Source organism: Agrobacterium sp. CMT1 (genome assembly GCF_037203725.1).
GTDB lineage: Bacteria > Pseudomonadota > Alphaproteobacteria > Rhizobiales > Rhizobiaceae > Agrobacterium > Agrobacterium pusense.
Genome location: NZ_JBBCAR010000001.1, coordinates 163,279 through 386,987, shown reverse-complemented (window position 1 = coordinate 386,987; position 223,709 = coordinate 163,279). Strand labels below are relative to the sequence as shown.

Annotated in this window: 225 protein-coding genes, 2 tRNA genes, 4 pseudogenes and 1 riboswitch (2 of these 232 only partly in view); of the genes and pseudogenes, 126 read left to right on the top strand and 105 right to left on the bottom strand. The window is 60.4% G+C overall.

Features of this window, described 5'->3' with window-relative positions:
• Positions 1-566 carry the 5' portion of a LysR family transcriptional regulator gene (locus WA845_RS02085; RefSeq protein WP_004440165.1) on the bottom strand. Its footprint begins 334 nt before the window's first position, so only the first 566 of its 900 coding nucleotides appear in the window; the start codon lies at positions 564-566; its stop codon lies off the left edge, out of view.
• Between the two features lie 105 nt (positions 567-671).
• Between WA845_RS02085 and WA845_RS02080 the strand changes: the two genes are divergently transcribed.
• From WA845_RS02080 to glcF, 3 genes are all read left to right on the top strand, one after another.
• Entirely contained in the window at positions 672-2,105 is a 1,434-nt protein-coding gene (locus WA845_RS02080; RefSeq protein ID WP_112553311.1) for an FAD-linked oxidase C-terminal domain-containing protein, read from the top strand.
• Between the two features lie 202 nt (positions 2,106-2,307).
• On the top strand, positions 2,308-3,522 hold the full coding sequence (gene glcE, locus WA845_RS02070) for a glycolate oxidase subunit GlcE (RefSeq protein ID WP_337322158.1): 1,215 nt from the start codon (positions 2,308-2,310) through the stop codon (positions 3,520-3,522).
• Between the two features lie 3 nt (positions 3,523-3,525).
• Positions 3,526-4,827, top strand: a complete 1,302-nt coding sequence (gene glcF, locus WA845_RS02065) for a glycolate oxidase subunit GlcF (RefSeq protein ID WP_112553313.1) — start codon at positions 3,526-3,528, stop codon at positions 4,825-4,827.
• Between the two features lie 232 nt (positions 4,828-5,059).
• Here glcF and WA845_RS02060 read toward each other — a convergent pair whose 3' ends face one another.
• A complete protein-coding gene (locus WA845_RS02060) occupies positions 5,060-5,719 on the bottom strand; it encodes an outer membrane beta-barrel protein (protein WP_112553315.1) in 660 nt (219 codons plus the stop codon).
• 263 nt (positions 5,720-5,982) lie between these two features.
• On the bottom strand, positions 5,983-6,759 hold the full coding sequence (locus WA845_RS02055; protein ID WP_004440174.1) for a L,D-transpeptidase: 777 nt from the start codon (positions 6,757-6,759) through the stop codon (positions 5,983-5,985).
• A gap of 234 nt (positions 6,760-6,993) precedes the next feature.
• Here WA845_RS02055 and WA845_RS02050 point away from each other — a divergent pair, with 234 nt between their 5' ends.
• On the top strand, positions 6,994-7,623 hold the full coding sequence (locus WA845_RS02050; protein WP_004440176.1) for a DNA-3-methyladenine glycosylase I: 630 nt from the start codon (positions 6,994-6,996) through the stop codon (positions 7,621-7,623).
• Complete coding sequence (locus WA845_RS02045; protein ID WP_004440178.1) at positions 7,620-8,063, top strand: hypothetical protein; 444 nt, start codon at positions 7,620-7,622, stop codon at positions 8,061-8,063. Before WA845_RS02050 ends, WA845_RS02045 begins: the two co-directional genes overlap by 4 nt.
• A 14-nt stretch (positions 8,064-8,077) precedes the next feature.
• Here WA845_RS02045 and WA845_RS02040 read toward each other — a convergent pair whose 3' ends face one another.
• Positions 8,078-9,121, bottom strand: coding sequence for a YeiH family protein (locus WA845_RS02040; protein ID WP_004440180.1), 1,044 nt, complete (start codon positions 9,119-9,121; stop codon positions 8,078-8,080).
• An 81-nt stretch (positions 9,122-9,202) separates the two neighbouring features.
• Between WA845_RS02040 and WA845_RS02035 the strand changes: the two genes are divergently transcribed.
• Positions 9,203-10,120 (top strand): LysR substrate-binding domain-containing protein, encoded by a 918-nt coding sequence (locus tag WA845_RS02035; protein ID WP_004440182.1) that lies wholly within the window; start codon positions 9,203-9,205, stop codon positions 10,118-10,120.
• A gap of 146 nt (positions 10,121-10,266) precedes the next feature.
• Here the strand turns inward: WA845_RS02035 and copM are convergent, their stop codons facing one another.
• The 5 genes and pseudogenes from copM to relB form a co-directional block, all read right to left on the bottom strand.
• On the bottom strand, positions 10,267-10,641 hold the full coding sequence (gene copM / locus WA845_RS02030) for a CopM family metallochaperone (RefSeq protein WP_004440183.1): 375 nt from the start codon (positions 10,639-10,641) through the stop codon (positions 10,267-10,269).
• Between the two features lie 57 nt (positions 10,642-10,698).
• The gene (locus tag WA845_RS02025) at positions 10,699-11,070 is read right to left on the bottom strand and encodes a hypothetical protein (protein ID WP_337322157.1); all 372 of its coding nucleotides are present in this window, start codon (positions 11,068-11,070) and stop codon (positions 10,699-10,701) included.
• A 41-nt stretch (positions 11,071-11,111) separates the two neighbouring features.
• Positions 11,112-11,876 (bottom strand): hypothetical protein, encoded by a 765-nt coding sequence (locus tag WA845_RS02020; RefSeq protein ID WP_112553319.1) that lies wholly within the window; start codon positions 11,874-11,876, stop codon positions 11,112-11,114.
• A 6-nt stretch (positions 11,877-11,882) separates the two neighbouring features.
• Positions 11,883-12,151: pseudogene (locus WA845_RS02015) on the bottom strand (type II toxin-antitoxin system RelE family toxin).
• Positions 12,135-12,368, bottom strand: a complete 234-nt coding sequence (relB, locus tag WA845_RS02010) for a type II toxin-antitoxin system RelB family antitoxin (RefSeq protein ID WP_004440186.1) — start codon at positions 12,366-12,368, stop codon at positions 12,135-12,137. Before relB ends, WA845_RS02015 begins: the two are co-directional and overlap by 17 nt.
• 234 nt (positions 12,369-12,602) lie before the next feature.
• On the opposite strand from relB, the gene hisS reads away from it, so the two are divergent.
• From hisS to hisG, 3 genes are all read left to right on the top strand, one after another.
• The gene (hisS, locus tag WA845_RS02005) at positions 12,603-14,123 is read left to right on the top strand and encodes a histidine--tRNA ligase (RefSeq protein WP_112553321.1); all 1,521 of its coding nucleotides are present in this window, start codon (positions 12,603-12,605) and stop codon (positions 14,121-14,123) included.
• A 168-nt stretch (positions 14,124-14,291) separates the two neighbouring features.
• Entirely contained in the window at positions 14,292-15,416 is a 1,125-nt protein-coding gene (locus tag WA845_RS02000) for an ATP phosphoribosyltransferase regulatory subunit (RefSeq protein WP_112553323.1), read from the top strand.
• A complete protein-coding gene (gene hisG, locus WA845_RS01995; RefSeq protein ID WP_004440190.1) occupies positions 15,413-16,105 on the top strand; it encodes an ATP phosphoribosyltransferase in 693 nt (230 codons plus the stop codon). The genes WA845_RS02000 and hisG overlap by 4 nt, the downstream gene beginning before the upstream one ends.
• A gap of 62 nt (positions 16,106-16,167) precedes the next feature.
• Here the strand turns inward: hisG and WA845_RS01990 are convergent, their stop codons facing one another.
• From WA845_RS01990 to groES, 4 genes are all read right to left on the bottom strand, one after another.
• Positions 16,168-16,614 carry a DoxX family protein gene (locus WA845_RS01990; protein WP_004440191.1) on the bottom strand — a complete coding sequence of 149 codons (447 nt, stop codon included), beginning with the start codon at positions 16,612-16,614 and terminating at the stop codon, positions 16,168-16,170.
• A 147-nt stretch (positions 16,615-16,761) separates the two neighbouring features.
• Positions 16,762-17,202: a hypothetical protein gene (locus WA845_RS01985; protein WP_443111962.1), complete on the bottom strand. Its 441-nt coding sequence runs from the start codon at positions 17,200-17,202 to the stop codon at positions 16,762-16,764.
• A 920-nt stretch (positions 17,203-18,122) separates the two neighbouring features.
• A complete protein-coding gene (groL, locus tag WA845_RS01980; protein ID WP_004440194.1) occupies positions 18,123-19,757 on the bottom strand; it encodes a chaperonin GroEL in 1,635 nt (544 codons plus the stop codon).
• Between the two features lie 73 nt (positions 19,758-19,830).
• Positions 19,831-20,127, bottom strand: a complete 297-nt coding sequence (groES, locus tag WA845_RS01975; protein ID WP_004440196.1) for a co-chaperone GroES — start codon at positions 20,125-20,127, stop codon at positions 19,831-19,833.
• Between the two features lie 457 nt (positions 20,128-20,584).
• Here groES and WA845_RS01970 point away from each other — a divergent pair, with 457 nt between their 5' ends.
• From WA845_RS01970 to WA845_RS01955, 4 genes are all read left to right on the top strand, one after another.
• On the top strand, positions 20,585-21,433 hold the full coding sequence (locus WA845_RS01970) for a TIGR01459 family HAD-type hydrolase (RefSeq protein WP_004440197.1): 849 nt from the start codon (positions 20,585-20,587) through the stop codon (positions 21,431-21,433).
• 57 nt (positions 21,434-21,490) lie between these two features.
• Positions 21,491-22,471, top strand: a complete 981-nt coding sequence (locus WA845_RS01965; protein ID WP_004440200.1) for a bifunctional riboflavin kinase/FAD synthetase — start codon at positions 21,491-21,493, stop codon at positions 22,469-22,471.
• Between the two features lie 280 nt (positions 22,472-22,751).
• Complete coding sequence (gene ileS / locus WA845_RS01960; RefSeq protein ID WP_337322156.1) at positions 22,752-25,655, top strand: isoleucine--tRNA ligase; 2,904 nt, start codon at positions 22,752-22,754, stop codon at positions 25,653-25,655.
• A 143-nt stretch (positions 25,656-25,798) separates the two neighbouring features.
• Positions 25,799-26,440 (top strand): hypothetical protein, encoded by a 642-nt coding sequence (locus tag WA845_RS01955; RefSeq protein WP_004440212.1) that lies wholly within the window; start codon positions 25,799-25,801, stop codon positions 26,438-26,440.
• Positions 26,441-26,490: 50 nt separating this feature from the next.
• On the opposite strand, the gene WA845_RS01950 is transcribed toward WA845_RS01955, so the two are convergent.
• Positions 26,491-26,949, bottom strand: coding sequence for a nucleoside deaminase (locus tag WA845_RS01950; RefSeq protein WP_004440213.1), 459 nt, complete (start codon positions 26,947-26,949; stop codon positions 26,491-26,493).
• A gap of 71 nt (positions 26,950-27,020) precedes the next feature.
• On the opposite strand from WA845_RS01950, the gene WA845_RS01945 reads away from it, so the two are divergent.
• The 3 genes from WA845_RS01945 (at position 27,021) to WA845_RS01935 (ending at position 30,517) form a co-directional block, all read left to right on the top strand.
• A complete protein-coding gene (locus tag WA845_RS01945; protein ID WP_037090828.1) occupies positions 27,021-28,964 on the top strand; it encodes a pseudouridine synthase in 1,944 nt (647 codons plus the stop codon).
• Complete coding sequence (rsmD, locus tag WA845_RS01940) at positions 28,945-29,502, top strand: 16S rRNA (guanine(966)-N(2))-methyltransferase RsmD (RefSeq protein ID WP_004440217.1); 558 nt, start codon at positions 28,945-28,947, stop codon at positions 29,500-29,502. Before WA845_RS01945 ends, rsmD begins: the two co-directional genes overlap by 20 nt.
• Before the next feature lie 88 nt (positions 29,503-29,590).
• A complete protein-coding gene (locus WA845_RS01935; protein WP_045532795.1) occupies positions 29,591-30,517 on the top strand; it encodes a patatin-like phospholipase family protein in 927 nt (308 codons plus the stop codon).
• A 205-nt stretch (positions 30,518-30,722) separates the two neighbouring features.
• Here WA845_RS01935 and WA845_RS01930 read toward each other — a convergent pair whose 3' ends face one another.
• Positions 30,723-32,552: a monovalent cation:proton antiporter-2 (CPA2) family protein gene (locus WA845_RS01930; protein WP_004440219.1), complete on the bottom strand. Its 1,830-nt coding sequence runs from the start codon at positions 32,550-32,552 to the stop codon at positions 30,723-30,725.
• Between the two features lie 116 nt (positions 32,553-32,668).
• Between WA845_RS01930 and WA845_RS01925 the strand changes: the two genes are divergently transcribed.
• From WA845_RS01925 to lpxK, 6 genes are all read left to right on the top strand, one after another.
• Positions 32,669-34,015 carry a metallopeptidase TldD-related protein gene (locus WA845_RS01925; protein ID WP_112553596.1) on the top strand — a complete coding sequence of 449 codons (1,347 nt, stop codon included), beginning with the start codon at positions 32,669-32,671 and terminating at the stop codon, positions 34,013-34,015.
• A gap of 91 nt (positions 34,016-34,106) precedes the next feature.
• A complete protein-coding gene (locus WA845_RS01920) occupies positions 34,107-34,913 on the top strand; it encodes a 3'(2'),5'-bisphosphate nucleotidase CysQ (protein WP_004440221.1) in 807 nt (268 codons plus the stop codon).
• 60 nt (positions 34,914-34,973) lie between these two features.
• On the top strand, positions 34,974-35,213 hold the full coding sequence (locus tag WA845_RS01915; protein ID WP_004440223.1) for a DUF4170 domain-containing protein: 240 nt from the start codon (positions 34,974-34,976) through the stop codon (positions 35,211-35,213).
• A gap of 215 nt (positions 35,214-35,428) precedes the next feature.
• Positions 35,429-36,751 carry a lipid IV(A) 3-deoxy-D-manno-octulosonic acid transferase gene (gene waaA, locus WA845_RS01910; protein ID WP_006699512.1) on the top strand — a complete coding sequence of 441 codons (1,323 nt, stop codon included), beginning with the start codon at positions 35,429-35,431 and terminating at the stop codon, positions 36,749-36,751.
• The gene (locus WA845_RS01905; protein WP_004440228.1) at positions 36,745-37,482 is read left to right on the top strand and encodes an HAD family hydrolase; all 738 of its coding nucleotides are present in this window, start codon (positions 36,745-36,747) and stop codon (positions 37,480-37,482) included. The genes waaA and WA845_RS01905 overlap by 7 nt, the downstream gene beginning before the upstream one ends.
• 258 nt (positions 37,483-37,740) lie before the next feature.
• Positions 37,741-38,787: a tetraacyldisaccharide 4'-kinase gene (lpxK, locus tag WA845_RS01900; RefSeq protein ID WP_035211803.1), complete on the top strand. Its 1,047-nt coding sequence runs from the start codon at positions 37,741-37,743 to the stop codon at positions 38,785-38,787.
• A gap of 106 nt (positions 38,788-38,893) precedes the next feature.
• Here lpxK and WA845_RS01895 read toward each other — a convergent pair whose 3' ends face one another.
• Together WA845_RS01895 and mutL are read right to left on the bottom strand one after the other, a co-directional pair.
• Complete coding sequence (locus WA845_RS01895; protein ID WP_004440232.1) at positions 38,894-39,115, bottom strand: DUF2093 domain-containing protein; 222 nt, start codon at positions 39,113-39,115, stop codon at positions 38,894-38,896.
• A 150-nt stretch (positions 39,116-39,265) separates the two neighbouring features.
• On the bottom strand, positions 39,266-41,098 hold the full coding sequence (gene mutL, locus WA845_RS01890; RefSeq protein ID WP_035211815.1) for a DNA mismatch repair endonuclease MutL: 1,833 nt from the start codon (positions 41,096-41,098) through the stop codon (positions 39,266-39,268).
• Between the two features lie 406 nt (positions 41,099-41,504).
• Between mutL and WA845_RS01885 the strand changes: the two genes are divergently transcribed.
• On the top strand, positions 41,505-43,124 hold the full coding sequence (locus tag WA845_RS01885) for a response regulator (protein WP_162719123.1): 1,620 nt from the start codon (positions 41,505-41,507) through the stop codon (positions 43,122-43,124).
• A gap of 183 nt (positions 43,125-43,307) precedes the next feature.
• Complete coding sequence (locus WA845_RS01880; RefSeq protein ID WP_112553328.1) at positions 43,308-44,660, top strand: putative bifunctional diguanylate cyclase/phosphodiesterase; 1,353 nt, start codon at positions 43,308-43,310, stop codon at positions 44,658-44,660.
• Positions 44,661-44,841: 181 nt separating this feature from the next.
• On the opposite strand, the gene WA845_RS01875 is transcribed toward WA845_RS01880, so the two are convergent.
• Genes WA845_RS01875 through WA845_RS01860 form a run of 4 tightly spaced genes read right to left on the bottom strand, consistent with a single transcriptional unit; the run spans position 44,842 to position 48,063 of the window.
• Positions 44,842-45,729 carry an SMP-30/gluconolactonase/LRE family protein gene (locus WA845_RS01875; protein ID WP_112553332.1) on the bottom strand — a complete coding sequence of 296 codons (888 nt, stop codon included), beginning with the start codon at positions 45,727-45,729 and terminating at the stop codon, positions 44,842-44,844.
• A gap of 4 nt (positions 45,730-45,733) precedes the next feature.
• Complete coding sequence (locus WA845_RS01870; protein WP_004440240.1) at positions 45,734-46,363, bottom strand: 2-dehydro-3-deoxy-6-phosphogalactonate aldolase; 630 nt, start codon at positions 46,361-46,363, stop codon at positions 45,734-45,736.
• Positions 46,364-46,378: 15 nt separating this feature from the next.
• Complete coding sequence (locus WA845_RS01865; protein ID WP_112553335.1) at positions 46,379-47,293, bottom strand: 2-dehydro-3-deoxygalactonokinase; 915 nt, start codon at positions 47,291-47,293, stop codon at positions 46,379-46,381.
• Entirely contained in the window at positions 47,293-48,063 is a 771-nt protein-coding gene (locus tag WA845_RS01860; protein ID WP_162719106.1) for an SDR family oxidoreductase, read from the bottom strand. Before WA845_RS01860 ends, WA845_RS01865 begins: the two co-directional genes overlap by 1 nt.
• Positions 48,064-48,146: 83 nt before the next feature.
• Here WA845_RS01860 and WA845_RS01855 point away from each other — a divergent pair, with 83 nt between their 5' ends.
• The 12 genes from WA845_RS01855 to WA845_RS01800 all read left to right on the top strand — a co-directional run bounded on the left by WA845_RS01855 (position 48,147) and on the right by WA845_RS01800 (position 60,255).
• Positions 48,147-49,016 (top strand): IclR family transcriptional regulator domain-containing protein, encoded by an 870-nt coding sequence (locus WA845_RS01855; RefSeq protein ID WP_162719107.1) that lies wholly within the window; start codon positions 48,147-48,149, stop codon positions 49,014-49,016.
• Between the two features lie 208 nt (positions 49,017-49,224).
• Positions 49,225-49,965, top strand: coding sequence for a helix-turn-helix transcriptional regulator (locus tag WA845_RS01850; RefSeq protein ID WP_112553339.1), 741 nt, complete (start codon positions 49,225-49,227; stop codon positions 49,963-49,965).
• A 78-nt stretch (positions 49,966-50,043) separates the two neighbouring features.
• On the top strand, positions 50,044-51,267 hold the full coding sequence (locus WA845_RS01845; RefSeq protein WP_112553341.1) for a CmpA/NrtA family ABC transporter substrate-binding protein: 1,224 nt from the start codon (positions 50,044-50,046) through the stop codon (positions 51,265-51,267).
• Positions 51,268-51,394: 127 nt separating this feature from the next.
• Positions 51,395-52,525, top strand: a complete 1,131-nt coding sequence (locus WA845_RS01840; RefSeq protein WP_004440253.1) for an Mrp/NBP35 family ATP-binding protein — start codon at positions 51,395-51,397, stop codon at positions 52,523-52,525.
• A 334-nt stretch (positions 52,526-52,859) separates the two neighbouring features.
• Positions 52,860-53,837, top strand: a complete 978-nt coding sequence (locus WA845_RS01835; RefSeq protein ID WP_045532627.1) for a magnesium transporter CorA family protein — start codon at positions 52,860-52,862, stop codon at positions 53,835-53,837.
• Positions 53,838-53,852: 15 nt separating this feature from the next.
• Complete coding sequence (locus tag WA845_RS01830; RefSeq protein WP_004440255.1) at positions 53,853-55,772, top strand: potassium transporter Kup; 1,920 nt, start codon at positions 53,853-53,855, stop codon at positions 55,770-55,772.
• 363 nt (positions 55,773-56,135) lie between these two features.
• Complete coding sequence (locus tag WA845_RS01825) at positions 56,136-57,299, top strand: cell wall hydrolase (RefSeq protein ID WP_035209376.1); 1,164 nt, start codon at positions 56,136-56,138, stop codon at positions 57,297-57,299.
• Between the two features lie 270 nt (positions 57,300-57,569).
• A complete protein-coding gene (locus WA845_RS01820) occupies positions 57,570-57,935 on the top strand; it encodes an AtpZ/AtpI family protein (RefSeq protein WP_022555707.1) in 366 nt (121 codons plus the stop codon).
• Positions 57,936-57,996: 61 nt separating this feature from the next.
• Positions 57,997-58,746, top strand: coding sequence for a F0F1 ATP synthase subunit A (locus tag WA845_RS01815; RefSeq protein WP_004440258.1), 750 nt, complete (start codon positions 57,997-57,999; stop codon positions 58,744-58,746).
• A 72-nt stretch (positions 58,747-58,818) separates the two neighbouring features.
• A complete protein-coding gene (locus WA845_RS01810; RefSeq protein ID WP_003494147.1) occupies positions 58,819-59,046 on the top strand; it encodes a F0F1 ATP synthase subunit C in 228 nt (75 codons plus the stop codon).
• A gap of 80 nt (positions 59,047-59,126) precedes the next feature.
• Positions 59,127-59,768, top strand: coding sequence for a F0F1 ATP synthase subunit B (locus tag WA845_RS01805; protein WP_004440268.1), 642 nt, complete (start codon positions 59,127-59,129; stop codon positions 59,766-59,768).
• 1 nt (position 59,769) lies between these two features.
• A complete protein-coding gene (locus WA845_RS01800) occupies positions 59,770-60,255 on the top strand; it encodes a F0F1 ATP synthase subunit B (protein WP_004440269.1) in 486 nt (161 codons plus the stop codon).
• A 244-nt stretch (positions 60,256-60,499) separates the two neighbouring features.
• Here WA845_RS01800 and WA845_RS01795 read toward each other — a convergent pair whose 3' ends face one another.
• Positions 60,500-61,312 (bottom strand): aminotransferase class IV, encoded by an 813-nt coding sequence (locus WA845_RS01795; RefSeq protein ID WP_112553343.1) that lies wholly within the window; start codon positions 61,310-61,312, stop codon positions 60,500-60,502.
• Positions 61,313-61,388: 76 nt separating this feature from the next.
• Here WA845_RS01795 and WA845_RS01790 point away from each other — a divergent pair, with 76 nt between their 5' ends.
• Positions 61,389-61,763 (top strand): MerR family transcriptional regulator, encoded by a 375-nt coding sequence (locus tag WA845_RS01790; RefSeq protein WP_112553345.1) that lies wholly within the window; start codon positions 61,389-61,391, stop codon positions 61,761-61,763.
• Between the two features lie 138 nt (positions 61,764-61,901).
• On the opposite strand, the gene WA845_RS01785 is transcribed toward WA845_RS01790, so the two are convergent.
• Both WA845_RS01785 and WA845_RS01780 read right to left on the bottom strand, forming a co-directional pair.
• Positions 61,902-62,555 carry a ribonuclease HII gene (locus WA845_RS01785; protein WP_072494030.1) on the bottom strand — a complete coding sequence of 218 codons (654 nt, stop codon included), beginning with the start codon at positions 62,553-62,555 and terminating at the stop codon, positions 61,902-61,904.
• Positions 62,556-62,997: 442 nt separating this feature from the next.
• A complete protein-coding gene (locus tag WA845_RS01780) occupies positions 62,998-64,155 on the bottom strand; it encodes a PA0069 family radical SAM protein (protein WP_022555710.1) in 1,158 nt (385 codons plus the stop codon).
• A 284-nt stretch (positions 64,156-64,439) separates the two neighbouring features.
• On the opposite strand from WA845_RS01780, the gene WA845_RS01775 reads away from it, so the two are divergent.
• Entirely contained in the window at positions 64,440-64,958 is a 519-nt protein-coding gene (locus WA845_RS01775; protein ID WP_004440279.1) for a hypothetical protein, read from the top strand.
• An 11-nt stretch (positions 64,959-64,969) separates the two neighbouring features.
• Here WA845_RS01775 and WA845_RS01770 read toward each other — a convergent pair whose 3' ends face one another.
• The 3 genes from WA845_RS01770 to WA845_RS01760 all read right to left on the bottom strand — a co-directional run bounded on the left by WA845_RS01770 (position 64,970) and on the right by WA845_RS01760 (position 68,175).
• A complete protein-coding gene (locus WA845_RS01770) occupies positions 64,970-66,397 on the bottom strand; it encodes an FAD-linked oxidase C-terminal domain-containing protein (protein ID WP_112553347.1) in 1,428 nt (475 codons plus the stop codon).
• Between the two features lie 48 nt (positions 66,398-66,445).
• On the bottom strand, positions 66,446-67,423 hold the full coding sequence (locus tag WA845_RS01765; RefSeq protein ID WP_112553600.1) for an L-threonylcarbamoyladenylate synthase: 978 nt from the start codon (positions 67,421-67,423) through the stop codon (positions 66,446-66,448).
• A 143-nt stretch (positions 67,424-67,566) separates the two neighbouring features.
• Positions 67,567-68,175, bottom strand: coding sequence for a DUF6656 family protein (locus WA845_RS01760; RefSeq protein WP_004440288.1), 609 nt, complete (start codon positions 68,173-68,175; stop codon positions 67,567-67,569).
• A gap of 330 nt (positions 68,176-68,505) precedes the next feature.
• On the opposite strand from WA845_RS01760, the gene WA845_RS01755 reads away from it, so the two are divergent.
• From WA845_RS01755 to WA845_RS01740, 4 genes are all read left to right on the top strand, one after another.
• Complete coding sequence (locus WA845_RS01755; protein WP_006699899.1) at positions 68,506-69,750, top strand: aromatic ring-hydroxylating oxygenase subunit alpha; 1,245 nt, start codon at positions 68,506-68,508, stop codon at positions 69,748-69,750.
• Between the two features lie 8 nt (positions 69,751-69,758).
• A complete protein-coding gene (locus WA845_RS01750) occupies positions 69,759-70,832 on the top strand; it encodes a hybrid-cluster NAD(P)-dependent oxidoreductase (protein WP_004440293.1) in 1,074 nt (357 codons plus the stop codon).
• Positions 70,833-71,010: 178 nt separating this feature from the next.
• Complete coding sequence (locus WA845_RS01745) at positions 71,011-71,475, top strand: BA14K family protein (protein WP_004440296.1); 465 nt, start codon at positions 71,011-71,013, stop codon at positions 71,473-71,475.
• A 214-nt stretch (positions 71,476-71,689) separates the two neighbouring features.
• Positions 71,690-72,205, top strand: coding sequence for a BA14K family protein (locus tag WA845_RS01740; RefSeq protein ID WP_004440298.1), 516 nt, complete (start codon positions 71,690-71,692; stop codon positions 72,203-72,205).
• 61 nt (positions 72,206-72,266) lie between these two features.
• Here the strand turns inward: WA845_RS01740 and WA845_RS01735 are convergent, their stop codons facing one another.
• The gene (locus WA845_RS01735) at positions 72,267-73,262 is read right to left on the bottom strand and encodes a transporter (protein ID WP_004440300.1); all 996 of its coding nucleotides are present in this window, start codon (positions 73,260-73,262) and stop codon (positions 72,267-72,269) included.
• Positions 73,263-73,483: 221 nt separating this feature from the next.
• Between WA845_RS01735 and WA845_RS01730 the strand changes: the two genes are divergently transcribed.
• The 3 genes from WA845_RS01730 (at position 73,484) to WA845_RS01720 (ending at position 76,444) form a co-directional block, all read left to right on the top strand.
• Complete coding sequence (locus WA845_RS01730; protein ID WP_112553349.1) at positions 73,484-75,268, top strand: acyl-CoA dehydrogenase family protein; 1,785 nt, start codon at positions 73,484-73,486, stop codon at positions 75,266-75,268.
• 10 nt (positions 75,269-75,278) lie between these two features.
• Entirely contained in the window at positions 75,279-76,037 is a 759-nt protein-coding gene (locus tag WA845_RS01725; RefSeq protein WP_112553351.1) for a crotonase/enoyl-CoA hydratase family protein, read from the top strand.
• Positions 76,038-76,126: 89 nt separating this feature from the next.
• Positions 76,127-76,444 (top strand): hypothetical protein, encoded by a 318-nt coding sequence (locus WA845_RS01720; RefSeq protein WP_309759054.1) that lies wholly within the window; start codon positions 76,127-76,129, stop codon positions 76,442-76,444.
• A gap of 125 nt (positions 76,445-76,569) precedes the next feature.
• Here WA845_RS01720 and WA845_RS01715 read toward each other — a convergent pair whose 3' ends face one another.
• Both WA845_RS01715 and WA845_RS01710 read right to left on the bottom strand, forming a co-directional pair.
• Entirely contained in the window at positions 76,570-77,820 is a 1,251-nt protein-coding gene (locus tag WA845_RS01715) for a class I SAM-dependent RNA methyltransferase (protein WP_112553353.1), read from the bottom strand.
• Positions 77,817-78,569 (bottom strand): TlyA family RNA methyltransferase, encoded by a 753-nt coding sequence (locus WA845_RS01710; RefSeq protein ID WP_112553355.1) that lies wholly within the window; start codon positions 78,567-78,569, stop codon positions 77,817-77,819. The genes WA845_RS01715 and WA845_RS01710 overlap by 4 nt, the downstream gene beginning before the upstream one ends.
• Positions 78,570-78,842: 273 nt before the next feature.
• On the opposite strand from WA845_RS01710, the gene WA845_RS01705 reads away from it, so the two are divergent.
• Positions 78,843-80,864, top strand: a complete 2,022-nt coding sequence (locus WA845_RS01705) for a methyl-accepting chemotaxis protein (RefSeq protein ID WP_022555718.1) — start codon at positions 78,843-78,845, stop codon at positions 80,862-80,864.
• Between the two features lie 79 nt (positions 80,865-80,943).
• Here WA845_RS01705 and WA845_RS01700 read toward each other — a convergent pair whose 3' ends face one another.
• Entirely contained in the window at positions 80,944-81,906 is a 963-nt protein-coding gene (locus WA845_RS01700; RefSeq protein ID WP_112553357.1) for a nucleoside recognition domain-containing protein, read from the bottom strand.
• Positions 81,907-82,027: 121 nt separating this feature from the next.
• On the opposite strand from WA845_RS01700, the gene WA845_RS01695 reads away from it, so the two are divergent.
• Positions 82,028-82,480: a winged helix-turn-helix transcriptional regulator gene (locus tag WA845_RS01695; RefSeq protein WP_112553359.1), complete on the top strand. Its 453-nt coding sequence runs from the start codon at positions 82,028-82,030 to the stop codon at positions 82,478-82,480.
• Between the two features lie 87 nt (positions 82,481-82,567).
• Positions 82,568-82,951: an ACT domain-containing protein gene (locus WA845_RS01690; RefSeq protein ID WP_112553362.1), complete on the top strand. Its 384-nt coding sequence runs from the start codon at positions 82,568-82,570 to the stop codon at positions 82,949-82,951.
• Here the strand turns inward: WA845_RS01690 and WA845_RS01685 are convergent.
• Both WA845_RS01685 and WA845_RS01680 read right to left on the bottom strand, forming a co-directional pair.
• Positions 82,948-83,262 carry an antibiotic biosynthesis monooxygenase gene (locus WA845_RS01685; protein ID WP_112553364.1) on the bottom strand — a complete coding sequence of 105 codons (315 nt, stop codon included), beginning with the start codon at positions 83,260-83,262 and terminating at the stop codon, positions 82,948-82,950. The genes WA845_RS01690 and WA845_RS01685 overlap by 4 nt on opposite strands.
• A 5-nt stretch (positions 83,263-83,267) precedes the next feature.
• Positions 83,268-84,062, bottom strand: coding sequence for a helix-turn-helix domain-containing protein (locus WA845_RS01680; protein ID WP_045532603.1), 795 nt, complete (start codon positions 84,060-84,062; stop codon positions 83,268-83,270).
• Positions 84,063-84,169: 107 nt separating this feature from the next.
• Here WA845_RS01680 and WA845_RS01675 point away from each other — a divergent pair, with 107 nt between their 5' ends.
• Positions 84,170-84,532 carry a nuclear transport factor 2 family protein gene (locus tag WA845_RS01675; RefSeq protein WP_112553366.1) on the top strand — a complete coding sequence of 121 codons (363 nt, stop codon included), beginning with the start codon at positions 84,170-84,172 and terminating at the stop codon, positions 84,530-84,532.
• A gap of 42 nt (positions 84,533-84,574) precedes the next feature.
• On the opposite strand, the gene dxs is transcribed toward WA845_RS01675, so the two are convergent.
• The 7 genes from dxs to WA845_RS01640 all read right to left on the bottom strand — a co-directional run bounded on the left by dxs (position 84,575) and on the right by WA845_RS01640 (position 90,908).
• Positions 84,575-86,494, bottom strand: a complete 1,920-nt coding sequence (gene dxs, locus WA845_RS01670) for a 1-deoxy-D-xylulose-5-phosphate synthase (protein WP_037090795.1) — start codon at positions 86,492-86,494, stop codon at positions 84,575-84,577.
• A gap of 101 nt (positions 86,495-86,595) precedes the next feature.
• Complete coding sequence (locus WA845_RS01665) at positions 86,596-87,519, bottom strand: pirin family protein (RefSeq protein ID WP_035209401.1); 924 nt, start codon at positions 87,517-87,519, stop codon at positions 86,596-86,598.
• 293 nt (positions 87,520-87,812) lie between these two features.
• Positions 87,813-88,067, bottom strand: coding sequence for an exodeoxyribonuclease VII small subunit (locus tag WA845_RS01660; protein ID WP_112553368.1), 255 nt, complete (start codon positions 88,065-88,067; stop codon positions 87,813-87,815).
• 2 nt (positions 88,068-88,069) lie between these two features.
• Positions 88,070-89,005, bottom strand: coding sequence for a histone deacetylase family protein (locus WA845_RS01655; protein WP_112553370.1), 936 nt, complete (start codon positions 89,003-89,005; stop codon positions 88,070-88,072).
• A 25-nt stretch (positions 89,006-89,030) separates the two neighbouring features.
• Positions 89,031-89,594 carry a biotin transporter BioY gene (locus WA845_RS01650; RefSeq protein WP_112553372.1) on the bottom strand — a complete coding sequence of 188 codons (564 nt, stop codon included), beginning with the start codon at positions 89,592-89,594 and terminating at the stop codon, positions 89,031-89,033.
• Between the two features lie 31 nt (positions 89,595-89,625).
• Positions 89,626-90,231 (bottom strand): energy-coupling factor transporter transmembrane component T family protein, encoded by a 606-nt coding sequence (locus WA845_RS01645; protein ID WP_006699884.1) that lies wholly within the window; start codon positions 90,229-90,231, stop codon positions 89,626-89,628.
• Positions 90,228-90,908, bottom strand: a complete 681-nt coding sequence (locus WA845_RS01640) for an energy-coupling factor ABC transporter ATP-binding protein (RefSeq protein ID WP_006699883.1) — start codon at positions 90,906-90,908, stop codon at positions 90,228-90,230. Before WA845_RS01640 ends, WA845_RS01645 begins: the two co-directional genes overlap by 4 nt.
• Positions 90,909-91,020: 112 nt before the next feature.
• On the opposite strand from WA845_RS01640, the gene WA845_RS01635 reads away from it, so the two are divergent.
• Complete coding sequence (locus WA845_RS01635) at positions 91,021-92,217, top strand: winged helix-turn-helix domain-containing protein (RefSeq protein ID WP_004440339.1); 1,197 nt, start codon at positions 91,021-91,023, stop codon at positions 92,215-92,217.
• A gap of 269 nt (positions 92,218-92,486) precedes the next feature.
• On the opposite strand, the gene ribB is transcribed toward WA845_RS01635, so the two are convergent.
• Genes ribB through WA845_RS01620 form a run of 3 tightly spaced genes read right to left on the bottom strand, consistent with a single transcriptional unit; the run spans position 92,487 to position 95,049 of the window.
• Entirely contained in the window at positions 92,487-93,587 is a 1,101-nt protein-coding gene (gene ribB, locus WA845_RS01630) for a 3,4-dihydroxy-2-butanone-4-phosphate synthase (protein WP_004440341.1), read from the bottom strand.
• 12 nt (positions 93,588-93,599) lie between these two features.
• Positions 93,600-94,697, bottom strand: a complete 1,098-nt coding sequence (aroC, locus tag WA845_RS01625) for a chorismate synthase (protein WP_112553374.1) — start codon at positions 94,695-94,697, stop codon at positions 93,600-93,602.
• Positions 94,687-95,049 carry a hypothetical protein gene (locus WA845_RS01620; protein ID WP_162719104.1) on the bottom strand — a complete coding sequence of 121 codons (363 nt, stop codon included), beginning with the start codon at positions 95,047-95,049 and terminating at the stop codon, positions 94,687-94,689. The genes aroC and WA845_RS01620 overlap by 11 nt, the downstream gene beginning before the upstream one ends.
• An 83-nt stretch (positions 95,050-95,132) precedes the next feature.
• Here WA845_RS01620 and WA845_RS01615 point away from each other — a divergent pair, with 83 nt between their 5' ends.
• Entirely contained in the window at positions 95,133-95,393 is a 261-nt protein-coding gene (locus WA845_RS01615) for a DUF1344 domain-containing protein (RefSeq protein WP_006699882.1), read from the top strand.
• 218 nt (positions 95,394-95,611) lie between these two features.
• Here the strand turns inward: WA845_RS01615 and WA845_RS01610 are convergent, their stop codons facing one another.
• The 4 genes from WA845_RS01610 to WA845_RS01595 all read right to left on the bottom strand — a co-directional run bounded on the left by WA845_RS01610 (position 95,612) and on the right by WA845_RS01595 (position 98,968).
• Positions 95,612-96,205, bottom strand: coding sequence for a histidine phosphatase family protein (locus WA845_RS01610; protein WP_006699881.1), 594 nt, complete (start codon positions 96,203-96,205; stop codon positions 95,612-95,614).
• Between the two features lie 35 nt (positions 96,206-96,240).
• Positions 96,241-97,059, bottom strand: a complete 819-nt coding sequence (gene fabI, locus WA845_RS01605; RefSeq protein WP_004440350.1) for an enoyl-ACP reductase FabI — start codon at positions 97,057-97,059, stop codon at positions 96,241-96,243.
• Between the two features lie 131 nt (positions 97,060-97,190).
• Positions 97,191-98,306, bottom strand: coding sequence for a DnaJ C-terminal domain-containing protein (locus tag WA845_RS01600; protein ID WP_112553376.1), 1,116 nt, complete (start codon positions 98,304-98,306; stop codon positions 97,191-97,193).
• 212 nt (positions 98,307-98,518) lie between these two features.
• Positions 98,519-98,968 (bottom strand): RT0821/Lpp0805 family surface protein, encoded by a 450-nt coding sequence (locus WA845_RS01595; protein WP_004440354.1) that lies wholly within the window; start codon positions 98,966-98,968, stop codon positions 98,519-98,521.
• Positions 98,969-99,024: 56 nt separating this feature from the next.
• Between WA845_RS01595 and pdxH the strand changes: the two genes are divergently transcribed.
• A complete protein-coding gene (pdxH, locus tag WA845_RS01590; protein WP_337322155.1) occupies positions 99,025-99,645 on the top strand; it encodes a pyridoxamine 5'-phosphate oxidase in 621 nt (206 codons plus the stop codon).
• A 168-nt stretch (positions 99,646-99,813) separates the two neighbouring features.
• Positions 99,814-100,119 carry a MazG nucleotide pyrophosphohydrolase domain-containing protein gene (locus tag WA845_RS01585; protein WP_112553378.1) on the top strand — a complete coding sequence of 102 codons (306 nt, stop codon included), beginning with the start codon at positions 99,814-99,816 and terminating at the stop codon, positions 100,117-100,119.
• 50 nt (positions 100,120-100,169) lie between these two features.
• On the opposite strand, the gene WA845_RS01580 is transcribed toward WA845_RS01585, so the two are convergent.
• The 5 genes from WA845_RS01580 to WA845_RS01560 all read right to left on the bottom strand — a co-directional run bounded on the left by WA845_RS01580 (position 100,170) and on the right by WA845_RS01560 (position 104,167).
• Entirely contained in the window at positions 100,170-100,547 is a 378-nt protein-coding gene (locus tag WA845_RS01580) for a hypothetical protein (protein WP_035209413.1), read from the bottom strand.
• A gap of 139 nt (positions 100,548-100,686) precedes the next feature.
• Positions 100,687-101,352 carry an HAD-IA family hydrolase gene (locus WA845_RS01575; protein ID WP_112553380.1) on the bottom strand — a complete coding sequence of 222 codons (666 nt, stop codon included), beginning with the start codon at positions 101,350-101,352 and terminating at the stop codon, positions 100,687-100,689.
• Positions 101,353-101,355: 3 nt separating this feature from the next.
• The gene (locus tag WA845_RS01570; RefSeq protein ID WP_037090785.1) at positions 101,356-101,793 is read right to left on the bottom strand and encodes a bleomycin resistance protein; all 438 of its coding nucleotides are present in this window, start codon (positions 101,791-101,793) and stop codon (positions 101,356-101,358) included.
• A 353-nt stretch (positions 101,794-102,146) separates the two neighbouring features.
• The gene (tldD, locus tag WA845_RS01565) at positions 102,147-103,562 is read right to left on the bottom strand and encodes a metalloprotease TldD (protein ID WP_004440360.1); all 1,416 of its coding nucleotides are present in this window, start codon (positions 103,560-103,562) and stop codon (positions 102,147-102,149) included.
• Between the two features lie 80 nt (positions 103,563-103,642).
• Positions 103,643-104,167, bottom strand: a complete 525-nt coding sequence (locus tag WA845_RS01560) for an invasion associated locus B family protein (RefSeq protein ID WP_022555736.1) — start codon at positions 104,165-104,167, stop codon at positions 103,643-103,645.
• Between the two features lie 431 nt (positions 104,168-104,598).
• Between WA845_RS01560 and coxB the strand changes: the two genes are divergently transcribed.
• From coxB to WA845_RS01500, 12 genes are all read left to right on the top strand, one after another.
• Entirely contained in the window at positions 104,599-105,462 is an 864-nt protein-coding gene (coxB, locus tag WA845_RS01555; RefSeq protein ID WP_034496285.1) for a cytochrome c oxidase subunit II, read from the top strand.
• Between the two features lie 16 nt (positions 105,463-105,478).
• Positions 105,479-107,194: a cytochrome c oxidase subunit I gene (gene ctaD / locus WA845_RS01550; protein ID WP_112553382.1), complete on the top strand. Its 1,716-nt coding sequence runs from the start codon at positions 105,479-105,481 to the stop codon at positions 107,192-107,194.
• 388 nt (positions 107,195-107,582) lie between these two features.
• A complete protein-coding gene (locus WA845_RS01545; RefSeq protein ID WP_077986711.1) occupies positions 107,583-108,536 on the top strand; it encodes a heme o synthase in 954 nt (317 codons plus the stop codon).
• Positions 108,536-108,667 carry a hypothetical protein gene (locus tag WA845_RS01540; RefSeq protein ID WP_003521105.1) on the top strand — a complete coding sequence of 44 codons (132 nt, stop codon included), beginning with the start codon at positions 108,536-108,538 and terminating at the stop codon, positions 108,665-108,667. Before WA845_RS01545 ends, WA845_RS01540 begins: the two co-directional genes overlap by 1 nt.
• A gap of 29 nt (positions 108,668-108,696) precedes the next feature.
• On the top strand, positions 108,697-109,314 hold the full coding sequence (locus tag WA845_RS01535; protein WP_004440369.1) for a cytochrome c oxidase assembly protein: 618 nt from the start codon (positions 108,697-108,699) through the stop codon (positions 109,312-109,314).
• A 59-nt stretch (positions 109,315-109,373) separates the two neighbouring features.
• Positions 109,374-110,249, top strand: a complete 876-nt coding sequence (locus WA845_RS01530) for a cytochrome c oxidase subunit 3 (protein ID WP_004440371.1) — start codon at positions 109,374-109,376, stop codon at positions 110,247-110,249.
• A gap of 279 nt (positions 110,250-110,528) precedes the next feature.
• Positions 110,529-110,915 (top strand): DUF983 domain-containing protein, encoded by a 387-nt coding sequence (locus tag WA845_RS01525; RefSeq protein WP_004440372.1) that lies wholly within the window; start codon positions 110,529-110,531, stop codon positions 110,913-110,915.
• On the top strand, positions 110,884-111,660 hold the full coding sequence (locus tag WA845_RS01520; RefSeq protein WP_376751458.1) for an SURF1 family protein: 777 nt from the start codon (positions 110,884-110,886) through the stop codon (positions 111,658-111,660). The genes WA845_RS01525 and WA845_RS01520 overlap by 32 nt, the downstream gene beginning before the upstream one ends.
• Positions 111,661-111,722: 62 nt before the next feature.
• Positions 111,723-112,769 (top strand): 4-hydroxy-3-methylbut-2-enyl diphosphate reductase, encoded by a 1,047-nt coding sequence (gene ispH / locus WA845_RS01515; RefSeq protein ID WP_004440375.1) that lies wholly within the window; start codon positions 111,723-111,725, stop codon positions 112,767-112,769.
• A gap of 81 nt (positions 112,770-112,850) precedes the next feature.
• A complete protein-coding gene (locus WA845_RS01510) occupies positions 112,851-113,819 on the top strand; it encodes a homoserine kinase (protein ID WP_004440378.1) in 969 nt (322 codons plus the stop codon).
• Complete coding sequence (rnhA, locus tag WA845_RS01505) at positions 113,816-114,256, top strand: ribonuclease HI (RefSeq protein ID WP_004440380.1); 441 nt, start codon at positions 113,816-113,818, stop codon at positions 114,254-114,256. Before WA845_RS01510 ends, rnhA begins: the two co-directional genes overlap by 4 nt.
• Positions 114,257-114,391: 135 nt before the next feature.
• A complete protein-coding gene (locus WA845_RS01500; RefSeq protein ID WP_022555741.1) occupies positions 114,392-114,700 on the top strand; it encodes a Dabb family protein in 309 nt (102 codons plus the stop codon).
• Positions 114,701-114,840: 140 nt separating this feature from the next.
• Here WA845_RS01500 and WA845_RS01495 read toward each other — a convergent pair whose 3' ends face one another.
• Together WA845_RS01495 and WA845_RS01490 are read right to left on the bottom strand one after the other, a co-directional pair.
• Positions 114,841-115,326, bottom strand: a complete 486-nt coding sequence (locus tag WA845_RS01495; protein ID WP_006699978.1) for a peroxiredoxin — start codon at positions 115,324-115,326, stop codon at positions 114,841-114,843.
• Positions 115,327-115,525: 199 nt separating this feature from the next.
• Positions 115,526-116,374 carry a protein-disulfide reductase DsbD domain-containing protein gene (locus WA845_RS01490; protein WP_004440386.1) on the bottom strand — a complete coding sequence of 283 codons (849 nt, stop codon included), beginning with the start codon at positions 116,372-116,374 and terminating at the stop codon, positions 115,526-115,528.
• A 161-nt stretch (positions 116,375-116,535) separates the two neighbouring features.
• On the opposite strand from WA845_RS01490, the gene WA845_RS01485 reads away from it, so the two are divergent.
• The 3 genes from WA845_RS01485 (at position 116,536) to WA845_RS01475 (ending at position 118,710) form a co-directional block, all read left to right on the top strand.
• Positions 116,536-117,141: a YqgE/AlgH family protein gene (locus tag WA845_RS01485; RefSeq protein WP_004440387.1), complete on the top strand. Its 606-nt coding sequence runs from the start codon at positions 116,536-116,538 to the stop codon at positions 117,139-117,141.
• A 103-nt stretch (positions 117,142-117,244) separates the two neighbouring features.
• The gene (locus WA845_RS01480) at positions 117,245-117,436 is read left to right on the top strand and encodes a CsbD family protein (protein ID WP_004440389.1); all 192 of its coding nucleotides are present in this window, start codon (positions 117,245-117,247) and stop codon (positions 117,434-117,436) included.
• Between the two features lie 170 nt (positions 117,437-117,606).
• Entirely contained in the window at positions 117,607-118,710 is a 1,104-nt protein-coding gene (locus WA845_RS01475; RefSeq protein WP_112553383.1) for a putative zinc-binding metallopeptidase, read from the top strand.
• A gap of 171 nt (positions 118,711-118,881) precedes the next feature.
• On the opposite strand, the gene WA845_RS01470 is transcribed toward WA845_RS01475, so the two are convergent.
• The 4 genes from WA845_RS01470 to thrC form a co-directional block, all read right to left on the bottom strand.
• Positions 118,882-121,797 carry a sensor domain-containing phosphodiesterase gene (locus WA845_RS01470; RefSeq protein ID WP_004440393.1) on the bottom strand — a complete coding sequence of 972 codons (2,916 nt, stop codon included), beginning with the start codon at positions 121,795-121,797 and terminating at the stop codon, positions 118,882-118,884.
• A complete protein-coding gene (locus WA845_RS01465; protein ID WP_004440394.1) occupies positions 121,794-122,393 on the bottom strand; it encodes a GNAT family N-acetyltransferase in 600 nt (199 codons plus the stop codon). The genes WA845_RS01470 and WA845_RS01465 overlap by 4 nt, the downstream gene beginning before the upstream one ends.
• A gap of 93 nt (positions 122,394-122,486) precedes the next feature.
• Positions 122,487-123,785: an insulinase family protein gene (locus WA845_RS01460; protein WP_112553387.1), complete on the bottom strand. Its 1,299-nt coding sequence runs from the start codon at positions 123,783-123,785 to the stop codon at positions 122,487-122,489.
• Between the two features lie 21 nt (positions 123,786-123,806).
• Positions 123,807-125,204 carry a threonine synthase gene (gene thrC, locus WA845_RS01455; protein WP_112553389.1) on the bottom strand — a complete coding sequence of 466 codons (1,398 nt, stop codon included), beginning with the start codon at positions 125,202-125,204 and terminating at the stop codon, positions 123,807-123,809.
• A gap of 264 nt (positions 125,205-125,468) precedes the next feature.
• On the opposite strand from thrC, the gene WA845_RS01450 reads away from it, so the two are divergent.
• Positions 125,469-126,008 (top strand): hypothetical protein, encoded by a 540-nt coding sequence (locus WA845_RS01450; protein WP_044458783.1) that lies wholly within the window; start codon positions 125,469-125,471, stop codon positions 126,006-126,008.
• A gap of 250 nt (positions 126,009-126,258) precedes the next feature.
• On the opposite strand, the pseudogene WA845_RS01445 reads toward WA845_RS01450, so the two are convergent.
• Positions 126,259-126,453: pseudogene (locus WA845_RS01445) on the bottom strand (BrnA antitoxin family protein); the annotation flags it as partial.
• Between the two features lie 10 nt (positions 126,454-126,463).
• Positions 126,464-127,153, bottom strand: coding sequence for an HAD family hydrolase (locus WA845_RS01440; protein ID WP_003520496.1), 690 nt, complete (start codon positions 127,151-127,153; stop codon positions 126,464-126,466).
• A gap of 214 nt (positions 127,154-127,367) precedes the next feature.
• Here WA845_RS01440 and WA845_RS01435 point away from each other — a divergent pair, with 214 nt between their 5' ends.
• Positions 127,368-128,048: an FCD domain-containing protein gene (locus WA845_RS01435; RefSeq protein WP_112553391.1), complete on the top strand. Its 681-nt coding sequence runs from the start codon at positions 127,368-127,370 to the stop codon at positions 128,046-128,048.
• A gap of 40 nt (positions 128,049-128,088) precedes the next feature.
• Complete coding sequence (locus WA845_RS01430; protein ID WP_112553602.1) at positions 128,089-128,550, top strand: DUF1284 domain-containing protein; 462 nt, start codon at positions 128,089-128,091, stop codon at positions 128,548-128,550.
• Here WA845_RS01430 and WA845_RS01425 read toward each other — a convergent pair.
• The gene (locus WA845_RS01425; protein WP_112553393.1) at positions 128,510-129,610 is read right to left on the bottom strand and encodes a hypothetical protein; all 1,101 of its coding nucleotides are present in this window, start codon (positions 129,608-129,610) and stop codon (positions 128,510-128,512) included. The two genes, WA845_RS01430 and WA845_RS01425, sit on opposite strands and share 41 nt — an antisense overlap.
• A gap of 236 nt (positions 129,611-129,846) precedes the next feature.
• Between WA845_RS01425 and WA845_RS01420 the strand changes: the two genes are divergently transcribed.
• From WA845_RS01420 to WA845_RS01410, 3 genes are all read left to right on the top strand, one after another.
• On the top strand, positions 129,847-130,992 hold the full coding sequence (locus WA845_RS01420; RefSeq protein ID WP_004440405.1) for a site-specific DNA-methyltransferase: 1,146 nt from the start codon (positions 129,847-129,849) through the stop codon (positions 130,990-130,992).
• A gap of 373 nt (positions 130,993-131,365) precedes the next feature.
• The gene (locus tag WA845_RS01415; protein ID WP_022555750.1) at positions 131,366-131,617 is read left to right on the top strand and encodes a type II toxin-antitoxin system ParD family antitoxin; all 252 of its coding nucleotides are present in this window, start codon (positions 131,366-131,368) and stop codon (positions 131,615-131,617) included.
• 2 nt (positions 131,618-131,619) lie between these two features.
• Complete coding sequence (locus tag WA845_RS01410) at positions 131,620-131,931, top strand: type II toxin-antitoxin system RelE/ParE family toxin (protein WP_337322154.1); 312 nt, start codon at positions 131,620-131,622, stop codon at positions 131,929-131,931.
• A 9-nt stretch (positions 131,932-131,940) separates the two neighbouring features.
• Here the strand turns inward: WA845_RS01410 and WA845_RS01405 are convergent, their stop codons facing one another.
• Together WA845_RS01405 and mutY are read right to left on the bottom strand one after the other, a co-directional pair.
• Positions 131,941-132,552, bottom strand: a complete 612-nt coding sequence (locus tag WA845_RS01405) for an HAD family hydrolase (RefSeq protein ID WP_112553397.1) — start codon at positions 132,550-132,552, stop codon at positions 131,941-131,943.
• Entirely contained in the window at positions 132,549-133,652 is a 1,104-nt protein-coding gene (gene mutY, locus WA845_RS01400) for an A/G-specific adenine glycosylase (RefSeq protein ID WP_112553399.1), read from the bottom strand. Before mutY ends, WA845_RS01405 begins: the two co-directional genes overlap by 4 nt.
• A 97-nt stretch (positions 133,653-133,749) precedes the next feature.
• Between mutY and WA845_RS01395 the strand changes: the two genes are divergently transcribed.
• From WA845_RS01395 to WA845_RS01385, 3 genes are all read left to right on the top strand, one after another.
• Positions 133,750-134,277, top strand: coding sequence for a DUF721 domain-containing protein (locus WA845_RS01395; RefSeq protein WP_006699987.1), 528 nt, complete (start codon positions 133,750-133,752; stop codon positions 134,275-134,277).
• 128 nt (positions 134,278-134,405) lie between these two features.
• Positions 134,406-135,086 (top strand): thioredoxin domain-containing protein, encoded by a 681-nt coding sequence (locus WA845_RS01390; protein WP_112553401.1) that lies wholly within the window; start codon positions 134,406-134,408, stop codon positions 135,084-135,086.
• Positions 135,087-135,169: 83 nt separating this feature from the next.
• Positions 135,170-138,637, top strand: coding sequence for a chromosome segregation SMC family protein (locus tag WA845_RS01385; protein ID WP_337322153.1), 3,468 nt, complete (start codon positions 135,170-135,172; stop codon positions 138,635-138,637).
• Positions 138,638-139,126: 489 nt separating this feature from the next.
• On the opposite strand, the gene WA845_RS01380 is transcribed toward WA845_RS01385, so the two are convergent.
• On the bottom strand, positions 139,127-140,101 hold the full coding sequence (locus WA845_RS01380; RefSeq protein WP_112553405.1) for a VOC family protein: 975 nt from the start codon (positions 140,099-140,101) through the stop codon (positions 139,127-139,129).
• Positions 140,102-140,329: 228 nt separating this feature from the next.
• Between WA845_RS01380 and ppdK the strand changes: the two genes are divergently transcribed.
• Positions 140,330-143,056, top strand: a complete 2,727-nt coding sequence (gene ppdK, locus WA845_RS01375; RefSeq protein ID WP_337322152.1) for a pyruvate, phosphate dikinase — start codon at positions 140,330-140,332, stop codon at positions 143,054-143,056.
• Here ppdK and WA845_RS01370 read toward each other — a convergent pair.
• The 3 genes from WA845_RS01370 to WA845_RS01360 form a co-directional block, all read right to left on the bottom strand.
• On the bottom strand, positions 143,034-143,306 hold the full coding sequence (locus WA845_RS01370; protein ID WP_006699991.1) for a hypothetical protein: 273 nt from the start codon (positions 143,304-143,306) through the stop codon (positions 143,034-143,036). The genes ppdK and WA845_RS01370 overlap by 23 nt on opposite strands.
• 169 nt (positions 143,307-143,475) lie before the next feature.
• Complete coding sequence (locus WA845_RS01365) at positions 143,476-144,063, bottom strand: demethoxyubiquinone hydroxylase family protein (protein WP_112553407.1); 588 nt, start codon at positions 144,061-144,063, stop codon at positions 143,476-143,478.
• A gap of 289 nt (positions 144,064-144,352) precedes the next feature.
• On the bottom strand, positions 144,353-145,717 hold the full coding sequence (locus WA845_RS01360) for a dicarboxylate/amino acid:cation symporter (protein WP_337322151.1): 1,365 nt from the start codon (positions 145,715-145,717) through the stop codon (positions 144,353-144,355).
• A 578-nt stretch (positions 145,718-146,295) separates the two neighbouring features.
• Between WA845_RS01360 and WA845_RS01355 the strand changes: the two genes are divergently transcribed.
• Positions 146,296-147,216, top strand: a complete 921-nt coding sequence (locus WA845_RS01355) for a DUF1499 domain-containing protein (protein WP_112553409.1) — start codon at positions 146,296-146,298, stop codon at positions 147,214-147,216.
• A gap of 254 nt (positions 147,217-147,470) precedes the next feature.
• On the opposite strand, the gene WA845_RS01350 is transcribed toward WA845_RS01355, so the two are convergent.
• Entirely contained in the window at positions 147,471-148,379 is a 909-nt protein-coding gene (locus tag WA845_RS01350; RefSeq protein WP_004440431.1) for an MBL fold metallo-hydrolase, read from the bottom strand.
• A 203-nt stretch (positions 148,380-148,582) separates the two neighbouring features.
• Between WA845_RS01350 and WA845_RS01345 the strand changes: the two genes are divergently transcribed.
• Positions 148,583-148,657 (top strand) — tRNA-Gln (locus tag WA845_RS01345).
• Positions 148,658-148,669: 12 nt separating this feature from the next.
• Here WA845_RS01345 and WA845_RS01340 read toward each other — a convergent pair.
• The 4 genes and pseudogenes from WA845_RS01340 to WA845_RS01325 form a co-directional block, all read right to left on the bottom strand.
• Positions 148,670-148,961: pseudogene (locus WA845_RS01340) on the bottom strand (type II toxin-antitoxin system RelE/ParE family toxin).
• Positions 148,951-149,230 (bottom strand): annotated as a pseudogene (locus tag WA845_RS01335) (ribbon-helix-helix domain-containing protein). The pseudogenes WA845_RS01340 and WA845_RS01335 overlap by 11 nt, the downstream one beginning before the upstream one ends.
• A 142-nt stretch (positions 149,231-149,372) precedes the next feature.
• Positions 149,373-151,106, bottom strand: coding sequence for a malate dehydrogenase (quinone) (gene mqo, locus WA845_RS01330; protein ID WP_162719108.1), 1,734 nt, complete (start codon positions 151,104-151,106; stop codon positions 149,373-149,375).
• 378 nt (positions 151,107-151,484) lie between these two features.
• Complete coding sequence (locus tag WA845_RS01325) at positions 151,485-151,907, bottom strand: hypothetical protein (protein ID WP_006699999.1); 423 nt, start codon at positions 151,905-151,907, stop codon at positions 151,485-151,487.
• A 264-nt stretch (positions 151,908-152,171) separates the two neighbouring features.
• On the opposite strand from WA845_RS01325, the gene WA845_RS01320 reads away from it, so the two are divergent.
• Positions 152,172-152,248 (top strand) — tRNA-Pro (locus tag WA845_RS01320).
• 731 nt (positions 152,249-152,979) lie between these two features.
• On the opposite strand, the gene cysN is transcribed toward WA845_RS01320, so the two are convergent.
• The 3 genes from cysN to WA845_RS01305 are packed head-to-tail and all read right to left on the bottom strand — an operon-like array spanning position 152,980 to position 156,224.
• Positions 152,980-154,461, bottom strand: coding sequence for a sulfate adenylyltransferase subunit CysN (gene cysN / locus WA845_RS01315; RefSeq protein WP_022555767.1), 1,482 nt, complete (start codon positions 154,459-154,461; stop codon positions 152,980-152,982).
• A complete protein-coding gene (gene cysD / locus WA845_RS01310) occupies positions 154,461-155,414 on the bottom strand; it encodes a sulfate adenylyltransferase subunit CysD (protein ID WP_004440441.1) in 954 nt (317 codons plus the stop codon). Before cysD ends, cysN begins: the two co-directional genes overlap by 1 nt.
• Positions 155,415-155,441: 27 nt before the next feature.
• Positions 155,442-156,224, bottom strand: a complete 783-nt coding sequence (locus tag WA845_RS01305; RefSeq protein ID WP_162719109.1) for a phosphoadenylyl-sulfate reductase — start codon at positions 156,222-156,224, stop codon at positions 155,442-155,444.
• 204 nt (positions 156,225-156,428) lie between these two features.
• Here WA845_RS01305 and WA845_RS01300 point away from each other — a divergent pair, with 204 nt between their 5' ends.
• The 5 genes from WA845_RS01300 to WA845_RS01280 all read left to right on the top strand — a co-directional run bounded on the left by WA845_RS01300 (position 156,429) and on the right by WA845_RS01280 (position 161,114).
• The gene (locus tag WA845_RS01300) at positions 156,429-156,869 is read left to right on the top strand and encodes an RrF2 family transcriptional regulator (protein WP_004440445.1); all 441 of its coding nucleotides are present in this window, start codon (positions 156,429-156,431) and stop codon (positions 156,867-156,869) included.
• A 245-nt stretch (positions 156,870-157,114) separates the two neighbouring features.
• Complete coding sequence (locus WA845_RS01295) at positions 157,115-158,140, top strand: sulfate ABC transporter substrate-binding protein (RefSeq protein WP_004440447.1); 1,026 nt, start codon at positions 157,115-157,117, stop codon at positions 158,138-158,140.
• Between the two features lie 199 nt (positions 158,141-158,339).
• On the top strand, positions 158,340-159,197 hold the full coding sequence (gene cysT, locus WA845_RS01290) for a sulfate ABC transporter permease subunit CysT (RefSeq protein WP_006700003.1): 858 nt from the start codon (positions 158,340-158,342) through the stop codon (positions 159,195-159,197).
• On the top strand, positions 159,190-160,062 hold the full coding sequence (cysW, locus tag WA845_RS01285; protein WP_022555771.1) for a sulfate ABC transporter permease subunit CysW: 873 nt from the start codon (positions 159,190-159,192) through the stop codon (positions 160,060-160,062). The genes cysT and cysW overlap by 8 nt, the downstream gene beginning before the upstream one ends.
• A gap of 11 nt (positions 160,063-160,073) precedes the next feature.
• Positions 160,074-161,114 carry a sulfate/molybdate ABC transporter ATP-binding protein gene (locus WA845_RS01280; RefSeq protein WP_006700005.1) on the top strand — a complete coding sequence of 347 codons (1,041 nt, stop codon included), beginning with the start codon at positions 160,074-160,076 and terminating at the stop codon, positions 161,112-161,114.
• Positions 161,115-161,798: 684 nt separating this feature from the next.
• On the opposite strand, the gene WA845_RS01275 is transcribed toward WA845_RS01280, so the two are convergent.
• From WA845_RS01275 to WA845_RS01265, 3 genes are all read right to left on the bottom strand, one after another.
• Positions 161,799-162,812: a zinc-binding dehydrogenase gene (locus tag WA845_RS01275; protein ID WP_162719110.1), complete on the bottom strand. Its 1,014-nt coding sequence runs from the start codon at positions 162,810-162,812 to the stop codon at positions 161,799-161,801.
• An 87-nt stretch (positions 162,813-162,899) separates the two neighbouring features.
• Positions 162,900-164,702 carry a GGDEF domain-containing protein gene (locus tag WA845_RS01270; protein ID WP_112553415.1) on the bottom strand — a complete coding sequence of 601 codons (1,803 nt, stop codon included), beginning with the start codon at positions 164,700-164,702 and terminating at the stop codon, positions 162,900-162,902.
• Positions 164,703-164,870: 168 nt separating this feature from the next.
• A complete protein-coding gene (locus WA845_RS01265) occupies positions 164,871-165,107 on the bottom strand; it encodes a ribbon-helix-helix domain-containing protein (protein WP_022555776.1) in 237 nt (78 codons plus the stop codon).
• Positions 165,108-165,477: 370 nt separating this feature from the next.
• On the opposite strand from WA845_RS01265, the gene betI reads away from it, so the two are divergent.
• The 3 genes from betI (at position 165,478) to betA (ending at position 169,472) form a co-directional block, all read left to right on the top strand.
• Positions 165,478-166,098 carry a transcriptional regulator BetI gene (gene betI / locus WA845_RS01260; RefSeq protein WP_006700007.1) on the top strand — a complete coding sequence of 207 codons (621 nt, stop codon included), beginning with the start codon at positions 165,478-165,480 and terminating at the stop codon, positions 166,096-166,098.
• Positions 166,099-166,109: 11 nt separating this feature from the next.
• Entirely contained in the window at positions 166,110-167,591 is a 1,482-nt protein-coding gene (betB, locus tag WA845_RS01255; protein ID WP_112553416.1) for a betaine-aldehyde dehydrogenase, read from the top strand.
• Positions 167,592-167,822: 231 nt separating this feature from the next.
• Complete coding sequence (gene betA, locus WA845_RS01250) at positions 167,823-169,472, top strand: choline dehydrogenase (protein ID WP_112553417.1); 1,650 nt, start codon at positions 167,823-167,825, stop codon at positions 169,470-169,472.
• Between the two features lie 3 nt (positions 169,473-169,475).
• Here the strand turns inward: betA and WA845_RS01245 are convergent, their stop codons facing one another.
• The gene (locus WA845_RS01245; protein ID WP_037091705.1) at positions 169,476-169,775 is read right to left on the bottom strand and encodes a type II toxin-antitoxin system RelE/ParE family toxin; all 300 of its coding nucleotides are present in this window, start codon (positions 169,773-169,775) and stop codon (positions 169,476-169,478) included.
• A complete protein-coding gene (locus WA845_RS01240; RefSeq protein ID WP_004440470.1) occupies positions 169,772-170,047 on the bottom strand; it encodes a YlcI/YnfO family protein in 276 nt (91 codons plus the stop codon). The genes WA845_RS01245 and WA845_RS01240 overlap by 4 nt, the downstream gene beginning before the upstream one ends.
• Positions 170,048-170,193: 146 nt before the next feature.
• Here WA845_RS01240 and WA845_RS01235 point away from each other — a divergent pair, with 146 nt between their 5' ends.
• Positions 170,194-171,537, top strand: coding sequence for a chloride channel protein (locus tag WA845_RS01235; protein WP_162719111.1), 1,344 nt, complete (start codon positions 170,194-170,196; stop codon positions 171,535-171,537).
• Between the two features lie 4 nt (positions 171,538-171,541).
• Here WA845_RS01235 and WA845_RS01230 read toward each other — a convergent pair whose 3' ends face one another.
• Positions 171,542-172,294: a DUF3750 domain-containing protein gene (locus WA845_RS01230; RefSeq protein WP_037091703.1), complete on the bottom strand. Its 753-nt coding sequence runs from the start codon at positions 172,292-172,294 to the stop codon at positions 171,542-171,544.
• Positions 172,295-172,367: 73 nt separating this feature from the next.
• Between WA845_RS01230 and WA845_RS01225 the strand changes: the two genes are divergently transcribed.
• Together WA845_RS01225 and WA845_RS01220 are read left to right on the top strand one after the other, a co-directional pair.
• Positions 172,368-173,366, top strand: coding sequence for an asparaginase (locus WA845_RS01225; RefSeq protein WP_112553418.1), 999 nt, complete (start codon positions 172,368-172,370; stop codon positions 173,364-173,366).
• Positions 173,367-173,500: 134 nt separating this feature from the next.
• Positions 173,501-174,121, top strand: a complete 621-nt coding sequence (locus WA845_RS01220; RefSeq protein WP_004440479.1) for a glutathione S-transferase family protein — start codon at positions 173,501-173,503, stop codon at positions 174,119-174,121.
• A 153-nt stretch (positions 174,122-174,274) separates the two neighbouring features.
• Here WA845_RS01220 and WA845_RS01215 read toward each other — a convergent pair whose 3' ends face one another.
• Entirely contained in the window at positions 174,275-174,934 is a 660-nt protein-coding gene (locus tag WA845_RS01215; protein ID WP_004440482.1) for a glutathione S-transferase family protein, read from the bottom strand.
• Positions 174,935-175,016: 82 nt separating this feature from the next.
• Positions 175,017-175,532, bottom strand: coding sequence for a MarR family winged helix-turn-helix transcriptional regulator (locus tag WA845_RS01210; RefSeq protein ID WP_045532531.1), 516 nt, complete (start codon positions 175,530-175,532; stop codon positions 175,017-175,019).
• Between the two features lie 141 nt (positions 175,533-175,673).
• Between WA845_RS01210 and WA845_RS01205 the strand changes: the two genes are divergently transcribed.
• The gene (locus WA845_RS01205; RefSeq protein ID WP_006700017.1) at positions 175,674-177,203 is read left to right on the top strand and encodes an MDR family MFS transporter; all 1,530 of its coding nucleotides are present in this window, start codon (positions 175,674-175,676) and stop codon (positions 177,201-177,203) included.
• A gap of 29 nt (positions 177,204-177,232) precedes the next feature.
• Here WA845_RS01205 and WA845_RS01200 read toward each other — a convergent pair whose 3' ends face one another.
• Positions 177,233-177,532: an addiction module antidote protein gene (locus WA845_RS01200; RefSeq protein WP_004440487.1), complete on the bottom strand. Its 300-nt coding sequence runs from the start codon at positions 177,530-177,532 to the stop codon at positions 177,233-177,235.
• The gene (locus WA845_RS01195; protein WP_112553419.1) at positions 177,513-177,827 is read right to left on the bottom strand and encodes a type II toxin-antitoxin system RelE/ParE family toxin; all 315 of its coding nucleotides are present in this window, start codon (positions 177,825-177,827) and stop codon (positions 177,513-177,515) included. Before WA845_RS01195 ends, WA845_RS01200 begins: the two co-directional genes overlap by 20 nt.
• Positions 177,828-178,066: 239 nt before the next feature.
• On the opposite strand from WA845_RS01195, the gene WA845_RS01190 reads away from it, so the two are divergent.
• From WA845_RS01190 to WA845_RS01180, 3 genes are all read left to right on the top strand, one after another.
• Complete coding sequence (locus WA845_RS01190) at positions 178,067-179,077, top strand: ligase-associated DNA damage response exonuclease (RefSeq protein ID WP_112553612.1); 1,011 nt, start codon at positions 178,067-178,069, stop codon at positions 179,075-179,077.
• Between the two features lies 1 nt (position 179,078).
• A complete protein-coding gene (locus WA845_RS01185) occupies positions 179,079-180,704 on the top strand; it encodes a cisplatin damage response ATP-dependent DNA ligase (protein WP_337322150.1) in 1,626 nt (541 codons plus the stop codon).
• A 171-nt stretch (positions 180,705-180,875) separates the two neighbouring features.
• Positions 180,876-181,841, top strand: a complete 966-nt coding sequence (locus WA845_RS01180; protein ID WP_112553422.1) for an alpha/beta fold hydrolase — start codon at positions 180,876-180,878, stop codon at positions 181,839-181,841.
• 35 nt (positions 181,842-181,876) lie between these two features.
• Here the strand turns inward: WA845_RS01180 and WA845_RS01175 are convergent, their stop codons facing one another.
• Positions 181,877-182,659, bottom strand: a complete 783-nt coding sequence (locus WA845_RS01175; RefSeq protein ID WP_162719112.1) for a glycosyltransferase family 32 protein — start codon at positions 182,657-182,659, stop codon at positions 181,877-181,879.
• A gap of 153 nt (positions 182,660-182,812) precedes the next feature.
• Positions 182,813-185,539 carry a heavy metal translocating P-type ATPase gene (locus tag WA845_RS01170; protein WP_112553424.1) on the bottom strand — a complete coding sequence of 909 codons (2,727 nt, stop codon included), beginning with the start codon at positions 185,537-185,539 and terminating at the stop codon, positions 182,813-182,815.
• Positions 185,540-185,705: 166 nt separating this feature from the next.
• Here WA845_RS01170 and WA845_RS01165 point away from each other — a divergent pair, with 166 nt between their 5' ends.
• Positions 185,706-186,620, top strand: a complete 915-nt coding sequence (locus tag WA845_RS01165; RefSeq protein WP_112553426.1) for a L,D-transpeptidase — start codon at positions 185,706-185,708, stop codon at positions 186,618-186,620.
• Positions 186,621-186,775: 155 nt separating this feature from the next.
• Complete coding sequence (locus WA845_RS01160; protein WP_004440507.1) at positions 186,776-187,501, top strand: L,D-transpeptidase; 726 nt, start codon at positions 186,776-186,778, stop codon at positions 187,499-187,501.
• Positions 187,502-187,555: 54 nt separating this feature from the next.
• Here the strand turns inward: WA845_RS01160 and WA845_RS01155 are convergent, their stop codons facing one another.
• Positions 187,556-188,014 (bottom strand): MarR family winged helix-turn-helix transcriptional regulator, encoded by a 459-nt coding sequence (locus WA845_RS01155; RefSeq protein WP_004440509.1) that lies wholly within the window; start codon positions 188,012-188,014, stop codon positions 187,556-187,558.
• A 192-nt stretch (positions 188,015-188,206) separates the two neighbouring features.
• Between WA845_RS01155 and WA845_RS01150 the strand changes: the two genes are divergently transcribed.
• The 3 genes from WA845_RS01150 to WA845_RS01140 all read left to right on the top strand — a co-directional run bounded on the left by WA845_RS01150 (position 188,207) and on the right by WA845_RS01140 (position 190,036).
• The gene (locus WA845_RS01150) at positions 188,207-188,629 is read left to right on the top strand and encodes an organic hydroperoxide resistance protein (RefSeq protein WP_003509379.1); all 423 of its coding nucleotides are present in this window, start codon (positions 188,207-188,209) and stop codon (positions 188,627-188,629) included.
• Positions 188,630-188,931: 302 nt separating this feature from the next.
• Positions 188,932-189,315: an MbcA/ParS/Xre antitoxin family protein gene (locus tag WA845_RS01145; protein ID WP_004440515.1), complete on the top strand. Its 384-nt coding sequence runs from the start codon at positions 188,932-188,934 to the stop codon at positions 189,313-189,315.
• Positions 189,275-190,036 (top strand): RES family NAD+ phosphorylase, encoded by a 762-nt coding sequence (locus WA845_RS01140; protein ID WP_004440518.1) that lies wholly within the window; start codon positions 189,275-189,277, stop codon positions 190,034-190,036. Before WA845_RS01145 ends, WA845_RS01140 begins: the two co-directional genes overlap by 41 nt.
• A 40-nt stretch (positions 190,037-190,076) precedes the next feature.
• Here WA845_RS01140 and WA845_RS01135 read toward each other — a convergent pair whose 3' ends face one another.
• The 3 genes from WA845_RS01135 to WA845_RS01125 form a co-directional block, all read right to left on the bottom strand.
• Entirely contained in the window at positions 190,077-191,591 is a 1,515-nt protein-coding gene (locus WA845_RS01135; RefSeq protein WP_112553428.1) for an ATP-binding cassette domain-containing protein, read from the bottom strand.
• 404 nt (positions 191,592-191,995) lie between these two features.
• Entirely contained in the window at positions 191,996-192,418 is a 423-nt protein-coding gene (locus tag WA845_RS01130; RefSeq protein WP_004440523.1) for a YciI family protein, read from the bottom strand.
• An 87-nt stretch (positions 192,419-192,505) separates the two neighbouring features.
• Positions 192,506-192,952 carry a MarR family transcriptional regulator gene (locus tag WA845_RS01125; protein ID WP_112553431.1) on the bottom strand — a complete coding sequence of 149 codons (447 nt, stop codon included), beginning with the start codon at positions 192,950-192,952 and terminating at the stop codon, positions 192,506-192,508.
• Positions 192,953-193,101: 149 nt separating this feature from the next.
• Between WA845_RS01125 and WA845_RS01120 the strand changes: the two genes are divergently transcribed.
• The 3 genes from WA845_RS01120 to WA845_RS01110 all read left to right on the top strand — a co-directional run bounded on the left by WA845_RS01120 (position 193,102) and on the right by WA845_RS01110 (position 195,221).
• Complete coding sequence (locus tag WA845_RS01120; RefSeq protein WP_337322149.1) at positions 193,102-193,830, top strand: DUF899 domain-containing protein; 729 nt, start codon at positions 193,102-193,104, stop codon at positions 193,828-193,830.
• A gap of 29 nt (positions 193,831-193,859) precedes the next feature.
• Positions 193,860-194,348: a DUF1579 domain-containing protein gene (locus tag WA845_RS01115; RefSeq protein WP_006700024.1), complete on the top strand. Its 489-nt coding sequence runs from the start codon at positions 193,860-193,862 to the stop codon at positions 194,346-194,348.
• A 93-nt stretch (positions 194,349-194,441) separates the two neighbouring features.
• Entirely contained in the window at positions 194,442-195,221 is a 780-nt protein-coding gene (locus tag WA845_RS01110) for a VOC family protein (RefSeq protein WP_112553435.1), read from the top strand.
• Positions 195,222-195,260: 39 nt separating this feature from the next.
• Here WA845_RS01110 and WA845_RS01105 read toward each other — a convergent pair whose 3' ends face one another.
• Positions 195,261-196,157 carry a LysR family transcriptional regulator gene (locus WA845_RS01105; RefSeq protein WP_112553437.1) on the bottom strand — a complete coding sequence of 299 codons (897 nt, stop codon included), beginning with the start codon at positions 196,155-196,157 and terminating at the stop codon, positions 195,261-195,263.
• Between the two features lie 121 nt (positions 196,158-196,278).
• On the opposite strand from WA845_RS01105, the gene WA845_RS01100 reads away from it, so the two are divergent.
• The 3 genes from WA845_RS01100 to WA845_RS01090 are packed head-to-tail and all read left to right on the top strand — an operon-like array spanning position 196,279 to position 197,835.
• Positions 196,279-197,001 carry an SDR family oxidoreductase gene (locus WA845_RS01100; protein ID WP_112553439.1) on the top strand — a complete coding sequence of 241 codons (723 nt, stop codon included), beginning with the start codon at positions 196,279-196,281 and terminating at the stop codon, positions 196,999-197,001.
• 10 nt (positions 197,002-197,011) lie between these two features.
• Positions 197,012-197,488 carry a carboxymuconolactone decarboxylase family protein gene (locus WA845_RS01095; RefSeq protein ID WP_037091682.1) on the top strand — a complete coding sequence of 159 codons (477 nt, stop codon included), beginning with the start codon at positions 197,012-197,014 and terminating at the stop codon, positions 197,486-197,488.
• Positions 197,485-197,835 (top strand): Atu4866 domain-containing protein, encoded by a 351-nt coding sequence (locus tag WA845_RS01090; RefSeq protein WP_004440535.1) that lies wholly within the window; start codon positions 197,485-197,487, stop codon positions 197,833-197,835. Before WA845_RS01095 ends, WA845_RS01090 begins: the two co-directional genes overlap by 4 nt.
• A gap of 56 nt (positions 197,836-197,891) precedes the next feature.
• On the opposite strand, the gene WA845_RS01085 is transcribed toward WA845_RS01090, so the two are convergent.
• Positions 197,892-199,463, bottom strand: coding sequence for a helicase HerA-like C-terminal domain-containing protein (locus WA845_RS01085; protein WP_107340988.1), 1,572 nt, complete (start codon positions 199,461-199,463; stop codon positions 197,892-197,894).
• A gap of 312 nt (positions 199,464-199,775) precedes the next feature.
• Between WA845_RS01085 and WA845_RS01080 the strand changes: the two genes are divergently transcribed.
• A complete protein-coding gene (locus WA845_RS01080) occupies positions 199,776-200,168 on the top strand; it encodes a hypothetical protein (RefSeq protein ID WP_045532513.1) in 393 nt (130 codons plus the stop codon).
• Between the two features lie 6 nt (positions 200,169-200,174).
• Here the strand turns inward: WA845_RS01080 and WA845_RS01075 are convergent, their stop codons facing one another.
• Positions 200,175-200,606 (bottom strand): winged helix-turn-helix transcriptional regulator, encoded by a 432-nt coding sequence (locus tag WA845_RS01075; protein WP_004440539.1) that lies wholly within the window; start codon positions 200,604-200,606, stop codon positions 200,175-200,177.
• 103 nt (positions 200,607-200,709) lie between these two features.
• Here WA845_RS01075 and WA845_RS01070 point away from each other — a divergent pair, with 103 nt between their 5' ends.
• The 3 genes from WA845_RS01070 to WA845_RS01060 all read left to right on the top strand — a co-directional run bounded on the left by WA845_RS01070 (position 200,710) and on the right by WA845_RS01060 (position 203,176).
• Complete coding sequence (locus WA845_RS01070) at positions 200,710-201,468, top strand: SDR family oxidoreductase (RefSeq protein ID WP_022555800.1); 759 nt, start codon at positions 200,710-200,712, stop codon at positions 201,466-201,468.
• A gap of 70 nt (positions 201,469-201,538) precedes the next feature.
• Positions 201,539-202,378: a helix-turn-helix transcriptional regulator gene (locus WA845_RS01065; RefSeq protein ID WP_045532511.1), complete on the top strand. Its 840-nt coding sequence runs from the start codon at positions 201,539-201,541 to the stop codon at positions 202,376-202,378.
• Positions 202,379-202,564: 186 nt separating this feature from the next.
• Positions 202,565-203,176, top strand: a complete 612-nt coding sequence (locus WA845_RS01060; RefSeq protein ID WP_045532510.1) for a LysE family translocator — start codon at positions 202,565-202,567, stop codon at positions 203,174-203,176.
• A gap of 25 nt (positions 203,177-203,201) precedes the next feature.
• Here the strand turns inward: WA845_RS01060 and WA845_RS01055 are convergent, their stop codons facing one another.
• On the bottom strand, positions 203,202-204,029 hold the full coding sequence (locus tag WA845_RS01055; RefSeq protein WP_045532509.1) for an aldo/keto reductase: 828 nt from the start codon (positions 204,027-204,029) through the stop codon (positions 203,202-203,204).
• 111 nt (positions 204,030-204,140) lie between these two features.
• Complete coding sequence (locus WA845_RS01050; protein WP_045532508.1) at positions 204,141-205,064, bottom strand: bestrophin family protein; 924 nt, start codon at positions 205,062-205,064, stop codon at positions 204,141-204,143.
• A gap of 187 nt (positions 205,065-205,251) precedes the next feature.
• Here WA845_RS01050 and WA845_RS01045 point away from each other — a divergent pair, with 187 nt between their 5' ends.
• Together WA845_RS01045 and WA845_RS01040 are read left to right on the top strand one after the other, a co-directional pair.
• Complete coding sequence (locus WA845_RS01045) at positions 205,252-205,959, top strand: HTH domain-containing protein (protein WP_112553441.1); 708 nt, start codon at positions 205,252-205,254, stop codon at positions 205,957-205,959.
• 48 nt (positions 205,960-206,007) lie between these two features.
• A complete protein-coding gene (locus WA845_RS01040; protein WP_004440552.1) occupies positions 206,008-206,376 on the top strand; it encodes a VOC family protein in 369 nt (122 codons plus the stop codon).
• A 249-nt stretch (positions 206,377-206,625) separates the two neighbouring features.
• Here WA845_RS01040 and tam read toward each other — a convergent pair whose 3' ends face one another.
• Entirely contained in the window at positions 206,626-207,396 is a 771-nt protein-coding gene (gene tam / locus WA845_RS01035) for a trans-aconitate 2-methyltransferase (RefSeq protein ID WP_112553443.1), read from the bottom strand.
• A 338-nt stretch (positions 207,397-207,734) separates the two neighbouring features.
• On the opposite strand from tam, the gene WA845_RS01030 reads away from it, so the two are divergent.
• Both WA845_RS01030 and WA845_RS01025 read left to right on the top strand, forming a co-directional pair.
• A complete protein-coding gene (locus WA845_RS01030) occupies positions 207,735-208,616 on the top strand; it encodes a branched-chain amino acid aminotransferase (RefSeq protein ID WP_112553445.1) in 882 nt (293 codons plus the stop codon).
• 166 nt (positions 208,617-208,782) lie between these two features.
• On the top strand, positions 208,783-211,131 hold the full coding sequence (locus WA845_RS01025; RefSeq protein WP_034495901.1) for a methyl-accepting chemotaxis protein: 2,349 nt from the start codon (positions 208,783-208,785) through the stop codon (positions 211,129-211,131).
• Between the two features lie 223 nt (positions 211,132-211,354).
• Here WA845_RS01025 and WA845_RS01020 read toward each other — a convergent pair whose 3' ends face one another.
• Positions 211,355-212,242, bottom strand: a complete 888-nt coding sequence (locus WA845_RS01020) for a LysR substrate-binding domain-containing protein (protein ID WP_112553447.1) — start codon at positions 212,240-212,242, stop codon at positions 211,355-211,357.
• 96 nt (positions 212,243-212,338) lie between these two features.
• On the opposite strand from WA845_RS01020, the gene WA845_RS01015 reads away from it, so the two are divergent.
• Positions 212,339-212,881, top strand: a complete 543-nt coding sequence (locus WA845_RS01015; protein WP_107341014.1) for a GNAT family N-acetyltransferase — start codon at positions 212,339-212,341, stop codon at positions 212,879-212,881.
• A 6-nt stretch (positions 212,882-212,887) separates the two neighbouring features.
• Here the strand turns inward: WA845_RS01015 and WA845_RS01010 are convergent, their stop codons facing one another.
• Positions 212,888-213,232, bottom strand: coding sequence for a hypothetical protein (locus WA845_RS01010; RefSeq protein ID WP_004440563.1), 345 nt, complete (start codon positions 213,230-213,232; stop codon positions 212,888-212,890).
• Between the two features lie 221 nt (positions 213,233-213,453).
• Here WA845_RS01010 and WA845_RS01005 point away from each other — a divergent pair, with 221 nt between their 5' ends.
• Entirely contained in the window at positions 213,454-214,056 is a 603-nt protein-coding gene (locus tag WA845_RS01005) for a superoxide dismutase (protein WP_006700042.1), read from the top strand.
• 255 nt (positions 214,057-214,311) lie between these two features.
• Positions 214,312-215,157 carry a metallophosphoesterase gene (locus WA845_RS01000; protein ID WP_112553614.1) on the top strand — a complete coding sequence of 282 codons (846 nt, stop codon included), beginning with the start codon at positions 214,312-214,314 and terminating at the stop codon, positions 215,155-215,157.
• Here the strand turns inward: WA845_RS01000 and WA845_RS00995 are convergent.
• A complete protein-coding gene (locus WA845_RS00995; RefSeq protein ID WP_112553449.1) occupies positions 215,146-215,856 on the bottom strand; it encodes an HTH domain-containing protein in 711 nt (236 codons plus the stop codon). The two genes, WA845_RS01000 and WA845_RS00995, sit on opposite strands and share 12 nt — an antisense overlap.
• Positions 215,857-215,988: 132 nt before the next feature.
• Between WA845_RS00995 and WA845_RS00990 the strand changes: the two genes are divergently transcribed.
• From WA845_RS00990 to WA845_RS00965, 6 genes are all read left to right on the top strand, one after another.
• Positions 215,989-216,618, top strand: a complete 630-nt coding sequence (locus WA845_RS00990) for a LysE family transporter (protein ID WP_112553615.1) — start codon at positions 215,989-215,991, stop codon at positions 216,616-216,618.
• Between the two features lie 117 nt (positions 216,619-216,735).
• On the top strand, positions 216,736-217,170 hold the full coding sequence (locus WA845_RS00985) for a c-type cytochrome (protein WP_006700046.1): 435 nt from the start codon (positions 216,736-216,738) through the stop codon (positions 217,168-217,170).
• A gap of 88 nt (positions 217,171-217,258) precedes the next feature.
• A complete protein-coding gene (locus WA845_RS00980; RefSeq protein WP_004440571.1) occupies positions 217,259-218,179 on the top strand; it encodes a c-type cytochrome in 921 nt (306 codons plus the stop codon).
• A gap of 46 nt (positions 218,180-218,225) precedes the next feature.
• A riboswitch (cobalamin riboswitch) is annotated at positions 218,226-218,463 on the top strand.
• 159 nt (positions 218,464-218,622) lie between these two features.
• On the top strand, positions 218,623-218,805 hold the full coding sequence (locus WA845_RS00975; protein ID WP_004440573.1) for a CbtB domain-containing protein: 183 nt from the start codon (positions 218,623-218,625) through the stop codon (positions 218,803-218,805).
• Positions 218,806-218,815: 10 nt separating this feature from the next.
• Positions 218,816-219,529, top strand: a complete 714-nt coding sequence (locus tag WA845_RS00970; RefSeq protein WP_112553451.1) for a CbtA family protein — start codon at positions 218,816-218,818, stop codon at positions 219,527-219,529.
• A 3-nt stretch (positions 219,530-219,532) separates the two neighbouring features.
• The gene (locus WA845_RS00965; RefSeq protein WP_112553453.1) at positions 219,533-219,847 is read left to right on the top strand and encodes a hypothetical protein; all 315 of its coding nucleotides are present in this window, start codon (positions 219,533-219,535) and stop codon (positions 219,845-219,847) included.
• Positions 219,848-220,017: 170 nt separating this feature from the next.
• Here WA845_RS00965 and WA845_RS00960 read toward each other — a convergent pair whose 3' ends face one another.
• The 5 genes from WA845_RS00960 to WA845_RS00940 all read right to left on the bottom strand — a co-directional run bounded on the left by WA845_RS00960 (position 220,018) and on the right by WA845_RS00940 (position 223,134).
• The gene (locus WA845_RS00960) at positions 220,018-220,584 is read right to left on the bottom strand and encodes a type 1 glutamine amidotransferase family protein (RefSeq protein WP_004440580.1); all 567 of its coding nucleotides are present in this window, start codon (positions 220,582-220,584) and stop codon (positions 220,018-220,020) included.
• Between the two features lie 21 nt (positions 220,585-220,605).
• Entirely contained in the window at positions 220,606-221,094 is a 489-nt protein-coding gene (locus tag WA845_RS00955; RefSeq protein WP_003509304.1) for a GNAT family N-acetyltransferase, read from the bottom strand.
• Between the two features lie 194 nt (positions 221,095-221,288).
• Complete coding sequence (gene pip, locus WA845_RS00950) at positions 221,289-222,236, bottom strand: prolyl aminopeptidase (protein ID WP_112553456.1); 948 nt, start codon at positions 222,234-222,236, stop codon at positions 221,289-221,291.
• A gap of 76 nt (positions 222,237-222,312) precedes the next feature.
• Positions 222,313-222,726, bottom strand: coding sequence for a MerR family transcriptional regulator (locus WA845_RS00945; RefSeq protein ID WP_004440587.1), 414 nt, complete (start codon positions 222,724-222,726; stop codon positions 222,313-222,315).
• Between the two features lie 60 nt (positions 222,727-222,786).
• Complete coding sequence (locus tag WA845_RS00940; RefSeq protein ID WP_337322148.1) at positions 222,787-223,134, bottom strand: hypothetical protein; 348 nt, start codon at positions 223,132-223,134, stop codon at positions 222,787-222,789.
• Positions 223,135-223,263: 129 nt separating this feature from the next.
• Between WA845_RS00940 and dmeR the strand changes: the two genes are divergently transcribed.
• Positions 223,264-223,536, top strand: a complete 273-nt coding sequence (gene dmeR / locus WA845_RS00935; protein ID WP_003509296.1) for a Ni(II)/Co(II)-sensing transcriptional repressor DmeR — start codon at positions 223,264-223,266, stop codon at positions 223,534-223,536.
• Positions 223,537-223,556: 20 nt separating this feature from the next.
• Positions 223,557-223,709: the 5' end (the start) of a CDF family Co(II)/Ni(II) efflux transporter DmeF gene (gene dmeF / locus WA845_RS00930; protein WP_112553458.1), read on the top strand. Its footprint extends 867 nt past the window's final position; the window shows 153 of its 1,020 coding nt (coding positions 1-153); its start codon is at positions 223,557-223,559; the stop codon falls past the right edge of the window.

The window sequence follows — 223,709 nt, the reverse complement described above, 5'->3', positions numbered from 1 at the left end:
CAGCGATGTTTCTTCAGATCCTCGATCGTATCCGGCATGCCATGCGCGGCTACGTAGTCGGCCGAGGCGCAAAGCACGCGCCGCACCGGTGCCAGCCTGCGGGCCACGAGGCTGGAGGAGTTGAGATCGGCGATACGGATCGCCAGATCGTAACCGCCCTCGATAATATCGATGAACTCATCGCTCAGCACCAGATTGACCGACAGGTCCGGATGCCGCTCCATGAATGTCTTCAGATGTGGCGCGATATGCATGCGCCCGAAAGAGGTGGGTGCGGAAACCTTCAGCGTGCCGTTGACGGTATTGGCCCGGCCGGAGACGAAATCCTCCGCCTCTTCCAGCCCTTCGAGAACAGCCAGCACCCGTTCGTAAAAGCCTTGCCCCGCTTCGGTCAAAGAGATTTGTCGCGTGGTGCGCTGGAACAGCCGGGCACCGAGCTTTTCTTCCAATCGCTTGATGCGCTTGGAAATGACGGCGGGCGAATAACCAAGCTCCTTGGCAGCAAGCGACATGCTGCCGGAGGCGGCAACGCTGGCAAAGACTTCGAGATCACCCAGATTTGTCATAGTTGCCCTCGATTGTTTCCAGAATAGAAAAAATCCATAACATTTGATTGCGCAGCTTCAAAGTGGTAAAGAAACAATACCAGTTATCGGCACGGAGGAGCGGCGGTGACGCAGCCTATAAAGTTTCTGGAGCCGCGCGCTCAGGTCTTGGCGGATCGCGCACGAATTATCGCCGACCTCAAGACCGTCCTGCCTGATGACTGTCTTGTGCACGAGCCCCGTGAACTCGTGCCTTTCGAGACCGATGCTTTCGTTTCCTATCGCCGTCTGCCGCTCGCCGTCGCTTTGCCGAGAACGACGGAGGAGGCGGCGGCTGTCATGACATACTGCCATCGCTCCGGCATTCCGGTCGTGCCGCGCGGTGCCGGCACCTCGCTTTCCGGCGGCGCTATCCCGCAGGAAGACGCCGTGGTAATCGGCTTGTCGAAGATGAGTGCGATCCTTGAGCTTGATTTTTACAATCGCACGGCGCGGGTGCAGGCGGGCGTAACCAATCTCTCCATCTCCGATGCCGCAGGCGCGGAGGGTTTCTTTTATGCGCCCGACCCCAGCTCGCAGCTTGCCTGCACCATCGGCGGCAATATCGGTATGAATTCCGGCGGCGCGCACTGTCTGAAATATGGCGTCACCACCAATAACCTGCTTGGCGTCAAGATGGTGCTGGTCGATGGCACGGTGCTCGAGCTGGGCGGCAAGCATCTGGATGCTGCAGGTTACGACCTGCTCGCGCTTGTCTGCGGCTCCGAAGGCCAACTCGGTATCGTGACGGAGGCAACGGTGCGCCTCATCGCCAAGCCGGAGGGCGCGCGCCCTGTGCTGTTCGGTTTCGAAACCTCCGAAGAAGCGGGCTCCTGCGTCGCGGATATCATTGGCGCGGGCATCATCCCTGTTGCCATCGAGTTCATGGACAAACCGGCAATCGAAATCTGCGAGGCCTTCGCCAAAGCGGGATATCCGCTTGACGTCGGTGCGCTTCTGATCGTGGAGGTCGAAGGCTCCGAGACGGAAATGGACGCCATGCTGGCCGATATCGTGGCCATTGCCCGACGACATGGCGTGAAGACGGTGAAGGAATGTCAGTCGGCAATGGAGGCGGCCGCGATCTGGAAAGGCCGCAAATCCGCCTTTGGCGCAACGGGTCGTATCGCGGATTATATCTGCATGGACGGCACGGTGCCGCTCTCCCAGCTTTCCCATGTGCTGAAAAAGACGAGTGAGATCACCGATCGCCTCGGCCTGCGCGTCGCCAATGTCTTCCATGCCGGCGATGGCAACATGCACCCGCTGATCCTGTTCAACGCCAATGACCCTGACGATGCGGCCCGTGCGGAAGAAGCGGGCAACGAAATTTTGAAGCTCTGCGTGGATGCCGGTGGCTGTTTGACCGGTGAACATGGTGTGGGCATCGAAAAGCGTGACCTGATGCGCCACCAATATGGCGAGGCCGATCTCGCCCAGCAGATGGCGGTGCGGGCAGCCTTTGACGAGGGCTGGTTGATGAACCCTTCCAAGGTGTTTCCGCTGGAGGGGAGGGGTTGATGGGCGCTGGATTTATGATGTTGCAGGGTGTGGCTTACCCCCCTCTGCCCTGCCGGGCATCTCCCCCTCAAGGGGGGAGATCGGCAAGGGGCGAACACCCTGCCCATGGAACGGGTGAGTGCGGCATATCGATCTCCCCCCTTGAGGGGGAGATGCCCGGCAGGGCAGAGGGGGGTATCACTTGCTCGAAGGCAACAATCGCATGCTGACGCCCTACGCGGAAACCCAGGTCGCCGACATCATCCGCGATCATGCCACGCGCAAAACCCCGCTGAAAATCTTCGGCGGCAACACTCGCTCCGGTTTCGGCAATGCGGTGACGGCGGAGACCGTGCTAACCTCCCGTGCGATGAACGGTATCGTTTCCTACGTCCCCGCCGAAATGGTCATGACTGCCAAGGCTGGCACGCCGCTCGCAACTGTCGAAGCGGCGCTGGCAGAAAATCGCCAGATGATGGCCTTCGAACCGATGGACCATCGCCCCATCATGGGCACCCATGGCGAACCGACCATTGGCGGCGTCTTTGCTGCCAATGTTTCCGGTCCGCGCCGCTATGTGGCGGGTGCGGCGCGTGACAGCCTGCTGGGCATCCGTTTCGTTAATGGTAACGGCGAGATCATCAAGGCCGGCGGCCGGGTGATGAAGAATGTCACCGGTCTCGATCTGTCGAAGTTTCTCGCTGGTTCTTTCGGCACGCTTGGGTTCCTCACCGAAGTCACATTCCGCGTGCTGCCGAAACCGCCCGTCGAAAAAACCGTTGTCGTGTCCGGCCTTGATGACGAGGCGGCGACACGCATAATGGCGGCGGCGATGGCGATGAGCGTCGAGGTCTCCGGCGCGGCGCATCTGCCTGAAAGCGTGCGTTCCAGCTTTATCGATGGCGGCTTGCCGGAAGGACCGGCCACCATTCTGCGTCTGGAAGGCCTTGCGGCCTCGGTGGAGGCCCGCACGGCTAAACTCCTGTCGGTCATGGATCGCGTCGGACCCTGGGCGCTGCTGGAGGGCGAGGAAAGCAGTCTTTTGTGGCGGCAGGTCCGGGATGTCGCGCCCTATGCCGGCCAATCCGCCAAGCCGCTCTGGAAAGTCTCGGTAGCGCCTTCGATGGGCCACCAGCTTGTTGCGGCGCTGCGCATGGAGGCAGGCATCGACGCCTTCTATGACTGGCAGGGCGGCCTGGTCTGGATGCAGATGGAGGCGGACCCCGAAGCCGATCTGCTGCGCGGCGCAATCCGTGCGCTCGGCGGTGGCCATGCCACGCTGATGAGGGCGAGCGATGCTGTGCGCGCCAAAGTCGAGGCCTTCGAACCGCGCCCGGCGGCGGAAGCGCTGCTTTCCGCGCGTATCAGGGAAAAGCTCGATCCCGTGGGCATCTTCAATCCCGGCAAGATGGCCGTAACGATGGAAAGGGCCGTCTGAACCATGCAAACATCCTTCACGCCTGAGCAGCTGGCCGATCCACATGTGGCGGAATCCGAGAAAATCCTGCGCAAATGTGTGCATTGCGGCTTCTGCACCGCCACCTGTCCCACCTATGTCACGCTTGGCAACGAGCTGGATAGCCCGCGCGGCCGCATCTACCTCATCAAGGACATGCTGGAAAACAGCCGTCCGGCCGACCGCGAGGTGGTCACCCATATCGACCGCTGTCTTTCCTGTCTTGCCTGCACCACCACCTGTCCCTCCGGCGTGGATTACATGCATCTGGTCGATCATGCCCGCGCCCATATCGAGCAGACGTACAAGCGCCCCTTCATGGATCGGCTGATCCGCAATCTTCTGGTCGGCATATTACCCCATCCTGCCCGTTTCCGGCTGGCCCTGCATCTGGCCCGTCTGGCACGGCCTTTCGCCGGCCTTTTTGCAAAGGCTCCCGCGCTGAAACCGCTGCAGTCCATGCTTGCTCTCGCACCGGCCGCGGTCCCTCCAGCGTCGGCGTCAAGCCGCCCGGGCGCACGACCGGCCGAAGGTGAAAAGCGCGGGCGCGTCGCCATTCTCACCGGCTGCGCCCAGCCGGTGCTTGATCCCGGTATCAATGAGGCGACGCTGCGGCTGCTTACGCGGCTCGGTATCGAGGTCGTTGTGCCGAAAGGGGAGGGCTGCTGCGGTTCGCTGGTGCATCATATGGGGCGGGAGGAAGAGGCGCTGGCTTCTGCTCGGCGGAATGTCGATGTCTGGACGCGCGAGATGGAGAATGGCGGTCTCGACGCCATCATCATCACAGCGTCGGGCTGCGGCACCACCATCAAGGATTACGGCCATATGCTTCGGCTTGATCCGGCCTATGCCGAAAAGGCCGCGCGGGTATCCGCGCTTGCGAAGGACGTTACCGAATATCTCGCCACCCTCGATCTGCCGCAACAGCAAAGCCAGGGGCTGACGGTCGCCTATCACTCCGCCTGCTCCATGCAGCACGGTCAGAAGATCACGCTTGCGCCGAAACAACTGCTGAAGGCGGCGGGTTTTGCCGTGCGTGATCCGGCGGAAGGGCATCTCTGCTGCGGCTCGGCCGGAACCTACAACATCCTGCAACCGGAAATTTCCGGCAAGCTCAAGGCGCGCAAGGTGAAGAACATCGAGGCCACGCGGGCAGATGTCATCGCGACAGGCAATATCGGCTGCATCACGCAGATCGGAACCGGCACGGACATGCCGATCCTGCACACAGTGGAGCTTTTGGACTGGGCTTATGGCGGGCCGAAGCCGGCGAGACTCTCGGTTTAGAACGCCGCGCACCAGTAAAGCCCGTCGTGCATGGGAAAAGTTTCGCCTGAGCGTCGTCGCTCTCGTTTCCTCATCCCTGTGCTCGTCACGGGGATCCAGCCAGTCCTTGGACTGAGAAGATTCTTTCCGTCACGCAGACGCGCATCACCCAGATTCCTGTGACAAGCACAGGGAATGAGGGTGAGGGGATGCCCACCGGCTGCCAGGATGCGCCCCGCTTCCCAAGCCACCACTAGAACTTATACGCCACACCGAAATTCACCGCATTGGTGATGATGTCGGTCTTCAACGAGCCGCCGTTGTCAATATCGACATCGACGAAGGAATAGGTGCCCTTATATTCCACGAAGGTCGACCAGCTGTCGGTGATGCGGTAGCTGAGGCCGGCCTGCGCCTGCAGCGTTGCGCCGCCGAATTGGTATTCGAAAGTCTTGCCCGAGGGGCGGTACACTTCCACATGCGGCACGTTGATGCCGACGCCGGCGCCGACGTAAGGGGTGACCGGCAGGGATTCCAGCGGAAAGCGGTAGAGCGCGTTCAGCGTCAGTAGGTTCAGGCCGTCGGTGAATTCGAAATGCGACCAGCCTGAGCGGGCAAGCGTCTGGTCATCGGCATAGACCTTGTCATGGGTGAAATCGAGCGAGATACCGAAATTCCGGAGCTGACCCTCATCGAACCAGTAGGTGCCGCGCACGCCCCAGTAGGGCGGGTTGGAAAAGGACTTGCCTTCCCATCCGGCGCGGAAATCCGGACCGTCGGAAACTTTCACATCGCTGTGCGGTGCGCTTTGCCAGCCGCCGTAACCGGAAATTTCGAATTCGCCCGCGATTGCGGCAGAGAAGGTAACGCCGCTGAAGAGCAGGGCGCAAACAAATGAAGTATGGCGCGGCATGAAGTGAATCCAGATTGATATCAGTAATTCACCAAACCGTTTTTTGATAACATTTGAATGACAGAAACGAAAAACGGGCGGTCGATTGACCACCCGTTTTAAGGCCGTTCCGTCATCCCCCTGAGAGAGGTTCGGCGCCTGGCGTCCCCCGCCAAGTCTCATTCCGCTGAAGTGAGCCGGATTGTACCGCCGCAGGGCGGCAATTCAAGCGGATAAGCCGATACGCCCGTTCCGAAGCGGCCGGAAAGGCTGAACCGTTGCCGTCATATCACAATGACCTTGGTTCCGACGTTGACGCGCTCATAGAGATCGGTGACATCCTCGTTGCGCATGCGGATGCAGCCGGAGGAATTGTTGCTGCCGATCGTCCAGGGCTGGTTGGTGCCGTGGATCCGATAAAGCGTCGAGCCGAGATACATGGCGCGCGCGCCCATCGGGTTGGCGGGGCCGCCTTCCATGAAGGCCGGCAGGTAATGTCCTTTTGCCGCCTCTCGGGTGATCATTTCCTTCGGCGGGGTCCAGCTCGGCCATTCCGCCTTACGGGTCACCTTGTGAGTTCCAGCCCATTCGAAACCGGGCTTGCCGACGCCGACGCCATAACGCCGGGCCTTGCCATCAGCAAGCACGAGATAGAGGAAACGGTTCGGCGTATCGATGACGATAGTGCCGGGTTTTTCATTGGTCGGATAGGTGACGATCTGCGGCAGGAATTGCGGCGCGATCTGGGTACGTACCGGCGCATTGGGGCGTACGGCGGCATTCTGCACCCGTGCCGGGCGCTGCGATGTGACGCCGGAGCTGGGTCGCTGCGGCATCGCGGCCTGGCGCTGCTGGAAGAACGGCTGGCGTGCGGCAGGTGCGCGCGGATAGACAACGGGGCGCACGTTGCCGCGGCCGCCGAGCTGGGTTACCCATGGCGCAGAAAGATCCGGGCTGACGACGACGGGCGGACGCTCGCGATAACGTTCATTGGCCATGGCGGCAGGGACGGCGAGGGTGGAAACGAGGCTCAGCGCCAGGAAAACGGACTTCATCGTCATCGGGTGGACTCTCTCTGCGGGACGTCGCAACTATGGATTTGCGGGATCATTCTCCCGCTTTGCCGAACACGTTCGCACCTTGACGCCAGCGAATCGTAAATGGCTGTTCATTAAAAAGCGCTTGATTAAGGAAAGCTGATTTTAGGGTTAGCACCCCGTTTTGAAACGTGGTGAATGAGTGGTAAGTGCAGTCTTTAAGTGGTCGCAGGCGGAGTGGAAAAGGTGGTCGCGGAAATGATCGAGGCGGGACTTGAAACGGGCGCGGATGGCCTTGTTCGGTGCTTCTGGCAGCAGGGGCTTGCGGATTACAGCCGATATCACGACGAGGAATGGGGTTATCCCGTCACCGATGATCGCCGCCTGTTTGAGAAAATTTGCCTGGAGGGCTTTCAGTCCGGCCTCTCCTGGCTGACGGTGCTGCGCAAGCGGGAGGCTTTCCGTCTTGCATTCGCCAATTTCGAGTTCGAAAAAGTGGCCGAGTTCGGCGAGGCCGATATCGAGCGCTGCCTTGCCGACAAGGGCATTATCCGCCATCGCGGCAAGATTGTTTCCACCATCAACAACGCCCGCCGCGCCGTGGCTCTGCGGGACGAGTTCGGGTCGCTCGCCCGATATTTCTGGGGTTTCGAACCGGCTGCCGCAGAAAGGCCGCAAAGGCTGGACTATGCGACTTTAAGGGCCAACCCGACCAGCGCCGCCTCCATCCGCCTTTCCAAGGATCTGAAGAAGCGGGGCTGGACCTTTGTCGGCCCGACGACCGTCTATGCATTCATGCAGGCCATGGGTATGGTCAACGACCATATCGAAGGCTGTCATTGCCGCCAGCCGATAGAGGTCATGCGGCGGGAGTTTGTACGTCCATGAAGGTAACCCCCCTTCTCCTGGCGCTTGCCATGGCCATGGCCGCCGTGCCGCACCCCTCCTTTGCGGAAGGCCGCAACGTTGACGGTATCTGGCTGGATGACGGCGAAAGGCTGAAGGAGGTGGCGTTGCCACCGGCCGGTCCGCTGAAGCTCGAGGGCTGGACGCGCCGCGGGCGCGGCGATGTTTATCGTCTGAAGGTGAAGGCAGGGCAGACGGTGAAGGTCGAGCTTGCCGCCTCGAGCGAATTCGTATTGATGGCGATCTTCGATTTTTCGACCCCGGATGAAGATGCGATTTTCTTCAGCGATTCCCAGGGCAAGGTGGCGACGCTGACACCAAAGGCAGATACCGAGTGGTTGATTCGCCCGACGCTCATTCTCGGTTCGCCGCGCCGCGGGCTCGGTGCGCATTATACACTTACTGTCAGCGCCGGCGAATAAAGCCGGAAGCTGGCTCAGGCCGTCTGGGTCAATACGATCAGGCCAAAGCTCAGGATACCCAGCAGCAAGAGAGACAGGCTGGCAGCGAGGATGACCTTGCCGCCGGCGTGGCGAAGGCTGCGGATATCGACCGAAAGGCCCAACGCCGCCATCGACATGATGGTGAGGATGTTTGAGAGAGAGGCGACGGGGGCAAGCAGGACTTCAGGTATGAGACCGAATGACCGGGCCATGATCATCAGCACGAAGCCGATGATGAACCACGGAACCATCTGCTGCAATCTGAGGCGTCCCTTGTCCGACCGGCCGTGGACGACGGAGAGGGTGGCGATGACAGGTCCCAGCATCAGCACGCGGATGAGCTTCACGATGGTGCCGGTTTGCACGGCAATCGCGCCAAGCGGGGCGGTGGCGGCCAGAACCTGCGGCACGGCATAGACCGTAAGCCCGGCGAAGATGCCGTATTGGGTGGCGTCGAGCCCGAGAAGCTGCGGCAGGAATGGCATCAAAAGCACGGCGGCGACACCGAGAACCGCGGTAAAGGCAATCGAGGCGGCGACATCTTCCGGCTTGGCGCCGATGGCGGGGGCCGCAGCGGCAATGGCGGAATTGCCGCAGATGGAATTGCCGCAGGCAATCAACGTCGCGAGCTTGGGCGGGAGGCCGAGCATCCGCCCGGCGGCATAGCTGACGACCAGTGACAGCGCGACGATCAGCGCAATGCCGCCTATCAGCAGACCGCCCGCGCCCTTGAGGATGGACAGGCTGAGTGATGCACCGAGAAGCGCCACGGCGATTTCAAGCAGGGTCTTGGCGCTGAACTTTATGCCGGCGGAAGCGGCTGCGGGCAGAGCCACCAGCGAACGCAGCATGGTCCCGATCAGAATGGCGAGAACGAGATCGCCAAGCCAGGCATGGCCCGCAAGCCGCACCTGAAAGCGCTCCGCCAGAATGGCGGCGCAGCTGACGGCCGCACAGAGGAGAATGCCCGGAAGAAGCGGGGCGAGCCAGCGGAGCGAAAACTGGAAGGGATGAGCAAGGGTGCGATGTTGGGCCATGACCAGACCATGCCGCAGCAGCCTGTTTTATTCTATCAAATAATATGGCATATATTATTCGATAAAATCGAATGAAAAACCATGACCTTTGAGCAACTCCGTATTTTCATAGCCGTAGCCGAACGCGAGCACCTGACAAGGGCTGCGGAAGCCATCGGTCTGACCGCCTCCGCCGTCAGCTCCGCCATCAAAAATCTCGAAGCCTTTTATAATGTCGAACTGTTCCACCGCGTCGGACGCAACATTGAATTGACTGAAAGCGGCCGGGTGTTTCTGGGTGAAGCAAAGGCGACATTGGCGCGTGTGCGCAATGCGGAACTAATTCTCTCCGAAATGGGCGGGCTGACGCGCGGCGAAATCACCGTCTGCGCCAGCCAGACCATTGCGAGCTACTGGCTGCCGCCGATCCTGATGCAGTTTAAGAAGCTCTATCCCGGTGTCACCGTGCGGCTGGATATCGGCAATACCAAGACCGTGACGCAGGCGGTGCTGGACGGTCTTGCGGAGGTGGGTTTCATTGAAGGCAGGATCGATGAGCCGGCTCTGATGGTGCAGCCGGTGGTGTCTGACAAGCTTCTGGTCGTCACGGGCTCCGCACACCCCTTTGCCGATGGCCGTTATCTCACCGCGCTGGATATCCTCTACGGCACTTCATGGGTTCTGCGCGAGCAGGGCTCCGGCACCCGCTCCGCCTTCGAGGCGGCGGTGCGGCAGATGGGCGTGGATCCGGGTGAACTCTCGGTCATGCTTGAACTGCCGTCCAACGAGGCGGTGGTGATGGCGGCACGCTCCGGCGGGGCTGCGACGGCGGTTTCAGCCTCAGTGGCATCCCTCTTCCTGCGGCAAGGCCTGCTCGTTCGCGCTGGTATTGATTTGCCCGCCCGCAACTTCGCTTTGTTGCGCCACAAGGAACGCCACACCAGCCGGGCAGCCATGGAGCTGGAACGCCTCAGCCGCGCGGCATCGGAGGATTACAAGGCCGGTCTTGCGGGGTTATAGTAAAGCGCAGGGTGGCAGGCGGCGTTCGCGCGTTTGCCGTTGTATGAGAAAACTGTCGCAAGTTTCTTCTCCCCGCCGGGGGAAGAAATATGCCGCAAAGTTGCCGGAGGAGCGCCATAGCCGGCGCTCCCCTTCAACAATAGCAATCACTTGCCCCTGGACTTCAGCCAGGCCTTCATCATGGCGATTTCGCCTTCCTGCGCCTTGATCACTTCTTCGGCCAGCTTGCGGATTTCCGGGTCCTTGCCGTATTGCAGTTGGACCTTGGCCATATCGATCGCCCCCTGATGATGCGGGATCATGCCGCGCACGAAATCGACGTCGGCATCACCACTATAATCGATGGCCATATTGCCATGCATCTTTTTGCTGGCTTCCATGAAGGCCTGGGTGGAGGCGCTGTCGCTCATGCTGCCTTTTGACATGTCGTGTCCGGCATGGCCGCCGGCGTCCTGTGCAAAAGCGGGCATGGCGAGAGAGGCCGCAAAAGCGGCGGCGAGCGTAATGGTCTTGATAGACATGGATTATCCTTCCTGTGTCTGACGGATTTTTCGAAAGTCGGTCTGAAAAATCTGCGGTCAGGCGCGGGGAGGCGGTAGCGGCGGCGCGAAAGCCTTGCCGTCAAACACAGTGCCGCGTTGCGGCTTCGGATAGGCGAATGTCATCCGCCCGGCATCGGCAAATATCATTCGTGGAACCACGATCAGGCAGGCGGCGCAGGAATCCGGATGCGAAGCATCGTTGCCGTGGGGGCAGCAACCGCCCGTTCCCGCTTCATGAGCGGCATTCTGCGCAGGCGTTTGAGAACCGTGATCTTGCGGGTGTGATTGGGTATCTTGATGTTTCATCGGCAATTGCGAGCCTGTCGGCATGCTCATCGCCATCTGCGCCGGCATCGCGCCGTAAAGCAGGCAGGCAAGGAACATCAATGTGCGGACCACATGGGACATGATGTGAAGTTACCGCTGAAATTATGGAATAAGCATGACGATCAGGTAAGTTCGCGTGCAATGACGTGGTGCACGATGCGATAATCCTTGCTTTCCTCGCCAAGCGGCGCGAGCGGCCATTCCCATGCAGCGGCGGGCGCGGGAAGCTCAATGCCGTGCAGCAGGTCTTCGTTCTGGTGCAGGCTTCCATCCTTGCCGATGACATCGAAGGCGGTGTCCGTCACGAGGCACACCTTGCAGGGCAGACCGGCCAGCGCATCGAGATGCGTATGAATGAGTTTCGGCAGGAGATCATCAGGCACAGTCGCTATTTTCTGCCGTTCCAGCCGATGCTGTGCACCCGTACCGATCTGCGACAGCAGGTTGGCCGAGACGACAAAATCGAGATAGGGCACCCGCCGCAGGAAATCGAGCGGTTCCGCCGGTCGGTCGGCCATGAGATCATCGAAGCCGGAAAGATCGCGATTGGCGATGCGGACGTTCTTTTTGGCATTGAGCCGCAACTTCGCCTGCACGCTGGCGAGATGTACCAGATCGACCAGAACGACGGTATCGAACATCGCCACCAGCGCCTCATGGGGCACATCCCGCAACAGGCCGGACCCCAGCACCACGGCGGTCCGTCTCTGCTTCAGCTTTCTCGCCGATTGCAGCACGAATTGCCGGCTGTTGTTTTCATGCTCCGCCCAGGCTTTGGCGCAACGGTTGGCGCGTGCCCAGAGATTGACGGAATAGCGGATATGCGGCCGGAATTCTTTCGGCGTGACCGCGCGTGTCGCAGCATATTGCAGGGCTTCGAGGATCATGAATGCCTAACGGTAAATTTCGCGGCGATGGCCGATTTCGACCACCAGCACGACGAGCTTATGATCCTGTATATCGCAGATGATGCGATAATCGCCCACCCGGTAGCGCCAATAATGCCGAGTTCGGAGCCTTGCAGGGCGGCACCAGTCTGGCGGGGATTTTCATTTTGCACCACCCTGTCTGCCAGAAACGAAACGATGCGGTTGGCATCTTGCTTCGCCAGCTTTTCAAGCTGCTTGACGGCGCGGTGCTGGAACTCAATTTTCCAGGTCAAGATTGCGCATCACTTCTTCCAGAGTATAGGTGCGCTCATTGTTTGCGATCCGTCGCCGCGTCGCCTCTTCGGCGAGATAAAGATCTTCCATATCTTCGATATGCTTCTCGATCGCCTCGCGGATATAATAGGCTGATGTGCGTCCGGTGCGCTCGGAAAGCGCCTTCAGACGCTCATAGGTCTCATCCGGGAGGCGGATGGCCGTCTGTTTGCTCATCGCTTGCGTCCTTTCCGACTAAAATGGGATACATGCATCCCATATAGCATCGCTTGTCCTTCGCGGCCAGTAAAACCGGAGCCTTTGCGGCTTGCCGCACAGGGCTTCATCCTCTAAAGCATGTCTCCCAAAAGTGCGCAGCGGTTTTGGGATAAAGACATGCGTAAAAACAGAATTTAAAGCGCGGCGCGCTTTAGCACCGGCATAATTTCAGGAAAATATCGGATCGGCATCATGAGCGAAAAAGCAAAAAAGCCTCAGAAACTGAAAGCCCGCCTGCCGCGCGGCTTCGTGGACCGCTCGGCTGCCGATATCCATGCCACCAACGAGATGATCGACAAGATCCGCAGGGTTTATGAGCTTTACGGTTTCGACCCGATCGAAACGCCGCAGTTCGAATATACCGATGCGCTCGGCAAGTTCCTACCGGACAGCGATCGTCCGAACGAGGGCGTGTTTTCGTTGCAGGATGACGACGACCAGTGGATGAGCCTGCGCTACGATCTGACGGCGCCGCTCGCACGCCATGTGGCTGAAAACTTTAACGAAATCCAGCTGCCATACCGCACCTATCGCGCCGGTTATGTCTTCCGCAATGAAAAGCCCGGCCCCGGCCGTTTCCGGCAGTTCATGCAGTTCGATGCCGATACGGTGGGTGCTGCCGGCGTGCAGGCGGATGCCGAAATGTGCATGATGATGGCGGATACGCTGGAAGCACTCGGCATCAAGCGCGGAGATTACGTTATCCGAGTCAACAACCGCAAGGTGCTCGATGGCGTCATGGAAGCCATCGGTCTCGGTGGCGAGGAAAATGCCGGTCGTCGTTTGAACGTGCTGCGCGCTATTGATAAGCTCGACAAGTTCGGCCCTGAGGGTGTGAAGCTGCTGCTCGGACCCGGCCGCAAGGACGAGTCCGGTGACTTTACTAAGGGTGCCGGTCTCGGTGACGAGCAGATCGAAAAGGTCCTGTTTTTTGTCGGAATCAAGGATTATGCGGCAAGCGCCGATGATCTGGCGAAACTGGTCGCGGGCACCTCGAAAGGCGAGGAAGGCGTTGATGAACTAAACATCATCGGCGCTCTGGTCTCCACTGCCGGTTACGATGCGGATCGCATCAAGATCGACCCCTCGGTCGTTCGCGGCCTCGAATATTATACAGGCCCGGTCTATGAGGCCGAGCTCACCTTCGACGTCACCAACGAAAAGGGCGAAAAGGTCGTGTTCGGCTCCGTCGGCGGCGGCGGCCGTTATGACGGCCTCGTCTCCCGCTTCATGGGCCAGCCGGTTCCCGCCACGGGCTTCTCCATCGGCGTTTCTCGCCTGATGACGGCGCTGAAGAACCTCGGCAAGCTCGGCCAGGTGAAGCCGCTCGCACCCGTTCTCATCACCGTCATGGATGGTGATGTGGAGAGCATGAGTCGTTATCAGCGTTTCACCCAGGGGCTGCGGGCCGAAGGCATCCGCGCTGAAATGTATCAGGGCAACTGGAAGAAATTCGGCAACCAGCTGAAATACGCCGACCGCCTCGGTTCCCCCATTGCCATCATTCAGGGCGGTGACGAGCGCGCCGAAGGCGTGGTGCAGATCAAGGACCTGATCGAAGGCAAGCGCCTCTCCGGCGAGATCGAGGACAATGCCAGCTGGCGCGAGGCGCGTGTGGCCCAGGTCAGCGTGCCGGAGGCCGAGCTGGTGGCAAAGGTCCGCGAGATTCTGGCCGCACAAGCTGAAGATTTGGCGCGGGCGCAAAGTAAGTAACGTGGTGTCAGCCGCTTACCCCCCTCTGTCCTGCCGGACATCTCCCCCTCACGGGGGGAGATCTGCAAGCGGCCGGCGCGGCGTACTCCCACTGATCTCCCCCCTTGAGGGGGAGATGTCACGAAGTGACAGAGGGGGGTATCTCGCGGCGTATACAGGAAATATCCCATGCCCCTGATCGACATGCCGGAGTTTTCCGGAGAGCTACTGGAAGAATTCGCCGCGCGCCGCACGAGTCGCGTGAACACGCCCGTCATCCAGCCTGCGGAACCGTTTCTGGATATGGCTGGCGAGGATTTGCGCCGCCGTATCTTCATGACGGAAAGCGAGACGGGTGAGAGCCTGTGCCTGCGGCCCGAATTCACCATTCCCGTCTGCCTGCGCCATATCGAGACGGCGACCGGCACACCCAAACGTTATTCCTATCTCGGTGAAGTCTTCCGCCAGCGCCGCGAAGGTGCGAACGAATTTTATCAGGCCGGCATCGAGGATCTCGGCGATACCGATATTGCTGCCGCCGATGCGCGTGCCGTCATCGATGCCACCGGGATTCTGCAGCGTCTGCTGCCGGGCCGGGCGCTTGCCGTCACCCTGGGCGATCAACAGGTGTTCGAGGCGGTTGTTGCCGCCCTTGGCCTGCCGCTCGGCTGGCAGAAGCGGCTGGTACAGGCCTTCGGTGACATGGCGCAGCTTGACGCGTTGCTGGAAAGCCTCATGCATCCCAAGCCGATGACCGGGCTCGACGCCCGCGTTGCCGGGCTATTGGCGACCGGGGATGAGGCGGTGCTGGTCGATTATCTCGATACGGTGATGCAGGAAACCGGCTACTCCACCAATGCAAGCCGTTCACCACAGGAAATCGCCCGCCGCCTGCGGGAAAAACTGGCCCTTGCGGCCACACGTCTACCGGATGACAGCTTTGCGCTGCTGAAGCAGTTCCTCGCTTTGAAGGCGCCTCTGCCGCAGGCCTCGCAGGTTCTGGCCGATTTTGCTGCAAAGGCGAAGCTGAAACTGGACGGGGCGCTTTCCGCTTTCGACAAACGTGTCGCAGCTCTTTCTAACGCGGGCGCTGACCTCGAAACCGTCACCTATGGCGCGGCCTTCGGTCGTCCGCTCGACTATTATACCGGCCTTGTTTTCGAGGTGGTGGAAGCGGGTGGAGATAGTGTTCTCGCCGGTGGCGGCCGTTTCGACCGGCTGCTGACGCTGCTCGGCGCACAGGAAAAAATCCCGGCCGTGGGCTTCTCGCTCTGGCTGGATCGCATCGAAACGGTGCGCGGGAGTAAGCCATGATCACCATCGCATTGCCCTCCAAGGGCCGGATGAAGGAAGACTCCTCCGCCGTTCTGGAACGCGCCGGGCTGAAAGTCGCTGCCGTCGGCAATGATCGTTCCTATCGGGGCCGCGTCGAAGGGCGCGACGATATCGAGATCGCCTATCTGTCGGCGTCAGAAATCGCCCGCGAGATCGGCGCCGGCACGGTAGATTTCGGCGTGACCGGGGAGGACCTTGTGCGTGAAGGGCTGACCAACGCCGATGCGCAGGTGGAATTCTGCGCCCGTCTCGGTTTTGGGCATGCCGACGTCGTGGTCGCCGTGCCGGAAATCTGGCTGGATGTGGACAGCATGGCGGATCTGGGTGATGTCGCTTCGGAGTTCCGCGCCCGCCATGGTCGAAGGCTCGCCATCGCCACCAAATACTGGCGGCTGACGCAGCAGTTCTTTTCACGCCAGCACGGCATCCAGCTTTACCGCATCGTCGAAAGCCTCGGTGCCACCGAAGGCGCGCCGGCGGCGGGGCAGGCGGATATCATCGTTGATATCACCTCCACGGGTTCGACGCTGAAAGCCAACCATCTGAAAATTCTCTCCGACGGTATCATCGTGCGTTCGGAAGCCTGCTTTGTCCGCGCCCGCAAACCGGAGCACGACGGCGATGGAAGGATTGAGGAGATAGCGTCGCGCATCAGGGCGGCGGTCTGAGCATCAAAACACAAAAGCCGCTGGATCGCTCCAGCGGCTTTTTCGTTGGCGGGACGCCTGAACTAAGCGTGAGCCAGAGCGACGCCGCGCTTTGCATCGACGGAATAGGCGCCGGGACCGAAGGCGGCGAGCAGGATATAAGCGCCGGCCAGGGTGATGTTTTTCATCAGCATGATGCCGTTCAACGCATTGATCCAGCCAAGCGCCGGGTCAGGCCAGCCGGGAACGGCAACGGTGCCGCTGTGGAAAACGAGGCCGGTGAAGACGCAGAAGACGGCAAGCGCCCAGGCGGCGATTTTCGTCTGGAAACCGACGAGAATGGCAAGGCCGGTCACGAGTTCGAAGAGGCCTGCGAGATATGCAAGCGCGGTTGCGGCAGGCATGCCGGCACCGGCGATCATGCCGGCCGTACCGGCCGGATCGGTAAGCTTGCCGAAGCCGGCATAGATAAAGATGAAGGATAGCAGAATGCGGGCAATAAGAACGAGAACGTTCTGGCTGCTGGACATGGAAATCTCCGGTAAATGATCGGCGTTTCGCCGGTTGGGGCAATGTCTGGAGATATCAATGACTGAAAATCATTCGCCCATAAAGATGAACAACAGAAGACGAATTGTCTTTATTTTGTGAACGATGGTGAAACCGGAAACAGGATATCAGGCGGCGAAGCGCATGTCTTCGAAACGGGGAAACAGGAACAGTCCCGTGATACGACCGGGCTGGCCATCTTCAAAATTGAAGGATTCACCCATGCAGATGACCGGTTGCCGCAGGGCCGGCAACATCGAGATGCCGGTTGAAAAGCAGAAACGCGAGGGGGCGGAAGAAGCCTGTTCGAATAGTTCCAGCACCCGGGCGTGGTCAGCGCGGTCGTAACAGCGGACGAGGCTGAGCAGGCCGCATTCACCCGGCGGCAGGCCATGCATGAAAGATGCGTGTTCGCCGAGCCGGATGACACCGCTCGAAAGCTCACTGCTCCATTCTTCCGAAATGAAGAAACGCGCCAAAGTCCGTGGATCCGGTGTGGTGGGAGCCGCCGCGGGCAAAGCATCGTTGCGTCTTGATATTTCGAACAATTCGCTCCCCCGTATGAACATCGCGCCGGCGCCGCTTTTGAAGCGTTATCGCCGGGTCGAACTTCCACCGCCATCCGCAGTCGGACGTATCTGCCAGGCATCGAAACCCCTTCAATGCTTGCGTCCCGTCGCGGCACCCTTACGGGGGCTGCTTATAGTTTATTTTCTTCTACCTACAACAACCAGTCAGTGAGAAATATAAAAATAATATGTATTTCTTCTTCAAAACCGCGAGACTTGTGAAAAGCCACAACTAAATAGCGTACTTAGAGGTCACTTGGCGCCGATATCGAGTCCCGTGGTGACGATGATTCGCAGAAGCGCCACCGCAATATTCCACGGGTCGCAAAAAACGGCTGGACAAATGCGGCGCTGTTCCAAAACGGGACAATATTTGAGCCCTTCCGCGTGGGCCTTCGAAATTGTGCAACCGGTTGATTTTACGAGGCATCTCTCTGGGAAGTGCCGACGTTCTGCTCAGTCTGGCGTCGAGCTTCATAGACGCGCCCCTTTTTCTTCGGCCGGGAAACAAGGCCGATCCGACGAGTGCCGTTCCTTATCCCGATGACAGGACTGATTAGAAGTCCATGCCGCCCCGTCTGGCGCGCTGGCGACGCTGGACCACTCAAGGGGCATGGGCGGCCAAAGAAAAAGGGCGATCCGAAGACCGCCCATTCATTATTCCGATGACAGAACTGGTTAGAAGTCCATGCCGCCCGTCCGGCGCGTTGGCGACGCCGGACCACTCAAGGGGCATGGGCGGCCAACGAAAAAGGGCGATCCGAAGACCGCCCTTTCATTATTCCGGTGACAGGCCTTATTAGAAGTCCATGCCGCCCGTCCGGCGCGCTGGCGACGCCGGACCACTCAAGGGGCATGGGCGGCCAACGAAAAAGGGCGATCCGAAGACCGCCCTTTCATTATTCCGGTGACAGGACTGATTAGAAGTCCATGCCGCCCATGCCGCCGCCCGGCATTGCCGGCATCGGAGCGTCCTTCTTCGGAAGCTCGGCGATCATGGCTTCGGTGGTGATCAGCAGCGAAGCAACCGAAGCTGCGTTCTGCAGAGCCGTGCGGACAACCTTGACCGGGTCGACGATGCCGAGCTGGATCAGGTCGCCATATTCGCCGGTCTGGGCGTTGTAGCCGTAGTTGTCTTCGTTCTTCTCGAGGATCTTGCCAACAACGATGGAAGCTTCGTCACCAGCGTTGTCTGCAATCTGGCGAACCAGAGCCTGCAGGGCGCGGCGGATGATGTTGATACCAGCTTCCTGGTCGTCGTTTTCGCCCTTGACGGCGATCTTCGTGGACGAACGCAGCAGAGCCACGCCACCACCAGGCACGATGCCTTCCTGAACAGCAGCGCGCGTCGCGTTGAGAGCGTCGTCGATGCGGTCCTTCTTTTCCTTCACTTCGACTTCCGTCGAACCGCCAACGCGGATAACGGCAACGCCGCCAGCGAGCTTGGCAAGGCGTTCCTGCAGCTTTTCGCGGTCGTAGTCGGAGGTGGTTTCTTCGATCTGGGCCTTGATCTGGGCAACACGACCTTCGATGTCGGACTTCTGGCCGGCGCCGTCAACGATCGTGGTGTTTTCCTTGGAGATCGAAACCTTCTTCGACTTGCCGAGCATGTCGAGCGTAACGTTTTCGAGCTTGATGCCGAGGTCTTCGGAAATGACGGTACCGCCGGTCAGGATGGCGATGTCTTCCAGCATGGCCTTGCGGCGGTCGCCGAAGCCAGGAGCCTTGACGGCAGCGATCTTGAGGCCGCCACGCAGCTTGTTGACGACGAGCGTTGCAAGAGCTTCGCCTTCGACGTCTTCAGCGATGATGACGAGCGGCTTGCCGGTCTGAACGACAGCTTCGAGAACCGGCAGCATGGCCTGGAGGTTCGAGAGCTTCTTTTCGTGCAGGAGGATGTAGGCGTCTTCGAGGTCAGCCACCATCTTTTCCGGGTTGGTCACGAAGTAGGGCGACAGGTAGCCGCGGTCGAACTGCATGCCTTCGACGACTTCGAGTTCGGTTTCAGCGGTCTTGGCTTCTTCAACGGTGATGACGCCTTCGTTGCCGACCTTCTGCATTGCTTCAGCAATGTCGAGACCGATCTGACGTTCGCCGTTTGCGGAGATCGTGCCGACCTGCGCAACTTCTTCAGAGGTGTTGATCTTCTTGGCCTTGGCCTGAAGGTCCTTGACGACTTCAGCAACGGCCAGATCGATACCGCGCTTCAGGTCCATCGGGTTCATGCCAGCAGCGACTGCCTTGGAACCTTCGCGAACGATGGCCTGGGCCAGAACGGTCGCTGTGGTGGTGCCGTCACCGGCGATGTCGTTGGTCTTGGAGGCAACTTCGCGAACGAGCTGTGCGCCCATGTTCTCGAACTTGTCTTCCAGTTCGATTTCCTTGGCGACCGAAACGCCGTCCTTGGTGATGCGCGGAGCGCCGAAGGACTTGTCGATAACGACGTTACGACCCTTCGGGCCGAGGGTTACCTTCACTGCATCAGCAAGAACGTCGACGCCCTTGAGCATCTTTTCGCGTGCTGTGCGGCCGAATTTTACTTCTTTGGCTGCCATTTTCAAAACTCCTGGTTTCGAATGGCCGGACGGGGTCCGGCTTGAAATTTAAGGAAGGATGGGGTGGCCGAAATCAGCCGATGATGCCCATGATGTCGGCTTCCTTCATGATCAGAAGGTCTTCGCCGTTGAGCTTGACTTCGGTGCCCGACCACTTGCCGAACAGAACGCGATCGCCAACCTTGACGTCGAGAGCGACGACCTTGCCGGCTTCGTCACGTGCGCCGGAACCGACGGCGACGATTTCGCCTTCCTGCGGCTTTTCCTTGGCGGTGTCGGGAATGATGATGCCGCCCTTGGTCTTTTCTTCGGACTCAACGCGACGAACAACGACGCGATCGTGAAGCGGGCGGAAATTGGTGCTTGTCATTGTCTAATCCCTCGATCAAATGACTGCGCGAGCTTTTGGAACTCGCCTGATGGGTGTTAGCACTCTCGTTTATCGAGTGCCAGCGGAACCGAGATAAGGAGGGCTTCTTCCGGAGTCAAGAACGCCCTGTCTGAAAAATTTCATGGCTTATGGTTACCAGCGTTCCATGACAGGAATTTCTATGTCTGCGCGATGCTATGAAGCTTCACATCGGGAGGCTGGAAGGCTCGAAAAGCGCGCCGCTGTCTTCCTCAGGCTTGTCCCGGGAATATGATCTGACAACGCATTGATTTTCGTGACGGGTTTGGACGCGCGGTGCAAGCCTGAGGATGACGTCGAGTGTGACGCGCCATTCCGTTCAGTCCGAAGCCCGGACCGGCGGCGCTTTTTTCCTTGCCATCGGCGCCCCGCTTTGCGATGTGACGCACACACTCTTCTCGCATCCGGAAAGCATCTCATGGCCCACCGCATTCAAACTCTCGGCGAAATCACTGATGGGTTCGACGTTATCCTGTCGGATGTCTGGGGCGTGCTGCACAATGGCGTCAGCGCCTTTCCGGACGCGGCCATTGCCCTGAGAAGCGCGCGCGAAGCCGGCAAGACCGTGGTTCTCATCACCAATTCACCGCGTCCCGCGCCCGGCGTCATCGCCCAGCTGCGTGTGCTCGGCGTGCCCGACGAGGCCTATGACCGCATCGTCACCTCGGGCGATGTAACGCGTGGCCTGATCGCGGAAGGCCCCAGAAAAGTCTTCCTGCTGGGACCGCAGCGGGATATGCCGCTGTTGGAGGGTCTCGATGTCGAGGTGGTTGGCGAGGCCGACGCGGACTCCGTGGTCTGCACCGGCTTCTTCGACGACGAGACGGAGACGCCGGAGGACTATACCGAAATGCTTAAGGGCTTTATTGCCCGCAACGTGCCGATGATCTGCGCCAACCCGGATCTGGTGGTGGAGCGCGGCGAGCGCATCATTCCCTGCGCCGGCGCCATGGCCGCCTATTACGAACAGCTTGGCGGCGAGGTTCGCATCGCCGGAAAGCCGCATGCGCCGATCTATGAGGCCTGCCTTGCAGCGGCCAAGGAAGTGCGCGGCGCCTTCGCCAAGGATCGCGTTCTCGCCATCGGTGACGGCATGCCGACGGATGTGAAGGGCGCGATTGCGAGCGGTCTCAACCTTCTTTATATCAGCGGCGGTATTCACGTCGCCGAATATACGCTGAACGGCCAGACGGACGAGGCGCTTCTCAATGCCTATCTCAAGGGGCAGGGCGCTTCACCCGGCTGGTGGATGCCCCGACTTGCCTGAGGACGCATTTCCACGTCTCCCCTCGGGAGTAGCTGGCGCTGGAATGGATCGACTGTCATGACCGTCTTTCACCGCAATGAAAAAAAAGAGCCGCTGCCCGAAGCTCTTCGTGGCGGCGTCGTCGCCATCGGCAATTTCGATGGCGTGCATCGCGGCCACCGGGCCGTGCTGGATCGCGCGCTGGAACTGGCGGAAGCCCGCGGCGTCCCCGCGCTGGTGCTGACCTTCGAGCCGCATCCCCGTTCCGTGTTCAGGCCCGATACGCCGGTCTTTCGCCTCACGCCTGCGCCATTGAAGGCGCGCATCCTTGAGGCCATCGGTTTCCGCTCGGTCATCGAATATCCGTTCGACCGCGAGTTTTCGCAGCGCTCGGCGGAAGAGTTCGTCCAGTCCATCCTGATTGACTGGCTGCATGCGAGCGCCGTCGTCACCGGTTTCGATTTCCATTTCGGCAAGGGCCGGGAAGGTGGGCCGGCATTCCTGATGGAAGCCGGAAAACGCCATGGCTTCGATGTGACGCTAGTGGACGCTTTCCGCGACGAGGGCGCGGATGTCGTCTCTTCCAGCCGGATACGCTCGCTTCTGTGCGAGGGTGATGTGGCGGGCGCCGCAGGCCTGCTTGGTTACCGTTTCACGGTGGAAAGCGAAGTCATCGGCGGCCAGAAGCTTGGCCGCACGCTGGGTTACCCCACCGCCAACATGGCGCTGGCGCCGGAAACGGAACTGAAGGCCGGCATATATGCCGTCCGCTTCCGCCGACCCGATGGCTCGATCCGCGACGGCGTGGCGAGCTTCGGCTATCGCCCGACCGTCACGGACAACGGCGCAGCGCTGCTCGAGACATTCGTCTTCGATTTCTCCGGTGATCTTTATGGCGAGGTCTGTTCGGTCTCTTTCTTCGGGCATCTGCGCGATGAGTTGAAATTCGATGGTCTCGATCCGCTCGTGGCGCAGATCAAGCGGGATGAAGAAGAGGCGAGGGCGATGCTGTCGGGTGTGCAGCCGCTGAGCGAAGTGGACGCGAAGATCGCGTTTTGAGCAGGCTGTGGGGCATGTCCTTATTCGCCCGCCCCTTGCCGTCGCTTTTCTCTTCCTTTTTACCGGAAAACCGCATAAACAACCGGCCATGTCCCAATACCGGTTGAAATTTGCAGTTCAGATTGGCCGAATTATTGGCCCGGCCTTCCGCCCGCTCTGAGAGAGCCGGAAGGTCCGGGATTTTGGCGCTTCTGTGACAGACGGACGTGGCGCTTTCCGACTTTGCCCTCTTTGCAATTGATATGGCGCGGCCCGCACGGCGCGCAACAACGGTATGATCATGAGCGACACCGCAGAAAAACTGGACTACTCCACCACCCTCTATCTTCCGCAGACGGATTTTCCGATGCGCGCCGGCCTGCCGCAGAAAGAACCGGAAACGGTGAAGCGCTGGCAGGAAATGGGTCTCTACAAGAAGCTGCGCGCCTCGGCCGCCGGCCGCGAGAAATTCGTGCTGCATGACGGCCCGCCCTATGCCAACGGCAACATCCATATCGGCCATGCGCTGAACAAGATCCTGAAGGACGTCATCACCCGCTCGTTCCAGATGCGCGGTTACGACGCCAATTACGTGCCCGGCTGGGATTGCCATGGCCTGCCGATCGAATGGAAGATCGAGGAAGCCTACCGCGCCAAGGGCAAGAACAAGGACGAGGTTCCGGTCAACGAATTCCGCAAGGAGTGCCGTGAGTTCGCAGCCGGCTGGATCAAGGTCCAGTCGGAGGAGTTCAAGCGCCTCGGCATCGAGGGTGACTTCGAAAACCCCTACACGACGATGAACTTCCACGCGGAAGCCCGCATCGCCGGCGAACTTTTGAAAATCGCCAAGAGCGGCCAGCTTTACCGCGGTTCCAAGCCGATCATGTGGTCGGTCGTGGAGCGCACGGCGCTGGCGGAAGCGGAAGTCGAATATCATGACGTCGAGAGCGACACGATCTGGGTGAAGTTCCCGGTCGTTGAAGGCTCTGCCGAGCTTGACGGCGCTTCCATCGTCATCTGGACGACCACGCCGTGGACGATCCCCGGCAACCGCGCCATCTCGTTTTCGTCGCGCATCGCCTATGGCCTTTATGAGGTCACGGCGGCGGCCAATGATTTCGGACCGCAGCCGGGCGAAAAGCTCGTCTTCGCAGACAAGCTGGCAGCCGAATGCTTTGCCAAGGCGAAGCTCGAATTCACACGCCTGCGCGATGTGAAGGCGGAGGAGCTCGCCGCTGTTACCTGCGCCCACCCGCTGGCATCGCTGGGTTACACCTTCCCTGTTCCGGTTCTCGATGGCGATCACGTCACCGACGATGCCGGTACCGGCTTCGTGCACACAGCCCCCGGCCATGGCCGCGAGGACTTTGACGCGTGGATGGCGCAGGCGCGCGATCTGGAAGCGCGCGGCATCTCGTCCAAGATCCCGTTCACGGTCGGCGATGACGGTTTCTACACCGAAGACGCCCCCGGTTTCGGCCCATCGGCCGAAGGCGGTGCCGCCCGTGTCATGGACGATAACGGCAAGAAGGGTGACGCCAATGACCGCGTCATCAAGGCGCTGATCGCGGAAAACAACCTGTTCGCCCGCGGCCGTCTGAAGCACAGCTATCCGCATAGCTGGCGCTCCAAGAAGCCTGTCATCTTCCGCAACACGCCGCAATGGTTCGTCTATATGGACAAGGAACTGGGCGACGGCACGACGCTGCGCTCCCGTTCGCTTTCCGCCATCGACCAGACCCGCTTCGTGCCCGCTTCCGGCCAGAACCGCCTGCGCGCCATGATCGAAGGCCGCCCGGACTGGGTTCTGTCGCGCCAGCGCAGCTGGGGCGTGCCGATCGCCGTCTTCGCCGACGAGAAAGGTGAAGTTCTGGTCGACGAGGCCGTCAACGCCCGCATCCTTGAGGCTTTCGAGGCCGAAGGCGCGGATGCCTGGTTTGCCGAAGGCGCCAAGGAACGCTTCCTTGGCAATGACCACGACCATGCCAAGTGGCAGCAGGTCATGGACATCCTCGACGTCTGGTTCGACAGCGGCTGCACTCACACCTTCACGCTGGAAGACCGCCCGGACTTGAAGTGGCCGGCGGATGTCTATCTCGAAGGCTCCGACCAGCATCGCGGCTGGTTCCATTCGTCGCTGCTCGAAAGCTGCGCGACGCGCGGCCGTGCGCCTTACAATGCCGTTGTGACCCACGGTTTCACCATGGACGAGCAGGGGCGCAAACAGTCGAAGTCGCTCGGCAACGTGGTTGCTCCGCAGGAAGTCATGAGCCAGTCGGGTGCCGATATCCTGCGCCTGTGGGTGATGACCACGGATTACTGGGAAGACCAGCGCCTCGGCAAGGCCATCATCCAGACCAATGTCGATGCCTATCGCAAGCTGCGCAACACCATCCGCTGGATGCTCGGTACGCTCGCCCATTACAAGGGTGAGGAGATCGCCTATGACGATCTGCCGGAGCTGGAAAAGCTGGTGCTGCACCGCCTGTCCGAACTGGATGGCGTTGTTCGCGAAGGTTATGACGGCTTCGAGTTCAAGAAGATCACCCGTGCGCTGATCGACTTTGCCAATGTCGAGCTTTCGGCCTTCTATTTCGACGTCCGCAAGGACACGCTGTATTGCGACGCGCCGTCGTCACTGAAGCGTCGCGCGGCCCTGTCGGTCATCGCCAAGCTGTTCGATTGCCTGGTGACGTGGCTTGCCCCCATGCTGCCCTTCACCACGGAAGAAGCATGGCTGTCGCGCTACCCGGATGCGGAGTCTGTGCATCTCGCCCAGTTCCCGGAAATCCCGGCAAACTGGAAGAATGATGCGCTGGAAGCGAAGTGGGAAAAAATCCGCAAGGTCCGCACCGTCGTGACGGGCGCGCTTGAAGTCGAGCGCCGTGAAAAGCGCATCGGTTCTTCGCTGGAAGCGGCTCCGGTCGTCCACATCGCCGACGCCGATCTTCTGGCCGCGCTGAAGGATCAGGACTTCGCCGAAATCTGCATCACCTCGGCCATCACGGTTGTGGGTGACGAAGGCCCTGCCGACGGTTTCCGCCTGCCGGAAGTTCCGAAGGTCGTGGTCGAGCAGAAGCTCGCGGAAGGTGAAAAATGCGCGCGTTCGTGGCGCATCACCACCGATGTCGGCTCCGATCCGGATTATCCCGATGTCTCGGCGCGCGATGCGGCCGCCCTGCGCGAGCTTGCGGCCCTGGCATAATGAAAATGGCCGGATGAATTGCGCTTTGCCTCTTCATCCGGTACACCTGCCTGAAAATGGCCGGATTTACAGGGCAATGCGGGGCTGCCGCCTGCCGAAAGACGATGTCTGGCGAAGTGGGACGGACGGCTGGAAGGGTTTCAATGAAGACGATGCAGGGTAATGCGCAGGGTTTGGGCATGTTTCGCACGGTGGTTGGCGTCACGACGATAGGCGTGCTGCTCGGCGCGTGCACGAGCCCGACCTACGGTACGGGCAAGACGGCAGCCGAACAGCTTGTCGACGATCTCGGCAACGCAACCTCGATCACCGGCGACCAGACCAAGCGCAACCTGAAATATGGTCCTCGCCCGGGCCTCGTCGTTCCCGCCCAGGCCCGTGCCGAGCAGCTGGCTCAGCCGCAGCAGAACATGGCGAGCCGTGAAAACAACCCGCAATGGGTCGAATCGCCGGAAGAAACCCGCGAACGCCTGCGCGATGAGGCGGATGCCAACAAGAACAACCCGCATTATCGTTCGCCGCTGCTCGCCGGCAACGGCACCGCCGGTCAGATGACGGAAAGCCAGAAGTGGGAAGCCTTCCGCAAGGCCAAGGCCGAAGCCCAGGGCGGCTCTGTGGTCAACGCCCAGCGCAAGTTCCTCACCGATCCGCCGGCCGAATATCGCAGCGTTCCGCAGGATCAGCTGACCGATCTCGGCGAGCCGGAGCAGAAAAAGGAAAAGCGCCGCAAGAAAGAAGCGGCAATGGCCGGCACCGGCAAGAGCTGGTGGAACCCCTTCCAGTAATGGCGAATGGTTGATGGCTGGCGGGAAGGCTTACGTCTCCCGCGAGTCGCTCAGTCGTCGAGACGTTTCCCGCGGAAAAATTGCCGCAGGATGTCAGCACTTTCACTCTCCGCCAGTCCCGAATAAACATCCGGCGCATGATGGCATGTCGGCTGGCTGAAGAACCGCACGCCACTCTCCACTGCACCGCCCTTCGGGTCTTGCGCGCCATAATAGAGCCGACGGATACGGGCAAATGAAATTGCCGCCGCGCACATGGTGCAAGGCTCCAGTGTCACATAGAGATCGGCACCGGGCAGGCGTTCCTGTCCCAGCGCCTCGCAGGCCATACGGATCACGGCGATTTCAGCATGCGCCGTCACATCGTTCAATTCACGGGTGCGGTTGCCGGAACGGGCGATGACGCGACCGTCCAGTACCAGTACGGCGCCGATTGGAACCTCCTGCCGCTCGCCGGCGGCACGGGCTTCCCAAAGCGCCAGCTCCATGAAATGCGTCCTTTCGGCCATTGCGTTTCAATTTCCTCTTAACCCTTGTGCTTGGACCTGATAGGACAGCCCAAACAACAGGCAAACAGCAAATGACTTTTAAAGACAAGCCGAAGCGTGACGGCGGCAAGACATTTAGCCGAGACAGGAAGCCGAAAGGCCCCGGCAAACCCGCCGCCGAGCGCGAAAAGAAACCTGCCGAGGCAAAGGCCGCCCCGGTGCCGGAAACCGTTGGCGCCTCGAAGCCCGAGCGCATTTCCAAGATCATGGCGCGCGCCGGCGTGGCTTCGCGCCGCGATGTCGAGCGCATGATCATGGAGGGCCGCGTGTCGCTGAACGGCGTCAAGCTGGATACGCCTGTCGTCAACGCCACGCTGTCGGACAAGATCGAAGTGGATGGCATGCCGATTCGCGGCGCCGAGCGCACGCGGCTGTGGCTTTACCACAAGCCCGCCGGTCTGGTGACCACCAATTCCGACCCGGAAGGCCGCCCGACTGTTTTCGACAATCTGCCGAGCGAACTGCCGCGCGTCCTCTCCATCGGCCGCCTCGATATCAATACCGAAGGCTTGCTGTTGCTTACCAATGATGGCGGTCTTTCCCGCGTTCTGGAATTGCCGACCACCGGCTGGCTGCGCCGTTACCGCGTGCGCGCCCATGGTGAGGTGGATCAGGCGGCGCTCGACAAGCTGAAGGAAGGCATCGCCGTCGATGGCGTGCTCTACGGCGCGATCGACGCCACGCTTGACCGTACCCAGGGCCACAACGTCTGGATCAGCATGGGCCTGCGCGAAGGCAAGAACCGCGAGATCAAGAACGTGCTCGGCGCGCTCGGCCTCGAGGTCAACCGTCTGATCCGTGTTTCCTACGGTCCGTTCCAGCTCGGCGATCTGCCCGAAGGCAAGGTGCTGGAAGTACGTGGCCGGATGCTGCGCGACCAGCTCGGCCCGCGCCTGATCGAACAGGCGGGCGCCAATTTCGATGCGCCGATCTACAATGCCCCCGTTGAGGACGAGGAAGACAACGCGCCGAAGCGGCCCGCGAAGGCCGAATGGGCAAAGAGCGATGCGCCGGAAGGCAAGCCACGCTTCGAAAAAGGCGGCAAGTCCGAGGACCGCCGTGAAAAGGCGCTTGGCCGCCTCGACACCAAGCGGGGCGACAAGCCCGCCGGCAAGTTCGGCTCCAAGCCTGCCGGCAAGTTCGGCGCCAAGGGCCGCACCGAGGACGAGGGTGACGACCGCCGCCCCCGCCAGCCTGCCGGCACAAGCCGCACGGCCAATGTCTGGATGGCGCCTGGTGCGAAGCCGACCCGTGACGGCAAGGAACGCAAGTCTTCGGCCCGTGCTGAGGCGGAAAGCCTGTTCAAGAAGCCTTCTGCGCAGGACGAAGCCCGCCGCAGCCTCGTGCGCCATGCCGATGAAGACGGTGAGTGGATTCGTTCCGAACCCACCCGCGACGATGACCGCGGGCAGGGCCGTGGCGATCGCTCCGCACGTGGCGAGAAGAATTTTGGCGATCGTGGCGGACGCGGCGGCAAGTCGTTCGGCGATCGGCCGTTCCGCGACCGTCCCCGTGAAGATGGCGACCGCCCGCGTGGTGCCAAGCCGTTTGGTGACCGTCCGGCCCGGGGCGACAAACCCTTCGGCGACCGGCCCTTCCGTGACCGCCCGCGCGAAGACGGTGACCGTCCGCGCAGCGACCGCCCACGTGGCGAAAAGAGTTTCGGCGATCGCACCGCCCGGGGGGAAAGACCCGCTGGTGACCGTCCGTTCCGCGACAGACCCCGTGACGACGGTGATCGCGCCCGTGGCGAGCGGCCAGCGGGTGACAAGCCCCGCGGCGGCAAGCCGGGCGGCAAACCCGGCTTTGGCAAGCCGTCCTTCGGAAAATCGGGCGAGCGTGGCGAACGTTCGGGGTTTTCCGGAAAAGGCGCTGGCGGCAAGGGCCCCGGCGGTAATAAGCCGGGCGGTAAGGGCCCGGGTGGCAAACCTTCTGGAGGCAGGGGAATGACACGTAATGCGGATCGTAGGCGGTGAGTTCCGCGGCCGGAGCTTGGCCGCGCCGAAAACAAATTCCATTCGTCCGACCATCGACAGGACGCGGGAAAGCCTCTTCAACATTCTGAGCCATGCCTATCCGGAAAGTCTGGATGGCACGCGCGTTCTGGACGTTTTCGCCGGGACCGGTGCGGTCGGGCTGGAGGCGCTTTCGCGTGGCTGTCGTGTGGCGCTCTTCGTCGAAAACGGCGTCGAGGGCAGGGGGCTGCTTTGGGAAAATATCGATGCGCTGGGTCTGCATGGCCGCGCCCGCATCTTGCGGCGTGATGCCACCAAGCTCGGCGGCGTCAACAATATCGAACCGTTCGATCTTCTTTTCGCCGATCCGCCTTATGGCTATGGCCATGGCGAAAAGGCTTTCGCGGCTGCCCATAGTGGCGGTTGGCTCAACGCCGGCGCGCTTGCCATTCTGGAAGAGCGTGGCGATGTGACGGTCAATGTCGATCCGGCGTTCAAGCTGCTTGAAAGCCGCATCTTCGGCGACACGAAGATGCATTTCTACCGCTACGAGCCCTGACGGGGGGTGCCCCGTCACGCCACGGTCTTGTCGTGTTTGCCGGATAGGCAGACCCCTTCACCGTGGTAACCAGTTTTGGGTGTTTCGCATGGATCAGGCTGGGAACGAAAGCGTCACGATCGTCCGCGCCGGAGAAGAAGTTCTCGAAGGCGATGGTGCGGGCAATCATGAGCCGACATTCGGACTGGCGCTCGGCGGCGGCGGCGCACGCGGCATCTGCCATATCAACGTTATCGAGGCTTTCGACGAACTCGGCATCCGGCCCGTGGCAATTTCCGGTTCGTCCATCGGCTCCATCATCGGCGCGGGCATGGCGGCCGGCATGTCTGGCCGCGAAATCCGCGAATACACGCTGGAACTCATGGGACGCAAAGGTTCGGTCGCCAACCGGCTCTGGAGCCTCGGCCCGGCATCGATGCGCCATGCGGTGGACGGTTTTCGTCTCGGCCAGTTCAATCTCGAACTCATTCTCCACGCCTTGATGCCACAGGCGCTGCCGAAGGATTTTTCCGAACTCGCCATTCCGCTGAAAGTGATAACCACGGATTATTACGCCCAGACCGAAGTGGTAGTCGAGAGCGGCGAGATCATCCAGGCGCTGGCGGCTTCAGCCGCCATTCCGGCGCTGTTCATGCCTGTTCGTATCGATGGCCGCATCATGATCGATGGCGGTATCTTCAATCCGGTCCCGTATGAACATTTGCTGGATCACGCCGATATCGTCATTGGCGTCGATGTTGTCGGTGGTCCGGAAGGGGATGGAACCACCATGCCCAGCCGATTGGAAAGCCTGTTCGGCGCCAGCCAGCTGATGATGCAGGCGGCGATTGCTCTGAAGCTCAGACTGCGCCCGCCACACATTTTCCTACGCCCACCGGTTCACCGTTTCGGCGTGCTGGACTTCCTGAAGTCGGAAGAGGTGCTGAACGCGTCGTCCAGCATCAAGGATGATCTGAAACGCCAGATCGAACTGCAGGTAGAGCTGTTTCATCGCGGGCAGGGCGTGGAGGCTTAAGCAGTAATCCCTGAGTATTCGCTAGGAACGAGCGGGTACCACTGGTTTCTTCTCCCCGCCGGCGAGAAGGTGGCCCGAAGGGTCGGATGAGGGGGAACGTTGCCGGATTTCGGAGAACTTGCCCCTTCATCCCGCTGCCGCGGACTTCTCCCCGGCGGGGAGAAGACATAAGTGGCGCTATCCCAGCCACTACGAAGAACGCATTTCACAACGACACCTCCGTCTCGCTGTCCTCCATATCCTCTTCTTCCTCCCGCTTTTCCGCCTTGTTCTTCGGCTTCATCAGCGGTTCCGGCTTCACCTCGCGTACCGGCTTGTTGTGCAGCATCTGCCGGCCGGCGGCGAGGCCTTCCACGGCTTGCAACTGGAGTCGCTCTTCATCGCGTTCGCGAATGTCGTCGGCAATCGCCAGAGCCCTGTCGCCATCCATATCGAGCCCCTCGAGAATACGCCTGCCAAACAGCAGGCCGGATTCCAGCGTTTCGCGGAGCTCATATTCCACGCCCTTCTTTCTAAGGTCGATCGAATGAATGCGGTCATAGGAGCGGGCATAGATGCGAACGCTTGGAAATTCCGACTGGATCATGTCGATGATACGGTCGGTGACTTCCTTCTTGTGGGTGCAGACCGCCACCAGATCGGCCCGTTCGATGCCGGCGGCGATCAGCACGTCCTTGCGGGTGCCATCACCGAAAAAGATACGGAAACCGAAACGGGCGGCCTGACGCACGCGATCGGCGGAACTGTCGATCACGGTCACGTCGCGCCCGCCGGCGAGAAGGATCTGCGAGGCGATCTGACCGAAACGGGAAAAGCCGATCATCAGCACATCCGCGCCGGCTCCGTCGAAATCCTCTTCCAGCTTGTCTTCTTCCGCATCCTCCGCCGTCAGCCGGCGTGAAATCACCGCAAGAAGCGGCGTCAGCGCCATGGAGAGCGTAACGACGGCAACGAGGATCGAGGCCGTTGCCTGCGGAAACAGTCCCGAGGCGGCAGCCGTGGTGAAAAGCACGAAACCAAATTCGCCGCCCTGCGCCAGAAGCAGCGCGATGCGGCTCGACGCATAACGCGATGAGCCTGCGATGCGGCAGAGGCCATAGATCAGCGCCGCCTTCACCGCCATCATGACAGGCACGGCGATCAGGATAAGCACGATGTTCTCATAAACGATATGGACGTGCAGCGACATGCCGACGGCCATGAAGAACAATGCCAGGAACAACCCGCGAAACGGCTCTATATCGGCCTCCAGCTCGTGCCGATAGGAGGACTCCGACAGCATCAACCCCGCCAGCAACGCGCCCATGCCCATCGACAGGCCGACCGCCTCCATGATCGCGGCGGCGCCGATGACGACGAAGAGGGCGGCGGCGATCATCACCTCCCGCGCGCCGGTGCGGGCGATGATCTGGAACATGGGGGTGAGAAGATACCGCCCGGCAAGGATCATTCCGGCCACCGCGACGACGGAGGCGATGAGATCGGACACCATGGAATCCGTCGGCACATCGGGCCGGTTGGAAAGAATGGTGACAAGGGCAAGAAGCGGCACGATGGCGAGATCCTGAAACAGCAGGATCGAGAAGGACCGGTTGCCATGCCTTGTATTCATGTCGCCGTCATCGGCAAGGATCTGCAGTGCAAAGGCGGTGGAGGAAAGCGCAAGGCCGAAACCTGCGACGAGGCTGCCGCGCCAGTCGATCAGCCCCGCCCACCATACAATCGCCGCAAGCACACTGCCCGTCACCAGTACTTGCGCCAGCCCCAGCCCTAAAATATCGCGCCGCATCTGCCAGATGCGCGACGGCTTGAGTTCCAGCCCGATGATGAAGAGCAGGAAAACGACGCCGAGTTCCGAGACGTTGAAGATGTCCTTCGCATCGGTGACCAGATGCAGGAACGGCCCGATGACGATGCCGGCCACCAGATACCCGAGCACGGTGCCAAGTCCGAGTTTGCGGAAAACGGAGGCCGCAATGACCGCGCCGGCCAGAAGCAGCAAGGGTTCGGAAAAGAGAGCGTCGTGCTCGGTCATGCGGGCGAACTTTCGAATAGGGTGGCGATGGCGCCCTCTGGACGGAGAAAGCGACGTTTCGCCCTTGATGCGGGGTTGCTGGCACAATAAATGGAACAGGAATGAAAGGCCAACTCATGTCCTCAGAAATAGATTCTTCCAAACTTCTCGAGCGCGCCAGCCAGCTTGTCGATCTTGCCCGGGCCGCCGGCGCGGATGAGGCGGATGCTGTTGTCGTGCGTTCGCGCTCACAATCGGTCGGCGTGCGGCTCGGCAAGGTGGAAAGCACCGAATCCTCCGAAAGCGACGATTTTTCCCTGCGTGTCTTCGTTGGTCGCCGGGTGGCAAGCGTTTCGGCCAATCCCGGCTTCGATCTGAAGACCTTGGCGGAAAGGGCAGTGGCCATGGCGAAGGTTTCGCCGGAAGACCCCTTTGCCTGCCTTGCGGACAAGGAACGGCTGGCAACTTCCTATGACGATCTCGAGCTTTTCGATGCAACGGACGTATCTGCGGATCAATTGCGCGAGGCGGCCCTTGCTTCGGAAGAGGCGGCGCTGGCGGTCAAGGGCGTCAGCAATTCCTCCGGCGCCGGTGCATCGAGCGGGATGGGCGGCCTCGTTCTCGTCACGTCGCATGGCTTTGCCGGCAGCTATATGGGCAGCCGTTTCAGCCGTTCCGTCAGTGTCATCGCCGGCGAAGGCACGAAGATGGAGCGCGACTACGATTTCGACAGCCGCCTTTATTATGCAGATCTCGATACCGCCGAAGAGATAGGCCGTCGCGCCGGTGAAAAAGTCGTGCGCCGCGTCGGTCCGCGCCAGGTCGATACCGGCAGCAACATCACGGTGGTGTTTGATCCCCGTATCGCCCGCGGCTTCGTCGGTGCGATTGCAGGCGCGATCAACGGCGCTTCCGTTGCCCGCAAGACCAGCTTCCTGCGCGACAAGATGGGCCAGCAGGTGCTGAAAAAAGGCCTGTACCTCACCGACGATCCTCAGATCGTGCGTGGCCCTTCCTCCCGTCCGTTCGATGGCGAAGGTGTTCGCGGCGAAAAGATGACGATGATTGAGGATGGCGTTTTGAAGCACTGGTTCCTCTCCACCTCCGCGGCACGGGAACTCGGCCTGGAAACCAACGGCCGCGGCGTGCGTGGCGGCACTTCGGTCTCGCCGGCCTCCACCAACCTTGCTCTGGAGCCCGGCGATCTTTCGCCGGAGGACCTGCTGGGGCAGGTCGGGTCGGGCTTTTACGTCACCGAGCTCATCGGCCACGGTGCCAACATGATCACTGGTGAATACAGTTGCGGCGCGAGCGGTTTCTGGATCGAGAACGGCGAAAAGACCTTTCCGGTTTCCGAGGTCACGATTGCCTCGAACCTGAAGGACATGTTCATGCGGATCACGCCGGCCAACGATATTGATCGCAAATACGGCATCGCGGCCCCGACGCTCGCCATCGAAGGCATGACGATCGCAGGCAAGTGAGGCGACCTGCGGGGTTTTCGCTGGCGCTTCATATGCAAGTGCGAACAGAAAAACGGGCGCGCCATCTGAGGCGCGCGGAAAAGACGGCAAGATGAACGACATGGATGAGGCCCGCTGGGCCTCCGATCTGAGGCTGGTCCTCGAAGCCGCCCGCAAGGCGGGCGAGACAGCCCTCGGTTTCTTCCGCAAGGATCCCGAGGTCTGGTGGAAGAATGGCGGGCTTTCGCCGGTCAGCGCGGCCGATTACGCCGCCAATGAAATCCTCGAAACCATTCTGCGCTCCGCCCGGCCGGATTATGGCTGGCTTTCCGAAGAGACGGATGACGATACGGACAGGCTTTCCCGTTCCACCGTCTTTGTGGTCGATCCCATCGACGGCACCCGCGCCTTCATTGGCGGCAGGGATACCTGGTGCATCAGCGTTGCCGTGGTGCATGAAGGGCGACCGGTGGTGGGCGTGCTCGTCGCACCGGCGCTGTCGGAGGAATTTACCGCGATAGAGGGCGGCGTGGCGTTAAAAAACGGAAGCCCCATCTCCGCAAGCGGCGGCAATACCGGCACCTTCCATCTCGCCGCCGCGGCAGAGGCGATCACGCATCTGCCGGAAACGATGCGCAACAATGTCGAGCGTGTCCCGCATGTGCCGTCGCTGGCCTACCGGCTGGCGATGGTGGCGGATGGTCGTATCGACGGTACGCTGGTCATGCCCAACTCACACGAGTGGGACCTGGCCGCGGCCGATCTCATTCTCGAACGCTCCGGCGGCCGGCTTGCCGGTCTGGATGGCAAACCTCTGATGTATAATCGCCGTCGGGTGAACCACCCCGCATTGTGCGCCGCAGCAAATTATGCGCTGCCTGCACTTTTGAAAGCGTTTTCACATCCGTCTGGCAGTTGACGTTTGGCGGGAAATCCCGCAGATGAAGGCCTCTCTCAGAGTTCAAGAAAGAGATAAGACATGACGGAAACTGGCAAACCGAAACAGCTGCTGCACCTCGTCTTCGGCGGCGAACTGGAAAACCTTCAGGATGTTCAGTTCCGGGATTTGAGCGCGCTCGACATCGTCGGCATCTATCCAGATTACGCCTCCGCGCTCACGGCTTGGAAGTCGAAGGCACAGATGACTGTCGATAACGCCCATATGCGTTATTTTATCGTGCATATGCACCGTCTTCTCAATCCTGACGACAAAATTTGAGTCCCTTTGCCCTTGCGTTGTAATACTATTGGATGAAAGCGCGCTTTCCCGTGATTCCTGCGCGAGCGGCGCAGCCCGGGAATGCCGATGCGAGAAAATGTGATCGCGCTTTCGTTTCCGATGACAAAAAATGACGCAATTTGAGAAGAAGTAGGCGGCGATAACAACCAGAACAGGGGCAGGGCATTGCGCGGAATGATCAAGGGCAGACTGTCATGAGCAGCCGTATCGCACGTTTCGCTCTTTCCGGTTACCGCATTGCCGGTATCGCCGCTTACCCGTTTGCCAAGCCCTATCTTTCCTATCGGGCCGCCAAGGGCAAGGAAGACAAACGCCGCCGGCTCGAACGTTTCGGTTATGCGAGTGCCGAGCGCCCGCGCGGGCCGCTCGTCTGGTTCCACGCCGCAAGTGTCGGCGAAACGCTGGCGCTCATTCCGCTCATCCGCGAAATCCGCAAACGCGACATCTTCGTGCTTCTGACCACGGGTACGGTCACCTCGGCCGAACTGACCCGCACCCGGCTCGGCGATGACGTGATCCACCAGTATGTGCCGCTCGACATCAAGATCGCGGTCAACCGTTTCCTGACCTACTGGGCACCCGATGCCGCCATCACGGCCGAGTCCGAAATCTGGCCGGTGACGATGATGGAACTGGAGCGTCGGCACATTCCGCAGATCCGGGTCAATGCACGCCTTTCCGACCGTTCCTTCGATCGCTGGAAAGCTCGCCACGACATTGCTGAATCGCTGTTTTCCAAGCTGGCGCTGGTGGTTGCCCAATCCGATCTCGATGCCGAACGTTTCCGCGATCTCGGTTCCTGGCCGGTGGTGATATCGGGTAACCTCAAGGGTGACACCGACCCGCCGCCCTGTGACGAGGCGCTGCTGGAGAGCTACCGCAAGCAGGTCGGCAATCGCAAGACATGGGCGGCGATCTCAACCTTCGACGGTGAGGAGAAGGCCGCGGCCACCGTGCATGCGGCGATCAAGTCGCGCAACGGGCAACTGACCATCATCGTGCCGCGCCATCCCGAGCGTGGAGATGAGGTGGAGGCCATGCTGAAGGGCATGAATCTCTCCGTTGCTCGCCGCAGCCGCAATGATGTGATAACGCCTGAAACCGATATTTTCCTCGGAGACTCGATTGGCGAAATGGGGCTTTACCTGCGGCTGACCGAGCTTGCCTTTGTTGGCCGCTCGCTGACGGCCGAAGGCGGGCAGAACCCGCTGGAGCCTGCCATGCTTGGCTGTGCGGTTTTGTCGGGCGCGCATGTGCAGAACTTCCGCGAGGCCTATCAGAAGCTGATCCGCGCAGGTGGTGGCCGCATCATCCGTGATGTGGAGATGCTGGCAAAGGCGGTGCATTATCTGCTCGTCAACGATAATGAGCGTTACAAGATGATCGATGCGGGCAATCGGGTCATTCAGGATATGCGCGGCGCGCTTTCCTCCACGGTGAAGGCGCTGGAGCCCTATATCAACCCGCTCACCGTTTCCGCCAAGCTGCAGCCGCGGAGCGCCATCGGATCATGGTAGCGGATATAGAACTCAACGCCGCGCAGTCAATCGCCGCAGTGCTTTTCGACAAGGACGGCACGCTGCTGGGCTATGACGCAAGCTGGGGACCGGTGAACCGCGAACTCGCGTCGATTGCGGCCAAGGGAGATCCCGTCCTCGCCGACAGGCTTCTCTCCGCCTGCGGCATGGATCCCGTTACCGGTCATGTGGTGCCCGACAGTCTTCTGGCCGCCGGCAACACGGCGGAGATCGCCGCCGGTCTCGTCGCCGCCGGCTCGCCCTGCGATGTTGTCGAGCTCACGCAACGTCTCGACCGGCTTTTTACCGAGGCCGCGGATAAATCCGTGCCGGTGACCGATCTCAAGGGTTTTTTCGCGAGGCTGAAGGCTCGCGGCTACAAGCTCGGTATCGCCTCCAGCGACAACGAAAACTCCATCCGCCAGACGGCCATCCGCTTCGGTTTCGAAAACGATATCGATTTCGTTGCGGGATATGACAGCGGTTACGGCACCAAGCCGCAGCCCGGCATGGTCCTCGGCTTCTGTCAGGCGATCGGTATCTCTCCCGACCGCGTGGCCGTCGTCGGCGATAATAACCACGATCTGCATATGGCGAAAAACGCCGGCGCGGGTCTCAGGGTCGCCGTTCTCACCGGCACCGGCTCTCGCGAAAGCCTGGGTGCGGATGCCCATTATTGTTTCGATGACATCACCGGGCTCGAAGCGCTTCTGCCGGAACGGGCTGTTTGAGCGGTGCCGCACGGTTTGCATTGTCGCGGCACTCTCCACGTCCCGTCATGCCGGCCTTGAGCCGGTATGACGGAGAAAATGGATATCGCGGCGCGCAGATTGAAGTTCCATGTTAAATCACGGCCAGTCCGTATCAGCACCGGTGCGTAAAGCCGTCTATTCGGATTTTGCAATTTACGGTTTTTTCTGGCAAACAACCTCCCAGACGTGAAATGGCGAACGCAATGCCGTGGGCGACCCGGCCGGGAGCGGGAATAGATGGTTTCTGAAGCGCCGCCCTTCTGGTGGCAGAAAGCGGGCTGGCAGGCGTGGCTCCTGTCTCCTTTCTCGCTTCTTTACGGCAAGGTCGCCGGCCGGCGCATGCGGACGGGAAAAAGGGCAAGTGTCACCGTTCCGGTCATCTGCATCGGCAACTTTACCGTGGGTGGCGCGGGCAAGACGCCGACGGCAATGGCAATTGCAAGGGCCGCCGTTGCGAAAGGCTTGAAACCCGGATTTCTCAGCCGCGGTTATGGCGGCACACTGGATGTCACCACCCTTGTCGATCCCGCACATCATCGCTCTGCCGATGTCGGAGACGAGCCGTTGCTTCTGGCGCGCGAAGCGGTGACGGTGATTTCGCGCCGCCGCGTTGAGGGTGCGCATCGCCTGATCAAAGAGGGCGTTGATCTCATCATCATGGATGACGGGTTTCAGAGCGCGCGTCTGACGCTGGATTATGCGCTTGTCGTCATCGATACAATGCGCGGCATCGGCAACGGCCATCTGGTGCCGGGCGGTCCGGTAAGAGCCCCGCTCGCCGAACAGATGCGGCATATGACCGGGCTCCTGAAGGTCGGTAATGGTCACGCGGCCGATGCCCTTGTGCGGCGAGCCGCAAAGGCTGCCAAACCCGTTTTCGTTGCGGCGATCACGCCGCAGGAGCCGCAGGATTTCAGGGGAAGGCGTGTGCTGGCCTATGCGGGCATAGCCGACCCGGCCAAATTTTATCGAACCGTCGAAGCGCTCGGCGGCGATATCGTGATGCAGCGCTCTTTCCCGGATCATCACCACTTCAGCGATGACGAGATTGCCGATCTTCTGCAGGACGCAGGCAAGGCGGATCTGCAACTTGTCACCACGGCCAAGGATGCCGTGCGGCTTAACGGGCACCACGGCCGGGCAGAGGAATTGCTCTGGAACAGCCTGGTGATCGAGGTCGACATGGTGTTCGACGATCCCAATGCGGCTGGAACGATTATCGATACGGCCGTGGCGAACTGCCGCGCCCGTTTGCTTCGGGATAATTCGCGGACGTCGCGTTAAGGTACCGAAAAAGACAAACCGTCGTGCGCCGGTTTCTCCTCACTGACGTGACGAGCATAGGGACGAGGGAGGCAAACACGCGACACTCGACGCGTCTCTTCCCTCCTTATGCCGGCAAAGTACCAGCCTTCTTTTCGGCTTCCAGAGAAGCCGCGGCATCCACATAGGCCTCCTGCCGCGCCACGCTCCAGTAGCGCAGCTCATCGAGCGGAATGCTCTTGCCTGTCATGGCGCAGATGACATGCGAGCCGGTCTGGACGATGCGGAAGTCACCGTCGAGATATTCGATGACGGCGAGGCGATTGCCGCCTCCTTCAAATCTGTTCATCCGTTTTCGTCTCCTGCTCTGTCCTGTCGGGGCACCCAGTCCGAAACGGCGTAGCGTTTTCCTGAACAATCCGGATGCTCCAGTATCCTGAATTTATATAGGCCGGCGTGGCGCAAGGCCAGCCCCGACGCCCGTGCATGTAAGACGGCGTCAGCTGCGGCCGAAGAGCCGTTCTATATCGGAAAGCTTCAGTTCGATATAGGTCGGACGGCCATGATTACACTGGCCCGAACCCGGTGTATTTTCCATCTGCCGCAGAAGCGCATTCATCTCCTCCGGCCGCATGCGCCGGCCGGAACGCACCGAGCCGTGGCAGGCCATTGTGGCGGCGACATATTCCAGCTTGTTGGCAAGCGTCGAGGCGGCGTCCCATTCGGCGATCTCGTCGGCAAGCTGGCGCACCATTCCCTGCACGTTGACCTCACCCAGCATGGCCGGGGTTTCGCGAACGGCGACGGCACCCGGCCCGAAACGCTCGATGACGAGCCCCAGCGCATCGAAACCGGTGGCGTGATCCATCAGCCGGTCGCAATCTTCTTCCGGCAGATCAATGATTTCGGGGATGAGCAGCACCTGCGAAGCCGGCCGTTTGGAATGCAGTGCATTCCGCATCTGCTCGAAAACCAGCCGCTCATGCGCCGCATGCTGGTCGACGATGACAAGGCCGTTTTCTGTCTGCGCGATGATGTAGTTCTCGTGCAGCTGCGCCCGCGCGGCCCCGAGCGGGTAGAGCGTGGGCTCGGGCGAGGAGCTCGCGCCGGCTTCATAAGTTTCCCGAGACTCGGCCCGCGCCGTTGGGGTGGTGATGTCCGAGAAATGTGATTGTACCGCCTCCGAAAACTGCGTTGCGCCTGAAACGGCGAGCGGCCGTGACGGCGAGGTCGCGGCGGACCATGGCGCGGGAGCGGTCGTGAAAGGCGATGGCCTGAGGCCAGAAGGGCTATAGCCGGGGCGGAAGGCGTTCATCATCTGGCTGGCGCCCGTCGTTGCCGCCCTGTCGCCGTCACGCGTCAGCGCCTGGCGGATCGCGCCGACGATCAGCCCGCGAATGAGCCCGGGGTCGCGAAAACGAACGTCGGATTTCGCCGGGTGTACGTTTACATCCACAAAGGCGGGATCGAGCGTGATGGAAAGCACCGCGACAGGATATCGCCCATGCGGCACGGTTTCGGCATAAGCACCGCGAATGGCGGATAAAAGCAGTTTGTCCTGCACCGGACGGCCGTTGACGAAGACATATTGATGCGCCGAATTGCCACGGTTGAAGGTGGGCACGCCGGCAAAGCCCGTCAGCGTCACATCCTCACGCCCGGCATCGATTTCAATGGCGTTGTCCTTGAAGTCCGCACCGAGAATCTGCGCCATGCGGGCCAGATGATCGTCACCCGTCGACGGAATTTCGAGCGTCGACCGATCCGTGCCTGACAGCACGAAGCGGATATGCGGAAAGGCGATCGCCATGCGTTTGACGACTTCGGTGATTGCGGCCGCTTCGGCGCGTTCCGTCTTCAGGAATTTCAGCCGTGCCGGTGTGGCGAAGAACAGGTCGCGCACCTCGACGATGGTGCCGGCATTCGAGGCGGCCGGCCTCACATCGGAAACCTTGCCGCCGGTGACGGAAATCACCGAACCCTGCTCCGCGCCCTGCTGGCGGCTGGTGATCGTCAGCTTGGCCACGGAGCCGATGGAGGGCAGTGCCTCGCCGCGGAAGCCGAGCGTGCGTATATCGTCAAGTGTATCGGAAATCTTCGAGGTGCAGTGCCGCCTGACCGCAAGCTCGAGATCGGCCGGAGACATGCCACAGCCATTGTCGGTAATCCGCACCAGCCCCTTGCCGCCGCCCGCCGTGGCGATCTCGATGCGCGTCGCCCCGGCGTCGATGGCATTTTCCACCAGTTCCTTCGTGGCGCTGGAGGGTCTTTCGATGACCTCGCCGGCGGCGATCTGGTTGATAAGGGTTTCTGAGAGCTGCTTGATGGCCATGATCGCCATTTTCGCGGATTCGCGCCGGCTTCGAAAGCAAAAAACTGAGACCGCGGAAATTTGCACATGTTTTGCGGGTTGCATGGCATCGGACCATTTCCGCCAATGCAGTTTAAGCGTTAATCCGCCCTTAATCGCCCTTGTTTATGGTGGGGCAGCTTGAAATGACCGCAGAAACGGGGCCACCTCTGCCGGGTGGTGTGTGACGTCGACTATGGGTGAGCGTCATCTTCTCCTCAAGACTGCTTCAAGCGGCAAACCCTGATGTCTGTTTTCCGGAATTTTCGTTTCATCCCGGCATCTGCCCTGGACGATTCCAATAGAAACAAAAGCCTGACCCATTAAAACAGGCGGGAGTTTGCAGTTGAGTGATTTGGCGTCCTCCGGCGCGGGCGTTCATACGGTGATGCTTGATGCCCTTTGCGACGCGCTTGGCGCGGCGATCGTCGTTTACGACCGTAACGATCACATTATTTTCGCAAGCCGGAAGCTCCTCAGTTTTTTCCCGCTGGAAGAGGCCGTCATCGGCCCCGGCGCGCGCCTGCGCGATTATCTTGGCGCCCTGTACGATTGTTACCATATCGAGACGGAAAATCCTGCCGCCAATGCCCGCCAGTTCGGTCGGGAAGAGTGGATCGGCGAACGGCTGGCTCTGCACTGGAAGGAACGGTCTGAAAAAACCGAACGGCTGAAGGGGGAGCGGTTCCTGCGCTTTGTCATGAACCGCCTGCCATCCGGTCTCGGCATTAGTGTCCTCGCGGATATTTCTGAACAGAAGAAGCGTGAAGAACAATGGCGTATCGATCTCGAGCGCGTACAGCTCCTCGAGGATATTCTCGACAATCTGCCGTTTCCCGTCTTCGTCAAGGACCGGAACCTGGCCTATGCCGCCGTGAACAAATCCGCCTGCACCCTGGTCGAAACCAGCCCCGAGAGCCTGCTCGGACGCACGGTCTTCGATCTCCATTCAAGCAAGGTTGCGGGGCGGATCGATGCGGCCGACCGGACGGTACTGGAGAGCGGCACGCCAAGCGTCATTCCGGAAAGGGTGAGACGCCTGAACGGTGAAGAGATACTGACGATCACGCGCAAACAGCGCGTAGGACGGTCAGGCCGTTATTTTCTGGTGACGACGATGGAGGATGTGACTGCGCTCGCCACGCTCGATGCGAACGGCATGCCCGTCATCCCTTCTCTGGAGCATGTGGCATTTGTGTCCTCAACCTATGGAAAGGATGAGGAGAAGGAAGGCCGTAACGGCTTGCTGAAAAGCAAGGCGGTGCTGGTCGTCTCCGAAAACAGCCGCTTTGCAGAGGCCGCAGGCCGCCAGCTCACGGCAGGTGGCATGGACCATGCAGCGGTGACGAGCGAGGAAGAGCAGCGCGCCTTTATCGATGTCGCCGCCTCCGCCGGGGTTGCCATCGATGTTGTTGTCATCGACGCCCAGATGAGCATCGCATGCCTCGATATTGCCGCGGCACACCATCTGCCCGTCGTCAGCATCGAGGAGGACGAGATTGACGCGTCGTTGTTGCATCATGTGGCTGTAGGGCTCCATTCGGTGCCGAAGGAGAAATCGGTAGAGGAGGACTGGGAGATCATGACGCAGGACCTGCCCAAAATCCTCAGCAACGGCGGCGTGTGCGACGTTCTTCTCGTCGAGGACAACCGGGTCAACCAGATCGTTTTTTCGCAGATACTTGAGGGTCTCGGGCTTTCCTGGCGGCTCGCCACGTCGGGCGAGGAAGCGCTGCGTCTCTTCGTGGAACAGGCTCCGTCGGTCGTACTGCTTGACACGACGCTTGCCGATATCGACGGCTTCGAGGTCGCCCGCCGCATGCGCGATCTTTCGGGTGAAAAGCGCATTCCTGTTGTCGGCGTCATTACCCACGCATTCGAAGGCGACCTCGACAAATGCCTCGCATCCGGGATGGAGGACATGCTGCTGAAACCTGTCAGCCCCGATATGGTGGAGGCTGTTTTTGTGCGGCTTTTTGGCAAGGACGTGCTGCAGCTGCAGGCGTGATAGCCCCCTCCATCGAACCGCGTGGCGTAAACATACAATTAATTGCCGCCGCCTCGGCCGTTTTGCGCTGGCAGCGGGTCTCAACGAGGGCGGTCTGTGGTTTTCGGTTCGTCGCTCTATGGCTTTTTTAATACTTGCCCTGCATTGTGATCGCGGTCGATAGAGGATTCAAGAGATGCAGGAATGAAACGGGCAGAGCCGCAAACGTTGCCGGTTAGCCAGAACGAGCTTCAGGCGATGGCCTACAGCGATCCGCTGACAGGGCTCGGCAACCGCTATCGTTTGCGGGACAAGATCCGCATGCTCGCCAGCGAACGCTCCAGCGATCCAGCACCCTTCACGGTCGGCATTGCCAATATAGACGGCTTCAAACCCATCAATGACCTTTTCGGCGTGCAGGCTGGCGATGAAATCCTCTGCCAGGTTGCTCACCGCCTCAAAGCCTGCATTCCCGATGGCGCCATCGTGACTCGCCATGACGGCGACGAATTCGCTTTCGTATTGCCGCTGGTGTTCGAACGCACCGGTGCCGAGCGTGTCGGCAACATGATCAAGGACGTGCTCTCCGCTCCCTATGATCTTGGCGATCGTAACGTCCGGCTTTCCTCCTCGTTCGGCTTTGCCATCTATCCCTTCGCCGGCGATGATTTTGAGGATCTGCTGAAAAGCGCCGAGACGGCGCTCTACCGCTCCAAGCGGCGCGGCCGCGGCCAGATCACCGTCTATTCGCGTGAGATTGCGCAGGAGATGAAGCGCGCCACGCAGCTTGAGCAGGCGCTCAGAAACGCGATCATCACCGACGCGATCGACGTGCATTTCCAGCCCATCGTCCGGCTGGAGGAGGCGAAGGTCATCGGTTTCGAGGCGCTCGCGCGCTGGAACGATCCGGATCTCGGCTTCGTATCGCCTGCGGTTTTCGTGCCGCTGGCCGAAGAACGCGGTTTCATCGATGCGCTTTCGGAGGCCCTGCTCAGAAAAGCCGCGGAAGCGGCGCTTTTCTGGCCGCGTGAGCTCTTTCTGTCCTTCAACCTGTCGTCCGCGCAACTGATGGACCCCAGCACGGCCGACAATATTCTGTCCATACTTTCGCGTGTCGGCCTCGACCCGCACCGGCTGGAGCTTGAAATCACCGAAACGGCGGTCATGACCTCCGCCGATACCGCCCAGCGGATCATCAGCGAGTTGCAGAGCGCGGGCGTTCGTATTTCTCTCGACGATTTCGGCACCGGCCAATCGAGCCTCGGCCGCCTGCGGGATTTCACATTCGACAAGGTGAAGATCGACCGCGCTTTCGTCTCGCGCATCAGCAGCGACCGCCCTTCCGAACATATCATCAAGGCCATCGTCGCCATGTGCGAAGGGCTTGATCTTGAAGTCGTGGCCGAAGGGATAGAGGAGCGGGCGGAAGAGGAAAAACTGCGCGCGCTCGGCTGCGCCATGGGACAAGGCTACTTCTACGGCCGCCCCGCCGACGCCGCGGCGACCCAGCGGTATCTACACGAGAATTACCGCGAGATATTGTCGGATATTTCCTGAGAAACGGAATGACCTTGGACGAGGCGGTGGGGACGCCCCGAACACCCCTCATTCCTGTCTTTGTCACGGGAACCCGGCCGACGCGCGTCTGCGCGGCGAAGAGAGTCCCTTCGGTCCAAGACTTGGGCTGGCTAGATTCCTGTGACAAGCACAGGAATGAGAAGGCGGTGCGTGCCGCGTCTCAGAGCCTGTAAAGCGGCTCAAACCGGCCCTTGACTTCAACCCCCAGTTCGAACGTCAACCCGTGCTGCGGATTGGCGGCTAGGGCGTCCTCGTCAAGATTTTCACGCGCCGACGTCACGAGAAGGCGCGATGCGTCCGGACCGACGAAGGCCGGGCAGGTCGTCTGTCCCGCGGGCACCGCATATCGGGCAATATGGTTGCCGTCGGTATCATAACGATCAACCGCGCCTTTGCCCCAACGAGCGTTCCAGATATGCCCTTCGGCATCGCAGACCGAGCCGTCGATACCGCCATCGACTCCTGTCGAATCGATGAAGACTTCAGCCTTGCCGGAGGGGAGGCCGGTCTCGGGATCGAGCGGCACGCGCATCAGCTTGTTCACCTTGGTATCGACGTAATATCCGGCCGCGCCATCGGGCGAGAAGCAGATCGAATTCGGAATGCTGATATCGGCAAACAGCTTCGTCACCGTGCCTTTGTAAACATGATAGATGCTGCCCGCGCCGGTTTCCGCCTTGCGGCCCATGGTGCCGATCCAAAGCGCGCCGCAAGGGTGCATGCGCCCGTCATTGGACCGGTTGCCGGGCAGGTCCTTTTCCAGCTCCGCATGCAGAGTCAGCACACCAGTCTTCGTATCACGCAGGAAAAGCCCGTCATCGGAGGCGATCAACTGTTGGCTGTCGCTGACTTTCGCCAGAGCGCTGCCCATGAAGGGCAGGGCATGGACGGTCTTGCGGCCGGAGGCGAGGTGCAGTTCATGCAATTCCCGCTCGAGAATGTTGAACCACCAGGCCGTGCCGGTCGCAGGGTCGAAGGTCGGGCCTTCGCCGAGCAGCATCGGCGTCTCGTCAAGAACACGTCCGGTAAAGGGAAAAACAGTCGCCAAGCTCTTATCCTCCGATGGCTGCATCATAGGCCGACAGTGTGACAGTGGCGCGTTCGCGCACCTCCGCTGCGGTCATGCCGGGTTTATAGAGGCTGGTTCCGAGCCCGAACGCCATGATGCCGGCCGATGTATAGTCGGCAAAATTCTTATCCGAGACACCGCCGACCGCTGCGATGACCAGATCCTTCGGCAGGATCGTCCGGATCGCATTGATGCCGGCGGGGCCAATGATGCTGGCGGGGAAGAACTTCAGCCCGGTCGCACCGGCTTTTGCGGCCACCAGCGCTTCGGTGGGGGTGAGAACGCCCGGCATCGTCACCATGCCTTTTTCACGTGCAGCTGTAATGACCTCCGCATCGGCATTGGGGCTAACCATCAGCCTGCCGCCTGCCGCGTCCAGCGATGCGACGTCTTCCACGCTCAGCACGGTCCCGGCGCCGATCAGGCAATCGGCGGGCGCCATCTTTGCCGCGATCTCGATGGAGCGGAACGGATCGGGGGAGTTCAGCGGAATTTCGATGGCGCGGAAGCCGGTTTCGATCAGCGCGCCGACAACGCCTTCTGTCTCCTCGGGTTTCAGGCCGCGCAGGATGGCAATCAGCGGATATTTGATGGAAGGGAAGGGAATACGCATGGTCGATCTTTCTTCTTATGGCCAGATGGCTGTTGCAGCGGCCAGCAATCCGCGCCGCACGGCTTCGTCTGCGTCGATGACCGTATAGTGGATATCGAGAGCGGTGAAGGCACCTTCGTAAAGCGCGCCAAGCGCGCCGGAGCCGATCAGCACCACCGGTGTCTCCCGCCGCGCCGTCGAATGCGCGCCGGCGATCTCCAGCCCGATCATGATGCCGGAAAGCCTGGCCTTGGCATCCGTGGCGGCGAGGCCATGCAGCAATTGACCGGAGCGCAGTGTGAACAGCCGGTTGCTGGCGAGCTGCGGATTGGCGTAAATGTCGAGCACGGCCGCTCTGAAGTCCTCGTGTCGGCCGGTGAAAGGCTCCGCCTCGGCCACCGCATGGGACAGGATCGTCTGCTTGGAAATGACCTCGAACAGTTCGCCGGTCATGAAGGTGGCAAAGCCGTTGACGTCGCCATCACGAACGGTCACCCATTTGGAATGCGTCCCGGGCATGCATACAAGTTTCTCGCCGGTGTCCGAGGAGGCAAGAGCGCCGAGCAATTGCGTTTCCTCGCCACGCATCACGTCGGGCGCGTTTTTATCCCGCTGCGCCAGCCCCGGCAGAATGCGCACATCGCGCGCCTGACCCGGCACGCGAACCGCGCCATCCAGCACCGACGAGAGCGATGCCGGCACGTCGATGTAACCCGCTTCGACCCAACCCTGCCGCGCGCCTGCCATACCACAGACGAGAACCGGCAAATCTTCAGGCGCGCCGATGGCGTCGAGATGCGCTTGCAGAACCTCGGCAAAACCGGTCCGCATGGCCGTGGTCATGCCTTCCGAACTTCTGCGCTCCGCCAGCACCGCACCCGAGCGGCTCATGAGCCAGAGCCGGAAACTGGTCGTACCCCAGTCAACGGCGATAAAAGCGGGTTCAGACATTATAGAAGGCCTCCGTCTACGATTATGGATTGCGCCGTGATGGCGCTTGATGCCGAGGATGCGAGAAACAGGCATGGCCCAGACAAATCGGCAGCGACGAGCATGCGCTTCAAGCATTGTCGCGCCGTGGTCGTCGCAATGCCCTCATCCGTCAGCCACAGTTCCTTCTGTCGCTCGGTCACGATCATGCCCGGCAGCAGCGTGTTGACGCGGATATTTTCTGGCCCCAGCCGGCCGGCAAGGCTTTTTGTCAACCCGATGATACCTGCCTTCGCCGCCGCATAGGAGGGAAGTTCGCCCATGTTGAGCAGAAACGAGATGGACGAGAAATTGATGATGGAGGCGTCTTTCGCGAGCCGGAGGTAGGGAAGCGCGGCCTGAACGGTAAAAAACATCTGCTTGAGATTGACCGCCTGATTGGCATCCCAATAGGCTTCCGTCACCGTATCTATGTCATGACGGTCGTCCCAGGCGGCGTTGTTGACCAGAACCTTGATACCGCCGATCGCCGCGGCCGCCTCAGTGACGGTCACGGCTATGGCCGCCACGTCGCGCAGGTCGGCCCTGAAGAAATGGACCGGGTGGGGCGACACCCCGGAAAGCCGCCGGACCAGCGCTTCGCTCGGCTCTTCGGCGATATCGATGAACGCTACCTTTGCGCCCCGCATGGCAAAGGCTTCCACGAGCGAAGCCCCGATGCCGGAACCGCCGCCAGTGATCAGCACGCCCGCATCCTTGAGGTCCGGAAATTGGGCTGTCGTCATCGGCATGATCTCATCCGTCAGGGGCTTGATTGTTCCATTATTTGGAACTAGATTTTAATAAATGGAATTATTCCCTTGGCGCAAGCCTCATGTCAAGGCGAATGACAATGGATGTTGCCATGCCTGATATCGAAATACCCAATGGCAGGATGCGCAGCGCAGTTCCAGCCGCGCGGCAAAAAACCGATAGCGACACCGGTACACTTGGTAAGGCCATCTCGCTCCTGGAACTGATCGCCCTTTCTGAAAGGCAGATGCGTTTCACCGATGTGGTGGAAGCGTGCGGGCAGCCGCGAGGCACCGTCCATCGCCAGCTCGCACATCTGCTTGCCGAAGGCCTGATAGACCAGGCCCCCGACCAGACCTACGTTGTTGGCCTGAGGCTGTTGCAGTTTGCAGCCAAAGCCTGGAGTGGCAACGATCTGCGCAGCATAGCCGCCCCACACCTGGCGGCGCTGCAGGAGGCAACGCAGGAATCGGTGCATCTCGCGGTTCTGATCGGGCGCGAAGTGACCTATCTGGACAAGATTGAGGGCAAGCACAGCTTGCGCATGCATTCGCAGGTTGGAAAGACCTCACCAGCCTATTGCACCGGCGTGGGTAAGGCTGCGCTGTCGCTGCTACCCGCTGGCGATCTGGAAGATCTCGCGGCCGGGCTGGATTTTAAGCGCTTCACGGACAACACCATCACCACACCGCAGGCCCTGATGGAGGATGTTTCGGCCATTCGCACCCTCGGTTACGGTTTCGATCTTCAGGAGCACGAGATCGGCATTCATTGCGTTGCGGCGCCGTTACCGGCCCCGGGACGCAGTTTCCGCGCGGCGATTTCAGTGACCGGCCCCGCCTACAGGGTGGATGTGGAACAGCTCCGCGCCTGGACGCCGCTGGTGCGTGCAACCGCCGATAAAATTTCGGCAGAACTTGTCTATCGCTTATCGCCGGTTGCGGATGATTGACGAAAAGCCGATGCCGCTTATGGGGATGCCCGCCCGCGAAAAAGAGGAGACATGACCGGCTTACGCGAGATAACGCTAATTTTCGAATATTCTGATCTAATTTTCAACTTTTGTTTGCATGAATCGATTTGCTGAGTAACATCCTCAAAATTCCGGGCAGAGGCGGGCCTTTGCGGCGGCATTTCCTCATGCTCGAAGAACAGCTTTCATGCAGAAAACAGAAACGGCCAGCGTTCAGTCGATTGGTGTTGATTGCGTTCGCGAGATCGCCAATCTTAATACGCAGTTCGATATATTCCGCTTCCTGAAGCGGCTGACGGAAGCGTGGGAATTCAGGGCCTTCATGGTACTCGACCTCACTACAGAGGTCTCAAGCGAATTGTCGCATTATACCGTCATCACCAGCTGGCCGGCCGAACTGTTGCAACGCTATGATGAAGAAGGCGAGTTGCAGAACAGCCGCGTCATGGCGCGGTTAAGAAAATCCACTGTACCCTTTTCCGTGTCGCTGGATTTCCTGGTCGAAGGCGAGGGGCATGTCCTGAAGAAAAACGTGGTCGCGCTTTTCGAACGGTTCGAGATGATAAATTCCGTCTGGTTCCCGGTGCATGATGTCACCCTCAGGCGCGGCGCCGTATCCTTTTCCGGCAACAAGACGGCCCTGCCGGAAGCCCGACTTGCGGAGCTTTTTTACATTTCCAGCCACGTCTTTGCCCGGCTGTCCGAAATCCGCCGTCTCGATCTCCGCGTGCCGCAAACATTGAGCGAACGGGAGATCGACTGCCTGAACTGGACGGCAGCCGGCAAGACCAGTGCCGAAATCGCCGAGATCATGATGTTGTCGGAGCATACCATCAATCACTACCTGAACCGCGCGACGAAAAAACTCGATACGGTCAACCGCACCCAGGCGGTCGCCAAGGCCCTGCGCGTCGGACTGATTAAATAGCGAAACTCGCAATTTTATCATTGTGATAAAGCCCTTCCTGGGCGATCCTCTTTTCGAATCACCGGAAAGGAGAAATCGTTGCCGGAGCGGCATAGTGTAAAAGCGGGATTTTCTCCGACTGTCGATTGCGCCGTGCTGATAGTCGCTGCCGAAAAAGGCTTTGCCGCCGATGAAGGCATAGAACTGGAACTGGTCCGAAAGCAGTCCGCACGTGGTGTTCTTTCGGTGCTCGGCGAGGACGGCGTTCAGATCGCGCATTTGCCCGCTCCCGTTCCCGTGGGGTCGGCCGTTGGTCTCCATGATATGCCGGCCAATATCATCGGCGTTTTCACGCTTTCCCTCGGCGGCTCCGCGACCACCGTTTCCCCTGGGTTTTATGATGAACTTTACCGTGAGGGACTGAAGCTGCCGGACCCGGCGGCTTTCGGCCGTGCGATGGCCCGCGTCTGCGCCGCACGCCGGGCCGCGGGTGAAAATCCGCCCGTCTTCGCGGTTGAGGATATCGCCTCGACGTCCTTTTATGCCCTGCGTTATCTGCTCGGAAGCTGCGGTGTGCTGCTTGGCCGTGACATGGAAATCGTCGAAGCGCTGCCGAAGGCGATGCCCGGGCTTCTGGAAAGCGGCGACGTCGATGCGCTCTGTTCTGCTGAACCCGCGGGCAGCGCTGCGGTGCTGGTTGGCGCCGGGCGTATCGTGACGACGGGCGCGCTCATCTGGCACAATGCCCCGGAAAAAATACTTGCCGTGAAGCGAGATTGGGCTGATGCGAATGCCAGCCTGTTGGAGGGGCTGCTACGCGCGCTTTATCGCGCGGGCGAGTGGTGCGCCAACCCCGCCAATATCGAGGAACTTGCCGGTATTCTGGCCGCTCCTCATTATATGAACGTCAGTGGCGAATTCCTGCTTCCGGCCCTGACGGGCTATATTTCGACTTCGCAGAAGGACATGCAGCGTTTTCAGGAATTTTTCGTCACCAGCGCGAAAGCGGCGAATTTTCCGTGGCAAAGCCAGGCTCTTTGGTTCTTCAGCCAGATGTTGCGCTGGGGGGAAATACCCGCCGGTTGCCGTTTCGATGCCGCGGTGGTGGAAGCCGCACGCAATGCGTATAGGCCGGATATTTTTCGCAAGGCGATGAAACCACTTTTCGTGCCGGTGCCGGGCGCCAATCTGAAGCTGGAAGGCACGCTGAGGGAACCTGTTCATGTCGGCGCATCGCGCACCGGCCTCGTTCTGGGACCCGACTGTTTCTTCGACGGGCGCGTCTTCGATCCGGAGACGCTCGATATGGATGACGAGATTTGAAATCGCAGCGCTAAATCGTCGCGAATGGTTCCTGTTTGCGCTTTGGCATTGGCGAACCGCTCCCGCTTGTCTATGGATGGCGCAAATTGTTTCCCGATCAGACCGGACGATGTAACGGAGTAAGACAATGGCAGAGGTCAGCAAGAACCAGGTGGAAAAGGCTCTGGACGCCGTCATCTATCCCGGCAGCGGCAGAAGCATCGTTTCCCTCGGTATGGTCTCGGAAATCTTCATCGCAGATGGAAAGGCCTATTTCTCGATCACCGTCCCGGCCGACAGGGCGGCTGAGATGGAGCCGTTGCGCCTGTCCGCCGAACAGGCGGCGAAGGGCGTTCCGGGCATCGCCGGCGCGGTCGTGGCGCTGACTGCCGATCGCAAGCCCGGCCAACAGCAGCCGGCGCCGGCGCGTCCCGCCGCGGCAGCCGGCCGGCCAACACAGCAGCCGGGCTCGTCCAAGGTGGGCGTCCCCGGCGTCCGCGCCATCATCGCCGTCGCATCGGGCAAGGGCGGGGTCGGCAAATCGACGACATCAGTCAATCTTGCGCTCGGCCTTCAGGCGCTTGGCCTGAAGGTCGGCATGCTGGATGCGGACATTTACGGGCCTTCGCTGCCGCGGCTCCTCAAGATTTCCGGTCGTCCGAAACAGCAGGAGGACCGCATCATTCTTCCCATGGAGAATTATGGGCTGAAGGTCATGTCCATGGGGTTTCTGGTGGATGAGGAGGCCGCGATGATCTGGCGCGGGCCAATGGTGCAGTCCGCCCTGATGCAGATGCTGCGTGAAGTCGCCTGGGGCGAGCTCGACGTGCTGGTGCTGGATATGCCGCCCGGCACGGGTGATGCGCAGCTGACCATCGCCCAGCAGGTGCCGCTTGCCGGCGCGGTCATCGTTTCCACTCCGCAGGACCTCGCGCTGCTCGACGCGCGCAAGGGCATCACCATGTTCCGCAAGGTGGAGGTGCCATTGCTCGGCGTCATCGAGAACATGAGTTACTTCATCGCACCTGATACCGGCGCCCGCTACGATATTTTCGGCCACGGCGGCGCGAAGGCGGAAGCCGAAAGGATCGGTGTGCCGTTCCTCGGCGAGGTGCCGCTCACCATCGCCATCCGCGAAATGTCGGACGCCGGAACGCCTGTCGTCGTTGCCGACCCGGATGGTCCACAGGCTGCGATCTACCGCGAGATAGCGAAAAAAGTCTGGGAGCGTATTGGCGCCGGTGAAAGAAAAGCGGCTCCAAAGATCGTTTTCGAATAAGCTACGGACGGCCGGAAAAACCGCAAAGCGCACCTGCGCTGTGAATAGTCCTGTAAAAACAGAAGATTGGTGGCCAGTAACGGTGCGGTTTCTGGCCATGAAATCCAGAAGTGCTTCGTCTGCAAAGCTGTCGCGAAAAAATATTGCTTGATTGCATCTCGCTTTGGGCGCATACGCCTGCGCCGTTTGGCTCTTGGTCCATCGGGCTGGCGCGATATGACGTTGCGCCTGTTTCGGTTGTCCCTGAACTGTCGTCCAAAGGTTTGCCGACAGCAAACAGGATATGTTAAGCAGCATTGCGGCTAAGGCCTGCAATGTGGAGCGGAGAAACGGATTGATAAAAGCCTATCGCGCCAATTGCGAGGCGATCAGCCTGTCGTCAGACGACGGCTCCGTACAGATTCCTGATGACATCGTCTGGATCGATCTCGTCAACCCGGACAGGGCGGAAGAGCAGCATGTGGAAAAGCTGCTGCAGCTCGATCTGCCGACGCGTGAGGATTTGAAGGATATCGAGCCCTCCAGCCGTCTCTACATGGAAGACGGCAATGTTTTCATGACCGCATCGCTGGTGTGGAAGGCGGATTCGGACGACCCCCGCCTCACCGATGTCGCCTTCATCCTCGCCGGCACGCGCCTGGTAACGATCCGTTATGCGGAGCCGAAATCATTCCACCTTTTCATTGCCGCCATCACCCGCGCGCCGCACGAGATGCGCAGCGGCACGGCGCTGCTTTTGAAACTGCTCGAGACAATCGTCGATCGCACGGCCGAAATTCTCGAAAACTCGGTCGCCGGCATCGACAATCTCGCCGCTGATATTCTCGGCAGCCAGGCCCGTTCCAAGCGCAAGGCGCCGCGTTATCTCGAAGACCGCCTGACCAACATCGCTGCCTATCATCGGCTGATTTCGAAGGTCCGCGTCAGTCTTGCATCGCTGGCGCGGCTGCAGACGTTCTTTTCCACCAGCGATCAGGCGAGCGCGGACAAGGTTGTGAGGGAGCAGGGCAAGTCCATCGGACGCGATATCCAGTCGCTGAACGAACATGCCTCCTTCGTTTCCGGCAATCTGACCTTCCTGCTCGATGCCTCGCTCGGCATCATCAACATCGAGCAGAACAGCATCATCAAGATATTCTCCATCGCTTCGGTGGTTTTTCTGCCGCCCACGCTGGTGGCTTCGGTTTACGGAATGAACTTTCAGCTCATGCCGGAGTTGAACTGGACATTTGGTTATCCACTTGCGCTGATCGTCATGGTGATGTCCGCAATCATCCCGTTTCTCTTTTTTCGTTGGAAGGGCTGGCTCTGAGGAGCCAGGATCATCATGTCCCAGATCGCTGACAAGGATGTTGCCGAGAAGCCGGATGCGGATGACGCTCACAAGAACAAGGGGCTTTACGCCGCTATCCTTGGTTCGATCGGCGTCGTTTATGGCGATATCGGCACCAGCCCGCTCTACGCCTTTCGCGAAGCCCTGCGGCCCATCGCCTATGACGGGGTGACGCAGGAAGAGGTCATCGGCCTCACATCGCTGATGATCTGGTCTCTGACGATCATCGTCACCTTCAAATACATCACGCTTTTGCTGCGCGCCGACAATGACGGCGAGGGCGGTACGCTGTCGCTGCTGGCGCTGCTGATGAAGACGGCCGGCACCCATCGCAGCGTTCTTATCGTGCTTGGCCTGATTGGCGCGGCGCTGTTTCTCGGCGATGCCATGATCACCCCGGCACTTTCAGTGCTTTCGGCGGTGGAAGGCCTGAAGCTCGTCACCCCGGAGATGGACGCCTTCATCATTCCGATCTCTGTCGGTATCCTGATTGGCCTCTTCGCCATCCAGTCCCACGGCACCGGCACGGTGGCAAAATTTTTCGGACCGATCACCGCGGTCTGGTTCATCGTCATGGGCCTTGCAGGCCTCATTCATATTGCTGACGACTTCAGCATTCTCTTTGCCTTCAACCCGTGGCACGCGGTCGAGTTTCTGGCGAATGAAGGTTTTTATGGCATTGTCGTGCTCGGCGCGGTGTTCCTGACGATTACGGGCGCAGAAGCGCTTTATGCAGACCTCGGCCATTTCGGCCGCCGCCCCATCCAGTGGGCGTGGTTCTGTCTGGTATTCCCGGCGCTGACGCTGAACTATCTGGGGCAGGGCGCGCTGGTGCTGAAAGACCCGGCAGCCATGTCCAATCCCTTCTATCTGATGTTCCCGCAATGGGCGATCCTGCCCGCCGTCATTCTGGCGACCGCCGCGACAATCATTGCCAGCCAGGCCGTTATAACGGGCGCCTTCTCGCTGGTTCGCCAGGCGATTCACCTCGGCTACCTGCCGCGCATGGAAATTCTCTTCACCTCGGAAACCAATACCGGGCAGATTTATCTTCCGGCGGTCAACACCATCCTGCTTTTCGGTGTCGTTGCCCTGGTGCTCACCTTCAAGAGTTCGGATGCGCTGGCCACCGCCTATGGTATTTCGGTCACCGGTGCGATGGTCGTCACCAGCCTGATGTTCTTCGAGTTCGTGCGCAAACGCTGGCAATGGTCGATCTGGCTTGCCCTTGCGGTGCTGACCCCGCTTCTGGTGCTGGAACTGATCTTCCTCGGCGCAAACCTTCTGAAAATTCACGATGGCGGTTACGTGCCGGTGCTGCTGGCGATTGCCTTCACGGTCATCATGACGACTTGGCAGCGCGGTTCGAGAATCCTGTTCGCCAAGACGCGCCGCATCGATGTGCCGCTGAAGGCCTTCATCGCCTCGGTGGAAAAGGAAAGCGCGCATGCGCCGGTGCGCGTACCGGGTACGGCGATTTTCCTCACCGGCGATCCGGAAACGGCGCCGGCGGCTTTGCTGCATAATCTCAAGCATAACCACGTCCTTCACGACAAGAACGTCATCCTGACGATCCGCACCGAGGATCAGCCGCGCGTTCATCCGGCAGATCGTTATACGTTGACGAAGATGAGCGACCGTTTCGCCGTGGTCGAGCTGCATTTCGGCTTCATGGAAACCCAGAATGTTACCCAGGCGCTGGGCTATCTGCGCCGCACGGGCTACAAGTTCGACATCATGTCGACCTCCTTCTATCTCGGCCGCCGCAAGCTGGTTCCAGATCCGAAATCGGGCATGCCGGGCTGGCAGAACCGCCTGTTCATCGCGCTCGCCGAAACCGCGGCCGATCCCTCCGACTATTTCCGCCTGCCTGCCAATCGGGTGGTGGAACTCGGTTCGCACGTCGTGGTGTGACGAAGTGGCATGCCCTTAATGTAGCCGGGCGATCTCGTTCTCTCTGTCATACCGGCCTTGAGCCGGTATCCAGCCAGCCCAAGTCCTTGGGGTGAAAGGGTCTTTACGCCGCGCCGACGCGCGACGGCTGGTTCCGGCTCGAGGCGGAATGACGGATGAGGAGATGCCCTGCGGCGCAGTTCTAATCGGCACATGCGAACTCGACTCCACGCCACACTCATTAGCATTCCCTCACACATTAACGTGAAGACACCTTCCTGCGCGGCGTTAACCAACCATCAAGGTTAATAAGAGATTCTCGAACACCTGTAGAAAATTCGGTTGTCGGTGTTCGGAGTGCTGGTTTTGCGTTCGAAAAGAGTAATGCGTCGTCGGTCCCCCGTGTCCTTTCAGGGATGGGCGTCCAAGTGGACGTCACCCGTCGTCTTCGGCCTGGCCGCCTGGCTTGTCTTTCCCTCCCTCGCTGCGCGTGCCGATCTCGCCTCGCTTCTGGCGGGCCTCGACAAGGGCGGCGAACAATGGCGCATGGTGCTGACTGCCTCCCCGGCGGGCTCGACGCATAACGCCTCCCTGACCTTCAACGATGCGGAAGGGGACGAGGCGCTGCATGGCGGCGGCATGACCCTGCCCAATGGCAGCAAGGTCGCGTTCGTCACCAACAAGAAGGGCGAGGCAACGACGCCGGACAGCGAGCGGGTGAACCGCGCTGCCAAGAAGGGCCGCATCGTCGCCACCGAAATCATGCAGCCGCCGAAGGCCTTCACCGCCGGTTCGGTGCTGCAGCGCACCTCGATGCTGGATATCGAGCCGCTGAAGCGCAAGGATCGCACCGCCTTCGTCAAGCCGAAGCGCGGCAAGGATGTCGAACTCGCCTCTTTCTATTTCCGCCGCGAGGAAAAGAAGGCGGACAAGAGCGTCTCGCCGATGCTGGCGGAACTCGTCACCAACCGCACGCCGGACATCCTGGCGACGGCCTATGCGCCCGCCGAACCGGATTTTGCCCGCGAGTCTCCCTTCGACGCCATTCTGAAGAAGCCCGAGGCCGGCCGCTTCGTACCGCAGATCAACCCAGATGACCACGCCTGGGCCGCAACGCCGCTGCCGGCAGCCGTGTTTTCTCCGGCCGAACAGCAGTGCCTTGCATCGGGCATCTATTTTGAGGCGCGCGGTGAGTCCGTTAAAGGTCAGGCGGCGGTGGCGCAGGTCATCCTAAACCGCGTGCGCAATCCGGCCTATCCGAAAACCATCTGCGGCGTTGTCTACCAGAACAAGGACTGGCGCAATCGCTGCCAGTTCTCCTTCGCCTGCGATAATATCAAGGACCGGGTGAATTCCGAACGCCACTGGAAGATGGCGCGCGAAGTGGCCATGGCGACTACGGCCGGCAAGATCTGGCTGAAGGAAGTTGGCTCTGCCACCCACTATCACGCCGTTTACGTGCGTCCCGCCTGGGGCAAGTCGATGAAGAAGGTCGGCAGAATCGGCCTCCACGTCTTTTACCGTACCTATGGTGGCGGCTGGAGCTGATACCACCGCCAATTTGTCGCATTTTGCGTGTCAAAAATGCCGATTCCCCGGCGAAACATCGCCCCCAAACCGTGATTTCTAGTCAAGCCATTGTTTTTGCATCATTAATTTGTGCCTAAACAACCGCTCGCAGTGCCTTGACTAGAGAAGCCCCTAAAACTATGTTGCGCGCGACTTCAGAGCGGGCTGGAACAGGCTTAATCCGTCACCGTTTACAACTCCAAAGGGTTCTGGCATGGCTGGAACGGAGAAAATGGGTGGGATTTTAAGATGACTGGCAACCGTGACGATAGTCTGGACGAGCGCCGCAAACGCCTTGCTGACGAGTTGGCAAAGGTGAAGGCGGAGGATGAGGCGGAAGTGAGGGCGGAGACCAACGCTGCGGAGAGCCGGAAGGGCTTTGCGATGGCGGTTAAGCTCTCATCGGAGTTCATTTCGGCCATCGTGGTCGGCGCTATGCTGGGTTATCTTCTGGACTATTTTGCCGGCACGACGCCGTGGGGGATGATCGTTCTTCTTCTTCTCGGTTTCTGCGCAGGCGTATTGAATGTGTTGCGTTCGACGGGCGCGGTGGCCAAGCCGCCGCTGCTTGAGAAGGCGGACAGACGAGACGAGGGTGGAAAACGCGGCCTTTGAGGCTGTTTTTCCTTACAGTTGAGATGCCGCGACAGGCGGCGACAGGTAAAGAGGGCAGCCGGTGGCAAACGATCCGACCCATCAGTTCTTGGTGCAGCCGATCATTCCGATCGAAATTGGCGGCGTCGATTTTTCCTTCACCAATGCGTCGCTCTTCATGGTCGCGACCGTGGCTGCTGCTTCGGGTTTCCTTTATTTCGCAACGTCGAACCGCGGTCTGATCCCCACCCGCATGCAGTCCGTTGCCGAAATGTCCTATGAGTTCATCGCCTCCATGCTGCGCGAAGGCGCCGGCAAGAAGGGCATGGTGTTCTTCCCCTTCGTTTTCTCGCTGTTCATGTTCGTGCTGACGGCAAACCTGCTCGGCATGTTCCCGTATTTCTTCACGGTCACCAGCCAGATCATTGTCACCTTCGCGCTCGCCTGCCTCGTCATCGGCACGGTCGTGGTTTACGGTTTTTATAAGCACGGTCTGCATTTCTTCGGCATTTTCGCCCCCTCCGGCGTGCCCAAGGCACTTCTGCCGCTTGTGGCGTCGATTGAAATGATCTCCTTCCTGTCGCGCCCGATCAGCCTTTCCGTTCGTCTTTTCGCGAACATGCTGGCCGGCCACATCACGCTCAAGGTTTTCGCAGGCTTCGTCGCCTCCATGAGCGCACTTGGCGCGCTCGGCGTCGGCGGTGCAGTCCTGCCTCTCATCATGACGGTCGCAATGACCGCTCTCGAATTTCTCGTTGCCTTCCTGCAGGCTTACGTCTTCGCGGTACTGACTTGCATGTACCTGAACGACGCCGTGCATGGTGGTCACTGAGAAGTAAAGTCGCTGGCCCCGGCAACGGGCGTCAAAAACAGCCGCAACAACCAATATCTCAAGGAGTCTCACATGGAAGCGGAAGCAGCAAAGTACATCGGCGCAGGTCTCGCATGCCTCGGCATGGCTGGTACGTCCCTCGCACTCGGCCGTATCTTCGGTGATTACCTGTCCGGCGCACTGCGCAACCCCTCTGCTGCCGACAGCCAGTTCGGCCGTCTGGTATTCGGCTTCGCCGTTACGGAAGCTCTGGGCATCTTCTCGCTGCTCGTTGCTCTCCTTCTCCTGTTCGCTGTCTAATATCGGCATCAGGTCTGGATCACGGCCCGCAACATAGCGTGCCGTGATCCTTCGCATTTGCAGTCCCCCTGGAGGTGAGCATGTTCGTGACCGAGGCTTATGCCCAGTCAGCACCGACCGTAGGTGAAACGCATACGGAAACTCCGGCCGTTGGCCAGCCGCAACCGGAAGCCACGCACACGGAAACCGGTGTAGCGCATGGCGCCGAGCACGGTTCTTCCGGCGTTTTCCCGCCGTTCGACCAGTCTACTTATGCATCGCAGGTCCTGTGGCTGGCGATTACGTTTGGCCTTTTCTACCTGCTCATGCAGAAGGTCATCGTTCCGCGCGTCGGCGGCATTCTCGAAAACCGTCATGGACGCATCGCACAGGATCTCGACGAAGCGGCACGGCTGAAAGCTGAAGCTGACGCTGCCGTCGAAACCTATGAAAAAGAACTCGCGGCAGCCCGCGCCAAGGCAAGCTCGATCGGCGCCGCGGCCCGTGACGCCGCCAAGGCGAAGGCCGATGCCGATCGCGCCGCTATTGAAGCCGGTCTCGCCGAAAAGCTTGCCGCTGCCGAAAAGCGCATTGCTGGCATCAAGGATCAGGCTTTCGCCGATGTCGGCGCCATCGCCGAGGAAACCGCGACCGCAATCGTCGACCAGCTGGTTGGCGCAAAGGTCAAGGACACGGACGTCAAGGCAGCGATTGCCGCCGCTTCGAACGTGAAGGGAGCCTGATATGGCATTTGATGCATCATTTTTTGCTCTCGTCGGTCTCGTTCTCTTCTTCGTCCTGATCGCTTACCTCAAGGTTCCGGGCATGCTCTCCAAGTCTCTGGACGAGCGCGCGCAGAACATTCAGGACGAACTGGCCGAAGCCAAGCGCCTGCGTGAAGAGGCCCAGCACCTGCTGGCCGAATATCAGCGCAAGCGCAAGGAAGCCGAAGCCGAAGCCGCCGGCATCGTTGCCGCCGCTGAACGCGAAGCCGCCGCATTGACGGAAGAGGCCAAGCAGAAGACGGAAGAATTCGTCGCCCGCCGCACGGCCCTTTCGGAACAGAAGATCAAGCAGGCCGAAGAAGACGCCATCGGTGCCGTCCGCGCCGCCGCGGTCGACATCGCCATTGCCGCTTCCGAGAAGCTGCTGGCCGAAAAGACGACGGCCGCCGCAAAGGCCAAGCTTTTCACCGCCACGATCGGCGAAGTGAAGTCGAAACTGAACTGAGATTTATCTCGGACTGATTAGAACCCCTCCAGCGCGAGCTGTGAGGGGTTTTTTGTTGTCAAAGCCAGTCTGAAAGGAAGGTACGGTAGGGGCGGGCAGGGCGCTAATGCCAGTGATGTACTCGACCGCGTCGTGCTTGTTTTGAAATGCAACCGCGCATGCCGCGCATATTTAAGCCTTCCAAGCCCCGTCGAAGCCATTTTTCGCGGCGCGGACCGCATCGAAAGCGGCACCCCCGCATAGATCAGATTTTGATGAACGGTTCCCGCTCGTATGCCTTCCGGAGAATGTCGGTGAAGGTCGACGACACCGGTATTGGCGTAGTATTGAGCGCACTGACCCCCACACCGGGTGTCCATGAATTCATCACCGCCGCACCCTGCATCTCCGCGACACGGTCAGGGCTGATCGGCTCCTCCCTTTGGAAAATCCCGAGTGCTTCAAGCTGGCGGCGAATGATTCTCCTTGTGACGCCGGGCAAAAGCTCTGCTTCAGGCCAGATCACGGCTTTGCCATCCCAGAACGCTATGTTCCAAATCGTGGCTTCACTAATGCGCCCATGCCTATCGATGAAAACCGCGTCGTCATAACCCTTTTTGACAGCCTGCCGAAGATAATGGGTTTTTGATGCTTCGCCGACATGTTTGATCGTCGGGAAGGGTCTTTCATGCTGAACGCTATACAGACGTAGAGGTCCGGCGGGGCCTTCAAATGGTGGTGCTGTGCGTATCAAAATGGCAGGGTCGTCTGCGGCGCCCATCGAGGTAAATTCGCCGCTGCGTGAGAACATTGTAACGGTCAGCGAAAGTGCTGAAGGAGCCCCCTTGATGGCGTGACGAATATGTTCTCGTACCAGGTTGTCGGAAAGGGCCTGCCCAAAAAATTCGATTGAAGCCGATCTTAGTCGCTCCAGATGAAACTCCAAGCCGCGTACTGCCCCTTCGCGCACTTGCATTGCCGTGAAATGTGCGAAGCCAGCAAATGCGAGTAGGGAAAGCTCTTCTGCCGTCGCTGTGCGGCCATTGATCTCGGTCCGAAACCTCAATTTCTGATTCATTTCTACGCTCCCGTAATTTACATGGTGGAGCGTCCTGCCTACAGTGTGACACCGCTGTCAGAGTCAAGGACTGATAATGAAAATCGGCGAACTATCCCGACGAACCAGCGTCAGCATCAGGATGCTGCGCTATTATGAGGCCGAGGGCCTTCTCGCGCCTGTTCGCACCCAAACCGGATATAGAGATTACGGTCCTGCCGACGTGGAGACAGTGGAGCGAATCCGGCTGCTGGGACATGCTGGCCTGACGCTGACGGCCATTCGAGAATTTTTGCCGTGTGCTCTCGAACGAATGAAGGGCTTTGAGCCGTGTGATGAACTGAAGGCGAAGTTACGTATTCAAATCGGCTCGATTGACGAACAGAGCCGAAAACTCTCGGAGAGCCGAAATCTGTTGACCGAGCTTTTGGACGCATTTGAAGCGACAACGCCCGCTTCAACTCGCCTGTAGACGCCGTTCGGTGGCGGTTGGAACGTCCGCTATCTTTTCAATCAAGCAGAAGGGAATGCCGACTTTCAGTTGCCCCGCGTGAGGCCTTTCCTGAACTGAGGGCATAAGTTCGGGATGCACTTCCGTTAAGCGCTTCCATCAATCCCGCTTCAGTGGCCGAAAGCTCATCCTGTGCAGCGCGCAGGGCCCGTGGCTTTCGATGGCGCGCAGGTGGGCCGGTGTGCCGTAACCGGCATGGCCTTCGAAGCCATAGGATGAATGCACCACACCCGCACGTTCCATCATCCGGTCGCGGGTCACCTTGGCTACGATTGAGGCGGCGGCGATGGAGAGGGAGCGGGAATCGCCCTTGATGACGGCCTTGGCTTCGCAGGTGATGCCTGGCGGCCTGTCGCGGCCGTCGGCCAGTACGAGGGCGGGGGAAATTTCGAGGCCGAGGACGGCGCGGCGCATGGCGTCGAGGCTGGCGCGCAGGATATTCATCGTGTCGATCAGGCCCGGGCCGGAGGAGGCGACCGATACGATCGAGGTTTCCATGATCTGGACGAACAGGCTCTCGCGCTTTTGCTTCGTCAGTTTCTTGGAATCATCCATTCCGTCAGGAATATTGTCCGGATCGAGAATGACGGCGGCCGCAACCACAGGGCCGGCGAGCGGGCCACGCCCTGCCTCGTCCGTGCCGGCGACCGGCCAGAGGCCCTTCTTTCGCGCTTCCAGTTCGAACGAGAAATCCGGGCCGGTATCGGCAAGGTCAAAAAGGGCAGGAGAATCGGGTGTGGCCGTGCGTTTCATGCGGCGAAACTGGCACACACACCCGATCTCCTGCAAGCCCCCGGAAGCGGGCGATGACAGGCAAGATGAGCCGGGGTCAAGGGGCGTGGCTCACCGTGCCAAGGTCGTCATGACCTTTTATCCTCCAGCAGGGCGGCGGAGGAAAAACGATCGCACGCGAGGCGGCGGTTCCAGGGGCGATGTCCGGCGGGCCAGGGAAAACCAGCCGGGCATTTCGTCGAGAGCAACACGATGAGACGGTTGCTCCTGTCATTTTGAATTCCGTTTATTAAAAGCTCACAGAACCTCGTATTGTCGGCGCGTTATCCCCCGTGCTCGATGTCCTCTCGGGCTTGACCCGAGATCCTGTCGCGCTCGGTTAACGTCCCAGGGTCGAGCCCGAGGGTAGCGTCTGGTTCATCACGGGCATCCATTACCTTCAGTCACTTTCACCATGCGGCTCTCAAAGCAGAGACAATTGCACCCCGGCACCGCCCGGAGGCACGAACAGGTCGTCACGCAGGTTGATGCCGCGGCGGATGAGACCAAGTCTTTTGGTCGCCATCTCGAATCGCCTGCCGATCTGCCAGGCATAAGGGCCATCACCCTTCATGCGCTTGCCGAACTCCGCGTCATAATCCTTGCCGTCGCGCATGGAGCGCACCAGCGACATGACATGACGGTAACGGTCCGGATAGTTGCGCAGCAGCCAGTCACGGAACAGCGGGCTTACCTCCAGCGGCAGCCGCAAAAGCACATAGGAAGCCTCGGTCGCGCCAGCAGCCTTGCCGGCCTCAAGAATGCGCTCGATTTCATGATCGTTAAGCGCCGGGATGACGGGTGCCATCATCACCGCCACCGGAATTCCGGCATCCGTCAGCGCCTTGACGGCCTCCAGCCGCTTCTCCGGCGTGGCGGCGCGCGGCTCCATCGTGCGCGAAAGCTTGCGATCCAGCGACGTGACGGAAATGCCGACCTTGACGAGCCCCTTTTTTGCCATTGGCGCGAGAATATCAATATCCCGCTTGATCAGCGCCGATTTGGTGACGATGGCGACGGGATGATCAGCCTTGGCCAGCACTTCCAGTATCTGCCGCATGATGCGCCATTCGCGCTCAATCGGCTGGTAAGGGTCGGTATTGGTGCCGATGGCGATTACCCGCGCCTTGTAGCCGGGTTTCGCCAGTTCCCGTTCCAGAAGTTTGGCCGCATCAGGCTTGGCAAACAGCTTGGCCTCGAAATCAAGTCCGGCCGAAAGGCCCATGTAGCTGTGAGTGGGCCTGGCAAAACAGTAAATGCAGCCATGTTCGCAGCCCCTGTAGGGATTGATGGAACGATCGAAGGGGATATCGGGCGATTCATTGCGGGTGATGATGCTGCGTGGCTTTTCCACCTGCACCTCGGTGCGGAACTCCGGCATCTCTTCCAGCGTCTGCCAGCCATCGTCGAAGACCTCACGCTGCAAGGCTTCGAAACGTCCATCGGGATTGAGCCCCGCACCGCGGCCGCGGCGACGGTCAATCTCGATGCGCAGGCCGGATGCATCGGCCAGCGCATTGGCAATGTCAGGCATATGGCTCGGCTGGAAGGCAGCCTGCCCCGAAAGCGAATGATTTCTCATCTGGATGCTCCCAAGACGTCGCACGCCTTTCGAGGCACGCTGAACGCCCTAAACCGTTTCCATCCGGAGAGGCCTCATCGCCCCTCGAATGATTAAATTCCTACATCACGAATGAGAACAATACAAGAACAAAATTGTAAATTTGGCTGCTTTTGTACTGCGGGGGCCAGCGCCAGGACGGGTACGCCGGCACCTGAGATCGCGGAAAGCGACATCAACCCCCGCGGATTTTACCGCGACGAGCATGGTGGCAATTTATTGTGCGATGCGTTAGAGCTATGCACATGTTGACAGTCATAATGGAATGCCGGGATCAGGAGCCGGAACTGGCGCATACGCTGTCTGCGCTTGTCACCGGTGCCGTGGAAGGGCTTGTAAGCGATGTTGTGATTCTGGATCACGGTTCGCGCGATGGATCGTCGCGTGTGGCCGATGCGGCCGGCTGCCGTTTTTATGGGCAATGGGAACTGGAGGATATCGTCAAGTCCGCGCGTGGCGGCTGGTTGCTGCTGATCGAGCCGGGCGCACGCCCGCAGGCAGGCTGGATCGATGAAATCCTGGAATATGTCGCGATCTGCGAACAGCCAGCGCGCTTTTCCCCATCACGTTATCACCGGCGGAATGTTTTCAGCCGTGTCCTGCGCCGCACCCCGCCGCTGGAGCATGGTTATCTCCTGCCGAAGAAGCACGCGATGTCGATTGCGAAATCGGGCATGAGCCTGACGCAATTTGTCGGCGCGCAGAAGCCGCGCCGGCTGAATGCGGAAATGGTGCCCGCCTGGGCATTGCGGGCTTCGGCCTGAGGCGGGAAGGGTTATTCCGCCAGCACCTTACCGGGGTTCATGATTCCGGCGGGATCGAATGCGTGTTTGATGCGCCGCATCAGCTCCATTTCGATGCCGGGCCGGATGGCGGCCAGTTCGTCGCGCTTTAACTGGCCAATGCCGTGTTCGGCGGAAATCGAACCGCCCAGCGACAGCACGATGCCGTGCACGATTTCGTTCATGTCCCGCCAGCGGGCGAGGAATTGCGCCTTGTCCGCCCCTACCGGCTGGGAAATATTGTAATGTATGTTGCCGTCGCCCAGATGGCCGAAGGCGCAGACACGGGCGCCCGGGATGGCAGCAAGAACCGCCTTTTCCGCCGTCGCCATGAACTGCGGTATTCTGGAAACCGGGACGGAGACATCGTGCTTGATGGAGCCGCCCTCCGGCTTCTGCGCATCCGACATGCTCTCGCGCATGTGCCACAGTGCCTGACGCTGGGCTTCGGAGGCGGCGATCACGGCATCCTCGACCAGTCCGGCCTCAAAACCACGCTCCAGCAGCAATTGCATCATCGTATCCGCCGTCTCGGCCGAATCGGAGGTGGAGATGTCGATGAGTGCGTACCAGTCATGGGGCTGTTCCAGGGGATCGCGCACGCCGGGAATATGTCTGGCGGTAAACTCCACGCCAATCCGTGGCATAAGCTCGAAGCCGGTCAGCGCCGTGCCGCAGAGGTTTGACGCCATCTCGAACAGCTTCAGCGCATCTTCGGTGGAGGTCAGCCCGGCGAAGGCCACCTGATGGCCGAGTGGCTTCGGGAAAAGCTTCAGCACCGCGCCGGTGATGATGCCGAGCGTGCCTTCGGAGCCGATGAAGAGATCACGCAGATCGTAACCGGTATTGTCCTTTTTCAGCCGGCGCAGCCCGTTCCAGATCTCGCCTGTCGGCAACACCACTTCGAGCCCGAGGCAGAGCTGGCGCATATTGCCATAAGCAAGCACTGCGGTACCGCCGGCATTGGTGGCGAGATTGCCGCCGATGCGGCAGGACCCCTGAGAGCCGAGCGACAGCGGAAACATGCGTTCAACCGAATCGGCGGCTTTATGGATGTCATCGAGAATGCAGCCGGCATCGGCAACGATGATATTGGCGACGGGATCGATATCGCGAATGCGGTTCATGCGCTCCAGCGAAAGAATGATGTCAGTTCCCCCGGCGCGCGGCGTTTGCCCGCCGACAAGGCCGGTATTGCCCGTCTGCGGCACGATTGGGGTACCCGTCTCGCTGGCGAACTGCAGGATGGCCGATACTTCCTCGACCGATCCGGGTTTGAGGAGCAACGGCGAAGCGCCACGATAAAGCCCGCGATTTTCCACCAGCCGCGGCGCCATCTCTGCCGCATCGCGCACCGCATTCCTGTCTCCGACAATGGCGGTAAAGCGGTCGAGGATGTCGGAGGAGGGGACGGTTGTCATCGGGCGTCTCTCTGTCATTTGAAGCGGTGGGCGAATGGTCGGCGGGCCTCAGCTCCGCGGTGCGGCGGCGCGGGAAAGGCGGTCATTGATCGCCTCTCCAAGACCGTGAGTGGGAATGCTGGTGATGGCGATGCTGTCTGCGCCGCTTGCATCGGCGGCCTTGAGGTAATCGAACAGGTTGGCGGCGGCCTCGGAAAGATCGCCGGAGGGGCTGAGATCGAAAACGGCGCGGGCGGTCTCTTCACCCGCAACCGGGATACCTTCGAACCGGATCAACGCTTCGCCAGGCGAAACCGATGTGGCGTTGAGGCGCACGGCGGCGCCGGGGGCATAATGCGAAGCGAGCATGCCTGGCGCCTCGATGGCAGCCGCCGCTTTTTCAGAACGTTCAAGCCGCTTGCCCGCAACACGCTCTATTTCGGCCGTGACGACGCCGCCAGGACGAAGCAGACGCACCCTTCCATCTTCCTCCACCTTGACGATGGTGGATTCGACGCCGACCGAAGCCGCCCCGCCGTCGAGAATGAGGTTGATTTTCTGACCGAGATCGGCCTCCACATGGGCGGCGCTTGTCGGGCTGATCTTGCCGGAACTATTGGCGCTGGGGGCTGCGAGCGGTTTGCCGAACCGGCGGATAAGATCGCCGGCAAAACCTTGCGGTACGCGAATGCCGACCGTATCGAGCCCGGCCGTCGCCAGCGCATGAATATCGCTTGCCGGTTTCAGCGGCAGCACCAGTGTCAGCGGGCCGGGCCAGAAGGCCTCTGCAAGATCAAGCGATATGGGATCGAAGATGGCGTAACGTTCCGCCATGGCGATATCTGCCATGTGGCAGATCAACGGGTTGAATTGCGGCCGGCCCTTGGACTCGTAGATACGGGCAATGGCTGCAGGGTTGGTGGCATCGGCGGCAAGGCCGTAAACGGTTTCCGTCGGCAGGGCGATCGGCTGGCCGGCGGCAAGCTCCGTGACGGCTGCTTGAAGGGCGGTTTCCCGCTCGTTTTCAATATGGATATGACGCGCCATGATGCTGCCTTTCAGGGCGGTCAATAGCGTATTTCCGGGCAGAATGGAAAGCGCTAATGCACATTGTCCGAAACTGGTCGTCGGTTTCGGGACAACGACATGCCTAAGAAAGAAAGATGAAGTCCCTGGGGGCTTTTTTGCTGCTATATCGCCTTGATGATCCTGCGCATCTCCTCCGAGCGCGCGCCGAGCATGAGGACGTTTTTCAGCGCCACGCGCGGATCGTGTGTCTGGAACAGCAGGCCGCCGCGATGAACGGATGTATCGACGGCGATTTCCTGATCGGGAAGGGCGTTGATGGCGACAGCGAAATACATCCGCGAATAACGCGCATCGATATTTTCGAAGAAGTTTTCGGCACCGCTCAGTTCCGCGAAGAAATTCGCGAAATAGAAGGACCATAGCACATGACGCTCTGCATCGAAGCTGGTCGTCGCCGCCGTGACGTGGCAATAACCCAGATGCGGCCGGTCATTCAGCAGATGGTGAAACACCATTTTCGGAAAACGGATGGACTGGTGAAAACCGTTCAGGCGGCTGTGGGTGGCATCGGCGGCAGCTTCCAGCTTTCGCCCGGTCAGCGCAGCCACTTCGTCATGGCTGTAGTAGACGCGTTCTTTCGGCAGCCACCGCTCTTCGTAACGGCTGATGCGCCCTGTCCGCAAAAAATCGGAATGCGCGGTCTTCGAGCGTATCGGTGTGACCGAATGCCTGCTCGCATCGAAATAGCGTATGCGTGTCGCCTTCTCCACCGGGAACACCCTCGTTGCTGTCGATCCGGTAAGATAATTTAGGGTGCGTTAATACTCCGTTGCGCTGCAGCCCCTGTTTTTTGATGGGTGGGCAGTGGCTGCGCCATCATTCGTCATATTGCGACGTCGTTGCAGGCGGTAAATAGTTGCCGGATTTTGCAGTGGAATGGCCTGAAGACGCCGTTTGGACATGTCGCAATTTGTCGCCAATGCGGAAGCCGATGTCGCTGTCTGTGCTGCCGCAAATGACCGCCGATGATTAGATGAGGACATGCTTCCGCAGCCCCCGCAAATGGTGTCGGGCAGGGCGGTTTGATCGAGGATTTGGCCATGGAATTGCGTGATACCGTATTGCGCCAGCTGAAAAACCGCCGCGAAGGTTTTAGCCTGGAACAGCCCTTCTACACGGACCCGGATTACTTCAAGCTGGATATGGAAACCATCTGGTATCGCGACTGGCTGTTTGTCGGCCATGATTGTGAGGTTCAGAAGTCCGGCAGCTATTTCACCGTGCAGGTCGGCGCCTATTCGGTCGTCATCGTTCGTGGCCGCGACGGGCAAATCCGCGCGTTCCACAATTCCTGCCGCCATCGCGGCTCCCGCGTCTGCACCACGCAGAAGGGCCAGTCGGCGCGTCTGGTCTGTCCCTATCACCAGTGGACCTACGATCTTGACGGCAAGCTGCTTTTTGCCCGCCACATGGGCGAGGAGTTCGACAAGGGCGATTTCGGCCTGAAGCCTGTCGCCTGCGAAACCGTCGCTGGCTACGTCTTCATCTGCCTCGCCGATCAGCCTGCGGATTTTGAGCCCATGCGCGCCGAAGTGGAGAGCTACATGGCGCCGCACCGCATATGGGAAGCCAAGGTCGCGCATGAGAGCACCATCATCGAAAAGGGTAACTGGAAGCTCGTCTGGGAAAACAACCGCGAGTGCTACCATTGCGCCGCCAACCATCCGGAACTCTGCCGTACCTATCCCGAAAACCCGAGCGTGACGGGAACGGATGGCGGGGCAAGCGACCCCGAGATCGGCGGCCACTGGGCACGCTGCGAAGCAGCCGGCCTGCCCAGCCGTTTCAAGATTGACCCGAAGGGCCAGTTCCGCGTGGCGCGCATGCCGCTGATCGGCGAAGCGGAAAGCTACACAATGTCGGGAAAACGCGCCGTGCGCCGGCCGCTGTCGGACGATGTCAGCATCAGCCATATCGGTGCGCTGCTCCTGTTCCATTACCCGACGACCTGGAACCACTTCCTCGGCGACCACACCATCTCCTTCCGCGTGCTGCCGCTCAGCGCCAACGAGACGATGGTTACCACCAAATGGCTGGTGCACAAGGATGCGGTGGAGGGCGTGGATTACGATCTTGAGGATCTCACCCATGTCTGGAACGAAACCAACGATCAGGACCGCCGCATCGTCGAGGAAAATGCCTTCGGCATCCGCTCGCCCGCTTATGAGCCCGGCCCTTACTCCATGGAGGACGAGGGCGGCGTGATGCAGTTCGTCAACTGGTACGCCGATTTCATGATCGACCGGCTGTCCGGCGACAAGGCCCGGCTTTCGGCTGTAGCGTGAAGATGAACATGGTCGTGACATATAAGCATATTGACGAGATGAAGCCGTGGAGCGACAAGCTCCAGCTGCTGGAATGTATTTCGGTAACCCCCGAAACACAGGATGTGATGACGTTCCTGTTCCGCTCCGAGGATCAGAACTGGTTCCGTTATCTGCCGGGCCAGTTCGTCACGCTGGAACTGCCGGTGGGCAAGGAGCCGCTTTACCGCACCTACACATTGTCATCCAGCCCGTCGCGGCCCTATTCACTGTCGGTCACGGTCAAGGCGCAGGCCAACAGTATCGGCACGCGCTGGATGTTCGACAATCTGAAGCCCGGCATGAAGATCCGGGCGCTTGGTCCGCTCGGCGATTTTTCCTACGTCAAGCATCCCGGGGACAAGTATCTCTTCATCTCCGCGGGCTCCGGCGTCACGCCGATGATGTCGATGGTGCGCGACATGAGCGACCGCGCCCCGCAAAGCGACATTGCCTTCATCAATTGCTCGCGTACACCCGGCGATATTGTCTTCCGTCACGAGCTGGAATATCTCGCCCGCTTCATGCCGAACCTGTCGCTTGGCTTCATTGTCGAGAAATGTGGACGCACCGATCTGTGGTCCGGCCTGAAGGGCATGGTCGACAAGGCCAAGATCGCGCTGCTCGCCCATGACTTCATGGAGCGTACCGTCTTCTGCTGCGGGCCGGAGCCGTTCATGGCCGCCGTCCGCTCCATGCTTGAAGCCTCCGGCTTCGACATGGGCCGTTACCATCAGGAAAGCTTCTCGCCTGCTGCTCCCGTCGCCGTCGGCGAGAGTGTTCTCACCGATGATGGCGAAGCGTTGTCGATGGTGGGTTTTACCCTTTCCGGGAAAGAAATGCCCTGCCAGCCCGGGCAGACCGTTCTGATGACGGCGCGTGCAGCCGGTGTGCGGATCGGCGCAGCCTGCGAATCCGGCATCTGCGGGACTTGCCGGGTCTTGAAACTTTCCGGCGAGGTGGAGATGAACCACAATGGTGGCATTCTCGATGAGGAAATCGAGGAGGGCTATATTCTCGCCTGCTGCTCGCGGCCTTTGACCGATGTCAAGGTGGAGGCATGATGCCGGCAGGCATTTGAGGCTTTCCTTCCATTACCATTGTCTGGAACCAAATTTCCGTAAATTCGTTTGCACGTCATCCAATTCTTCTCGGGCATGAAGCGGGGCTGACCCTAATCTCCGAAAAGAGTGAGTGGGTGAAAAGCGTGGGTCAACGCGCTGAAGCAAACGGAGGAAGATCATGATAAATTTCCGGACAACGAGTGTCGCCACGGCCCTCGTCGTGTTCCTGACCAGCTTTACGCCGTCGCAGGCGTTCCAGGTTCCTGTGCCGATCCAGAAGCCGGCGGTTTCCACCGACAATGTCGTGCAGGTGCAATATCGCGAATGGGACCGTCGACATGATCGCCGTCACGGCGACCGCATGTATCGCCCGCGCCCGCCGCGTGACGGCTATTATAATGGCCACCGTGGTTACCGCGACCGCCGTCCGGGTTACCGTTATCATAACGGCTACTGGTTCCCGCTTGCCGCTTTCGCCACCGGCGCCATCATCGGCGGGGCGATTCAGCAACCCCGTCCGGCCTATGGCGGCAGCCATGTATCCTGGTGTCAGAATCGCTGGCGCTCGTATCGTGCTTACGACAACACCTACCAGCCCAACAGCGGTCCGCGCCGCATTTGCGTATCGCCTTACAGCCGCTAATTGCACAAGCAGAAGCCCGGTCTTTACCGGGCTTTTGTCTGGCCCTGAAACGCCGTGGTTTTGATAAACGAAGCGTGATCGGACCGTTAATCGTAGGTTCAGCCACACGTCCCTAGGCTGTAGAAGTATACGACACCGCCCGGACAAAGGCGGAATAGAACAACAGAAATTCACGTCTTACGGCCTGTCGACCGTCGTGAATGGAGGAAGTCAGATGAAAAGCTATGTGAAGAATATCCTGGCTGTCGGTCTTTCTGCAATCGTGGTTGCAGGAGCGATTGTTCCGGCCGAAGCCGCCATGCCCCTGCCTGTAGCGCCGAAGAGCGTTGAGACCTCGGGCAACGATGCCAGCAAGAATATCGTGAACGTGCAATATTGGCGTGACCGTGACGGCTGGGGCGATCGTCGCGGCTGGTATCGCGGTCACCGCGGTTACCGCGATTATCGTCCGGGTTACCGCCACCATGACGGTTACTGGTTCCCGCTCGCAGCATTTGCAACGGGCGCAATCATCGGCGGCGCTCTTTCGCAGCCGCGCGAAGTGTACCGTCCGGTGCCGGAATATCGCCCGCGCCCGGTCTATCGTGAGTATCGTCCGGTCCGCCGTGGCGGCATGAGCCAGGCGCATGTGAACTGGTGCTATGGCCGCTATCGCTCCTACGACGCCTATAGCAACACGTTCCAGCCGTATAACGGTCCGCGTCAGACCTGCTATTCGCCCTACGGCTGATAGGTTGGCCAAGACCGAGATTGACAGAGCCGTCCGGTGTCGACCGGACGGCTTTTTGCTGTCAGAGGATACGCGCGCGTTTCAACACGAACCAGGCGAGCACGACCGAGATGACGATGAAGATGCTGGCCGCCATGGTGCCACCGGTCCCGACCGTGAACGGCAGCTCATCCGTGTTCATGCCAAAAAAGCCGGTTACCAGCGACGGTGGCAGCAGGAACGCCGTCATCAGCGACAGTATATAGAGATGCCGGTTGGTTTCAGACGAGAGTTTTGAATCGATTTCTTCGTGAAGCAGCCTTGCGCGCTCCTGCAGGGCATAGACGTCATGATCGACAGCTTCGAGGCGCCCCATCAGCCGTGAGGCGACATCCTCGAAACCGTCAGGCATCTCGTCGTCATCCGCGGCCGAAGCCCGCCGCATCAGGGTGAGGACGGTGCGCAAATGCCGGTGCAGGCGCACCACCGTGCGGCGCAGCGGTGCGAGGCGTCGCCTTTCGTCGCGGGTCTCGCTGTCATAGACCAGATCCTCGATGGCGTTCAGTTCTTCCGTCGTCTCCATGACCAGATTGATCAACGAGCGCTGGAATTCGGCGACAAGGCCTTCGAAGACGTGGGAAGGTGTGAGATAGCGGTTGGAGTTCTTGTCGACCGCCGCCTTTAGCCGGTCTACCGAATGCAGCGGCTGAAGGCGGGTGGTGATGATAAAACGGTCGCTCACCGCAAAATGCAGCCAGCCGAAATCGCGCGTTTCCTTGTCGAATTCCCGTTGGAAATCGACCAGGGTGCCGTAGAGCGATTTTTCGTCGACAACAATGGACGGATGCGTTTCGTGGGTGGTGAGGCTTGCCCGTGCTGCCGGATCGAGACCCTCAACCGTCTCCAGAAAACCCGCCACGCGCTGATCGGCGAGATTGAGATGCAGCCAGAAGAACCCGTCGCGTCCCGCCATCTCGTCAAAGCCGGCATCGGGCGCCAGCCTGCGGCATGGGGCCTTCCCGGGTTGAAATTGATAGGCCCAAACGAGGCCGGGAATGGTGGGCGTTATGAGGTCCATCGTGGCAGTCCTGACCGGCGGGATGGGAGGAGAGGGGTGCCCGTCGCACCGGGAGGATGCGAAAGGAGCGCGTCAGGGCACCGTCAACATGCTGAGCAAATTCATATGACAGTTTTATAACAAGCCCGTCGAAATACCGGGAATTTTCAAATTGACGTTTACGTAAAAATCATTTAGCCCGAAGGCAGTAGCAGGATACAAGAGCTTCGGGAGGAGGCAGCATGTATAGCGCGCCGGTGGATGATATCTCCTTTACACTCAAACATGTAGCGGGTCTCGGAGACGCGCTTTCCAGGGGTGTGCTGGGAGATCTGAGTGAAGATCTCGTCGATGCCATTCTGGAGGAAGCCGGTCGTTTCGCCACCGGAGAGGTCGCGCCACTCGCCGAAATCGGGGACCGTCAGGGCGCAAAACTTGCCGATGGCAAGGTGACGACGCCCGATGGCTGGGCCGATCTTTACCGTCGCTGGGCGGCGGCGGGCTGGAACAGCCTGACTGCCCCGGAAGAATTCGGCGGTCAGAACCTGCCGCATATGCTGAATGTTGCAGCGCTCGAAATGTGGAATTCCGGCTCCATGGCCTTCGCGCTGGCGCCGACGCTGACAATGGGCGCGGTGGAAGCCATCGTTGCCCACGGCAGCAACGATCTCAAGCGAACCTACCTGCCGAAACTCGTCTCCGGCGAATGGACGGGCACGATGAACCTGACCGAGCCGCATGCGGGTTCCGATCTTGGTGTCCTGAAGACCCGGGCGGAGCGCAATGGTGACGGCACCTACCGCATCTTCGGCCAGAAGATTTTCATCACCTGGGGTGAACACGACGCGGCTGATAATATCATCCACCTCGTTCTCGCCCGTCTTCCGGATGCGCCGGCGGGAACGCGTGGCATTTCGCTGTTCCTCGTGCCAAAATTCCTGCCCGATGAAAACGGCGCGCCGGGCAACCGCAACGATCTTTTCTGCCACTCTCTCGAACACAAGCTCGGTATTCACGGTTCGCCCACCTGCACCATGATCTTCGGTGACGGCAAATTTGGTGACGAAAAGGGTGCGCTCGGCTGGCTGGTCGGCGAGGAGAACAAGGGCCTCGCCTGCATGTTCACCATGATGAACAACGCCCGCCTTGCCGTTGGCATGCAGGGCGTGGCGATCTGTGAGGCGGCGACCCAGAAGGCGATCGAATACGCGAGGGAACGCACGCAGGGCAAGGCGCCCGGCTGGCAGGGTCCTGGCATGAGCCCGATCATCGAACATCCTGATATCGTGAGAACCCTTCTGACAATGAAGGCGCTGACGCAAGGATCACGGGCGATTTCCTTCAGCTGCGCGCACGCCATCGACATGGCGCATGCGACTGAGGACGCCCGGCAGCGCGCTCACTGGCAGGAGCGCGCTGCCCTTCTGACACCGATCGCCAAGTCCTTTTCCACCGATGCCGGTGTCGATGTCGCATCCATGGGCATTCAGGTGCATGGCGGCATGGGCTTCATCGAGGAAACCGGCGCGGCGCGTTATCTGCGTGATGCCCGCATCGCGCCGATCTACGAGGGCACCAACGGCATTCAGGCCATCGATCTGGTCCTGCGCAAGTTGCCGCTCTCCGAGGGCGCGCAGGTCCGCGGTTTCATCGCCGAACTGCGTGAGATCGCCGCCCGCACGGCTGCATCGAACCGTGACGATCTCGGAGAGACCGCCCGTTATCTCGATGCCAGCCTCACCGATCTGGAAACGGCAACCGACTGGCTGCTCTCCCGCATCAAGGCGGGCGAAACCGAGATGGCACTTGCGGGCGCCACGCCCTATCAGCGTCTCTTCGGTCTGGCCTTGACGGGCGCTTATCTCGCCAAGGGCGCATTGGTCTCTGTCGATGATGGCAGGGGCGGGCATCGTGCCGCGCTTTGCCGTTTCGCGGCGGAAAACCTGCTGGCGGAAACGGCGGCGCTGAAGGACCGCATTATGTCAGGCGCGGCAAGCCTTGCCGCCGCCCGTACTGTTTTGGCTTGAGGAGCTTCAGATGTCGGACGAACATATTCTTGTCGCGCGTATCGGCCATGCGCCTGACGTTCTGACCATCCGCTTCAACCGACCGGAAAAGAAAAACGCCATCACCGATGCCATGTATCTGCGCATGGCCGAGGCTTTGCACTCCGCCAATACGGATCCGGACATCCGCGTCGTTGCCTTTCTCGGCACGGAAGGCTGCTTTTCCGCCGGCAACGACATGGCTGATTTTCTCGCCTTCGCCATGTCAGGTGGAAAGGGCAAGCTCGCTGCCCTCGAACTTCTGAAAGCGCTGGTCGCCTTCGAAAAACCGCTGGTATCCGGTGTCGATGGGCTCGCCATCGGCATCGGCACGACGCTGAACCTGCATTGCGACCTGACGGTCGCTTCCAGCCGCAGCCTGTTCAAGACACCCTTCGTGGATCTCGCATTGGTGCCGGAAGCGGCCTCCAGCCTGCTCGTGCCAAGGCTCATCGGCCACCAGCGCGCCTTTGCGCTGCTCGCGATGGGTGAGGGTTTTTCCGCCGAGCAGGCATTGCAGGCCGGGCTGATCTGGAAAGTCGTTGCCCCGGAACATGTCGAAGCCGAAACGCTGGCGCTTGCCACCCGCCTTGCCGCCAAACCGCAGCAGGCGCTGAAGATCGCTCGCGATCTGGTCCGCGGCAACCCCGCCGATATTCTCGCCCGCATCGAAGAGGAAGGTCGTCATTTCATCGCGCAGCTGCAAAGTGCCGAAGCGCGCGCCGCCTTCGAGGCATTCATGCGTCGTTAAGTGTGCGGGCAGGAATTCCTTGCGATTAAGAAACCGGGCAATATGGCTTGGGTTAGATAACGCACCGTCATTGTCCGAAGGCCACCCACATGCGTCACTTCGTTTTCGCCCTGACTGTCTTCCTATCCGCCGCAACGATTGCTGAAGCGGCGGCGACAACACGCGCTCCAGCGGCTTCCACCAACGATGTCATTCTGGCGCAGTCGACGGACGACGATAGTCCGAACTTCTATTCCGGCAATAACCGCGACCGCCAGCGCCGCGCGCGTTTCGTCTGCGTCATCACCCCCCCGGACAGCGCCAACCGCCGTCGGCCCTATATCTGCCCGCTGGAGCGCGGCCGTGTGGGCGGTGCCTGCCGCTGCTCGGGCGTGGTGGGCAACGGCACGGTCGATACGGCCTGGTAAGACTCCCAGGCTTCATCTCCACTCTCATTCCTGTGACAAGCACAGGAATGAGGGCTGTTGGGATTGCGGGCATATGAATCGTTGCGTTGCCTCAGCGTCGCTGAGCGGCTCTCCGCCCGGATTGCTTATTTCTCCAGCGTCGCCACGGCTTCCACATGCGGCGACCACAGGAACTGGTCGACCGGCGTGACGCGGGTGATGCGATAGCCGCCCTCGGTCAGGATGGCGAGATCGCGCGCCAGTGTCAGCGGGTTGCAGCTCACGGCCACGATCTTCTTTACCGTGCTGCGTGCCAGTTCCTTGCACTGGAATTCCGCGCCCGCGCGTGGCGGATCGAAGACGACGGCGTCGTAATTCTTGAGCTCGCTTGTCATCAGGGGACGGCGGAAGAGATCGCGCTTCTCGACGCTGACCGGCTTCAGGCCCTGCGTGTTGCGGGCGGCGAAATCCAGCGCCTTCAGCGGCTTGTCTTCCGCCTCCACCGCATGCACCTTGCCAACGCGCGCAAGCCGCAGCGCAAATGTACCGGAGCCGCAGAAGAGATCGGCAATGCGTTTGGACTTGCCGACATGGGCAAGCACCAGCTTCGCCATGGTGTCCTCCGCCTGCTTCGTCGCCTGCGTGAAGCTGCCGGCCGGGGGCGATACCGCCACCCCGCCAAACTCGATGATCGGCTTCTGGGGTTCGATCAATATTTCACCCGACAGTGAAACACGCGCAATGCCGCGCATGGCAAGAACCGTTTCCGTGAGCGTGCGGCGCTGCTTGTCGCTGACCGACTTGATGCCGTCGACGGAAATATCGAGGCCGGAAAGGGTCTCCAGCACCGTCATCCGGAACGGTTCCGCATTCGCCACCATTGAAAGTCCGATGGCGCGGATGGCATCCAGTCGCGAGACGATGCCGGGCGAGGTGACGGGACATTCCTCAATGGCGACGATGTGGTGGCTGTTCGCCTGGCTGAAGCCGAGCAGCAGGCCCTTTTCCGTCTTGCGGGCGGCGAACACCGCACGGCGGCGCTCGCCGGGGCGACAGATGACGAGATTATCCACATCGGGCGTCAAGCCCTTCGATTTCAGTGCCGAGACCACCAGTTCCCGCTTGTATGCATGGTAAGGCTCGTCGGCGAGATGTTGCAGCGAACAGCCGCCGCAGGTGCCATTCTTGCCCTCCGGGCCGAAATGGCGGCAGGCGGGTGTACGGCGCTCGGGTGAGGCTTCCGTAATCGACATGACGGTGCCGTGATCCTTCACCTTGGCGATGGCGACCGTCTCGCCGGGCAACGCGAAGGGCACATAGACCGGGCCGTCGGGACAGTGCGCAATGCCATCGCCCTGGGCGCCGAGGCTCTTGATGGTGACGGTTTGTGTGCTCATGGCTTTTCGCCTCCGAGAAGAAATTCGACATTGCCGTCACCGCCGGAAATCGGCGAGGGAATGAGGCCGAGACTTTTCCAGTCCATGTCCTCCGTCAGCCAGCGCTCCAGTTCGGCCGCCACTGCGGGCGCGGTTTCGGGTTCCTTCAGAAGCCCGGCCTTGCTGATGGCGTCACGCCCTGCCTCGAATTGCGGCTTCACCAGCAGGACAGCGCGAGCACCCGGCTCAGCAAGATCGAGCGCCGGGGCGAGCGCGAGCTTCAGCGAAATGAAGGACACGTCGGAGACAATGAAGCCGATGGGCTGGTCATCGATATCGTCCGCCGTCAGGAAGCGGGCATTCAGCCCCTCCAGATTGGTGACACGCGGATCGTTTGCGATCCTTGCATGCATTTGCCCGTGGCCGACATCGATGGCGATGACGTGGCTGGCGCCCCGTTCCAGCAGCACCTCGGTAAAACCGCCTGTGGAAGCGCCGACGTCAAGACAGTGATGGCCGGAAGGATCGAGCCCGAAATGATCGAGTGCGGCCACGAGTTTCAAAGCTGCGCGGGAAACATAGGCCTGCGCTGGATCGCTGATGGCGATCTCGGCATTGCCGGCGACGGTCTGGCTCGGTTTGGTGACGGTCTTGCCGTTGACGCTCACGGTGCCGCGCGCAATCGCGTCGCGCGCACGCGAGCGACTGGCAAAATGGCCGAGCGACACGAGAAGCTGGTCAAGCCGTTCATTTTCAGGTGTTTTGGACATGATCCCGTGTCAATGACTGCCAAACTCCGCCGATGCAAGCGATTTATCGCGATGCGGAGCCGACAGCGCCTGAGCCACGGCCTTATGAGGCTTTTGCGCCGCAAAATCAGCATATCAGATTAATCCAATATAAAGGCTTGTATTGCAGGGTGTGCCAAGGCCCGTGCGGCCGGTCGGAACCCGCCATGATGGCATCTTCTCCCATTTCTGAAATTGCGGCCGTTGCAGCGCAGACGCTTGCTCCGAGGCATCGGGTCGCCGAGAGAGTTTGCGATGTCGCTGAAAAATCTCCCCATTAATCTGAAGCTCATAGCCACCTTCTGTGCCTTGATGGGCGTGTGCCTGCTCGCTTCCGCGGTCGTATTCTGGCAGACGCTGGGGAGCGAGCGTGTCACGATTGAAAACAACCGCACCAAGGATATCATCCAGGCCGTGGATGGCGCGACGGCAGCCATGCTGGAACAGGCCGTCAATCAGCGCGGCTTCCTGCTGTTCCGCAGTGACAGCACCTATAATGACGTGTTCGCCCAGCGCGATATCATGCTGAAGAAGCTTGATGCAGCGCGCGCCCTTGCTGCCGGCCAGCCGGACATCCTGAAATCCATCGACGACATGCAGAAATCCGCCACCGTGTTCTTCAAGGAACTGGCGGAACCGCAGATCGCCGCACGCAAGACGACCGAAGCGCCGATTTCCGAAATCATCGAAATCGGCCGTAATCAGGCCAAGGGCCAGCTTGACGGCTTCCGTGCCTCGGCCGCCAAGATCAAGGAACAGCTGAATGGCCTGTCCACCGCTTACGCTGCAGAACAGCAGGCTGCTGCCCGCAAGCTCGAATATGCCCTTCTCGGCGGTGGCGCCGTCGCCGGCCTTCTCGCCGTGATCCTGATCTGGGCGCTTTCGCGCTCCATCGTTACGCCCATCGTCGGCATGACAGCGGCGATGAGCCGGCTTGCCGATGGCGATCTGACGACGGAAGTTCCGGCCACGGATCGTGGCGACGAAGTCGGCAAGATGGCAAAGGCTGTAATGGTCTTCAAGGAAGCCGGGCTTGAAAAAGCTCGCCTTGCCGGTGAGACCGATCGCATGCGCTCCGCGACGGAAGCAGAACGTCGCCGCACCGAGGAAGAAAAAGCCAGGGACGAGGCCGCCAGCGCTTTTGCCAGCGCCGAGCTTGGCAAGGGCCTTGCGGCTCTCGCGGATGGCGATCTTTCCTATCGCATTGAAACGCCTTTTGCGCCTGCGATTGATCCGGTTCGTGTGAATTTCAACAGCGCTGTCGAAAAACTCCAGCAGGCATTGCGCACGGTCGGCGAGAACGCAGCCGCCATCAATGCCGGCGCTTCGGAAATGCTCTCCGCCGCCGACGACCTGTCGCGCCGCACCGAACAGCAGGCGGCCTCCATCGAAGAGACCGCTGCGGCGCTCGAAGAAGTCACCACCACCGTGCGTGATAGCGCCCGTGGTGCGGAAGATGCCGGCAATCTGGTCCAGCGCGCCCGCGCCGGTGCGGAAAAGTCGGGTGTTGTGGTCCGCAAGGCGGTTGCCGCCATGCGCGAGATCGAGAAGTCCTCCGGCGAAATCGGCAACATCATCGGCGTCATCGACGATATCGCTTTCCAGACCAACCTCCTGGCGCTGAATGCCGGTGTGGAAGCCGCCCGCGCCGGTGATGCCGGCAAGGGCTTTGCGGTGGTCGCGCAGGAAGTCCGTGAACTTGCCCAGCGTTCGGCCAATGCCGCCAAGGAAATCAAGACCTTGATCAGCGCTTCCAGCCAGCAGGTGGAAAACGGCGTCAATCTCGTCGATGAAACCGGCAAGGCGCTGGAACTCATCGTCTCGGAAGTCGAAGAGATCAACGCCCATGTCAGCGCCATCGTTGTCGCTGCCCGCGAACAGGCCACCGGCCTGCAGGAAATCAACACGGCCGTGAACACCATGGATCAGGGCACGCAGCAGAACGCCGCCATGGTGGAGCAGCAGACCGCCGCCAGCCATTCGCTGGCCCGCGAAGCGGAAGCGCTGAACAGCCTGCTTGGCCAGTTCAGGATGGGCGGCGCACGCACCGCCGTTGCGAGCGCCGGCGGATATTCCGCTCCGCGCCCATCTTCGGCCAAGCCTGCCTTCCAGCCTGCGCCGGCCGCGCCGATCCGCAAGGCTCCGGTAAAATCGGCCTCTGCAACAGCAAGGCCTGTCGCATCGCCGGCCCGTGCACTCGGCCAGAGCCTTGCCCGCGCCTTCGGTGGTGCTGCCGAAGCACCGGCTGCGAAGGATCAGGACTGGACGGAGTTCTGAGCGGGGCTTCAGATTGAACCTACGGATCGGGGGCCGAAAGGCCCCCTTTTTGCGTCGGCATTTTTAAATGGGAGGCCGCCTAGGCGCGCTGTAGCCGGAACATCCGTGCAAAAAAAAGCTCATCCGACAGGCGGTGGAGCAGGGCGGCAATGACGGCGGTTGCGGCAATGGCGAAAACGAGACGTCCGGCGAGAACCCCGTAGACATCCGCACCCAGCGACATGACCACAAGCGTGTCTTCAATTACGCTATGGGCAAAACCCATGAAGACGCAGGACAGAAATACCTGCCGCGGTGATATCGTCCCCGATTGCGCCTCGCGGATCAGGAAACCCGCGCCGTAGGAAATGCCGAGGAACAACCCGATGGCAGTGAGATGCTCGGCCTCGCCGCGAATGCCTGCAAGACGCAGCAGGGGCGAGAGCGCTTTCATCATCAGCGCGAGCAGGCCGGTCAGCCTGAGAATTTCAAGGCAAAGGGAAAGGGCAAGGAGGATGGCGAGCATCCAGGCCATGGTTTCACCGAGACCGAGGAAATAGGCGGACCATTCAGGCGTGGCGCTCATCGCAATCCAGGCCGGGCTCACCGGTCCCGACAACCAGCCGGTCGATTCCAGAAGCTGGTGCAGGAGAAAGGCATAAAGCAATCCGCCGCCGACGCGCAGCCCCGTCGTGACGATCATGCCGGGGCCCGCCTTTTCGATGATTTTCTGTTCGATGGGCAAGCCATGGGCGAACAGGATGAGCGCCGAAAAAACGGTAATATCAGCCACGGTCAGTGACGACGCGGGAACCAGCGTGAAGATGAGCGGCACGGCACCCCATATGCCGACCAGCATCGCGGTCAGCCAGGCAAGGCCGAGTTCAGGCGGCAGGCCGATGATGTTCATGACCGGCGCAAAAGCAGGCGCCACCGCTTCGATCGCCCCCATCCTTGATAGCAGCTCGGTCAGTATGGTGATCGGGACCGTGATCCGCACCAGCACCCAGTAAATTGCAAGCGTTTCCCGCGTTTTTTGCCAGACGGTCTGTAGAACTGACATATCAAGGCTCCCCTGAAAGTTGTTTCCATCCACTACTCCCGGCCGGTTCGCATTTGCGGTCAGAGATTGCATTTTCATGCAATTTTATTGCAAAGATGGCAGCGGGCGATATGCTATCCGCATGGACAGGATCGACCGGAAACTTCTGAACCTTTTGCAGGACGATGCCTCGCGCACCAATGTGGATATGGCTGATGAAGTCGGGCTGTCGCCGTCCAGTTGCCTGCGCCGCCTGCAGCGGCTGCGCAAGTCGGGCGTGATCCACCGCATCGTGGCGATCCTCAACCCGGCAAAGGCGGGACGCGTGCTCAAGGCTCTGGTGACGGTGGAGCTGAAACTGCACGGCGAGCAGCAGATGCGCCGCTTTCTGGATATTGCCTGCGCGGAGGAGGCGGTGTCGCAGGCTTATGCCGTCACCGGCGCAAGCGATGTCGTACTGATGTTACGCCTGCGGGATATGGAAGAATTCGACGCCCTGTGCGACCGCTTGTTCCGCGATCAGCACAATGTGGCACGCTTTTTCACCATGGTCGTCATCAAGACGGCGAAAGAAGAAACGGCCATCAAGCTTTGAAACTGATAATATGGCCTTCTGGGGAGGCATTTGATCCTCCCCTTCAACCCAAGGAAAGCGTCTGGCTTTCGGGAAGGCAGTTTACAGATGGCGCCTCGCGTTAAGTTAAGGCTCCTTGAGGGCACCTACGGAGTGGCCCGGCTTTCTGCCGATGCATCCATTCCAGCCTGGGCCGATGGCACAGGTTTTCTCAGCATCAGCCGGACTGATGATGAGCTTTCCGTCGTTTGCCGTCAGGAGCGTATCCCTCATGATGTTAAGGCCGACACCGGCTGGAACTGTCTCAAACTTCAGGGCCCGTTCGCCTTTGATGAGACCGGCATCGTGCTTTCGGTGATCGAACCGCTATCGACCAACGACATCGGGATATTCGTGGTTTCCACTTTCGATGGAGATCACCTGCTGGTCAAATCGAAAGATCTTGAGGAAACGTTTGAGCTGCTGGCAAATGCAGGGCACTCGCGCATCTAAGCTCCGTGAGCGTGATCCGCCCGCATGGGATGCCAGACGGAAATATCGCGCGGCGCGTCCAGAAGCTCGGGCAGGGCATCGTGCCATGCCTGCCGATAGGGCCGGTGGATCTGAACGTCGATGACGTCCTGATGGTCAGTCCAGGTCTCATGCAGCAGGAACCGGTTCTCGTTTTCGCAATCCCGGTGCAGGGTTGCGTTCACAAAGGTCTTTTCGTGCCGCATGGCGTCGAGCAGCGCATTCAGCAATTCCAGAAAACGTTCGCGCTGGGCTGGACGGAGCTGAAAGCCGATAAGATAGGTGGTGTGCACGGGTCTTACTCCTTGGCGCCTTGCATCAGTGCGTTGCGGGTTGCCGCGTCGGCGGGATAAAAACACTCCAGCACGAGTTCGGAGAGCGTGACGTCCGTCGCCGTCCCGAAAACCGTGGTGGTTGAAATGAAGCTCAATATGCCGCCCGAAGATGGATCGCGAAGCTGGAGCGGTATGGCCAGAGGGTCGGCCCCGGTGGAATGCGGGGCGACCTTTGGCGCGGGATAGGCCGCAAGCTCCGCATACAGCCGAGAAAGCACTTCGTCTCCGGTTTCCTCGACCTGACGGCGCAGGCGTTCCAGCAGGTGATGGCGCCATTCGGCCAGATTGACGATGCGTGAACTCAGACCCAGCGGATGCAGGCTCAGCCTCAAGGCGTTGAGCGGCGGGTAAAGCAGCTCTTCTGAAACGCCGGCCAGAAGCGACGTGATCGCCCCATTGGCGAGAACGACATTCCAGTGCCGGTCGACGGCAAGAGCGGGGAATGGCATATGCCCATGCACTACCGTTTCGACGGCTTGTCGGGCGGCTGCCATATCAGGTGCATCCAGTGATCGTTCGGAATGAACGGGTGCATAACCTGCAGCCAGCATCAGCCGGTTAGCGGCGCGGGCCGGCATCGAAAGCTGCTCCGCCAGCCTCACCAGCATGTCGCGGCTGGGCGATGATCGCCCGCTTTCAACGAAGCTCAGATGGCGTGCTGATATTTCAGCCTCCACCGCCAGATCCAGCTGGCTCAATCTGCGGCGGGCTCGCCATTCCTTCAGCACCTGGCCGACATGTTCTCGATGATGTGTCATGCCCCGCAGCCTAGCAGAAGATATCGCGGATGCGATTACCTCGGAGGTAATTGTTCCGCTTCCCGACCCCCGGCATGTTTGGGCCGTCAACCACAAGGAGCGCAATCATGACGCAGCATCTCGCAATCGCCGAAACCTATCTCGCAGCCTGGAATGAGGAAGACAATGAACGTCGCAGGCACCTCATCGGTCAGGCATGGGCAGAAAATACGCGCTACGTCGATCCGCTGATGCAGGGCGAAGGCCAGCAGGGGATTGCCGCCATGATCGAGGCGGCGCGGCAGAAATTTCCGGGATATCGTTTCGTTCTTGCCGGCACCCCGGACGGACACGGCAAATTCACCCGTTTTTCCTGGCGCCTTATCTCGCATGAAGGGGACGATGTGGCTGGTGGCACCGATGTCGTGAGCCACGATGCCGAGGGCCGGATCGAAAATGTCGTTGGTTTTCTCGACGGCGCGGCATCCTGAGCTAAAGGCGGGATAGTCCCGCCTCCTGTCCCGGCAATTTTGTCAGCCGGCGAAACCGACTCCGGCCTGACGCTGGCCGAGCGCATTGAACACCGTGGAAATGATGCCGGCCCGGTCGAGGCCGGCATTGGCATACATGGTCTCTGGCTTGGCCTGTTCCACCCACTGGTCGGGCAGTGTGAGTGTCCGCACCTTGGGGCCGTGATCGAGCAGGCCGGCACTTGCCATGAAATGCAGCACATGTGCGCCAAAACCGCCGACCGAGCCTTCTTCTATCGTCACCAGAACCTCGTGATGGGCGGCAAGCTGTCGGATGAGATCGAGATCGAGCGGCTTGGCGAAGCGTGCATCGGCAACCGTGGTGGAAAGACCGGCGGCGTCCAGGTCTTCGGCCGCCGCCAGGCATTCCGCAAGGCGGGTTCCGAAGGAAAGCAGGGCAACCTTCGTGCCTTCCTTGATGATGCGACCCTTACCGATCTGAAGAATCTCCCCACGCGCGGGCATCTCGACGCCGACACCTTCTCCGCGCGGATAGCGGAAGGAAATCGGGCCTTCGTCATAGGCGGCCGCCGTGCGGACCATATGTTTCAGCTCCGCCTCATCCGAGGCCGCCATAACTACCATGCCGGGGAGGGTGGCGAGGAAAGTGGTGTCGAAGGAGCCGGCATGGGTCGGCCCGTCGGCGCCGACAAAACCGGCGCGGTCGATCGGGAAACGCACGGGCAGGCTCTGGATCGCCACATCATGCACCAGCTGGTCGTAACCGCGCTGCAGGAAGGTGGAATAAAGCGCGCAGAACGGCTTGTAACCGTCAGCCGCAAGCCCCGCCGCAAAGGTGACGGCATGCTGTTCGGCAATGCCGACATCGAAGGTGCGCGCCGGGAACAGCTCGGCCATCTTGTCGAGGCCGGTACCGTTGGGCATCGCGGCCGTCACACCGATGATTTTCTCATCGAGCGTGGCTTCCTGGATCAGCGCCTCGGCAAAGACGCTGGTATAGCTCGGCGCATTCGGCTTGGCTTTTGCCTGCGCGCCGGTGATGACGTCGAACTTGTTGACGCCGTGATATTTGTCGGCTGCGGCTTCCGCCGGCGCATAACCCTTGCCCTTCTGCGTCACCACATGGATGAGGACAGGGCCTTTCTGGTTGTCGCGCACATTGCGCAGCACCGGCAAAAGGTGGTCGAAGGAGTGACCGTCGATCGGGCCAATGTGATAGAAACCAAGCTCCTCGAACAGCGTGCCGCCGGTCACGTAACCGCGTGCATGGGTCACGGCGCGGGTAATGGCGCGGTCGATCGTCTTCCCGAGATACGCCGTCAGCTTCTTGCCGAAATCGCGAAAACCCATATAGGTGCGGCCGGAGGCGAGACGCGCCAGATAGGCGCTCATCGCGCCCGTCGGCGGCGCAATGGACATGTCGTTGTCGTTGAGGATGACGATCAGTCGTGCATCGAGCGCGCCGGCATTGTTCAGTGCCTCAAACGCCATGCCGGCAGACATGGAACCGTCACCGATGACAGCAATGACCTTGCGGTCGCTGCCATCAAGACCCGCCGCCACCGCCATGCCGAGACCGGCGGAAATGGAGGTGGAAGAATGGCCGGCGCCGAAATCATCATATTCGCTTTCCGCACGGCGGGTGAAACCGGAAAGGCCACCTTCCTGCCGCAGCGTGCGGATGCGATCACGCCGGCCGGTCAGGATCTTGTGCGGGTAACATTGATGGCCGACATCGAAGATCAGCCGGTCTTCGGGCGTGTTGAAGACCTTGTGGATGGCAATCGTCAGTTCCACCACGCCAAGGCCGGCACCCAGATGCCCACCGGTTTTCGACACGGCGTCAATCATCTCGTCACGCAGTTCCCTTGCCAGTTCCGGCAAGTCGCGATCATCGATCTCCTTGAGATCGGAGGGAAAATTCACCCGGTCAAGCAATGGTGTCTGTGGCATTCCGGTCAATCGTTCGGCCTTTTCTGGTGGTCCCCGCGCGGCGCGTGAGAACGTCTTTCATCGCGAAAGCCGCCGGGTGAACCATGCATGTCGTATACTTCTATAGAATTTCAACCTTCCGGCAAAGGGACAAACTCTTCTTCGTCGCCGGGAACGATGTCGAAGCGTCCCGTTCTCCACTCCTGTTTGGCCTGTTCTATGCGTTCTTTTGATGACGAAACGAAGTTCCACCAGATGTATCGGCGCTCATTCAGCGCTGCCCCGCCAAAGATCATGATGTGACAGCCATTGCTGCCGGCCTGAAGCGTGATGTCGTCACCCGGCCGGAAGACGAGCAGCTGGTCGGCGGCGAAGATATCGCCCGCCACATCCAGCGAGCCGGACAGGATATAGATCGCCCGCTCCTCATGATCGGCGGAAAAGGGAAACTTTGCCCCCGGCTCCAGCGTCAGGTCGACATAAAGCGTATCCGTGAAGGCCGCAACGGGGGAGGTGAGGCCCTCGAATTCACCGATCACTACACGACCCGACGCGCCCTTGATATCGATCAGCGGCATCTCTTCCTTTGCCGTGTGGGCAAAGGCCGGGTCGATTTCCTCCATATGGTCGGGCAGGGCAAGCCAGGTCTGGAGGCCCGACATGGAAAGCGGATGGCCGCGCAGGTTTTCCGGCGTGCGTTCCGAATGCACGATGCCGCGCCCGGCCGTCATCAGGTTGATGTCGCCGGGGCGGATGACAAGCTCGGTGCCGAGACTGTCTCGGTGCTTGATTTCGCCGTCGAACAGATAGGTGACGGTGGAAAGCCCGATATGCGGATGCGGCTTCACATCCAGCGCCTCACCGGCCTTCAGTATCGCCGGACCCATGCGATCGAAAAAGATGAAGGGACCGACAAGCCGCCGCTGCCGCGTCGGTAGCGCGCGCCGCACCGCAAAGCCGCCAATATCGCTGGTGCGGGGGATGATGAGGTTCTCGATGGCGTCGCAGGCAAAGGCATCGCCCGCGACGGGATCGTTACCGGGAAAGAAGGACATGGTCAGCTCCTCGTATCGTCTGGCGGGAGTTTAGCATAACCGAGGGGGAGGGGAGCATCGCGATATCGAACGCAGCGTCAACGATCCTTGTTAACACGACATTGTGAGAACACCTTACGGCCGGGAAGGTTCTCAAACCTCTCCTCCGTCATCCTCGGGCTTGTCCCGAGGATCTAAACACGTCAAGAAAATCAATGCAGATCCTCGGGACAAGCCCGAGGATGACGTCGAGCGTTTAAATCGGGAGGTGGCTACCTTATCGAATCCCGTCCGAACGCTCACCCTAAACGCAATCACTCTCCGTCGAGCGGCTCCACACCCTGCGGCTTGCCGGCGCGGTCGAGACGGATCTTCTCGATGCGCTTTTCGGCAGCGTTCAGCAGCGTTTCGCAATGCTTCTTCAGGGCTTCGCCGCGCTCATAGATGGCGATGGATTCGTCCAGCGCCACGTCGCCGCGTTCCAGACGTGCGACAATGCTTTCCAGCTCGGCGACGGCTTTTTCGAACGAATAACCGCTGACATCGCCTGTGTTGGCATTTTCCGTCATGTTCAACCCTTCATCATTCTCAAAATATGCATGGCTGCCGATTCCGCCAGCCCTTCCAGATCATAACCGCCTTCCAGCAGGCTGACGACCCGGTTCGAAGTGTATTTATCCGCCATCTCCAAGAGCCGGCCCGTCGCCCAGTCGAAATCCTCTCCCACCAGATTGATCTGCGCCAGCGGATCACGGTGATGCGCGTCGAAACCGGCGGAGATGAGAATGAGATCGGGCGAAAAATCCGCAATCGCCGGCAAAACACGTGATTTGAATGCCTCGCGGAAATATTCGCTGCCGGTGTTGGGAGAAAGCGGTGCGTTGACGACGTTGTTCTTCACGCCGGTTTCGTTTTTATCGCCGCTCCACGGATAAAGCGGCATCTGGTGGGTGGAACAGAACAGCACGGATGTGTCGTTCCAGAAGATGTCCTGCGTGCCGTTGCCGTGGTGCACATCCCAGTCAATGATGGCGACGCGCTCGGCACCATGCGCCTTCTGCGCGTGGCGGGCGGCGATCGCCACATTGTTGAAAAGGCAGAAGCCCATGGCCTTGGCGGTCTCGGCATGGTGGCCAGGCGGGCGGGCTGCAACGAAGACATTGTCGGCAGCACCGGTAAAGACATCGTCCACCGCCGCCATTGCAGCGCCGATGCCGGTCAGCGCCGCCTGCAGGCTTTTTTGCGAAACGTAAGTGTCGGCCTCAATGCGGTTGATCTCGCCATCCTCTTCCGGAATCTGTCGCATCACGGCAAGCAGATGCTCTTCCGGATGCGCCAGCAGCACCGCGTCTTCATTGGCCTGAGGCGCTTCTTTGCGATCAAGGCGCTCGAAATTCGGATGTTCGAGCGCGATGTTCAGCGACCGCAGGCGGTCCGGCCGCTCGGGATGGCCGGAAGGCGTGATATGCTCAAGGAAGATCGGATGTTCGTATAAGCGCGTCGCCATTCTTTTCCTCCCGAAGAAAGTGTTTTCAGGCGCGCTGCGGCAGCAGCGGATAACCCGCCATGACGGCGCGGCCGGCAAGGGCTGCCAGAACGGCCTTCAGCGCATCACCCGGGATGAAGGCGAGCGAACCCATGAAAGCCTTTTCAAAACCGAGACCGACGACCACCGCCAGGTAGGTGATGCCGAAAGCATAAAGCACGACCACGCCGCCGATCAGGCTGGCGACGAAAAAGCCAACATCCTGCGCCAGAGCGGACTGGCTGCGATTGACGAGTTTTTCCGAGAGCGTGCCGGTGACGAAAACGGCTGCGATCCAGCCGATCAGGAAGCCCGTTGTCGGCGTGGTGAAGATCGAAAGACCGCCACGTCCGCCCGAAAGCACCGGCAGGCCGATGGCGGCAATCAGGATCGTCAGCAGAACCGCGAGCGTGCCGCGTTTTGCGCCGAGGACGACGCCGGCGAGCATGACGCCGAGCGACTGCGCGGTAATCGGCACCGGAATGAAACCGAGCGTGATCGGCGGCAAAAGCCCGAGCGCGATGATGATGGCGGAAAACAGCGAAATCAGCACGAGGTCGCGGGTCGTCATGGCTCGGAAACTCCGGATGGTTGTCTGGCCGTCAGCTTTGGCCTCTGAAACCGCGCGCGTCAATGGCGTCGGCAATGGCATCGGCATCCTTCAACGTCATAATGACGAGGGGCACGATGATGGTCGCCATCCGCACGGGCAGGCCACGCGCCCGGTGGGCATCGCGCACCGCATGGTAACGGTTGACGATCTCAGGCACGAAGCGCACCACCAGCCCGACTGCAAGCCCGATATCGGCGGCCTTGAGCAGCCCCAGCCTTTCCAGCGGGGAGGCAGCACGTGTAATTTCGTCCATGAACTGCGAAATGCTGACGGTGATGGTGACGGCGGTGGCGAGCAACGCAAGTGCCGTCAGCCGCATAAGATTGACACTGGCATCGTGGGCCGGAAGCAGGAGATAGCTGAAGCCTGCGACGAGGAAGATCGTCAGCATCACCGGCCGCAGCCGCAGGGCGATGTCCTTGAGGGGCAGCCGCGTCGCGCTCAGAACTAGCGCGGCCAGAACCATTGCGCATGCGAGAACCAGCAAGTCGCGGGTGAGGAACAATGCAATGCTGAAGCCCATGAGCGTCAGAAGCTTGAGGCGCGGCGAGACGCGGTATAGCCAGCCGGTGCCCTCGACATGCAGCGATTTCATCGCGACGCCACCTCCAGATAGCGCGCCACCGCCTCTTCAGGTGCAGCATCTGCAATAAGCGCACCCTCATGGAAAACCAGCACCCGGTCGAAACCCCGAAGCAACGGCAGATCGTGGGTTATGACAATCAGCGCCTGGGACAGCGCCGCCATGGTTATTTCCACGACTGCGCGGTTTTTGAGATCAAGCTGGTTGGTTGGCTCATCGAGAATGAGGATTTGCGGTTCGGTCACCAGAAGGGCGGCAAGCGCTGCAAGCTGTAGCTCACCGCCGGAAAGCTCATGCGCGCGCCGGTCTTCCAGCTGCGCGATGCCGAGTCTGGCCAGAACGACCTTCACCCGATTTTCAGTTTCGGCCTTGCCGAGGCCGAGCCGCTTCAGCCCGAAGGCGACATCGTCGCGCACGATCGGCAGGATGATCTGGTTTTGGGGATTCTGGAAGATGAAACCGACCATCTGCAGGATGGTCCTGACGTCGCTCACGGTGTCGAGACCGTTCACCGAAACCTTGCCCTCGCTTGGCTTGTTCAGCCCGTTGATCAGCCGGGCAAAGGTGGTCTTACCGGAACCATTGAGACCGATTACGCCGATACGCCGTTCCGTCAACGTCAAAGACAGCGGCTGCAGGACCTGCCGGCCCTCGAAAACGACACCGGCGGCATCGAAACGGATTTCCAAACTTACATCCTCGCGCTCGTTTCCGGTTCTATATCCCGTCATCAACAGAAGTGAAACAAGGAACAAAAAAAGAACATTGCATTCGCGAAAAAGCCGTCATACCTTCTGGGCCATGACGATCAAGGTTTCGAACGAAGCAGCAAGGCGAATTTTTCTGGCGCGGCAGGGCCTTTCCTCCCCGCCCGGCAAGGCGCTTTCCAAGGATGGGCTGCTGCAGCTCATCACCGATCTCGGCTTCGTGCAGGTGGACAGCATCGGCACGGTGGAGCGCGCCCATCACCAGATTATTTTCTCCCGCAACCAGACCTACAGGCGCAACCATCTGACCACGCTGCTGGAAAAGGATCGCGCGCTTTTCGAGCACTGGACGCATGATGCCTCCATCCTGCCGACGGAATTTTATCCCTATTGGAAACACCGCTTCCGCCGCCGCGAGCCGATCATTCAGGAACGCTGGCGCAAATGGCACGGTGAGGGCTTCGATGCCGCGTTCGGCGAAACGCTGGAGCGCATCGCCGCAACCGGGCCGGTGCTGGCGCGGGAGCTTAAAGAGGAGGGACACCAGTCCGGTGGCTGGTGGAACTGGCATCCCTCCAAGACCGCACTCGAATATCTCTGGCACACCGGCAAGCTTGCAATTGCCGGCCGTGTGAACTTCCAGAAGGTCTATGATCTGGCCGAACGGGTCATTCCCGGTGAGCATCACGAGACCGAAGTGGAGCACGCCGAATTCGTCGACTGGGCCTGCCGCGAGGCGCTGAAACGGCTGGGGTTCGCCACCCACGGCGAAATCGCCGCGTTTTTCGATCTTGTGACGCCGCAGGAGGCGAGAGACTGGGTCAAAAACCATCGCGATGAATTGTGCGAGGTCTCGCTTCTCGCAAGTGACGGCGATACTGCCCGCCAGTCCTATGCCTTTGCCGATTTCACTGCCGACCTGACGGACGTACCGGAACCGTCCTCCCGCGTTCGCGTGCTGAGCCCCTTCGACCCTTTGCTGCGTGACCGAAACCGCACGGAGCGGCTATTCGGCTTTTATTATCGCATCGAGGTTTTCGTGCCGGAGCCGAAGCGGCAATATGGCTATTATGTTTTTCCGCTTCTGGAAGGCGACCGTCTGATCGGTCGCATCGACATGAAGGCGGAGCGCAAAGGCAGCACTCTGGATGTACGCCGCCTGTGGCTCGAGCCCGGCGTGCGCGCTTCGGCCGGGCGGCTGGAAAAGCTCGATGCGGAATTGTCGCGGCTTGCGAAGTTCACAGGGGTCGAGAGCGTGAATTATCTGGAAGGCTGGCGGGAGGAAAACTGAGTTTTTCGCACGGATGATCGCGAGAGAGGTGCCCTCGGACTCAAGGTTACCGATCCGTGATACCCCATTGTAGCGCGGCGTTGCGGCATATTTCTTCTCCCCGCCGGGGAGAAGGTGGCCCAAAGGGTCGGATGAGGGGGCAACGGTAGAGATTTACGGAGAGCTAGCCCCCTCATCCCGCTGCCACGGACTTCTCCCCGGCGGCGAGAAGAAGCAGGCGGAACCCGCTCGCCTCACAATTGCGTGGCGAGACCAGGCAAAACCCAGGCTCACCCGATATCCGTCGCGGAAATCTTGATGCCGAATCCTTCGAGACCGACATAATGGCGTTCGCGCGTGGTCATCAGCTTGATCGAGCTGATGCCGAGGTCTTTGAGGATTTGCGCGCCGAGACCGATTTCCAGCCATTCGTTTTCCCGCGAGCGGGCCTGGGCGTGTGCCTCGTCCGGGTCGCGCGCCTTGCGCCGCCCCGCAACCTGGCCGACGCCGACGGAGCCTTCACGCAGATAGACGATGACGCCGCGGCCTTCCTCGGCGATCTTCTGCATGTAGTGCCGCACCGGCTGGCGGTCGCCGAACACGTCGTCAGCGACGTTTTCCGGGTGCAGGCGCACGGGAATGTCGACACCGTCCCTGATGTCGCCGAAAATCACCGCCATGTGCTGCATCCGGTCCCAGGGAAGGGAGTAGGTCTGCGCTCTGGCCGGGCCGAAGGGCGTTTCGATGGTGAAGGAGGATTCCATCTCCACCAGCGTTTCCTTGCGCTGGCGGTAGGCGATGAGATCGGCAACCGACACCTGCTTGAGCTGGTGTTTCTCCGCAAAGGCAGTGACCTGCGGTCCGCGCGTCACGGTGCCGTCGTCATTGACGAGTTCGCAGATGACACCGATCGGCGGCAGGCCTGCCAGCTTGCAGAGGTCGACGGCGGCTTCCGTATGTCCCGAGCGCATCAGGACGCCGCCCTCACGGGCAATCAGCGGGAAAATGTGTCCGGGCCGGGTAAAATCGGCGGCTCCGACATTGGGATTGGCGAGATTGCGCACCGTCAGCGTGCGGTCATCGGCGGAAATGCCCGTTGTGGTGCCGTGCTTGAAATCGACGCTGACGGTGAAGGCCGTGGTATGGGCGCTGTCATTTTCGGCCACCATGGCATTGAGGTTCAGGCGCTTGGCTTCTTCGCGCGGCATGGGGGCGCAGACGATGCCTGACGTGTGGCGCACGATGAAAGCCATCTTTTCTGCCGTGCAGTGGACCGCTGAAATGATCAGATCGCCCTCGTTCTCACGGTCATCATCATCGGTCACGACAACGATTTCACCGGCTTCGAAAGCGCGGATGGCATCGACAACGCGTTTCTGGTCATAGGCCATGGCGGAAATACCTCACTTCAACCGGCCGGTCTGGCCGCGATCCCTCAGATAATGGTCGGCAATGGTGCAGGCCACCATCGCTTCGCCGATCGGCACGGCACGAATGCCGACGCAGGGGTCGTGGCGTCCCTTGGTGCGCACGTCGACATTGTTGCCATCGGCATCGATCGACTGGCGCTCGGTCAGGATTGACGAGGTCGGCTTGATGGCAAAGCGCGCGATAACGGGCTCGCCGGTCGCAATGCCACCCAGAATGCCGCCGGCATGATTGGAGAGGAAGATCGGCCTGCCGTCATTGCCCATGCGCATTTCATCGGCATTCTCCTCGCCGGAAAGCTCGGCGGAGGCGAAACCCTCACCGATTTCCACGCCCTTGACGGCGTTGATCGACATCAGGCTGGAGGCAATATCCTGGTCAAGCTTGGCGTAGATCGGTGCGCCGATACCCGCCGGAACGCCTTCGGCGATCACTTCGACAACGGCGCCAATGGACGAACCGGCCTTGCGGATGCCGTCGAGATATTCTTCCCAGACGGGCACCATGGCGGCATCAGGGCAGAAGAACGGGTTCTGATCGACCTGATCCCAATCCCAGTTGTCGCGGTTGATCCTGTGTTTGCCGATCTGCACCAGCGCGCCGCGCACGTTGAGGCTGGGTACCACCTTTCGCGCGATTGCGCCGGCAGCGACACGCGCCGCCGTCTCGCGCGCGGAGGAGCGACCACCGCCGCGATAATCGCGAATGCCATATTTCAGGTCATAGGTGAAATCCGCATGTCCGGGGCGGAAACGCCTGGCGATCTCGCCATAATCCTTGGAGCGCTGGTCGGTATTTTCGATCAGCATGGAAATCGGCGTGCCTGTTGTCGTCATCGTCTCGCCGTCCTCATCCAGCATGACGCCGGAAAGGACCTTGACGATATCGTCCTCGCGCCGCTGGGTGACGAAGCGGCTCTGGCCCGGCTTGCGCTTGTCCATCCAGTGCTGCACCTCGGCAAGGGTAAACCGGATGCCGGGCGGGCAACCATCCACCACGCAGCCAAGTGCCGGCCCGTGGCTTTCTCCCCAGGTGGTGACGCGGAAAAGATGACCGAAACTGTTATGCGACATAATTCTCAAACCGGAAAACGGGGCGCCTGTGGACAGCGCCGTTTAAAACATGCGGATTTGTCTTAGTGGAAAATCCGGACAAGGCAAAAGCCTTTCTTTCATCGCAAACGCGATAAGAAGGTGACGTACCGTTCACGACCTGCGAAAGGACGAAAACGACAGTCCCGCCATGGGCGACGGAAAGTGATTCGACCGTATCGACGGGTTTTGTGAGATGACGAAATTGTAAAAGAGCCGGGGTTTTCCACCCTAAACCGGAGTTTTCCAATATTGCCGGAAAATGCGGTGTAAAAATCACTAACGGCTTGAACAGGATTTGAAATCCGTTCATCAATTGGGCCGAAAATGTCATGGTTGCGGGCGATTTCCGCCACATTCGAAAGGCAATTCTTCATGCATGTAAGGTTTTCACGCAAATCCACGAAAGCTAGATCGATGCGTATGATGATTGCCGCCCTTCTGGCCACCGCCAACCTCCTGATGCCGATCAACGGCTTCGCCCAGAGCGTCGACGTGGAAGGCACGATCAGCAAGATCGACGCGAACGGTCTGAGTATCACGCTGAACGACGGCAAGACCTATCGTGTGCCGGAAGAATTCAATTTCGAAGGTCTGAAAGCGGGCGTGAAGGTCGTTGTCTTCTACACGGAAGTGGATGGGAAACGTGTGGTCGACGATCTGCAGGTTGTGGAGTAAGCAGCCGCCTACCAAGTCAAAACCTCCTTTGTGAAACGAGCGGGTGCCACCTGTTTCTTCTCCCCGACGGGGAGAAGTCCGCGGCAGCGGAATGAGGGAGCAAGCTTTCCGAAATCCGGCAACGTTGCCCCCTCATCCGACTCTTAGGGCCACCTCTCCCCGGGTGAGAGAAGAAACAAGCTGCGATGTCCTGCCAATCATAGGAAAGCTGCCAGCCCCTAGGAAATCCACTCGACGCTGTTCCTGTCGATCTCGACCTTCAAAATCTGGTCCTGCGGGATTTGCGTCCGCGACGCCTCATCCTTGTCCATGCCTGAAACAAGTCTGAAAATCGAGCGGATGACGCCGCCATGGCAGACGCAGACGGTCGGCCGCTCCACGGAGGAGAGCCATGCGCCGATGCGCCAGGAGAGGATTTCATAGCTTTCGGCATCCTGGCCGGGGGGAATGAAATCCCACTTGTTGGCCTTGCGCGCCTTCACCCGGTCCGGAAATTCCTTCTTGAGCTCGGGCAACGTCTGCCCTTCCCAGTCACCGAAGGAAACTTCGATGAGGCGGTCGTCGGTGCGATAGGCCTTGGGATCGAGCCCCATCGCGCCGCGCATCAGTTCCATTGTCTCGCGCGTGCGCCCGAGCGGGCTTGCTACATAATCGAAATCCGCGGCCTGATCCCCCAGGAGGCGGGCGAGAAGCAGACCATTGCCGACCGCCTGCTGGCGGCCGAAATCATTGAGCGGAATGTCTTTCTGGCCCTGAAGCCGGCGTATCGCATTCCAGTCCGTTTGTCCGTGCCGGATCACATAGACGAGCAAGGCGATACCCCAGTTTCAAGCATTCCCGGTTGTCGTCAGTCCTTCACCACCGAAATGTCAGGCGCATCCACCGCCTTCATGCCGATGGTGTGGTAACCGGAATCGACATGGTGGATTTCGCCGGTCACGCCGGTCGAAAGGTCGGAGAGCAGGTAAAGCGCCGACTTGCCGACTTCCTCGATCGAAACGGTGCGCTTCAGCGGCGCATTATATTCGTTCCACTTGAGAATGTAACGGAAGTCGCCGATGCCGGAAGCAGCGAGCGTCTTGATAGGGCCGGCGGAAACGGCATTGACGCGGATGCCGCGATTGCCGAGGTCGACGGCGAGGTAACGCACGCTTGCCTCAAGCGCGGCCTTGGCCACGCCCATGACGTTGTAGTTCGGCATCACCTTTTCGGCGCCGTAATAGGTGAGCGTCACGATCGAACCACCGTCATTCATGACGGGCTCCGCCCGCTTGGCAACGGCGGCCAGCGAGAAGACGGAAATGTCCATGGTGCGGTTGAAATTGTCGCGGCTGGTGTCGAGGTAACGGCCGGTCAGCTCATCCTTGTCGGAAAAGGCAATGGCGTGCACGACGAAGTCGATCTTGCCCCAGTGCTTTTCCAGGCTGGCAAAAACCGCATCGATCGTCTCGAGATCGGTCACATCGCAGTGACCGGCCATGAAGGCGCCGAGTTCCTGGGCCAGCGGCTCGACACGCTTCTTCAGCGCATCGCCCTGCCAGGTGAGAGCCACTTCCGCGCCCGCGTCGGCGCAGGCCTTGGCGATGCCCCAAGCGATGGAACGATTATTGGCGACACCCATGATGAGGCCGCGTTTGCCAGCCATGAGGCCGGATGCCTGAGCCATTTTATGCTCCCTAGTACTTTTGATCGGTCCTGCCTATGGCATAGGCTGCAATCCTGTTCAAGATTGCCAAGGATCATCAACTGTTAGGGAACGTAACAAAGGGTGCGTTGTCCCGGTTATTCGCAAAACTTTCACAAATAAAGGCCTTCGCGCATGTGGCGCATCAGGTCGGTCACCTTTTCATCGGGCTTCTCGTGCAGGACGATGCGCAGTTCGATGACGAGATCGCCGGAGCCGCCATTGCCGTCGGCAAGACCCTTGCCGGCAATCCTGAGCGCGCGGTCCGAGCCTGACCAGGCTGGAATGGTGATGTTTTCCTCGCCAAGCGGCGTCTTGACCTTTGCTTCGCAGCCCAGAACCGCATCGCTGAGCGAGATCGGCAACGTCGTGTGGATATCGAAGCCACGAAGGGAAAACGCATCCTCGCGCGCGGTCAGCAATGTCACGGCGAGATCGCCGCGGGCCATGTTTGGAAGCTTCAGCCCCTGTCCCTTCAGCCGCACCACATGTCCGTCGGTCATGCCGGCTTCCAGCTGGAAGCGAACCTCTCGTTCATCGGCAAGCGATACGGTAATCCACTTTTGCTCCAGCAGATCGGCGACCGTGACGATGGCCTCCGCCGTGATATCGGGCGCCTTTTCGGGAGCTGGTTGCGGCGTGCGGAACCGGCGTACGAGAGCGCTGAAGAGATTGGCGGCAAGCGAGACGGGCGCCGCCCTGTCATCGCCAGCGCCGGACTGGGCGGCCTCGCCGGCGGCAGGTGTATCGCCTCTTGCGGCGCTTGCGGCAGCCTTTGCCGCTTCCGCCGCCTGCTGTACCTTGGGATCGTTCTGTGCCTCCGCGCCGAAAATCCGCTCGACGATGTCTTCGGCACTTTCCGTCCTGGCGTCGGTTTTCTGGCCGGTCTGCGTCCGGTTGCGGGCGTCCGCCCGGGCCAGTTCTTCCATCAGCTTTTCGGCCGCCCTGGCGCGTTCAGCCGCCTCGCGCGCGGCCTCCCGCTGCTGCATGATGGTCTGATCGCGCTGCTTTTTTTCTGCAGCCTTGCGGGCCTGATCGTAGAGATCGCGCTTTTTCGGGTCTTTCAGAAGGTCGTAGGCCTGTCCGATCTCGGCAAATCGCGCCGAGGCATCGGGGTCGTCGCGATTGGCGTCCGGATGAACGGTTTTCGCCTTCGTGCGCCAGGCGGCCTTGATTTCCTCGTGGCGGGCGTCACGTTTTACGCCGAGGATCGAATATGGATCGCGCATGCGAAACACCAGTTACGTTGGCTCAGGCGCCTGCCGCCCGTCATGGCGCAATCCTGAAGCTAACCCCTCCGAAAAGGGGTGCCCGCGATCATTCGCCTGCACGCCCTCGGTTTAATCAACGTCGACTGTTGCAATAAGTTGCTAATCACTCCTTTACGGAGCAGGTTCGACGCACCGGGGCCGCGCCTATTCCCCATGGAAGGGTAAACAGATTATTTCTGCTCGAAGCGGGTCATCAACCATTCGCCGGTTTCCGACAGGCAGGCCTGTCCGGAATAAGCTGCCACCCCTTCGAAGGAGTGGCGCGTTGTCTTGAAATCGCGGCAGACGAAACCGCTTGATTTGTCTTCGTGAATGGCGGTCACGACGCCGGCGCTGCCGGTGGCGGCGTTCGCCCAGGGCAGCGGCTGGTCGGCAAGTTTGGCGAGATCGGCCGATGTCACCGCATTGCGAATGGTCACATCGTCGGTCTGGGCGCTGCCATTCTGCTGGTTCGGCACGGAGGCGGTGGAAAGCGAGCGGTCAACCTTGTCGCCGCCGAACAGATCGAGGCTGACGCATCCGCTCAGCACCGCAAGCATCGACACGACGGCGGAAACTTCCGCTACCGACGAAAGGAGGCTCTTTGTTCGACTGTTCGACTTTGCTATGACGGTCACCATCTTTCACCAGAGATCATCTCTGGGGTCCAAATCAGCTCGGGAGCATTTTAGTCAATATGTCGGAAACGGGGTTAACATCCAGTGACTTCACGGAAGAAAATGAACCTTTCACGCTTTTTGCCGAATGGCTGAAGGATGCGACGGCTTCCGAGATCAACGATCCGAACGCGGTGGCACTTGCCACAGTGGACGAAAATGGCCTGCCGAATGTGCGCATGGTGCTGCTGAAAGGCGTCGATGACCGAGGCTTCGTGTTCTACACGAATTTCGAAAGCCAGAAGGGCCGGGAGATCCTCGGCCAGAAAAAAGCGGCCATGTGTTTCCACTGGAAGAGCCTGCGACGTCAGGTGCGCCTGCGCGGCGAGGTGGAGATCGTGAGCGACGAGGAGGCGGATGCCTATTACGCCTCCCGCCCGCGTGGCAGCCGCATCGGCGCCTGGGCATCCAAGCAGTCACGGCCGCTGGAAGGCCGTTTCGCGCTGGAAAAGGCGGTGGCTGAATATACCGCCAAATATGCGATCGGCGATTTTCCGCGCCCGTCCCATTGGTCCGGTTTCCGCATTCGCCCCGTCAGCATCGAATTCTGGCATGACCGCAAGTTCCGCCTGCATGACCGCATCGAATTCCGCCGCGACACGCCAGACGGTGCCTGGTCCAAGGTCCGCATGTACCCCTAAGGGCGTCAGGCCGCGCCATTGGCGCCTGCCTGTTTAAGCAGCAAATCAAACAGCGCCGGGCCAAGGGGGCCCGGCAGACGCTCCATCCGCCGTCCGTAAAGCGCTTTCGAATCGACGCTGCCGGAGAATCGTGATTAGAGTTGGATATCACGAACAAAGGATGAACAAATGCTTCTGTCCATGATGTGCCAGTTCGAGGCTGCCTCGCAGAAATATGCCGATGAAAACGGGATCGCCCGTGATCCCGACTGGTTCATGCTGAAGCTTCAGGAGGAGGTGGGAGAGGTTACGCAGGCCTGGAACCGGCTGACGGGGCGGGGGCGCAGCAGGGGCAGAAGCGAAGAGGAGATGAAGCGTGATCTGGCTGACGAAACCGCCGATCTGCTCGGCCACGTACTGCTGCTGGCGCATCGCAACGGTCTCGATCTCGAAAATGCGATAGAACGCAAGTGGCGCTTCAAGCCGGGGGCCTGACGCTCCGCCGAGGACCATTCGATCCTGCTGCGTCGCGCCTCCGCGATCCGCTAGGAGAACGCGATGACAAAGAACAGGATCGCAAGAGCGGCAGCCACAGGAGCCATGACCAGCTGCTCCGGGCGGCTTTTCGACATTGCATTCAATCCGATGCTCACCGCCATGTAACAGGCGATGATCCAGATTCCAGGTTCAACCCAGCCAGACGGCCAGATGTCGGCCCAACCCGCCTTTTGCAGCGGGAAGGAAACGAAAAGCGCATAAATGAGCGGTGTCGCTGCGCTGGCTATCCTTTGCCGTCCCGGCAATACCGTGTGCGCGCCGCCCCAGGCAAGGCGGCCGAAAGGGGCGCCGGCGGCGAGCGCAATCTGGAACAGGGACAGAACCAGCAGTATCAGCGTTATGAGTGACACGGCGACAGGCGTCATGATTACCCCGGTTATGGATACGCCGGCAGAGCCGTTTGCCCAGTAGCGGTGCCCCAGCCCGACACGTGTTTCATCATGACGCCAAATCGCGAAGCACGTATGACGCCGTTTCGCGCCCCCAGCCCGATTTTCATTCTACTCAGGCCTGCACTTTTTGCAGAAGGTCGGCCACCATATGCAGGTCGCTGGCGACGGCCACGCATTTCTCCCGCATTTCCTCGGTCGGCGGCGCAACGTCGGGCACCATAATCGTCATCATGCCCGCCGATGTCGCCGAGCGTACACCCGAGTATGAATCTTCCAGGGCAAGACAGCGGCTGGGATCAAGGGACAGTCGTCGCGCGGCTGTCAGATAGGGCATGGGCGCCGGTTTCGGCTCCGTATAGTCGCCGCGCGCGACAATTGTGTCGAAGCGTTTGAGAAGATCGTGGGGCCCAAGATGGCGCGTCACCGAATCGTGCCGCGACGAGGTGGCGATGGCGCGGCGGATATCGAGGCTGTCGAGAAGGTCGAGGATCTCGGTGACGCCCGGCTTCAACGCCACGCCATCAGCCATCATCACGCCAAGATGCCGGAGCCAGGCGTCTCGAAAACTGTCGATGGGAAAATCCGCGCCGTAATCAGCAAAAATGGTGCCGGTGATGACGTCCCAAGGGCTGCCGCAGACCTTCTGATAGGTCTCCACCCTCATGCCGTGGCCGCCTTCTTCCGAAGCCGCCAGAAATGAATCGCGATAGAGCCGCTCGCTCTCGATCAGCAATCCGTCCATGTCGAAAACCACGGCCCGCGGGAGAAAAGGCAGCATGGCTCAACCGAACCGGAAAGGGCGTTCGCCAAGGCTCTCGAACGGACGGATCAGGTAACCATCGGGATCGGCGACAATGAACTGCCGGTTGCCCACTTCGACCGTGCCGCGCCTGTACCATTTTTCTTCCAGCGGCATGACGAGGTCGATGGAGGATCGCTCCAGCCGGGAAAGAATGGGTTGCAGCGAGGGGACGGCAAGCTGCAGGTTCATGCCGCGGCCAAACGGAAATTCGAGCACGGCATTATCAGTCACGAATGTCCGCGTCGCGCCAATCTGGTCGATCATCAGCTGGGCTTCCCCCAGCGCCAGATAGGTAAAGCCCTCTTCGGGGCGCTCATAGACCACATGAAAACCGATCAGGTCGCAATAAAATGCGCGGCTTTTCTGCCAGTCGCTGACGGCAAGTTCAGGAACGAGGGCATTTCGTATGATGGTCATGGTCTCCTTTGCGCATCGGCCGGATCGGGATGTGGCCTTAGGGTAGGGGCTGATCTTAACGTCTTCCCGGCGGCATGCCAGAGGAAACCGCATCATGGCAGCCATGTGTGTGGTCAGGGGCTGACGAGGCGCCGACAGGCTCAGTGTGGCTGCAACTCTTTCTTCCGTCATTCCGGCCTTGAGCCGGAATCCAGCCAGCCCAAGTCCTTGGGCTGAAAAGAGTCTTCCCGCCGCGCCGACGCGCATCGGCTGGATTCCGGCTCAAGGCCGGAATGACGGGTGATGCACCGTTACATCACTTTATCCGCGCTACAGATACGCATTAACAGTCGTTACAGGCAGGGTCGGGAGATTTACGCCTTCGTGCCGCCCACGGTGATCTGGTCCATGCGCAGATGGGGCTGGCCGACGCCAACAGGCACCCATTGCCCGGCCTTGCCGCAATTGCCGATGCCGGTATCGAGTTTCGAATCATTGCCGATCATCGAGACGCGCTTCATCGCATCCGGCCCGTTGCCGATCAGCATGGCGCCCTTCACCGGCGCGCCGATCTTGCCGTTTTCGATGAGATAGGCCTCGGTGCAGCCGAACACGAATTTACCCGAGGTGATATCGACCTGGCCGCCGCCGAAGGAGACGGCATAGATGCCCTTCTTGACGGAGGCGATGATCTCTTCCGGCGTCTTGTCGCCCGACAGCATGTAGGTATTGGTCATGCGCGGCATCGGCACATAGGCATAACCCTGACGGCGACCGTTGCCGGTGGGCGTCGCACCCATCAGCCGGGCGTTCTGGCGGTCCTGCATGTAGCCCACCAGCCTGCCGTTCTCGATCAGCACGTTGTAACCGGAAGGGGTGCCTTCATCGTCCACGGTCAGCGAGCCGCGGCGGCTGTCGATAGTGCCGTCGTCCACCACGGTCACGCCGGGCGCGGCGACCATTTCGCCCATCAGGCCGGCGAATGCGGACGTCTTCTTGCGGTTGAAATCGCCTTCCAGACCGTGACCCACGGCCTCATGCAGCATCACACCCGGCCAGCCGGAGCCCAGCACCACATCCATCGTGCCGGCCGGGGCATCGATGGCGGTGAGGTTGACGAGCGCCTGACGCAGTGCCTCATCGGCGCCGCGCTGCCAGTTTTCTTCTGTGATGAAATCGCCGAAACCGACCCGGCCGCCAATGCCATAGGAGCCGCTTTCCTGCCGATCGCCTTCACCCGCCACGACGGAGATGTTGATGCGGGTCATCGGCCTGACGTCACTGACGCGGTGGCCATCGGCGCGCAGAATGTCAACCACCTGCCAGCTTGCGGAAATCGTCGCCGTTACCTGCCGGACATTGGTGTTCTTGTCACGCAGATAGGCATCGATATCGGTGAGAAGCTTCACCTTCTCTTCGAAGCTCGGGCTGCCGATGGGATTCTCGTCGCCATAGAGCTTCTTGTTGGTGCGCTGCGGTGCGGCGGCATAGGAGCCGGAGTAACCTCTCGTCACTGCGCTGACCGCATCCGATGCACGTTTCAGCGCGCTTTGCGAAAGCTCGCCCGCATGGGCGTAACCCACCGTCTCGCCGGCGACCGCCCGCAGGCCGAAACCCTGGTCTGTATTGAAGGAACCGCCCTTGAGCCGGCCATTATCGAAAGTCAGCGACTCGGCCTGCGCATGTTCGATGAAAAGCTCGCCATCGTCAGCGCCGGCGAGCGCCTCGCCGACGAGCTTGCGCAATTGCGTTTCGTCGCAATCGAAGAGTTTTACAAGATCGTCGGTCATAGGAGGCTCCAGTCATTATCGTTCATGACCGATTTAGGCACTGGAGCGGGCGGACGCAAGGCTGTCCGGTACGGCAGGCTTCAAGGAAGCGCGTCGTAACCTTCGGCAAACCCCGTCAGTTCGATCGGAATGCCGACGCGGTCCTGATCGACGGATTCACGCAGTGCAAAAACAGCGTTCTTGCCGGCGCGCAGAACCTTCAGCAACTCGTCGTCAATATCAACTTCCACATAGCAGCCTTCGGAGAAGCAGCGGGTGAAATAGGCGCGGCCGATATTGTTATTGTCGATATAGAGTTCCATGCCGTCCTTCAGAAGCACGCCCAGCGGTGCGAGGATGCGGAGGATGCGCGACTTGCGGTCGGCCGTCTTCAGCACCACCACTGAAAGACCGACTTCCGGGCGGTCGTCGGCAATCACGTTCTGCATCAGGGCGCATTGTTCTTCCGAAGCGCCCGCCGGCTTGTCACAGATGACAGACCATGCGCCATGCGTCGACTTCGGCGTTCCGGGCTGCGGCTGTTGCGCCAGCGCCGCGGCGGCGGGGGCGATGATGGCAAGACCGGCGGCGGCAAGAAAAGTGCGCGCGAGCGGGGAAAGACGCATGGATACCTCTGGGATTCGAATCAGTGCGGCTATTTTGACGCCATAATCCGGAAAAAAAAGCCTCGGGCTTTCAATTCCAGCCGAGTTGGGCGGAAATAGGACCTGTTGGTCCTGATGGCAGCCGGATTTGTTCCCGGCATCGGTCGTCATCCCGCGATCAAACCGGCTGGAAGACGGGGCTTGCCGCATTTTTTCGTCTCGAAATCGTCTTCGGCAGACGAGCCGACGCACAGGCTGCAGGAAAGTCGCGCGCGGATTGATCAATGGCAAAATTGGGGCGCATCCGTGGCGTGACGCATATTGCGGCAGAGGGCAAACTGTGGTTTGAAGTTATTACCATTAGCATGGATTCTGCGCCTGTGATTGATCTGGATCAGGCGCGTGAGGGAGAGGGTACCGTGAGGAATAGGATTTACGCAGCACTGGCGGGGATGACCTGTCTGCTCACGGCTGTCGGCGCCCACGCCGATCAGCCGGTGCATTGGCAAATGGGCATGCAGGAGGCCGCCACGCCGATCATGCACGAAATACGCTGGTTCGAACAATATACGCTCTGGTTCATTGTTCCGGTTACGCTTTTCGTTCTTGCGCTGCTCATCGTCGTCGTTCTGAAATTCCGCGCTTCGGCCAATCCCGTGCCTTCGAAGACCAGCCACAACACGGCAATCGAAGTGGTCTGGACGCTGGCGCCGGTTCTCATTCTCCTGTTCCTTGCTTTCCCGTCGTTCAATCTTTTGAACGCGCAGCTCACACAGCCGGAAAACCCCGACGTGACGCTGAAGGCGACCGCCACGCAGTGGCTGTGGAGCTACGAATATACGGCTGCCGAGGGCGCCGAGCCGGTCTCCTTCGACAGCTACATGCTGAAGGATCAGGATCGCGCCGCCGCCGGCAAGGAGGACAAGGCCCGCTATCCGCGTCTTCTCGCAGTAGACAATGAAATGGTTGTCCCGGTCGGCAAGACCGTTCGCCTGCTCGTCACCGCCGCGCCGACGGATGTGATCCATTCCTTCGCCATGCCGGCTTTCGGCGTCAAGATCGACGCTGTTCCGGGCCGCCTGAACGAAACCTGGTTCAAGGCGGAAAAAGAAGGCCTTTATTACGGCCAGTGTTCCGAGCTTTGCGGCAAGGATCACGCCTTCATGCCCATCGCCATTCGGGTGGTTTCCGAACAGCAGTACAACACCTGGCTCGCCGCCGCCGGTTCTGACCTGAACGGCGCGAACCGGGCGCTGATGGCCTCTGTCGATGGCGCTCCGCGCACCGTCGACGTTGCCGCCAACGAAACCAACTGATTCTGGAGTGAGGACAATGGCTGGACCTTCCGCATACGACGATCATCACTCGCATGGTCATTCCGCACATGATGGGCACGCGCATGACGACCATTCGCACGATGCACATCATTCCCATACGCCGGGCTTCTTCGCCCGCTGGTTCCTGTCCACCAACCATAAGGACATCGGCACGCTCTACCTGATCTTTGCGATCATGGCCGGCATCGTCGGCGGCGGGCTTTCCGTCGTCATGCGCATGGAACTGCAGGAGCCGGGCATCCAGATTTTCCACGGTCTGGCCTCCATGGTCTACGGCTTTGAGGGCGACGCTGCCATCGACGGCGGCAAGCACATGTTCAACGTGTTCACCACCGCACACGCCCTGATCATGATCTTCTTCATGGTCATGCCGGCGCTGATCGGCGGTTTCGCCAACTGGATGATCCCGATCATGATCGGTGCGCCGGACATGGCTTTCCCGCGCCTGAACAACATCTCCTTCTGGCTGATCGTTCCGGCCTTCATCCTGCTCATTCTGTCGCTCTTCGTCGAAGGGCCGGCGGGTGCTTATGGTGTCGGCGGCGGGTGGACCATGTATCCGCCTCTGTCGACAAACGGCATGCCCGGACCGGCCGTGGATCTGGCGATCTTTGCGCTGCACGTTTCGGGCGCGTCGTCCATCCTCGGTGCGATCAACTTCATCACCACCATCCTCAACATGCGCGCCCCGGGCATGACGCTGCACAAGATGCCACTCTTCGCCTGGTCGGTGCTCGTCACTGCGTTCCTGCTGCTGCTTTCGCTGCCGGTTCTGGCTGGTGGCATCACCATGCTTCTGACGGACCGCAATTTCGGCACGGCATTTTTCTCGCCGGAAGGCGGCGGTGACCCGATCCTCTATCAGCACCTGTTCTGGTTCTTCGGCCATCCGGAAGTGTACATCCTGATCCTGCCCGGCTTCGGCATCATCAGCCACATCGTGTCCACCTTCTCGAAGAAGCCCGTCTTCGGTTATCTCGGCATGGCTTACGCCATGGTCGCGATCGGCGCGGTCGGCTTCATCGTCTGGGCGCACCACATGTATACGGTTGGCCTGTCGCTGGAAGCACAACGCTACTTCGTCTTCGCAACCATGGTCATCGCGGTGCCGACGGGCATCAAGATTTTCTCGTGGATCGCGACGATGTGGGGCGGCTCGCTGACCTTCTCGACACCAATGGTCTGGGCAATCGGCTTCATCTTCCTGTTCACGGTCGGTGGCGTCACGGGCGTCCAGCTCGCCAATGCCGGTCTCGACCGCTCGCTGCACGATACCTATTACGTGGTGGCCCATTTCCACTACGTTCTGTCGCTCGGCGCCGTCTTTGCGATCTTCGCCGGCTGGTATTACTGGTTCCCGAAGATTTCCGGCTACATGTACAGCGAGTTCATCGGAAAACTGCATTTCTGGGTCATGTTCGTCGGTGTGAACCTGATCTTCTTCCCGCAGCACTTCCTCGGTCTTGCCGGCATGCCGCGCCGTTACATCGATTATCCAGATGCCTATGCCGGCTGGAACCTGGTGTCGTCCTACGGGTCCTATATCTCGGCCGTCGGCGTGCTGATCTTCCTTTTCGGTGTCTGGGAAGCTTTCGCCAAGAAGCGGATCGCCGGCAACAATCCCTGGGGTGAAGGCGCGACGACGCTCGAATGGCAGCTGTCTTCCCCGCCGCCGTACCACCAGTGGGAACAGCTTCCGCGCATTCGCTGATGCACGGATCGGGACGCGCGGTAAGGCTCGCGGGTCCCGAGCGCTGAGAAAGAGGGCGGCACGGTCAGGCCCGTGCCGTTTTCCTGAACGGGCTGCCTTTACTGCCGCGTGACATTTTGTCCAAGCGATGCTTGCCTTCCAGCGTGATACATGCGCCGGGATATGATAAATGCCAGTTTTGGCCTTTATGAATGGCAAGCGCAGACGAATGGCGGCAAGACACGGCGTAAGGCCGGGCAGATGGCATCGGTTGAGCCGGCTGCCGGTCAGGCCGTGACGTTCGGGACCCATGGATCGACGCATCGCGCATTCCGGAACTCTCACTCGTGTTTCCGGCCGATGCAGGGAATGTCGCGACAGGCGGCGTTCGAAGGAAGCAGGACAGGAAATGACCGTTATCGACAATCGCGAAATGCTGGGCGCGGAAAGCTCCGAACTCTCGGAAGCCGGCGCGCGCGATTATTTCGAATTGCTGAAACCGCGCGTCATGTCGCTCGTGGTCTTCACGGCCTTTGCGGGCCTCGTGCTGGCGCCGGGTGAAATCAACCCGATACTCGGCATCATCGCTATTCTCTGCATCGCCGTCGGCGCGGGCGCGTCCGGTGCGCTCAACATGTGGTACGATGCCGATATCGATGCCGTCATGAGCCGCACCGCCAGGCGACCGATCCCGTCCGGCCGTATCACCCCGCGCGAGGCGCTGGCCTTTGGCCTGACGCTGTCGGCCTTCTCGGTAGTCATTCTCGGCCTTGCGATCAACTGGTTCTCGGCCGGTCTTCTGGCCTTCACCATCTTCTTTTATGCTGTCATCTATACGATGTGGCTGAAACGCTCGACGCCGCAGAACATCGTGATCGGCGGCGCGGCAGGCGCTTTCCCGCCCATGCTTGGCTGGGCCTGCGTCACCGGCGGCGTTTCGCTGGACAGCATCATCCTGTTCCTCATCATCTTCCTGTGGACGCCTGCGCATTTCTGGGCGCTGGCCCTGTTCAAGATGCGTGATTATGGCGCCGTTGGCATTCCGATGATGCCGAATGTTGCTGGCGAGCGCTCCACCAAGAACCAGATGATCTGTTATGCGGTGTTGACCACAGCCGCAGCCGTCGCGCCTTATTTCACTGGTCTGGCAAGCGCCGGTTACGGTATTTTCGCGGCAGTGCTGAGCGCCATCTTCGTATACTGTTCGCTCGATGTCCGGCGCATGCCGGAGGGTGACGAAAAGATGTTGCCGGCCAAGAAAATGTTCGCTTATTCGGTGCTTTACCTTTTTGCGATTTTCTCCGGCCTTCTGGCCGATCATTTCGCGCCGGCCCTGAAGGCCGTCATGTCGGGAGTCCTGTGATGGAAACGGTGGAACTGAGCGCGGCGCAGAAAAAATCGAGACGCGGGCGCAATATTGCGCTCGGCGTCCTGCTCGCCGGTCTGGTGGTGCTATTCTACATCATCACCATCATCAAGATCGGTTCGCACTGACGGGCTGATCGAGGGGGAAGGAGGAGGATATGGCGAATATGGAAGCGCAGACAACGGGGACCGAGCGGCAGCGGGTGAGCAATCGCTCCATCCTCGTTCTCTGTCTGGTGTTTTTCTGCGCCATGATCGGCATGGCCTACGCCGCCGTGCCGCTTTATACGTTGTTCTGCCGTGTCACCGGTTACAACGGCACGACCCAGCGCGTCGAGCAATATTCCGATGTGATCCTCGACAAGACCATCAATGTCACCTTTGACGCCAATACGTCGAACGGCCTCAACTGGGATTTCCAGCCGGTCGACAGGAAGGTCACGCCGAAGATCGGCGAAACGGTGCAGGTGACCTTCAAGGCGACGAACCGTTCACCGGTGGCGACCACGGGCACGGCGGTCTTCAACGTCACGCCCATGGAAGCCGGCGCCTATTTCAACAAGGTGGAGTGCTTCTGCTTCACCGAAACGACGTTGCAGCCCGGCGAAACGCTGGAAATGCCGGTGGTGTTCTTCGTCGATCCTGACATCGCCACGGCGCGCGAGACCAAGAGCATTCATACTTTAACGCTGTCCTATACGTTTTATCCGGCCAAAACCGAAAAACCGGTTGCGTCCTTGCCGGTAAAAACCGAATCTGGCGAAAGCAAATTGTGAGAGGAGATCCGGCCTTTGCCGAGGCCGGATCAGGGAAGAGACACCAGGGGATTGTCGCAATGGCAGATACGCATCAGAAGAACCACGATTACCACATTATCGATCCAAGCCCCTGGCCGCTTCTGGCCTCGATCGGCGCTTTCATCCTGACTTTCGGTGGCGTTTGTTACATGCGTTACCTGTCGGGGGGCTCCTTCAAGCTGTTCGGCGCGGAACTCGCCAATCCCTGGCTGTTCTATATCGGTCTCGTCATCGTGCTCTACACCATGTATGCGTGGTGGGCGGATACGATCAAGGAAGGCCGCGAAGGCAATCACACCCGCGTCGTTTCGCTGCATCTGCGTTACGGCATGATCATGTTCATCGCCTCAGAGGTGATGTTCTTCGTCGCATGGTTCTGGGCATATTTCGATGCCAGCCTCTTCCCCCACGAAGCTATTCAGGCGTCGCGTCTCGAATATACCGGCGGACAATGGCCGCCCAAGGGCATCGAAGTCATCGATCCATGGCATCTGCCGCTCTACAACACCGTCATCCTGCTGCTGTCGGGCACCTGTGTCACCTGGGCGCATCATGCTCTGCTGCACAATGACCGCAAGGGCCTGATATCGGGTCTGGTGCTCACCGTTGCGCTTGGCGTGCTGTTCTCCACCGTGCAGGTTTACGAATACATGCACGCCCCGTTCGACTTCAAGAATTCGATCTACGGCGCGACCTTCTTCATGGCCACCGGTTTCCACGGTTTCCACGTCTTCGTGGGCACGGTGTTCCTGCTGGTCTGCCTGTTCCGCGCCATTGCCGGCGGGTTCACGCCCACCCAGCATTTCGGTTTCGAAGCCGCTGCCTGGTACTGGCACTTCGTTGACGTTGTCTGGCTGTTCCTGTTCTTCGCCATCTATATCTGGGGTGGCTGGGGCGCGCCAATTCACGGCTGATAGGGCCAAGGGCCAAAGCAAGGCATCCGGTGGAGCGAGCGGGTGCAATCGTTTCTTCTCCCCGCCGGGGAGAAGTCCGCGGCAGCGGGATGAGGGGGCTCCGGTAGAGATATCCGGAGAGCTAGCCCCCTCATCCGACCCTTCGGGCCACCTTCTCCCCGGCGGGGAGAAGAAGACGGGACGCGATCGAGCAAGAAACAAGTGCCCGGGTTTTGAGGCAGGTTTCCAAGAGATCGACGTCGCCCTCGGACTTTGGCCAACTTTGCGGGAGGTTTCACCATGTCAGAGCCATCAGGCAGCAAGTTCGCCCCGGTCGACCCGATCAAGGTGGGCTTGAAGGGCTGCTGCCCTCGCTGCGGCAACGGGCGCCTTTTCGATGGTTTTCTGACGGTAAAACCCGCCTGCAGCGCATGCGGACTGGATTACGGTTTTGCCGATGCGGGTGATGGCCCGGCGGTTTTCGTCATGCTGATCGTCGGTTTTCTGGTTGTCGGGCTGGCGCTCTGGTTCGATCAGCATTTTGCGCCGCCCGTCTGGGTGCATGTCATCTTGTGGTTGCCATTCACGGTGATTGTCTCCCTCGTGCTGCTGCGCAAGCTGAAGGGCATCATGATTGCGCTGCAATACCGCAACAATGCAAGCGAAGGCAGGCTTGACCGTGAATGACGTGTCCCACATGAAGGCGGCGGAAAGGCGGGTCTGGTTCGCTGCGCCGCTGGTTCTGCTGGCGCTTGCCATTCTTCTCGGGCTCGGCACCTGGCAGGTAAAGCGGCTTTACTGGAAAGAGGCACTTCTCGCCGATATAGAAGAACGGCGAAACGCTGCCCCCGCCACGGTTGCCGAAATAGAGGCGATTGCCAAAAGCGGCGGCGATATCGAGTATCGCAAGGTCAGTCTGTCCGGTACCTTCGATCACGCCCGCGAGCGGCATTTCTTCGCCACCCACCAGGGCAGAACCGGCTATTACATCTATACGCCGCTGACGCTTGCCGATGGCCGCGTCCTCTTCGTCAATCGCGGTTTTGTGCCCTTCGAGATGAAGGATCCGGCCAAGCGATCCGAGGGGCAGGTGACGGGCGAGGTGACGATTACGGGGCTGGCGCGTGCGCCGCTTGTCGCCAAGCCTTCCTCGCTGCTGCCGGACAACGATATCGCCAAGAACATATTCTACTGGAAGGATCTGGCGGCCATGGCCTCCAGTGCGGATATTCCGCCGGACCGGCTGGTCAAGCTTTTCGTGGATGCCGATGCCGCCCCCAATCCCGGCGGCTGGCCGCAGGGCGGGGTGACGCTGATAGATTTGCCCAATAATCACCTGCAATATGCGATAACGTGGTATGGTCTGGCTGCAGCCCTTGTCATCGTCGCCGGTTTTGCCTATTTCCGGAACCACAAGGCGCGCGATGAATAGTGCGCCTGCCGCCCGGCAGGGCTGGCCATCGGCAGGGCACGGAGCACGCCTAAGGAGCTGGAATGAACATCGCCGTTTCCAAACCCCCTTTGACGATAAGGCTGTGCGGACCGCGTGGCTTTTGCGCGGGCGTGGACCGGGCGATCCAGATCGTCGTGCTGGCGCTGAAGGCCTATGGCGCGCCCGTTTATGTTCGCCACGAAATCGTGCATAACCGCTATGTGGTGGAAGGGCTGGAGGCCAAGGGTGCGGTCTTCGTCGAGGAATTGCATGAAATTCCGGCTGAACATCGCGAGCAGCCGGTGGTTTTCTCGGCGCATGGCGTTCCTAAATCGGTGCCTGAGGATGCGCAGGCGCGCAACCTGTTTTATCTCGATGCCACTTGCCCGTTGGTCTCCAAGGTCCACAAGCAGGCCATGCGCCACCAGCGCCTCGGCCGCCATGTGGTGCTGATCGGCCATGCCGGTCATCCAGAGGTCATCGGCACCATGGGCCAGCTTCCCGAAGGCACCGTCTCGCTCATCGAAACGGTGGAGGATGCCGACCGTTATGAGCCGCTGGACCGCGAAAATCTCGGCTTTGTCACCCAGACGACCCTGTCGGTCGATGACACGGCAGGCGTGATCGCCAGGCTGCAGGAACGCTTCCCGGCCATTCAGGCGCCCGCCGCCGACAGCATCTGTTACGCGACCACCAACCGTCAGGATGCGGTGAAACAGGCAGCGCCCGGCTGCGACCTGTTCATCGTCGTCGGAGCCCCCAATTCCTCCAATTCCAAGCGGCTGGTGGAAGTGGCCCTGCGTGCGGGTGCGAAGCGCTCTGTCCTGGTGCAGCGCGCCTCCGAAATCGACTGGAATGAAATCGGCGACATCCGCACCGTCGGTCTCTCGGCCGGTGCATCCGCTCCTGAAGTCATCGTCGATGAAATCATCGAAGCCTTCAAGGCGCGTTTCGACACCACGCTCGATCTCGCCGTGACGGTTGAGGAAACGGAACATTTCCTCGTCAATCGCGAGTTGCGCAGCATCGAGCTGACGACGGATGATATGGCTTTCGTCAACGGCAATGCCAGCAACGCGCTGCCGCCTAAGGCTGCAGCCGGCGCCTGACATGGTTTGGCGGGAAGGGTGGTATTCGCCCCGCGCCGCTCTGCCGGATTTCCACTCCATCCTTCATCAAGAGATTTAAAATTGGCAGTTTATACTGATATCACCGAAGATGATCTGAGGAATTTCCTCACGCAGTACGACGTCGGCAGCCTCACTTCCTACAAGGGAATTGCCGAAGGCGTCGAAAACTCCAATTTCCTGCTGCATACCACCAAGGACCCGCTGATCCTGACGCTTTATGAAAAGCGTGTGGAAAAATCCGATCTGCCTTTCTTCCTCGGCCTCATGCAGCATCTGGCCGCCAAGGGCCTGTCCTGCCCCTTGCCGCTGCCGCGCAAGGATGGCGAGTTGCTGGGAGAGCTGTCGGGCCGCCCCGCCGCGCTTATCTCCTTCCTTGAGGGAATGTGGCTGAGAAAGCCGGAGGCGAAACATTGCCGCGAAGTCGGCAAGGCGTTGGCCGCCATGCATTTGGCGGGCGAAGGCTTCGAGATCAAGCGGCCGAACGCGCTCTCCGTCGAGGGCTGGAAGGTGCTGTGGGAGAAATCCGAAGACCGTGCGGACGAGGTGGAGAAGGGACTGAAGGACGAGATTCGCCCCGAGATCGATTATCTCGCGGCGCATTGGCCGAAGGACCTGCCGGCCGGTGTCATCCATGCGGATTTGTTTCAGGACAATGTGTTCTTCCTCGGCGACGAACTCTCCGGTCTGATCGACTTTTACTTCGCCTGCAACGACCTGCTCGCTTATGATGTGTCGATCTGCCTCAATGCCTGGTGCTTTGAAAAGGATGGCGCTTACAACGTCACCAAGGGCAAGGCGTTGCTGGAAGGTTACCAGTCCGTGCGGCCGCTCAGTGAAGCGGAGCTGGAAGCGCTGCCGCTTCTGGCGCGCGGTTCGGCTCTGCGCTTCTTCCTGACGCGGCTTTACGACTGGCTGACAACGCCGGAGGGCGCGCTGGTGGTGAAAAAAGACCCGCTGGAATATCTGCGCAAGCTGCGGTTCCACCGTTCCATCGCCACTGTCGCCGAATACGGGCTGGCCGGCGAATGAAGCATGTCGATATTTTCACCGATGGCGCCTGCTCCGGCAATCCGGGTCCGGGAGGCTGGGGTGCGGTGCTGCGTTACGGCGAGGTGGAGAAGGAACTCTGCGGCGGCGAGGCAGAGACCACCAACAACCGCATGGAACTGATGGCGGCGATTTCCGCGCTCAATGCGCTCAAGGCCCCCTGCGAAGTCGATCTTTACACCGACAGCGCCTATGTGAAGGACGGCATCACCAAGTGGATTTTCGGCTGGAAAAAGAAGGGCTGGAAGACAGCCGATAACAAGCCGGTCAAGAATGTGGAGCTGTGGCAGGCACTGGAAGTGGCGCGCGAGCGCCACAAGGTTACCTTGCACTGGGTGAAGGGCCATGCCGGCCATCCGGAAAACGAGCGCGCCGATGAATTGGCGCGAAAAGGCATGGAGCCTTTCAAACGGCGGTAATGCAAGATTGCTCTATTTTGCGCCGGACAAAATCCGAGCCGGCACGCCCCCATCCGGGGTTGTGAAAACCGAAACCCGACCTATCTTGTCGTCAAGGGGTGCTCCGGTGGTGCCCAACGGAGGAGAAAAATCCGGATGATCCTGCATTGTGTCTTTCTACGCTTCAAAGCCGCGACGGCCGCTTCTGAAAAACATGCAATTTTCGAGGCGATCGCCGCCCTGAAAGACGTGATACCCGGCATCGTCGATGTGAAATACGGACAGAACGTTTCACCCGAAGGGCTGAATGGCGGTTTTGTCGATGGCTTCATCGTGACGCTTGAAAGCCCGGAAGCCCGGGACGAATATCTTGCCCACCCCAGGCATATGGAGGTGGGGGAGCGCCTCGTGTCACTCACCGATGGCGGTCTTGCCGGGCTTCTGGTGTTTGATATGAATGTTTGAGAAGGCGGCTCCTCGCCGCTCTCTTCCCTCATGCTCGGGCCCGCTCCAAACATCTGCAGCATTTCGTTTTTGGTGAAATGATTGGATCCCCGGGACAAGCCCGAGGATTTATGGCCCGGCCTGTGGCCAAACAATCGGCCTTAAAGCTGCTCGATCATCGCCGCAGCGGCAGAGACCGTCGCCTGACCGGGGTTCTCTTCCACGTTGAGTGACTTCACGACGCCGTCTTCCACCAGCATCGAATAACGCTTGGAACGCACGCCGAGGCCGCCGGCGGAGAGGTCGGCATCAAGGCCGAGCGCCTTGGTGAAGGACGCATCCCAGTCGGCGAGGAAATGGATTTTGCCCTGACCGCCCGAAGATTGCGCCCATGCGCCCATTACATGCCAGTCGTTGACGGCAACGACTGCGATATCGTCAACGCCTTTGGCCAGAATAGTGTCGCGGTTTTCAAGATAACCCGGCAGGTGGTTCAGCGAGCAGGTGGGGGTGAAAGCGCCGGGAACGGCAAAGAGAACAACCTTCTTCCCGCCGAAAAGCGCGTCCGTGGTGGTTTCCACCGGGCCATCGGCCGTCTTTTCCTTGAAGGTTGCGGAAGGCAGTTTATCGCCGATCTTGATGGTCATGTCCGTGCTCCTATGGCCGTTCGGTTCGCGCGACTATAGAGTTTGCCAGGGAAAAGTGGAACCCGGTTTTCCCTGGAAGACAAACGAAAACAAGCTGTCCGGATACTGGCAGGTTCGCAACGAATCCAACGGTATCAGGAGCACGGAAATGAAATCCGCCATGCGGTTTTCACGGTGGATTCCACCGCGGAGCCACCGTTCAGGGCTTCGGGAAATTCAGCATCGTCTCCATGGCCCGGTCGCCCGATTTGACCAGAATGGGCCAGCTGTTGCCCTGCACCTGATAGGTTTTCGGCAGGCCCTTGATGTTCATGTAGAAGGAGAGCTTGCGCTTGTCGCGCACGAGGTTCTGCGGCTCGTAATAGGCAAAACCCGAGGGGCCGGCGATGAAGATTTCGGTCTCCTTCGGCGCGTTTTCCGGAAGCTGCAGCTGCACGCCGAGCATGGTCTTGTCGGGCGTGATGTGGAAATCGATCACCTTGAAATCGTCGGATGCCGCTTCGGGCAGTGTTTCGCGCGCCTCTTCGAGAAGGCGGCGCTCCTCGCTGTCATCATCACCAGCCGTGCCCCGGTCGATGGAGAACTTCGCCTCGAAAGGGATACAGATATTCTGGCAGACGCCGATGAATGCGGTGAGGTCGATCTTCCCGCCTGCTGCCGGATCGGTAACCTTCAGCTGAAAGGGAAGGCTGACGGCGTGGTCATAACCGATATCGGTTATATCGCCGTTTTCGATCAACTTCGGAACCGGATAGGCCATGGCGGTCAGCATCGCACCGCTGGTCGGATCAGGCGTGATCTGCGGCGGTATGCCTGCTTCTCCGGGTTCGCGCCAATAGGTTATCCAGCCGTCCTTCGGCTCGATCTGCAATACGCCGCGCACCACGCCGTTTGCATCCACGGCAAGGCTCGCGACGCGCATCTGGCCGCCCTCGCTCCTGGCCCAGTCGGTAATGTCGGCCCGGGCGGCTTGCATGCCGCCAAGGAGGGCGGCAAAAGCAGCCGCGAGGTGAAGATGTGAAAATCGAAAGAATAACCTGACGCTCATGCTTCCCGTCTAACCCAACATCGACCGGCGGACCAGTTACGAATTCGTGGGGTTCATCATTTTCGGTTGATTGATCGGGCGGTATGCCGCATCCTGTCCTTTGTCGAAGTGCGAACGCCGTTTTCCGTTAAACGACGGAATTCGGCCTGCTGGAGGCGCCTGTGAGCTTTTCAACCCTGATGGACAAGCGCGAACGTGGCTTTCTCGACGGCCAGTTCCTCATTGCGATGCCGGGGCTGGACGACGGCAATTTTGCCCGTGCGGTGATCTATATCTGCGCCCACTCGGACGCCGGGGCCATGGGTTTCATCATCAACCGGCCGCAGCAGATTACCTTCACGGACATACTGCTCCACCTGAAACTGGTGGACAGCAACGACGCCATCATGCTGCCCAACCGCACCCGTGAGTTCCCGATCCAGTGCGGCGGCCCGGTGGAATCCGGCCGAGGTTTCGTTCTGCATTCGGATGACTATTTAAGCGAATCCAGCATTCCCGTCAGCGATGACATTTCGCTGACCGCAACGCTGGATATCGTCCGCGCCATTTCCAACGGCCGCGGCCCGCAAAGGGCCACCATGATGCTCGGTTATGCCGGCTGGGGGCCAGGACAACTGGAAAACGAGATCGCCAATAATGGCTGGCTGAACTGCCCGGCTGCGGAGGAGCTGATTTTCGACCGCGGGTTGGACAATAAATACGAGCGGGCGCTCGCCCTGATGGGCGTTGATGCACGCATGCTCTCCACAGATGCGGGGCATGCCTGAGCCTCATCTTCCCGCTCGTGTTGGCTGGAACCATTCTTCTCCCTTTGGCGTTACTTACCCGGAAAGCCGCACAGACAGTACGGTTCAACTAGGGAGCAGTAATATGGGTAGCACATCTGACAAGGTCGCCGGTAAAGCCAATGAAGTTGCTGGTAAGGTGAAGAAGAACGTCGGTGAAGCGACCGGCAATAATGAATTGCGCGCCAAGGGTGCCGCCCAGGAAACCAAGGGCAAGGTACAGTCCTCCGTCGGCAAGGCGAAGGATGCCGTAAAGGGCGCCGTCGACCGCATGTAATATCGCCGTATTGATTGCGCCTCTCTGATGATGGGGCGCGCGGAGCGCATGTGTTCAAGAGCACATGCGCTCTTGTCGTCTGAGCGCCGGAACGCTCTTCCTGTTGCGCCGTTCATGCCGTCGTCCCAGATTTGCCTCCGACCAACTGATCCATCGCAAGGGTTTCATCGATGAAGCTTTTTTCCTGCGCATCCTGCGGCCAGCCGGTGCATTTCGACAATCGTTTTTGCGTTTCCTGCGGTCATCGTCTTGCCTTCGTGCCGGAGCGCCTGTCCATGGAGGCGCTGGCCCCGGCCGGTGAGCCGAACTGGCAGATCGTCGCGGAACCGCAAAAACAGGTGCGGTTTTGCGCCAATGAAGTGAACGATATCTGCAACTGGTCGGTGCCCGCGGGAAGCGAAAGCGCATTTTGCCCTGCCTGCAGCCACAATCGCCTTGTGCCCGACATTGCGACGCAACAGGGAATTGAGCAATGGCGTCGTATCAGCCAGGCGCAGCGTCATCTGTTTTATTCTATCCTGCGGCTCGGCCTCCCGCATCCCAACCGTGATGCCGATCCCGCTGGCGGCCTTGTCTTCGACTTTCTGGTGGATGAGGTGGCGCCAGATGGTTCCGTCATTCCGGCCATGACCGGTCATGACGAGGGGCTGATCGCCATTCGTGCGGCCGAGGCCGACGATGCTACGCGCGAACAGGTGCGCGCCAATATGAACGAGCCGTACCGCACAATGCTCGGCCATTTCCGCCACGAAGTCGGTCACTTCATCTGGAACAAGCTCGTACGCGATGCAAACCGACTGGAGGCCTGCCGCGCCGTCTTTGGCGATGACAGAGAAGATTATGGCGCTGCCCTGCAACGCAGTTACGAGGAGGGTCCACGTCCCGACTGGCAGGACAGCTTCATCAGTTCGTATGCCTCCGTCCACCCTTGGGAGGATTTTGCCGAATGTTTCGCGCATTATCTGCATATCGTCGATACGCTTGAGACCGCGCGCGCCTTCGGCGTGGCAATCGACCCCGACGGGCATGAAGAAATGGCGGCGGAGGTGACTTTCGATCCTTACAATGCCCGCAGCGCTGCACAGCTGGTCAAGGCCTGGATTCCGCTCAGCGTTGCGATCAACTCGATCCAGCGCAGCATGGGGGAAGCGGACCTCTATCCCTTCGTCCTGACGCCGCCGGTGGTTGCGAAGATGGAGTTCATTCACGACCTGCTGCATGGGAGGGTGGCGGCGGATGCGTCAACACCGGTGCAGGCTGCCGTGGTTCAGTGAATATCGACAAGCGAGGAGTAAAAGCCGGCAAACGCGGTGTTTCCTCCTCCGGTCGTGCCGGACTTGATCCGGTATGAGGCCTGCCCAAGTCCTTGGCTTGAAAGGACTTTTCCCGCCGCGCCGACGCGCGTCGGCTGACGGGGGTAGATACCTCGCGTTCCAATACTTCGCTTACGAAGCCCGCTTCGTCGGCTGGAACCGCTCCCGAAGAAGCTTTAGCGCCGCATCGCCGGAAACCGGCGTGCCAAACAGGAAGCTCTGGCCGAAATGGCAGTTCATGCGGGCCAGTTCGGCCGCATCCTCAGGCGTTTCGATGCCTTCCGCCACCACCTGCATGTCGAGCGCCCGCGCCATGGCAATGACGGAGCGCAGAAGCACGTTACGCTTGTCGCTGGTATTGGCCACCAGCGCCTTGTCGAGCTTGATCGTATCGAAGGGGAAACGGGTGAGATAGGCGAGCGATGAATAGCCCGTGCCGAAATCGTCCATGGCGAGGCTAAGGCCGGTTTCCTTGAGCTTGGAAAGCACAAGCCGCGCCTGTTCTGGATTTTCCATGACGACGGATTCCGTCAGTTCCAGCTTCAGCTGCTGCGGGTTGCAGCGCGTGCGGGTGAGCATGCCGCGAACGTCGTTATAGAGTTCGTTGTTCAGCAATTGGGCACTGGAAATATTGACGGAGATGAAGATCGGCATCTTGTCGATGGCATGTTGCCAGTCCATCAGGTCGGTCGCTGCCCGTTCCAGCGCGAACATGCCGAGCGGCTCGATCAGGCCGGAGGCTTCGGCAATCGGAATGAACTCACTTGGCGGGATATTGCCACGCTTCGGGTGCTCCCAACGCATCAGCGCCTCGAAACCGGCAAGTTCCCCATCATCGAGCTTGACGATCGGCTGATAGGCAAGTGACAGCTCCTTGCGCTCGATAGCGCGGCGAAGGTCACTTTCCATCTGCAGCCGGTCGGTGCCCGAGGTGCGGAAGGCGGGGCGGAAAGGCTCGACGCGATTGCCGCCGGCGCGCTTGGCGCGATACATGGCCAATTCCGCATCGCTGAGCAGACCTGCCGCACTTTCCTGTTGGTCGATCCACGAGACGAGGCCGATAGAAGCGGTGAGAATGATTTCGCGATTGGCGAAATTGATCGGCACCATGATCGCCTTGTTCACCGCATCGGCGAAATCCGCCACACGCTGCGGATCGCGCTCCGAGGTCAGGATCAGGCCGAATTCGTCGCCGCCGAGACGAGCCAGCGTGTCCTGCGGTTTGAGCAGGCGACGCAGGCGCCGGGTGAGGGCAATCAAAATATTGTCGCCTGCAGCAATGCCGAGCGTGTCATTGACCAGCTTGTAACGGTCGATATCGATCGCCATCACGGTTGGCCGCACGCCCTCGCTGTCCGGCGAGAGGTTGAGGATCGATTGCAGGCGGTCGAGGAAGACCTGCCGGTTCGGAAGCCCGGTCAGATTGTCGTTCATCGCGTCCTGCAGCAGCCGCTCGACCGAATTTCTCTGCTCTGTAATATCGGTGATGGTGCCGACGCAGCGGATGATTTCGCCGTTGGAGCCAAGAACGGGACGCGCACGGATTTGCAGCCAGTGGAAGTGGCCATCCTCGGCGCGGATACGGAATTCGTGGTTCAGCCGGCCCTTGCGATGGTCGAGCAGCACGTCGAGCGTCGCCTTGAACCGGTCGCGGTCATCAGGGTGCAGGCGCGGCAGCCAGTTGCGCGCGGCGCCATGCATGGTGCCGGGCTCCAGCCCCAGGCGGTTGGAAATATCTGGTGTGGTGACGATGCGATCACGCGTCACGTCCCAGTCCCAGACCGTATCGCCGCTGCCCGTCAGCGCCAGCGATTGCCGCTCCAGATCGGAGAACAACCCCTGCTGATAGGCGCTGCCGGCAAAGGCGTGCTGTATGACCGTGAAACCGATCAGCAAAACGATCAGCACCAGCCCGCCGCCAAGCGCAGGCTGCACGATGTCGTTGTCCAGCTGTCCCGTCACCGTCAACCAGCTGCCGAACAGCCAGACGAGGATCAAGGCCCAGGATGGGACGAGCAGGATCGCCCGGTCGTATTTGTTGAAACCGAGATAGATGATGAGCGCGATGCCCGCCGTCGCCGTCAGCGCGAAGGAAACACGCGCTATACCGGATGCGACGGAAGGGTCGTAGATCGCCACGCCAAACAGCAGCGCCAGCCCCACCACCCAGGCAAAGGTCGCATAACCCAGATGTGCGTGCCATCGGTTCAGGTTGAGATAGGTGAAGAGAAAGACGACGAAGCTGGAGGCGAGCGCCACTTCCGCGCCCGCCCTCCATATTCGCTGATCGCTTGAGGTGACGGTGATGAGCTTTTCGAGGAACCCGAAATCAACGCATATATAGGCAAGCACGGCCCAGGCAAGGGCGGCAGACGCGGGCAGGACCGAGGTTCCCTTGACCACGAAGAGAATGGTCAGGAGCACGGCAAGCAGGCCGGCAATGCCGAGCACGATGCCGCGATAGAGCGTGAAGGCGTTGATCGTATCCTTGTAGGCTTCCGGTTCCCACAGATAAAGCTGCGGCAGCTGCGGTGTGGAAAGCTCGGCGACGAAGGTGATGACGGAGCCGGGATTGAGCGTGATGCGGAAGACGTCGGCGTCCGGGCTTGGCTGCCTGTCGAGCGCAAAGCCTTCGCTGGGCGTTATCGCCATGATGCGTTGCGAGCCGAGATCCGGCCAGAACAGCTTGGAATTGACGAGACGGAAATGCGGCGCGACGATCACGCGCTCCAGCTGCTCTTCGGAGACATTGGCAAGCGCGAACACGGCCCAGTCGCCCTGGTGATCGTCGGAACTGGCACGCACCTCGATGCGCCGGCGGATGCCGTCAGGACCCGGCGCGGTGGAAACCTGAAAGGCTTCGCCCTGATTGGCATAGATATCCGTGGTGGCGGTGAGATCGAGCGCCGTGTCGTCACGGGAGATCTTGACCGGCTCGAAGGCGAAGGAATGGGAGGCAAAAAGCAGGAAAAGCAGAAAAAACGGCGCAGCCAGCGCGATTGCCGCCAGACGTTTCGTGAGGCAAGGCGCAGTGTGATTGTAGGTCATGTATCGTACTTCGTTCCGCCGGAGCTTTGCTTGTCGGCAAGAAGGGAAAACATCATATGATCCCGCCATTGGCCATTGATTTTCAGATATTCCCGCAAGAGACCTTCCCGCTGGAACCCGGCATTTTCGAGGAGCCGGATGCTTTTGAAGTTTTCCGGAATACAGGCTGCCTCGATACGGTGCAACTGAAGTCCGTTGAAGATGTAGGGTATTACCAATTTTAATGCGGCAGACATATGGCCTTGGGCGGCATGCCGTTCACCGATCCAGTATCCGATCATGCAGCTCTGCGCCGCCCCGCGGCGGATGTAGCCGATGGTGATGCCGCCGACCAGAAGCGTCTCTTTTTCGAACAGCAGGAAGGAAACGGCGGTGCCGGAAGAAAATTCCTGTCCGTTGCGCACCACGCGCATGCGGAAGGCGCCCTCCGTCAGTTCGTCCGGCCGCCAGGTCGGTTCCCACGGCTGTAGAAACTGCCGGCTCTCGGATCGCAGCACGTGCCACTGCTTGAAATCGCTGTAGCGCGGCAGTCTGAGAAGGTGATTGGCGCTGCGCAATTCGGGTGTGTCATTATGTCGGGAAAGAAAACGCAGCATTCACGATCCCTGTCAGGCAGATATCGCCATCCGCGAATGGGATGGCGAAAAAGATGAGCGGTCTTCACCTTCAAATCCCGCTCTCATATCGGTTTATCCGTTCGCCTTTATCCTTGCGGGCTGCTGCGCGGACAGCGTGGCCGTGATGTCGGAAAGAGGCGGCAGATGTTCGAGCGGGCCAATTGCAGACAATGTCGGAACTGTATCGAAAAACAGCCGTCCTGCAAGATCGGTCAGGCGCGTGCGGGTGATGTCGCCCAGCCGCTCCATCATCTCTTCATTCGGAATGGGTCGGCCGTAAAGCATCATCTGGCGGGCGATCTGGCCGGCGCGGGCAGCCGGGCTTTCCTGGCCCATCAGCAGTTGCGCGCGGATCTGCGCACGGGCCCGGTCGATTTCCTCCTGGTGGATGGTCTGCGAGGACTTGCGCAGCTCTTCCAGAATGACGGGAACCAGTTCAGGCAGGTCGTTGCCGCCGGTGGCCGCATGCACGCCGAAGATGCCGGTATCGGAAAAACCCCAGTGGAACGCATAGACGGAATAACACAGGCCGCGATATTCACGCACTTCCTGGAACAGGCGGGAAGACATGCCGCCGCCGAGAATATTGGCGAGAATCTGCGAACAATAGAAATCGCGGGCATGATAGGCCTTGCCCTCGAAGCCGAGAAGCACCTGTGCATCCATCAGGTCGCGGGTCTCTCGGATTTCTCCGCCGGTATAGACAGCCTTTTCAAGCACAGGTGTCGCCACGGGCAGCTGCGGCAGCGAGGCGAAACGCTCTTCAACCTGCTTGACGAAGCTCTCGTGATCGACCGCGCCGGCCGCAACGACGAAGATGCGGTCCGTCGTATAATTGCGGGCGAGATAATGCCTGATCTGGCCTGTCGTGAAGGATTGCACGGTCTCGGGCGTGCCCAGGATCGGCCGGCCGATCGTCTGGTCGCGATAGGCGACACCGGAGAAATTGTCGAAGATCACGTCGTCGGGCGTATCGGTGGCGGCACCGATCTCCTGCAGGATGACGTTCTTTTCGCGCTCCAACTCGTCTTCATCGAAGAGCGATTCCGTCAGGATGTCGGCAAGGATATCGACCGCGAGCGGAACGTGATCCTTGAGGACGCGGGCGTAGTAGGAGGTTGTTTCCGTCGACGTCGCGGCGTTGACTTCGCCGCCGACATTTTCGATCTCTTCGGCGATCTGACGGGCGGTGCGGCGCGCCGTGCCCTTGAACGCCATATGTTCGAGAAGATGGGCGATGCCATGTTCGGCAGTCGTCTCGTTGCGGGAGCCGGATTTGATCCACACCCCAAGAGCGACGCTTTCGAGATGTGGCATTCTTTCCGTGACAACGGTCAACCCGGACGAAAGCCGGGTCAAATTTACTCTCATACTCAACGTCTTTCCGCGTCTCTATTTGCCGGCGCGTGCATGTTTGCCGATGAAGCTTTCCACGGCTTTGAGCTCCGCATCCAGAATGTCGAAACGCTCCTCCCGGTTCATGATGTCAGCGAGCCATACTGGAAGCGCCGGGTCGATTGCGCAAGCGGATTTTACAGCCGCCGGGAATTTTGCCGGATGGGCGGTCGACAGAACCACCATTGGCGTTGTGGCCTTTTCGTGCTTTTCCGCCACGAAAACACCTGTTGCCGTGTGCGGGTCGATCAGGTAGCCGGTCTTTTCAAGCGTGTCGCGAATGGTCGCCGCCACCTGCTTTTCGGTGGCGCGTCCGGCGCGGAAATCCTTCTTGATGAACTTCAGCGCCTTTTCCGGAATTTCAAACGCGCCCGATTGCTTGAGGCCATCCATCGATGACTTTACGGCAGCGGGATCGCGGTCGTAGGCTTCGAACAGCAGTCGCTCGAAGTTGGACGAAATCTGGATATCCATCGAGGGCGAGGTGGTGGGCTTGACGCCGCGCATCTCGTAACGGCCGGTCTTCAGCGTGCGCGCCAGAATGTCGTTGTCATTGGTCGCGATGACCAGCTTGTCGATCGGCAGGCCCATCTTCTTGGCGACGTAACCGGCGAAAATATCGCCGAAATTGCCTGTCGGAACGGTGAAGGACACCTTGCGGTCGGGGCCGCCGAGCGACAGAGACGCGGTGAAATAATAGACCACCTGCGCCATGATGCGCGCCCAGTTGATGGAGTTGACGCCGGAAAGCTTCACGCCGTCGCGGAACTTCACGTCGTTGAACATCTCCTTCACCAGCGTCTGGCAATCGTCGAAATTGCCGTTGATCGCCAGCGCATGCACGTTGGAAGCGGTGGAGGTCGTCATCTGGCGCTGCTGCACCGGAGAGACCTTGCCGTTCGGGAAAAGGATGAAGATATCAGTACGCTCGCGCCCGGCAAAGGCGTCGATCGCCGCCCCGCCCGTATCGCCGGATGTGGCGCCGACAATGGTGGCGCGCTCGCCGCGTTCCGTCAGCGTATAGTCCATCAGACGGGCGAGGAGCTGCATCGCCACATCCTTGAAGGCGAGCGTGGTGCCGTGGAACAGCTCGAGCACGAAGGTGTTCGGACCGGTCTGTGTCAGCGGAACGACGGCCGGGTGGCGGAAGGTCGAATAGGCGTCGTCGATCATCGCCTTGAACTTGTCGGCCGGAATTTCGCCGCCGGTGAAACGGTAGAGAACCTCGAAGGCGACATCCTGGTAGGACTTGCCGCGCAGGTTGCGGATTTCCTTTTTCGACATGGACGGCCATTTGCGCGGCACGTAAAGCCCGCCGTCGCGGCCAAGGCCTGCCAGAAGCGCGTCGCAAAAACCAAGCGAAGGGGCCGCACCCCTGGTCGATACATATTCCACGAGATAGTCCCTTATCCGTTGCCGATGTGATCGGCGTCTTTTCCGCAGCGTCTCACCGAAATGAGGCGATTGGCGAGGTCATGAAGCGCTTTTTTGAAAATTCAAGCAAAACCGAACATGCCAATCGATTTTTTCCGGCGTCGCTGCTATAGACCATCGCCAACCTGGGTGAAAGGTCAATAAACAGCGTCTCCGGTTCTGTTCCGGGACAATGGAGAGGGAATTAGAAGAGTGTCAGGGAATTTCTTGCGTTTGTCCGCCGCGATGTCGCTTCTCGTCGTTGTTGCAGGATGCAATTCCTCCAACCCGTCGGACTCGCTTGCCGTCAACCCGCCGGCGGCGCAGGCCGCGCCAACGGCTGCCGTGGTTCAGGCCAATTGCCCGGCCGTGACGGTTCTCGACGCCAATGCCGTTCATCGCGTCTATGCCGGCGGCGCCAAGGACGATCCGCAGAAACTCGCCTATCAGGTCTCGCTGTCCGATACGACGCGCTCCTGCACCGCCAATGAATCGACGCTCACCGTCAACGTGCTGGCCCAGGGCCGCCTCGTTCCCGGCCCGATGGCCAAGCCCGGCCGCGTCACCGTGCCGATCCGGGTGACGGTGAAGGATGGCGACGGCGAGATTTTCGGTGAAACGACCAATTTCGCCATCGATGTTCCCGCAGGCGGGGCCGGCACGCAGTTCATCTTCAACAACGACCACGTCGCCATTCCCAACGGACCGGGCGGCGCGCCGAGGTCTGTCAGCGTTTATATCGGCTTTGCAGAGCAGGGCGCGAAGGCCAAGACGAAGCGCCGGTGATTTGACGGGCAAAATGTAAAAGCCGGAGGCTGCTCGGCAGGCTTCGGTGCTGATTGCGCGCAAAGGTCCGAATTCCGTCACCCCGGACTTGATCCGGGGTCCAGCGCGATCAAGTCATTGATCGCAAAAGACTCTTCTCACGGCGCAGACGCGCCGTGACTGGATGCCGGATCAAGTCCGGCATGACGGAGGAGAGGTCTACCACTTTCCATGCGTTTTAACCGGAGGGTTTTCCCACAGTCGTCGCCTTCTCCGCTGACGGGCGGCTACGGGAGTTTCGATACTCCTCCACAGCCTCAAAAAAAGCTGGCGGCAAAACGGCCCTAGCGGGACGCGCATTTGCCAGCTCTTCATCTGTCATTTCGGGAAAGTCGACAGCATCCCAATCCGCTTCGGTATAGCCTTGGCCGGGTACGAATTCCTTTTCCGTCTGGGATGCCACCACAGCTACCTCCTTAAAACGCGCCTTCCCACTCTGCCATTGCCGCAATCACGGCCGGCAGGTCCTGCATGCGGGAGATCACCGTTTCGGCGCCCGCATCTGTCAGCCGGTCGGCGTGGCTGGGATAGGTGTGGGACGCGCCGGTAAAGCCGATGACGCGCATGCCAGCGGCCCTTGCGCCATGGATGCCGTGCACGGAATCTTCGACCACGACCACGCGATCGGGAGAAACGCCAAATTGCGCTGCGCCGTGCAGGAAGATGTCGGGCTTCGGCTTCACGCGATCAGCGCCGAGATCCTTGGCGGAATAGATATGCGGCGCGAAATACGGCTTCAGGCCTACTTTCGTGAGCATCATATCGAGGCGGTGGCTCGAAGAGTTCGAGCAGATGCAGCGGGGCGTCGTCAGGCGGGACAGGGCGAACTTCACGCCCTCGATGATCTTCACGTCGCGTTCCAGCCGCATGTCGAGCAGTTTTTCTGATTTGTCGAGCAGCGAGGCTGAGAGCGGAATGCTGGCTTCGCTTTCCACCTGCAGGAGGATGTTCTTCCAGGTCATGCCGGCGAAACGCTCCCCCATTTCCTCGACCGAGATCGGATAACCGGCTTCGGTCAGAAGGCGGGATTCCACCTGTGCCGCGATGATTTCGGAATCGACCAGAACGCCGTCGCAGTCGAAAATAATGAGGTCGAAGCCGCTCATGGGCGCTCCCTGTATCGGATTTGGCTGGAAGAAAATGATGCCGGGCTTTTAGACCATGTCCGCGCCAAGCTCAACCGGCTCGCCAGCAAAGGACAGTCCCGTCAGGCTCATAGCTTGAAGGCCGCGGGCAAGGGTGCCGCGTGTCATAACAGTCTGCTCTGGCTTGCTGCAAAAACCTCTACACACGGTCGCGCCATATGCGCTATGGGATGTTATGCCCAAGACAGCAAAAAATTCGCCTGAAGATACCATTGCCGCCCGCATCAGCCGCACGCTTGCCGACCGCATCGTTCGCGGTGAGCTGTCGCCGGGCGAAAGGCTGCGGCAGGATCACATCGCCGCCGAATTCGGCGCCTCGCATGTGCCGGTGCGCGAGGCATTCCGCCGGCTGGAAGCGCAGGGGCTTGCCGCCAGCATTCCGCGCCGGGGTGTCAGGGTCGCGGATTTCGGTCTCGATGATGTGCGCGAGGTGGCGGAAATGCGTGCCGCTCTTGAGGTTCTGGCTTTGCGCCACGCCATTCCCAACATGACGTCAGCCATTCTCGATCATGCGGAGGCAGCCACGCTCGAAGGCGACAGCGCCGTTGATGTCGAGCATTGGGAGGAGGCCAATCGGCGCTTCCACCGCCTCATCACCGCGCCCTGCAACATGCCGCGCCTGATGGAAGCGATCGATGGCCTGCATGCGGCAAGCGCCCGTTTCCTGTTCTCCGCCTGGCGGGCCGGCTGGGAGCGCCGCACCGATACCGATCACCGGGCGATCATCGACGCGCTACGCGGCGGCCGCGCCGAAGAGGCGGTGCGCATCCTTGACGGGCATGTGCAATGGATCGGCCGCAAGGCGATCCGCACCTCGTCCGGCTCGGTGCGCGACGCCTTCGCCATTGTCGGATAGGCCCTTGACCGTCCGCCTCCGGCCCCACCACCTTCTCTGCATGCTCACCTATGTGGGCAAGGGATACACATCCGGCTTCGTCGAAAATTACGACCGTGTCGCCGACCGCCTGAATGCCGGGGAAGAGGATATCGAGCTGGTGGATGGCCCCGACGACATCTGCGAGGGCCTGTTGTGTGAAAGCCATGCCCACTGTTTCAACGAAGGGGTTGTGAAGCGGGATGAGACGGCCCGCGTTTCGGTGTCAGTGCTTTTGGGCGAGACGCTGGCTGCCGGCCAGCGGTTGCAGGCGACACCGGAGTTCCTTGCCAAGATGCGTCTGGCATTTGCAGCGGGAGATATCAGGCAGGCCTGTCGAGGCTGCCAGTGGAACAGGCTGTGCGACCGCATTGCCGCTTCAGGCTTTGCTGGCGTGAAAATCGGCGAACAGCCGGAGCCTCAAGCAGGGCTGCGGCCAAGGCCTACTCCGGCACACGCGTCTCGGTTCTCTCGGCAGCCTTAACCGTCGCCTTGATCTCCTTCGGATCGAGGCCCGACTTCTTGTCGTAACTTACCTTCACCGAATAATCGCCGGGATGAAGCGTTTCCTGATGCTGCGTGCCATAACGGCCGGAAATCTCCTTCTGCGTGCCCTGAAGGTCCCTGGTCGTTTCGACAATGTCGATCCGTTCCGCGCCGGGGGCGGTAATTGCGAGAACGCCCGCATCGAGATTGATGGTTATTTCCGTGCGTTTTCCGGCGGTCACGGTGAACGGCTGCTCCACTGTCACCTTGCCGAGGCGTGCGCGCATGACGAAATTACCGGCCGGCATTTCCATCATCTTGCCGGTGCCGTAAATGCCGTTGATGGTCTCCCGCGTGCCGTCAAGGGTTTCCTTGGCCGACATCGCTTCGAAGCGGATATCATCCGTTTCCACCGCCCTTCCGCCTTCCGCATACACCGCCTTGGCGATCACCACGCCGCTTGGAATGACAAGTTCGTGGCTGATCTTGTCGCCGGCCTTGATGGTGAGCTTCTCCTGCGCCCGCGCCGGGCCGACGCTGCCGGTGAGAAGCACTTCGCCCGCCGGCACGAAGACGGTATCCTGGCCATAGACGCTGTCTTTGAAATCATCCTTGGTGATTTCAGTTTTCGCCTGTGTCTCCACATCGCCGCCGGGGCTGCGTTTTGGCACGACAGTCAGTTCGGCCGCATCGAAATTTACCTTGGGCCTTGCAACGCTTCCGTCCTTCACCTCGAACGCTATTTCGCGGGTCACATTGCCCAGCGCCGCCACGCCCACATATCTGCCCGGTGGCAGCTTCGCCTCGAAGGTGGCGTCATAGGAACCGCCGGCATTCTCGTCGGTGCGCACGCCAGTGCGGTCGGCCTTGTAGAAATCCCAGCGCACCCTGTCACTGTTGCCGAGGGAGGGGCCGCCATCAAACAAAACCGCATCGGTGATGACGTTATATTGCGGGTTCGGTTGCTGGGCATGCGAGGGCGTTGCCAGCGCGACCGCGAAAAGTGCGGCCCAAACGACATTCATGGAAAAAGACGCCATTTTCATCACGGACCCCATTGCGGACTACCCCCTGCCATAATGGCTCTTCCTGCCGCGCGAATGAGCGGGCACAGGAGAACCCATTGCGCACAACGTTTTCGCCGGACTTCGGGTTCCCCGCCGGTCTCCGCAAATTGCGCCAGTGCGCCGCGGGAGCCATTTATTTCGCATTTTCCGTGACTTGTTCAGGCTTTGATAACCATCTTCGGTAACCATAAGCCTCAGTAGAGAGTAAGCGTATGGAGCGAGTACCAATGGCAGCAGTTTTTCCGCTGGCCGATTTTCGGCATGCCGGTTTTGATCGTGCAGGTGAGAGTGACGCCTGGAAAGACAGCATCATAAAGGGTGATTGCGTCGCTGCCTTGGATGCCCTCCCGAGCCAGTCGGTGGACGCGATTTTCGCCGATCCGCCGTATAACCTCCAGCTCGGCGGCACGCTGCACCGGCCCGATCAGTCGCTGGTTGACGCCGTCGACGACGAATGGGACCAGTTCGCCTCCTTCGAGGCCTATGATGCCTTCACCCGCGCCTGGCTGCTCGCCTGCCGCCGCGTGCTGAAGCCGAACGGCACCATCTGGGTCATCGGTTCCTATCACAATATCTTCCGCGTCGGCGCCACGCTCCAGAACCTCGATTTCTGGATCCTCAACGATATCGTCTGGCGCAAGACCAACCCCATGCCCAATTTCAAGGGCCGCCGGTTCCAGAACGCCCATGAAACCATGATCTGGGCGAGCCGCGATCCGAAGGCCAAGAACTATACCTTCAACTACGATGCGTTGAAGGCCTCCAATGACGACGTGCAGATGCGCTCCGACTGGCTGTTCCCTATCTGCAGCGGCCATGAGCGGCTGAAGGGTGAGGACGGCAAGAAGGTGCACCCCACCCAGAAGCCGGAAGCGCTGCTTGCCCGCATCATCATGGCTTCCACCAAACCGGGTGATGTCGTGCTCGACCCGTTCTTCGGCTCCGGCACCACGGGTGCGGTGGCAAAACGCCTCGGCCGCCACTTCGTCGGCATTGAGCGCGAGCAGGATTATATCGATGCCGCCGCCGCCCGCATCGCCGCCGTCGAACCGCTCGGCAAGGCGGAACTGACAGTCATGACCGGCAAGAAGGCCGAGCCGCGCGTCGCCTTCAACACCCTGCTGGAAAGCGGCCTCGTCCGTCCCGGCCAGGTGCTGACGGATGCAAAGCGCCGTTATAGCGCCATTATTCGTGCGGATGGTACGCTCGCATCCGCCGGAACCGCCGGCTCCATCCATCGCCTCGGCGCGAAGGTGCAGGGTCTCGACGCATGCAACGGATGGACGTTCTGGCACTTCGAAGACGGCGACGACCTGAAGCCGATCGATGATCTCCGAGCCATCATCCGCAGTGAACTGGCAAAGGCCGAATAGTCCAAGCCGGAAAGGCTTGAAGGCAACGATCCACCGCCCGCCCTTGTCCAGAATACGTCTCCGTCCGGTTTAGTACCTTCAGTCCCGGATGGAGAACGACCAACGCCCGGCACATCGTGTCGGGCGTTGGTATTTTCGAATATAAAATTTTAGATAGACAAGTTTCGCGCAAGAGACGACAACTACTGTCCTAATCAAAGCAGTGGTTGTGAAAATCCGGTCTGGACAACTCACAAAAACATTGCGTCCAATGCCGCTTGCGGCAGGACTGGCGCAGGCCGGAGACCGCCATTTCCGCCTGCGCCAATTTCTTTTCCCGATCTTTTTGACAAACCTTGCCAAAATCTGCACTCTGTCTTCATAGGAGATGAAGATGGTGACCATGAATATTTCGCTGCCCGGCCAGATGAAGGAATGGGTCGAAGCGCAGTCTAAAACGGGCCGTTACTCCAATGCCAGCGACTATGTGCGAGATCTCATCCGAAAGGACCAGGAGCGGAGCGAAAAGATCGCTGCCATGCAGGGCCTGGTGGACGAAGGATTGCAGGCTCCCTCCGGTCATCGTTGTGAAGATGCCTTGTTTGCTGAGGCCGAAGCCCGCTCCATGAAACGTAAAATTGGCTGATCATGGGATTTCGCCTTTCTCTGCCTGCGGAAGAAGACGCCATCCGCATAGCGCAAGAAGGCATCGACCTATTTGGACCTCAGCAAGCGCGAAAGTACCATCGCGAACTTTTCGCAATATTCGACTTGATATCACGGAATCCGAGGATCGCACGCGAGCGTAACGAGTTGTCGCCGTCGGTGCGCATTCATCCGTTCAGAGCACATCTGGTGGTCTATCGCGTTGAGGCGGACGACGACGTCCTCATCGTCCGCGTCCGCCATGGGCACGAGGACTGGGCAATGAGCCTTAATCCATGCCACGAGGTGACTTAAGGGCGGAACCTAAACCGCCACCCCAAATGCCTGCAGATCCTGCTTCAGCTTCTCCGCGCCGGTGAACTGCACCGCCTGCCAGCCGGCGGCCTTTGCGCCTTCGACATTGATCGCCGTATCATCGATGAACAGAGTTGCGGCGGGATTGAGCCCGAAATCGCGCGCATGAAGCTCATAAATCGCCACATCCGGTTTGATCAGCTTGATGTCACCGGAAACGGTGACGCCACGCGGCAGGGTGAGGAAGGGGAACATCTTCTGCGCCTCACGAAAAGTGTCGGAGGCGAAGTTGGTGAGCATCGTCACGTCGTGGCCGCTCTCGATAAGGCCTGTCATGATCGCGACGCTGTCGTCATAGGAATGCGAGACCATCTCGTGCCAGAACTTGCGGAAGGAGCGGATGTGCTCTTCCCGTTCCGGGAACTTCTCCACCAGCAAAGCTTCAGCATCCTCCCAGCGGCGGCCACGATCCTGCTCGAGGTTCCAGTGATGGGTGCAGACATTCTCGAAGAACCATTGGCGCTCATCGGCATCGGGAATGAGACGGCTATAGGGAATATGCGGATCGTAATGGATCAGCACCTTGCCGATGTCGAATACGATATGCTCAATCTTGGTCATCGAAATTTCCTGCTTTCATTGAATGCGGATGGAATAGCCTGCGCGATGACTTTTTTCATCACCGTTGGCAGCGCCTGCGCGTCAAGATTTGTAACCGGCTCCCACCATCCGTCATCCGGCCCGGTTTGGAGGCCGCCCGGAACCTGAGCGCGGTAGACGGTGAGCCTCAGCTCAAAATGGGTGAACACATGCACGATCACGCCCGTCGCCTGCCAGTCGGCGACGAAGGGCGCGTGACTTTGGTCCGTGCCGCCATCCAGGCGGGCAGTCCAAGCCGTTGTCGGCACCTCGGTCATGCCGCCGAGAAGGCCGCTGTCGATTCGCCGCCGCAGCAGGATTTCACCATCTGCATTGACGGCCACAAAGGCAGCCCCGAGCCGCACCGGTTTTGCCCTCTTCGCCGCCTTGACCGGAAAACGCTCCGGCTCGTCATGGGCAAGCGCAAGACAGTGGCCGTTGAAGGGACAGAGCGCGCAGGCCGGCCGTTTCGGCGTGCAGATCGTAGCACCCAGATCCATCATTGCCTGGGCAAAATCGCCGGGCCGGTCGGAAGGCGTAAGAGCGGCCACTTTCGCTTTCATCGCCGGCTTTGAGCCGGGCAGGGGCGCATCGATGGCGAAGAGACGTGAAATGACCCGTTCGACATTGCCGTCCATGACAGCCGCCTGCCGGTTAAAAGCGATGGCAGCGACGGCAGCCGAGGTATAATCACCGATGCCGGGCAGTTGCTTCAAACCCTCTTCCGTGTCCGGAAAGACGCCGCCATGCTCATTCGCCACGGCTTCCGCGCATTTCTTGAGATTGCGGGCGCGAGCGTAATAACCAAGGCCTGCCCAGGCCGCCATGACGTCCTCGACCGGCGCCGCAGCGAGATCCGTGACGCTCGGCCACGCGGCGAGGAACTTCAGGAAATAAGGTTTTACGGCCTGCACCGTCGTCTGCTGCAGCATCACTTCGGAGAGCCAGACATGATAGGGATCGGCGCGTTTTCCCTTCGCCGCCATGGCCGGGGAAGTGCGCCATGGCAATTCGCGATGGTGCCGGTCGTACCATGCGAGCAGCATCTGCGCATAAGACGACGAGGCGGTTTTTTGAAGCATGGTTTGCCGTTTCTGTTCGATTTGGCCTATAGTTGGGACATCCGTAGCGGGCGATCAAGAAAATGTGGATCGCCCTCACCAAAATCGCGAGTGAAACATGCGTTATCCCCAGAGTGGTGCCGGCAAGAAGAAAGGCGTCGTGCAGATCGCCGAAGTCGCCAATGGCATCATGGACCCGGTCCTGTCGAAACGCGCCGGCATCAACACGGCGCTGCTCGGCTCCTGGGACGAGATCGCCGGGGACGATTTTGCCGATTGCACCCGCCCGGAAAAGATCACCTGGCCGCGCCGCGACGAAGGCCCGGATCGTGGCGGATATCAGCCCGGCGTGCTGACGATCGCCTGCGAAGGCGCGCGCGCGCTATTTCTCACCCACGCGCAGGGCGAACTCATTGCTCGCATCAACGGCTTTTTCGGCTTCCCGGCCGTGCGCCAGATCAGGATTGTACAGAAGCCCGTCTCGCAAACCATCACCCGCCGGCGCAAACCGCAGCCCCTGCGCGGCGATGCGGCAAAACGTCTCGATGACATGATGGACGGCATTGAAAGCGAGGCGCTGCGCAAGGCGGTGGAGAGGCTGGGTACGGCGGTGTTGCAGAAGAAGCCGGGGCGCAGGACGATTTGATGCAAGGTGACGTCCTTGACTGGTCACAATTCTTTGACAAGAAGAGTTCAGAACCCCGCTTGTGATGAACAGGCCGTCGCTATATCGGAATCAACGGACAATAGAGTCTATTACCAACAGGTGCTTTCATGCATTTTCCCGAACTGACCATTTCCCGTCGCAGCCTTCTCGGCGGCGTTCCTCTTGCCGCCATCGCCACGGCCCTGCCGTTCGCTTTCACGCCCGGTATTGCCCAGGCGCAGGAATTGCCTGAATCCACCGGCGATGTGGATATGGCTGCGGTAATGAAGCCCGGCCCGCTGCCGGAAGCAGCGCTCGGCGATGCCAACGCACCCGTCAAGATCGTCGAATATATGTCGATGACCTGCCCGCACTGCGCCAACTTCCACAACAAGACCTTCGAAGAAATCAAGAAGAAGTATATCGATACCGGCAAGGTCTATTTCGTGCTCCGCGAATTCCCGTTCGATCCGCGCGCCGCTGCCGCCTTCATGCTGGCGCGCTGCGCACCGGAAGGTCAGTATTTCCCCTTCGTTTCCATGCTGTTCAAGCAGCAGCAGAGCTGGGCCGTTGCGCAGGATGCGCGCGCCGCCCTGCTGCAAATGTCGAAAATGGCCGGTTTCTCACAGGAGTCTTTCGAGGCCTGCTTGACGAACCAGAAACTTCTGGATGATGTGAACGCAACCATGCAACGCGGTGCGACGGAATTCGGCGTCAACTCCACGCCGACTTTCATCATCAACGGCAAGAAATACGCAGGAGACATGTCGGTTGAAACCATGTCGGCTGTCATCGACAAGCTGCTCTGATCACCGAAGCCTTAGAAAACGGGCGGCGGATATTTCCGCACGCCCGTTTTTTATTGCCGTTTTTCTGTCCGGAGCGGGGCGGCATGAAGTTTAACAAGCTCCGCCTCGTCGGTTTCAAGTCCTTCGTCGAGCCCTCGGAATTCATCATCGAACCGGGCCTCACCGGCGTTGTCGGCCCCAATGGCTGTGGCAAGTCCAATCTTGTCGAAGCACTGCGCTGGGTGATGGGTGAGAACTCCTACAAGAACATGCGCGCCTCCGGCATGGATGACGTCATCTTCTCCGGTTCCGGTAACCGCCCGGCGCGCAACACCGCCGAAGTTGGCCTTTATCTCGACAATTCCGACCGCACCGCGCCCGCCGCCTTCAACGATGCCGATGAAATTCAGGTGACGCGCCGCATCGAGCGCGAAAACGGCTCCGTCTACCGCATCAACGGCAAGGAAGCGCGTGCCAAGGATGTGCAGCTTCTTTTCGCCGATGCCTCCACCGGCGCACGCTCTCCTTCCATGGTGGGGCAGGGGCGCATCGGCGAACTCATCAACGCCAAGCCGCAGGCCCGCCGCCAGCTGCTGGAAGAGGCGGCCGGCATTTCCGGCCTGCATTCGCGCCGCCATGAGGCCGAGCTTCGCCTGCGCGCCGCCGAGACCAATCTGGAGCGGCTGGAGGATGTGACCGCCCAGCTGGAGAGCCAGATCGAAAGCCTGAAACGGCAGGCGCGCCAAGCCAACCGTTTCAAGATGCTCTCCGCCGATATCCGCGCCCGCGAGGCGACGCTGTTGCACATTCGCTGGGTAGAGGCGAAGGAAGCCGAGAGCGAGGCGGAGAGCGCGCTCAATCAGGCCACGAATATCGTCGCCGAAAAGGCGCAGGCCCAGATGGAAGCGGCAAAGCAGCAGGGCATCGCCAGCCTGAAGCTGCCGGAGCTGCGCGAGGACGAGGCGAAAGTCGCCGCTGCCCTGCAACGCCTGCAAATTGCCCGCACCCAGCTGGACGACGAGGCCAACCGCCTGCTCCGCCGTCGTGACGAGCTGGCGCGCCGTCTGTCGCAGCTTGGCGAGGATATTATCCGCGAGGAGCGGCTGGTCTCCGACAATGCCCAGATACTCGCGCGGCTCGATGAGGAAGAAGCCGAGCTCCTCGAAATCCTGTCCGATTCCGGCCGCCATGCCGATGAAATGCGCGAGGCCTTCGAAGCTGCGTCCGTCAAGCTGGCGGAAAGCGAAGCCATTTTCACCGCCATCACCGCCGAGCGCGCGCAAGCCGCCGCCGCCCGGCAGCAATTGGAGCGGGCGATCCGCGATCTTTCCGACCGCAAGCTGAGGCTCGAACGGCAATCGCAGGAAGCAACGGCCGAGATCGAGGCCATCGACGAAAAACTCTCCGGCCTTCCGGACCCCGCGGAACGGCGCGAAGCGGTTGAGGCAGCCGAGATTGCCGTGGAAGACGCGCTGATCGTCGTGGAAGAGGCCGAGACTGCCGTTGCTGAGGCGCGTTCCGCCGAAGCCATGGCGCGCGGGCCGCTGGAAACGGCGCGAAACCGCCTGAACGCGTTGGATACGGAAGCGCGTACCATCACCAAAATCCTCGCTTCAAGCGCCGCCGCGAATGGCAGCTTCACGCCGGTGGCGGAAGAAATGACGGTTGAGCGCGGTTATGAGGCGGCACTGGGCGCGGCGCTTGGCGACGATCTCGAAAGTCCGCTCGATGCCGCAGCACCTGCCTATTGGGCCGGTAATGGCGACGGTTCTGATGATCCTGCCTTACCGCAGGGCGCCAAACCGCTTCTGGATTATGCTCAGGCGCCGGATGCGCTTAGGCGTGCTCTCGCCCAGATCGGCGTCGTTGCAGACGTCACGGAGGCCCGGCGGCTGTTGCCGTCGCTGAAGGCCGGCCAGCGGCTGGTGACGCTCGAAGGCGCGCTGTTCCGCTGGGATGGCCATGTCGCCAGCGCTGATGCGCCGGGCGCTGCGGCACTTCGCCTGTCGCAGAAGAACCGCCTCGCCGAAATCGAAACCGAACTGGATGAAGCCCGCTCCATTCTGGAAGAGGCCGAAGACCAGCTTGCCGCGAAAACCGAGGAGATCAGAAGCAGCGAATTGCGGCTTTCGGACGTGCGAGACCGGAGCCGGCTTGCGACCCGTCAGCTTGCCGAGGCACGCGAGGCGCTGACATCGGCCGAACGGGCCTCGGGCGATCTTTTGCGCCGCCGGGATATCGTCTCCGAAGCACTGAACCAGATCGGCGCGCAGATCGACGAGATCGCCGTTCAGGAAGAAAATGCCCATATCGAGATGGAAGATGCGCCTGATCTTTCCGTGCTTGATCTGAAGCTGCGTGAAAGCCAGCTGGAAGTCGCGACCGATCGCGGCCTGTTGGCGGAAGCACGCGCCCGCCATGAAGGCGTGAGCCGCGAGGCGGAAAGCCGCCAGCGCAGAATTCAGGCAATCGGGCAGGAGCGTTCCACCTGGCAATCGCGGGCGGCAAGTGCCGCCGACCATATCGCCACGCTGCGCGAACGTGAGGAAGAGGCGCGCGAGGAAATCGCCGAGCTGGACATTGCGCCCGAGGAATTTGACGAAAAACGCCGCAACCTCCTCAACGAATTGCAGAAGACCGAAGACGCCCGCCGCGCGGCCGCCGACCGGCTGGCCGAGGCGGAAAACCTGCAACGCGCCGCCGACCGGCTGGCGGCAACGGCGCTTTCCGAACTCGCCGAAGCCCGCGAAAAGCGCGGCCGTGCCGAAGAGCGGCTGGTTTCCGCCCGCGAGAAACGGCAGGAGGCGGAACATCGCATCCGTGAGACGCTGAGTACCGAGCCGCATATGGCGTTTCGCCTGACCGGCCTTGGCCCGGACCAGCCAAAGCCCGATATCCGTGATGTCGAGCGCGATCTGGACCGGCTGAAGATCGAGCGCGAAAGGCTTGGCGCCGTCAATCTGCGCGCCGAGGAGGAGCAGGCCGAGCTTTCCGCCAAGCTTGAGGCGCTTATCAAGGAGCGGGACGATATCATCGACGCCGTGCGCAAGCTGCGTGCCGGTATCCAGAACCTCAACCGCGAGGGCCGCGAACGGCTGATTGCCGCCTTCGATGTGGTCAATTCGCAGTTCCAGCGGCTGTTCACCCATCTCTTCGGCGGGGGCACGGCGGAATTGCAACTGATCGAATCCGACGACCCGCTGGAAGCCGGTCTCGAAATCCTCGCCCGCCCACCGGGCAAGAAGCCGCAGACCATGACATTGCTTTCCGGCGGCGAGCAGGCGCTGACGGCCATGGCGCTGATATTCGCCGTCTTCCTCACCAATCCCGCGCCGATCTGCGTGCTGGACGAGGTGGACGCGCCGCTCGACGACCACAATGTCGAGCGCTACTGCAACCTGATGGATGAAATGGTGGCCTCCACCGAAACCCGCTTCGTCATCATCACTCACAATCCCATCACCATGGCGCGCATGAACCGCCTCTTTGGAGTCACCATGGCGGAGCAGGGCGTGTCGCAACTGGTGTCTGTTGATTTGCAGACCGCCGAACAGTTGCGCGAAGCCGTCTGAGGCGACATTTCCGGGATTCAATTTCTGGTTTTGCTCAATGTCAATTTATCTTGCCATATCACCCATTCGGGTGAGCGACATTGCGCGGCAGTTTGCTATGTCTTTCGCAAGAGCCAAAGGGTTCTCCTGAGACCCCACCATCCGGTTTCCTGTACCGGATGGAATGCCTTGCGAGGCCGCTGCCGTGGCCTCGCAAGGCTTTCTTTTCCGGGTTCATAGGGTTGCGCGGCGGTTTGCATTGGCAATTGTGTCAGGGGAGTAAGCCTCTTTCCGTCATACCGGCCTTGAGCCGGTATCCAGCCAGCCCAAGTCCTTGGGCTGAAAGGACTCTTCCCGTCGCGCGAGAGCCGCGTCGACTGGATTCCGGCTCAAGGCCGGAATGACGGAGAGAGGCGACGCAGCCAATCACTGTAAACACTGGCATGCTGCAACTGCCAATCGCGCAGTGTGCGAGTTTCTCGGCCCATGATGCATGGAGGCCACCATCACTCACCCCGGCGCAAGCCGCAACCTTGTGCCCCAGGGGTCGATCGCTTCCACGACATTATTCTCCATCTCCACCAGCACATAACCCGCGGCCCGTAGCCGTGTTTTCTGCGCCTCGAGATCGGTGGGGTTGCGAACGGTGATTGAGAACCAGTCGAGGCCGGTTTCCATGGCGTTGCGTTCCTTTGCGCCACGGCTGTTCCAGGTATTCACCGCCAGATGGTGGTGATAGCCACCGGAAGAGAGAAAAGACGCGTCGGAACGCGCATCCTGTGTCGGTTTGAGCCCGACGGCCTCTTCGTAGAAGGCGCGGGCAGCGGCGATGTCGCCAACTCGCAGGTGGATGTGGCCAATGCGCATTCCCGCGGGGGCGACGTCATAATCACTGTTTTTGGTATCGGTCAGCTTTACGAGATCATCGACATCGAGAGGCTCGGTGCCCATTTTAACCACGTTGCCGCTCCACACCCATGTGTCCGTGGGACGATCGCTGTAGACCTCGATGCCGTTACCTTCGGGATCGTTGAGATAGATCGCCTCGCTGACATTGTGATCGGCAAAACCCGTCAGAGGCACCTGCTTCAGCGCCGCATGCACCAGCCAGCGCGCCAGATCCTTGCGGGAGGGCATCAGATAGGCGACGTGGAACAGGCCGGCAGAGGTGGGGCTCTCGAAATCCGCTGCCGGCTTGTGATCGAGATCGAGCAGCGGCACGGTCCCGACACCCAGCGTCACGCCCCTTGCCGTGCGTTCCACTTCGTTCATACCCAGCACCGAACGGTAATAATCGATCATCGGATCGAGTTCGCGCACGCGCAGCGCCGCCTTGCCGATATGCATCGGCGTCGTCAGCGCAAAGGGCAGGGTGGGATCGGCGGCGGCGGAAGCTCCGCCCTCGGCTCTAAGCGCACCGGCAAGGGCGGTGGCGGCGCAGGAAATTCCGGCAAATTTAAGCGTGTGGCGGCGGGTAAATTGCATGAATAATCTCTTTGTCGGCGATTTGAATGGCTTAGGTAACACTCCGTTTCAGCGCACTACACGAATGCGTCAATGCTGCTGTTATGTCCTGTTTAAGGCAATTCTGGCACGCAATTCGCCGCAATTATGCTGCACTGCGATGTAAACTAAGCGTTGCGGCGTTCCCAACGTGCCGCCAATGCTGTAGATGATAGAAAAATGACAACGCTTCTGGGTGGAGAGCGTGGAATGAAAAAATGGGTTTATACCTTCGGCAACGGTGCTGCCGAAGGCCGGGCAGGTGACGTTGCGATATTGGGCGGCAAGGGTGCAAACCTTGCCGAAATGGCAAGTCTCGGCCTTCCCGTTCCCCCCGGCCTCACCATCATTACCGACGCCTGCGCGCTTTATCACAAGAACGGCCGCGATCTCCCGGATGACCTGAAGCTTCAGGTCATGGCCGGCCTGCATGGTATGGAAATCGTGACCGGCAAGACCTTCGGCGGCAGCCAGTCGCCACTGCTCATCTCCGTCCGTTCCGGCGCGCGCGCCTCCATGCCCGGCATGATGGATACGGTGTTGAACCTTGGTCTCAACGACCGCACCGTCGAGGCATTAGGCCACGATGCGGGCGACGCGCGTTTTGCCTGGGACAGCTATCGCCGCTTCATCCAGATGTATGCTGATGTCGTCATGGGTCTCGACCATGAAATGTTCGAGGAAATCCTCGAAGATGAAAAAGGCCGGCTTGGCCATGAATACGATACGGACATGTCGGCGGTCGAATGGCAGCACGTCGTTTCGCTCTACAAGAAACTGATCGAAGATGAGCTCGGCGAAGCCTTCCCGCAGGATTGTCACGTCCAGCTTTGGGGCGCAATTGGCGCCGTGTTCGCCAGCTGGACCAACCACCGTGCCGTGACCTATCGGCACCTGCACAATATTCCCGGCGACTGGGGCACGGCCGTCAACGTTCAGGCCATGGTCTTCGGCAATCTCGGCTCGTCCTCGGCAACCGGCGTCGCCTTTACCCGCAACCCCTCGACAGGCGAGGCGGAGCTTTACGGTGAATTCCTCGTCAATGCGCAAGGCGAAGACGTGGTGGCGGGCATCCGCACGCCGCAATCCATCACCGAGGCCGCACGCTTGGCCTCCGGCTCCGACAAGCCATCCATGGAAAAGCTGATGCCGGAAGCCTTTTCCGAATTCCTGGCGATCTGCAAGCGGCTGGAAACCCACTACCGCGACATGCAGGATCTTGAATTCACCATCGAGCGCGGCAAGCTCTGGATGCTGCAGACCCGCTCCGGCAAGCGCACCACCCGTGCCGCCATGAAGATTGCGGGCGATATGGTGGAGGAAGGGCTGATTTCGCAGGACGAAGCCGTCTGCCGCATCGAGCCGTCGTCGCTCGACCAGCTGCTGCATCCCACCATCGATCCCGGCACATCCCGTCCCATCATCGGCTCCGGCCTGCCCGCCTCTCCAGGGGCGGCAACGGGTGAGATCGTCTTTACCGCGGAAGAGGCGGTCGCCGCCGAAGCCGAGGGGCGTCGCGTCATTCTGGTACGCATCGAAACCAGCCCGGAAGATATTCACGGCATGCATGCCGCCGAAGGCATTCTGACGACGCGCGGCGGCATGACCAGCCACGCCGCCGTGGTGGCGCGCGGCATGGGCATTCCCTGTGTCACCGGCGCCGGCTCCATGCGGGTCGATATGCGCAACAGGGTGCTGATCGGCGTCGGCTGCATGCTGAAGCGCGGGGATGTCATTACCATTGACGGCTCCTCCGGCCGGGTGCTGAAAGGCGAAGTGCCGATGACGCAGCCGGAACTCTCGGGCGATTTCGGCAAGCTGATGGAATGGGCGGACAAGCTGCGCCGGATGACCGTGCGCACCAATGCGGACACGCCCGCCGACGCCCGCGCCGCGCGCGCCTTTGGCGCTGAGGGCATTGGCCTCTGCCGTACCGAACACATGTTCTTCGAGGGCGACCGCATCCATGTCATGCGCGAGATGATCCTGGCCGAAAGCGAAAAGGGCAGGCGGGCGGCGCTCGATGAGCTTCTGCCGATGCAGCGCTCGGATTTCACCGAACTTTTCCAGATCATGCACGGCCTGCCGGTGACGATCCGCCTGCTCGACCCGCCACTGCACGAATTTCTGCCGAAGACGGATGGTGAAATCGTCGAGGTTGCCGCCGCCATGGGCATGCCGCAGACGGTGTTCCGCCAGCGGCTTGATGCGCTGCACGAGTTCAACCCCATGCTCGGCCATCGTGGCTGCCGTCTCGCCATCTCCTACCCGGAAATCGCCGAAATGCAGGCCCGCGCCATTTTCGAAGCGGCCGTTGCGGCGGCGCGTATTACCGGCGCGCCCGTCGTGCCTGAGATCATGGTGCCGCTGGTTGGCCTGCGTTCGGAACTGGATTACGTGACTGCGGTCATCGATGGCGTCGCCGCGGCGGTGGCGAAAGAAACCGGCATGGAGATCGAATATCTCACGGGAACCATGATCGAGCTGCCGCGTGCGGCCCTGCGCGCCCATGTCATTGCCGAAGCGGCCGAATTCTTCTCCTTCGGCACCAACGATTTGACGCAGACGACCTTCGGCATTTCCCGCGACGATGCGGCGCGCTTCATCAATACCTATCAGCGTAAGGGCATCATCGAACGCGACCCGTTCATTTCGCTCGATTTCGATGGCGTGGGGGAATTGATCCGCATCGCCGCCGAACGCGGCCGCCAGACGCGGCCAGAACTGAAGCTCGGTATCTGCGGCGAACATGGCGGAGACCCGGCCTCGATCCATTTCTGCGAAAATGCCGATCTTGATTACGTCTCGTGCTCGCCTTTTCGCGTGCCCATCGCCCGCCTTGCCGCGGCGCAGGCGACGCTTGCCGCGCGGGCGGAAGAAGGGCAGGTCGCAAGCAATGTCGCCTTTATCCCCGTCAGGGGTTCTGTTGGACGATGATGCGCCGCTCCACCACCACGGGACGGTAGAACATGTCGCGGTTCATCTGCGCCTGCCAGGCACGGTTGTCCGCACGGCGGTCCATTTCCAGATCGAGAAGGCAACCGGCCATCGGGTCAGTGCCGGGGCGGAAACCGTAACCCCGGCATGTCGCCTCATCCCGAGCCCGGCGCTCTTCCGGTGTCAGCGTCTGGCATGCGGTGAGCGCCAGCATGGCGGCAAGCGCACCGGAGACGATGGAAAAGCGCATTTTGTTTCTCCCTTAACATGACAGCCGTATGGCACTTTTATTGCGCGATTGATACGCCTGTTTTGATACGGGGAAAAGCCGCGTTGGGGCGGAAAGTTGCGTTTGGTAAGCGAACCTCTTCGCCGTCATGCGGGCCTTGAACCGGCATCCACTTGCCTGAGCCTGGGCATCAGGACTGTCTGGAACGCGCCATTTCAGCGCGCATCCAGCTTGAGTCTCCCCACGTCGAGAGCCAGATCATCAGATCGGTGAGAAAGCCGATAATCGGCAGCAGAAGCATATGGCCCAAACCGCGCGTCGTCTGGTTTTTCTCGGCCTCGTGCAGATGAGCCAACTCCTGTTCCTGAATCGAAGCGATAAGCCTATGAAGCTCGGGGTCTTTCGTTTGCAGGAAAGCCAATTGATCTTCCAGATGGCGGTGAACGGTGCTTTCAACGGCTTCGGTGCAAATCCAGACCATGTTGCGTCCGCCGAGCGCGGTCAGAAAACCGAGCAGAAGGCCTCCAAGGCTCCAAAACGCCATTACGCGACAAGGTCTTGCGTTTCTGGATGGCATGGCGTCCCGAAACAGACGGCAATGATCGATCTCGTCTTCCCGCATCTCCTGCAGAGCGGGTACAATGTCCGGAAACAGCCGGCGAGCCATCCATATCTGCGCGCCGTAGATGCGAATAGCGCCAAACTCTCCGGCGTGATTGACCTTGAGAATACGCCGAACGGTAAGAGCCGGGTCGTGTTTACCGAGACTGTCGGACATGTGAAATGCTACCTCAGCCTACTCCCGTTCACCCGAACACGGCACAAATCGCTTCTGCTTTTTTGGTAGGGGCTAGCCGCCCCTTTAGTCCAGTTCCATAGTCTCACACAACAACAAATAAATTACACGATCGGTGATGACGACCAAGGCTAGGCGTTCATTGCAGCCGCGCAAGCTTTGCTGGCGGCTGCAATGACGACGGTTTCGCCAAGATGATGACTTCATCGGTAGCGTTCGTCATCGAGGCAGGGACGTGATGCGCAGGGAGCAATCACGTTCATTGCTTTGCTTAGGCCGTCGCCACTTCACGGTCATCGAGTGCGTCGATGTCCTTGGCGTTGTTATAAACGGCCTCGTTGAGAATACCCTCGCGTTTGGCGACAATGGTCGGCACCAGCGCCTGTCCGGCGACGTTGACCGCAGTGCGGCCCATGTCCAGGATCGGGTCGATGGCGAGCAGCAGGCCCACACCTTCGAGCGGCAGTCCGAGCGTGGAGAGCGTCAGCGTGAGCATAACCACCGCGCCGGTCAATCCGGCCGTTGCGGCGGAACCGAGCACCGAAACGAAGACGATCAGCACATATTCCTGAATGCCGAGCGGCACCTGGAAGAACTGCGCGATGAAGATCGCCGAGATTGCCGGATAGATCGCGGCGCAGCCGTCCATCTTGGTCGTGGCGCCGAGCGGCACGGAGAAGGCGGCATATTCGCGCGGCACGCCGAGGCTCTTTTCCGTCACGGTTTCGGTGACGGGCAGTGTGCCGATGGAGGCACGCGAGACAAAGGCGAGCTGGATGGCCGGCCATGCGCCCGCAAAGAAGCGCGAGGGCTTCAGGCCATGCGCGAGAAGCAGCCCCGGGTAAACGACGAGAAGCACCAGTGCCAGACCGATATAGACGGCCGCTGCATACCAGCCGAGCTGTGACAGCGTGGTCCAGCCATATTGGTCAACTGCGCGGCCAAGCAGGCCGATGGTGCCGATGGGGGTAAGGCGGATGACCCACCACAGGATTTTACGCACGATGGCGAGCAGCGACTGGTTGAAGGCGAGGAACGGCTCCGCCGCCTTGCCGGCTTTCAGCGCCGCGACACCGAAGGCAATCGACACCACCAGCAACTGCAGGACGTTGAAATTCAGCGAGGTGCTGGCCGCGCCATTGCTGATTTTGGTAGATGCCTCGAGGCCGAAGACGTTGGCCGGGACGAGACCCTTGAGGAAGTCCAGCCAAGAACCGGTGGAGGACGGTGCTGCGGCTGCCGTATTGGCGATCGCCGTGTTGACGCCCGGCTGGATGACAAGACCGAGCACGATGCCGATGATGACCGCGATCAAAGCGGTGATGGCGAACCAGAGCAGCGTCTGCCAGACGAGCTTCGCCGCATTAGAGAGGTTCTTGAGATTGGCGATGGAGGCGACGATGGCGGTAAAGATCAGCGGCGGCACCAGTGCGCGCAGCAGCTGGACGAATATGCTGCCGATGGTCTGCAGCGTCACCGAAAGCCAGTTGGGGCTGCCGGCGGCGTCGGGGCCGATATTGCGGGCAACGAGGCCGAGCAGCAGGCCGATGACCATGGCTATCAGAACCTGAAAGCCAAAATTGCGATAAAAGGGTTTATGCCCCGAAGGGCGGGCAGAGGTTGTTGCCTGTGACATGACATGTCTCTTTATTGTGCAAGAAGGCGGGAATGTTGCATTTTTTACAAGCATTCTCGAGGGAGGTCGCCGAGAATACGCCGATTTCCTCAGCAATTAAGGGATGAACGTGCGTATTTGTTGCATTGTCGGGGAATTATTCCCTGACGCTGCGGCAATGCGGAAAAATATTCCTGCTTCTTGTTGCCGTGGCCTCTCAGTCCGTCGCGCAGGGAAAGTCATGCTAATTGCGCCGACGTCATCCTCGGGCCTGTCCCGAGGTCTGCCGACATATTGATTTTTATTGGAGGTGGTTAGATCCTCGGCACAGGGCCGAGGATGACGTTGAGCGGGTCTTCACCCTTAATCACCGACCTCAAGGAAACTGCGACCTGTCCGGAAATTTAACCCGGACAGAAGTGGATCATACCCGGAATGACGGAAGAGAGGTCTTCGGGGGCACGCTTTACCCGTAGATCGCCCCCTCCTTTGTTTTCCTCGCCGCAATTCCGGTTTATGACATCATATGCAGGTGATTCCCTGCCAGAACCCGGGTGCAACGCCTCTTAGCCAATGCGATCTAACGGATATCCGCTTCCATGACTGTGCGTTTCGTCCGGCCTTTTTCGGTTGCAGCCTATCTTTCCCGCTATCTGGGCCTGGCGGCACTGGCGCTTTTTCTCATCGCCGCCGGCATCCACCGTTTCGGGCCGCTGACGACGCCTGATCTTGTCGGGCTGCTCCTCATTGCCGCAGGCATCGCTTTTCTTGCCGTGCTTCTGGCGCTGATCGGCCTTGAGCGGCTATGGACCAGAGGCGCACGCGGCGGCCTTTCGGCGCTGGCGGCGCTGCTTCTCTCGGCCCTGCCGCTCGGCGTTGTCGGCTACGGCGCCTTTCTTTATTGGCAGCAGCCGAAGATTTACGACATCTCCACTGACCTGAGCGACGTGCCGGAGTGGCTGGCGACACCGGCCGCCAACCAGCAATGGCTGGTGCGGCCCGCGACCATTACCAAGGCTGATCGCGATGTGCAGATGGAGGCCTATGCCAGCCTTGCCGGGCGCCGTTATGAAGGCGCGATAGACCGCATCTACGCCGCCGCCAAAAAAATGGCCGCCTCCCAGAATATCCGCATTACCCATACGAAGGGTGTGATCGGGGCGGAGGATGCTCCTGCCGTCGGGGTGCCAGCACAGGACAGGCAGCAGCCCGCCGACGATGCGCCGGTGGAAGACCTGCCCTCCATCGTGCCCGTGCCCATGGCCCGCCCGACCGACGCGCCTTTGCCCACCTTCTTCAACGGCAGCGGCGTGGTGCTGATGCAGGGTGAAACCCGCACCCGCATCTGGGGCCTGCGCTTCGATATCCTCATTCGCCTGAAGGAAGAGGCCGAAACCACCATCGTCGATGTCCGCGTCGCCTCCCGCTACGGCCAGCACGATCTTGGCATGGGTGCTGCGATTGCCGAGGCCTATCTCGATGCGCTGGATGCGGAGATGCAGGGTCTTAACGATAATTGAGGCCGGAGGCGACGGTACACGTCGGCCGAATGGATCGCGACGTCGCGGCACATTTCTTCTCCCCCGCCGGGGAGAAGGTGGCCCGAAGGACCGGATGAGGGGCAACGACGGAGATTTTCGGAGAGCTTGCCCCCTCATCCCGCTGCCGCGGACTTCTCCCCGGCGGGGAGAAGAAACAGGTGGCACCCGCTCGCTCCCCACCGAAGGGGCGGCAATCACGAAAGCACCTTGAGAGCTGGCTAGTTAAAACCCCGTCACGCCGGGAAATATTCACCCGTGAGCGAAGGCGCGCCATCCGTCCGAACTTCGCCCTTCTCGATCAGATCCTCGATATGCGCCAGCACGGAAAGTGCCGCCGCCCCATGCAGACGCTTGTCGGTGCTGGCATAGATCACCTTCACCATATCGGCGATCAGCCTGTCGCCGTCTCTGATCCGCTTCAACACCGCCTTTTCCCGCATGCGGCGGTGGGCGCGCAAGCCCCGCATGAAGGCGGCGGGATCGGTGACCGGGCCGCCATGGCCTGGCAGGAACAACCGGTCGTCGCGGGTCAGCAACCGCTCCAGTGAAGCCATGTAGTCGCTCATCGCCCCATCAGGCGGCGCGACGATGGTGGTGGCCCAGGCCATGACGTGATCGGCCGAAAAGACGATGCCGCTGCCCTCAAGCGCAAAGGCGGCGTGGTTGGCGGTGTGGCCCGGCGTATGCAGCGCCGTCAATGTCCAGCCGTCGCCGGAAAGGCTCTGCCCGTCGCCCAGCGCAATGTCAGGCGCGAAAGCCGTATCGGAACTTTCGGCAAAGGGATTGGTCTCGCCCACATGCAGTGGCCGGGCGGCGCGGTGCGGGCCTTCCGCCACCGTCAGCGCCCCGGTCGCCTGCGCCAGCCTGCGGGCAAGCGGCGAATGATCGCGATGGGTGTGGCTGACGAAGATGTGCGTGACTTCGCGCCCTTCGAGCGCGGCCATCAGCGCCCGAAAATGCGCCTCATCCTCCGGGCCGGGATCGATGACGGCGACGGAACGGTCACCGACAATATAGGAATTGGTGCCATGGAAGGTGAAGGCGGAAGGATTGTTGACGGTGATGCGCTGGATGAGCGGGGCGACGGGAACCGCCTCGCCATAGGCCGGCTGGAAATCGAGATCGAATGCCGGGTCCGCCATCGAGACCTCCTGAAAAAATGCCATGCATGCTTGCGCCGCGGCCTCATCCGCGTCACGGCCAAGCCCTAACATGCGAACTTCGACACGGCACCCAAAAAGCTTGAATTTTGTGAAAAAATTGGTCGCCGGGTCATTGCCGCGCCGGGCAGGCTTTGCTAATCAGGCGCGGTTCAGGCAGCGGCGTTTCGCTCTCGCTGCCCTGTTGGGGCGTCGCCAAGCGGTAAGGCACCGGTTTTTGGTACCGGCATTCCCAGGTTCGAATCCTGGCGCCCCAGCCATCTATCCCCAAGTCAGAACAACGTTCGCAGGTTCCGGCGACCGTCGATCACGCGAACGATTTCCACGGAATATATTTCGCCGCCATCGGTATCCGGCACGGTTTCGTAGAGAATGATGTACGGCGCTTCAACCAGCATGCGGGCGGATGGGAAAATTTCCGGGCGGCGCTCGCCGAGGTGAGGATGGTCCACCAAGCGCTCCGCTTTGGCGCGGAACGGCAAGGCGCTGTGATTTGCCGATATCGATATAGATTTTCTTCACATCGCTGCGCGCGCTGGGCGACCAGACAAGTTTAATGGTCACGATTTTTCAACGAAGCCAGTTCTGCACGCGCTTCATTGAGCGCCTCGTCAAAATCCACTTCGGTTGAAGTGCCACTTGCTTTGCCCTCGCGCCACAAAGCATGCAGTTTGGCAATGTCGCCGCGTCGCTCAACCCACTTTGCCGACCAGTCGCGCATGGCTTCACGGATGACCTCACTGCTGCTGGCAAGCACCGCTTTCCACGGCGTCACGCAAGATTTCGGCGTGCTGGGGAGTCATCGAGACGCTGATCTTTTCAACATTGGCCATCTAAGCTCTCCATCGAATTGGTAGCAATTATTACCACCAAGAGGATTGGCCGACGAGATATTTCAGTATCAAGAATTAGATCAACAAAAAACGCCGCGCATCCAGAGACACGCGGCGTCCAATCCTAAATCGCACCTAAACCTTAAAGCGCGATATCAGGCACCTTCTTCACGGGTGCACCCGCAGGCGCCGCACCGGCGCCCTTCAGGGCCTCAAGATCGATCTGCGGCGGGGTCGGCAGCTGGAGGTGCTCGGCGGTGTAGGCCCATTCCTCACGTACCTTTTCCGGGTCGTCATTGAGCTTGGTGCCGTAGCTCGGCACGATCTGGCGCAGCTTCGTCTGCCATTCCGGCGTTGCCACCTTGTCCTTGAAGACTTTTTCCAGAACGCTGAGCATGATCGGCGCTGCGGTGGAAGCGCCCGGCGAAGCGCCGAGCAGGCCGGCGATGCTGCCGTCCCCAGCGGAGACGACTTCGGTGCCGAGCCGCAGCACGCCGCCCTTTTCTTCGTCGCGCTTGATGATCTGCACGCGCTGGCCTGCCTGCCAGAGACGCCATTCGCCCTGCTTGGCATTCGGGAAATATTCCTTCAGCGCAGCAAAACGGTCGTCATCCGACATCATCAGCTGGCCGGCGAGATATTCGACCAGCGGATATTCATCGATGCCGACGCGCACCATCGGCCAGGCATTGCTGGTTGTTACGGAGGAGACGAGATCGAAATAGGAGCCTTCCTTCAGGAACTTGGTGGAGAAGGTGGCGAAAGGTCCGAACAGGATGACGCGTTTGCCGCCCAGCACGCGGGTATCGAGGTGCGGAACCGACATGGGCGGCGAGCCCACCGAGGCCTTGCCATAGGCCTTGGCCAGATGCTGCATCGTCACATCGGGGTTCTCGTTGATGAGGAACGAGCCGCCGACAGGGAAACCGGCATAATCATCCGCTTCCGGAATGCCGGACATCTGCAGCAGGTGCAGCGCGCCGCCGCCGGCGCCGATGAACACGAATTTCGCATCCACCACCTGTTCGGCATCGGTCTTGGTGTTGGTATAGGTCACGCGCCAGCTGCCATCGGCGTTGCGCTGGATGTCGGAAACCTCGCTATTGACCTGCAGGTCGAAATTCTGGTCGCTCTGCAGATGCGAGACGAACTGGCGGGTGATTTCGCCAAATTCCATGTCGGTGCCGAGCGGCGACCAGGTTGCGCCGATCTTCTGGGAAGGATCGCGGCCTTCCATCATCAGCGGCACCCACTTCTTGATCTGCTCGGGATCGGTGGAAAACTCCATGCCCGCGAAAAGCGGGCTCGCCTTCAGCGCCTGATAGCGCTTTTCCAGATAGGCGACGTTCTCGTCACCCCAGACGAAGCTCATATGCGGCGTGTGGTTGATGAAGGAGCGCGGGTTCTTCAAAACGCCGTTGCGCACCTGCCATGCCCAGAACTGCCGGGAAATCTGGAAGGATTCGTTGATGTTGATCGCCTGGCTGATCTTGATGTTGCCCTTGTCGTCTTCGGGCGTGTAGTTCAGCTCGGCAAGCGCGGAGTGGCCGGTGCCGGCATTGTTCCAGCCGTTGGAGCTTTCAAGCGCCACGCCATCCAGCCGCTCCAGCATCTGCATCGACCAGGTGGGCTCCAGCTCGCGCAGCCACACACCGAGCGTCGCGCTCATGATGCCGCCACCGATGAGAAGCACGTCGACCTTCTTGGCAGTCGTATTGGCGAGAAGCGCGGAAGAGGGCAGCGCTGCTGCGGCAAGTCCGGCGAGAGCACCACCCAGAACCTGTCTGCGGTTCATCGGCAATGCGTGGGAGAGGGAAGTTTCCTCGGAGAGATCAGTGAGCTGGGATTTGTCTTGATCGATGGGAGTCACGGCCATACCCGATTCTTGTTTTGTGTTAAAAACACTCCTCCCGACCGCCCCGTTATAGCAAAGCGCAAACCGGCACAACCCGGACTCATCCACCCCAGTTCAAGCGGTTTTGTGCGGATTTTGCCGCGGCGGACGGCCGATCTCACGGTTATGCCGATTATCATTTTGATGATTGTTAAGATAAGTTGCGGCTTTCAAACGGTTGAAAGCGTTTCCTGGCGGGATTTTGCGAAAACGCAGCGCCAGCACCCTTTCCAGTGAATTACGATCCGCAAGGTGCCGCTCAGGCACAATTTTTTTCAGAATAATGACGGAAATCCCGAAAAAGTGAAAAGGCCCGCCGGTTCGGGCGGGCCTTCGTGCATTTTGGCTTGTGGCTGACGATCAGTTGGCGGCGAGGAATTCCGCGCAGTAGCTCGGACCGTTGACGCCCGGGCGATCGGAGATTGTGCGCACGGCGGTGATTTTGTAATCGCTGGAGACGACCAGCTGCACCGTGCAGGAAAGGGAGGCGGTGCGGGCGGGCGAAATCTGCCGGCCCTTTTTGCCATCCTTGCCTTCTTCGAACTTCGCCGGAATCGTCGCCTTCTTGTAGCCGCCGCGCCAGTTGTAGACGGTGGAACTGCCGCTTTCGGTGTCGCTCAGCGGCGGGCCGAATTTGGCGAAGAAAATACCTGCGGACTGGCCGACCCAACGGGTCTCAACCGGGCTCTTCTGGGTGAAGGAGGGCGTGGAGCCATCGGTGGAAGTGGTGCAGGCCGAGAGCGCAATGGCAAACGCTGCAAGCGTTACGCTGCGAAATAGCATGGTGAAATGTCCTTTGTGCCGTGTCCGGCATCCCGCCGGTCATTCCGTTCCCCTAGCAGATTTGGCGGCGGCGGGCAGGGGAGCTGTGCGGCCCGATGAAAATTTCCTGCCACAATTGCTTTTTTGTAACGTTTTGAAGCCTTCCGCCCGGTGCCGCCGGTGCCTGCCGGGGCTGTTTCAGCAGGTGGGGAAAACTTGTCATAAAAAATGCAATAAGCCGCTTGTCGAATGCCGGAGGCTGGTCTATAGAAGCGCCGCTGGTCACGGAGTGTAGCGCAGTCTGGTAGCGCACCACGTTCGGGACGTGGGGGTCGGAGGTTCGAATCCTCTCACTCCGACCAGCTAGAAGCCCGATAAATCAGCGGCTTGCAAAAAATCCCGATACTTGCTGAAAATCTCCATATCAAATCGTCATACATCAACCGGGCCGGTCGCATCAGAGCCGGTTTGAATGCATTCGTCGCCCATGCCTCGGAGCCCAGTTGGGTAGGCTGTCGCAACTTCCTGCGCTTCCAGTTTTCCGTATGCGCGAATAAAAGAGGCCCGTCGCTCCGCCAAGCGCCAGGCCCCAATGTCGCGGCCTGTTTCAGGGGACGCGCGACACGGACCGTCTTAGAAGTGTCAATTCAGGTCCACAATCCAAGAAGTTACCCGTGACAGTCGCGAGCCCTGAGTTTCAGGGCCATCGCCGTGATCAACTTATCGCGATCAAAAAAGAGGCCCGCTGCATTTTCAAGCAACGAGCCTCTGTTCGGCCGCTTGGCGGAGCGACCGAGGGCAAATTCGCCTTTTGCCCATGAACGCCGAATGAACGAGCGCCCTTCTGCGCCGCCGAGAAACAACCCGTAAAAATCCGCAAAGCAGATGGATCGGAAAGCTTCCTCAGCCGTTATCCAAACATACAACAATGGAGGATAACATGCTGAAGGGTATTGCACTGTGGGCTATGGGCGTTCCGATCTTCGTGATCATTCTGCTTTATATGTTCGTGTTTTAAGTCGCATCTGACGACTGGACCCAAACAAAAAGGCGACCACACCGTGGTCGCCTTTTGTCGTTCATGCCGGCATTCTCAGTCGAGATCGCTGATGAGCCGTGAGGCTGTTGCCGCATCCGTGCGCCGGATGTCGATCTCGTCGCGGTGCTTGGCAAGAAGCTCGCTCGCCAGCAGCTTTTCCGCGAGATCGGCAGGCAGCGAGAGAATGACCCGGTCGCCTTTTTCTTCCGTCGCGCCGACGCTGCGCTTGGCCGATATCATGCCGCCCGCCACCGTATTGTTGGTGTCGGGGTCGATCAGGATGAAGGAACCCGTCGAGCGGTTCTGCTCATAGGGATCGAAGATCGCCGTCTCATCGAAGGAAAGCCTGACCTTGCCGATGGCGTTCATCGGCAGCGACGTTTCATGCGCCTGCCATTCGCCTTCCTTGAGGTTCAGCTGGCTGACGGGCTGCACACTGACACGCTGTCGGCGGCTGCCGCTTTTCAGCCAGTAGCGCTTGCCGGCCTCGATGCCTCCGGGCTGCAAAGCCACGATCTGCGCGTCGAAGGCAAGGCCAGTCTGAGGCTGCGCCTCGATGGAGACAATCATGTCGCCGCGCGAGACGTCCACCTGACGATCGAGAACGAGAGTGACGGCATCACCCGCCACGGCGGCATTGCGTACCAGATCGAAAGTGACGATCTGCTTGACGTTGGCGACCATGCCGGAAGGCAGGATAACGACGCTGTCGCCCGGCTTCACCGAACCGCCGGCAACCGTGCCCTGATAACCGCGGAAGCTTTCGCCGGGACGCGAGACGCGTTGTACGGGAAAGCGGAAGCCGCCCGATTGCGCGGAGCGAACGGTCGCCAGTTCCAGCGTTTCCACCAGCGTCGGGCCTTCATACCAGGGCATGGAAGCCTTGCCTGAGAGAACGACGTTTTCACCTTTCAGCGCCGACATCGGAATGGCGGTTATCTGCTTGATGCCGAGATCGGATGCGAAATCGCGGAACTCGTGGGCGATCAGTTCGAAACCGGCCTTGTCGTAATGCGTCAGGTCGATCTTGTTGACGGCCAGCACGAATTGCCGGATGCCCATCAGCGCCGCGATGGTGGCATGACGCCGCGTCTGTTCGAGAATGCCGGTACGGGCATCGACGAGCAGCACGGCGAGGTCGGCAGTCGAAGCGCCGGTCGCCATGTTGCGGGTATATTGCTCATGGCCGGGCGTGTCGGCCACGATGAAGGCGCGCCTGTCAGTGGCGAAATAACGATAGGCGACATCGATGGTGATGCCCTGCTCGCGCTCCGCCTGAAGACCGTCGAGCAGCAACGCGAAATCGGGCAGGCCGAGATCGTTCTGCTTGCCGCTGTCGCGGTGCAGTGTCGCGGCCTGGTCTTCCTTGACGGCCTTGGTGTCCCAGAGGAGACGGCCGATCAGGGTCGATTTGCCGTCATCCACGCTGCCGCAGGTGATGAGACGAAGCGGGCGGGTGTCGCGCGCTGCTTTCGAATGTTCGGCAAAGGGCAAAATGGTGGCCGTGGAAACGTTGGTGGTGGCAGAAGCGGTCATCAGAAATAGCCCTCGCGCTTCTTCTTCTCCATCGAGCCGGACTGGTCGCGGTCAATCGCGCGGCCCTGACGTTCGGAAACAGTGGCGATTTCGAGCTCGGCAATCACATCCTGAAGCGTCGCCGCCTCGGAACGGATCGCACCGGTGAGCGGGAAGCAGCCGAGCGTGCGGAAGCGGATCGAGCCACGCTTGATCTCTTCGCCGGGCAGAAGCTCCAGGCGCTCATCTTCAGCAAGGATCATCATGCCGTCGCGCTCGATATAGGGGCGCTCAGCGGCGTAATAGAGCGGCACCAGAGGAATGTTTTCCGCTTCGATGTAACGCCAGATATCCACTTCGGTCCAGTTGGAGAGCGGGAAGGCGCGCACGCTTTCGCCCTTGCGGACCATGCCGTTATAGATGTTCCACAGTTCCGGCCGCTGGTTGCGCGGGTCCCACTTATGGTCGGGCGTACGGAAAGAGTAGATGCGTTCCTTGGCACGGCTCGCCTCTTCGTCGCGGCGCGCACCACCGAAGGCTGCGTCGAACTGGCCGGCATCCAGTGCCTGACGCAGGGCTTCCGTCTTCATGATGTCGGTGTAAAGCGCCGAGCCGTGGGTGAAGGGCGTGATGTTTTCCGCCGCGCCGCGCGGATTGGTATGGGAGATCAGCTCCAGATCGTATTCCTTGACGATATTGTCGCGGAATTCGATCATCTCCTTGAACTTCCAGCCGGTATTGACGTGCAGCAGCGGGAAGGGAATGCGGCCGGGGAAGAACGCCTTGCGCGCGAGATGCAGCAGCACGGACGAGTCCTTGCCGATGGAATAGAGCATCACGGGCTTGTCGAATTCGGCTGCGACTTCGCGAAAGATATGAATAGCTTCGTTTTCAAGCGCCTTCAGATGGGGATCGAGCGGCGGCTTGGATGCGACAGTATTCTTGCTGTCCGTCTCGTGGACTGCGTTGGACATTGTGAACTCCGGGAATGTACTGAATGATTATCGTTGCGGGATGGCGGAAACGGCGGAGGTCTGCTCCGCACCGGCGACGTGAAGACCGCATTCGCGCTTCTCGTCGTTTTCCCACCACCATCGTCCGGCGCGCTCAGGCTCACCGGGCTTGATGGCGCGCGTACACGGCTCGCAGCCGATGGACGGGTAACCGCGCTGATGCAACGGATTGATGGGGATGTTCTCCTGGGCGACATGCGCCTTGATGAGATCGATATCCCAGTCAGCCAAAGGGTTGATCTTGATGAGATTGCGATCCGCATCGAATTCGGCAAACGGCGTCGTGGCGCGATTGCCCGACTGGCCGCGACGGAGGCCGGTGATCCAGAAGGCGGCACCATCAAGCGCCTTGCCGAGCGGGATCAGCTTTCTGACATGACAGCAGGCATGACGCGCCTCAACGCTTTCGTAAAAGCCGTTGAGACCGTATTTTGCGGCGTAGGCGTCTATATCGTCCTGTTCGGGACGGAAACGACGGATTTCGATGCCGAAACGCTCCTCGGTTTCATCGATGAGATCGACGGTTTCCTTGAAAAGACGGCCAGTTTCCAGCGTGACAACGTCGATCGGCAGGCGGTGGGTGCCGATCGCGGCGGTGATGACCTGATCCTCGATGCCGAGGCTGGTGGTGAAGACCGCGCGCCCGCCGAGGCCGGCGATAAATGAAAGCCGACCCGCCAGATCGAGCCCGGCAAGCGTGGCATCAAGGGAAGCGGCATCGGCAGAGGCATTTGCTGAATTGATGGTCATTGTCACGTCCGGGATTTCCATGGCCGATTATTGTTGAAATCGGCGCTTTGGACGAGAAATGACAGTCTTTGTGCGCTGCACTTCAGAGCAAAAATGCCTCTCGCGCGCGTGCTATGAGCAAAAGATGCCCGTTCACCTTGTTCGCAGCCTGGATTTGAATTGTGACAACTTCTGCGCTAAGCCGTGATTGCCGGGTATCCGGGCTTGTGATCTACTGGTTTTACGATGATTTCGCAGAAGGCAAAATATGCGCTGAGGGCGCTTCTCTCGCTGGCCAAGGCCGACGGTGGCTGTCCTGTGCAGATTTCCGACATTGCCCGCGAACAGGCCATTCCGAAAAAGTTTCTGGAGCAGATCCTTCTCGAAATGAAGAAGGAACGCCTTGTCGAAAGCCGGCGTGGCAAGCAGGGTGGTTATCTTCTAGCACGCCCGGCGGATGATATTACTTTCGGCGAGGTGCTGCGGCTCATTGATGGCCCCCTTGCTCCTCTGCCTTGCCTCTCCCAGACCGCCTATCGCCGCTGCGAGGATTGCGACGGCGAGAAGCAGTGCGAGATCCGCCATGTCTTCGCCCGTGTGGCCGATGCGACGCGCAACATCCTGTTCAACACCACCGTTGCGGATGCGGTGGCCGGTGTCGAAGTGCCCGAGCTTTTGACGGCCTGACGAAAAATTCGTCTAAAACACCTCAATATTTTTCGCCATCGCGGCAAAAAACCGGCAAAAATGTGAAACGCTTTTGCATTCAGCAAAGTTTTACACGACGCTTGTTGCGCCTTTCGCTTATGCTGCGCTGTATTTGTTGCCCGGAGAAACGCTCAAGGGAAACACTTTTTCGATCGTATTCGGCCTCATTGACCAACTCTACTCAACCGGTAGAGTTAAGCCATCGCAATCAGGAGGGAATACCGATGTCCAAGCTTCTGTCCGGTTTGAGCGTTGTCGCGCTCAGCCTCTCACTGGCACTTGGCGCAGCTGGCTCGGCCGCGGCGCAGACCAAGCTGCTGAACGTGTCCTATGATCCGACCCGTGAACTCTATAAGGATTTCAACGAAGCCTTCGCCAAGAAGTGGAAGGCCGACACCGGCGAGGACGTCACCATCCAGCAGTCGCATGGCGGCTCCGGCAAGCAGGCTCGTTCGGTCATCGACGGTCTGGAAGCCGACGTCGTGACGTTGGCGCTGCAGAGTGACATCGACGCCATCGTGCAGAATTCCGGCAAGATCAACAAGGACTGGCGCGGCCGCCTGCCGCATAATTCCTCCCCTTACACCTCCACCATCGTTTTCCTCGTTCGCAAGGGTAACCCGAAAGGCATCCATAACTGGGGCGATCTGGTGAAGGGCGACGTGCAGATCGTGACGCCGAACCCGAAGACCTCGGGCGGTGCGCGCTGGAACTATCTCGCGGCCTGGGCCTGGGCGAATGAAGAATTCAAGGGCGACAAGGACAAGATCAAGGCCTATGTCGGCGAGCTCTACAAGCGCGCTCCGGTTCTCGACACCGGCGCCCGTGGTTCCACGGTAACCTTCGCACAGCGCCAGATCGGCGACGTGCTGCTCGCCTGGGAAAACGAAGCCTATCTGGCCGGCCAGGAATTCGGCGCTGACGCTTTCGATATCGTCGTTCCGCCGATCTCGATCCTTGCCGAGCCGCCGGTCGCCGTGGTTGACGCCAATGTCGACGCCAAGGGCACCCGCAAGGCAGCCGAAGCCTATCTGCAATATCTCTATTCCGACGAGGGCCAGAATATTGCGGCCAAGCACTTCTATCGTCCGTCCAACCCGGCCGTTGTCTCCAAGGACCTGCTGAAGCAGCTGCCTGACATCAAGCTCGTCACCATTGACGACCCGATCTTCGGCGGTTGGGCAAAGGCGCAGCCGGAACATTTTGGTGACGGCGGCATCTTCGACCAGATTTACAAGCCCGCGAAGTAAGCGGATGATGGGGTGAAACGTACTCACCCCGTCCCACGGGACAAGACAAATCAGAACCTGATCGACCGGACGCCATGCCGGTCGATACTTTATAATAAGCGCCGGGGGAATACCGGCTCCCAGAGAGCACCTCCAGGACGGGCAGACCTCGGTTGACTGTCCCGGAAATGTTCAAAAACTAAGATTATCCGGAGCCTTGATGAGCAATAATATTTCCGGAAGCAGGTGGAAGTGGCGGCAGTCGAGCGTCATACCGGGCTTCGGCCTGACGTTTGGTTACACCGTCACCTATCTGTTTCTCATCATTCTTATTCCGCTTGGCGGCCTTATCTGGTCCACGGCGAAACTCGGTTTTGCAGATTTCATTGCGATTGCCACGGATAGCCGTACGCTGAATGCGTTGCGCGTCAGTTTTGGCACGGCGTTCCTCGCCGCATTGGTCAATGTGGTCTTCGGCGTCATCGTCGCCTGGGTTCTCACACGTTACCGCTTTCCCGGTCGCCGCTTCGTGGATGCCATCGTGGACCTTCCCTTTGCGCTTCCAACGGCGGTCGCGGGCATTGCGTTGACGGCGCTTTACGCCAATCGCGGCTGGGTCGGTTCGCTGTTTGAGCCCTATGGCATCAAGATTGCGTTCACGCCGACCGGTATCGTCATCGCGCTGATCTTCATCGGTCTGCCCTTCGTCGTCCGCACCGTGCAGCCGGTGATGGAGGAGATCGACCGGCAGGTGGAGGAGGTGGCGGCAACGCTCGGCGCGAACCGTTTCCAGACCATCACCCGCATTCTGTTGCCGAGCCTCACCCCCGCCATTCTCACAGGTTTTGCGCTCGCTTTTGCGCGCGGTGTTGGCGAATACGGCTCCGTCATCTTCATTGCCGGCAATATTCCCTACGTCTCGGAAATCGCGCCGCTCCTCATCGTTATCAGGCTGGAGGAGTTCAATTATGCGGCTGCGACCGGCATCGCCACCATCATGCTGATCATCTCCTTTGCCATGCTGTTCCTCATCAATCTCATTCAGGCCTGGAGCCGCAAGAGGTACGGTTATGTCTGAGACTGTTTCTCGCACCACGCCGCGTCCGTTCCGCGATCCCGCCAGCGAGAGCCTGCCAGCGCGGCTGGCACTGATCGCCATCGCCTTCGTCTTCCTCGCCGCATTTCTCGTCCTGCCCCTGGTTTCGGTCTTCTTCGAAGCATTCCGCAAGGGCACGGAAAGCTTCTGGGAGGCGATTTTCGAGCCGGATGCGCTTTCCGCCATTCGCCTGACGCTGCTCGTCGCCGCTATTTCGGTGCCGCTCAACCTCATTTTTGGAGTAGCGGCCGCCTGGGCCATCGCGAAATTCGAGTTCAAGGGCAAGGCATTCCTGATCACGCTGATCGACCTGCCATTCTCGATCTCTCCGGTCATATCAGGTCTGGTCTACGTCATCCTGTTTTCCTCGCACAGCGTGCTCGGCCCATGGCTGAAGAGTTACGGCATCGAGATCCTCTTTGCGGTGCCGGGCATCGTGCTCGCCACCATCTTCGTCACCTTTCCCTTTGTCGCGCGCGAGTTGATCCCGCTGATGCAGGATCAGGGCAATGGTGACGAGGAAGCGGCGATTTCGCTTGGCGCATCCGGCTGGCAGACCTTCTGGTACGTCACGCTGCCGAACATCAAATGGGGCCTGCTTTATGGCGTGCTACTCTGCAACGCCCGCGCCATGGGCGAGTTCGGCGCCGTCTCGGTGGTGTCAGGCCATATTCGCGGCGAGACCAATACCATGCCGCTGCATGTCGAGATACTCTATAATGAGTACAATATCGGCGCATCCTTCGCCGTCGCTACGCTGCTCGCCGGTCTGGCTCTGGTGACCCTCGTTCTCAAAACCATTCTCGAAATACGCTTTGGCGCGGGCAACGCAGCCGGCAAGCATTGAAAGGCATCTTCATGGAAGTGAAAGTTTCCGGCATCACCAAGCAGTTTGATCGCTTTCCGGCGCTGAACGACGTATCGCTCAACATTCGCTCGGGCGAGCTGATCGCGCTGCTTGGTCCTTCCGGTTCCGGCAAGACGACGCTGCTGCGTCTGATTGCCGGTCTTGAGCAGCCGACGACGGGCCAGATTTTCTTCGGCGACGAAGACGCCTCGCACCGCACCGTGCAGGAGCGCAATGTCGGTTTCGTTTTCCAGCATTACGCGCTGTTTCGCCACATGACGGTGGCAGACAACATTGCTTTCGGCTTGAAGGTGCGACCCTCCGCCAAGCGTCCGCCAAAAGCGGAAATCCGCAAGCGCGTGTCCGAGCTTCTCGACATGGTGCACCTTTCCGGGCTTGAAAAACGCTACCCCTCGCAGCTCTCGGGTGGCCAGCGCCAGCGGGTGGCGCTCGCCCGCGCCGTCGCCATCGAACCGAAGGTGCTGCTTCTCGATGAACCCTTCGGTGCGCTGGATGCCAAGGTGCGCAAGGAGTTGCGCCGCTGGCTGCGCGAATTCCACGACCGCACCGGCCACACCACCGTCTTCGTCACCCACGATCAGGAAGAGGCGCTGGAACTGGCGGACCGCGTCGTCGTCATGAGCCAGGGCAAGATCGAGCAGGTCGGCACCGCCGATGACGTCTACGACACGCCGAACTCGCCCTTCGTCTTCTCTTTCATCGGCGAATCCTCCAGCCTGCCGGTCACCATCCGTGATGGCCATGTGCTGTTCCAGGGCGAAAGCATCGGCGTAAACGAAAGCGGCGCAGGCGAGGGCGAATTGTTCTTCCGGCCGGAAGACGTGGTGCTGACGGACGAAAAGGACGCGCTTTACGGCAAGGTCACCACCTGTCGCCGCCTGGCCGGCACCCGCATCGCCGAAATCGACATCGCCAATAACGGCCATGAACCCTACCACCTCGAAATCGAAGTGCCGCTCAACGCCGCCGTGGCGGTGGGTGCCGAACTGCGGTTCCGCCCGACGCGGTGGAAGGTGTTCGGGAAGAAATAAGGAAGAGGTGACGGCCGTTTAGGGTCGATGATTTGTCGCTCTCCCCAGTTCTCCGTCATACCGGCATTGAGCCGGTATCCAGCCAGCCCAAGTCCTTGGGCTTAAAGGAGTCCTCTCGTCGCGCAGACGCGCGCCGGCTGGATGCCGGGTCAAGCCCGGCATGACGGAAGAGACGTATCGCGAGCAACACAAGATGCCGAATTTACAGCGCTAGCATATCCCACACCCTCATTCCTGTGCTTGTCACAGGAATCCAGCCGACGCGCGTCTGCGCGGCGAAAAGACTCCTTCCAGCCCAAAGACTTGGTCTGGCTGGATCTCTGTGACAAGCACAGAGATGAGGCAGGAGGGTGAGGCACACAGATGAGGGAGAAGCTACACGGAGATGAGCCAAGCATACGTACCCGCCCATAAATCCAGAAACGGAAAAGGGCCGCCTAAGCGACCCTTCCATGAGTTTGGTCCTGTTTACAGACCCGGGACTGTTTCTCAACGTTCCGAAGGCAGAAGAGGTTTACAACGAGGGCTGCCCCGTCGAAAACACACCCTTTCCATTGCCTGCACCAGAGACCGAAATCTCACTAGACATTGGATCACCTCCTTCCGATACGTTGAACATAACTAGAAGGTAGTACGATTCGTGAGTAATGCAAGAGGGCTAACTGAGAACTTACTCTGCAGCACCTAGTCGACTCGCATCACGATCTTGCCGATATGGCTGCTGCTTTCCATCAGCCGGTGCGCTTCCGCAACCTCATCCAGTGTGAAGACGCGGTTGATGACCGGTGCGACCTGGCCGCTTTCGATCAGCGGCCAGACCTGATCCACGAGATCGTCACGGATGGCGCGTTTCTCGTCCGCCGTGCGCGGGCGCATGGTGGAGCCGGTGACGGTCAGGCGCTTGACCATGATTGGCGTGAGGTTGACCTTGTCGGCCACGGCGCCCCCGAGAAAGGCGATGATGGACAGGCAACCATCCTTGGCCAGCGCCGCAAGGTTCTTTTCGAAATAGGCAGCACCGATCATGTCGAGAACGACATCGACGCCCTTGCCGCCGGTTTCGGATTTCACGACTTCGGTGAAATCCTCGTCGCGGTAATTGATCGCCCGTTTGGCGCCGAGCTTCACACAGGCCTCGCATTTTTCCGCAGAGCCCGCCGTGGCATAAACTTCCGCGCCGAATGCTTTGGCAAGCTGGATCGCCGTCGTGCCGATGCCGCTGGTGCCGCCATGGATGAGCACGGTTTCACCTTCGGTCAGGCCCGCCATCTGAAAGAGATTGGCCCAGACGGTGAAGAAGGTTTCCGGCAAGGCTGCGGCTTTGACGGCATCATAACCTTTGGGGAAGGGCAGGGCCTGCCCAGCGGGAACGGCGCAATATTGCGCATAACCGCCGCCATTGGCGAGCGCGCAGACCCTGTCGCCAAGATTGAATTCATCGACGCCTTCGCCCAGCGCCACCACCTCGCCGGCGATCTCAAGGCCGAGGATCGGACTTGCATCCTTCGGTGGCGGATAGGTGCCCTGGCGCTGCGCGACATCCGGCCGGTTGACGCCTGCTGCTTCGACCTTCACCAGAACCTCGCCTTTCGCGGGCTTCGGCAAAGGCGCTTGCGAAAGACGCATCACTTCCGGACCGCCATGGAAGGGAAGGTCGATGAAACGCATTTTTTCGGGCAGGGTCTTGGGGTCGGGCATGGTCAGGGGCAACTCCTCACTATCGGCGTCGCCTGAAGATGTAGGTCAGATGCGCCGCTTAGGGAAGAAGGCCGTTTGTCACTGGTGTCAATTTGTCTCGCCGAAGACCCGGATGACGAGGCCGCTGTCATTTTCCTTCGCAGCCGCCTTAACGCCTGCGATCTCGCTGCCGATGCGCTCGGGATTGGCGATGATCAATCCTTTGGGCAAGCTCAGAACGCCAATGGAACAGCGCAGCAGCGCGAAGTCCCGCTCATTGCCGTGCCGGTCCTGGCCCTTCATGCAGCCCGCCTCGCGATCCTCGGCCGAATACAGTTCAGCGACATCGTCGTGAAAATCGCTGAGCAGCCGCTCGAGTATTTCCGTCAGGTCTTCCACCGCCCAGTCGCGCACGCCGATGAAGAAGTCATCACCGCCAATATGTCCGAGGAAGCAGTCGCCGGCAAAAAAGTAACGGCGCATCAGTGCTGAAAACAGGGTGATGGCGTGGTCGCCGGCGTTGAAGCCGTATTTGTCGTTGAAGGGTTTGAAGTTGTCGAAGTCGCAATAGCAGAAGAAGCGTGTCTCGTCGCCATCGCTGCAGCGGTCGGCGATGAAGCCGCCAATCGCGCGGTTGCCCGGCAGTGCTGTCAGCGGGTTCTGGTCCTGCGCCATCTTGAGCTGCTTTTCGTTGATGACCTTGATCAGCGAAGCGGCGGAAACGATGCCGGCGTAACGCATGTTTTCGGTCAGGATGATGCAGGCGCTGCCGCCCATGCTGGCGAACATGTTCATCAACTGGTCGGCATCGGCATCGAGACCGACGATCGGCGCGGCGTCGACGAAATGGGAGATGGTGCGCTCATAGATCTTGTTCTTGAGCAGGTCACGGCCAAAGGGTCGGTAGATGTATTCCTTGAGGTGATATTCGTTGATGACGCCGCGCGGTTCGCCGTTGGCATTGAGAACCGGAAAAAACGCCTGCTGCGGGTTTCTCCGGAAGAGCTCGAAGACGCTGTCGACGCTGTCATGTTCGAAGACGGTGGGAAGTCGTTCGATTTCACGTCGGATCAGGATCTCATCCAGAGTCTGGCTGTTGCGCCGCGCCACGCCGATGCGGTTGATGTGGGGAAAGCTCTCCGGCAACTCGCTGGTGAAGACCGTTGGCCTGGCGATCAGCCAGCCCTGCACCAGGTCGACGCCGAATTCGCGACACGTCAGGAACTCCGCTTCCGTTTCAATGCCCTCGGCGATGACCCGCACCCCCAGAACATGGGCAATATTGACGATGCTGCGGACAAGATGCTGCTTGCGCGGCAGATAATCGACGCCGGTGATGAAGTGCCGGTCGATCTTCAGATAGTCCAGCGGAAAATCGCACAGAAGCTTCATCTCGCCGTGTCCCGCGCCAAAATCGTCGATCGCCAGCTTGAAGCCCTCTTTCCGCATGCGGGCAATCAGCGTCGTGAATTCGGGGACGCTTGTATTGTCGAAGCGTTCGGAAAGCTCGAAGCAGATGGAGGAGGGGGGAATACCCGCGCGCGCCAGATGGCCCACAAGCTTGTCGAGAATGGCGTCGCCCTGCGCGATCAGCCGCACATCGAGGTTGAGAAATAGGGTGGCGGAGGAAAAGTCAGGCAGGGTGGAGAATTTCGCCAGCGCGCGGCTCGCCAGCATCTGCTCGAAAGCCTTGAGTTCGCCGCCCTGCGCCGCCTGGTCGAGAAGCGCCAGCGGATCGGAAAAACCGAGCCGGTCGTGGCCGCGCATCAGTGATTCATAACCGAAAATAGTGCCCGTCGTCGCCTCGACGATCGGCTGAAACGCGGTTTCCAGCACGAGCTTCGCCATGGGAAACATGTGCCCGGAGGCAAATCGCCTTACGGCATCGTTTTCCAGCGTAACGGCCTGCATTTCTGTTCTCCGCTATTACGGCTTTCCTTCCGTGGCTGAGGTAAGGAGAGCCTTTCTCTTTTGCGGCGAACAATCGCAGATTACAGGTCAACAAAAGCTTTCACGTCTGTGAAGCTTTGATGAACGTTTTGTTGCAACCCCCTTGATATATGGGGTAGTAGCCGGGCCTCACGCCCGGCGGACATGTCCTGAGTGCGCGGCATAGAGATCAGCCACGTTCACCCGCTCCCGGTCGGCTTCCACGGGTTCCCTGGACTTCGCGCCCATACCGTGTGCGCCAGATGCCGCCCATAATCGCAGCGCTTCCCTGACGACCTCGCTACCGGATGCATAAGCCCCGCAATTGACGGCTTCGCGCATTCTCGCTGCCTGTTCCGGGGAAATCGATACTGTCACCATTGGCATGATATCACTCCCTTCTTTAAACACTGCGAACGGTCATTCGATGCCCGGATGGGTATCGGCTGCCGTCGTGGTCTAGGGCGGGCGTTTTTATTGTCTTTCGTCTGGCGCCGCTTCCAGCGAAATTTGTATCAGCTGGGATATTAGCACGGAACGTGTTCCATTCCCAATTCGCAGTATATCACGGTTTAGTTTTTCCCCCGTGACCGCGCCGGGAGCATGGAGATGATCCTCACGCGCCGGCCATTGCAGAAACCAGGGTCCGTCCGATGAGAAAGAATTGATTTACAGCAAAATAGCGACACGGAATGGCGCATTTTTTATTGATTGATCAGTCAATCAAGAATATTTTACCGCCCTCAAGGAGATCGTCATGCCCAAGGTCGGAATGGAGCCTCTGCGCCGAAAAGCGCTCGTGGATGCGGCGCTGCGCACCATAGGCCACCATGGCTCGTTGAATGTGACAATGTCTGACATCGCCCGGGAAGCGGGGGTGTCGGCGGCGCTTGCGCATCATTATTTCGGCAGCAAGCAGCAGCTCCTGCTGGAGACCATCCGCAGCCTGCTGCGTGATCTCAGGCGTGATGCGGTGGCGGCGCTGACCCGTGCTTCCGGCCCGCGCGAAAGGCTGAGCGCCATCGTCCATGTCTCCTTCCAGAGCGACCAGTTCACGCCCGAAACGGTGGCGGCATGGCTTGCCTTTTACGTTGAGGCGCAGCGCTCGGAAGAAACCCGCCGGCTGCTGGTGATTTATTCCCGCCGCCTGCGCTCCAACCTCATGGCAAGCCTCAACCGGCTCTGCCCGCCCGATGATGCCGCACGCATTGCAGAAGGGGCCGCAGCCCTCATCGACGGGCTTTATATCAGGCACAGCCTGCGTTCCGCCCCGCTCGGCCTCGCCTCTGCACCGGCGCTGGTCGAGGATTATTTCGACATGCAGCTCAGATCCTTTCCCGATGGACAGCGCGCCAAGCCGTCCATCCGCACTCTCTAGGAGACTTCGACATGACCATCGCCACGCCGCTCAGGGCGCAGCCGAAAGCCTCGCATTTCATCGACGGCGATTATGTCGAGGATAATACAGGCACGCCATTCGAGAGCATCTACCCCGCAACCGGCGAGATCATCGCCCGGCTTCACGCCGCAACGCCGGCGATTGTCGAGCGTGCCATCGCCTCGGCCAAGCGCGCCCAGAAGGAATGGGCGGCAATGAGCCCCATGGCGCGTGGCCGCATCCTCAAACGCGCCGCCGATATCATGCGCGAACGCAATGAGGCGCTTTCGACGCTGGAAACGCTGGATACCGGCAAGCCCATTCAGGAAACCATCGTCGCCGATCCGACCTCGGGTGCGGATGCCTTCGAATTTTTCGGCGGTATCGCCCCTTCCGCATTGAATGGCGATTACATCCCGCTCGGCGGCGATTTCGCCTATACGAAACGTGTGCCGCTCGGCGTCTGCGTCGGTATCGGCGCGTGGAACTATCCGCAGCAGATCGCCTGCTGGAAGGCCGCGCCTGCGCTCGTCGCCGGCAATGCCATGGTCTTCAAGCCTTCTGAAAACACTCCGCTCGGCGCGCTGAAGATTGCTGAAATCCTTATCGAAGCGGGTCTGCCCAAAGGCTTGTTCAATGTCATTCAGGGGGATCGTGATACGGGGCCGCTGCTCGTCAATCACCCGGATGTGGCGAAGGTCTCGCTTACCGGCTCGGTGCCGACCGGCCGCAAGGTGGCCGCCGCTGCCGCCGGGCATCTGAAGCATGTCACGATGGAACTCGGCGGCAAGTCGCCGCTGATCGTCTTCGATGATGCCGATATCGAAAGCGCCGTCGGCGGTGCGATGCTCGGCAATTTCTACTCCTCCGGGCAGGTGTGCTCCAACGGAACGCGTGTCTTCGTGCAGAAAAAGGCAAAGGCCCGCTTCCTCGAAAACCTGAAAAGCCGCACGGAAGCAATGATCCTCGGCGATCCCCTCGATTACGCCACCCATCTCGGCCCGCTGGTCTCCAAGGCCCAGCAGGAGAAGGTTCTCGGTTATATCGAAAAGGGCAAGGCGGAAGGTGCGACGCTCATCACCGGCGGCGGCATCCCCAACAATGTTGCGGGCGAGGGCACTTATGTGCAGCCCACCGTGTTCGCCGACGTGACCGACGACATGACGATCGCCCGCGAGGAAATCTTCGGGCCCGTCATGTGTGTGTTGGATTTTGATGACGAGGAAGAGGTTCTCGCCCGCGCCAACGCCACCGAATTCGGGCTGGCCGGCGGCGTCTTTACCGCTGATCTCGTCCGCGCCCATCGCGTGGTGGATCAGCTGGAGGCGGGCACGTTGTGGATCAATACGTACAATCTCTGCCCGGTGGAAATCCCCTTCGGCGGCTCCAAGCAATCCGGCTTCGGCCGCGAGAATTCGGCGTCGGCGCTGGAGCATTATAGTGAGTTGAAGACGGTTTATGTGAGCACGGGGAAGGTGGAAGCGCCTTATTGAGGTTCAGTGGGTGGGTTCACCCCCCTCTGTCCTGCCGGACATCTCCCCCTCAAGGGGGGAGATCGACCTGAGGCGAGGTCTCGCCCATCTCAAAGTTTGCGAATGGAGCGGTGGTAGCGCCGCTGGCCGATCTCCCCCCTTGAGGGGGAGATGCCCGGCAGGGCAGAGGGGGGTAACCCACCCACTGACAGTCAATTGATCGGAACAACCGCTCATCGGAGAGAGCAACCAATGCAAGCAGATTACGTCATCGTCGGCTCCGGCTCCGCAGGGTCCGCCATCGCCTACCGCCTGTCGGAAGATGGTCGCTATTCCGTCATCGTCATTGAGGCCGGCGGTTCCGATTTCGGCCCGTTCATCCAGATGCCTGCCGCATTGGCCTGGCCGATGAGCATGAAGCGCTACAATTGGGGTTACCTGTCCGAGCCAGAACCGAACCTCAATAATCGCCGCATCACCGCCCCGCGTGGCAAGGTCATCGGCGGCTCCTCCTCCATTAACGGCCTCGTTTACGTGCGCGGCCATGCCGAGGATTTCAATCGCTGGGAAGAGCTCGGCGCGCAGGGCTGGGCCTATGCGGATGTGCTGCCTTATTTCAAGCGCATGGAACACAGCCATGGCGGCGAGGAAGGCTGGCGTGGCACGGATGGGCCGCTGCATGTGCAGCGCGGGCCGGTCAACAACCCCCTGTTTCACGCCTTCATTCAGGCCGGCGCCCAAGCGGGGTTTGAACTGACGGATGACTATAACGGCTCCAAACAGGAAGGTTTCGGCCTGATGGAGCAGACCATTCACAATGGCCGTCGCTGGTCCGCCGCCAATGCCTATCTCAAACCGGCGCTGAAGCGAGGCAATGTCACGCTGGTCAACGGTTTTGCCCGCAAGATCGTCATCGAGAACGGCCGCGCCGTGGGAGTCGAGATCGAGCGCAGGGGTGTGGTGGAGACCATCAAGGCCGGTCGCGAGGTCATCGTTTCGGCCTCCTCCTTCAATTCGCCGAAGCTGCTGATGCTCTCGGGCATCGGCCCCGCCGCCCATCTGAAACACATGGGCATTGAGGTGAAGGCGGATCGCCCCGGCGTCGGCGCAAATCTCCAGGACCATATGGAGTTTTATTTCCAGCAGGTCTCCACCAAGCCGGTCTCGCTTTATTCGTGGCTTCCGTGGTTCTGGCAGGGTGTGGCCGGTGCGCAATGGCTGCTGTCGAAAGGCGGCCTCGGTGCTTCCAACCAGTTCGAGGCCTGCGCCTTCCTGCGCTCCGCCCCCGGGCTCAAGCAACCTGACATCCAGTATCATTTCTTGCCCGTCGCCATCTCCTATGACGGCAAGGCGGCGGCGAAAAGCCATGGTTTTCAGGCGCATGTCGGCTACAACCTGTCGAAATCGCGCGGCAACGTCACCTTGCGCTCCGCGGATCCCTCAGATGAGCCGGTCATTCGTTTCAACTATATGAGCCACCCCGAGGATTGGGAGAAATTCCGCCACTGCGTGCGCCTCACGCGCGAAATTTTTGGCCAGAAAGCATTCGACGAATTCCGTGGCCCGGAAATCCAGCCCGGTGAAAATATCGAGACCGATGAGCAGATCGATGCCTTCCTGCGCGACCATCTGGAAAGCGCTTACCACCCCTGCGGCACCTGCCGCATGGGCGACAGAAACGACCCGATGGCGGTTGTCGATCCCGAATGCCGCGTGATCGGTGTCGAGGGCCTGCGCGTTGCAGACAGCTCGATCTTCCCGCACGTGACCTATGGTAACCTGAACGGCCCCTCCATCATGACGGGCGAAAAGGCCGCGGACCACATTCTCGGCAAGACCCCGCTGCCGCGCTCCAATCAGGAGCCGTGGGTAAACCCGCGAGCGGCAGTCAGCGACCGGTGAAGGTCAATAGTAATCGTCCTCGCGCTGGTGGCGGATCGCGAGGATTGTTACCTTTTCAGCATTCTCTATTTCAAAGAGAATGACGTAGCCTGATGAACCGAACGGAATAAGAAACTCACGCAGAAACGGGTTGTCCGCATCAATTTTCCTGCAACTCATTGGAAAATCCGCCAGTGCGGCTATTCCTTTTTCGATTGCCCTATAGGCTTGCTTAGCCGCATGTTTGTCACGGCGAAGGAGATGAGAATATAGGCGCGTTATGTTGTCGCGCGCTCTGTCGGCGAGAAAAACCTGATACGTCACTTGTCGTCGTCTTCAGCGAGCTTCGCGTCAAGCATAGTTTTTAGTTCAGCAAGAACGTCTTCCGCCCTGTGATAAACACCCGTTTTTTTGGCTTCTTCACGTGCCGCCAGCCCGCGGGCAATAAAATCTGCCTGTGACTTGCGGATTTCAACTTCCCTGCGGACCGAATCCTCGACAAATGACGATAGCGTCTCGCCGTCCTTCAGAACGCTTTCTGCCGCTTCGCGGAAATCCGCCGTTACACGCAGCGAAGGCAAAGTTGCGGTTTTCATCTTGTCTCTCCATGCGTTGCATTTGCGATGCGCAGCATCTGCCATCTGTCGCAACGAGTCAAATGCAAAACTTGCAATCGCCGGCTGGCAGGCCGATAAAAGGGCCTCCCGCCCGACAATGACTGAAATCACCGATCTGGATCGCCATGCCCGTCGATTACAAGAAGCTGAAAATGCTCCGCCGTTCCCGTGTTGTCTGGGGTTCATGGCGGATTTGGAAGCCAAGGGCGGTTTTCTGGATTGGTGCGATTGCCGTCGGCCTTATCAGCGTCGGTTTCGCTTGGGCAGCGGATCGCGCCCAGCACCTCTTCTTCGCGGCCACGTCCTCAGGCGAATGGGCGTTTCTGCTGCCGCTCATCATCACGCCGCTCGGTTTCACCCTGTGCGCCTGGCTCGCGATCACGGTTTTCCCCAACGCCGGCGGTAGCGGCATTCCGCAGGCCATCGCCGCCCGGCACCTGCGGGATGATGCGGATCGTTCGCGGCTTCTGTCGCTGAAGCTTGCTTTTGGCAAGTTGGTGCTCACCGTCGCCGGTCTGCTCTCCGGCGCGTCGATTGGCCGTGAGGGGCCGACGGTTCAGGTGGGGGCCTCGATCATGCTGCAGGCCGCTCGCTGGGGCGGCATGGCGCAGGCCAAGGGTCTCATCCTAGCCGGTTCGGCCGCGGGCATTGCGGCGGCCTTCAACACGCCGCTCGCAGGCATTGTCTTTGCCATCGAGGAGATGAGTAAGACTTATGAATCCCGCGCCAACGGCCTTGTGCTGACGGCCGTCATCCTGTCGGGCCTTGCATCGCTGGCTCTGGTCGGCAGCTATACCTATTTCGGCACCAGCTCGGTCATGGCGAAAACGACAATGGACTGGCTGCTCGTGCTTGTCTGCGGTGTCGGCGGTGGTGCATTTGGCGCTCTTTTCAGCGCTGGTGCGTTGCGCCTCTCTGCACGTATCCGCCGTTTCGCCCAGACCATGCCCCTGAAGCGAATGCTGGCGGTTGCCGCCGCCTGCGGCCTTGCTTCCGCCGTCCTCGGCATCGCAACAGGCGGCGCGACATTCGGAACCGGTTACGAGCAGGCCCGTGCGGCGATAGAGGGGCAAGCCGCACCGTCCTTCTTCTTCATCGAAAAACTGGCGGCGACTTTCCTTGCCATGATGTCGGGCATCCCCGGCGGCATTTTCGCGCCGTCTCTGTCGGTCGGTGCGGGTTTCGGCAGCACCATGGCGAGCTTGCTCGGCACCAGCATCGGCCTTGGCGCCATCGTCGGCATGGCGGGTTATTTTGCCGGCGTTGTGCAGGCTCCGATGACGGCCTTCGTCATCATCCTCGAAATGACCGGCAATCATGAAGGCGTCATACCCATCATGGCCGCATCGATGCTGGGATATCTGACGTCTCGGCTTTTCTCTCGCGAACCGCTTTATCACGGCCTGTCACGGGTCTTCATCGCCCAGAGCATCCGCGCCAGACGCGCCGCTCAGGCCACTGAAACGTGATGGCTCAAGCCCTGATGCCCGCCACGCCGAAATAACCGAGCCCGGGTATCTTCACGCCCGGCCGGGCGAAATCGATGCCGGCCACGAGACCGAGGAAGTTGATCTCGAAGCCGCTGCGCGCACCCGCCGAAATGCCGAACAGGCCGCCGAGCGAAACGCTCGCATCCTTCCAGTCGTCGGCGACGTGGTAAAATGCACCGTCCGGCAGATAGTCGCGGCCGACCGCGTCCGGCGGCAGCACGACGCCGAGTTCGGGCACGCTGCGCAGCACATGGGCGACGAAGGTGTTGGAGTTCGGCCCGGGATAGATGCGATAGCCGCCCGGCTTGCCATAGGGATAGTCGGCAATCGCCTTTTCGATCTTGGGGATCAGCTTTTCCGCCTCTACGCCGTGAATGGCCACCACCTGGCGCGGCATGTTGGAATACCAATAGGCGTCCGCCGCATATCCATTATGGCGGATCGGCGTGCCCCAGCCCACCTTGTCATAACGGTCATAGCTCGTAGCGCCCGGCTTTTTCAACACGACCCAGGCGTGGCTGGCAACCGAGCCCTTGAAGCCGCCGGTCATGGCGGAAAAGACGTAGACGGCGGCTTGCCCGTCGCTCGAAGCCGCCGGCAGCATGCCTGACGATGACCATCTGGCGGCATTCCAGCCGCGCGGATGGTCCTTCATGGCCCACAGTCCGGCCGATGCCAGTGCCGGCAGCAGGTAGATGATGGCAATCGCCAGTAAGAGACGTTTTGCAAATTTCACTGATGGCCCCGTGCATCGAAAAATCAATTGCGGTATCAACAACATAAAATCAGAATTTTTTGAGGCTGAGAGAATGAACAATTCCGTTACCGTCGAAGTCGTCAGGGGCAATCTCGTGGAAAGCCGCCACAGGGGCCTTGCGGTAGTGGTGGATGGCGATGGCGGCGTGCTGTTTTCCACGGGAGATCTGGAACGTGGCATCTTCCCGCGTTCGGCCTGCAAGGCCATGCAGGCCCTGCCGCTGGTGGAAAGCGGTGCCGCGGACGCCTATGGTTTCGGCAGCCGCGAGCTGGCGCTTGCCTGTTCGTCCCATTCCGGCGAGGACGCACATGCGGAACTTGCCGCTTCTATGCTCGCCAAGGCGGGCAGGGATGTGGATACGCTGGAATGCGGCGCGCACTGGTCCTCCGACCAGAAAACCATCATCCATCAGGCCCGCACGCTGGAAAAGCCGACGGCGCTTCACAATAATTGCTCCGGTAAACATTCAGGCTTCATCTGCGCCTGCTGTCATACCGGAACGGACCCCAAGGGCTATGTCGGTTATGACCACCCGCTGCAGCAGGAAATCCGCGCGACGATGGAGAGCCTGACGGGGGCTGCGCTGGGTCACGACAATTGCGGCGTGGACGGCTGCTCCATCCCGACCTATGCGGTGCCGCTCAAAGGGCTGGCACATGGTTTCGCAAAGATGGCGACGGGCAGGGGGCTGGAAGCCGGCCGGGCGAGCGCCTCGCGCCGGCTCATGGAGGCCTGCATGGCAGAACCCTTTTATGTGGCAGGCACCGGCCGCGCCTGCACGAAGCTGATGCAGATCGCGCCGGGCAAGATTTTCGCCAAGACCGGCGCGGAAGGCGTCTTCGTCGCCGCCATGCCGGAAAAGGGCATCGCCATGGCGGTGAAATGCGAAGACGGCACGACGCGTGCGGCGGAAGCCATGGTTTCGGCATTGCTCGCCCGCTATTTCGATGAAGGCAGCGCCGAACAACAGGCGCTGAGCGGCATGGCGAACCGGCAGATGCGCAATTGGAACGGCATCCATGTCGGCGATATCAGGGTCGTCGGTCTCTAAATAACCTTTGACGCGGCCGTTTGCCGGCATGATGATGACACGCCCCGCACGTGACGGCCAACCCATGGCCCTCGCGGGGCGGTGTCCGCATGAGGAAGAAGCGGGCGCTTCATTGCTTTGGAGGTCGCATATCCATGTTCACATTGTTTTTCTCCCCCGGTTCCTGCTCCCGCGCCAGCCATATCGTGCTTGAGGAATCGGGCCTGCCTTACAAGGCCCACCGCGTCAATTTCGCGGAAGGCGAGCAACGCTCCGAGGCATTTTTAAAGATCAATCCCAAGGGCCGCGTGCCGGCGCTGGCGACGGAAAGCGGTGTGCTGACGGAGACGCCGGCCATCCTCGCCTTCATCGCCCAGATGGCGCCTGAGAAGAAACTCGCGCCGCTCGACGATCCCTTCGAATTCGCGTTGATGCAGTCCTTCAATGCCTTCATCTCATCCACCGTGCATGTCGCCCATGCCCACGGCCGTCGCGGCAGTCGCTGGGCGAGCAAGGATAGCTCGCTTGAGGATATGAAGGCCAAGGTGCCGCAGACCATGGGTGAATGCTTCGAACTGATCGAGCACGGCATGCTGCGTGGCCCATGGGTTCTCGGCACTGCCTATTCCGTGGCCGATCCCTATCTTTTCGTCATGTCCGGATGGCTGGAAAGCGACGGCGTGGATATTGCCCGTTTCCCCAAGGTGCACGACCACTTCCGCCGCATGAACGACCGCCCGGCGGTCCAGCGCGCGCTCGCCGGGGAGAGGGGCTGAGAGGCTGAAAGGCTCACTTCGTCATCCTCGGGCTTGTCCCGAGGATCTAATCACGTCTCATAAATCCAGAGGTCGCAGATGCTCGGGACAAGCCCGAGCATGACGTTGAGTGTGGAGGCTGGTCTGCCAGCTATCGCAACTTGGCGTCTTGACTCAAGCCGCCTCGGCCGCGCGCGTATCCCACATCGTCTTGAACGCCGTGCGGGCCTGGCAACGATCCAGCCAGGCCTTCAGAGCCGGATGGGCGTCGAACAGCGGCTTGTGGCCCTGTGCGTAACGAACGATTTCCGCCGCGTTGAGATCGGCGACGGTAAAGCGATCGCCCACCAGATAATCATGACTGGACAGATGCTGCTCCAGCACCCGGAAGGGGCGCTTCAGCAGGCGGCTGGCAACATCGATCACGGCCTTGCCGCTATCACTTTCCGACAGGCCTTCGGCGATGGCGGAGGAAATCTTCAGCGAATTCGTCTCCACTTCGGTCGCGGCAAAGAAGGACCATTGCAGCATCGCCGCATCTTCCTTCAGATCGATCGGCGCAAGCGGTCCGCCATATTTGCGGGCGAGGTAGAGATTGATGGCCATGGATTCGTAAAGCACCATGCCGTCATCCTCGATGCAGGGAATGGTGCCCATCGGGTTGACGGCCAGGAAGTCCGGAGACAGCGTGTTGAGCGGCGCATCCGCAGCCAGCGGATCGGCAAGACGGCGGGCCTGTATCACAGGCACGTGCTTGAATTCTATGCCGAGTTCGCCCGCCAGCCATAATGTGCGTGTGGCGCGGGAACGGTAGACCCCGTAAATCGTCAACATCGAAATTACCCCTTCAACCTGTCAGATGGCGGCAAGTTACGGTCTTGGCCTCTTAAAGTGAAGCTGCGGATCGCAGCGCCAACTATGATTTTTTCTGATCCGAAAGGAGGTCTGTATCGGGCGAGAGCCGGCATTCGAAACGGTCGATAAACCGCTCGAACAGGCGTGCGAATGTCTCCACATCCTCCGCGGGCCATCCATCCATCACGTCCTCGATGACGCTCATCTTGGTCCGACGCATTTCCTGCAAGAGACTGGTGCCGAGCGGCGTGATCTCTACGATGCTGCGGCGGGCGTCTTGCTGGGAAACGCCGCGTTTCAGCAGCCCTCTCCCGACCATGTCGGCCACAACCCGGCTGCCGCGTGAGGGATCGATGCGCATGCCCTCGGCAATCGCGCCCACGGTCACATCGCCCTCCGCCCGGCGCAGAATGTCGAGCACGTCGATATGGGAAAGTTCGAGACCTGGAGCGAGCCTGGCAAGCGCCATGCGGCCGATGATGCGGCGGCCGATCATGATGCGCATGCGCGTCATCGTATTGCCGATCCGCTTGATGTCCTCGGGCAGATCCTCGTTCCAGTTTTCCTCAGTCGCCACGCTTCATCGTCCCTTTCGATGCTGTTTTCCGATCACGTTTAGCGGCAATAGCACAGATGTCAAAAACTTGCCATTGACATATATATGCTGATAGCACACAAATTGTCACAGCAAATCTGCCTGAAGCCAACGAGATTTTTCATGGATATGTCCACCGCCCCCGTGGCGCCGCTTGTGTCGGATCATCGCCGCAGGCTCATCGTCTTTCTGTTTCTGATGCTGGCCATGTTCATGGCGACCCTCGATAACCAGATCGTGTCGACGGCACTGCCCACCATCGTCGGTGAATTCGGCGCGCTGGAGCGTTTCGGCTGGATCGGCTCTGCCTATCTGCTGGCGACCAGCGCGGTCATGCCCGTCTATGGTAAGCTCGGCGATCTGTTCGGCCGGAAATATGTGATGATCGCGGCGGTCGTCATCTTTACGCTCGGCTCGCTCGCCTGCGGGCTGGCATGGTCGATGGACAGTCTCATTGCTGCCCGCGTGTTGCAGGGCCTTGGCGGCGGCGGCATCATGGTGTCGATCTTTTCCGTCAATGCGGATCTGTTCGAACCGCGTGAACGCGCCCGTTACCAGAGCTATTCCAGCCTCACCATCATGGCATCGGGCAGTGTCGGCCCGATCCTCGGCGGCACGATGAGTGATCTCTTTGGCTGGCGGTCGATTTTCCTGATCAATCTGCCGCTCGGCATCATCGTTATTGCCGGTCTGGCGCTGATGCTGCCTTACCGACGCCCGGCGCGCCAGCCGAAGATCGATTATCTCGGTGCGGTCCTCTTGGCGGCCACCATTGCCAGCGTGGTCTTCTGGGCGGACAGCAGCGAATTGTTCGGCTCGCTCATCGCGGCCCCCAGCCTCGGCATCATCGCCTTCGCCGTCATCGCCGCGTTCCTCTGGGTGCAGGTGGAGCGGCGCGCGCCGGAACCGGTGGTGCCGCTGCGTCTCTTCAAGGACAGCACCTTTCCGCTGTTGATGATCGTTTCGCTGACCAGCGGCGGCATCGGCATCGGCATGGTCAATTATTATGCCCTGTTCCTGCAGACGACCACCGGCCTTTCCCCCTCCCATGCCGGCCTGTTCTTCATCGCGGTCACCGGCGGCATCGTCATGGGTTCGCTTTCGGCCGGACGGCTGATTTCGATCACCGGCGTCTACAAGCCCTTCTCGGTTGCGGGCCTGACAATCAACGTCATCGCCATGCTGCTCTTCACGCAGATGCATGCGGGAACGCCGCTTTGGCTGATCGCGGTGCTGATGCTGGCGCAGGGTTTCGCCGTCGGCCTCGGCCAGCAGGCTCCGATCATCGGCGTGCAGAACTCGGCCCCCAAGGCTGACATCGGTGCGGCGAGCGGCGCGGTAACGCTGACCCGCATGGGTGGTGCTGCCATCGCCATCTCGGTCTATGGCGCCATCGTATCCACAAGCCTCAAGGGTGTGGCGGTGGATATTCCCGGGGTCGGCAAAATCGAGGAATTGACGCCAAAAATCCTCTCGGAACTGCCCGCAGCCTCCCAGGCCGCCGTCGCCTCGCTCTACTCGGACGCGTTTACGCCGCTGTTCTTCGCGGCCGCCGCAACCGCTGCCATCGGCCTTGCGGCGGCGCTGATGCTGAAACCGGTGCGGCTACCGGCTGCGGTTGAGGCGAAGCCGGCGGAAGTGGCGGGGGAGTAGGGCGCGAAGGTGGGTGTGTGGACGCCGCCTTACGCGGCGTTCGATGACTTTTCGACGGCCAGTCGGAAGCCTAGCGAATGCAGGATTTTCTGCACGGTCTCGTAGCGGAGCTTCGAACCGGGCTTAAGTGCCTTATAGAGACTTTCCCGGCCGAGACCTGCGGCATCCGCGACGTGCGACATTCCGCGAGCTCTGGCGACCGCGCCAAGGGCGGCGATGAAGACGTCGGGGTTCTCGTCTTCCATCGCCACTGCCAGGTATTCGAGCATGGCTTCATCGCTATTCAGGTAGTCCGACACATCGAATTTGCTAAACTGCGTCACGGTCATTCCTTCCTATTGTTTGCGCCATCTCGACTGCCCGCTTTATGTCCCGCTTCTGCGAGGATTTGTCTCCGCCGACCAGAAGGAAATACACCCTCTTGCCAATGCGTGTGAAATAGACCCGATAACCCGGACCACAGTGGATGCGCATTTCTGAAACACCCCCACCGACCGGCTCGCAGTCGCCGAAATTCCCGTGCTCGGCCGCGGTAAGGCGATGAAGAATTCGCGCCTTTCCGGTGCGATCTTTCAAAGCCTTCAGCCATTCGTCGAACTCTGGCGATTTCTCGAAATCGTTCATAAAATGTATCCGATCGGATACGTTTCTGCAAACTCGAATCTCATGATTGTCCTCTAAGTCGGTCTTGCGCTGATGTTGTGTGCAAACCGCGGCCACAACTCGATACAGTCCCGGCTCAAAGCCGAAATGACAGGGGGGGCGACCGCAAAACAAAAACGCGCCCATTGGAAATTTAACGCGCGTTCCGCGTTATGCTCGCATCACTTAAGATTCGCGCGGGCGGCCCTATCTCAATGAACATGAAGCCGGAACAGCTCCTGAATTCCACGCCCAAGGGCCTTTATTGCCCGACGGGTGATTTTTATATCGATCCCGTGCGGCCCGTGGCGCGGGCGCTCATCACCCATGGTCATTCCGATCACGCCCGCGCTGGCCATGGCGCGGTGCTGGCCACGCGCCAGACGCTGGATATCATGCGCATCCGTTATGGTGAGGATTTCTGCGGCAGCGAGCAGGCGGTCGCATTCGGCGAGAGGGTGGAGGTAAACGGCGTCACCGTCGGTTTCCATCCGGCAGGCCATGTTCTGGGTTCGGCGCAGATTTCCGTGGAAATGAACGGTATGCGCATCGTCGCATCCGGCGACTACAAGCGTGGCATCGACCCCACCTGCGCCCCCTTCGAGACGGTGCCCTGCGATGTCTTCATCACCGAAGCCACCTTCGGCCTCCCGGTGTTTCATCATCCGCTGCCGCGTGTGGAAACGGCCAAGCTGCTCACCTCCATCAAACAGTTTCCCGAGCGGACGCACCTTGTCGGCGCCTATTCGCTGGGCAAGGCGCAGCGCGTCATCAGGCTCCTGCGCGATAATGGTTATGCCGAGCCGATCTATATCCACGGCGCGCTGGCACGGCTCTGCGAATATTACGTCTCGCAGGGTATCGATCTCGGTGATCTCAGGCCCGCAACACTGGAAAAAAGCGATCCTTCCGCCTTCAAGGGAGCGATCGTCGTTGGCCCGCCCTCGGCGTTTCAGGAGCGCTGGGCGCGCCGCTTCAACGAACCACTGATTGCCTTCGCGTCCGGCTGGATGATGGTGCGGCAGAGGGCAAAGCAGGGCGGTGTGGAATTGCCGCTGGTGATCTCGGACCATTGCGACTGGCCGGAACTGCTGGAGACGATCAAGGAAATTTCCCCGCAGGCCGTCTGGGTCACCCATGGCCGGGAGGAGGCGCTGGTGCGCTGGTGCGAATTGCAGGGCATCGCCGCCAAGCCTCTGCATCTCGTTGGTTACGAGGACGAGGGGGATTGAGATGAAAGCCTTCGCCACTCTTCTTGACCGCCTGGTTCTCACCCCGTCGCGCAATGGCAAGCTGAAGCTGCTCACCGATTATTTCCGCGATACGCCCGATCCCGACCGGGGTTACGGTCTCGCAGCCATTGCCGGGACGCTGGACCTTAAAAGCGTCAAGCCGGCCCTGCTGCGCGAACTGGTCTTGGAGCGGATGGATGAGGTTCTGTTCCGCTATTCCTATGATTATGTGGGCGATCTCGCCGAAACCATTTCGCTGGTCTGGGGCAACATCGGCGGTGCTGACGATTCAGAGGCACAGGATCCGCGTCTTGGTGAAGTGGTGACACTGATGAATTCGCTTGGCCGTACGGAGGTGCGCGGTGCGGTGCGTGATCTCCTGGATCGGCTCGATACGTCCTCTCGTTTCGCTTTCCTCAAACTTGCCACCGGCAGCCTGCGCATCGGTGTTTCGGCCCGGCTGGCGCGTCAGGCGCTGGCGGATTTTGCGGGGAAAGACATCATCGAGATCGAAACCCTCTGGCACGGGCTCGCGCCGCCCTATACGCCGCTTTTCGCATGGCTCGAGGGCAAGGCGGACCGCCCGGTGCTGGCAACGCCCGCCATCTTCCATTCGGTGATGCTGGCGACGCCGGTGGCGGATGGCGACCTCGATGGGCTGGACCCCGCCGACTACGCCGCCGAATGGAAATGGGACGGTATTCGTGTGCAATTGTCCCGCGCCGGTGGGACACGGAAACTCTATTCCCGTTCAGGCGACGATATTTCAGGCGCCTTCCCTGACGTTCTTGACGCGATCGATTTCGAAGGTGTGATGGATGGTGAGCTGCTGATTGGCGGCACGGCACGGTCCAACAATCTCACCCGAACCTTTTCCGACCTGCAGCAGCGACTGAACCGCAAGACGGTGACGGCGAAGATGCTGGACGAGTATCCCGCCTTCATCCGCGCCTATGACCTGCTGTTCGACGGCGAGAGCGATATCCGCGCGCAGACCTATCTGCAGCGTCGCGGCCGGCTGTCTGACATTATCGAACATGCACCGCATGACCGCTTCGACCTATCGCCACTGATCGGCTTTTCCAGCTGGCAGGAGCTCGATACGCTACGCGCCGCACCGCCCGATCCGGTCATCGAGGGCGTCATGATAAAGCGCCACGACAGCACCTATCAGGCCGGGCGCGCTAAAGGCCCCTGGTTCAAGTGGAAACGCGATCCTTACAATATCGACGCCGTCATGATGTATGCCCAGCGTGGCCACGGCAAAAGATCGAGCTATTACTCCGATTTCACCTTCGGTGTCTGGGCGGAGGGGGAGGACGGCGAACAGCTCGTGCCTGTCGGAAAGGCTTATTTCGGTTTCACCGATGCGGAACTGGAGGTGCTGGACAAGTTCGTGCGCGACAATACCGTCGAGCGTTTCGGCCCGGTGCGGGCGGTGCGCGCCACGCCGGATTTCGGTTTCGTGCTTGAAGTTGCCTTCGAAGGCATCAACCGCTCTACCCGCCACAAATCCGGAGTCGCCATGCGGTTCCCCCGCATTGCCCGGCTGCGCGCCGACAAGTTGCCGGCCGAAGCCGACAGGCTTTCAACACTGGTGGCGATGATCGACGGTGTGGAAGGCTAGGGTGGCACGATCGCCTGTTTATTTCCCTGGGCGTCACAGTCGGGGCGAGGCGACGTCCAGAAATTGCCATGATGGCTGCGAATACATTGTTGTCATTCGCGAATCCGTGATTGGACAGCCTCCCGCCGCGGTGCTGAACTGTTAATGCAACCATCCTCGTCAGGTGACCATATGGCAGACAAACGCTTTCTTCCCTCAACCTTCGGACAGGAAGAGAGCGGCACGATCTCGCCGGGCATGACGCGGCGCGGATTGCTCACTGGCGCAATGGGGCTGTCAGCAGCGGTTATCCTGCCGCCCGCCGTGAAAGCGGGCATTCCGACACCTGAAGTCTTGCCGCTGGAACGGCAGGATTATGCGGAGGCTCGCCGACGTTTCCACACCCACCTGCTGCGCAAGATGGCGGCGCCGGAGAAATCCTCGGCGCTTGGCACACCGCCCGGGGCGGAGCGTGTCACCTATCGTGGCGGGCCGGATGGCTCGATCGAACTTGTCGCCTGGCTTTCGCACTACCAGCCGTCCAAAACGCTGAAGCCCGCCGTCCTTTTCCTGCACGGCGGCAACGCCACCGGCGATGGCCACTGGGCGCTGATGAAGCCATATTGGGAAGCGGGCTTCGTTGTGCTGCTACCGTCCTTTCGTGGCGAAAACGGCCAGAACGGCAATTATTCAGGCTTCTACGACGAAACCTCGGATGCGCTGGCGGCGGCCACCTATCTTGAAAATCTTCCCGGCATTGACAGAGCTCGCTTCTTCATCGCCGGCCATTCCAACGGCGGCACGCTCACGCTTCTGGCAGCCATGAGCCGTAAATTCCGTGCTGCGGCCCCCATATCCGCTGGCGTCAATTCATGGCGCTATTTCAACCGCTATAGCGAGGAGATCTGTTTCGACGAAACCGACGAACGCGAATTCATCATGCGCTCCTCCGTCTGTTTCGGCCCCAGCCTCAAATGTCCGGCACTGCTGTTGCGCGGCACGGAGGAACGACCTTTCGACGCCGATCACCAGCTTTTTGTGGACCGCGCCCTGACCTCGGGTTTCAGGGTCGACAAAAAACTGCTGGCGGGAACTCATAATGGTGTCGTCCCCGGTGCAGTGGCGGAAAGCATCCGTTTTTTCAACGGCTTCGCGTAAACGCGATGTTGCACCGTCCGTAGGCGTGTGGTGTCCTACGTCTTGACGATGGACGTCTTGGCCTGCTCTGCCCACCATGCGCCGTCTTTTTTGTCGGCATATTGGGCGCGCTTGTTGGTGAATTGGCCCTGGGTGCAAATTTCCCGGTAGTTGCGGACCGGCAGCCCCAGTTCCTTGACGACGGCATGCACCACGGTTGGGCCCGTCATGTCATAGACGCTGACGAGCGTCCCTTCTTCGATATTACGGGCAATACGATCAGCTATCAGCCTGAGCGCCGGGTGGCCGGGTTTCGACGCCATGAAATAGTTGGTGATCTCGCCGTCCTTCATGGCAATGAAAACGGCTTCTTCATCCGTATCGATCACATCTTCGGGCCGGGCCGCAAAATTGGAATCAATATCCAGATAGATGCCGCCTTCTTGCAGAAGAACGAGAATGCGCCAGAAATCCGCTTTGGCGGCGCCCACCTGCAGTCGACGGAAGGCGTCGGCATAACGTCCGGGAAAATGGCGGTCGATATAGGCCTGACACGCCTCGTCATCATGGTAGCGATATTCGAATTCCGGCGTCAGCCAGCGGTTGAACAGGAAATTCGCATAGATCGGCGTCGTGACCCGATTGGAGTAATTCGTCTGCCAGATAATGCGAGGGATGGCTTTTTCCGTTTTTGGGCTGCGTCTGGCAGGCTGATGCTGCGGGAGCGTTTTTCTCCTGCCGGGCCGGATGAACAGATCGATGGAGAAAATAACCTTGACGATGTTCCCGCCGATCTTGATCGCGCGGTACGCTATGCGGTTATAGCCAGTCTTAGCCAAGTTCAGCGCTCCCTCGCGTGGAATCGGTTGTCACGCGCGTGGAAAACGGCGGTACGCGGTATTTATTTGACGCAATTAGTTTGTCAATACGCTGAAAATGAGACCGGCCGAGCCCGGATTAACGGGGCCCGGCCGGTTGGGGAGGGGCTGCGATCAGGCTTTGTTACGGTTGAAATATCCAAGCAGCCGCATGGCATTGGCGGTCACCAGAACCGTGGCGCCCGTATCGGCGAAGACGGCAAGCCACAGGCCGGAAAGGCCGGTAACTGTTGTGACCAGGAACACCGCCTTCAGGCCGAGCGCAATCGTCACGTTCTGTCGGATATTGTTCATGGTGGCGCGCGAAAGGCCGATGAGGCGGGCGGCGTCGCCGACATTGTTGCGCATCAGCGCCGCATCCGCCGCTTCCATCGCCACGTCCGTGCCCGAGCCGATGGCAACACCGACGCTGGCCGCCGCAAGGGCCGGCGCATCGTTAATGCCGTCACCCACCATGACAACGGTCTTCTTTTCGGCAAGCTTGCGGATTTCCTCAACCTTGTTCTGCGGCAGGAGTTCACCACGCGCCTCAAGGCCAAGCTTGTTGCCGATGGCACGCGCGGTGCGGGCATTGTCACCCGACAGCATCAGCGAGGAAATGCCCATGTCCTTCAGCGCCTTGACGCCTTCGGCCGCGTCCTTGCGCGGCTCGTCGCGCATGGCGAAGAGGCCGCTTGCCGCGCCGCCGGCCATGACGACAGCGACCGTCTTGCCCTCGCTTTCCAGCGCGGAAATGCGATCGGCAAGATCCTTCGAGAGCGTTCCGACTTCAGTCGCAAAGCGCGGTGCGCCGATAAACAGGTCTTTTCCACCGACATTGCCCTGCATGCCGCGACCGGAAATCGCCTTGATGTTGGAGCCGGGCAGCGGCTTGACGCCAACCTTTTCGGCATGATTGACAATGGCGCGGGCGAGCGGATGGCTCGACTCGTTCTCGATGGTCGCGGCCTGCGCAATCAGCTCGGCCTCGTTGCCATCGAGCGCGATCACGTCGGTCACGACAGGTTCCCCAAGCGTCAGCGTGCCGGTCTTGTCGAAGGCGACGGTTTCGGTGCGCGCCAGCATTTCGATGACCGCGCCGCCCTTTACGAGCATGCCGTGGCGTGCCGCAGCCGAAAGGCTGGAGGCGATGGCGGCGGGAACCGAGATGACCAGCGCGCAGGGGCAACCGATCAGGAGCAGCGCGAGACCACGGTAAATCCAGGTATCCCAGTCGCCGAGACCGGCGAGCGGCGGCACGATGATGGTCAGCACCGAGATCGCGACGATCAGCGGCATGTAATAACGCGAAAAGCTCTGGATGAAGCGTTCGGTCGGGGCGCGGGCATCCTGTGCTTCCTCGACCAGCGTAATGATGCGGGCAATGGTGTTGTCTTCCGGCGCACGGTCGACACGGATGCGCAGCGAGCCATCATGGTTGATCGAGCCGGCAAAGACGCGGTCTCCCTTGTCCTTGGCAACGGGAATGCTTTCCCCGGTCATCGGCGATTCGTCGACGCTGGACTGGCCGTCCATCACAACGCCATCGGCGGCGATGCGGTCACCGGGGCGCGCCACGACCACCTGGCCGATGCGCACCTGATCGGCGGAGACCTGCCGAAGCGCGCCGTTTTCCTCCACCATCGCCGTTTTCGGCAAGAGCGAACCAAGCGCCTTGATGCCAGAGCGGGCGCGGGCAGCGGCAAAGCCTTCCAGCAATTCGCCAACGGAGAACAGCAGCACGACGATAGCCGCCTCTTCCGCCTCGCCAATGATGATCGCGCCGATGGCGGCAATGGTCATCAGCATCTCGATGGTGAAGACAGCGCCGAAACGGGCAGCATTAAAGGCATTGCGTGCGATCGGGAAGAGCGTGACCAGCGTGGCGACGATGAAGGCGTAACTACCCCAGGCCGGGAAGGTCAGTTCCGCCGCATAGGCAATCGCGACCAGAATGGTGCCGGTGAAGGTGTTGCGCGCCTTGGCGGTGCGCCACCATGCACCTTTTTCGTCCGCGCCATGGGCGTGCCCTATCTCGGCGCTCTGGTTTGCGGCGGCAGGTGCGGCAGCGTGGGAATGGCCCGCATGGTCGTGTCCGTGATCGTGACCTGAATGATCATGGCCGGAGTGATCGTGGTCATGCCCGTTGCAGGAATGCTGCTTGTCTCCCGAATGGTCATGCGCTGCGTGGTCGTGGCCGGAATGATCATGATCATGATCGTGATGGCCACCGCATGTCGCGTGATCATGATCGTGTTCGTGCTTTTGATCCGGCGTTTTTTCGCGCGCGGCCTTCTCCTGCGGCAGCAGGGCCGGCTTGAAGCCGAGCTTGCGCAACGTATCCTCGATCTTTTCCACCGGGGTTTTGTTTTCGGCAAGCGAAAGGTTCAGCCGCTCGCGCGCCACCGACACCTTGACGTCAGCAACGCCGGGCAGGCGGGACAGTGCGGTTTCGATCTTGGCCGCGCAGCTGCCGCAATCCATGCCGCCGACCGAAAAGGTCAGCGCATTGTTGTTTTCAATAGCCGTTTGGGGCGTGTCATGATGGTGACCGCCGCAGGAGGAATGGTCGTGATGATCGGCCTCCACCTTTGCTGCGGGCGCTTTTTCGCGCGGCAGCAGAGCGGGCTTGAAGCCGAGCTTGCGCAACGTATCCTCGATTTTTTCCACCGGAGTTTTGTTTTCGGCAAGCGAAAGGTTCAGCCGCTCGCGGGCCACTGACACCTTGACGTCGGCAACGCCCGGCAGGCGCGACAGCGCGGTTTCGATCTTGGCCGCGCAGCTGCCGCAATCCATGCCACCGACCGAAAAGGTCAGGGCCTCCGGTTCCCCGTTCAAACTGCCGCGTGTCGAAATATTCATGGTTTCGCTCCTGAATTCCACTCGACAGCCAATCTGGCACCTCTAGCAACTAGAGCTTCAAGAGAAAAAATGCAGTTCTTCGATTTTTTTTGAAAAACCGACGCCAGCTTCGCGCCAGCCGCGCGGTCCATCATGGCCTCAGATTGGATTCCATGAAGCGGTTCAGATGATAGCACTCCTTTTGAAAAACGGTCGCCGGGCGGCCTCTCTGGTCGGGCTTGCCCTGCTGCCCCTGATGAGCGGCTGCCTTTTCGTGACGGATACGACCCGGATGGACCCGGACGTCTTCGTCAGGGAAACGGCGCCGGTGTTCAATTTCAATTCCGTCAGCTCCAATCGCCAGCCGGAACTGCCGCCGCAGCCGGGCCAGCTTTCGACGCGCCCGCCGGATCTGTTCCGAACCCGCTTCCATCAGGAATATGGCCCGCCGGTGCGCGGCCAGGGGCTGCAGGCCCCGCAGGTGCAGGGCTATAATGTGCCCCAGGGTCAGAGCCAAGGCCAGGCGGTGGCCTATGGTCTGCCGGTCTCCAATCCGCTGCACCGTGTCATGTATGGCCCAATCCGCGATGAGGATCGCTCCTTGCCGGCCATTCCCTATGGCCGCATCGATCCGCGTTATCTCCGGCAGGAAGTCAGCTACCAGACGGCGGAAGCGCCCGGCACCATCGTGGTCGATACGAAGCAGCATTTCCTTTATCTCGTGCAATCCAGCGGCAAGGCCATCCGCTATGGCGTCGGGCTGGGACGTGACGGTTACGCCTGGTCGGGCCGTGGCAAGATCCAGTGGAAGGCCAAGTGGCCGCGCTGGACGCCGCCCGATGAAATGGTCAAGCGCCAGCCGGAACTCGCCTCCATCTCCGCCGCCAATGGCGGCATGACACCGGGTCTGAACAATCCGCTCGGCGCACGCGCGCTTTATATCTTCAAGGATGGCAAGGACACGCTGTACCGCGTGCATGGCACGCCGGACTGGCAGTCTGTCGGTAAAGCGACGTCCTCCGGCTGCGTGCGCATGCTCAATCAGGATGTGATCGATCTCTATGAGCGCGTGCCGCAGGGTGCGCAGATTGTGGTTATCTGAACACGTTCTAAAAGAAAGAGATAGGGGACCCATTCCGCCAGCAGCTTGTGACTGGCTTTTAGCGGTCGGTTAACTATTTTCGCAATACGCATGATACGGAACAAATGACGTACAACGGCGATCTAGCCGTTCGAAATGTGGGACAAACCGGCCTTATGACAAGCACCGACACAGATCTTTCCAGACGCACCTTTCTTTCCCTTCTTGGCCTTTCTTCCGCTTCGCTTCTCGCAGGCTGCGCCTCATCGGGCACGGGAGACGCCATCCGCCAGCAGGCAAGTGCCATTGGCAGCGATTTCCGCCAGATGTTCTCGTCCGGCGTCAGCGACGCGGAACTGGCCGTCATGTACGGCTCGGTCGAGGATGGCGGTTACGTCATTCCTGCCGTGCCGTATCAGAAAATCGACCGGCGTTATTACCGCCAGCGGGTCGTTGATCCGACGGGCGAACGTCCAGGCACCGTGGTCGTCGATACGCGTTCGCGCTTCCTTTACGTGGTGGAGCCGGGCGGCAGCGCCATGCGTTACGGCGTCGGCATTGGCCGCGAAGGTTTCGCCTGGTCGGGCGAGGGCGTCATCCAGTGGCGTCAGAAATGGCCGAAGTGGACACCGCCGGACGAAATGGTCGCCCGCCAGCCGGAACTCACCAAATATTCCTCCAAGAACGGCGGCATGCCGCCGGGCCTGAAGAACCCGCTCGGCGCCCGCGCGCTCTATATCTTCCAGAATGGCAAGGACACACTTTACCGCCTGCACGGTTCGCCGGAATGGAACTCCATCGGCAAGGCGGTCTCCTCCGGCTGCGTGCGCCTGATGAACCAGGACGTCATCGATCTCTACGACCGCGTGCCGCAGAAGGCGCGTGTCGTGGTCTGGCAGTGAGCCGCGACTTCTTCATATGAAAAAAGGCGGCTCCGTGCCGCCTTTTTTGTTACGTCAGGGTCGGGTGAGGCTGTCCTTCAGCGCATTCACCCGGTCGCGGATCTGCACCAGCTCTTCCAGCCCGCAACCAGTGGCATTGCCGATTGCCGCCATGATCTTCACGCCCTCTTTTTTAAGGTTCGCGCCCTTTGGCGTCAGGGCCACCAGCACCTGTCGTTCGTCCACCGTCCCGCGCTTGCGGGTGATCAACCCCGCATGCTCCAGCCTTTTCAGCAGCGGGGAAAGGGTGCCGGAATCGAGCCCCAGCATTTCGCCGAGCGCCTTGACGGTGGAGGTCTCTTTCTCCCATAGCGCCATCATGACCAGATATTGCGGATAAGTCAGCCCGATTGGGTCGAGCAGCGGTTTGTAGGCCCTTGTGAAGGCATGCGCCGCGCCGTAAAGCGCAAAACATATCTGCTGGTCCAGCCTCAGCAGGCTTTCCATCTTCTTGTCGTCGCCCTCTGCACCCATTTTCCTGCTCCAAAATCAACCGGGGAGGGAACAATCGGCCCCCGCTTTCGGTTCCTGCCGCATGGATGCGCGGCGACATTTCGTGAAAATTATCGCAAAAAACGAATTCGCATTCAATGTGCAAAATTATATTGCGCACAATTCAATTGTTCGCTATAAGAGCCTCAACGCCAACCCGAAGGAGTAAATGTCATGCCAATTCTCTACACGACCAAAGCATCTGCCACCGGTGGCCGCGCCGGTAACGCCAAGTCGGAAGACGGCGTTCTCGACGTCACACTCACTGTTCCCAAGGAACTGGGCGGTGATGGCGCCCGCGGCACCAATCCGGAACAGCTTTTTGCAGCCGGTTATTCCGCCTGCTTCCTCGGCGCCCTGAAATTCGTCGCCGGCAAGGAAAAGGTAAAGATTCCTGAAGACACCACTGTGACGGCAACCGTCGGTATCGGCCCGCGCGAAGACGGCGGCGGCTTCGGCATCGAAGTCTCGCTGAAGGCCAATATTCCTGGTGTGGAGCGCGAAGTTGCTGAAAAACTGGTTGCTGCTGCGCACATCGTCTGCCCCTACAGCCACGCCATGCGCACCTCCACGGAAGTGCCGGTCTCGGTAGCCTGATTTTTCAGGTCTGAAATGTGTGGCGGGTTCATCCCGGCCTGAAGTGGACCGCGACGTCTCCTCCGCATGCAGGACTAGATCCGGCATCCATGCCCCGGCGCGTCTGCGCCTTGAAAGGAGTCTATCGCGATCAAGGACTTGATCGCGCTGGACCCCGGATCTAGTCCGGGGTGACGGGGCGGGGCGCCCTGCACACGATAAATATCAGGCTTGGGCAGTGGATCGTCATTCCTGCGTTCATTCCGCCCTTCTTGTTTGCAGAAAGAAATGTGCTATATTCTTTCCAAGGAAAGGATAGACCCATGAATATTCACACCAAGGCCACCGCGGACCCCGCATCGCAAGGCAGGGTCGTCACCAAGGCTGTCATCGCCGCCGCGGAGCGGCTCGGCCTGAATGCCGCCCGCACGGCGGATATTCTTGGCGTTTCCGCGCCTACGGTGTCGCGTATGAAGCGGCTTGATTTCCTGCTGGAGCCGGGTGCCAAATCTTTTGAACTGGCTGTGTTGCTGATCCGGGTTTTCCGTTCGCTGGATGCGATTGCCGGCGGCGACGAAGCCGTGGCGAAAAGCTGGCTGCGCAATCATAACACGGCGCTCGGCGCCGTACCTGCCGACAAGCTGACTACCATTACCGGATTGATCGATGTCCTCTCCTATCTGGACGCCCGACGCGCTCCTGTCTGAAAAACGCGCTGCGGCGGGAAAATACTGGCGGTTGGTGGAGGCGCAGCACCAGGTTTCCACCATGAAGCTGGTGGATACGGTGGAAGAGCAATCGCTGCTGGAAGATATTCTGGAGGCGAGCAAGCGGCCGTTTCCGCCCGAATGCGCCGGTTTTGATTATCTTCTCGCGACGCCCTTCCGTTATGGCGCAGCCTATCCGCATGGCTCGCGGTTCCGCCGCGCGGGCTATACCGAAGGCGTCTATTACGCCGCCGCGAAGGTGGAAACGGCGCTTGCTGAAATGGCCTTTTACCGGCTGCTGTTTTACGCCGAATCGCCTGGCACGCCGCTGCCTGCCAATCCAGCCGACTATTCCGCCTTTGCCGCCCGCGTCGCCACCGATGCCGCGCTGGATCTGACCGAACCGGCACTCAACCGCGACGAGGCCCTGTGGACTGATCCCACGAATTACGAAGCTTGCCAGACACTGGCGGATCAGGCGCGTCTCGCCCGGATCGAGGCCATCCTCTACCGCTCGGTGCGCGATCCGGCAGGCGGCCTCAACATTGCCATCCTGTCGCCGAAGGCATTCGCCGAAAAATCGCCGGTGGAGCGGATGAGCTGGCGCATCCATCTTTCGAAAACCGGGGTGCAGGCGCTGTGCGAATTCCCGATGCGGCGAACCGGTTTTTCGGCCGCGGATTTTGCCGGTGATCCACGCCTCGCCAGCCTGCTGGGCTGACGGGCGTTCTCTGTTTCATCCTCTTGGCGGGGCGATGATGTCAGGCGGAAGCGAAAAACGCTTCCGGGTCGTCAACTTCCACCAGCCTGCGCTTGTCGATCAGCCAGAAGCGGTTACCTACCGTCCGCACAAAACTCCTGTCATGCGAAACGAAGACGCAGCTGGCTTCACGGCTGATGATTTCCGCCTCCAGCGCTTCCTGTCCCTCGATATCCAGATGGTTCGTCGGCTCGTCCAGCAGATAGAAATTCGGCTCCGCCAGCCTGAGCGCCAGCATGGCAAGTCGCGCCTTCTGCCCGCCTGAGAGCGTGGCGATCCGGCGTTTCTGCATTTCCATGTCGATGCCGGCGCCGGCGAGCAGGCCGTGGATGCGCTGGTCGCCAATGTCGAAGCGATGCGAGAGAAGCGTCGCCGGCGTGCTGTCGTCATCGATGTCGGCAAGCGACTGGTCGACATATCCGGCCACCAGCGAGGGCGTGGCCTTGATGCCCTCCTGAATATGGCCATCACCCGTCACCGCCGCCTGCAGCAGTGACATCAGCCGCGTCTTGCCGACACCGTTGCGACCGAGAATGACGATGCGGTCGCCCTGGCGGATGAATTGCCGGCCGGTGCGAAACAGCACCGTTCCGTCCGGCGTGGAGACGGCCACATCCTCCAGCGTTACCAGTACCTTGGCATGGGTGCCGCGATTGGCGAGCTGGATTTTGCCGGCGGATCGTTCGATATGGGCAGGGCGCGCTTTCTCCTCGATCCTTTCCGCACGCTCGCGCAATTGCTTGGTTTTAACGGTCAGGAGATCGCTGCCGGAATTGATGCCGATATTATTGAGCTTGGCCGCCTGCCGGCGCAGCTGCTGTGCGGTTTTCATGTCGCGCTGGAAACGCCGCTCATCGGCGGCGTCCTCCTCCTCCAGCGCCGCGCGCGCACGGCCATAGGGCAGGCGAAACAGCGCCGAGTTCTCAGGCCGCAGGAAAAGCGTCGTCCGCGTGACATTGTCGAGAAAGGCGCGGTCGTGGCTGACGATGATGACGGCCGTGTCGCGCGGCAGGGCGCCCAGCCAGCTTTCCAGCACGTTGATCTTTTCAAGGTCGAGATGGTTGGTCGGCTCGTCGAGCAGCAGCACGTCAGGCTCTGTGATCCAGGCCTTGGCCAGCATGGCAAGCCTCTGCCAGCCGCCGCTCAGTTCTTTCAGGCGACGCTCGCGGAACGGCTCCGGCACCAGCATGTCATCGAAGATGATGTCTGCGCGCCAGCTTTCGCTATCGATCGTATCCGCCGGCAGGGCGGAAAGCACGGCATCCCGCATGGTCAGCTCCAGCAGGGCGGCAGGTGGATTTTGGCGCACGATGGACTGGGTGAGCCCGCGCAGCCGGGTGATGTCGCCGCTACTGGGCTCCATGTCGCCCACCAGGCAATTGAGCAGGGTGGACTTGCCGCAACCATTGGCGGCGACGATGCCGATGCGGTCGTCCGCATTCACGGTAAGGCTGAGATTGGAAAAAAGCGGTTTGCCAAGGATGATACCGAGGTTGCGCAGCGTAATGATGGTCATGATGTCGTCTCTGGCGAAGACGGACCCGCACCGTTGCCTGCGCGTGCAGGACGGGGTTTCGGTTATCGGTGATCCGTCGTGAAACTATGCGCAATGGCAGACGAACTGCGTCCTGCGCGGCCTTTTAGGCAAACCAGAGGGTGGTGTTCCGGTCAGCCCTGCAAACGTGTCCGCAGGGCAAAAAGGTGGCAGAGCTGACGATTGCGCCAGAAGCAGGAAATATCCATGCGAAGCCTCCTTTCTTGAAACGGGTCGAACCGTCCGACCATTAACAGCGGCGGCGATCCGTTGCAACCCACTTTGAGAAGGGGTGGGTAGGGCCGATGCGGCAAAGCCTACCCGGTGTGAGATGTAGTCGATGCCGCACCTGATCCTTTCAGCCGGGCTCGTTTGGCCCGCTGGCGTCATTGGTTGCCGACACGCGCCCGCAGTTCTTCGACATGAGCGGCGATTTCAGGTGTCACCGCGTCGCCGAAGTCTTCCATTTCAAACATGGGGCGGATTTCGATTTCGCTGCGCTCCAACATCGGGTTCGGGCAGCGTTTTACCCATTCTACCGCCTCGTCCATGTCCTTCACGTTCCAGATCCAGAAACCGGCGACCAGCTCGTTGGTGTGCGGGAAGGGACCGTCGATCACGGTGCGGCTGTCGCCGTCGAAGATCACGCGCTTACCCTTGGAGGAGGGGTGCAGGCCGTCGCCGGACTGCATGATGCCGGCATTGACCAGTTCTTCGTTGAATTTCCCCATCGCCTCCATCAGTTCCGTCGTCGGCATCACGCCGTCTTCGCTGCTTTTTGTGGCTTTTACAAAAACGATTGCACGCATGATCATTCCTCCTGGATTGCGTTTCGTTCAGTTTCGCTCTCCGGCGCGACAACCGGATGACAGTCTTGCCGGGGCGCTCCGCCCCTGTCAGCCAAGATCGATGAGGTCGCGGCGCAGTCTTTCAGGGTCACCGCTTCCAATCTTTGCTTCGATTTCCGCATGGGTCTGCTCCCATATCGGGAATGCGGCGGCGAGTACGGCCATCCCGTCAGCCGTCAGCCGCAGCCGTTTGCCGCGCTTGTCCTTCGGGTCCTGTTCGATGCTGACCAGCCCGCGCCGCTCCAGCGGCTTCAGCGCCGCCGTCAACGTCGTGCGGTCCATCGCCAGAAGATTGGCGACCGGCCCCATCGGCGGCGGCTCCGGGCGGTTCAGCGACATCAGCAGCGAAAATTGACCATTGTTGATGCCCACCGGCTTCAACGCATTGTCGAACAGCCGTGCCAGCGCCCGTGCTGCACGCTGTGTATGCAGGCACAGGCAGGAATCACGCACGAGAATGGTTGTCGCAAAAGGAATCACGCTGACGTTTGACATGCGCTAAATATGTTGATATCAACCTAATTAGTCAAGCGGAACTTGGTGCTCTGCAGACTGTTTGTTGCCTTTCAGCACAGAAATAGGCGGTGCCGGCCGTTGGGACGGAGCGGCGCCGAGGTGAAGGACGGATCCAAGGAGGAAAGATCATGTCTCATCCCGTCGTTTCAAAAGAGGAGTGGCTTGCGGCCCGCCGCGATCTGCTGGTGAAGGAAAAGGAATTGACCCGTGCCCGTGACAGGCTGAACGAAGCCCGTCGCGCATTGCCGTGGGAGGAGGTGACGAAGGATTATATCTTCGACGCGCCTTCCGGCCCCAAATCGCTGAAGGAGCTGTTCGGTGATTGCAGTCAGCTGATCGTCTACCACTTCATGCTGGCGCCGGACTGGGAGGAGGGCTGCGTTGGCTGCTCCTTCTTCGCCGATCACGTCGATGGCGCGCTGATCCATCTCAAGCATGGCGATGCTGGCTTCGTCGCGGTGTCGCGGGCACCGCTTGAAAAGCTCGAAAGCTACAAAAACCGCATGGGTTGGAAATTCCCCTGGGTTTCAGCCGCAGGCACGGATTTCAATTACGATTATCAGGCCTCGTTTCGCGACGAGGATATGGCAAGCGGCGAAATCACCTACAATTACCGCGACATGGCGCCCTATGGCGACCTGAAGGACCTGCACGGCATCAGCGTTTTCGCCAGGGGCGAGGACGGCAAGATCTATCACACCTATTCCACTTATGCCCGCGGGGCGGAGCAGACGCTCGGCACATTGATGCTGCTCGATCTGGTGCCAAAAGGCCGTAATGAAGAGGGTGTAATGGATTGGGTGCGCCGCCACGACCAATATGAGGACGCGCCGAAAGCCGCATCCTGCTGTCACTGAAAACGGCAAGACGAGAGGAGGAGACGACAATGGAAATGGAAAGCGTCAAGCCGCAGAAGGAACACGAATTCCTGTCTAGGCTCGTCGGCGACTGGGTAATGGTTGCCGGCCATGAAGGATACGATCCTGATGATCCGGACCAGCGTTTTACGGAGACCGTCCGCTCCATCGGCGGGTTGTGGGTCATCGGCGAAGGCTCCGGCAGGATGCCTGACGGCGACCGGATGACGGCCGTCATAACGGTCGGCTTCGATCCGGCCAAGGGCAATTTTGTCGGCACCTGGGTAGGGTCGATGATGACGCATCTCTGGGTCTACAAGGGCTGGCTGGAAGAGGACGGCAAGACCCTGACGCTGGAAGCGGAAGGCCCCGCTTTCGACGGTTCCGGTGGCACCGCGACCTATCACGACGTGCTGGTGCTGCATGATGACAATCACCGCAGTTTCTCCGGCAGCGTCAGGCAGCCGGATGGCACATTCAAGACCTTCATGACATCGGAGTTTCGGCGCAAGTCGTAAAGCTCGCCGGGACTTGATCTGAACGAACGTGCCGCCGCGCCCTGCGGCGGGCGCTTGCCGAAACACCCGCCAAACCCTCCATAGGAGACGACAATGTCCGATACGCATGGAAAATTCATCTGGGTCGAGCTGATGACACCCGACATGGAAGCGGCCGCCCGCTTTTATGGTCATGTCGTTGGCTGGCAGACCAAGGATTTCGGCTCGCCGGAAATGCCCTATCTCGTGCTGGAAGCCGACGGCAAGGGCATGGGCGGCGTCATGGAACTGACCGACGAGCACAAGGTCCAGGGCATTCCGCCGAACTGGACGGCCTATGTCGATGTCGACGATGTCGACGCGACGGCAAAACGTTTTGCCGAAAAAGGTGGCGCGATCCGACGTCCGCCGCAGGACATCCCGGAAATCGGCCGCTTTGCCGTGGTGGCCGATCCCTATGGCGCCGTGCTCTGCATCATGACGCCGCAGCCAATGGAAACCGGCGGTTTCCCTGAGGATATGCAGGCGAAACAGGGCCATGTCGGCTGGTACGAACTCTTCACCGACAATGTCGATGAAGCGATGGCCTTCTACGGCGATGTCTTCGGCTGGACCAAGGACCATGATTTCGACATGGGCGAAATGGGCCCGTACCGCATCTTCGCCCATAACGGCAAAGCCGTTGGCGGCATCATGAAACGCATGCCGCAGGTTCCCGTCTGCCATTGGGGTTATTACTTCAATGTGGATGGCATCGATGACGCCATCACCCGCGTCAGTACCGGCGGCGGACAGGTCGTCAACGGCCCGATGGAAGTGCCCGGCGACAGCTGGATCGTTAACTGCGTCGATCCGCAGGGTGCCTATTTCTCGCTGGTCTCGCAGAAGAAATAAGTCTGTTGCTGATGATCTGCCGGGGCAACGTCCGGCAGATCATCGCTCTCTCGACAGGCGAACGTGATCGATAAAGGCCCGCAGCTTCGGCGCAAGGTTGCGACGGCTGGGATAATAGAGATAAAACCCTGCGAAGCTGGGCGAATAGTCTTCCAGCATGGAAACAAGCTCTCCGCGCTCCAGATAGGGCCGGAATGTCTCTTCCATGCCAAAGGTAATGCCTGCACCGGCACAGGCGAGCTTGATCATCAGCTGCATGTCGTTGGTGGTGAAAGCAGGCTCCACCGCCACCGCAAACTCCCGGCCGCTTTCGGCAAATTCCCATCTGTATGGCGCAATACCCGGACGAGGCCGCCAGCCGATACACCTGTGCTCGATCAGCTCGCGTGGCTGGCCGGGCAGGCCGAATCGGTCCCGGTAGGAAGGAGAACAGACGGCAAGCTGCCGCTGGGGAACTGATACCGGAACGGCAATCATATCCTGTTCGATAAGCTCTCCCAGACGCACGCCGGCATCGTAATGCTCGGCGACAATATCGAATTCTTCATCCGTCACGACGATGTCGAGCTGCACTTCGGGATGTGCCTCGGCAAAGCTTGCTAGCAGAGGTCCCGACAAGAAACGTTCTGCAATGGACGACACCGCCAGCCGAAGCTGACCGCGCACCGTGCCGCCAAGCGATGAGGCTGCCTGCGCCGCCTGCGAGATCGCGCCTATGGAAGACGAGACATCAGCGTAAAGCTGCTGCCCCGCTTCCGTCAGGCTCACGCTGCGGGTGGTTCGTTGGACCAGCGCAATTCCCATTGTCTCCTCAAGCTTGCGGATGGTCTGGCTGACGGCGGAGCGGGTGACGCCCAGCCTGTCCGCGACGGCGCGAAAATTCCGTTCCTCGGCAACAAGGCAGAACGTCGAAACAGCATTGAGATCAATGTTCATTGGTTAGAAATTCTACCCATTGAGGTAACTATTAAGGCGGTTATCACGACAATGCCTGAGCGCTATCTTCCCTGCAACGGTCGATTTCGAAAAAGCCGACCGTAACAGCAAGGAGATAGCCATGACATTGAACAAAGTTGTTCTCATCACGGGTGCATCGAGCGGGATCGGTGAAGGCATTGCGCGAGAGCTGGCCGCCGCCGGCGCAAAACTGGTGCTCGGGGCGCGCCGGCTGGATCGCCTTGAGGCGCTGGCCGAAGAACTGCGCCGCACGGGCGCCGACGTCGTCGTCCATCCGCTCGACGTGACCGACAGGCACAGCGTCGAAGCCTTCGCAGAGGCAGGCCGCAAGGCTTTCGGTGAGATCGACGTCATCGTCAATAATGCCGGCATCATGCCGCTGTCGCTGATGTCGTCGCTCAAGGTCGATGAATGGGACCGCATGATCGACGTCAACATCAAGGGCGTGCTTTATGGCGTCGCGGCCGTTCTGCCCGAGATGACCGCCCGCGCCTCGGGCCATATCATCAACATCGCTTCCATTGGCGCGCTCGCGGTCTCGCCAACGGCGGCCGTTTATTGCGCCACGAAATTTGCCGTGCGGGCGATTTCGGATGGGCTGCGGCAGGAAAACCGCGACCTGCGTGTCACCTGCATTCACCCCGGCGTGGTGGAAAGCGAACTCGCCCATACCATCACCGACCCGGCCGCCGCCGAACTGATGCAGAGCTACAGGGCCATAGCCCTGAAGCCGGACGCGATCGGCCGCGCGGTGCGCTACGCCATCGAACAGCCTGACGATGTGGACGTCAACGAAATCGTCGTCCGCCCAACCGCTGCCTGAGGAGATTGAGATGAAAGCCATTTTTTCAAGTGCACTTGCGATTGCAATGCTCGCGGGAAATGCCGTCGCGCTCGCAAATACGCAGCATCCGGATGACCGGTTGAAACGTGGCGATGATGTCGTCCGCAGTCTCAATAATGGCCAGCCGCAAGCCAATCTGGAGCGCATGCGGCAGGAGTTTCCGTTCCTGGCGCAGGCAACGGAGGGATATGCCCTGGGTGAGGTCTGGTCGCGGCCGGGTCTGGACAACCGCACCCGCCAGCTGGCCGCCGTCGCTGTCATGGCGGCCCTTGGCGAGCGCGATCTGATGAAAGTCCATGCCGGTTATGCGCTGAATGTGGGCGCAACCGACGAGGAACTGAAGGAGATGATCTATCTGATCACCGTCCCGGCCGGTTTCCCAAAAGCCATCGCAGCGTCACGCACGCTTGCGGAACTGTTCGAGGAACGCCGCGCCAATGCCGCAACGGGAGTGGAGAGACAATGAACATCGTATCGACATCGGTTGCGCTTCTGCTTGCGGCGGCTTCGGCCGAAGGGGAGAACCGCAAATCTAGCAACGCCACGGAAGTGAACATGACCGAAAACGCGGAGATCCAGAACCATCCGTATGTCGGCATGTGGGTCACCGGCGATGGCCACGTTCGTCAGGAACTTCTGCCCAATGGCCGCTATGACGAGGCGCGGGGTAACCGCAAGAGCGCCTATCAGGGACGGTATGAGGTGAAGGGCAACCACATCGACTATTGGGACGACACCGGCTTTACGGCCGATGGCGAGTTCGTCGACGACATTCTCTACCACGGCGGCATGATCTTCTACCGCGAGAAGTGATAACCACGCCAATCAAGCGCCGCCCGCTCCATCGCGAGCGGGCGGCGCGCTTGTTGCTATCGCTTCAAACTACCCAAAATCCCGCGCACGATGGCGCGGCCTACCGAAGTCGCGACCGAACGGGCAGCACTTTTCATCGCGGCCTCGATCACCGTTTCGCGCTGGTAGCCGGAACGGCGCGTGCCGCCGTTGCGTGAGCCGCTGGAATTTTGCGCAGGTTCGTCATCACCGAAACCGGGCAGGCGCCAGCGGCCGGAGGCGTTGTCGGACTGGTTTTGGGCATTTTCTTCTTCAGCACGCTTCGCAGCCTCGGCCTCCGCCGCCTTCTGGGCACGGGCGGCAAGAATCTCGAAAGCCGATTCCCGGTCTATATCCTTGTCGTATTGGCCGGAGACGGGGCTGAGATCGATCAGCGATTTGCGTTCCGCATCAGTCAGCGGTCCGACGCGGCCGGATGGTGGCCTGACGAGCGTGCGCTCGACGATGGAGGGCGCACCCTTGTCGTGCAGGGTGGAAATCAGCGCTTCACCCGTGCCGAGCGTGGTGATGGTATCTGCCGTGTTGAAGGCCGGGTTCTGTCGAAACGTATCGGCTGCCGTGCGCACGGCTTTCTGTTCGCGCGGCGTATAGGCGCGCAGCGCATGCTGCACGCGGTTGCCGAGCTGGGCAAGCACGGTCTCCGGCACGTCGAGCGGGTTCTGCGTCACGAAATAAACGCCAACGCCCTTGGAGCGGATGAGGCGCACGACCTGCTCCACACGCTCCACCAGCACGCGCGGCGCATCGTTGAACAGCAGATGCGCTTCATCGAAGAAGAACACCAGACGCGGCTTTTCCGGATCGCCGACCTCGGGAAGCTCTTCGAAGAGTTCGGAGAGCATCCAGAGCAGGAAGGTGGCGTAAAGGCGCGGGTTCATCATCAGCTTGTCGGCGGCGAGAACCGAAACCGTGCCGCGCCCATCCGTGCCCACACGCATGATGTCGGCGATCTTCAACGCCGGCTCGCCGAAGAAATTGGCAGCGCCCTGCTGTTCGAGAACCAGCAGCCCGCGCTGCAGCGAACCGACCGAAGCCTTGGAAATCAGCCCGAACTGGTTGGAGAGTTGCGTTGCGTTTTCGCCCATATAGTTGAGGAGCGATTGCAGGTCTTTCAGATCGAGCAGCGGCAGCCCGCCCTGATCGGCGATCTTGAAGGCGATGTTGAGAACGCCTTCCTGCGCCTCGGAAGCATCCATCAGCCGGGCGAGCAGCAGCGGCCCCATTTCGGCGATGGTGGCACGCACGCGATGGCCTTTTTCGCCATAGAGATCCCAGAAGATGACAGGCGACTTGCCGTAGGAAAAATCGGTGAAGCCGATCTGTTCGGCGCGCTTCTGGACCCAGTCCTTCGCTTCGCCTTCGGCTGCGATTCCGGAAAGGTCACCCTTGATATCGGCGCAGAAGACCGGAACGCCGGCCTTCGAAAAACCTTCCGCCAGAACCTGCAACGTCACGGTCTTGCCCGTGCCTGTCGCGCCGGTGATGAGGCCGTGGCGGTTGCCGAATTTCAGTTCGAGATATTCGCCCTTGTTCAGGCTGTCATCCGGATTGCGGCTGGTGCCGATATAGAGCTGTCCGTCCTGCAACATCGACCAATTTCTCCTGCGGCTGAAACACGACCCCTAAAATCGCGGCGGATTTTGCAAAAGTCATGTCCGAATTAAAAGTGTTCCGGCATGATAGGGAGACTCCGGCAGGGAGCAGCCCTTTCATAGTTTGGTTGCGATGATCTTATAAGGACAGTTTCAAGGCGCAACAACTGCTTGATGGCGATGAAGAAAAAGCGCTTGATGAAAGTTGCCGCACCGCTCATGGCCGCTTGAATGCCACATGAGATTGTTTTACGTTGACGTTAACGTCAGTTCGTAGAAGTTGACGTCGTTTTTCAACAGGAGGCAAGAATGAACGAAGTCGTGGATCAGATCGCCGCAAAGGCGGGGATCGACCCTGAACTGGCTGAAAAGGCCATTGGCATGATTCTCGGTTTTCTCCAGCGCGAGGCTGCAGACGGCCCGATCGCGCGGATGATCGAAGCCATTCCCGGCGCGAGCGAGCTGGTGGCGCAGTATAATGGCGAAGGTGCCGGCGGCGGCGGTCTGCTCGGTGGCCTGATGAGCGCCATCGGCGGCGGCGGCATCATGGGGCTTGGCCAGCAGCTGATGAGCCAGGGCCTTGGCATGAGCGAGATTTCCACCCTCGCCAAGGAAACCATCGCCGCTGCCCGTCAGCATGCCGGCGATGAAACCGTCGATCAGGTGATCGCCTCGGTCCCGGGCCTCAGCCAGTTCGCCTGAGCCGGACTATTCCATCGCGGGGCGTGGCGGCTGTTCTTTGAACAGGCGCCGCGCCTCTTCTATTTCGGCATGGTGCGTTTCCGCCCATATCCACACCCCGCAAAAAGCGCTGCCCAGCGTGCGGCCAAGGTTCGTCAGGCCATAATCCACATGTGGGGGAATGACGGGATGCACCGTGCGGCGCACCAGCCCGTCGCTTTCCATCTGCCGCAGCGTCTTCGTCAGCATCTTCTGGCTGATATTGCCCACATGTTTGCCAATCTGCGTAAAGCGCAGCGTGCCGTGCTCTTCCAGCACTTCGAGAATGAGCATCGTCCATTTGTCGGCCACCTTGGCAATGATGTCCTGAACCAGCGCCTCTATTGCCGGATCTGTATCCGTCGGTGGCGGAACCTTGCGCCGGTTCTCGATGGCCGGGTCGGCTGCATGCCGCTTCATCTTACACTCTCCATTTGGTAAGTATAAATCTTTTGGGTGCCTACTTTCGATTGGAGAGTATCATAGCTAACTTCCTTTCAGCCAACAAGCAAAGGATGTTCCCATGAAAATCTCTGGCAATACCATTCTCATCACCGGCGGCGGTTCCGGCATCGGTCGTGCTCTGGCGGAGGCCTTTCACAAGGCCGGCAACAGGGTCATCATTTCCGGCCGGCGCAAGGCCGTACTCGACGAGGTGACGGCCGCCAATCCCGGCATGGCCTCGATGGTGATGGATGCGACGGACGCGGCAGGCATCCGCGCTTTCGCAGAGGCTCTGGTAAAGGCCCATCCCACTCTCAACGCCGTCATCAACAATGCCGGCATCATGCGGCCGGAAGACATCGCCGCAGCCCCGGATTATCTGGACACGGCCGAAGAAACCATCGCTACCAATCTTCTTGCACCCATCCGCCTGACGGCGGCGCTTTTGCCGCATTTCCTCAAGCAACCCGCCGCGACGGTGCTGACGGTCTCCTCCGGCCTCGCCTTCGTGCCGATGGTGCTGACCCCCACCTACAGCGCCACCAAATCCGCCATTCATGCCTATTCGGTCGCTCTGCGCGAGCAGCTTGAAGAGACGCCGGTGGAAGTCATCGAAATCGTGCCGCCTTACGTGCAGACGACGCTGATGGGTGAGGGGCAGGCGAAGGATGAAAGAGCCATGCCGCTTGATGCCTTCATTGCCGAGGTCATGGATATCCTCGAAAATCGTCCGGACGAGAAGGAAGTGGTGGTGGAACGCTGCAAGCCGCTGCGGTTTGCCGCGCAGAACGGAAATTTCGATCAGGTCTTCGCCATGATCAACCATATGCATCCTTGAGCGGCAGCGTCTGTCGCATGGGGACATCCTGTGATAGCGTCGCGCTCCTATCTGAGGAGTGCGCGCTTTCATGGCCCAAGGCCGGTTCCTGATGCCGAAAACCAGCATGCCCGGTGTCGTCGCCGTCGTGGCGGATAGCGATCGTTCTTTCCCACGCCATATGCATGATCAATTCGGTATCGGCGTCATCGAACGCGGCGCACAGAAATCGCTTTCCGGCCGTGGCATGGTGGAAGCGGCCTCCGGTCAGGTCATCACCGTCAATCCCGGCGAGATACATGACGGTATCCCGCTCGGGGAGGGCGGCCGCGCCTGGCGGATGCTCTATCTCGACATCGATATCGTGCGCGATGTCATTGCCGATGTCTGTGAGAAGGATCGCGGCTTTTTCGAATTCGCCTATCCTGTTGATGCAAGGCCTCTGGCGGAGCGGTTCAACGCTGTCTTTTCCGCCGTCACTGCAAAGGAACGACCGGGCGAAACCCTGCACAGCGACGAGACCTTGCTGATGCTTCTGGCGGCTGCGATGGAGACGGCGGCTAAACCGCCCGTGGTGACCTCGCCCGACACCATCAGGCGCGCGAAAAGCAGCATCGATGACGACCCTGCCCACCCGTTCCGCCTTGCCGATCTGGCCGCGGAAGCCGGCATGAGCCAATTCCGTTTCCTGCGCGCCTTCGCAAAAGCAACCGGCCTGACGCCGCACAGCTATCTTCTCCAGCGGCGCGTCCATCTGGCCCGGCACGCGCTGGCCGGAGGTAAGCCGCCGGCCGAGGTTGCCTTCCTTGCCGGTTTTGCCGACCAGAGCCATCTGAACCGCGTTTTCGTGCGCCAGTTCGGGGTGACGCCGGCGGTTTACCGGGCGGCGACGGGCGGCGGATCGTCGCTCTCTTCCGTCATGCGGGACTAGATCCGGCATCCAGCCATGGCGCGTCTGCGCCGTGAAAGAAGTCTTTCGTGGTCAAGGACTTGACCACGCTGGACCCCGGCTCGGGGGCCGGGGTGACGGTGTGCGGATTTGGCCCTGCAATTTCATCCAAGACACCCGCCCGAGTCATCACCATGCTCTCGTCCTTCACCCACAGGACACCGCATCATGACACCCGAATTCCTCATCACATCCTTCATCGTTGCCGCCTCTCCGGGCACCGGCGTGGTATACACGCTGGCTGCCGGCCTTTCGCAGGGGGCGCGGGCGAGCGTCATTGCGGCCTTCGGCTGCACGCTCGGTATCGTGCCGCATCTGCTCGCCGCCATCACCGGTCTTGCCGCCATCCTGCACACCAGTGCGCTGGCCTTTAGCGTGGTCAAATATCTGGGGGTCGCCTATCTGCTCTACATGGCGTGGAACACGCTGCAGGAGAATGGCGCGCTGAAGATCGATGAGACGAGGCAGCCGCAGAAAGCCGCCCGCGTCATCGGTGAGGCGATCCTCATCAATCTGCTGAACCCGAAACTGTCGATCTTCTTTTTTGCCTTCCTGCCGCAGTTCATCGCGCCGGATGAGGCTTTGCCGACATGGCGCGTGGTCGATCTCGGGCTGATCTTCATGGCCATGACGTTTCTGGTCTTTGCGCTTTACGGCTGTTTTGCCGCCTCGGTCCGGCGGCAGGTGGTGTCACGCCCGGCGGTCCTCGCCTGGCTGAGACGCAGCTTCGCCGCCGCATTCGTGGCGCTGGGGGCAAAGCTGGCCTTGACCGAGCGATAAGACGGGACCGCAAGGCCCCGTCGCCTCAGTTGTCCCAGTCGGGCGCGAGGTGGCCGGGGCTGACAATGCGGCCATTCGGCTTTGCCAGCGCATGGATTGCCTGCATTTCTTCTTCCGAGAGCGCGAAATCGAAAATATCGAAATTTTCCTTGAGGCGGCTTTCCGTCGCCGTCTTGGAAAGCGCCACGATATCCGGCTGTTGCACCGCCCAGCGAAGGGTTACCTGCGCGGCGGTTTTGCCATGCCTCGCGCCGATATCCTTCAGAACAGGGTCGTTCGGCACCTTGCCGTCGGCCATCAGGTAATAGGCTGTCACCGACATGCCGTGCTTGCGCGCAGCCGCAATCACCTTCGTCTGGTCGAGATAGGGGTGATATTCGATCTGGTTGGTGGCAAGCGGCGTGTCGGACAGTTTCACCGCCTCTTCGGTCAGCGCCACGTTAAAGTTGGAAATGCCGATATTGCGTGCCTTTCCGGCCTTGCGCACCGCGTTCAGCGCGCCCATGCGCTCGGCAAGCGGCACATCGCTCTTTGGCCAGTGCAGCAGCAAAAGGTCGACATAGTCGGTCTTCAGCTTTGCAAGACTCTCATCAACGGAAGCGAGAAAATCGTCGTGGCGATAGCGGTCTACCCAGACCTTGGTGGTCAGGAATATATCGTGCCGGGAAATGCCCGACTTGGCGATGACCTCGCCCACGGCCCCTTCGTTCTTGTAAATCTGCGCGGTATCGACATGGCGGAAACCGAGCTTCAGCGCCTCCGGCAGAATGCGCCTGACATCGTCTTCCGGAATGCGGAAGGTGCCGAAACCGAGGGCGGGAATGTTCGCGCCATTTGCGCTGACGTCATACATGGGATGTCTCTCCTGTTTGCTGAAACATGGCCGGCGCGGACGCCGGGGGGCAGGGAAGCCGTCTTTCATTAACTGGTATCCGCACGATCGGTTTCAACCCGGCGACGCCAGTCACATCAGCACGTAATCCACCGGACGCGGATCGGCCGGCAGGTCGGTATCGCCGATCGCCTCGCGCAGATTGATCTCGATTGTGGTGGCAAGGGCATTTATCGGCAGCGCGTTGAGGCCGGTGCCGAAGGGGTCCTCCAGCTCGTCGGACAGCGCATCGAGGCCGAAAAACGTATAGGCGATCAACGTACTCGTGAAAGGCGTCGCCCAGCCCAGCAGATCGGTGAAACCGAACGGCAGGAGAAGGCAGAAAAGATGCGCGGTCCGGTGCAGCAGCAGCGAATAACCGAAAGGAACCGGCGTGTGGCGAATGCGCTCGCACGAAGCCTGTGCGGCACCCATCTGCTGCACGGTCGCATCCAGCATCTGCAACTGTATATCGCTGATCTGGCCTTTGCCATGAGCGGCGACGATGGCGCCGGAGATTTCGCGCAGCAGCATGTCCGGCCTGTTGCGGCTGCGGGCATAGGTCTGCGAAAGGTCCTCCGGAATGAGGTCGGTGGCGACCGTCGCATTCGCCGGACGCAGATGTGAGACCAGCGCGTGACAGAAGGCGATGACAAGATCGGTGATCCGTTTGCGGGTGACGGGATCGGCCACATCCTGCCGGCCTTCCAGCATCACGGTCTGGCGCGAGAGCGTGCGGGCCACGGTAATCAGCGCGCCCCACTGCTTGCGGGCTTCCCACCAGCGGTCGTAACAGGCATTGGCACGAAAACCGAGGAATACGGAAAGCGCGATGCCGAGCAGCGAGAACGGCGCTCCATTTAGCGCCGGCACCAGATCCGGGCGATCCTTGTGCGCCCAGACCACCAGCGTCGACAGCAGGAAAACCGCAAGCACCTGCGGAAAGATGCGGACGATGATGGAGCCGCGCACGATGAGGAAAAGCTGCAGCAGGCTCGGTTTTGGACGAACGATCATGGTGGAAACTCGAAATGCCTGTGGCGGGTGGGGGCGCGTGAAAATGCCCGACCCTATCTACATGCTGGCTACGCGGCCTTGTCCACCCTTTTTTGCGTGGTTGCGCACGGCCGCTGGCAGCGCTACGCGTTTATCGCGGGCATCGTCAATAGATGATCCGACCGTGCGGGGTGGAAGGAAATGTCGCGTGTCACGTTCACAACGGCTTCTTGATCTGTTGCAGATTCTTCGTTCCCACCGCATGCCGGTGAGTGGTGCAGCCCTTGCCGCGAAGACCGGCGTCAGCCTGCGCACGCTTTACCGTGATATAGCAACGCTTCAGGCGCAGGGCGCCGATATCGAGGGCGAAGCGGGCGTGGGTTATGTGCTGCGTCCCGGTTTCCTGCTGCCGCCGTTGATGTTTTCCCAGCACGAAATCGAGGCGCTGGTGCTCGGCTCGCGCTGGGTGGCGGGCCGCGCCGATGCTGGACTGGCGGAGGCTGCGCGCGCCGCACTCGTCAAGATCGCCGCCGTTCTGCCCGAAGCCCTGCGCGAGGAACTCGATCACTCCACCCTGCTTGTCGGTCCGGGGCAGGGGCTTGCGGCCATCCATGTCGATCTGGCGGCCATTCGCGATACGATTCTCAGGGAAAGCAGGGTCGTCATCACCTATCGCGACGAAAAGGGGGACGTGACGGAGCGGGTTATCTGGCCTTTCGCACTCGCTTTTTTCGATCTGGTGCGGGTGGTGCTGGGCTGGTGCGAGACACGGCAGGACTACCGCAGTTTCCGGGCTGACCGCATCGAAAGCTTTCGTCCCCTCGACGGCCGTTATCCGCGCCGCCGCCAGGTGCTGCTGAAAGAATGGCGCGAACGGGAAAAACAGCGGCGGCGGCAACATGCTGACAAAAACTGACAGCATCGGGGTCTAGAAACCGTTCATCCGCAACACAGGAGAACAACCATGACCCACCCCGATTTCACCATTCTTTACGTCGATAATCCGCCGGCCAGCACCGAGTTCTACAAGGCCCTGCTGGGCGTCGATCCCGTCGAAGCCTCCCCGACATTTTCCCTCTTCGTCCTTGCCAACGGCATGAAGCTCGGCCTCTGGTCGCGGCACACGGTGGAACCGAAGGCATCCGTTACGGGCGGCGGCGTCGAACTCGCCTTCCGCGTCGAAAACGACCTTCAGGTGGAAGAGACTTTCGCGAGCTGGAAGGCAAGAGGCGTCGCCATGCTGCAGCAGCCAGCGAAAATGGAGTTCGGTTATACCTTCACGGCCGCCGACCCGGACAGCCATCGCCTCCGGGTCTATGCCTTCGCGAGCTGATGACAAGCGGCTTGGCCGGTTGGTCAAACAAAGCCATCCTCGTCCACGCACGCGGTATTCCGCACGCTCCTGCTCCGCACTCTCCTCATCCCTGTGCTTGTCACAGGAATCCAGTCGACGCGCGTCTGCGCGGAGGGGAGAGCCCTGTCAGCCCAAGGACTTGGGCTGGCTGGATTCCTGGGACAGGCACAGGAATGAGGGCGGTGGGGAGGCGTCCGCGTGTGAAAATCGCACGTCGCATCTGATGCCCTACGTCTTGACCGCCACGACAAAAAGGCGGGGAAACCGCAGAAGCAACCGACCATCCGCCATCGGCGGATAGGCCTCCCTGATACGCCGCGTATAGTCGGCGAGAAAGGCTTCGCGGTTCTCCTCGCCGGCGGCGGCGAGATAGGGGCGCAGCCCCGTGCCCTTCACCCATTCGACAATGCTATCCGCATCTTTCATCGGGTGATTATAGATCGTGTGCCACACATCCACCCGCACGGATTTCGGTGAAAGCGCATCGAAATAGTCCGAAGGTGCGGGCAGGGGTTTGCGCCGCAACCGGCCATCGGAAAAAGTCTGCTTCCATGGGCCCTCGTCACCTGTTTCATGCATCGCGATATGCGTCGGCTCCTGCAGATTGTCAGGCATCTGCACGGCCAGAACGCCGCCGCTTTCCAGCTGGTCCATCAGCTGCGAAAGAATGGCGAGATGATCCGGCACCCACTGGAAAACGGCATTGGCGTAAAGCAGGTCCGCCTTCTGCGCCGGTTTCCAATGCGCGAGGTCGGCCTTGCCGAAGCGGGTGGTCGGCAGCCGGTCCGCTGCCTTCGCCAGCATATCATCATCGCTATCAATACCGGTGATGACATTGACGCCGTAACGGTCTGTCAGAAGCTCGGTGGAATTGCCGGGACCGCAACCGAGGTCATAGCCGTTCAGCACCCGCTCCAGCGGCACCTGGGCCAGGAGATCCCGCGCCGGGCGCGTCCGCTCGTCTTCGAATTTCAGATATTGCTGTGCGGACCATGCCATGATTTTTCTCCTGCGGACTGCCGTCAGATCGTCAGCATCGCATGGGCGAAATCGCCCCGCCATCATTCAATCGATGAATTATTGTGATGAATCTATTCACCAACCTTTTGTTTCGCCTCATAAAACATCCCGGCGGGGCCGCTGCTTTGTTATTTTCCATCAAAATCAGAAATCGCGGCAATTAAAACTTGACCTCATTGAGGGAGAGGCATTCACTCCGGCCGATTTCCCGCACATGCCCGGTTGCGCGCGCACAGCGTTCCTCATCCGGCAATGCATCAGAACAAAAAGACGGAGCGTTTTTTACCGAACGGAAACGCTCGAGACAGGAGACCATCATGAGCGTCGATACCGCACCCCGATCAACCACCTGGACCTATGTTGACGGTCAATGGCTGCCTGGCAATCCGCCGCTCATCGGGCCAACCTCGCATGCCATGTGGCTGGCCTCTACGGTATTCGATGGTGCACGCTGGTTCGATGGCGTCGCGCCTGATCTTGATCTGCACTGCCAGCGCGTCAATCGCTCTGCCGTCAACATGGGCATGAAGCCGACCCTGACCGCCGAGGAAATCGAGGCCCTGGCGCTCGAGGGCGTGAAGAAATTCGACGGCAAGATGGCGATCTACATCAAGCCGATGTACTGGGCCGAACACGGCATGCCCGGCAGCGTCGTTGCACCGGATGCCAGTTCCACCCGGTTTGCGCTCTGCCTTTTCGAAGCGCCGATGGACGCCGGCAAGCCGCTGACGCTCACCGTCTCGCCGCTGCGCCGCCCCTCGCCGGAAACGGCGATGACGGACGCGAAGGCAGGCAGCCTTTATCCGAATAGCGGCCGCGCGATTCTGGAAGCGCGCTCACGCGGTTTCGACAACGCCCTGATGCGGGACATGAACGGCAATGTCGCGGAATCAGCCTCCGCCAACATCTTCATGGTCAAGGACGGCGTCGTTCTCACGCCGGTCCCGAACCGTACCTTCCTTGCCGGCATCACCCGTTCACGCGTGATCGGTCTTCTGCGCCAGGCCGGTTTTGACGTGCGGGAAGCGACGCTTTCGGTTGAGGATTTCCGTGAGGCCGACGAAATCTTCTGCTCCGGCAACTATTCCAAGGTTTCGCCTGTCGTGAAGCTCGACGACCGCGAGCTGCAGGCCGGCCCGGTCGCCCGCAAGGCGCTTGATCTTTACATGGAATGGGCACGTCTCGGCGCAGACGTCTGAATTCTGCATCTATTCGCGTGAAACGGCCATGACAGACATTCGTTCGGTCATGGCCATTTTTTTGCGATGCAAAAAAACCCTGAAAACAGGGGGTAATTTAATCCAATTTTAGAAAACAGAATTGTAGCTTGCGACATCTTCACTTCCGGGCAGCGGGGGCCGCCAGATGTCTTTCAGCATTCGAAATGTACTTGTAGGTTTTTTTCTCACCATCAGCCTTGCACTTGCCGGTTTGGTCGGCAACGAAGCCTGGCGCTCGGTCAATCGCGCCAGCGCCTTTTCTGAGGTTGCGCAGCTTGTCGCGCTCGACAAGCTTCTCTTCAACGCACTTCTGAATTTCCGCAGTGAGCGCGGCGACAGCGCCACCGCGCTCACTGTCGATCCTTCGAAATCGGCGGGCAGCGTCGCCAGCGTGCAGGCGGCGCGTCAGAAGGTGGATGCCGCCATGACGGCCTTTATCGCGCAGTCTCCGTCGATTGCAGATGCGAAGCTCCAGGGGCCGCTCAAGCGCGTGAGCGATGTCTACGCACAGTTCGTCGACCTGCGAAAGAAGGTGGACGCCAATATTTCCCAGCCGCTTGATCGGCGCGAAAACGGCCTCGACAAGACCGTGATGACGCTGGGCGCCGATTTCCTTGCGTCTCTCGAAGCCGGCTCGACTGCGTTGGAAGGCGCCGTCCGTTCGCTGGATCAGGGCCAGACAGGCCTCATTCAGCTGCGATCCTACGGCTGGTCCGCCCGCGCGCTTGGTGGCAGCGCCACCGTTGTCCTCAATGCTGCTGTGGCGCAGAACCGTCCTCTTACCGCCCAGGAAATGCAGCAGCTCGGCGCCTTCGATGCCGGCGCGGCTTTCGCGTGGAAAGCAACGGGCGATCTCGTGGCGCATGAATCGGCGCCGCAATCGCTCAAGGACATCTACGCCACCGCGGACAAGACTTATTTCAAGGGCGATTTCAACGCCCAGCGAACCAAGCTCATCGAAGACCTGAACAATGGCCGCACGCCGTCCTTTACCATGGATAGCTGGCGCACTACCGTCACGGAAAATCTCGGCACGATTGCCAAGATCGCTTCTGCCGCCATGGACGTGCTGGATGCCAACGCCGAGAAGGCGAAACAGGAAGCCTTCACCGATGCGGTGATCTTTCTCGCGGTCTTCGTGGTCACGCTCGCCCTCTGCATTGTCTCGCTTGCCGTCATCGTCGGCCGCGTCACCCGGCCGATCAGCCGGCTGACCAATGCCATGATGGCACTGTCGGGTGGCAATCTCGCAATCGATATCGCTGGCGCAAAACGCGGTGACGAGATCGGCGAGATGGCCCGGGCCGTGGAAGTTTTCCGTGAGGCCGCCATCCGCAATCGGCAGCTGGAGGCGGATGCCGTCGCAAACCGGGAACAGGCCGAACGCGACCGCATCGAGCTGCAGCAGCGTGCCGAGGCCGAAGCCGAAGCACGGCTCAACCAGGCGACGGGTTCGCTGGCAGGCGGCCTGCGCCGCCTCGCCTCGGGCGATATGCTCTGCGAGATCGCCACGCCATTCGCGCCGCAATTCGAGGCGCTACGGCACGATTTCAACAGCTCCGTGCACCAGCTTCGCGAAGCGCTGACCAGCGTCGGCCAGTCCGTGCAGACGGTGAATGGCGGCGCACACGAGGTGTCGTCGGCATCCGACGATCTTTCCCGCCGCACCGAACAGCAGGCCGCCTCCCTGGAAGAGACAGCCGCCGCGCTGGAAGAGATCACCGCCAACGTGTCCGCCACGTCCAAACGCGCCGGCGAAGCGCGCGACACGGTACGGGAAGCGCGGACGAAGGCCGATCTTTCCGGCAAGGTGGTGCGCGATGCCGTTGCCGCCATGGAACGCATCGAACATTCCTCGCGTCAGATCGGTCAGATCATCGGCGTGATCGATGAGATCGCCTTCCAGACCAACCTTCTGGCGCTGAATGCCGGCGTTGAAGCGGCGAGGGCGGGCGATGCCGGCAAGGGCTTTGCCGTCGTTGCACAGGAGGTGCGCGAACTGGCGCAGCGCTCCGCCAATGCGGCCAAGGAAATCAAGCAGCTTATCAATACGTCAGCCGTTGCGGTGGGCGAAGGCGTGAAGCTGGTGGCCGATACCGGCGTCGGGCTTTCCGAGATCGAGCAGCTGGTGCTTTCCGTCAACAGCCACATGGACGCCATCGCGACCGCAGCACAGGAACAGTCTGCCGGCCTTTCCGAGGTCAACACCGCCGTCAACCACATGGATCAGGCCACGCAGCAGAATGCTGCCATGGTCGAGGAAATGAATGCGGCCGGTGCGGGGCTCGCACAGGAATGCGCCAACCTCCAGGCGCTGCTGGCGCAGTTCCAGCTCGGCCACCAGACCTCGGCCCTGCGGGAGACGGCGCGGCAGATGCAGCGCGCTGCAAGTCCGGCCCCTGCGCCGGTCACCTCCGCCCCGAAAGCCCGCCCGATCGCTGCACGCGGCAATGCGGCACTGGCCGTGAAGGGTGACGACTGGACGGAGTTCTGAGTTTCGCCGGCGAGGCCCGCGTCATCAAAGGGCGCGGGCAATGTTGTTACCGAGGCTTCCCCCTCGCGACGTCATCCTCGGGCTCGTCGCGAGGATCTGCAACCGATTGATTTGTGGACGTGCTCGGATCATTGGGACGAGCCCAAAGGATGACGTTGATTAAATGCGCACTATCGCTATCGGCTCCGATGGTCTGACCTGTGCCCAAAAACCGGCGCGGGCCTCATCCCTTCCGCACATCCTCCAGCGCAGCGGCAAGCGCCCTCAGCGGCGCCGTCATATGTTTGTCGCGGCGCATGGCCAGCGCGATCCGGCGTTCGAGTGGCGGCTCGAGCGAACGCCACTCGAGCCCAGATGAGGTGGCTTCCTGCTCCACCGCCATCCTTGGCACGATGGCGAGCCCAAGCCCGGCCCCGGCCAGTTTCTTGATGGCTTCGACGCTGCCGAGTTCCATCGTGGGCTGCACGGTGCGGCCGCTTGCAGCGAACCATTGATCCACCAGCTTGCGCGTATTGCCACCCTCGTAGAGCAGCAACGGCTTTGTCGAAAGCATGTCGGCGGTCAGCGTCGTCGTGGCTGCAATCATGTCGCGGGGAAATACCGCGACCAGCTCATCGAAATGGATATCGCTGATATCGAGGCTGCGGCCGCTGGCGGGCAGGGCCACCACGGCGGCGTCGATCGTGTTGGCCTCCAGGAGCCGCAGGATATCGTGGGTATTGCCCGTCTGCACGACGATCTCGATACCCGGCATGGCACGCCGGATATCGCCCAGCACCGGCGGCAGGAGATAGATGCAGGCGGTGGCGCCCGTGCCGATGCGCAGGCGTCCCGTCACCCCGCTGCGATGCGGCGCGACCGTATCGATGGCATGCGCCACCTCTTCTGCAATCCGCCTTGCATGAATGAGGAAGTCGCGGCCCGCCGCCGTCGGCTGGGCGCGCCTGCCCACCCTCTCGATCAGCCGCACGCCCAGCTGTTTTTCAAGCAGCCTGATGTGCAGGCTGATGGCCGGCTGCGTCACTCCGGCCTTGTCGGCGGCGGCGGAAAAGCTACCGAGATCGGCCACATCCATGAAACTTCGCACTTGCCGAAGGTCGAGATCCATCATCAAAGAAAACCTTATCGTTTGTATAAGTCAGATAACCTTTATTTTGGCTGCGCCGCAATGCACAATGACGGCGTGAATGATCCGCAGGACAAGAGAATGACCCTTTCCACCGTTTCCAGCCTTCTGATCCGCCCCTGTGAAGAGGCGGATATCCCAGCCATTACCGAAATTTACCGGGACGCCGTTTTGCATGGCCGCGCCAGCTTCGAGATCGATCCGCCAACGGCGGAAACGATGGCTGGGCGCCGCCGCCTTCTGGTGGAGGGCAATTTCCCCTATCTCGTCGCTGAGCGTGACGGCAAGGTGGCGGGATATGCCTATGCCGGGGCTTATCGCGCCCGCCCGGCCTATGGCGCGACGGTTGAGGATTCCGTTTACATCGACCCTTCGATGAAAGGCATGGGTATTGGCCGCAAGCTGCTCGACGCGCTCATCAAGGAGGCGACCGTGCGCGGCTTCCGGCAGATGATCGCCGTCATCGGCGACAGCGCAAATGCGGCTTCGGTCGGCGTGCATCGCGCCGCCGGTTTCGAGCACGTCGGAACCTTCAAATCCATCGGCTGGAAACACGGTCAATGGCTGGACACGGTGCTGATGCAGCGCGCACTGGGCGAGGGCGATACCACGCCGCGTTTCTGACCCGCGTCAGGGCTTGGTGGAGCCGGGAATTTCCACCTTCAGCGTATCGCCGGCAAGTTCGCTGCCGAGTTCCACGGCCTTTGTCTTCTTGTCATAGACGCAGATATGGCTGACCGTCACATCCGCGCCCTTTGCCCTGCCGGTCAGGATGGCAAGACCGTAATTCTCGCTGCCAACGGGATCGACGACCGCCTTGGCGTCGTCGATCATGTCTCCGGCTGCGGCAAGACAGGCAGTCTGCACATCCGCCACGAATTCCTTCCACGCATCGTCCGAAGATGCGGACGCAGGCAGGACAGCCGACGAGACGGCAACAAGGAGGGCGGCTGTGTGGATCATCGGGCGTATCATGGAATTTCCTTCCTGCAATCTCGATCAAAAGCGAACCGATAGGGTGGAAAACGGTACGCCAGCGATGTGAAACAAATATGGTGGCGGCTGGCGCGAGAGGAATTTTCTCTTTTGGCGGAACATTTTGATAATTCACAGGTTGCCCAAACAGAGCTTCGCTCCTATGGTCCGCTCACACGGTTTCTAGGAGCGGTAACGCCCTGCAAAAAGGAGTAAAAACCATGGCCTTCGAACTTCCCGAACTCCCCTACGACTACGACGCGCTTGCACCTTACATGTCGCGCGAGACGCTCGAGTTCCATCACGACAAGCACCACAAGGCATATGTCGACAACGGCAACAAGCTTGCAGCTGAAGCCGGTCTTTCCGACCTGTCGCTCGAAGAAGTCGTGAAGAAGTCCTTTGGCACCAATGCCGGTCTCTTCAACAATGCGGCCCAGCACTACAACCACGTTCATTTCTGGAAGTGGATGAAGAAGGGCGGCGGCGGCAACAAGCTGCCGGGCAAGCTCGAGCAGGCTATTGCCTCCGATCTCGGCGGTTACGACAAGTTCAAGGCCGATTTCATCGCAGCCGGCACCACGCAGTTCGGCTCCGGCTGGGCGTGGCTGTCCGTCAAGAACGGCAAGCTCGAAATCTCCAAGACCCCGAACGGCGAAAACCCGCTCGTTCACGGTGCAGAACCGATCCTCGGCGTCGACGTCTGGGAACACTCCTACTACATCGACTACCGCAACCTGCGTCCGAAGTACCTCGAAGCCTTCGTCGATAACCTCATCAACTGGGACTACGTCCTGGAGCGTTACGAAGCTGCTGCCAAGTAAGGCTTGCGACAAGCGTGGTTGCTGATCGAGGCAGCCACCTCTTGCGCGACGTCATCCTCGGCCTTGTGCCGAGGATCCGCGGATGTTCCCTGAAACGGGATGTCAGCAGATGCGCCGGGACAGGCCCGCGCATGGCGACGGAAAGCTTGCGGAACCACCTATTGAACACCCGGCTCTCAGGCCGGGTGTTTTGCTTTGGAGCATATTCTGCTCGTGTCACAAGCCTGTCATCCGCCGGGTTTATCGCGGCGCATCATGACTGAAAAAACAACTCCTCTCTTCTCCTTCGGCATAGTCGCCGATCCCCAATATGCCGATATCGATCCGCGTCCCGAGATGGGCCGTCATTATCGCGGAAGTCCCAAAAAGCTCGCGGAGGCGGTGGATGCCTTCAATCGCGAAGATCTGGCCTTCGTCGTGACGCTGGGCGACATCATCGATCGCGGTTTTGAAAATTTCGATGCGATTCTTGCCGTTTACGACCGGCTTCGCCACCGCTCGCTCCTGCTGCCGGGCAATCACGATTTCGCCGTTGCCGCCGAGCATTTGCCTGGCGTCCACGCCCGCCTCGGCATGGCCGCCGCCTGGCATGATTTTACCGTCGGCGGCATCCGCTTCGCCGTGCTTGATGGCAATGACGTCAGCCTTTTCGCCCCACCGGTCGGCGATCCGCGTCGCACCCTTGCTGCCGAGCGGCTGAAGCGCCTCTCGGAAGTAGGCGCCATCAACGCGCAGGACTGGAACGCCTCGCTTGGCGACGAGCAGTTCGACTGGCTGCGGGCGGTTCTGCAAAAGGCGGATGCGGCGGGCGAAAGAGTCATCGTGCTGTGCCACTACCCTGTCTATCCGGAAAACGCTCATAACATGTGGGACGCGCCGCGCATCCTTGATCTTCTCAACGCCCATACTTGCGCCATCGCATGGTTCAACGGCCATAACCATGAGGGCAATTACGGCGTATCGGGCAATACACATTTCGTGAATTTCAAGGGCATGGTCGACACGCCCGACCAGAACACCTTCGCCATCGCCGATGTCTTTGCCGACCGAATCGCCATTCGCGGTTTCGGGCGGGAGGAGGATCGCCTCTTATGGCTGTGAGTAAGGGATGGCCGGCTGGTTGCTCTGCCAGCCGGCCATCCACAATTGCCGCAGCTTCTCGCCTTCGAGCTTGAAGAAGCTGCCGGTCGCCTGGCAGCTACGCACCCGGTCCGAGCGGAAATTGCGGATCGCCTGCCGCAGCTCGCACCAGGCGACAATATTCACGGTTTCGGAATAATAGATCACCGCGATTGGCCGAACCCGCCGCCGCGTTTCCGCGCCGGCTTCATCGCGATAGATGATTTCCAGCGTCTCCTCGTCGCGCACCGCACGCCTGACCGTCGAGAGATCAAGTCCTGCCGGTGCCGGCGAGATGCTGCCCCAGGCGTGGAGGGCATTGGCGGAAAGGGTCTTTGACAGCGGTTCGGGCAGCGACGCGGCAATCTTGTCGCTCGCCTTCTTCGCGGCCCGGCGCAATTCCATATCGCCGGTGCGGTCGACCATGGCGAGCGCCAGCACGATTGCCTCGGTTTCCTCGATGGAAAACATCAGTGGCGGCAGGTTGAAACCGGGCCGGAGAATATACCCCACGCCGCGTTCCCCTGCGATGGGCACACGCATGGTCTGAAGCGCTGCCATATCGCGATAGACCGAGCGCACTGTTATCTCCAGCATGCCGGCAATCGTCTGCGCGGTCACCGGGCGGCGCGCCAGCCGCAAAATCTGGATGATCTCGAACAGTCTTGAGGCCTTGCGCATTGCCGTCTTCCCGATGGATTTTCCCACGCAACTGACACAACGCTGTCAGTTGGCGTTCCCTATAAACGGAAAAATACATTGAGAAACATGGGTTTCTCGAATGCACCTCTATCCGGTATGAAAGATACTGACATGACTTATGCCGAAAATCTCTGGCTTTTCTTTGTTGTCCTGTTCGGCATCATCATCCTGCCGGGCATGGACATGCTCTTCGTGCTGGCAAGCGCGCTGACAGGTGGCAGGAGAACCGGCCTTTCCGCCGCCGTCGGCATGAGCGCCGGCGGCATCGTGCATTCGCTGTATGGCGCGCTGGGTGTCGGCATGCTTGCCGCATGGATGCCGTCGCTGTTCCTGCCGCTGCTTGTCGTCGGCGCGGCTTACATGGTCTGGATCGGTATCGGCCTGGTGCGCAGTGCGATTGTCGTGAACGGCGATGAGGCTGAGGCAAGCGCTTCGGTGAAAAAGGCATTCTGGCGGGCGGTGTTGACCTGCCTGTCAAACCCGAAGGCCTACCTGTTCATGATGGCCGTCTACCCACAGTTTCTCAAACCCGCCTATGGGCCGATCTGGATGCAGGGGCTGGTGCTGGGTGCGATGGTGGCGGTAACGCAGTTCACCGTTTATGGCGCGCTTGCGCTGACGGCGGATAGAAGCCGCGCATGGCTCGTTTCCTCTCCCGCCGCCACGATCTTCATCGGCCGCATCGCCGGTTTCATGCTGATCGCCGCAGCACTTCTCACATTGTGGGAAGCCTTGTCTTAGGCTTCTGTTTTCACGATGGAATTCACCGCAATGTGACTTCTTTTCGCCATGTGGAAAGGGCATCCTCGCGGCGTTCCATCAAGCGTCCGGCGCCCGCCGGAATCAAGGAGAGAGTGTATGAAACTGAAAACAATTGCAGCGGCCACGCTGTTCGGCTGTCTTTGCGCCGGAGCGGTCTATGCTGCCGGCGAAGTCGAAAAACGTGAAGGCATGATGAAGCAGATCGGTGGCTCCATGGGAGCGCTCGCCGCCATCTCCAAGGGCCAGAAGCCTTTCGACGCCGAAGCCGTCAAGGCCGCCGTGACGACCATCAGCACCAATGCCAAGGCTTTCCCCGACCAGTTCCCCGCCGGCACCGAGACCGGCAGCGCGGCAGCGCCCGCGATCTGGGAAAACTTCGAGGACTTCAAGGCCAAGTCCGCCAAGCTCGGCGCAGATGCGGATAAGATTCTCGCCAATCTCCCCACCGATCAGGCGGGTGTAACCACCGCCATGCAGACGTTGGGCGCCGATTGCGGCACCTGCCACCAGACCTATCGCCTGAAGAAATAATCGAACGAGTTTGAAACGCCGCTCCCGGGCGGCGTTTTTCCGTCACGAAAGACACCTGACCTTGTCAGGGGAGAATGGGGAGAGGGGCATGTCTTCCATTTGGACGAAGCTTGTGGGCGGGATCGTGGTCGCGGCCGTTGCGGGCTACGGGATTTTCGCATGGGTGACCGCGCCGCAGCGCCAGGCGCCCAGCCATTGGGTGAGCCTCGGTGAGCCGGATCTCGCCAATGGCGAGACGCTGTTCTGGGCGGGCGGCTGCGCAAGCTGTCATGCCGCGCCGGATGCTAAGGGTGAAGCGCTGTTGACGCTTTCAGGCGGGCAGGCACTGAAAAGCCCCTTCGGCACCTTTCATGTTCCAAATATTTCGTCTGATCCGCAGCACGGCATCGGCGGCTGGACGCTGGCGGAATTTGGCGATGCCATGACGCGTGGTGTGGGAAAGAACGGCGAACATCTCTATCCCTCCTTCCCCTATGCCTCTTATGCCCGGATGACGCAGAAGGACATCAATGACCTCTTCGGTTATCTGAAGGCCCTGCCGGCGAGCCAGAACGATGCGCCCGACCACGATCTGCCGTTCCCCTTCAACATGCGCATGGCGCTCGGCGGCTGGAAGTTCCTGTATTTCGACCCTTCGGCACCGCCGCGCGTCGAGCTGGCCAATGCCAATGCCGAACTTCTGCGTGGCCAATATCTGGTGGAAGGTCCGGGCCATTGCGGCGAATGCCACACGCCGCGCAATGCGCTCGGTGGCTTCCTGAAGGGCAAGTGGCTGGCCGGCGGCCCCAATCCGGAAGGCGAAGGCCGCATTCCGGACATTACCCCCGGCTCGCAAAGCATCGGAAGCTGGGCCGAGGCCGATATTTCGAGCTATCTCGAAACCGGCTTCACCCCGGAATTCGACAGTGTCGGCGGTTCCATGGTGAAGGTGCAGCAGAACATGGCGCATCTGACAGCCGAGGACCGCGACGCGATCGCCGCCTATCTGAAGGCGATCCCGGCGCGCTGAGGGTCCCGTTGGCATGCGTGCCCATTGACTCCCGTCCCCACGCGGCGGATAACAACGCTGTGATGGTTCCTTCCGGGCGTTCCGGAAGGTGAAAAGGGAACACGATAGGGAGAAATCCTCATTCGTGGCTGCCCCCGCAACTGTGAGCGGAGAGCCTGAAACGAAATGCCACTGGCAGACCCTTCGACCGAACCGGCGTTTCCGGTTGAGGCGAGGTGATGCCGGGAAGGTGTTTCAGGTTTTGACCCGTAAGCCAGGAGACCTGCCATCACGGAAATGTCCATGCCGGCGGGGTGTCCGGAAGAGCGGAATGTCAGGGTGGCGAGATCGATGCCCCCTGTGTCAGTCTCGTATCCCCGTGGTGAAGTGTATCGCAGGCGGTCGCATGGCTTTGCCGTTCGACCGCATCCAGAGGCGCGGGGTCGCGCCGGAGAGGGGTCACCATGTCCATCCACCAGAATACGGCCAATTCAGCCGTTTCAGCAAAAACGGGCAGCTTCGCGCAATCGCTGACGGCGATCGTGCTTGGCCTGTTCGTTGTCGGTTTTGTCGGTTTCTCGCATGTGGAAGCCGTTCACAATGCCGCCCATGACACGCGTCATGCCAATGCCTTCCCCTGCCATTGAGGGGAATGTCATGTCGTCTTTTCGCAATATCGTCTTTACCGCCGTTCTCGTCGGCATCCTCGGCGGCTTAGCCGTTTCAGCCATGCAGGCCTTCGGCACCACGCCGCTCATCCTTCAGGCAGAGACCTATGAGGGCGCGGGCGGTGAAGCTGCCCACAGCCACGAGGCCACGGCGCCCGGTGCTGTGGTTCCCGCCCACGAGCACAATGAAGAGGCCTGGGCTCCGGCCGATGGTTTAGAACGCACTGCCTATACGGTTGCCGCCAATGTCCTGACTGCGATCGGTTATGCGTTGGTGCTGACCGGACTGATTTCGCTGCGCGGCACCAATGGCGGCTGGCGTGAGGGGCTTTTGTGGGGCATTGCCGGATTTGCCGCCGTCATGCTCGCCCCGATGATCGGCCTGCCGCCGGAACTGCCGGGCAGCCCCGCCGCAGCACTTGAGGCACGGCAGATCTGGTGGCTCGCAACCGTTGCCGTAACAGCCGGCGGCATCGCGCTGATCGCCTTCCGTCGCGAACCCTGGGCCATCGTCCTGGCGCTGGTGCTGATCGTCGCGCCGCATGTGGTGGGTGCGCCCCTGCCGCCGGAAGGCGAACATGCACTGGCACCGCTGCCGCTGGAGCGTCAGTTCATCGTCGCCGCTACGGTTACGAGCTTCGTCTTCTGGGCTTTGCTCGGAACATTGAGCACGTTTTTCCTCAAGCGCTTCCAGTCGGCCTAAGTCATGGAGGACGCAGCGGATTGGAGTGAGGAACTCGATGCGCTGCGTTTTACGGTTCCCGGTCACGGCGCTTACTGCGCCGTGCATCGTCTCGCCTTCAAGGCGGTGCTGGGCCCTAGCCCGGCGGATGAGGCGGCTCGTGCCTTTTTCCAACACCATCAGGCCGCCTTTGTGGCGGCGGCACTCGCCAAGATCAAACGTGCAAATTTACCCGCCGGCCGCAGCCTGCATCTGAACAGCCGCGATATTCGCCGGGCGATTGCCGGGGAGGGCGGCGATCACACAGCACGTGTGTGCCGGGTGCTGGATCAGCGATAATCATCGCTGTTCTCACCTCCGTCATCCCGGCCCTGATCCGGAATCCAGCCAGCCCAAGTCCTTGGGCTGAAAGAAGTCATCTCGCCGCGCAGATGCGCGTCGGCTGGATTCCGGCTAAAGGTCGGAATGACGGGGAGTAGGGGAGTGCAAACAACCGAGGCGGCTATGCCTCAGCGATGCTCCGCCGCAAAAACCTGAAGTTCGGCCTCGGCTTCCGGACCAAAGAGGCCGAGGCTTTTCAGAATTTCCACCGCGAAACTGACCGGCGCGCTGCCGGCCGCGGTAATGATGCCGCCATCGTTGACCGCTTTCGGCTGGTCGCGGTAAAGCGTCTCGCCGCCATAGGCCGAATAGGCCCTGTGCGAAGCCAGCGAATTGCCGGTATGGGCAACGGCGTTCAGAACGCCCGTGCCTGCCAGCGCACTTGCCGCCGCGCAGATGCCGGCCACCAGTCGGTTCTTCTCGCGAAACCGGCGCACCAGTTCGCCGAGATCGGCAGCTGTTCCCTTTTCCCAGCTCAGGCCTCCGGGAATGACCAGCGCATCGATGTCAACGGCATCGAGCGCGTCATAGGATGTATCCGGCGTCACCTTCAGCCCGCCCATCGAGGTTACCGGCCGTCCGTCCGGCGTGGCATAGACGATTTCGACACCGAGATAGCTGCGCGCCGCGGCGGCAAGCAGCGCCGGCTCCCAGTCCGCAAAATCCTGGGCGAGCGCAATGGCGATCCGTGTCATGGTCGTCTCCGTGTTTTTTAATCAGGCGATGGACTGCATATAGCGCATGCCGGTCACCGGGCGGGGCGCGAAATCCATGTTTTCGTAGAAACGATGCGCCGCCACATTGCCGGTCGTGGCGCTGACGGAAAGATAGTCGCAGCCGAGACGCTTGGCGATATCGCGGGCCCGGGAAACCAGATGCTGGCCGGTGCCATGGCCACGATGACCGTCGCGCACGAAGAGATGATGCAGTTCGAGCCCGCGGCGGCCCTCCTGCGCCCTGTAGAGCGGCAGAAGCAGGGCGTAACCGATCAACGCGCCATCGGCCTCGGCCACGAGACCATGCACCCAGGGCAGCGGGCCGAACAGGTCGCGCTCCAGTTTCGCCGGCGTGATCGCCGCCGCATCGCCGTGGTAGGAGGCCAGCAGCGTGATCATCTCGTTGAGTTCGGGCAGATCCGTCTTGCGCGCGCCACGGATGATGACGACGGGCGGTCTTTCCAGTGTCAGGGAGCTATCTTCGGTCATTTTTTCGGTCCTTTGGTCTTATCGGTGCCGTCAGGACGTTTGAAAACAACAAAGCCGCCTGACGGCGGCTTGTTGACAATATGATCTGTCGAGCCGCCCTTAGAGGAAGGCCCAAAAATACGAGCAGGAGATGGGTGCGCGTTCGTTGATCATGGAAAATGAAATGCGCCCGAATCCGCCGTCTGTCAAGCGGGTCAATTTGCAAATCGCGCAATTGCCGACAGGATTGCGTCTTCCATGCCCGCATCGCCCGTCGAATGGCCAGCGCCATCGATGGTAACAAGCTCGCTTCCCGGCCACGCCTCGGCAAGTTCGAAAGCGGTGACGGGCGGCCCCTGCAAGTCGCGCATGCCCTGAACGAGTATCCCGGGAATACCGGCGAGGTCTCCGGCGTTGCGCAGGAGCGCGCCATCATCCAGCCAGGCCTCATGGTGGAAATAATGGGCGCAGAGGCGGGCGCGGGCGAGAATATACGCGCTGTCGCGCCATTTCTCCGGAAAGGCCGAAATGCCCTCCGCGCTGATCGAGCCCGCCTCCCACAGGTGCCACTCTAGGGCGGCCTTTGCGCGCACGGCGGGATCGGGATCATTCAGAAGCCGGCGATAGGCGCCGACCGGATCTTGCCTGGACATGTCATCGGGGATCGCGGCGATGAAACGCTGCCACTGCTGCGGCAGAAACATTGCCAGCCCCTTGTACAGCCAGTCGATTTCCCTCTGCCGGGTGGTGGTGACGCCGGCCAGAACCATGCCGCGAACATGTTCTGTGTGGCGCTGTGCGTAAGCGAGGGCCAGCGTGGAACCCCATGAACTGCCGTAGATCAGCCAGTCTTCCACCGCGAGGGCACAGCGAATGGCCTCAATGTCATCGATCAGATGATGCGTGGTGTTATGCTCAAGACTATCAGCGGCGTTTGGCGTGCTTTGACCGCAGCCGCGCTGGTCGAACTGGACGATGCGGAAAATGGCAGGATCGAAATAGCGTCGCGCTGTCGATGACAATCCTGAACCAGGCCCTCCATGCAGCAGGATCGCAGGTCGCCCCGCCGGATTGCCGGCAATCGTCACGTGCAGCCGATGGCCCTCGGAAACATCAAGGAAAATCATGTCTGATGGCGTGATTTCAGGGAAGAGCTCGGCCATCTGACGTCCTTTTTTCAGGCGGGCAAGAGGCGATTACCGGGTGCACGTGACATTCGAATGTCAGCCTCTTCTCGGCTCAATGCTCCCCCTCGCACATGCCATGATCGGAAAGCGCGCGGATGACATAACAATCCTCGATGGAATGGCCGTGGCAATGGGAGACGATCCGCTCCAGTTCGTGTTCCAGCTTCTTCAGGCTGGCGATTTTTTCCCGCACATCGGCAAGATGTTCGGCGGCGATGCGGTCTGCACCCTCGCACGGCATTTCCCGGTGCTGGCTGAGCGCGATCAACTCGCGAATGGCGTCTATGTTCAGGCCGAGATCGCGCGCGTGGCGGATGAAGGCCAGCCGTTCGAGATCGGATTTTTCGTAGCGGCGTTGGTTGCCCTCCGAACGATCCGCCTCGCGGATGAGACCCATCTGCTCGTAATAGCGGATCGTCGGCACCTTGACGCCGGTGCGTTTGGACAGTTCACCGATGGACAGCATGGCTTTCTCCATATCTCCAGTCTCTAGAGATATGGCTTTTCGGCCCGTCGTTCAATGGGGTCAGGCGGCGTCCTCCACGCCGAGTGCCTGGGCAAGCGCCTTCAGAACCTGCGATTCGAGGCTTGCCATATCGGGCTGTGTGGAGGCGGCCACATCAGCATTGACGCCGGTTGCGGCGGAGGCGCCGCTATCCATGTTCCAGAGGGCCGCAGCCAGGCTCGCGGAAGCGCTGGCGAGCGGTGCCACGGACGTGGCGACATTGCCGGCCACCGAAATGGCGCGATGGGCCGCCCGCGTCAGCTCCTGCAAAGCCACGGTGGTGGACTGTGTCTCCCTGCTCCGCGCCGGCTCGATGCTCCGGGCAGGAGAGGTGAAATTGATGCTGCTGGTTGCTGCAATAGTCGTCATGACTGAGTCCCCTAAGTTCTGATGGGTGTTTTTTAATGCCCGAAACATTCGCGAGGATTGCGTCTCACACGACTTGCGCAAAAAACATGGGAAATATACTATACCCCCCTATAGTATATGAGGTCGGCCATGTCCCATACCATCCGCAACAAGGAAAAGCTTCTCGCCCGCATCCGCCGCCTGAAAGGGCAGATGGAAGCGGTCGAACGTGCGCTCGATGATGCCAAGCCCTGCGGCGAGGTGCTGCAGCTGCTCGCTTCGGTACGCGGCGCGCTTTCGGGCCTGACGGGGGAGGTAATGCAGGAGCATCTGCACGAGCACGTGGTGCATGCCGAAAATGAAGACGAACGGGCGCGGGCGGCGGAAGAGCTGGCCCAGGTGCTGAAGACCTACATCCGGTAATACTGACAGGATTAAGCGACATGACGACGACATCCGAATACCGCGCAGCAGCCGGTCACGACCATGTTTTCCTTGGCCAGAACCACGAGCGCAATGAAAGGCGCGTCTGGATGGTCATCGCACTGACCGCGGCGATGATGGTGGCGGAAATCGTCGCCGGTCACTGGTACGGC

Bases quoted from the DNA above. Each gene is read 5' to 3' on its own strand.
- WA845_RS01865 (WP_112553335.1), bottom strand. From the start codon at position 47,293: ATGTCTGAACCCGCTTTTATCGCCGTTGACTGGGGTACGACCAGTTTC.
- WA845_RS01080 (WP_045532513.1), top strand. From the start codon at position 199,776: ATGAACGAAGTCGTGGATCAGATCGCCGCAAAGGCGGGGATCGACCCT.
- WA845_RS01205 (WP_006700017.1), top strand. From the start codon at position 175,674: ATGGATATGTCCACCGCCCCCGTGGCGCCGCTTGTGTCGGATCATCGC.
- WA845_RS02045 (WP_004440178.1), top strand. From the start codon at position 7,620: ATGAAGGTAACCCCCCTTCTCCTGGCGCTTGCCATGGCCATGGCCGCC.
- WA845_RS01525 (WP_004440372.1), top strand. From the start codon at position 110,529: ATGTCAGAGCCATCAGGCAGCAAGTTCGCCCCGGTCGACCCGATCAAG.
- WA845_RS01195 (WP_112553419.1), bottom strand. From the start codon at position 177,827: ATGAACGATTTCGAGAAATCGCCAGAGTTCGACGAATGGCTGAAGGCT.
- WA845_RS01360 (WP_337322151.1), bottom strand. From the start codon at position 145,717: ATGTCACAGGCAACAACCTCTGCCCGCCCTTCGGGGCATAAACCCTTT.
- lpxK (WP_035211803.1), top strand. From the start codon at position 37,741: ATGGTTTCTGAAGCGCCGCCCTTCTGGTGGCAGAAAGCGGGCTGGCAG.
- WA845_RS01100 (WP_112553439.1), top strand. From the start codon at position 196,279: ATGACATTGAACAAAGTTGTTCTCATCACGGGTGCATCGAGCGGGATC.
- WA845_RS01725 (WP_112553351.1), top strand. From the start codon at position 75,279: ATGTCGGACGAACATATTCTTGTCGCGCGTATCGGCCATGCGCCTGAC.
- WA845_RS00960 (WP_004440580.1), bottom strand. From the start codon at position 220,584: ATGACACGGATCGCCATTGCGCTCGCCCAGGATTTTGCGGACTGGGAG.
- WA845_RS01870 (WP_004440240.1), bottom strand. From the start codon at position 46,363: ATGCGTATTCCCTTCCCTTCCATCAAATATCCGCTGATTGCCATCCTG.
- WA845_RS01745 (WP_004440296.1), top strand. From the start codon at position 71,011: ATGATAAATTTCCGGACAACGAGTGTCGCCACGGCCCTCGTCGTGTTC.
- WA845_RS01645 (WP_006699884.1), bottom strand. From the start codon at position 90,231: ATGAAATCGCTGCATGTCGAGGGCACCGGCTGGCTATACCGCGTCTCG.
- WA845_RS01155 (WP_004440509.1), bottom strand. From the start codon at position 188,014: ATGGGTGCAGAGGGCGACGACAAGAAGATGGAAAGCCTGCTGAGGCTG.
- ileS (WP_337322156.1), top strand. From the start codon at position 22,752: ATGAGCGACACCGCAGAAAAACTGGACTACTCCACCACCCTCTATCTT.
- WA845_RS01015 (WP_107341014.1), top strand. From the start codon at position 212,339: ATGACCCTTTCCACCGTTTCCAGCCTTCTGATCCGCCCCTGTGAAGAG.
- WA845_RS01460 (WP_112553387.1), bottom strand. From the start codon at position 123,785: ATGAGAGTAAATTTGACCCGGCTTTCGTCCGGGTTGACCGTTGTCACG.
- WA845_RS01300 (WP_004440445.1), top strand. From the start codon at position 156,429: ATGATTTCGCAGAAGGCAAAATATGCGCTGAGGGCGCTTCTCTCGCTG.
- cysW (WP_022555771.1), top strand. From the start codon at position 159,190: ATGTCTGAGACTGTTTCTCGCACCACGCCGCGTCCGTTCCGCGATCCC.
- WA845_RS01990 (WP_004440191.1), bottom strand. From the start codon at position 16,614: ATGTCCAGCAGCCAGAACGTTCTCGTTCTTATTGCCCGCATTCTGCTA.
- relB (WP_004440186.1), bottom strand. From the start codon at position 12,368: ATGAGCAAACAGACGGCCATCCGCCTCCCGGATGAGACCTATGAGCGT.
- glcE (WP_337322158.1), top strand. From the start codon at position 2,308: ATGCTGACGCCCTACGCGGAAACCCAGGTCGCCGACATCATCCGCGAT.
- WA845_RS02060 (WP_112553315.1), bottom strand. From the start codon at position 5,719: ATGCCGCGCCATACTTCATTTGTTTGCGCCCTGCTCTTCAGCGGCGTT.
- WA845_RS01020 (WP_112553447.1), bottom strand. From the start codon at position 212,242: ATGATGGATCTCGACCTTCGGCAAGTGCGAAGTTTCATGGATGTGGCC.
- WA845_RS01085 (WP_107340988.1), bottom strand. From the start codon at position 199,463: ATGTTGCAGGACGGACAGCTCTATATCGGCACCAGCCGCAATCCGGAT.
- WA845_RS01415 (WP_022555750.1), top strand. From the start codon at position 131,366: ATGGTGACCATGAATATTTCGCTGCCCGGCCAGATGAAGGAATGGGTC.
- WA845_RS01805 (WP_004440268.1), top strand. From the start codon at position 59,127: ATGTTCGTGACCGAGGCTTATGCCCAGTCAGCACCGACCGTAGGTGAA.
- WA845_RS01140 (WP_004440518.1), top strand. From the start codon at position 189,275: ATGTCCTCTCCTATCTGGACGCCCGACGCGCTCCTGTCTGAAAAACGC.
- WA845_RS01500 (WP_022555741.1), top strand. From the start codon at position 114,392: ATGATCCTGCATTGTGTCTTTCTACGCTTCAAAGCCGCGACGGCCGCT.
- WA845_RS01040 (WP_004440552.1), top strand. From the start codon at position 206,008: ATGACCCACCCCGATTTCACCATTCTTTACGTCGATAATCCGCCGGCC.
- WA845_RS01030 (WP_112553445.1), top strand. From the start codon at position 207,735: ATGAGCGTCGATACCGCACCCCGATCAACCACCTGGACCTATGTTGAC.
- cysN (WP_022555767.1), bottom strand. From the start codon at position 154,461: ATGACCGCTTCTGCCACCACCAACGTTTCCACGGCCACCATTTTGCCC.
- WA845_RS01785 (WP_072494030.1), bottom strand. From the start codon at position 62,555: ATGAAACGCACGGCCACACCCGATTCTCCTGCCCTTTTTGACCTTGCC.
- WA845_RS01735 (WP_004440300.1), bottom strand. From the start codon at position 73,262: ATGGACCTCATAACGCCCACCATTCCCGGCCTCGTTTGGGCCTATCAA.
- WA845_RS01480 (WP_004440389.1), top strand. From the start codon at position 117,245: ATGGGTAGCACATCTGACAAGGTCGCCGGTAAAGCCAATGAAGTTGCT.
- WA845_RS01465 (WP_004440394.1), bottom strand. From the start codon at position 122,393: ATGCTGCGTTTTCTTTCCCGACATAATGACACACCCGAATTGCGCAGC.
- WA845_RS02000 (WP_112553323.1), top strand. From the start codon at position 14,292: ATGCCCCTGATCGACATGCCGGAGTTTTCCGGAGAGCTACTGGAAGAA.
- WA845_RS01755 (WP_006699899.1), top strand. From the start codon at position 68,506: ATGGAATTGCGTGATACCGTATTGCGCCAGCTGAAAAACCGCCGCGAA.
- WA845_RS01350 (WP_004440431.1), bottom strand. From the start codon at position 148,379: ATGGCGGACCCGGCATTCGATCTCGATTTCCAGCCGGCCTATGGCGAG.
- WA845_RS00970 (WP_112553451.1), top strand. From the start codon at position 218,816: ATGTCGTCTTTTCGCAATATCGTCTTTACCGCCGTTCTCGTCGGCATC.
- WA845_RS01615 (WP_006699882.1), top strand. From the start codon at position 95,133: ATGCGTATGATGATTGCCGCCCTTCTGGCCACCGCCAACCTCCTGATG.
- glcF (WP_112553313.1), top strand. From the start codon at position 3,526: ATGCAAACATCCTTCACGCCTGAGCAGCTGGCCGATCCACATGTGGCG.
- aroC (WP_112553374.1), bottom strand. From the start codon at position 94,697: ATGTCGCATAACAGTTTCGGTCATCTTTTCCGCGTCACCACCTGGGGA.
- WA845_RS01595 (WP_004440354.1), bottom strand. From the start codon at position 98,968: ATGGTGACCGTCATAGCAAAGTCGAACAGTCGAACAAAGAGCCTCCTT.
- WA845_RS00945 (WP_004440587.1), bottom strand. From the start codon at position 222,726: ATGCTGTCCATCGGTGAACTGTCCAAACGCACCGGCGTCAAGGTGCCG.
- WA845_RS01145 (WP_004440515.1), top strand. From the start codon at position 188,932: ATGAATATTCACACCAAGGCCACCGCGGACCCCGCATCGCAAGGCAGG.
- WA845_RS01710 (WP_112553355.1), bottom strand. From the start codon at position 78,569: ATGTCCAAAACACCTGAAAATGAACGGCTTGACCAGCTTCTCGTGTCG.
- pdxH (WP_337322155.1), top strand. From the start codon at position 99,025: ATGTCGGAAACGGGGTTAACATCCAGTGACTTCACGGAAGAAAATGAA.
- WA845_RS00965 (WP_112553453.1), top strand. From the start codon at position 219,533: ATGGAGGACGCAGCGGATTGGAGTGAGGAACTCGATGCGCTGCGTTTT.
- fabI (WP_004440350.1), bottom strand. From the start codon at position 97,059: ATGGCTCAGGCATCCGGCCTCATGGCTGGCAAACGCGGCCTCATCATG.
- WA845_RS01470 (WP_004440393.1), bottom strand. From the start codon at position 121,797: ATGACCTACAATCACACTGCGCCTTGCCTCACGAAACGTCTGGCGGCA.
- hisS (WP_112553321.1), top strand. From the start codon at position 12,603: ATGAGCGAAAAAGCAAAAAAGCCTCAGAAACTGAAAGCCCGCCTGCCG.
- WA845_RS01820 (WP_022555707.1), top strand. From the start codon at position 57,570: ATGACTGGCAACCGTGACGATAGTCTGGACGAGCGCCGCAAACGCCTT.
- WA845_RS01135 (WP_112553428.1), bottom strand. From the start codon at position 191,591: ATGACCATCATTACGCTGCGCAACCTCGGTATCATCCTTGGCAAACCG.
- WA845_RS01240 (WP_004440470.1), bottom strand. From the start codon at position 170,047: ATGAAAACCGCAACTTTGCCTTCGCTGCGTGTAACGGCGGATTTCCGC.
- WA845_RS01200 (WP_004440487.1), bottom strand. From the start codon at position 177,532: ATGACCGTGACGCAGTTTAGCAAATTCGATGTGTCGGACTACCTGAAT.
- WA845_RS01065 (WP_045532511.1), top strand. From the start codon at position 201,539: ATGGCCCAAGGCCGGTTCCTGATGCCGAAAACCAGCATGCCCGGTGTC.
- groES (WP_004440196.1), bottom strand. From the start codon at position 20,127: ATGACAAGCACCAATTTCCGCCCGCTTCACGATCGCGTCGTTGTTCGT.
- WA845_RS02040 (WP_004440180.1), bottom strand. From the start codon at position 9,121: ATGGCCCAACATCGCACCCTTGCTCATCCCTTCCAGTTTTCGCTCCGC.
- WA845_RS01715 (WP_112553353.1), bottom strand. From the start codon at position 77,820: ATGAGCACACAAACCGTCACCATCAAGAGCCTCGGCGCCCAGGGCGAT.
- WA845_RS01850 (WP_112553339.1), top strand. From the start codon at position 49,225: ATGCAGAAAACAGAAACGGCCAGCGTTCAGTCGATTGGTGTTGATTGC.
- WA845_RS01170 (WP_112553424.1), bottom strand. From the start codon at position 185,539: ATGAATATTTCGACACGCGGCAGTTTGAACGGGGAACCGGAGGCCCTG.
- WA845_RS01880 (WP_112553328.1), top strand. From the start codon at position 43,308: ATGAAACGGGCAGAGCCGCAAACGTTGCCGGTTAGCCAGAACGAGCTT.
- WA845_RS01380 (WP_112553405.1), bottom strand. From the start codon at position 140,101: ATGCAATTTACCCGCCGCCACACGCTTAAATTTGCCGGAATTTCCTGC.
- WA845_RS02055 (WP_004440174.1), bottom strand. From the start codon at position 6,759: ATGACGATGAAGTCCGTTTTCCTGGCGCTGAGCCTCGTTTCCACCCTC.
- WA845_RS01855 (WP_162719107.1), top strand. From the start codon at position 48,147: ATGTCAAGGCGAATGACAATGGATGTTGCCATGCCTGATATCGAAATA.
- WA845_RS01365 (WP_112553407.1), bottom strand. From the start codon at position 144,063: ATGTCCGACAGTCTCGGTAAACACGACCCGGCTCTTACCGTTCGGCGT.
- WA845_RS01050 (WP_045532508.1), bottom strand. From the start codon at position 205,064: ATGATCGTTCGTCCAAAACCGAGCCTGCTGCAGCTTTTCCTCATCGTG.
- WA845_RS01090 (WP_004440535.1), top strand. From the start codon at position 197,485: ATGAACATCGTATCGACATCGGTTGCGCTTCTGCTTGCGGCGGCTTCG.
- WA845_RS01965 (WP_004440200.1), top strand. From the start codon at position 21,491: ATGACCGTCTTTCACCGCAATGAAAAAAAAGAGCCGCTGCCCGAAGCT.
- WA845_RS01105 (WP_112553437.1), bottom strand. From the start codon at position 196,157: ATGAACATTGATCTCAATGCTGTTTCGACGTTCTGCCTTGTTGCCGAG.
- WA845_RS01690 (WP_112553362.1), top strand. From the start codon at position 82,568: ATGGCGCCTCGCGTTAAGTTAAGGCTCCTTGAGGGCACCTACGGAGTG.
- tldD (WP_004440360.1), bottom strand. From the start codon at position 103,562: ATGACCGACGATCTTGTAAAACTCTTCGATTGCGACGAAACGCAATTG.
- ribB (WP_004440341.1), bottom strand. From the start codon at position 93,587: ATGGCCTATGACCAGAAACGCGTTGTCGATGCCATCCGCGCTTTCGAA.
- WA845_RS01005 (WP_006700042.1), top strand. From the start codon at position 213,454: ATGGCCTTCGAACTTCCCGAACTCCCCTACGACTACGACGCGCTTGCA.
- rsmD (WP_004440217.1), top strand. From the start codon at position 28,945: ATGCGGATCGTAGGCGGTGAGTTCCGCGGCCGGAGCTTGGCCGCGCCG.
- WA845_RS01700 (WP_112553357.1), bottom strand. From the start codon at position 81,906: ATGTCAGTTCTACAGACCGTCTGGCAAAAAACGCGGGAAACGCTTGCA.
- WA845_RS01385 (WP_337322153.1), top strand. From the start codon at position 135,170: ATGAAGTTTAACAAGCTCCGCCTCGTCGGTTTCAAGTCCTTCGTCGAG.
- cysD (WP_004440441.1), bottom strand. From the start codon at position 155,414: ATGTCCAACGCAGTCCACGAGACGGACAGCAAGAATACTGTCGCATCC.
- WA845_RS01620 (WP_162719104.1), bottom strand. From the start codon at position 95,049: ATGACATTTTCGGCCCAATTGATGAACGGATTTCAAATCCTGTTCAAG.
- WA845_RS01325 (WP_006699999.1), bottom strand. From the start codon at position 151,907: ATGCTATTTCGCAGCGTAACGCTTGCAGCGTTTGCCATTGCGCTCTCG.
- WA845_RS01720 (WP_309759054.1), top strand. From the start codon at position 76,127: ATGCGTCACTTCGTTTTCGCCCTGACTGTCTTCCTATCCGCCGCAACG.
- WA845_RS01025 (WP_034495901.1), top strand. From the start codon at position 208,783: ATGTCTTTCAGCATTCGAAATGTACTTGTAGGTTTTTTTCTCACCATC.
- WA845_RS01095 (WP_037091682.1), top strand. From the start codon at position 197,012: ATGAAAGCCATTTTTTCAAGTGCACTTGCGATTGCAATGCTCGCGGGA.
- WA845_RS01060 (WP_045532510.1), top strand. From the start codon at position 202,565: ATGACACCCGAATTCCTCATCACATCCTTCATCGTTGCCGCCTCTCCG.
- WA845_RS01075 (WP_004440539.1), bottom strand. From the start codon at position 200,606: ATGAAGCGGCATGCAGCCGACCCGGCCATCGAGAACCGGCGCAAGGTT.
- WA845_RS01370 (WP_006699991.1), bottom strand. From the start codon at position 143,306: ATGCGCTTTTCCATCGTCTCCGGTGCGCTTGCCGCCATGCTGGCGCTC.
- WA845_RS01585 (WP_112553378.1), top strand. From the start codon at position 99,814: ATGCTTCTGTCCATGATGTGCCAGTTCGAGGCTGCCTCGCAGAAATAT.
- WA845_RS01395 (WP_006699987.1), top strand. From the start codon at position 133,750: ATGCGTTATCCCCAGAGTGGTGCCGGCAAGAAGAAAGGCGTCGTGCAG.
- WA845_RS01655 (WP_112553370.1), bottom strand. From the start codon at position 89,005: ATGGCGACGCGCTTATACGAACATCCGATCTTCCTTGAGCATATCACG.
- WA845_RS01070 (WP_022555800.1), top strand. From the start codon at position 200,710: ATGAAAATCTCTGGCAATACCATTCTCATCACCGGCGGCGGTTCCGGC.
- WA845_RS00955 (WP_003509304.1), bottom strand. From the start codon at position 221,094: ATGACCGAAGATAGCTCCCTGACACTGGAAAGACCGCCCGTCGTCATC.
- WA845_RS01560 (WP_022555736.1), bottom strand. From the start codon at position 104,167: ATGCGTCTTTCCCCGCTCGCGCGCACTTTTCTTGCCGCCGCCGGTCTT.
- WA845_RS01265 (WP_022555776.1), bottom strand. From the start codon at position 165,107: ATGCCAATGGTGACAGTATCGATTTCCCCGGAACAGGCAGCGAGAATG.
- WA845_RS01895 (WP_004440232.1), bottom strand. From the start codon at position 39,115: ATGAACAGATTTGAAGGAGGCGGCAATCGCCTCGCCGTCATCGAATAT.
- WA845_RS01355 (WP_112553409.1), top strand. From the start codon at position 146,296: ATGACTGTGCGTTTCGTCCGGCCTTTTTCGGTTGCAGCCTATCTTTCC.
- WA845_RS01905 (WP_004440228.1), top strand. From the start codon at position 36,745: ATGGTAGCGGATATAGAACTCAACGCCGCGCAGTCAATCGCCGCAGTG.
- WA845_RS01520 (WP_376751458.1), top strand. From the start codon at position 110,884: ATGCAAGCGAAGGCAGGCTTGACCGTGAATGACGTGTCCCACATGAAG.
- WA845_RS01545 (WP_077986711.1), top strand. From the start codon at position 107,583: ATGACCGTTATCGACAATCGCGAAATGCTGGGCGCGGAAAGCTCCGAA.
- WA845_RS00940 (WP_337322148.1), bottom strand. From the start codon at position 223,134: ATGACGACTATTGCAGCAACCAGCAGCATCAATTTCACCTCTCCTGCC.
- mqo (WP_162719108.1), bottom strand. From the start codon at position 151,106: ATGGCCGTGACTCCCATCGATCAAGACAAATCCCAGCTCACTGATCTC.
- WA845_RS01650 (WP_112553372.1), bottom strand. From the start codon at position 89,594: ATGACGACCCGCGACCTCGTGCTGATTTCGCTGTTTTCCGCCATCATC.
- WA845_RS01185 (WP_337322150.1), top strand. From the start codon at position 179,079: ATGAAAGCCTTCGCCACTCTTCTTGACCGCCTGGTTCTCACCCCGTCG.
- WA845_RS01190 (WP_112553612.1), top strand. From the start codon at position 178,067: ATGAAGCCGGAACAGCTCCTGAATTCCACGCCCAAGGGCCTTTATTGC.
- WA845_RS01740 (WP_004440298.1), top strand. From the start codon at position 71,690: ATGAAAAGCTATGTGAAGAATATCCTGGCTGTCGGTCTTTCTGCAATC.
- WA845_RS01970 (WP_004440197.1), top strand. From the start codon at position 20,585: ATGGCCCACCGCATTCAAACTCTCGGCGAAATCACTGATGGGTTCGAC.
- WA845_RS01225 (WP_112553418.1), top strand. From the start codon at position 172,368: ATGAACAATTCCGTTACCGTCGAAGTCGTCAGGGGCAATCTCGTGGAA.
- WA845_RS01950 (WP_004440213.1), bottom strand. From the start codon at position 26,949: ATGGCCGAAAGGACGCATTTCATGGAGCTGGCGCTTTGGGAAGCCCGT.
- WA845_RS01180 (WP_112553422.1), top strand. From the start codon at position 180,876: ATGGCAGACAAACGCTTTCTTCCCTCAACCTTCGGACAGGAAGAGAGC.
- WA845_RS00975 (WP_004440573.1), top strand. From the start codon at position 218,623: ATGTCCATCCACCAGAATACGGCCAATTCAGCCGTTTCAGCAAAAACG.
- WA845_RS01780 (WP_022555710.1), bottom strand. From the start codon at position 64,155: ATGAGAAATCATTCGCTTTCGGGGCAGGCTGCCTTCCAGCCGAGCCAT.
- WA845_RS01705 (WP_022555718.1), top strand. From the start codon at position 78,843: ATGTCGCTGAAAAATCTCCCCATTAATCTGAAGCTCATAGCCACCTTC.
- WA845_RS01405 (WP_112553397.1), bottom strand. From the start codon at position 132,552: ATGACCAAGATTGAGCATATCGTATTCGACATCGGCAAGGTGCTGATC.
- WA845_RS01830 (WP_004440255.1), top strand. From the start codon at position 53,853: ATGTCCCAGATCGCTGACAAGGATGTTGCCGAGAAGCCGGATGCGGAT.
- WA845_RS01125 (WP_112553431.1), bottom strand. From the start codon at position 192,952: ATGTCAAACGTCAGCGTGATTCCTTTTGCGACAACCATTCTCGTGCGT.
- WA845_RS02050 (WP_004440176.1), top strand. From the start codon at position 6,994: ATGATCGAGGCGGGACTTGAAACGGGCGCGGATGGCCTTGTTCGGTGC.
- WA845_RS01120 (WP_337322149.1), top strand. From the start codon at position 193,102: ATGTCTCATCCCGTCGTTTCAAAAGAGGAGTGGCTTGCGGCCCGCCGC.
- WA845_RS01425 (WP_112553393.1), bottom strand. From the start codon at position 129,610: ATGGGGTCCGTGATGAAAATGGCGTCTTTTTCCATGAATGTCGTTTGG.
- betA (WP_112553417.1), top strand. From the start codon at position 167,823: ATGCAAGCAGATTACGTCATCGTCGGCTCCGGCTCCGCAGGGTCCGCC.
- cysT (WP_006700003.1), top strand. From the start codon at position 158,340: ATGAGCAATAATATTTCCGGAAGCAGGTGGAAGTGGCGGCAGTCGAGC.
- WA845_RS01660 (WP_112553368.1), bottom strand. From the start codon at position 88,067: ATGACGGAAAATGCCAACACAGGCGATGTCAGCGGTTATTCGTTCGAA.
- WA845_RS01600 (WP_112553376.1), bottom strand. From the start codon at position 98,306: ATGCGCGATCCATATTCGATCCTCGGCGTAAAACGTGACGCCCGCCAC.
- WA845_RS01530 (WP_004440371.1), top strand. From the start codon at position 109,374: ATGGCAGATACGCATCAGAAGAACCACGATTACCACATTATCGATCCA.
- WA845_RS01635 (WP_004440339.1), top strand. From the start codon at position 91,021: ATGACGATCAAGGTTTCGAACGAAGCAGCAAGGCGAATTTTTCTGGCG.
- coxB (WP_034496285.1), top strand. From the start codon at position 104,599: ATGACCTGTCTGCTCACGGCTGTCGGCGCCCACGCCGATCAGCCGGTG.
- WA845_RS01110 (WP_112553435.1), top strand. From the start codon at position 194,442: ATGTCCGATACGCATGGAAAATTCATCTGGGTCGAGCTGATGACACCC.
- WA845_RS01430 (WP_112553602.1), top strand. From the start codon at position 128,089: ATGCTCACCTATGTGGGCAAGGGATACACATCCGGCTTCGTCGAAAAT.
- hisG (WP_004440190.1), top strand. From the start codon at position 15,413: ATGATCACCATCGCATTGCCCTCCAAGGGCCGGATGAAGGAAGACTCC.
- WA845_RS01440 (WP_003520496.1), bottom strand. From the start codon at position 127,153: ATGAGCGGCTTCGACCTCATTATTTTCGACTGCGACGGCGTTCTGGTC.
- WA845_RS01280 (WP_006700005.1), top strand. From the start codon at position 160,074: ATGGAAGTGAAAGTTTCCGGCATCACCAAGCAGTTTGATCGCTTTCCG.
- WA845_RS01680 (WP_045532603.1), bottom strand. From the start codon at position 84,062: ATGACACATCATCGAGAACATGTCGGCCAGGTGCTGAAGGAATGGCGA.
- ctaD (WP_112553382.1), top strand. From the start codon at position 105,479: ATGGCTGGACCTTCCGCATACGACGATCATCACTCGCATGGTCATTCC.
- tam (WP_112553443.1), bottom strand. From the start codon at position 207,396: ATGGCATGGTCCGCACAGCAATATCTGAAATTCGAAGACGAGCGGACG.
- WA845_RS01420 (WP_004440405.1), top strand. From the start codon at position 129,847: ATGGCAGCAGTTTTTCCGCTGGCCGATTTTCGGCATGCCGGTTTTGAT.
- WA845_RS01160 (WP_004440507.1), top strand. From the start codon at position 186,776: ATGACAAGCACCGACACAGATCTTTCCAGACGCACCTTTCTTTCCCTT.
- groL (WP_004440194.1), bottom strand. From the start codon at position 19,757: ATGGCAGCCAAAGAAGTAAAATTCGGCCGCACAGCACGCGAAAAGATG.
- WA845_RS01215 (WP_004440482.1), bottom strand. From the start codon at position 174,934: ATGTTGACGATTTACGGGGTCTACCGTTCCCGCGCCACACGCACATTA.
- WA845_RS00995 (WP_112553449.1), bottom strand. From the start codon at position 215,856: ATGCGCAAGGCCTCAAGACTGTTCGAGATCATCCAGATTTTGCGGCTG.
- WA845_RS01410 (WP_337322154.1), top strand. From the start codon at position 131,620: ATGGGATTTCGCCTTTCTCTGCCTGCGGAAGAAGACGCCATCCGCATA.
- WA845_RS00985 (WP_006700046.1), top strand. From the start codon at position 216,736: ATGAAACTGAAAACAATTGCAGCGGCCACGCTGTTCGGCTGTCTTTGC.
- WA845_RS01915 (WP_004440223.1), top strand. From the start codon at position 34,974: ATGACGGAAACTGGCAAACCGAAACAGCTGCTGCACCTCGTCTTCGGC.
- WA845_RS01935 (WP_045532795.1), top strand. From the start codon at position 29,591: ATGGATCAGGCTGGGAACGAAAGCGTCACGATCGTCCGCGCCGGAGAA.
- WA845_RS01450 (WP_044458783.1), top strand. From the start codon at position 125,469: ATGTCGCTTCTCGTCGTTGTTGCAGGATGCAATTCCTCCAACCCGTCG.
- WA845_RS01235 (WP_162719111.1), top strand. From the start codon at position 170,194: ATGCCCGTCGATTACAAGAAGCTGAAAATGCTCCGCCGTTCCCGTGTT.
- WA845_RS01750 (WP_004440293.1), top strand. From the start codon at position 69,759: ATGGTCGTGACATATAAGCATATTGACGAGATGAAGCCGTGGAGCGAC.
- WA845_RS01000 (WP_112553614.1), top strand. From the start codon at position 214,312: ATGACTGAAAAAACAACTCCTCTCTTCTCCTTCGGCATAGTCGCCGAT.
- WA845_RS01295 (WP_004440447.1), top strand. From the start codon at position 157,115: ATGTCCAAGCTTCTGTCCGGTTTGAGCGTTGTCGCGCTCAGCCTCTCA.
- WA845_RS01770 (WP_112553347.1), bottom strand. From the start codon at position 66,397: ATGACAACCGTCCCCTCCTCCGACATCCTCGACCGCTTTACCGCCATT.
- WA845_RS01580 (WP_035209413.1), bottom strand. From the start codon at position 100,547: ATGACGCCTGTCGCCGTGTCACTCATAACGCTGATACTGCTGGTTCTG.
- WA845_RS01570 (WP_037090785.1), bottom strand. From the start codon at position 101,793: ATGACCATCATACGAAATGCCCTCGTTCCTGAACTTGCCGTCAGCGAC.
- ppdK (WP_337322152.1), top strand. From the start codon at position 140,330: ATGAAAAAATGGGTTTATACCTTCGGCAACGGTGCTGCCGAAGGCCGG.
- WA845_RS01475 (WP_112553383.1), top strand. From the start codon at position 117,607: ATGAAGCTTTTTTCCTGCGCATCCTGCGGCCAGCCGGTGCATTTCGAC.
- betI (WP_006700007.1), top strand. From the start codon at position 165,478: ATGCCCAAGGTCGGAATGGAGCCTCTGCGCCGAAAAGCGCTCGTGGAT.
- WA845_RS01220 (WP_004440479.1), top strand. From the start codon at position 173,501: ATGTTCACATTGTTTTTCTCCCCCGGTTCCTGCTCCCGCGCCAGCCAT.
- WA845_RS02020 (WP_112553319.1), bottom strand. From the start codon at position 11,876: ATGATCCTCGAAGCCCTGCAATATGCTGCGACACGCGCGGTCACGCCG.
- WA845_RS01010 (WP_004440563.1), bottom strand. From the start codon at position 213,232: ATGATACGCCCGATGATCCACACAGCCGCCCTCCTTGTTGCCGTCTCG.
- WA845_RS01695 (WP_112553359.1), top strand. From the start codon at position 82,028: ATGGACAGGATCGACCGGAAACTTCTGAACCTTTTGCAGGACGATGCC.
- dmeR (WP_003509296.1), top strand. From the start codon at position 223,264: ATGTCCCATACCATCCGCAACAAGGAAAAGCTTCTCGCCCGCATCCGC.
- WA845_RS01730 (WP_112553349.1), top strand. From the start codon at position 73,484: ATGTATAGCGCGCCGGTGGATGATATCTCCTTTACACTCAAACATGTA.
- WA845_RS01055 (WP_045532509.1), bottom strand. From the start codon at position 204,029: ATGTATGACGTCAGCGCAAATGGCGCGAACATTCCCGCCCTCGGTTTC.
- WA845_RS01775 (WP_004440279.1), top strand. From the start codon at position 64,440: ATGTTGACAGTCATAATGGAATGCCGGGATCAGGAGCCGGAACTGGCG.
- WA845_RS01540 (WP_003521105.1), top strand. From the start codon at position 108,536: ATGGAAACGGTGGAACTGAGCGCGGCGCAGAAAAAATCGAGACGCGGG.
- WA845_RS01495 (WP_006699978.1), bottom strand. From the start codon at position 115,326: ATGACCATCAAGATCGGCGATAAACTGCCTTCCGCAACCTTCAAGGAA.
- WA845_RS01955 (WP_004440212.1), top strand. From the start codon at position 25,799: ATGAAGACGATGCAGGGTAATGCGCAGGGTTTGGGCATGTTTCGCACG.
- copM (WP_004440183.1), bottom strand. From the start codon at position 10,641: ATGTCTATCAAGACCATTACGCTCGCCGCCGCTTTTGCGGCCTCTCTC.
- betB (WP_112553416.1), top strand. From the start codon at position 166,110: ATGACCATCGCCACGCCGCTCAGGGCGCAGCCGAAAGCCTCGCATTTC.
- WA845_RS01920 (WP_004440221.1), top strand. From the start codon at position 34,107: ATGAACGACATGGATGAGGCCCGCTGGGCCTCCGATCTGAGGCTGGTC.
- WA845_RS01165 (WP_112553426.1), top strand. From the start codon at position 185,706: ATGATAGCACTCCTTTTGAAAAACGGTCGCCGGGCGGCCTCTCTGGTC.
- WA845_RS01790 (WP_112553345.1), top strand. From the start codon at position 61,389: ATGAAAATCGGCGAACTATCCCGACGAACCAGCGTCAGCATCAGGATG.
- WA845_RS01665 (WP_035209401.1), bottom strand. From the start codon at position 87,519: ATGTCCTTCTTTCCCGGTAACGATCCCGTCGCGGGCGATGCCTTTGCC.
- WA845_RS01115 (WP_006700024.1), top strand. From the start codon at position 193,860: ATGGAAATGGAAAGCGTCAAGCCGCAGAAGGAACACGAATTCCTGTCT.
- WA845_RS01885 (WP_162719123.1), top strand. From the start codon at position 41,505: ATGCTTGATGCCCTTTGCGACGCGCTTGGCGCGGCGATCGTCGTTTAC.
- WA845_RS01150 (WP_003509379.1), top strand. From the start codon at position 188,207: ATGCCAATTCTCTACACGACCAAAGCATCTGCCACCGGTGGCCGCGCC.
- WA845_RS01390 (WP_112553401.1), top strand. From the start codon at position 134,406: ATGCATTTTCCCGAACTGACCATTTCCCGTCGCAGCCTTCTCGGCGGC.
- WA845_RS01490 (WP_004440386.1), bottom strand. From the start codon at position 116,374: ATGAGCGTCAGGTTATTCTTTCGATTTTCACATCTTCACCTCGCGGCT.
- WA845_RS01825 (WP_035209376.1), top strand. From the start codon at position 56,136: ATGCGTCGTCGGTCCCCCGTGTCCTTTCAGGGATGGGCGTCCAAGTGG.
- WA845_RS02035 (WP_004440182.1), top strand. From the start codon at position 9,203: ATGACCTTTGAGCAACTCCGTATTTTCATAGCCGTAGCCGAACGCGAG.
- mutY (WP_112553399.1), bottom strand. From the start codon at position 133,652: ATGCTTCAAAAAACCGCCTCGTCGTCTTATGCGCAGATGCTGCTCGCA.
- WA845_RS01860 (WP_162719106.1), bottom strand. From the start codon at position 48,063: ATGCCGATGACGACAGCCCAATTTCCGGACCTCAAGGATGCGGGCGTG.
- WA845_RS01925 (WP_112553596.1), top strand. From the start codon at position 32,669: ATGTCCTCAGAAATAGATTCTTCCAAACTTCTCGAGCGCGCCAGCCAG.
- WA845_RS01810 (WP_003494147.1), top strand. From the start codon at position 58,819: ATGGAAGCGGAAGCAGCAAAGTACATCGGCGCAGGTCTCGCATGCCTC.
- WA845_RS02025 (WP_337322157.1), bottom strand. From the start codon at position 11,070: ATGTCCCATGTGGTCCGCACATTGATGTTCCTTGCCTGCCTGCTTTAC.
- WA845_RS01435 (WP_112553391.1), top strand. From the start codon at position 127,368: ATGCCCAAGACAGCAAAAAATTCGCCTGAAGATACCATTGCCGCCCGC.
- pip (WP_112553456.1), bottom strand. From the start codon at position 222,236: ATGGCCGAGCTCTTCCCTGAAATCACGCCATCAGACATGATTTTCCTT.
- WA845_RS01270 (WP_112553415.1), bottom strand. From the start codon at position 164,702: ATGCAGGCCGTTACGCTGGAAAACGATGCCGTAAGGCGATTTGCCTCC.
- ispH (WP_004440375.1), top strand. From the start codon at position 111,723: ATGAACATCGCCGTTTCCAAACCCCCTTTGACGATAAGGCTGTGCGGA.
- WA845_RS01765 (WP_112553600.1), bottom strand. From the start codon at position 67,423: ATGGCGCGTCATATCCATATTGAAAACGAGCGGGAAACCGCCCTTCAA.
- mutL (WP_035211815.1), bottom strand. From the start codon at position 41,098: ATGGCCATCAAGCAGCTCTCAGAAACCCTTATCAACCAGATCGCCGCC.
- rnhA (WP_004440380.1), top strand. From the start codon at position 113,816: ATGAAGCATGTCGATATTTTCACCGATGGCGCCTGCTCCGGCAATCCG.
- WA845_RS00990 (WP_112553615.1), top strand. From the start codon at position 215,989: ATGACTTATGCCGAAAATCTCTGGCTTTTCTTTGTTGTCCTGTTCGGC.
- WA845_RS01535 (WP_004440369.1), top strand. From the start codon at position 108,697: ATGGCGAATATGGAAGCGCAGACAACGGGGACCGAGCGGCAGCGGGTG.
- WA845_RS01675 (WP_112553366.1), top strand. From the start codon at position 84,170: ATGACGCAGCATCTCGCAATCGCCGAAACCTATCTCGCAGCCTGGAAT.
- WA845_RS01840 (WP_004440253.1), top strand. From the start codon at position 51,395: ATGGCAGAGGTCAGCAAGAACCAGGTGGAAAAGGCTCTGGACGCCGTC.
- WA845_RS01985 (WP_443111962.1), bottom strand. From the start codon at position 17,202: ATGTTCATACGGGGGAGCGAATTGTTCGAAATATCAAGACGCAACGAT.
- WA845_RS01575 (WP_112553380.1), bottom strand. From the start codon at position 101,352: ATGCTGCCTTTTCTCCCGCGGGCCGTGGTTTTCGACATGGACGGATTG.
- WA845_RS01305 (WP_162719109.1), bottom strand. From the start codon at position 156,224: ATGGAAATCCCGGACGTGACAATGACCATCAATTCAGCAAATGCCTCT.
- waaA (WP_006699512.1), top strand. From the start codon at position 35,429: ATGAGCAGCCGTATCGCACGTTTCGCTCTTTCCGGTTACCGCATTGCC.
- WA845_RS01275 (WP_162719110.1), bottom strand. From the start codon at position 162,812: ATGCCCGACCCCAAGACCCTGCCCGAAAAAATGCGTTTCATCGACCTT.
- WA845_RS01795 (WP_112553343.1), bottom strand. From the start codon at position 61,312: ATGAATCAGAAATTGAGGTTTCGGACCGAGATCAATGGCCGCACAGCG.
- WA845_RS00980 (WP_004440571.1), top strand. From the start codon at position 217,259: ATGTCTTCCATTTGGACGAAGCTTGTGGGCGGGATCGTGGTCGCGGCC.
- WA845_RS01130 (WP_004440523.1), bottom strand. From the start codon at position 192,418: ATGCGTGCAATCGTTTTTGTAAAAGCCACAAAAAGCAGCGAAGACGGC.
- WA845_RS01945 (WP_037090828.1), top strand. From the start codon at position 27,021: ATGACTTTTAAAGACAAGCCGAAGCGTGACGGCGGCAAGACATTTAGC.
- WA845_RS01930 (WP_004440219.1), bottom strand. From the start codon at position 32,552: ATGACCGAGCACGACGCTCTCTTTTCCGAACCCTTGCTGCTTCTGGCC.
- WA845_RS01800 (WP_004440269.1), top strand. From the start codon at position 59,770: ATGGCATTTGATGCATCATTTTTTGCTCTCGTCGGTCTCGTTCTCTTC.